Below are 198898 nucleotides of genomic sequence, written 5' to 3'. Positions count from 1 at the left end.
GTCTTAAGAAAAAAAGCCAATCGTTTAAAGATTGGCTTTTTTATGGGTGGCTTTCTTGTAGAGTGATAGGTCAGCTAGCAGTTACTCATACATGACCTATCAGCAAGAAGCCCTACATTATTTTTTTTCAGCGCGAACTTTGTCTACCAAGAACTCAACCACTTTAGGAACAGTCGCATCTTCGCCAGTCACAACGTATTTACCTTGTACGACGACAGCAGGTACACCAGAAAGCTGATAGCGCTTAGCACCAGCTTGTGAGCGACCAATTTTTGTACCAACCGCAAACGAGTTATAAAGACTGTTGAATTTCTTTTCATCAACCCCTTTTGAACCATACCATTTGCTTAAAGACGCCTGATCGAATAGCTTTTTGCCATCTTTATGAATCGCATTGAATAGTGCACTATGGGTTTTGTTTTCAAATCCTAAAAGCTGTGCGGCATAAAAACCACGAGCATTGGCTTCCCAAACTGGGTTAAGCGCTGCTGGAGTCTTGAGAAATACCACGTCTTTATCTTTGGTCTTCGCCCATTTTTCCATATGCGGGTCAAGCACATTACAATGCGGGCAACCATACCAGAAAAATTCACGAACAATGATAGCATCACCGCTGATTTTTTCTGGATTTTCTATCACGCGATAGTCTTTTCCAGCAACGTAGTTGGCAGCTTGTGCGCCCATAGTAGCAAATCCAACGGCCATAGCCAGACCAGTCAGTGTAATGACACGTTTCATACTTTATCCTTGAGGTGTGAAAACTTAGGTTTGTGTGAATATCGGTTTGTTTGAATATCGACAGATAGATGGCTTTAAGTACATAAACGATATAGCGTCAAGTATAATCTAGCCATAGTAGCGTATCGACTATGATAACGTAAAACGCGTGTGCTTGTGAATCCGAATCTTAACTAACAGTTGTAAAGCTGTCAGTTATTATTTAAGGTACATTTCTTACAAACGTTTGCATTGGTTAAAACTGCTCACAATCAGTGACGATGTACTTACGACAAAGTCGGCTGTCTCATGCTAATATTGAGCGCATAATCGTACGCTTTAGACAACAATAATGATAACGACAATACAGGAAAACCGTTATGGGTTCAGCTATTCCTTCTTCAAATGAGCACGCAGACAGCAATCTCAATGACACAGCGACTAGTACTATCAATGTAGATCCTAGTGAAGTAGAAAAGTTCAATAAATTGGCCAGTGAATGGTGGAGCAACACGGGTGCTTTTGCAACCTTACATGAGATCAATCCGCTACGTTTGAACTGGATAGAAGAAAACGTTAAGCGTGGTTATCAAAGTAAAGATCTCGCTAAAAGCAATGAAGCGCCTCACGCCCTGAATAAAACGGCTGAGACAGGGCTTAGTGGTAAAAAAGTGCTGGATGTCGGTTGTGGCGGTGGTATATTGTCAGAATCGATGGCACGTCGCGGTGCTGATGTCACAGGAATTGATTTAGGTACCGAAAATCTAAAAGCGGCAGCACTGCATGCCGAGCAAAGCGGTTTAGACAATACCTTACGCTACCAGCATATTCCAGTAGAAGACTTAGCAAAAACGCATGCAGGTCAGTTTGATGTGGTGACTTGTATGGAGATGCTGGAGCATGTGCCCAATCCAAGCTCGATTGTGCAGGCATGTTTTGAACTGCTGGCGCCAGGCGGTGTGTGCGTGCTATCAACAATCAATCGCAATCCTAAATCTTATCTATTTGCCATCGTTGGCGCAGAGTATGTCTTACGCTTGCTTGATCGCGGTACGCATGACTATGCCAAATTCATTACCCCTGCTGAGCTTGATAAAATGGCAATAAATGCTGGCTTTACGCGCCAAGACATCATTGGTTTGCATTACAATCCATTGACCAAACGCTACTGGCTGGCACAAAACGTCGATGTCAATTATATGATTGCCGTACAAAAACCCGTTGCTTAAACTGTGCTTAGTGGTTTTATGACCTCCTATTTTACTCAACATGTTATCCGTATTAAGAGCCTTAATTATGACTGAATTTGTAAAAGCGGTTTTGTTTGATCTTGATGGGACGCTAATCGATACCGCTGCTGATTTTGTCCGTATCATTGGCAAAATGAGTCTCGAAAACGATTGGCAAGCGCCACCTGAAGCAGAAATCCGTGAGCAAGTTTCGGCAGGTGCGTCAGCAATGGTAAAGCTGATGCTAAGGTATAATGATCAACTTGAAGTGAGCGAAGAAGCTTTACTGACTTTTCGTCAACAGTTTTTAGATGACTACGAAGCAGATATATGCGTAGATAGTTGCGTGTTTGCTGAGTTAGAAGAGGTCTTGACCACGCTTGAAAAACAAAGCGTGCCATGGGGTATTGTGACCAATAAGCCGCGCTATTTGGCAGAGCTGTTATTGCAAAAGATGGCGTTAGATGAGCGCTGTGCTGTGTTGATCTGCCCTGATGATGTGTCTCGCCCAAAACCAGATCCAGAGCCTATGTATATGGCGTTAGAGAAGCTGAGTATTCCTCGCGGTGCTGCTGGCTGTGTACTGTATGTGGGCGATCACATACGCGATATCGAAGCTGGTAAGGCGGCGGGTATGCCGACGATTTTAGCAGCCTATGGTTATATTCCTCCTGAAGATCAAAAAAGCCTAAAAACGTGGGGCGCTGATTATATTGTCGATACACCTAAACAGTTGAATGAGCTGTTACTGTCTTCTGGTCGTTTTGAGTATATATAAATAGCTTTTTATGTAAGGCGTTATTTAACGCCAATGTTAGGCCAGTATTCCCAATTCTTAAACGATAAGTAGTGAGCCATACCATGAGCACAAAAATTGATCAATCAGTGGAGACGCAAGCCACTCATAGCCGTACCGAGCCTTTGACTCATGACGCTATCCGTAACTTTTTGCCACCTGATAACTGTTTAGATGGAAAAACTATTCTGGTGACAGGGGCGGGTGATGGTATTGGTCGTGTGGCTGCATTAACTTATGCCCGTTATGGCGCGACCGTTTTGCTACTCGGTCGTACCAGCAGTAAACTTGAATACGTTTATGATGAAATTGAGAGCTTCGGTGGTAAGCAGCCAGCCATGCTTCCGATGAATTTAGAAGGCGCAACCTATGCCGAGATGCAGCAACTAGAAGGACTGATTAATAAAGAAGTTGGTCAGCTGGATGGTATTTTGCATAATGCTGGTATGCTGGGGCAACTGACACCTCTTGAGATGTACGACGTTGATATGTTTGCCGACGTGATGAAGGTTAACTTTACGGCAACCTTTATGCTCACACAAGCCTTACTTCCGCTGTTAAAAGACGCCGATCATGGTTCTATCGTCTTTACGTCCAGCACGGTTGGTACGCATCCGCGTGCATTCTGGGGTGCTTATGCGCTCTCAAAACAGGCGGTAGAGGGTATGAGCGATATTTTTACCCAAGAGACGCAAAACACCACCAATTTGAGATTCAATTGTGTCAATCCTGGTGGTACGCGCACCAATATGCGTGCTCATGCTTATCCAGGAGAAAATCCCATGAGCTTAAAAACACCTGAGGACATTATGCCAGGGTATGTCTGTCTGATGAGTGATGACAGTATTGGGGTACGCGGACAAGTGATTGAGTTACAACCAAAAGACTAGCTTTATATTTTATATAGTTTTAGGGTTGCTATGAGGTTGTAATCAGTTGGCAGATACCCCATCTATTTGTTATTAAAGAATTTATATATAAGTAATAATAACAAATAGGATAAAACTATGGCAGGTGGCTGGTCAAGAGATGGTGCAGAGCACGAACAAATGGATGCAACCGTTAACGATGCGTTAGAGCGCGCTCGACGTGCATTGCCAACGGGCGTAAGCGCTGAGTTTTGTGATGAATGCGGCAATCCCATTCCAGAAGCCCGGCGATTGGCAGTGCCAGGTATTCAGCACTGCGTGAGCTGTCAAACCGAGCTTGAGCAAGAGGCAAGGGCGGCGGAGCTATTCAATCGCCGCGGTAGTAAAGACAGTCAACTGCGTTAGTGGCAGGATAAGAAAGAAGCCTACTATGTATACATAGTAGGCTTCTTTCTTATTCTCATTTTTAAGGCAATGATGTTGAAAATAAGTTCACTATATCACTAATGCCATCAATTCTCGGTCGCGCACTTCCCAATCTATAGCAGACGTCACAGGAGAAGCATCGTCCAAGTCCATCTGATCGCTTTCATCCCTTGCCTGTAAAATAACCTCAAGTCGGTTGTCTAATTGACTGGCAACAGTGCTCGTGGTCAAACTGTCAGGGGTAAAGTTGATTTGTAACCAACCGTCAGAAGTATGAACTACGCCTTTAATACGTTGCCAGCTTGGCAGTTTCAGCAGCCATTCTTGTAACTCATCAGCATGCAATACATAGTGTGCTGGTAGTCGCCACCCTGCCAATAGCATGTCTTGCTGCTTTTCATGATAACGATAAGGCAGCTCAATATCTGGACTGACCGAATTATCATCATTATCCTGCGTAGTACTTGAGAGTGAAGTAGGCGATAGAGTAGTATTTGGTGGTCGCAAACCAACAGAGCGTTTTTGAGGATGATTAATATTAATAGTGCGCTGCTGCGCGATAATATGGCTGGGCGTCGCTAGCTGATTATTTAGCGCAGTTATATCCGTAGTCGACAAACTGTCATTGTTGGGCACAGCTTGTACAGCACTTACCCAAATAATATGTACCTGCGCATTGAGTTTGGTTACCCATGCTTGTAGTGCTTGCTTATCGCTATCACTCAAGTGTGTATAGCGGTTAATTACCAAGACATCGGCATCTTTAACATGAGCTTGAAAGCCGTCATGAGTACGATACTTGTCTTGCTGCCATTGCACACCGCTCAACACTGCGATGACGGCTTGCATTTGTAACGCCGTCTGCCAATGCGGCGCACTAAGCTGATGTATCAGCTCACGCGGATGAGCAAGTCCTGTAGGTTCAATAATAAGGCGCTGCGGATGATGGTCACTGAGCAGACGGCTAATCGCAATCTGGAGCGGCAGCTGACTGGTACAACAAATACAACCGCCGCTGACTTCACGAATAGCGATACTATTCTTATCGATCGCCTCGTCTTGGGAGCTTGCCAACAGCGAACCATCAATGCCAATACGCCCAAACTCATTAATCAATAACGCCCAGCGCTCATCGACAGGCTTACTGGCTAACAGCTGGTTGATAACCGTGGTTTTGCCAGCGCCCAAAAACCCTGTCACTAAAGTGCAGGGTATATTTTGGAAAACAGTAGATTTTTTCAAAGCAACATTCATCATAATAATGAGATTAAAACAAACTATTCACTTTTGATGGTTTCGATCTCGGCTTCATCAGGTACGAATACATAACCGACACCCCATACGGTTTGGATATAACGCGCTTGTGACGGGTTGTCTTCAATCAGACGACGTAGGCGTGATACTTGTACATCGATTGAGCGTTCCATTGCACCCCATTCGCGACCACGGGCCAAATTCATCAGTTTGTCACGAGTCAATGGCTCACGTGGATGCTGAACCAAGGCCTTTAATACCGAAAACTCACCAGTCGTTAACGTGACCACATTGCCATCACGTTTGAGTGTACGCGTGGAGAGATCAAGCGTCCATGGACCAAACTCAACAACTTCAAGCTGATGGCTTGGCGCACCAGGTAGCTCACGATTCTGACGGCGCAATACCGCTTTGATACGAGCCAGTAGCTCTTTTGGGTTAAACGGCTTAGGCAGGTAATCGTCCGCACCTGCTTCAAGACCAGCGATACGATCGGCATCGCCACCTTTGGCTGTCAGCATGATAATAGGGATATCGCCATTGTTTTCACGCAGACGCTTACAGATATTGATACCGTCTTCGCCTGGCAACATCAAATCCAATACCACCAGTGAGAAAAGCTCACGCTGCATCAGCTTGTCCATCTGACTGCCATCATGCGCCGTACGCACGACAAAACCATCGTCTTCTAGAAAACGTTGTAACAAAGAGCGCAAGCGGGCATCGTCATCAACCACTAGAATGCGCTGAGTTAAAGTGTCAGGGCTATTGTTGTCAGTCATATAAGCATCCTCTTATAAAAATTATTATCAGCAAAACAATGGGTAAAAATAAGGTGGTTTATAAAGTATTGTCATCACTTTTGGGTCAATATTTTCGAATCAGTCCATAACCTAGCAAAACGGTATAAAATCTTAAAACATTTGTTCAATACAGCAGTACTTAGCGATATTTGTGCTATTGATACTTTAGTGTATAAGATTGCAGTCCCAATTGCATCACCCATAAAGAAAAATGCTGTATGCGTTTGTTTAACAAGGCGACAGAACTTATGATATAAGAGGATTTTTGCTATAAAACACGCGATAAATAACGAAAAGATAAAAAGGATTTTTATTCATGCAGCTTTTGCTATAATGCAAAACTACATTTCTCAACGATTGATACGTATATGAGTAGCACTGATACCTTAACGCCATCTCAAACCTCGACAAATGCGCAGGTTTTGGATGCAACCACACACGCGAATATTCACGACAAGCTTGCTCGCGCGCTTGGCATTAAGACTGCTCAAGTCAATGCGTTTGTCAAACTTTACGATGAAGGCGCGACCGTTCCGTTTATCGCCCGTTATCGCAAAGAGAAGACCCAGAATCTTGACGATGCGCAATTGCGAGCTTTAGAGAAGTCTCTCAACTATGAGCGTGACATGGCCACTCGTCGCCTCAAAATTACCGAGCTATTGAGCACACAGGGTAATTTGACTGACGAGCTACAGACCCGTATTGATAATGCGACGTCTAAACTTGAGCTTGAAGACATCTACTTGCCATATCGTCCACGTCGTCGTTCGCCAGCCGCCAAAGCAAGAGCTGCGGGCCTTAACGTTGCGGCCCAAGCGATTCTTACTCAAGAAATATCGCCTACTGATGCCCTGGCCGATTATCAGATTCAGTCAAATGTGACCGATGATAGCGGTCAAGAAATTGAGGTTGATTTCAGTGACATTGAAAAACAATTGGCTGGTGTGCAAGCCATCATCGTCGATGAATGGACGCAAGCACTAGATTTGCTGGATAACTTACGTAATGGCTTTGCCAAAACTGCCAGTATCGTCTCGACTGTGGCCAGTGAAGAAAAACGTGAAGTCGGTGAGAAATTCAAAGATTATTTTGAGCATAGTGAAAGCCTTGCGCGTCTACCGAACCACCGTTTATTAGCGATGCTGCGTGGTCGTCAAGAAAACGTACTAGGGTTAAAGGTTGAGGGCGAAGACGCACCTTTCATCGAAAAAATCATCAATCATTTTGATATTGATGCAAAAGCCCCTGCCGCCCGTCGCGAGTTTTTGGCAGAAGCGGCTAGCAGCTTGTGGAAAGACAAATGGCGTCCGCATATTGAGCACCGTCTATTGACTGAAAAGCGTTTGACAGCCGAAGCAGATGCCATTGAAGTGTTTGCGAATAACTTGCAGCATTTATTGATGTCAGCACCTGCTGGTCGCAAAGTGATCTTGGGCGTTGATCCTGGTATCCGTCATGGTGTAAAAATGGCCATTGTTGATGCTCAAGGTCATGTGATGTTGAATAGCGAAGACAAGCCTGTTGTCGCAACCGTTTATCCATTCGCACCTGATAACAAGATAGATGAAGCCAAAGCAGTTATCGATGAGCTACTAAGCACCTATCAGGTCGACTTGGTTGCTATCGGCAATGGCACTGCCAGTCGCGAAACCGATGCGATGATTAAAGAGATTTTGGCCGCCAATGATGGCCTAAAAGCTAAAGCCGTTATTGTTAATGAGTCAGGCGCTTCTGTCTATTCGGCCAGTGAACTTGCCAGTGATGAGTTGGCAAATCTAGACGTGTCCGTACGCGGCGCCGTTTCTATTGCTCGTCGTTTGCAAGATCCTCTATCAGAGCTGGTCAAGGTTGATCCAAAGGCGATTGGCGTGGGTCAGTATCAACATGACGTCAATCAAAACCAATTGGCTGATAGTTTGGACAAAGTCACTCAAGACAGCGTGAATGCGGTCGGCGTTGATGTAAACACGGCCAGTCCTGCTATCTTGGCGCATATTGCTGGTCTGAATAAAAATGTCGCACAGCAAATTGTCACTTACCGCAAAGAACATGGTGCCTTTGAGAGCCGTGAAGCGCTAAAAAATGTCCCACGTCTAGGGGTAAAAACCTTTGAGCAAGCGGCAGGATTTTTACGTGTTCATGATGGTAGCAACCCACTAGATGCCACTGGCGTTCACCCAGAAAGTTATGCCTTGGTTGATAGCTTACTAGCGCAAGCGGGCAAGCCTTTATCAGAAGTCATCGGCAACGATAGTGTACTGAATACTATCGATACGACTGCACTGGCTGCTAACGATGATAATGTCAGCGTAAAAGCGATTATCGAAGAGCTTGCTAAACCTGCACGTGATCCACGTCCTGAGTTTAAAACGGCTAACTTCCGTGATGATGTCAATAGCATCAAAGACCTTAGCGAAGGTATGACATTAGAAGGTGTGGTTACGAATGTCACTGCTTTTGGTTGCTTTATTGATGTTGGCGTGCACCAAGACGGTCTAGTGCATATCTCACAGATGGCCAATGATTTTGTCGCTGATCCCATGAACCGTGTTAAGCCAGGCGATATTGTCTCAGTACGCGTCATTTCTATCGACGAGAAACGCGGTCGCATTGGCTTTAGTATGAAGCCTGAAGCCGAAAAGCCAACTCGCACAGCGACAAAGGCTGCTGAGGCTAACTCAAGTAACGATGATAAAGCCACTCGTCCTCGCAGTAGCCGTCCTGCAGCTGATAAGCGTCCGTCATCGTCAAAACCACGTGGCAGTCGTCAAGACAATCGCCAAGAAGGCCGACAGGACAAGGGCAGTACTAATACGCGTGGTAAAGCTGCTAAAACTGAGAGCACGGAAGTGCCTAGCAAGATGGGTACATTTGGCGCCTTGTTAAAAGAAGCAGGCGTGACGAAAACAAAAAAATAATACATATGCATTTGATATGAATAATTTCAAATAATAAAAAAGGCAGCCATCGGGCTGCCTTTTTTGTATATAGTATTTGTGGAAATCAGCATTAAACATGTGTTGAAAAAGAAACTTCCAAGTACTGTTTGAGTATTTGGGTTTATTCAACCTTCAAAACCAATCCGTGCCTGAATCTTTTTATATATTTGACATATTTAAAGCTGGCAACCAAGATCTACTGATCCATCATGTCTGCTTCTTGCTCTTCTTGTAGCATGTCTTCTTGTGAGTCTTGCATACCTTGTGGTTCAACTTGTAACTGCATGTCTTGTTGAGCTTGCATGTCTTGTTGAGCTTGCATGTCTTGTTGAGCTTGCATCGCCGTAGGCATTGCTTGCTGAGCACTGGCAGGGTTACTAACTTTATTCACACTGGCTCTTGAGATGGTTTGAGTTTCATTAATTACAAACGGACTGGATTGATTAGCACCCTGTTCCACATTCGGACTGGTAGCCTCAGTCTCCATACCATTATTAGCAGATGTAGCTTGCATCTCTGCTTGTGCGGTTTGTATATTCGCTTGCGCAGCTTCCATGTCTGCTTGTGCAGTTTGCACATTTGCTTGCGCAGTATCAGCAGGTGCGGCCATAGCCAAACTTGGGAGAGTAAGTGTGGCACCAATAAGTAGCGATAAAGGTAGAGTACGTTTTTTCATCAATGGATTCCTTAATTTATAGTCTTATAGTGTCAGTTTAAAGGGATTTAAACTTCATGACTATTTAGCGTTGTTTTATATATAAAAAATTAATGTAGTATTTCAAATATATATATTTAATATCTCTAACATTCAATCTGTAGAAAAAATAAAATCATGATAACCATTAAGCGATTATCATGATCGATTTGGATGAAGAGTTTTATAAGCTAAACTAAATGGGTTACAAACTCTGAGTTGGAGAATAGCAATTAAACAATCGATAATTCAGTAGTGCATAGATTAAAAGTCTAACAGATTGATGTTGGCAGGTGACTTTGTGCAACTACTGTACGCTTATTGTCAGATTGAACAACCTCATAAAAGACACTATCTCTGACGTTATCAATACTTCTATTAATATCGATAGTCACTAATATAAATACAGTAGAGATTTTTACGGTTTATCAACCCATTAGCGGTTTGCCATTCTCAACGTATGATTCACGATTAAGGGTTGGTATCAGGTACACGTTTAACAGGAAAAGTTTGATTGATCTCCGTATTATCGATGATATCTGCATCTGCTTCCTCACCAACGATAACCGTACGATCCGCTCCCTCAATAGCAACTGCTGTTCCTTGTGCGGTATTCACACGGTTGATCTGATCTGAGGGCGCTATGATGACTTCTTTTACACTGTATTTAGCGGGTCGGATGACACGAGTTGTGTTAACAACGACAGGCTCCATGGTACGAGTCTCAGCAATTGCTACTTGTGCCTCTGGCTCTTTGACTTCACTGACAATGGGTATAGGAAATTTGTTGCCAAAGTGATTGTCACACTGCTGCATAGTCAATCGCACTGGATTGCCTGCCGCATCCATATAAACGTTGACAGGCATGTCAGCGGCGATAGGCACATATTTTCCTACCAAGGCACCTGAGACACCATAGCGTCCATTTGATTGACCGACGCCTAAGTCACAAGCACCTGCCGCATAATCGCTCGTGGTCAAGCGGTTACTATCAACGACACTTTGAGGAATCATGACTTCTGACAAGCGCATTTTTTTGACTGTAGCTTCTCCTGCTTGGCGTTTGGGGTTTTGATAAGTATAAGGCGTATAAAACTTGGCCGAACCATCTTTGACAGCGGTGACGCACTCTTCATACGTGTCGTAACCCACATTACCATGGCTATCCGTTACCATAGCCGCGCTCGCCGAGCTGGCAAACATGGCAAAGCCTGAACCTAATACAGCAGCCGTTAATATATTTAATCTCATAATGGTTTCCTCTAAATAATAGATAAATTTTCAATGAAAAACGTAGCAGATAAAAACAGCGAAAATCTCAGACCGCCGTTTGTTATAACGAAATTTTTTGCTGGCATTCACTATATAAAAGGCATTGATTATGTTTAAAAGAATAAATTAATTTTTGAAAATCAATACGCTCAACATTCAAATAAACAGACAGTAGAATGCAGTTGATGCCACAACCTGTCTAATCCTACGTCATTCACTGCAATATGGCTGTGACATTAAGCAGAAGATATGTAGCATAGTGTGTTGGAAACTCAAAAATTGGCAACATCTTTTACCTGAAAATAACGTTATTATTCTTTTTTAACATTACTCAAGCAGAATCTCAGATAATAAAAAGCCGTGCCTTTTATGCAAGGCACGGCTGTGACCGTTGAAAGCTATAACCTACGATAACCTAAGATAGATTCAAAAACTCAGAAAATAGAAGCTATATGAGTTTATTCATATAGCCCAGCAGTACTACTAGTCATTGATCACTTCAAAACTCAAACCTGCATGTTCTTCTAAACGGGCCAACAGTTTGTCACCCATGGCAGAGGTAGGGGTCCAAAAACCACCACCAACGTCGTCTTTGCTAATATCTTGTGCCAAACACAATGCCGCTTGTGACAGCATTTGCGAGGTGCTGCCATAACCTGGATCTTTATCACCAGTCACTTTGGTCTGAATGGTATCGTTTTTGGCGGTTTGTCCAAAGAATCGAATATCAAAATAACCATCGTCTTGCTCTTCTTTAGACGGTCCAGAACCCGATTTGGGTAACACATGCTTGGATAAAAACTCACGGCTTGGTTTTACCATCATGGCTGTGGCAAACCCAAACAGGCCAGCACTCATGGCGTAGCTTGATAGTTGCCCTTTGACGCCATCTTTCATCCACATTGCTTCGTCGTACTTAAAGTCGCGACCATACTCATAGTCGAGTAGCTGGTTGGTACGATGAACGATACGAGTATTGATGCTCGCCATAACAAAAGGCGCTAGCCAGCGTTTGTGCTCATCGTCATATTCTGGTTTGCTAATGTTGGTTTGACGCACGCTTGGTGCCGCTTCATCGTTATTAAGCAAATAAGGGTTTGCCACTTGTTTGCGACGTGAAGGATCCTGTCCGACTTCTTCAAAAATAGTGGCCATTGAAGCAATGGTACCGCCTGACAAACCACCTTTGGCTGCTTTTACCCTCATATGTACCACGTCACAAGCTTCGCCAAACGTTTCTTCTGCTTTGGTTTGGGTAAAGTAAACGCCCAAATCCGATGGTATCGAATCAAAGCCGCATGAGTTGACAATACGAGCGCCACTTTGCTTAGCAGCATCTTGATACTTATCCATCATGTCTTTAATAAAAATGGCTTCACCAGTAAGGTCAACGTAGTCGGTACCATTCTCAGCACAAGATTTAATCAGAGGCTCACCATATTTCAGATAAGGGCCAACCGTTGAGATAATGACTTGGGTTTTTTTGGTCATCTCATCTAGGCTGCTTGCATCATTACTGTTTGCAATAATGATGTCGACTGGACTTTCAAGTTCAGACTGCAATTTATTGAGTTTTTCCTCATCACGACCTGCGATTGCCCAAGTGACATTCGCACCATTTTTATCTTTGGCGTTTGATAGAAAATTGGTTAAGTAGTGTGCGGTTATCTTGCCAACGAAGCTGGTTGCGCCATACAGAACCACCGCATAGGGGCGGCTCTCTGTCACGGTTTCTGGTGTGGTTTTTGTCGTATCCATATTGTTGCTCATAGTGATTGTCCTTATTGGTATTTTGATAAATGGAATCTTTATAAATGATGGTGTTAGTAAATACTGAGCCAAATCGTCTCTTTGAGCAATAGGTTTGTTTGCTCGCTCAGTCTTACTATTGGTATTTATATCTATTACTGCTCAGATTTCTAGCGCCGATATTTTAGATAATAGATATTTGGCGAAATGTATGTAGTTATAAAAACGCTTTATTTATCCTTAATATTTATAGCAGATTATAAAATGAAGGCATTTATTATCTAGTGTTGTTCACCATCGAGACACATAAGTCATATAAAGAGGGACAAACGCGTCATAATAATAAGTTTTGCTACAAAGATTACATAAGTTATCGCTATCATTACTAAAGTGAACGTTTCTTTTAATTGGATATTGCTACTCTATAATCGTAAACGGTTAGAAAGCATACTAAAAAAATAAGAAGTAATTTAAAGGAAGGTTAGGGGAATTAAAGCAAATATTGGTAGTGACTTTTTAGTATAAGTCATTCAGTTTGAATCTACTGTATATGTTTACCTATTTGATCTTTCAACAATAATTTGAGGAGAATGTTATGTTTCGCTGGGCTATAATTTTTGCAGTGGTTGCGTTGATAGCAAGTTTATTAGGTTTCGGCGGTGTCGCTGGACTATCTGCTAATTTGGCATATATTTTCTTAGCAGTTGCTGTCATTTTGTTCATCGTTGCGTTTGTCGGTCGCAAGATGTAATACTAAGTTTGATTGGTTTAGATAAAAAAGTCCTCAATTGAGGACTTTTTTTATGCGCATCATAAAACTTATTGCGCTATAGATAAATGGTTAACCAAAAAATGAATACTTAACTAAAACCGTTTTGGTTGAATAATATGCTCCATACGTTTTGCTAAACGAATATCCAAACTTGAGATACCGCCAGTATCATGTGTGGTCAAACGAACTTTAACCACATTATAAACATTGTGCCATTCAGGGTGATGCTCTAGCGCTTCGGCATGAAACGCTGCTTGATTCATAAAGCTCATGGCTTCAATGAAATCGCCGAAGTGATAACTTTTGACGATACTATTGCCATCCCGCTGCCAGCCTGCTAGGTCTTCTAGCTGCAAATCAATTTGTTTGTCAGATAAACTACTCATATTAATAACCTTATTATTATGTGGGGTTGGTTTATTAAAGTTATATGGATGACAAAATAGGCCGTAAGATTTTAACGGCTCTATTACTGTCTCTATGGTAAATGACGATCAAACTATAGTAAGTCCTGATATTCTGGATGTTTGCTGATGTACGCGGATACAAACGAGCATTGGGGTACCACTTTTTTACCGTTTTCACGCGCATAATCTAAGGCCCTTTTTACCAATGCAGAGCCAATACCGCGCCCGCCCAATGCTTGCGGTACAATGGTATGGTCATAGACAAGGGTATCGCCACGTTCTTGATAGCTGATGTAACCCGTTTGATTGTCGATAGAAGTCTCAAAACGGTTTGCTGATTGATTATGGATAATTTCTGGTGTTGGATCAGACATTTGGTTGCTCATGATGATGCTCCAATATTGAATATTATTATTGAATTTTTAGTATTTATTCAGTGTCATACATGGCATTTTGATAATCTTCTATTACTCATAGTGAGTAGTCAAAAAATGCCATGTTATAGATCCAATTATGGATGAATGCCGTACAATTATCTAGGAACTGACCGTAAATCTAGATAGTATGAATGTTAATATATTTACGTGTGCCCTTACCTAAAAAAGTGGCATTGGCTACTGATGTGCTCGATCACAGCATCGTTTTTCACAATATATTATTTTGCATACGCCAAAGTATGACGAAGGGTAGGTGGCAAGAATCGGCTCCAACCACCCAAACGGTGCTCACTCTTATCAATACTGTCAGCAGCAGTATCTGCTTTAGCCAACGATTGCGTATAAGCGTGATACTCTTCGGTGGTGGGCTGGCTAAAGTGATGAATGCGCTTTAATACTTGCCATAATTGCTGGCTAAAGCGACCCGTATTGTATTCCAGATTGTATTTTTGACACAGTGCTTGCACTTGCGGCGCAATGCCAGCATAGCGGCTGGCGGGCATATCAGGAAAAATATGGTGCTCAATCTGATGGGATAAATTACCTGTTAAAATGTGAAACCACTTGCTGCCTTTGATATTACTAGAGCCAAGGATTTGTCGTACATACCAATCGCCTTTGCTCTCATTGGCATCAATATGCGTATAAATATGTGCCTGCTCAGTGAAATGTCCACAAAAAATCACAGCCCATGTCCACAGATTGCGGGCAACATTGGCAGTGGCAGTGCCGCTCAAGGTCGTGAGTGCGCTACGACCACCGAGTGTCAATCCAATCGTAGTTGGCAAGACGACGTAATCTTTTGCCAATTGTCTTGCGATTTTGGCAAGTAAGGCATGTGTTTTTTGTTGCATCGTTTGGTGCAACTCGGTGGAGTCGGCATATTCTTCAACGCTGATTTGAATGTCATGAAAAGCAACTGCCCATTCAAAACCCAGTGCTAGGACAGCTGTTTTGAACAGATTGTTACGGTCACTTGGCGTCCAAGCCTGCTCTTCAGTAATCCGAATAAGGTGGTAGCCGACATCGTGATCGAGACCAAAAATATTGGTAAAGGTATGATGTAAGTAATTGTGCGAATGCTGCCATAATGGCGCAGGGCAAACATTGTCCCAATCGAACTTTTGGCTATTAAGGTGCGGATGCTGCATCCAGTCATATTGGCCATGCATGACATTATGCCCAAGCTCCATATTGTTCACTATTTTGCTAAAACTGAGTAGGGCGGTCCCCAATAACCAAGTGCCACCTTGATAGCGCTTCGATGACAATCGGCCTGCCACTGCGAGTAGTCCGCGACCAGCCATCTCGCTACAGGCGACTGCGGCGTAAATTCGTTGTATGTAACGCGCTTCGTCACTCCCAAGCGACTCCATTACCTCTTGATACAGTGCGTTTAACTCTTCGCCGAGTGCTTCGGTCTGAGGCTTTGTTAAAGGGTTGCCTGTCAATATTGGATAATGTCCAGACTGTGGCTGCCTGTTGGCATGACTATTGTCATAATGATGGCTCTCATCCATCGCTACGTTCTCTTTTTTAGGCATACTATGAGTTTTCTCTGATGCTAAAGGCTGAGACGTCTCCAACTGTCCCTCATTTGAGAGAGGCAAGTAGGGTACAGCTGATTGAGCCTTGGTAATCGGTAGTAAGCGCATAAATGATCCTTAGTCCAAACCATCCAACTTATGGGTATTGGGTTCGGTTCAATGTAGTGAGTTGACTAATTAATGGTAAAAAGCATAAAAGCAGATTGATAGAAAAACAGGCTGATCTGTCATTAACAGACGTTCGCTTAAAAACTTTCAATGATAGACAGTGACACATATCAAGCGGTTATGGTGTTGTTAGACATCTAGCACCACATCCGTTATCGCAACATTGATACAGGTTTGAATGAATTCATTGCCATCGTGGCTTAGCTTGCCTGTTTGGATATTTTTGACCACGCCGCTGATTTTATGACAACGGCATAATTGGCAGATACCTTGGCGGCAACCATGAGTTAGGCGGATGCCTGCTTTTTCGGCGCCAGCCAATAGGGAGGTATCACTACTAAACTGTCGTTGCCGTGCTCGTAAATAGACCGTCTGTGTCGGTGCTGTCGATTCTTTATCGAGGGTTGGCTCATGGGTTGCATCAAAAAAATTGGTGGCGAAGTTTTCTACAATGATGTTATCACGCAGCGATTTCCCATCGGGTAAGGTAATCTGGGCAGCAGCGTTATACAAACTTGTTAATAAGGCGCGCGAACCGCAAGCGAATATTTGTGTTTCTGCCAATGAGAGGCCGAGTGTTAATAAACTGTCGGCAGTTAGATGCCGCGTACCTGCTAAATAAGTACTAGCGTCTGCTGTATCAATCAAATGATAAGTAAACTCTGGGTAGGCGGTTGCCAGCTGTTGCCATTGGCTTTGGAGTAGAATGGTGCGATTATAATGCAATAGAATGACGTGGTGGCCATTGTGCAATGCCTCAGTGATAAGACCCAGCATTGGCGTGATACCGCTGCCACTAGCAATAAATAATAATGGTGCTAATTGATTATGTTCTGTCTCTTTGACCAATGATGCTTCTGCCAAGGTAAAAGAGCCTGTTGGTACGCTGCTTTGAAGGGTTGTGCCGATTGGCATACGTTTGGTCAGATAATCCGACACCAACCCTTGCGGTTTGATCGCAACAGTGACAGTATGACGCAGTGGATTTTTACTGGTTTTAGCCTTGGTGCTGTCATCAATCCACCAAAGTGGGTGCTCTGGCAAGCCCACTAGCGAGTAACTGCGCTGATGAAAAATTCCTGCAAGGGCAACGCTCACATTGAGGTATTGTCCACCCTGCCAGTCCTCCTGTATGCGGAGTGCTTGCTGTCTAAAAGCGCGATTGGTTTCAAATCGTAGCGCGATTAAATCATCACTCAGCCGATGCCGTGCTAATAGTCGTATCTTGGGCATGCTCAATGACCAAAACGGATGCAAACGTGATTCAATAAAATCAACGAAAGCACCTTGAACCCATTCAGGACGGTAGCCGGTGGCCATAAAACTCTTACCTTTGTGATGATTGTGAATGACGTGCTCAGTGTCCTATCAGTCTTTGAGCATCTTTACTGATTTTAAGCGGGTTTAACCCAAGTAAACATACGAAAACGGCTTGATGCCGATATTATTTTGTTAAGACATGCTAACATTCTAACGGCTATTGGTTAAACTATCGAAAGGTTTAATGATTTTTTTTGTGCCATTTATAAAGCGTTTATGACAGCTTGGTGACTTGCCTTACTCAGTTGACCGCGCTCATCTCTCATTTTATCCTCCGTTGCCGTAACTATGCTTACACACAGAAAGTTGTTTAGTGTGGTGTATTCTGCTGTTCGATATACTGACGGATAATCTCGATTGGAGCACCGCCACAAGATCCTGCAAAGTAACTAGGCGACCAAAGGGCATCAGCCCATACTTGCTTTTTGATAGATGGATATTCTTTTTTACGCAATAACCGACTAGACACACCTTTCAAACTATTTACCAAGCTAGAAATAGCCACTTTAGGCGGATAAACCACCAATAAATGTACCTGGTCGCTTTCGCCATCAAACTCAACCAGTTCAGCCTCAAACTTCGTGCACACATCAGAAAAAATAATCTGCATATCGTCTAAAATCTGTTTGGTAAAAATTTGTCTGCGGTATTTCGTCACAAAGACCAAATGCACATGAAGATTGTAAACAACGTGCCTACCCCGTCTTAAATCGTTTGACATATAATTAGACCAATTATAAAATAGAAGAACCCAATTATACTTAAGCTTATGAAAACACTCAAGTTACGCATACGAGACAAACACACAGACCAACTGAACCGCCTAAGCGGTTCGGTTAATTTCGTATGGAACTATGTCAATGCGTTAAGCTATGAGCATCTTAAGCGTACTGGCAAATTCTTTAGTGCCTATGACCTAAGCGAATACACCAAAGGTAGCGGTGAATTACTGGGCTTACACTCTCAAACCATTCAAGCCATCAACGAAACCCACGCCAAAAGCCGTAAGCAATTTAAAAAAGCAAAACTACACTGGCGGACCAACAATCCAAAAGCCAAGCGTCAATCATTGGGTTGGCTACCCTTTAAACAATCTGCCATTAAACACATCGCTACCCATGCCACAGGTAAAAAGGGCTTAAAATCAACCTTGCAACTTAGCTTAGCCAAAGGGCAAAAGCTAATCATTGACCTATGGGACAGCTATAATTTAAGCCTATATCAAATTAACACTTGCGAACTGGTACAAGACAGCCGTAACCGTTGGTATGCGTGTATTACCGTCAAAGACTATCCCAAACCATCATGCGGAATTGGTAGCGTAGGTATTGATTTAGGCTTAAAAGACAGTGCCACCGCCTCAAATGGTGACAAACTACAAATCAAACAAACACAGGCATGGGCTAAAAAACTGGGTATCGCCCAACGTGCCAAAAATAAACAGCGTGTTAAGGCAATCCATACCAAAATCAAAAATACACGCCAAGACCTCATACACAAATTCACCACCCAATTAGTCAAAGATAATGCTCTAATCGTGGTTGGCGATATTAAAACAACTCAATTTAACAGCAAAAAAGGCAAACTAGCCAAATCGGTTTACGATGCAGGTTGGTTTGAACTCAAACGACAATTGACTTATAAATGCGAGAACGCAGGTTGCCGTTTTGAAATCGTAAATGAGAAATACACTACCCAAACCTGCTCGTACTGTGGCGATATGTCCAGTAGTCCGAAAGGTAGAGCAGATTTGCGAATAAGAGAATGGACTTGTGCGAAGTGTGGCGCAAGGCATGATAGAGATATTAATGCCAGTAAGAACATTCTTGCGGTCGGGCTTGACCGTCTTGTAGAAGGAATCCCCTCACTTTAGGGAGGGGAGGAAGTCAAAGCAGTGACCAGATAGAAATGACAGCGCTTTGCGACAAAAGGGGTAAAACACCTGCTAAAACAACCTCTCAGCTTGCAGGGTATGCGCCACAATGCGATAATGACCTATAATTTGTAATCCTGATTTTGAGTTACGGCACGCTTGGCAGCAGCGCTGAGTGGTATTTGCTGTTCTCTTCTATGCAGTCTATCGGAGTGTTAATGGCTCAATATATTTACACGATGAACAACGTGTCAAAACTTGTTCCCCCTAAACGTGAAATTCTCAAAAATATTAACCTGTCGTTTTTTCCTGGTGCCAAGATTGGTGTCTTAGGTATCAATGGTTCTGGTAAATCAACTTTGCTCCGTATTATGGCGGGTGTAGATACTGAGTTTAGCGGCGAAGCACGTGCGCAAGCAGGTACGAAAGTTGGCTATCTGCCGCAGGAACCACAGCTCGATGACAGCAAAGATGTCCGTGGTAACGTCGAAGACGGTATGCGCGAAGCATTAGATGCGCTGGCACGTTTAGATGCCATTTATGCAGAATATGCAGAGCCTGATGCCGATTTTGATAAGCTTGCAGAAGAGCAAGGCAAAATGGAAGACATCATTCAAGCATGGGATGCGCATAACCTAAACACGCAGCTAGAAAAAGCCGCTGATGCGCTACGCCTGCCACCATGGGATGCGGATGTAAGCAAATTGTCAGGTGGTGAAAAACGCCGCGTGGCATTGTGTCGTTTGCTGCTATCACGTCCTGATATGCTATTACTTGACGAACCGACCAACCATTTGGACGCTGAATCTGTCGCATGGCTTGAGCAGTTCTTACAGAACTATAGTGGTACGATTGTGGCCATTACCCATGACCGTTATTTCTTGGATAACGTTGCTCAGTGGATTTTGGAGCTTGACCGTGGCCATGGCTATCCGTATGAAGGTAACTATACTGAATGGCTAGAGCAAAAGAACAACCGACTTGAGCAGCAAAACAAGCAAGAAGAATCTTTTGCTAAAGCACTGAAAAAAGAGCTTGAGTGGATTCGTAAAAACCAAAAAGGCCAACAAGCCAAGTCTAAGTCTCGTGTCCAGCGTTTTGAAGAGTTGAACTCAACCGAATTCCAAAAACGTAATGAGACGTCTGAGATTTATATTCCACCTGGTCCACGTCTAGGTAATAAAGTCATTGAAGTGAATGACATCTCCAAATCATTTGGTGATCGCCTGCTTTATAAAGACTTAAGCTTTAACGTACCAGCGGGTGCCATTGTTGGTATTATTGGTCCAAATGGTGCGGGTAAAACTACGCTATTTAACATGATTACCGAGCGCGACAAGCCAGATACTGGCTCAGTTGACTTGGGCGAAAGCGTAAAAGTGGCCTATGTCGGTCAGGTGCGTGACAATCTCGATGACAATAAAACCGTATGGGAAGAAGTTTCTGACGGCCTTGATATCATTACCGTTGGCGACTATACTACGCCAAGCCGTGCCTATATTGGTCGCTTTAACTTCAAAGGTTCAGATCAGCAAAAGCACGTTGGTCAACTATCAGGTGGTGAGCGTAACCGTTTGCAACTGGCGAAGACACTGAAACAAGGCGCAAACGTACTGCTACTCGATGAACCCTCAAACGATTTGGACATCGAAACCTTACGTGCGCTAGAGGATGCGATTCAAGTATTCCCAGGCACAGTCATGGTTGTTTCGCATGATCGCTGGTTCCTTGATCGTATTGCGACGCATATTTTGGCATTCGAAGATGAAGGCCCAGTATGGTTCGATGGTAACTACACTGAATTTGAAGCATATCGTAAAAAGACGATGGGTGACGATGCCAGTCCTAAGCGTATGAAATATAAAAAGATTTCTACCTAGGAGTTCGGCCTTAAAAGCTTAACGCTTAAGTAATAAAAAAGACCTCTAATGATTAGAGGTCTTTTTTTTCTGGATTTAATTGGCTATTTATTAGCGCTTACGCCCGAATTTACGCTGCTTTTTATTGCTAATCTCGGTAATTGCGTGAGTAATCTCGCTTTCATCCAAACTTGCTACCTGATGTAGGATTTGCATCATATCAGGCGTGAGGACGTACTTGGCATGGTGCGCGATATCATTGATACGATGATCAAAGGTCAACACACCCGTCTCTTCGTCTTTTTGCAAGTAATCAAGACGAGTCAATGCACTGAGGAAGCTGGTAAATAAAGCCCGATCGAAGAAATCAGGAATATCATCGGCATAAAGTACAGACAAACGCTGTCCAAGCAGATGGCATAAATCAACAACCTCGCTTTCGGTCAAATTTCCTGAGCCTTGCTGAGCGAGTAACGCTAAGGTCATGAAATAACGCTCAAGGCTTTGACCGACTGGTGTTGCCAGCACTTGCAACTGCTGATAGCACTTGCTATTTGACTCAGGTACGCTGAGCTTACCATCACCAAGCTCTACAATCAGACCATGAGAGAGTAAGGTATCGACTTTTTTGTTGATGGTATCGGCTAAGCCATGCGCTGGGTAGTATAAAAACAGCTCGCTTTGTAAGAATGGATATAGCTGCTCAGCGATACTGTCTAAGCGGCTGCGCTCCATACGACCGTTACGCGCGACCAGTGCTGCTAAGAAAGACAATAAAATAAAGACGTGCAGAATATTATTACGGAAATAGCTCAGCAATGCCGCCTGTTTGCCTGCGATCTGAATAATGTCGCCTAAAATATGTGGTGTGCGTTCGATGAGCTTGAGCTTAATACCATAATCAATGATTTGCTGCGGGCTCATGTCTGTGATGACCGTGTCATCTGAATACGCCAGCTGCTGAGCAAGACCCTGATAAAGGGCGATTTGCTCGCGGCAGCTTTCCTCATCCAATGCTGCCTTGGGGGCAGAGAGCAGTACCAATGACAACAGCGATACTGGCGTGACCACCGCTGCTTTATTGATATGCTGCATCACTTTGACACCAATGTTATCGACCATGGCACTGGTTTTGTCGTCTAATGGTGTATCGGTACGATCAGCAGGCAGACTATTAGCAGACACATCGAATTTTTGCATGAATTCGCTTAGGTATAAAGGCTTACCAAAGCTTAGGTGAACTGTACCAAAGATACGTTCAATTTTACGTCCCACCTTGAGCAGACCGATTAAAGATTCGGACTCTTTTGGTTTACCTTTTAGCTCGCCAACATACGTACCGCCTTCCATGATGCGCTCATAGCCGATATAAGTCGGAATGAATACCACAGGTTTATTGGTCTGACGCAATTGACTGTGTACGGTCATCGCTAGCATACCCATTTTAGGCGGCAATAAACGTCCTGAACGTGAGCGACCGCCTTCAATGAAGTATTCAATCGGCGTATTACGAGTGATGAGCGTATGCATATACTCACGTAGAACCGCCGTGTAGAGTGCATTACCACGGAAACTACGACGTATATAAAAGGCAACAGCGCCTCGTAATAATGGCCCTAATACAGGAACATCTAAGTTATCGCCCGCGGCGATATAGGGAATACTAAGACCACTTTTATAAATCACATAAGACAGCAACAGATAGTCAACATGACTGCGATGACAAGGCACATAAACCAGTTCGTAGTCAGTGGCAATCTCACGAACACGCTCGAAATGATGCACTTCGACGCCATCATACAGTTGCGTCCACAACCAAGTTAAGAACTTATAAAAGCCTCGCACAATTGAGTGCGAATAGTCATTAACCATCTCATTGGCATACCCTTTGGCAAGCAAACGAGCATCACGAACACTGGTGCCCGTCTTTTCGGCTTCCGCTTCAATGGCGTGCTTGATCGCGGGCGAATACACCAGCTTATCAACCAAATTGCGCCTGTCTGATAAGTCAGGACCCAACATACTGGCCCGTTGCTTGTCCAAATAAATCGTGAGCTGCTGTTGTATGTTACGCACCAATTCACGATTGCTGTCAGCGGTTGCGACCAATGCATAATGTGGTGTTGCAGCGGCGTCTTGTTTGCTGTTACTGTTTGTCGCTTGTTCTGATGGGTCTTTTAAGTCAGTGGTGACTGCATCGACGAGGTCAGAGTCTTCTGTATCGTCTTTAAGATGAGTGTCAATAATGGTGCGTAAATCTTGGGGTGGATGAAACTGGACAAAGGTATCACGCCCCATCACACCGATATTAAACAGCTGTTTTGTGATGCTGGGATCTTCCCAGTTATCAGCTGTTAATAGTTTAAAGAGTGAATCTTCTTTTTCTGGCGCACGTCCCCATAAGATAGATACAGGCACCAAACGAACCTTCAATTCTGGATATTGCAATACCGCAGACACGAGACGTGAAAGGCGCGGTGACAATGGCGTGTCTTTGGCATGAGGATGATTCAAAAAAACGATAGCCGCATTTTCTTTGATACGATGAGCGGCATCATTGACTCCAACCAATGCCGGTGGCAGGCGATGCTCTTGTGTCTGCAAGTCAATCAAAATACTGTTTGAACGCGAATAATCTTGCAACACATAAAATATGAGTGTCTGATCGTCTGCATCAAACTCCGGCAGCTCCCCTAATAGTTTGGGTTTGACTGCGACGTCAAGTAACTGACCCGAGAGCTTACGGTACAGCTGATTGATCGGGGCTTTTGCATAAGGCGTAGAGGCGACTGGGTTGCCATCAGTTGTCATAGCACTATCAGTCGTGGCTGGCGCTGTAAAAATCCGTTTTTTCAGGAACTTCGGTATCATAATCAGTATCAGAAATAGTCAAATATGTTGCGCTTATAATGCCATAAAAGCCATCAAAGCGATATATAGTGTCTGTATATACTGCTATTATTCATAGTGCCCAACAATCACATAGGGTATCCAATATGAGTGAAGGGACTCAATATAAGCACAAAATGTTAGATATGTTTTTATTTGAAAAAGAACCATTTTGGCTTAATAATGTGTGTGCCTAAAAACAATAAAGCCTATGTATGCTATTGCATTCATGCCAATAAAATAAGGTAAACTATTATGACGCCAGCCGTCGATCTTGCCAAAAAACGTGGTCTTAATTACCAATTACACGAATATACTCATGACAGTCAGGCAACCTCTTTTGGCTTAGAAGCCGCAGAAAAGCTTGGTGTGGATGTCACGCAGGTTTTTAAAACCTTAGTGGTGTCGACAGAAACCAATGTACTTGCCGTTGCAATCTTACCAGTAGACAAGACGTTGAATTTTAAAAAAATGGCCAAGGCAGTGGGCTGTAAAAAGATCCAAATGGCAGATCCCAAGCAAGTAGAACGTACTACTGGCTATGTATTGGGCGGCGTCAGTCCATTAGGACAAAAAAAGCGTTTGACGACGATCATAGATGACTCGGCACAAAGTTATGCCACCATCTATGTGAGTGGCGGTCGTCGAGGTTTAGAGATTGAGCTACCACCTGAGCAGCTATCAGCCACACTTACTGCTCGCTTTGGTGCTATTACTGATGATTAAAAGACTAGCTATTAAAAGATTAGTCGTTAACAGTTTATAAATTCAGTGGCATGTTGCTACTGAGCTGTTGTTTTTTACTTGTACTTTATAAGGATATATCCATGCCGCATTTAACCATCCAAGCGACGCCCAATGTCAGTATTTCTCATGAAGAATCTTTACTCAAATCGTTGAACAAAGTGCTGTGGGACAGCGGACATTTTGGTAATCCAGCGGATATCAAGAGCCGTATCATACCGCTTGAGACGTTTTTGGTAGGCGTAGAAGATGATGAACAAACCAACGGCTTTATCTATGCCAGCTTAAAAATAATGACAGGCCGTGATTTGGTGATTCGCAATCAACTCGCAGAGCTATTGGTAAGCACTATAGAAAAAGAGTTAGGCCCAAAACAGTCAGGACGCGCCGCATTACAAGTATGCGTTGAAGTCGAAGAAATCAGCGCGGTGTATCATAAAAAAATGCTAGGCAGTTAAACGTCCCAATATTTTTGTTACTTAAAGCCTTTATCTGTCATTGATTGACCCAAATAAAAGCAGCCTGCTATTGAAAGTAGGCTGCTTTTATTTTTAGGATAGGTATTTCAAAATCACTATTTACATAGCGACTGACTGGCGTATTTAGGCAGTATCATGGTCTCTATTTTATAGCCTGCGGTTTTGCCTTGCGTTGCCATAAGGTTACGCGCAATACGCAATCGATAATCACCCGTGGTTGGTAGACAGCCTTGATAAATGATGCCGCCTTTGGTGCCATCTTGTGTACCATTTGGCATATGTAATACACCCACATTGGCTGTTTCAGCCGTGCCCGCTAATGGCAAAATATTGATCACCGCATATTGTGAGCTGCCCGCCTGAAAACGATACCAGTGCTCATCTTCGTTGGGACTGAGCTTCCCAGTTGTCGTACTAGTAATAGCACCTTTTGCAAAGTGAATAGGGGTGTCGCTATTTTTAGCAACGGCGCTATGGACGGTGATAACGGCAAGCGCCGTACTGAGCAATAATGCTTGTATACCCTTTGAGGCTAACGATACGGTTTGATGGTTAATGGATAACATGGTTGGCTCCTAACATGACAATCTGGCTATTAAGATAAAAAAGGTAGTAAAAACTCGATTACAGAGTCGTAAAACTATGGTGCTCTGATAAATATCGATTGTCTTTAGTAACTACGTAAGTGAGTCAGCGTAAGCGAATCTACATAAGTAAATAAGCACTTAAGCAAATAGTGAGTGTTAATTGGGCACAAAAAAGCGCCTATGATTTAGGCGCTTTTTATCAGGTATCGTATGACTTGTATGTGATTCTAGTCTAGAAAAGCAAAATGCTCGATTTCCATTGACGTCATGCTTTCACTTGGTGCGACCATGGCTTCAGCGTGACCAGACGTACGTGGTAAAAGCTTATCAAAATAGAACTCGGCAGTTTGGATTTTTGCTTGATAGAACTCAGGTGCTTCAGTGCCACCGTTTTTAAGCTTTTCATAAGCGACCGCTGCCATACGTGCCCAGTGGTAGCCCATCATGACGTAACCTGAGTACATCAAGAAGTCATCTGATGCGGCTGAGATGATTTCACGGTCTTTACGAGCCATTAGCATCAAGCGCACTGTCAATGTGTTCCATTCAGCACATAGCTTAGTGAGTGCCCAAACGAATTTACGCATGTCTTTATCAAGGGCATATTCACCGCACCACTTCATGATGCTTGAGGTATAATCACGAATGATTTTACCTTTAGACTGTAAAATAACCTTGCGGCCTAATAGATCCAGTGCCTGTACGCCAGTCGTACCTTCGTACATGGTCGCAATACGAGCATCACGAGCGATTAGCTCCATACCCCATTCTTTGATATAGCCGTGACCGCCATAAATTTGCTGACCGTGCTTTGCTGCTTCAATACCCAGTTCAGTTAAAAAACCTTTTAGGATAGGGGTGTAAAAGCCTAGCTTGTCATCCCATTTTTCGAACTCTTCATCATCGCCATTAACGATACCCTGTGCCATTTTGTCCGCATAACGTGCTGAATGATAAATCATTGAGCGACCGCCTTCAGCAAAGGCTTTTTGCGTCAACAGCATACGGCGTACGTCGGCATGGTGAATGATAGCATCAGCTACTTTTTCAGGATCTTTGGTGCCAGATAGCGTACGCATAGAACGACGTTCTTTAGCATACGGTAGTGCGTTTTGGAAAGATAGTTCAGTGTGCGCTAGACCTTGGATACCAGTGCCGATACGAGCAGTGTTCATAAAGGTGAACATCGCTTTTAAGCCTTTGTGTGGTTCGCCAATTAGGTAGCCAGTAGCACCATCAAAGTTCAAGACACAGGTAGAAGAGGCGCTGATACCCATTTTGTGCTCGATTGAGCCGCAGACAACCGCATTGCGTTCGCCAGATTCGCCTTCAGCATTCGGCGTGAATTTTGGTACGATAAATAGTGAGATACCGCGTGTGCCTTCTGGTGCATTTGGTAGGCGTGCTAAGACAATATGAATAATATTGTCTGTTAGGTCATGCTCACCGCTTGAGATAAAGATTTTAGTACCACTTATTTTATAGGTACCGTCATCTTGCGGGATGGCTTTTGATTTTACTTGGCCCAGATCCGTACCACACTGTGGCTCAGTCAAGCACATCGTACCTGCCCACGAGCCTTCGACCAACTTCGGTAGATAAAGGGCTTTTTGCTCATCCGTACCGTATTGTAGTAGCGTGTTGATACAGCCCGTTGATAGGCCAGAGTACATCGCCCATGGCCAGTTGGCAGTACCGATCATTTCAGCTTTTATCAAGTTGATTGACGTCGGTAAGTTCATCCCGCCGTATTCTTCGGGATACGAGATACCTTGCCAGCCGCCTTCTACAAACTGGTTGTAAGCTTCTTTGAAGCCTTTTGGCGTGGTGACTTCGCCATTTTCAAAATGACAGCCTTCTTCATCGCCTGATTGATAAATAGGAGCGAGGACATTCTCAGAAAAGTCAGCCATGCCTTGTAGGATCATGTCAATCGTTTCAGGATCAGCGTTTTCACCGTTATCCAAGCTTTTGTAATGGGTTTGATAATCAAAGACATCATTAATCAAAAACTTGATATCACGTAAAGGTGCTTTGTAAGTTAACATAGTCGTTCTCTTTAGTTATTCGTTATCATAGATGGTCAGCTTAGTCCGTAAGCCATGACGTTCACAAATTAAAATTATAAACTATTGTTTGATTATTTAGATAAATGTAAACAATATCGTTGCTCATTACTTAGATTTGTCAAAAAAAAGATGATTAATTTTGATTAATTTGAACCCTTTCTCATTCGACCATGGTTGATGTAGCCGTTATAGCAGTATAAGTCTTCTATGAAGACAAATATACAACTAATAACTAATATTCATTAGATATCTAATAACATAAAAATATAAGTTATAAATAGCTGAATTAGGTTTTTATTAATATTGATTAATAAGAATGGCTTTATAATGGGCGGCATCGTATCCAAAGTACGACGTTTACGTGTGTCTATACTATAAGGAGCACCAATGATGAGTGCATTAAAGCACCAGCCAAAGCGAGCATCTTGGCTAACAGAATGGTTTGCTCGCATCAAAATTTTACTCAGTGGTGAGCTGTCGCATTTATTGACAGTGAACCGTAGCAAGCGACCTTGGCATATGCCGATTATCGCTGCAATCGCTATTAGCTTTCCTGTATTTGTCGGCGCTTATTTTGAAGCATTGCCCTCTGGTATCAAGGCATCGCTTGGGGCGATGATTATCTTGAATACCCCATTGGTTGGTAAGTTGCCTTATCGCTTGGTGACAGTGATGGCATGGGGCTTTGCGATGTCATTGTGCTTTGCCCTAGGCTTGATGGCACAGCATATTCCCGCATCGATATTACCGATATTTACACTCATGGCTTTTGGTGTGGTCATTCTTGGTCGTTATTATCGTCAGCCGCCGCCAGCAGGTTTGTTTATATTGATGGCAGGAGCGATTGCATTATTTATACCGCTGCCACTAGAAGATATCATGCCAGCCACAGGCCTAGTGATGCTGGGTAGTGGTTTTGCGATTGTCTTGTCGCTACTGTACTCGCTGTTTTTAATTGCCACACGTCCCTCTACGCCCACACCTACCTATAGTTATGAGCCAGATACGATTGCCGAAAGTATCATTGTGGCGGGTTTTGTGAGCTTGGCTTTGTTTGTCACCTTGGTTTTGAATCTCTCCAATCCCTATTGGGCAGCAGTCAGCTGTTTTCTTATTATTCAAGGGATCCATTTACGTACGGTATGGATCAAACAAATACATCGTCTGCTCGGGACGATCGTGGGTGTGGGACTGGCCGGTTGGATGTTGTCTTGGAACTTGTCGATATGGGGGGTGGCATTAACAGTCTTGATCATGATGCTGTTTATCGAAAATTTGGTTGATCGGCATTATGGACTGGCCGTAATATTTATCACGCCGCTGACCATATTTATTGCTGAATATGGCAGTGGTTTGCCATTTTCTGAACAAGCCTATCAAGTGGTGATGCGTGCGCGTTTATACGACACAGCGATTGGGTGTTTAGTGGGTTTGGCTGGCGGAGTCGTCATGCACTCGACCAATTTACGTGTGCCGTTACGGCGTATGGAAAATTGGCTACTGGCGCGTTTTTCATAAATGATGTATTAGATAGTATGTGTCTAAAAAAGTACGCCAAAAAAAAGCACATAGACTCAGTTTATGCGCTTTTTTGCGTACTTAGCATATAGACCGCTTAGCTTTTATTTAAGTCTTCCGTCGCCTTTGCAACATCAATACGGTGGCCTGTCCAACGCTCAAAACTTAACGCCGCTTGTCCAATTAGCATGCCATAACCGTCAGAGGTCTGTGCCCCGCGAGCTTCAAAATGCTGCAAAAATGGTAGCGGGCGCCCGTACATCAAGTCGTAGGCGTATTGGCAATTTAAATCATGGCTAAGTGGTAGTTTATCATCTGATAAGCCAATAGAAGTGGCATTGATGATGATATCAAATGATCCCTCTAGTTCTGCGGTGCTGCATGTTTTAATCTGCTGCTCATCAATAACAGTGCTGGCTGTGCTCAGCTCTTCAACCAGTTCTACCGCCTTGCTTACGGTTCGATTGGCGATGGTTACTGTTGCGATGCCTGACTCAATCAAAGGCAGTATGATACCGCGAACAGCGCCGCCGGCACCGATAATGGCAACGCGCGCGCCTGTTAGTGGCCAGTTCAGACTTTTTATATGATTGACCAATCCTTGACCGTCGGTATTATCGCCATAAATAGCCTCTGCTAGCGATACGCCCTTATCCAACAGAGCCTTGTTTAATAAGAGCGTATTGACTGCGCCTGCAATTTTGGCATGTTCTGACAGGCCGCCGCGCGCCGCACAGCACTCGTAAGCAATTTGTTTGAATGGCACAGTGACATTGGCACCAACGCCGCCGCCGCAAAAAAACGCCTCAACCACAGCGGTAAAACTGTCTGCATTATTGGGACAGTATTGACGTTGATAGCTGATATCCATGCCCGTTTGTGCGGCAAATAGCGTATGGATTTTGGGAGACTTACTATGGGCAATCGGATTGCCAATCACTATAAAATGCTGAGTCATAAATATTCCGCTAGCGGTGAGAGTCAAAACTCATGAATAAGAGCGTCGTTAAAGCTCACTTATCATAAGGGATACGGTAAGGTTTGACAAACCGGAGACGGAGCGAAAAACCATTTGAATAAGCAAGAGGTTTTGATATGGAATGTCCTTAACAAATCTGTACTCTCTGGGACCGTTATCCGTAACGTAAAGGGTAGTCAAGTGTTAAGCAGTTGGGTAAACTATAGATTGCAAAAAAATATGGGTCTGCTCTAGTGATGGTTCCGTTGTAAAAAGCTAAGAGCTAAACAAGCTTGTCAGTAAAAACATTGTTCATTATCAGCGGCTTCTTTGATCGCTCGTTAATACTATTTTGAGACCAATCTAAAAGTGTGAGTAAATTGTCCATGTGGAATAACAACCTGCAGACCTTAATGGTCGGTATGATAATGGCGGTTGGTGTATCGCTCAGTGGCTGTGACAATAGCCAAAGCGATGCCCAAAATCAAGATGCTAATGCAAACACTAGCGAGCAGGCAAGCGCTAATGATGCGCCAGCAAAAGACAGTGCTGCTGGGACTGCTGACTTAGATGGGGCAACTGCTGCGCAAGCCACACCGGTGAGATATGATGTTTCATCTTGGGGCTCGGGTGAGGTGACGCCGCTTGGTATTGACAAGCTAGAGGAGATTAAGTCGACTTTTGGTAAAGTGGTAAGCACCGATGAGAACAGCTTGGACTACGCCAGTAATGCGGCTACCAAATACCGTTTTATGAAGGCTGATGCGCCTTACCTGGATCTTATTGACTCTGAAAAATACTTGGAGCTTGGCTGGTATTATGCCAATCCTACCGACTCTGATAAAGAAAAAAAGCTGAGCCAAAACCATGCCAAAAAAGCATACAAAATTGCCCGTCAATTAATGGGTGATGAAGGCGGTAAAATGGTTGGTGATATGCTTAATAGTCAAATCACCAAAAATAAAGTGGTCGGCGGACAAAAAGTAGAACTGGCAAAATGTGAGTTTTATAGCTGTATGCTGGTCATCAATAAATCTGAAGCGCCAGAAAATGACAGTTAAGCTGTGAGAGAAGCAATGCCGATGTCTAGCAGCTGGTTTTGTCTACACTCATCAGAAAATGAGACAGATTTTACGCACGCTACTTTGTCGTTGGACAATCGTGGACTGGCATACGGCGATGGTTTTTTTACCACCATGGGCGTGATTGACGGGCAGATACTGTGGTTGGATTATCATCATCAGCGCCTCATCTCCCATCAAAAAGCACTGCAACTCGACGTAGATAGCCACTCCTTAATAACTGCCTTAATAACGCATGCTCAGCACTTACAACAAGGGGTGCTCAAGCTTATCGTTGTGCGAGCCGCGCAAGCCATCCGTGGGTATGGCTATACATCAAGCGCATCTGGAAGCGCTTGTGACGTTTGGCTAAAATCCTCAGCCATGGTGGTCGCAACTGATAAGCAGCTGTGCTTACCAGATGGTCGCTTCATTCCTATACAGCCTGCTAGTACGGCTGTTTGCTTATCTGCCCAAATTGCTTGCTTGCCGCCACCATTAGCAGGATTAAAAAGTCTTAATCGGCTCGATACCGTGCTGGCAAGTGCTGAGCTACAACGCATCAAATCACACTTATTACCATCTGACTCATCATTACATACTCCTGCACAGCCAAGCATTGAAGAAGGGCTGCTGCGAGACATGAATGGCTGCTGGATTGAGGGCACGATGAGTAATGTGTTCTATCAGCTAGCGGATGCGCCAGTAACAAAACCACAATCTCTAGAGTCGAAAAACATCATTGGTACCGCCCAAGAGAACTCTAATTATCTGATAGCTGGTCAATGGTACACGCCTTCTTTGGCGCAATCGGGCATTGCTGGCGTGATGCGACAAGTGATTATAGATGCTTTGTCCAATACAGCCTATCCAGTCATCATCAGGCCATTGCAAGATGATGATTTGCCACTTTTAAGGCGCTTGTTTTTTTGCAATGCCTTGCGCGGTATCATGCCGATGGCTAATCTGACGTTATTGAATGATAGCGTAGTGACAATGCTGTAAAACGTGTGTACAAAACACTATTTTTTATCAAAAATATTAAATTTGGTATCTATCAAATCATCGTAAAACAACTCAACGTCTTCGTTTCTATACATTGTCCGAGCTTGTAGAATGGCTGACGAATCATCTGTCGCCATTACTTCAACAATACGACTCATAGTTTCAACGATTTCTATTTGATAAGTGGTTAAGCCTATTTCGTTCATCATGTGCCGTTTTCCCTTTAGCTAGATTTATTGTGCCTATGATCCTAGCAAAAAGAGCGAATAAAAATGATCGTCTTCTGTAATCAAAAATGCAAAATGCTTAGTATAGTTTTCTATAGTTCCCGCGACTTATAAATTCAATAATACCCTTATCACGCAAAACTTGTAATTGCTGACGGATTTTATCCTTGATGTGATTGTTATTAGGATGTTTGAGCTGTAACTCATCAGAAAAAGCATAAGCTTGATTGAGAGAAAAATGGATATCAAGTCTGTCAACACATTGCCATACATCCAGTGTCCAGCCACGCGAAGTACTAGATTGCTCACGTAAAAACAAGGTTTTTTGAAACTGCTGTGTGACGTTATTACGCGGTATCACATGCTGGTCTTTTACTAAAAAGATTTTTCCCGATTCTGGTACGTGTCGTAAGTCGATATTGCAGCCGACCCAACCTGCACGTTTGGCCGTTGCTGATAAAGGATTGCGTTTAATAATGATATCAGGTGTAAAAAAGTGCTTAGGAATAATCATAAAATTATTTACCGTCAGCGCTTTTGAGTATGTCAAAAAAAAGAAGCTTGGATTATCGTCGCTATTGATACGCTCAATCATTGTCTTATAAGCGCCATCGTTAATAATATTGCTTAAGGTCGCTTTTTTACTTTTTAGCTCATATTGCTCAGTACAGGTCGAGCAATAAAAATCAGCAACAGGTTTCCCATTCGCAAATTCTCTTAGCGGCTGGGTGTTGCAGTTCGGGCAGTAGCCATTATTTTTGACCCAAGCTTCGCTCAGCACACGAATGATATGCGCTTGAGAGTGATAATTTTTGGCAAGACTCTGATCAAAATGTAGATTCATAATAGCTTTTTTATTAAAAGAGGGTCGCAAAAGTACCTGTCGAAATTGAGAATATTAAGCCATGTTGCTTAGTGCCAGTATCCAGTTAATTCACAAGCTAAGCAAATACCATTGAAAATCCCACAGTTCAGTGCTAAATTCTAGCAAACATCTGCCTCGCGAGTTGCCATGAGTAAGCCTACATCTGAAACGCCTCCTGAACGTCCTAATGATACCTCATCAAATCAACAAGATAGTAATGTTGGTCAACGTGCTAATACCACGCCCACAGACTCAGATGTTCCTGTCGTAGAAGAAGTAAAGGGTAAACCTGCGACAGATGTCTCACTCATCAGTGGTGATAATAAGCCGCGTAAGTATAAAACGGACAACCAATCGTTTTTTATGCAGCGCGGCTATCAAATATTGCTCGTGCTTGGACTCATTGCGGCGTTTTTCTTAGTCATGGTGTATCAGACATTGTTTGGACGCATTGATCAGCCACAAAAGATGGTCACGATTGAGAAAGGTCAGACCTATTATGGTTTGCTACCGCAGTGGCAACAGCAGATACCTCTGTTTTCTGCCAGTATTGCTAAGCTATATATCAAGTCGCAAGTTGATGCGCCGCTACATGCAGGGATTTACCAACTACCAGAAAATCCGACCATGGCTGAGGCGCTGCAAGTGCTCGAACAAGGCGCAAAAGCTGCCATGGTAAAAGTACAGATTATCGAAGGCAAAACATCTAAAGACTTATATCAATCGCTACGTGACAATCCGGGCATCAAAAAAGAGGTACTGACTGCCGATAGTGACAATGCCAGTATCGCAAAAGCGCTGGATTTGGCTGGTATATTGCCAGATGAGGTGGTCAACAGTAATGATCCTATCGTCAATCACAATCTTGAAGGTTGGTTTGCTCCGGATACTTACTATTATGGTGAAGGTACCAGCGACAAACAGGTATTGACGGATTTATACAAACGTCAGCAGCAAGCATTGACGGACGCTTGGGAAAATCGTGCCCCAGATTTGCCATATAAGAGTCCTTATGAAGCTTTAGTCATGGCATCTATTATCGAAAAAGAGACCAGCGTGCCTGACGAGCGTCCTTTGGTATCAGCGGTGTTTAATAACCGTATGAATAAAGGCATGCGTATGCAAACGGATCCGACCATTATTTATGGGATGGGAAGTCGTTATGAGGGCAATATTCGCCGCCGCGACATCGATGAAAAAACGTCGTATAATACGTATCAAATTGATGGTTTGCCGCCAACGCCAATCGCATTGCCTTCCGCCTCTGCTATTGAAGCAACCTTACATCCAGCCGATAGCGATGCCTTGTACTTTGTCGCCACTGGTACAGGTGGGCACAAATTTACCAATAGCTTAGATGCACACAATCAAGCCGTAAAAGAGTATTTGGGTGTCATGCGTGAAAAGAGATCGCAAACACCGCCGCAGTAAGTTATTTTTAGTCATTGTTTATCAAGCAACCTATCATTTAATGAGCGTTATAACAGCACATATAACGCTCATTAATGGCAAAAGGTCATACCATGTCAGTCTCTTCGCAAGCCGATTCTTCCTTATCCAATCATGTCTCATCTAACTTACCGAAAACGTCACACGTGACCAATCAAGGTCGCTTCATTAGTTTTGAAGGCACTGAAGGTGTGGGTAAAACCACAGCGATTGAACAATTATGCTCACGCTTGCAGGAAAATGGCATCGACTATCTGCGTACTCGTGAGCCCGGTGGTAGTCCGTTTGCAGAGCGTCTACGTGAGATATTATTAAATCCAGCCACCGATATTACGGACGATACTGAGCTATTGCTGTTATTTGCGGCGCGCTGCGATCACATGCAGCAAGTCATTTTGCCAGCGTTGCAGCGTGGTGTATGGGTGATCTGTGACAGATTTACTGATTCGACCATTGCTTATCAAGGGTTTGGACGCGGACATGGCGATGATGTTATGCGTGCTAAGATCGATGGGCTGATCAGTCAGTTTGTGCTACAACTACCTGATTTGACATTGTGGTTAGATTTGCCAGTATTAGAAGGGATGGCACGCGCTAACAAACGCGGTGCTGCTGATCGGTTTGAGCAGCAAGCCACCGAGTTTTTTACATGGGTTCATAAAGGGTTCAGCGTGCTAGCTAGTGATTATCCTATGCGGATACAACGTATTGATGCGTCAGGCAGTGCAGATGAGGTTGGCGTGCGAGTTTGGCAGATGGTACAAGAAAAACTGCTTGCCCAATAGCAACCTTCAAGAAAAATAACAGCCTTGAAGAAGCATAGTAAGGTTAAAAGCCTTGTGTCATAAGCAGCATAAAAAAGCCCCAACATTACGTTGAGGCTTTTTTCGTTATAAGCATTTTATGTAGAAACTTTTAACGTTTGTCTGCGTTGATTGAGTCTTTTTCCTCAGGCTCTTTTTGTTCAGACGTTTTAGGAATATCAACGTCTGTACTAGCCGTATTGTCTTGACTAGAATCAGGCAGGCGATTTGGGTCAAGGCCTCCTTTTTTGTTTTTTGGGGCATTACCATTACCATTAGTACTACTGCCAGATGTTTTGGTCTTCGACGTCGCTGTTGAGTTGGCGGACATCACGCCTTTATTCGCAGTGTTAGTAGAAGCTTCTTTTGGCTCTGTCGCTTTATCCTTAGAGGATGTCACGGTGTCCGATAAAGTCTCTGAGCTGCTTGGTTTTGGCGATGCATCATTGCTTATGTTTTGCTCACCATCTTTTTCTATGTTTGCCACAGACTCTTGCGCTGCTGCCTGAGCACTGGTATCGCTCAGCTCCTTTTCTTTACGCTTTTCAGGCGCTTTGGATTTGGATTCAAAGCTGGCATCGGCTGCCATTCGCGCTTGCTCTTGCTTTGGGGTGACATCTACTGGCTTTGGCTGTACTTCATCCTCGACCACCAGCGAGATAAGCTTGCGATCGCGTGGCACATTGCCATCGAATTTATCGGTAATAACGTGCAACTTACCTTCTTTGTCAATGGTATAGAGTGGCACAAATTGTTTGTTATCAGCCTTATACTGCTCAAAACTATAACTGTCTGTAATGTTGGTGATTTTAATACGGGCCTTTTTTGACAGCATACTGGCAAGCTTGGTATAAGTCACATCTTTGCCAAACAGCCACTGCGAATGGAAGTTTGATTGCTTGTCATCACGCTCACTTCTGGCTTTTTCGTCGCTGAATTTGAGACGATACAGTTTACGCTCACCAAATTCATGACGATAATGAATCTCAGACAAGGTGTTCATCTCTTTATCCATACTCATGGCAAATAAACGACCAATACCAATCAGGTCAAGGTGTCGGTCAGCATGATCAGAGATGGGATTACCAAAATAAGTACGTAGCCCACTCATGCGAGCGCGGGCAATATTGGTATAGTTGTTGTGGGCGACAATGACGTCAAAACCTTGGTCTTTCAAAGAGCTGGCCACCAAAAGGGCAATAGGGTTTGAGCCGACAATCAGAATACCGTTGGTTTCAGGCTCACGTACGCCCAGCAAATTACCGACTACCTTTGCACCCAAGCCCTGAATCATGACCGTACCGATGATGACCATAAAGACGAGCGGCACTAATAACTCAACCCCTTGAATATCGTACTCTTGCAAACGAATGGCAAATAACGATGAGATGGCAGCCGCGACGATACCACGTGGCCCAATCCAGCTAATCATGAGTTTTTCACTGGTTTTGAGGTTTGAGCCGATCGAAGAGGCCCACACAGATAGCGGACGCGCCACGAACATGACAATAACGAGTAATACTAAGCCTGCAAAACCAACACTGAGCAAGCTTGCCAACTCCACACGAGCTGCAAGAATGATAAAGAGCACTGAAATCAGAAGAATGGTCAAAGACTCATTAAACTCTAAAATGGTCTCGCGTGGAAATTTTGGCCAGTTTGCCAAGGCAACACCCAGTACCGTAACGGTCAAAAGACCTGATTCGTGTTCTAAGTGATTGGAGACCGAAAACAATACCAGCACAAAGGCAAGCGTAAACACATTACGCAAAAACTCAGGAATCATGTGACGGCGCATGAGAAACGCTAATAGCCAAGCACCAGCCATACCAAGTGCGGTCGCCAATACCACGATTTTAGCAAACAGTAAGATACTGCTGGCTTCGCCGCCTGAAATAATGTACTCATAGACCAATACCACGGCAATAGCGCCGATTGGGTCAATGATGATGCCTTCCCATTTTAGGATATTAGATATCGTTTTATTGGGACGCACACTACGCAGTAGAGGCATGATTACGGTTGGACCTGTGACACAGACCAGCGCACCGAACAATAGAGCGACCAATGGGTCCACATCGAATAACAAGTACGTCGATAGGGCAACGATAGCAATGGTAATCAGAACGCCAACTGAGACTAGCATCTGCACAACGGTGCCATGCTGTTTGATCTCATCGAATTCCAATGTCAGTGAGCCTTCAAACAGGATAATGGCTACGCCCAAAGAGATGAAAGGAAACATGAGTTCCCCAAGCACCAAATCAGGGTCGAAAACGCCTAATACGGGTCCCACAATAATGCCAATTAGCAATAAAAATAAAATGGACGGTTGCTTTAAATACCAAGCCAACCATTGGGCGGCAATACCAATCCCAACCACGCCAGATAATAATAGGGCGGTATCCATAAGTTGATCCTTTTATAATCTTGTCATATTTTATATCTATCAATCGTTTTTATAGAAAAACTGTCGCCAGTCGCGTGATAATTAGAAGCGTCTGTTGATAATGGCATCTTTTTATAAAGTCTGAGCTACAACAATGATAGCCATCATGAATCACAACATGAGCTAAATATGATATATATACTATAAAGTAGTAGAGACAAAAGCATTCCCAAACATATAACGCCATTTTAGAAATGCAAAAGATGAAAAATAAGAGTGATGATCGTCAATTTGATAAACTTACCGTCAGTAAATTCAACGTTTGTTTTTTGAGAAATTATTTGGCTGCTATCATACCATGATTTTATTTCTTACCTATCATGATAGGAATTACCACCGTATCAGCACGAATACTTTGTAACTGCAGAAGCGTGAGTAAGAATAAACAGCCTCAACGACATCAATAACTGATCTATTAAAACGGTAAATAGAGCGAAAGCTATGCAGGCGACATTATCTAAGATCACTTTAGCTTATACAAGTCACGACCGATAACAGCCAATATGGCCCTTAATAATAATTGACCATTCATGCAGAGGACGATATGCCTATCACTATATTCAAAGCGCGCACTAAACTTAGTATGCAACATTGGTTACGCCGCAGTGCATTGGCGCTTGCTGTTGGCACAGCGATGGCAACTGGCATCACTGCAACGACCTTGACTTCTGCTCAAGCCGCCGTAACCACAGCGGATTTTTCTAATCTCGTACAACAAGTCACGCCTGCGGTTGCACGTGTCAACGTCACAAAAACAGTCAGTGAGGAGGAGCTTGCCAAAGCGCAAACGGCCGAATTATTGCGACAATTCTTTGGTGACCGCCTACGTATTCCAGATCAGGCCACCACTCCAGCGGTTGAGCATGCTTATGGCACGGCTTTTTTTGTGACTTCTGATGGCTATATGCTGACCAATCATCATGTGATAGAAGGGGCTGATAAAATCACGGTCACGCTCAATGACAGAACAGAGCTGGATGTGACCTTGGTGGGTAGTGATGAGCGCTCAGATGTGGCAGTACTTAAGGTGGCAGGCAGTCAGTTCCCAGCGCTACCCATTGGGGATTCAAGTGCGCTAAAAGTAGGGGAGCCTGTACTTGCTATTGGTTCGCCATTCGGTTTTGATTATTCCGCATCAGCGGGCATTGTCAGTGCCAAATCACGCAGCTTTTCACGCGAGATCAGTGTACCTTTTATCCAAACCGATGTGGCACTCAACCCTGGCAATTCAGGTGGTCCATTGTTTAACCAGCGCGGTGAAGTGATTGGTATTAACTCACGTATCTTCAGTGGTACTGGCGGCTATATGGGGCTGTCCTTCTCGATTCCGATTGATGCTGCTATGGATATTTATGAGCAGATAAAAACGAACGGAGAAGTGGCGCGCGCCTATATGGGTATTTATCCTCAAGATATTGATCGCAATTTGGCAGAAGCTTACAATTTAGCACGTCCGCAAGGGGCGTTATTGACCCGTGTCTCTCCAGATTCACCCGCTCAAAAAGCAGGTCTAAAATCGGGCGATATCATTTTGCAATATAATGATGTACAAATCATGCGTGCCTCAGACTTACTCAATCTGCTAAATCGTGCAAAACCCAGCGATACATTTCGCGCCCAAATCCAACGTAACGGTCAGCAGATGACAGTGAGTGGCAAGCTTACTTATGCACCCGATGACGTGCGAGCACAAGGTGGCGATCAGCAAAGTAACGATATACAACTAGGTTTGCGTCTACGTAACCTGACAGCCGATGAACAAGCAGAGATCAGTGTAGACAAAAGCTCAGGTATCTTGGTGACCACCGTTGATCCAACTGGTTTGGCAGCGCGATCTGGTATCATGGCAGGCGATGTGATTACCAATTTCCACCAAAAACCAATCAGAAAAGTGGCAGATTTTTCAAGTGCGATCTCATCATTACCCAAAAAAGGTGTGGTGACCATCGAGGTTATTCGTCAAGGTGTGCCTGGTATTATCGGTCTGCGTATTGAGTAAGTAGCACTGTCGCAGATGCAATAATAGAGACTGGGCTTCAGGATAGTATGGAGAGCGAGTCGATAATTGTACTTGTCTATCACAGAGCTTGACCTCTATAATGGCTGATTTTTTTGGCAAATGACCAAAAGCCGTCACTAACTGACGCCATGAGTGATAGATTTATTGCTCAATGCGTTCTAACATAGAGTAAGCCATTTGATAGGCTCCTATTCTTCAGTAACTACCAGGTAATTATGACTGACCATGCTTTTTATATACTCAGTACTTCTACGGCAGCAGCATTGCTAGCGTATATAGTACTGTGGTCAGGGCTACAGACATTCAATGCCAATCCCACCAAGCGTTTTTTACGCATTTGGATTAAGTTGATATTGTATTATGCTGCTTATACCATGCCTGTTTGGATAGTGCTGTTGGTTTTGGGGTGGTTACAAAAGACGCTACCGATGATGCAAGACTCCGTATCATTCTTAGTCTTGGCAATACTGGTCATGGGGTTGTATTTTTATACAGTGATTGTACAGCCCAATCGTTTGCGCGTAGAGCATCATGCGGTTGATTTGAGTTTGTCCTCACCACTGACCGTTGCTGTACTGGCGGATTTACGTATTGGTTTATATAGTGGCAAGCCGCGCCACATTCGAAAATTGGTTGCTACCATCAATGCGCTATCAGCGGATGCGGTCATGATTACAGGCGACTGGTTGTATTACCCAAGCGCTGATTTGGTTGGACAGCTCATGCTATTCAAAGGTGTGAATAAGCCCATCTATACTGTGATGAGCGTCTCAGATCTGCGTTATCAGTCGATTAATACCACCAAGCAAGGTCAGCCTCTATTAGAAGATACGTTGGCCAGCGCTTTTGACATACTGGATATCAGTTATATTGGTCAGCAGTGTACGTCATTGCCCCTGACCTGCGCGGCAACTGCAAAGGGCCATTCAGTGCCCAGCGTGTCAAGTTACTCCCAAAATGCTCAAAAGCTAACCAAGAAAAAAAGCACAAAAAATAATCCTGTGGTCGCATTGCTGTGCGGCTGGCAAGATATTCCTCAACTAACGACTGAGGTTGAAACTCCCAGTAAAGCAGCCAAAGCGGCGCTTGCTGACAAGATTACTCATGCCTCTCAGCCTGTTATTATTTTAGCATCACGATTTGATAGTATTAGTCATTTGCCAAGATCGGTGCAACCACGCCCTTTATTGATCACGGGTGCGGCAAAAACAACTCAAAAAAATATATGGTTGGCGCAAAAACAAAAAAATATCCAGCGCAATAAAGAACGCTCCGCCTTGCTAAGAAACAACCGTATGAGTAAACAGCACGGTTTATATCAATATGGTAGCGCACAGATATTTGTGAGTAGTGGTGTCGGTACGCGAGGCTTGCCTTTTCGCTTATATCGTCCTACTATCGATGTGTTGACCATTCGCTAATTAAGCCGAAAAAATATGAGGTTGAGGCCATCGCTATCATAATTAAAAAGAAAAATAAGAGGCGATTTGGTATTCATTAATGCTATTGACGGGTAATTGATTGATAGCGGTTAAATCAAAATATGCTACACTAGCAGGCGATTTTATTATTATGGGTTTCTTATTTAAAAGGCATATTTGGTGATTGGCAACAATACCGCCAATACTGGTGTTAGCGTTCAAAATCTACGCTATCAATGTCATAAATAACAGCCAAATACTCAGCATAATATTGAGCAAGAAGTTATCAAGCAAGAAATTGGCCATGGTCTTTATAAGTGCACACATTCATGGGTGCTACCATAACAATGGACACTTGCAAACGACCTATCATGTGACAGCTTTGACAAAAGCTAGGATAATACAGTAAGGCACGGTTATGAGCACAGCATACGACGAGATCAAAACCCGACTACAAGGCTCAATGGTAGCCTTGGTAACGCCCATGCACCCTGACGGCACGGTTGATTATAAACGTCTGGCAGACCTCATAGATTGGCAGATTGAGCAAGGCACTCATTGTCTTGTTGCTGTCGGTACCACTGGTGAGTCGGCAACCCTATCTATGCAAGAGCACAGCGATGTCATTCGCTATTTTGTGCAGCATGTCAAAGGTCGCGTACCGGTTATCGCTGGAACAGGTGCTAACAATACGATGGAAGCGATTAAACTGACTCAGGATGCAGCAGATGCTGGTGCAGACTGTGCCTTGTTGGTCGCGCCTTACTATAATAAGCCCCCTCAAGAAGGCATATATCAGCATTATCAAGCGATTGCCAAGGCGGTCAATATACCTCAGATGCTTTATAATGTCCCTGGACGCACAGTCGTGGATATTGCTCAAGAAACGGTTGAACGTTTGGCTGATATCGAAAATATCGTTGCGATTAAAGACGCTACCGGTTCTGCACTACGCGGTGAGCAACTCATCAAAGCGGTTGGTGATAGAATGGTTGTGCTATCAGGCGATGATGGTACAGCGCTTGAGTTGATGAAATTTGGCGGTAAAGGCAATATTTCAGTCACTGCCAACGTCGCGCCAAAAGCCATGAGCGATACTTTTGCCGCAGGCTTACGCGGTGATTTTGATGCGGCCAATAAAGCCCATGATGTCGTTAAGCACTTACACCGTGATTTATTTATTGAGTCGAGCCCCATTCCAGCGAAATACGCCCTGCATAAAATGGGCATGATAGATACAGGTATTCGCTTACCATTAGTATGGTTGGCAGAACAACATCATGCGACCATTGATAACGCCTTAGTCAAAGCGAACTTATTGTAAAATTGAGCAGATAATTGCGAAGCATATGAGTGATAACATAAGCATTGCATGACTATCTAAGATCTTGTGAACACAATAAGCCAATTGCTCAAATGAGCAATCATTGCTAACTCAGAGAGATAACATGATGACAGTATCATCAAAGACTGCAAAAATATTCCCTGCGATGTTGACCCTAATTTTAGGTAGCACCATCGTATTAAGCGGCTGCCAAAGTGTGAAAAACGTGCTTGGTAAGCGTGACAATGGCAGTTTAGAATATCAGCAAAGCAAAAAGCTTGCGCCAATAGCGCTACCAGCTGACAAAGAAACGGCCCCATTTGTACCACTGTACCCAACGCCAAATGCAGGGGCAAATACGCTGACACTACAGAATGAATCAGGTAGTCAGTATCAACTGCCAAAACCTCAGCGCACGGTGAGCACACCCGTAAACTAATTCTATTTCCTTCTTTATACCGCTGGCTTTTATTGCAATTAATCTAATGAGATTAATGTAGTAATATAAAGACTCAGCGGTAGCTGCGCGTTTTTACCACATAAGCTTGAACGAACAGGACTCCTCTCATGCAAAAGCAACAACTGCTGTATAAAGGCAAAGCCAAATCTGTCTATGAAACAGAAGACAATGATCTTTTGATTCTACATTTCCGTGATGATACCTCAGCGCTTGATGGCAAGCGTATCGAACAATTGGCACGCAAAGGTGTCGTCAACAATCGCTTTAACGCTTTTATCATGCAAAAATTGGCGGATGCCGGCATTGAAACGCATTTCGAAAAGCAGTTGTCTGATGACGAAGTATTGGTCAAGCGTTTGGACATGATTCCAGTTGAGTGCGTGGTTCGCAACTTTGCGGCAGGTAGTTTGGTTCGTCGTTTGGGCTTAGAAGAAGGCCAAGCATTGACGCCGCCTACTTATGAATTGTTTTACAAAGATGATGCCCTTGGTGACCCGATGGTCAATGAATCACTGTCAGTATCGCTGGAATGGGCAACTGAAGAACAGCTGGCTAGAATGAAAGAGCTGACATATCAAGTTAATGATGTATTAGAAGCGTTGTTTGAAGCAGGCGATTTGATACTGGTTGATTTTAAATTAGAATTTGGCGTATTCCATGACCGCATCGTATTAGGAGATGAGTTCTCTCCAGATGGTTGTCGCATTTGGGACAAGACGACTAAGAAGAAACTGGATAAGGATCGTTTCCGTCAGTCACTAGGCGATGTGATCGAAGCCTATGAAGAAGTAGCTAACCGTATTGGTGTGCCACTGAGCTAAAGGTTCGATAATTAACATCAAAAAAACTGAGCCATGTGCTCAGTTTTTTTATGGTATTAAATTAATTTGGGTTTCCTAATGAGGACTTGAATTTTTGGTTGTAGGCCAATAGTATCGACGTCTTAACGTACTAAAATAGTCATAGTCTATTTACAATTGGCGCACTATACAGATATTAAGCCTTCAGCTATATCTGCTTATATATCAAGATGAAACATTAATATTGAGCATACTTGAACTATCAAGAGCCATACGCTAAAAGAATTATTATTGAGGTGTATCCGATATTTAAAATTGACCACTCTACTCTGATAGACAAAGATATGAACCAGCCAAACTACTAAATGTTAAAAAGATATTATCATATTAGAGTATACCCTAAATTCTTATTTATGAGTTGAAATTAGAGATGATTAGAAAATACAGAAAAGATGACATCGAAATATTGTTGGATATTTGGTTAAGAGCGTCTATCGAAGCACATGATTTTATTGCGCCTGATTTTTGGAGGTCGCAAGTAAATAATATGCGGAATATCTACATACCAGCTTCAGAAAATTATGTTTACGAAAGAGAGTCCAAAGTACTAGGTTTTTATTCTTTACATGAAAATACTTTGGCTGCTATTTTTGTATCTCCTGAGAGTCAGAGAGCAGGTATCGGTAAGCAATTAATGAACCATGCAAAAAAGCAAAGGGAAAATATTGTTCTTTCTGTTTATAAAGAAAATGAGCCAAGTTTTAACTTTTATCTATCGCAAGGTTTTACTGTTGTCAGCGAACAAATTGATGAGCATACAGGACGTCAGGAATACACCATGAGCACAAGTATATAACTTCCAATTTCACAAGTAAGAAAAGGCTTCGCTAATGTCTACTGCTTCATCAACTGTGTTAGAGCCAACATGGTTTACTCGTCCAACCTGTGTGGTGGCCGCTGATTTGGTAGGTAAGGTCCTATGTCGAAAACTGACCGACAGCGACGGATCAGAAAAAGTTTTGCGAATGCGCATTTCTGAGACCGAAGCCTATATTGGTTTAGAAGATCCTGCCTGTCATTCCCATGCAGGAACGCGTACGGAACGCACTGAGATCATGTATGCACAAGGCGGCGTATTTTATGTCTATCTAACCTATGGCATCCATCACTTACTCAATATGATTACAGCGGCAGCCGAGTCGCCTGAATCGGTTTTGATTCGAGCAGGGTTTTTGACAGAAGATAGTGATCGTCTGAGTGATGAGCAATATCAAAGCGCAGACAAGCAACTGACTCATCCCAAACAGTTTGCAGGTCCGGGCAAACTCACAAAACGTTTGCAGATTGACCGTGACTTATATGGAAAATCAATTGAGCCTACATCCGATGTCTGGATAGAAGATGATGGCTGTGCACCGCCCATATCATTGCGCCCTCGTATTGGAATCGATTATGCTGGTGACGCCAAAGACTGGCTATTACGCTATGTATGGACAGATCACCCTTCTTTATCCAAAAAATAGGCATCTGTGCAAATGCTGTGCACATAGCCACTTTTATCTTAATGCCATTTTATGAGGTAGAGACATGTATAAGCTGACAGTATTCATTCCCAATGACGCCTTAGATACAGTAAAGTCGGCTTTGTTTGCCGCGGGCGCAGGAACGATCGGTGATTATGAACAGTGCTGCTGGCAAGTGCAGGGCACAGGACAATTCATGCCATTGACTGGTAGTACACCGCATATTGGCACACACAATCGCCTTGAAACTGTTGAAGAGTGGCGAGTGGAGATGGTGGTTGAGGAAAACGCCATTGAAGCGACCATTGCTGCATTAAAACATACCCACCCTTATGAAACGCCCGCCTATGATGTGATTAAGGTATTGGAATTTTAAAGGTATTAAGGTTTTTTAAAGCATAAAAAAGGTCAAATAAACAAACAGTGGGTTTATTTGACCTAAAGCATCCATAGCGTAGGGATGTCAAAAGCGTAAACGCGCCTTAAGACCAACGATGCTTGTTATGCTTATCATGATACTTGTCTTTATGTTTGCCCTTGTTCTTGTACTTATTTTTATTAGGATGCTTTTTATCATATTTATTGTGCTCCCCATTATTTGACCAACCAGTTCTATTTGAGCTAATCAGTCTAAGGCTAGGGTAGGCGTACTGACGCTCATAGTTCTGATTGTCTTTTCTAACATGGGCCGTTAGGGTGCGATCACCGCGGTAGTTATCAGACCTGATATCCATGACTTGATAGCCTTGACGGCGCAAGTTTTCACGTAGTTGCTGCTTAGCGCGATTGTAATTGGCATTGTCGTTATTACTATTATCACGATAAACAGGGCGATTGTCATAGCCATAACCTGGACCTGCAACGGTACAGCCGACAGTAGTACCTAATAGTGCAGCGACCAGGCTCGTAGAGACCACTGTCTTAAATGAAAAAAGGTTTGAGAAGTTCATAATCCAATGTCCTATGATAGGGTTAAAATAGCTGGCTAATAGTGAGGTTATTAGTGGCCAAAAAGGTATTGCATGTTATGAATGGTAAAAAATCACATTTCAAAATACGTATATCAGGTAGCTTTTAAAGGTAATTAAAAGATGATTTTCGTATTTAGAAATCTTTTCTTACATTATCTATCATAAGTGACAAAGCTTGATATTACGTGTCCTATGCGTTAATAAGTTGTAATTATTGTTTAATAATGAGAGTGTTGTAAGCATATGCTTACATGCAATGACGCTTACGCGACTTAACAGCAGGTTAGGATTCAAGCATTATGTTCATACGGCATTAGGAAGTGTGACTCAAGGATTGAGTGAACCGCATTAAGGATAATGAGTCATTTATTAGAATCAGGATGATGATGATAAATGAAGTAAGGACACATAAGTTTTGCCAGTGACAGCGGTAGTATGCTGTTTAGTGTAGTAAAAAGGGTAGGATGCCCAGTATCACGATATACTGAATATCATGCAAGGATGCATAGGAAGCAGTGGTGATAGGTAACATGGATGGTTAACAATAAAACCGCATAACAAGAGTGTTATGCGGTTTTATCGTATCTGGATTTTGCTTATTTATTTATCATCTTAATAACATATGCCAAATACACAATCGTTTGATTCTTTATGAATTGTGCAAACTAAAAAAACCGTATGAATCCTCATACGGTTTTTTATTGTCTGGTATTTTTAATCTATCTATTACTCGTTCTATTTATTGCTCGTAATGCAGTTTAACTTTTACAAAGCAATAATTAGATAAAATTAGTATTTATTTTCAGTGCGCCAAGCATCAACTTCACGTTCAGCGTCTTCTTTATTGTGACCGTAACGTTCTTGGACTTTACCTACTAACTTGTCACGACTGCCTTCGACATGTAGTAGATCGTCATCAGTAAGATCAGCCCATTTTTGTTTTACTGAGCCTTTCATTTGGTTCCAGTCACCTTTTAGAGTATGTTCGTTCATTATTATATTCCTTCTATTATTATCAAAGTGGTTGTAAAGACAATTGTTCCATCTGTCTTTTATTCATTAACTTTTTACTCAGCAAGCTCATATATAAGCCAACTGGTGATATCTAATATAGGCATTCCTAATCGACTTGTCTGTATAGGCAATGTTTAGAGTGTTTCTCCATTATAGTGATTTACACTCCTGTGTTATAAGCCGCTTATTTGTGTAATAACTGACGCACTTTCTCAGTAATCTACGTAAAAACCGTAAGCAAATTTAGCAAAGATAATCACGGTTATAGCGTCGTTCAACACCTTTGTCCCAAATCTATGTATGGGCATTAAACACTTAGTGATGGACTTGTTAGAGAAATGACTATAGGCTTATAGTTGAAATTATTTTCATATTTAATAATCATCATATTTAGTAAATACTTTATAAAGCTCGTATAAATGGACAATGGATACATTTGACCCAATGAATTTGATAGATATAGCGACTGAAGTGCCTAAAGAATCAAAGCGTGAGCGAGCCAAAGCTAAAACACGGCATGCTCTGCTAAAAAGTGCGTTGCAACTCTATAGTGCAGAAGGCGCTTGTGGCATGAGTATGAACAAGATTGCAAAAAATGCCGGTATTGCACAGCCCAGCTTTTATAATCATTTCGATAGCTTGGAGGCGCTACAAAACGAGTTGAGTGAGCAGCTCAAACATCACTATCTCTCACCCATGCGTACGGCTTGGATAACTATGCTCAAGGACTATACAACGTTGACAAGCGAGCAGTTTTATCAGCGTTGCCAGTATTGTTTGACCATGATTTTTGATGCAGCTTTTCAGAATATCGAGCTGTTTCAGCGCTTAATCGAAGATGATTTACGCGCGACAACGCAGGCAGAAAATCACGAGAGATGCCAAAAGGGCGGTGTCACTGATCGTTTATCAGATAAAGGTTTGGGTCGCTTGATTAGTGAGATAAAAGAGTCATGGGCAGAGATATTTGCCCAAGGATTGACGTCAGCGCAGTGTTCTTTTGAAGCCTCTCAAGTCAATCTCTGCGTTGATGTGGCTGTGGCGCAAGTCCATGAGTTGATAATAGGCTGCCATCAACAGCGTTACTCAAGGTCGCAGGCCATTGCTATCTTGTGCAAAAATTTTGATGTGTTGTTTAGTAGTTTTTTTCACGAAAGCTGTCACTAATCAATATAGAAAGTACTGTGGTGAGCAACCTCGTAAAAAAGTGATGGTTATCACACTATTATGAAATGGAATTTATGTAGCAAGGATGATCGTAAACATATAGTAAGGAGCGTAACCATGAGTAGCAAAGCTGTACAGGACTACGAACAAACGCATTTTCGGACCTGTAATTTGTGTGAAGCGATGTGCGGTATCGTCATCAAACACGATGGTGACAAAGTACTATCGATTAAGGGTGATAAGGATGACCCGTTCTCACAAGGGTATATTTGCCCAAAAGCGACTGCCTTGCAGGATTTACATGAAGACCCTGATCGTTTGCGCCAGCCTGTCGAGAGAACGAAAGATGGCTGGAAGGAAATTAGCTGGCCTGATGCCTTGGACAAAGTAGCAGTAGGCATCAAATTCGTACAGCAAAAACATGGCAAAAACGCCCTTGGTGTCTATCTTGGCAATCCAAATGTCCACAACTTGGGCGGGATGCTAACGATTAAGCATCTACTGGGTAGCATCAAGACGCGCAGTCGTTTTTCTGCTACCTCTATCGATCAGTTGCCCCATCACATCGTGAGTATGCATTTATTTGGCCATATGCTACGTATCCCTGTCCCTGACATCAATCGTACCCAATATATGCTCATCATAGGTGGTAATCCGCTGGCGTCTAACGGCAGTATTATGACCGCACCAAACATGCGCCAAAAACTAAAAGACATCAAAGCTCGCGATGGTAAAGTGGTGGTGATTGACCCAAGACGGACCGAAACCGCAGAGATTGCAAGCGAGCATCATTTCATACGCCCAGCGACCGACGTGTTATTGCTACTAGCAATGCTGAACGAAACCTACGCGCAAGGTTATGCCGATAAAGCACGGCTTAACAATAATAAAGCGGCGTCATTAGCCCCAGAGATTGAGCGAATCGCAGACTTCGCCAAAGATTATAGTGCAGAGTCAGTGGCCAGCATTACTGGTATTGCCGCAGCCGACATCAAACGCATGGTGACAGAGTTTTGTGAAGCACCGAGCGCCGTCTGTTATGGACGTATGGGCGTCTCAGTACAAGCGTTTGGCTTGTTAAGCCAATATTTGATTATGGTGATGAACATCGTCACTGGGCGCTTAGATGAAGTCGGTGGCTTGATGTTCCCCAACCCTGCGGTAGATGTGGTCAATAACTCAGGTCCTGGCTATTTGGGTAAGCGTCACAGCCGCGTGAATAATTTGCCTGATTTCAATGGCGATTATCCAGTGGTTGCCATGGCGGATGAGATGTTGATAGAAGGCGAGGGACAACTAAAAGGATTTATGACGGTTGCAGGCAATCCTGTCTTGAGCACGCCCAATGGTGAAAAATTAGATACAGCGTTGGCAAACTTAGATTTTATGGTATCGCTCGATTATTTCATCAATGAAACCAGTCGTCACGCCCATATTATCTTGCCCCCTGTCTCGCCATTAGAGCGCGATCATTACGACGTGACCTTTAACAACTTTGCAGTCCACAATGTCGCCAAATATTCAAACGCCTTGTTTCGTAAACATAAAAAAGCCAAACACGATTGGCAGATTTATTTAGAGCTGGCAAAACGTCTTGATAAAAAAGTACCGATGGCTACCAAGGTTGAGCGCCTACTCATCAGTACTTTGGGGCCAAAATTCATACTTGACCAAGGCCTCAGACGCGGCCCCTATAAAGGCTTGAATTTAAAGAAATTGAAAAAAAATATACACGGCATGGACTTAGGGCCACTCAAACCAATGCTGCCAAAAGCCTTAAAGCATAAAGATCAGAAAATTCATCTAAATGTGGATTTTTATCAAGCAGATTTGGACCGCGTACAAGCGATGATGCAAGATTATGACGACACACAAATCTTACTCATCGGTCGTCGCCATGTGCGCAGTAACAATTCTTGGTTGCATAACAGCCAGCGCTTGGTCAAAGGCAAGTCTCGTTGTACGCTCATGCTGCATCCAGAAACAGCTGAGCACCATGGTATTGAAGACGGTCAAGATGTGAGAGTGACCTCTCGAGTAGGCAGCGTGGTCATTACAGCAGAAGTGACCGATGAGCTGATGCCGGGTGTTGTCAGTATTCCGCATGGCTTTGGTCATGGACGCACAGGCGTTAAGCAAAAGATCGCGCAAGCGCATGCTGGCGTCAGTGTGAATGATCTGACAGACGATACATTGATTGATACCTTAAGTGGTAATGCGGCGGTCAATGGCGTGCCAGTGCAGCTAGAGGCGTTGGGTGCTAATACAGACGAGATGTCTACTGCGACATCAGAAGACTCAATAGATAGTGCAATGGCTTAAACTTAGGTTTTATTGCAAGTCTATCGAAAAGTAAAAAAGGCGTTTACCTAATGTAAGCGCCTTCTTTTTTATGATCGTAAGTCTAATTATGTTATGTCAATATTAGGTCAATCGCTTGCGCCTATAAAGTCAAAATTGACAGCGGGCATTTCACCTTGCATTAATAAGCTAATCGCTTTTGCAGAGCCGCAGGCATGTGTCCAACCAAGCGTTCCATGACCAGTATTGAGCCATAGATTATCAAAGGTGGCTGAAGTGTTTTGACTACCGTGGCGAACTTGACCGACATGGGCGCGCCCAATCAAAGGCACATTAGAAGGTGTCATAGGTCGCAGTCCCGTCCAATATTGGACAGAGTTTGCAATGATGCCTTTTGGAAATAATTGCTGCACGCGCTTGGTAATGGCTTCGCAGCGCACCGTATTTAAATCTAAATTATAGCCATTGAATTCTGCTGTGCCAGCCACTCGTAATTTATTACCAAGACGTGAAGTCACCAGCTTAAATTCGTCATCAATAAGGCTGATAAAAGGAGCATGGTGCGGCGCACGAGGATTAACTTGATAAGTGGCTGAATAGCCTTTTGCAGGAAAAATAGGCAGATGAATACCAAGCGTCTTCATCAATGGCACACTATAACTGCCAAGCGCCAATACGTGGCTGTCAGCACTAAAGGTTTGGGCGTTTTCGCCTTTGGGTCTGATGGTAATGCTGTGGATATGCGGTCGACTGGCTTGCGTGTCGGTATTAATAGCTAGAATCTCGGTATCATATAAAAAACGGACGCCCGCTTCTATACAGCGCTGCGCAAGCCGCTGGGTAAAGAGGTGCGCATTGCCAGATTCATCGCGACTGGTATATGTCGCTCCCGTGAGTTTGTGAGCAATGTGATAAAGCGCTGGCTCCAGACTTACTGCGTTATTGATATCAATGACGTAGCGCTCACAGCCAAGTGCTTGCATGCGTTCTGTGGGTTTGAGAGCGGCATCAAACTCGGCCTGACTGGTATAAAAATGCATGATACCGCGGGTTTGCTGCTCGTAATCAATGCCAATATCAGCCCGCAATTGTTGCAAGGCATCCCGTGAATACAGCCCCAGACGCACCATTTGTACCAAATTTGCATCGGCTTTGTCAGCGCGGCATTCTTGCAAAAACTGCATGGCCCATTTGAGCTGCGCTTTATCCGCACGAAGCCGATAAAGCAACGGCGCGTCCTCTTTAAACAGCCACTTAAGCGCTTTCATCGGCGTGGCTGGATTGGCCCAAGGTGTGGCATGTGAGACCGATATCTGACCACCGTTGGCAAAGGACGTCTGCATGCCTGCCGCTGATTCGCGCTCAATCACAGTCACATTATAACCAGCTTGACGTAGATACCATGCGGTGGCCACGCCCACCACACCTGCTCCGAGTACCACAATATGTGTCATAGGACGCTCTGCTGCGTTTTAGTAAAATAGGTAAGAAGTGTGCGCATTGTCTGATGCTATTTTGCGCGAGCAACATCTGCTTGTAGGGCAGGCGGTAAATCCAATACCGTCAACTCACTCTCAGCAAGATGTTCTGGGCGAGCCACCACGAGCGCTTCAAAACCCTCAGTCGTCGTTAGGGTATTGACCACTTGGATTTTGTCCAGCTTATCCCCTGCTGTTGGCGCGGTACCTGCGCCTTTTACACTGGAGCCTTTTATATAGTGTAAAAATGCTTTTGGGGCAGATTTAAAATAGATACGAGCAATGACTTCTTGACCTAAGTAGCAGCCTTTGTCGTAGTCCATGCCGCCACGCTGATGCAGGCGCAGCTCTTGTGGTTGGAACTCACCTTGAGTGGCGGCAACGATCCAATAGTTGCCCGTAGCAAGACTACATTGCATCCATGCTTGCGTGTCTTTAGGCGTATTATGATCTTCTTTATGACTAAAAGTGGGCTCATCTGCCAGCACACAGGGATAAATAGCAATCGGTTCGCTGGTATCAAATTTAGAAAATGCTCCGAACTTTTTCAAGTGCGATTGTAGAGATGCGGCACAATCGGCACTAATGACCACATCATATTGTTTTTCTGCCTGTTTTTTGATCCAAATACCAAATTCAATCCGACCTTTTAAATTACCAATAGCGGCGGCTTGGTAGCTCAGTCCAAGTTTGGTGACATCACAGGTGAGCTGACCTTGAAGGAATTTTTCCGCGTCTTCCCCTTGAATGGTGAGTTGGGCAAACTGCGGCAGTATTGATGTGTCTGAAACTTGAGTCATTATTATTATCCTTCTAATAAAAGTGTATTCAGTAAAGATATGAGCAGCAAAATTGAGTGAGAAAAAAGCGTAAAACTAAATCTGGATGTAGCTACAAAGAGTACCACAAAACCGACAGTCATAAAAAATGTCATCGCTTGGCTATAGCTTGGGGCCGACACCCAATTTTCAAAGGTACAAATTGGTTAAAGGTGACGAGTTACGGTACAATGTGAGCTCCAGAATACCCCTAATTTACGATGGCTGCCGAGGAAATCATGAGCTTACCTAATTGTCCAAAATGTGATGCTGAATATACGTACGAAGATGGTGCGTTACTGGTATGTCCGATGTGCGCTCACGAGTGGACGGCGGCTGAGACGGATGCAGCGCAAGCTGAAGACCAAGATGCCGTCATTCGCGATGCGGTGGGTAATGAGTTACAGGATGGCGACGCGGTCACCGTGATTAAAGATTTAAAAGTTAAAGGTTCCTCAATCGTCATCAAAGTGGGCACCAAAGCAAAAAGCATTCGCCTGTTGCCAGACGCGACCGATGGTCACGATATTGACTGCAAACTTGATGGTTATGGCCCTATGAAGCTCAAATCTTCTGTGGTTAAAAAAGCGTAATAAAAGAAAGCTGCGACTGATTTGAAAGAGTGACTCAGCGACAACCAATCAGTACCAATGGTATTGAATCCAAAGATTTTATCACCAGTAAATAATCACGTATCGATACAAAATAACAAAACCCACAAGTAGAGAATTCTTATGAGTACCAAAAACGAACAGCTATTTGCACAAGCCCGTAAACATATCCCAGGTGGCGTCAATTCACCCGTCCGTGCTTTTGCAGGGGTCGGTGGTACGCCAATCTTTATGCACCGTGCCAATGGCAGCAAAATCTATGATACCGAAGACAATGCTTATATTGATTATGTTGGTTCTTGGGGCCCAATGATTTTGGGTCATGCGCATCCAAAAGTCATTGATGCGGTCAAAAAAGCCGCTGACGATGGTTTGAGCTTTGGGACACCAACGCCGTTTGAAACGACGGTTGCAGACAAGATCTGCGAAATCGTTCCAAGTGTTGAGATGATTCGTATGACCAGCTCAGGGACAGAAGCGACCATGAGTGCGATTCGTTTGGCGCGCGGCTACACTCAGCGCGACAAAATCGTCAAGTTTGAAGGCTGCTACCACGGGCACTCAGACAGTCTGCTGGTAAAAGCAGGCTCAGGCATGCTCGATATCGGTGAGCCAACGTCTAAAGGCGTGCCAGCGGATTTTGCGAAGCATACCATTACGATTCCTTATAATGATCCACAAGCGATCAAAGACTGTTTTGAGAAATGGGGCGACGAGATTGCTTGCGTTATCTTGGAGCCGATCGCTGGCAACATGAACATGGTCATTCCGGCGCAAGAATTCCATGATACCTTGCGTGCAGAATGTACCGCCAATGGCGCTGTGCTTATCTTTGATGAGGTCATGACAGGTTTCCGTGTTGGACTGGGCGGTGCACAAGCACATTTTGGTATCACCCCTGATTTGACATGTTTTGGCAAAATCATCGGCGCAGGTCTACCAGTCGGTGCGTTTGGTGGTAAAGAAGAGATTATGTCTTGTATCGCGCCACTTGGCGGCGTGTATCAAGCTGGTACATTATCAGGTAATCCGCTAGCAATGCGTGCTGGTATTGCGATGTTTGAAGACTTAACGGCAGAGGGTTTTTACGAAGACTTAGCTGCTAAAGTCGATCATCTGGTTGATGGCTTCCAAGCGGCAGCTGACAAGCATGGTATCAACCTACGTACTAATAAGCTTGGCGGTATGTTTGGTATGTTCTTTGTCAAAGACAGCACAACTGAAACGCCAAAAAACTTTGATGACGTGACAGAATGCGATATGGATGTGTTCAATACTTTCTTCCATGGTATGCTCGATCGCGGTATTTACTTGGCACCATCGGCTTATGAAGCAGGTTTTATGTCAATCAAGCACAGCAATGAAGATATTGATGCGTCGATTGCTGCTGCTGATGAGATTTTTGCAGAAATGGCAAAGGCTTAATCTTAATGTAGCCGTCTAGATTTTTAAGTGTCTAAAGTAATGGCCAGCACCAGTAAACTGATTACTGTGCTGGTTTTTTTCTGGCTCTGTCGTATTTGCGATCTTTTAAACTTAGATTGCCGCGTAGCACGTCACTATACATGCGAAAGTCGCTGGCAAAGCTTTTGAGCGGAAACTTAAAAGAGGCGGGTTTGTTTTTTTCAAAGAAAAAATGCCCGACCCAAGCGCAAGCGTAGCCGGCAGCAATACCTTTTAGTAAGGGTTTTGGAGAGCGGTCTTTGACAGATTTTGCTAAACCCAATAGACCAAAGCTGCTGCCAGCAAAATGTAAACGGCGACATGCCATGTTTTGATGTTCATTCAAATAAAAATCGTAAAAATTTTGTTTTATCGAAGGATCGGCTTTTATAAGGTCTGTTTTGGTAGTTTTGTTGGTGTAATCGCCATCCTGAGTGGCTGCGGTTCCGGTTGAGAGCACTGTGTCATTGAGGTTCATGGTTTAGCATCCTTGCTAGTCATTTATTATATATCACGTATGATGTACCCATTTATGCACCAATCAAAACATGTTTGAATAGACATCATTGCGGCTTTTATTTTTACTCTACATGTATAACTATTCAGTAAGTAACTGTTATCTATTATAATATTCCTAAATTTTAATGTAGCAAACCAACCTAGTGAATACAAGTAACAGATGCGCCGCATGCGTCCATGATTTCATGAATAGTGTGTTTGTCTTTATGTGCCAATGTTGTGTCTCTTGCCAGTTTTTGGCATAAATGCTTTAATGGTGGCAATTGCATCGGTTCGCATAAATGTCATGTTTTCTGCCCGTGTAATTTTCTATCTGTTCTTTGTCTCACTTTTAATCCCTATTTTTCCTATTTATCTGACATGGTAACGATTTCTCCTATGCCTATTGACTATCTTAAAAATCCACCTCTCACTGACGATGAGATGATGGCAGCTATCGATATCGGTTCCAACAGTTTTCATTTGGCCATTGCTCGTCTTGATCATGGTGAGGTGAGAAAAGTAGTTTCTATGTCTGAAAAGGTTCAGCTGGCGGCTGGACTGGACGAAAATAATATCTTAAGTGCGGCCGCTGAAAAGCGTGGTCTTGAATGCTTAAGCCGTTTTGTGGCACGCTTGGATTCAGTGCCGCCCGAACGCCTGCGTGTGGTAGCAACGAACGCATTACGACAAGCCAAGAACTCCAACGATTTTATCGCTCATGCCAATAAAATTTTACCAAAGCCCATCGAAATTATTGCAGGGCGAGAAGAGGCGCGATTGATTTATTTGGGTGTCTCTCACACCAATGCCAGTAGCGACAAGCGCTTGGTCATTGATATCGGCGGCGGTTCAACAGAATTTATCATCGGCCAAGGCTTCGATCCGCTATTGACCGAAAGCTTACAAATGGGTTGTGTGGCTTTCACGCAAAAGTATTTTGCTGATGGTCAAATTACCAAAGAAGCTTTTACCAAAGCCATGTCAGGTGCGCGTAAAGAAGTGCTCGCTATCAATGGTCGTTACCAAAAAATGGGCTGGACCAGTGTGGTTGGCTCGAGTGGTACGATTAAAGCGGTGCGCAATGTCTTGGTATCAAAAGGCTGGGCTGATGAGCAAGAGTGCATCACCTATAAAGGCGTTAAAAATCTCGAAAAATTACTGCTCAAGACAGGTCATGTCGATAATATTGATCTAGAAGGTGTCAAGGAACACCGTAAAGCCATATTTCCTGCAGGTGTAGCAGTACTGCGCGCTGTGATGCAAGTATTGGGTATTGACACCATTAGCTATTCAGACGGGGCGCTACGTGAAGGCGTCATGTATGACATGCTTGGACGCTTTGCGAGTGAAGATGTGCGTGACCGTAGTGTACTCGCCCTCATTAAGCGCTATTCAGGCGATAAAAAGCAAGCAAAACAAGTAGTAAAAACCAGCCGGGCTTTGTTCGAGCAAGTGAAGAAAAGATTGCTTCTGAGTAGTGATGATGGTGATTTGCTCAGACGGGCGGCTTTTTTGCATGAAATTGGCCTTGCGATCAGTCACAGTAGCTATCATAAACACAGTGCTTATTTGCTCGAGTATTCTGATATTCCAGGGTTTTCGCAAGTTGACCAAAAGCGTATGGCACAACTGATGCTCAATCATCGTCGTAAGCTCAAAGCAGATATGCTGGAGCAAACTCTTAACATCGGTGGCGATCAGCTCGTTTATTTGTGTCTACTGTTGCGTCTTGCGGTGCTGGCGCATCACAGCCGTAGCGATCAGGAGTTACCAGAGCTGCAGCTAGAAATCATTGAAGATAATTGCTGGCAAATCACGGTGGCTAATGATAGTGAACATTATGCTTTTTTGCTGCCTGACCTTTATACTGAAGTCGATCAATTTGCAAAGTGGGGCGTGAAGCTAAGCATTGTCGCTGCTTAAAACTGTGAGTGGTTACTATTGTAATGATGGCGTTAAAGATTAACGTAACAAAAGCTGCTTTGTCAGTAATGCCATGCTAAATAAGATGTGCTACTATAGCTTCTATTGAGTTTACAACTGTACTTTCATTATCTAAAAATAGATAACGATATCATTATTATGTATAACGATTAAAGGGAAGCGTCTATGAGCACTGTCTGGGATAGTGTGCAGCTTGCACGACATGCCAAGCGTCCATTATTTATGGACTATGTTAATCAGCTATTTACCGAATTTGATGAGTTGCATGGCGACCGTGCTTATGCCGATGACAAGGCCATTCTAGGCGGACTTGCGCGCTTTGACGGTAAACCTGTGATGGTCATTGGTCAACATCGTGGTCGTAGTACTCGTGAGCGTATTGCTCACAACTTTGGTATGGCAAACCCTGAAGGTTACCGCAAAGTGATTCGTTTGGTCAAAATGGCTGAGCGCTTTAATATTCCAGTGATGACTTTCGTAGACACCCAAGGTGCCTATCCGGGCATTGGCGCTGAAGAACGTGGACAAGCACAAGCCATTGCCGAAAGTATTGCCGTTTTTTCTAGCCTAAAAGTCCCTATTATTGTGACCATTATTGGTGAAGGTGGTTCTGGTGGTGCATTGGCGATTGGGGTAGGTGACAAGGTAAATATGCTGCAAAACAGTATCTATTCGGTCATCTCTCCTGAAGGCTGTGCCTCTATCCTGTGGAAAACGGCTGAAAAAGCACAAGATGCCAGTGAAGCGTTGAAACTGAATGCGATCAATCTGCATCAGATGGGTTTGATTGATGCCGTTATCGAAGAAGGAGAAGGCGCTCATATCCAGCCACAGCCTGTGATGAATGCTTTGAAGGCGCTGATTGCTGAGCAATTGGACGAGATTAAAGATTTGGATGCACAAAAGCGTTGTGAGTTACGCTATGAGAAGCTGAAGTCTTTTAACTCAGATGTGATGTTGCCTTGCTAGTTTAAGCTTGAGCTTTTTATGTGAGAGCGCCAAGCTTAATGCTAAAATAAAAACGTGTCATTTAATGGCGCGTTTTTTTATGCCTATGAACTAATCTATGAACGGATAGAACAGAACGGTTAAGCAACATTAACCATAGGCTTTTTAGGATCAAACTTTATAAGATTACAAACGCTTATGAAAATTCATGCCATTTGTCCAATGTCGCCTTTAAAATCAATTGACTACAGCCAGTGCAGTATAGAATCGGTACATGAGAGGCTACGTGTGACTGCTATAAATTTTTCTTTTTAAAGTCAATCGACTACACAATTCATATGACCATCAAATAAGCAGGGTTAACTATGACCAGTAGTGCCATCGTGCCACATCCCATTGAGCCCATAGCAGCGCGACCTATCGATGCCAAATTAGAAGCAGCATTTTTGAATAGCTTATCTGACTATGGTGCACGGCTGCATGGTCGGCGTATTTGGCTGGCTTGTAGTGGTGGCCGTGATTCATTGGCGCTCGCCGCATTATGTGTTCAGCTTTATCGCCAAGGAAAGTTACCGTTTTTGCCACAGCTTTTACATGTCGATCATCGTCTGCAAGCGGACAGTCACCACTGGTCGATGCATGTGGCACAGTGGGCGCAAAAGCAGCAACTGCCGTGTCATGTCTTACAGGCACAAGTGAACGGTCATGATGAGCAAGCCGCGCGGCAGGCACGCTATGACGTCATGCGTGTACATATGAATCAAGACGATGTATTACTATTGGCGCACCACGCTGATGACCAAGCAGAAACAGTGCTTATGCGTCTGATTCAAGGAGCAGGCGTCAACGGTCTGTCTGGTATACAGCCTTGGCGAGTACAAACGCAAGGGGCACATCGCATTGTATTATGGCGACCTTGGCTCACCGTTCAGCGCGATGATATCAGTGCTTATGCCACGCGCTTGCAGCTCCCTTATATTGACGATCCGACCAATGAGACTGGTGATAACGTACGCAGTGGTCTGCGACGAGACATCATGCCAGTACTCGCGAAATACAATCCAAATGTCATCGATAATATTGCTCGTAGCGCGCAGCTACTGAGCGATGCAGAGGCGACTGTCCGAGCTCAAGCGATACAAGATTTAGAGCAAACTGCTATTGGCTCATTACAATTGTCTTCTGCTCAGCGAGTACTCGATATTGATAAGTTAGCAGCGCTACCGTTGCATCGACAGCGCCAACTATTGCACCACTGGCTTGGTCAAGATGAGCCGTTACCACCAGCCAAACAACTGATAGATGATGTGATACAGCTAAGCCAACGCTGTGATCATGATCATCAAACCGAGTTATTTTGGCAAGGTCGCAAGCAGTCCTATACCATTCGTCGCTATCGCCAGCAGTTGTATCGCTTGAGCAGTGATTGGCTAAAATGGCTTAAGATGCCGCTTACCGAACAGGTTGAGTTAACTTTTCATCTTAATTTAGTTCCTGATGATGTTGCTGCTAACAAACCTACGCTCGTAAGCTTGCGTATGAGTCCAGACTTTATGTGGCAACTGTACGTGACCCCAAATGTGTTGGCGCAACTATCAGATCATAATAGCAATAGTGAAAACGGTGAAACAGCGACTAAACAAGTATTAAAGATAGCGCCATTAGATCGTCAGCAGCGCATTCAAACCAGGCAGGCTTCACGCCCACAATCAAGCAAAAAGCTGTACCAAACACTGTGTATTCCACTTTGGTTGCGAGAGAGTTTGGTGGTAGTGAGTGTGGTTTTAGAAGACGAAGTAACTAATGAACGAACTGAGAGTGAGCCAGCAAAGGAGATTCCGATATTATTACTATCACCTTTTGAGAGCTGGCATTTGAGTTCTGCTGATCTATCTACTCAGCTTATAGAAAGTCTACTCAGTGAGCTGGTGAATAGTCATTTGAGTATTCAATAGTATCTGTTAAAAAACGGATGACGTTGTTTAGCTGCATTGAGTTTTTTGTTACTTGATACGCGTTTTGACCGTTTGAATTTCTCAAACGATAGCGGTGGCAGTATGTTAAACTGAGTGTCATTTTACCTAGCATTATGTTAGTTTTAATGCCTTTGAATTTTGCGAGTAGGAGACAAATATGTCAGTATTAGATAACAAGAAAATCAGCTTCATTGGCGGCGGTAATATGGCGCAGGCCCTGATTAGTGGGCTGATTGGCTGCGGTATCCAACCGAATCTAATTACGGTTGCTGACCCTAATCTGTCTGTACGTGAACAACTGGCAGCGAAAGGATTGAACACCGTCGATCCTACTGCCGATGCAAATGCAGCGGTTATCGATGCTGACATCGTAGTGCTGGCTGTGAAGCCACAAGTCATGAAAGCGGTGATTGGCGCCTTTGCTGATGCCTTGAGCACCCAATTGGTGATCTCGGTGGCGGCAGGCTTGTCGACCGAGCTTTTATCTAACATGTTAAATGGTTACCGCAATATTGTACGTGCGATGCCGAACACACCCGCTATGATTCAGATGGGTGCCACAGGGCTATATGGTACGGACAATATTTCTGCTGAGCAAAAACAGTTAGCTACTGCCGTGATGGAAGCCTCAGGCTTGGTCATGTGGGTTGAAGATGAAGCACATATGCATGCGGTTACGGCCGTGTCAGGTTCAGCGCCCGCTTATATGTTTTACTTTATCGAATCGATGGTCGATAAAGGCATCGCCTTAGGACTAGATACAGAGCAGGCGTCGGCACTGGCACTACAAACTATGATAGGCGCCGCAAAAATGGCGATGGATAGTGAAGATGCGCCCGCTGAATTACGTCGCAAAGTAACGTCTCCAAATGGCACCACTCAAGCGGCAATTGAGTCCATGCAAGCCAATGATATTGGTCGCCAAATTGGTGAAGCCATGCAAGCTTGTTATGATCGCAGCCAAGCGTTAAGTGAAGAGATGAGTAAATAGTTTACTCTATGGTATCAAGTGCGTTATTGCTGCCACTGATAGTGCACTTGATCAGTAATACCGCGCCTACACTTCCATGACACTTGTCACCCTATAACCTGTTAATAAGATCATATTGAGTAGCACTTCATGAACAACATGTTATTTCAAATCTTTGATTTGGTCACCACATTCGCCATGATGTTGGTATTTATTCGCTTTATGCTACAGTTTGCAGGAATGGACGCCAGAAACCCCATGATTGCCCCAGCTTATAAAGCGACACATATTGTCGACGTATTTGGACGTATTTTTCCAACCGTCGGGCAAGGTCGTATCAGTATCGCTGCCATTGTGCTTATGTTTTTGATTCGCCTCATTGATATTTCAGGGAAAGCGGCGCTCACGCATAAAGGCATTGCCCCCGTGCCGTTATTTTTTACGGGCACAACAAGCTTAGTGTTAGATTTCTTGCGTCTATGCCGCTATTTGGTAATAGGCTCTATTATCGTTAGCTGGATTGTAGTGTTTACCCGATCTGAGCATCCCATCATTGGTATTATTATCAATCTTGCTGAGCCTATCTTAGCGCCGTTTCGTCGCATCACCCCAAACTTAGGCATGCTGGATTTATCACCAATGGTTGCTTTCTTTGCATTTTATTTGCTTGAGATATTTATTGGTGGTTTGACAGCCAATTTTATGCCCATGCTGGGATAGGCTGACGTCAGTGACTGAGACCAGCACTGACTGTTTATAAAATTTTGAACCAAAAAGGCGCTCTATCTATTTAGAGCGCCTTTTTTTGTCAGTTGAATCCGTTCAAGATAGCGTATTATCTGTGTGGCTACATCAATAGGAAGACCAATACACTAAACGCGAACGAAGCGATTGGGTATCAGTTGGGCGTCGGCATTGTCAGGATGCGGAACATCAGCCGCGCGCAGTGTCTGGGTAATCCAGCTGTCTGCTGCTTTGACGGCATCAATAAGCGCATCTCCCATGGCTAAGCGTCCCGCAATAAAGCTGGCGAGCGAGCAGCCCGATCCGTGGAATTCACCCTCTAAGCGTGGCAAAGTACTCTGATGTACCATCTCGCCTTCGACATATAGATACTGTTCGATATCACCGCTATCAAAATCATGCGAGGTTTTGACAAGGACTGCATGCGTACCCTGCGCGCATAGTTTTTGTGCGCCAGCGTGTAGATCTTGCTCACCACTCAAAGCGCGCAGCTCATGACTATTGGGCGTCACTAAAGTGGCGTAAGGCAACAGCTTCTTGAAGGCAGCTACTAGTGTCTTTTCGTCACCCAAGCTACCGCCACTGTTGGCGACCAATACAGGGTCTAACACGAAAGGCACCGTAGCAGCGATCACGCGCTCAGCAAATAGGCCGGTCAGCATTGCGATATTATCAGTTGTGCCAAGCATACCAGATTTGATGACAGCGACTGGTAAATCATCGAGCACTGTCGTGGCTTGCGCCTTGACTAGGTTTGCAGCACAGGCGTCAAAACCAAATACTTGCTGTGAGCTTTGTATAGTAATCGCTGTACAAGCGACGGTAGCGTAGGCACCTGCTTGCCCAATGGCCTCAATATCTGCTTGTAGTCCGGCGCCGCCTGAGGGATCCAATCCTGAAAAACACAATACCACTGGTCGCATAACACTTCCTTTTATATGGTTTGAAATGAACAGCAAATACTATAGCCACCTGCTAACAAAAAAGCCATAGTCGTCCAAATGCTTCGATTAAACATATGACACATCAATAAATATCATGTTAGAGAGCCAAAGGACTATTTTTGCCAAAGTTTTATCTACTCAAACGTCTATAAATGCCTATAAATAAATAATTATACGAAAACTCTCATAAATCTGTAGACAACGCTTGCAATTCGTTTTGGCTTTGCTATAATACTCGCCCACGACATAAGACGTATCGTTAGCAATGATACTGAGTTTATAGTTATTTTATAAGCGTTTTATATCGTTCGGTGAAGTGGGTGAGTGGCTGAAACCAGTTCCCTGCTAAGGAACCATACGTGTAAGCGTATCGAGGGTTCGAATCCCTCCTTCACCGCCATTTATTCAGTTGTTATTAGAGTGATAAAGCAATATATTGGCGTTAAGTATTTTTAGTTATTAGATCAAAAATTAATTTGAATTTAGTAAAAAAAGATATTGACACAAGCGATATTATCTATATAATAGCCATCCTAATTTACTGAAATTGTTTTTATCAACTCAGTAAATGATTTGCAAAGTACGCGCTTGTAGCTCAGTTGGATAGAGCACTTGGCTACGAACTAAGGGGTCGGGAGTTCGAATCTCTCCAAGCGCACCATTTTGCATAATCAATTAAATCAATCGCCTGTCTTATGACAAATTGGCGATTTTTTTATGTCTATAGGTTTTGTCTGATACCATTATTTTGTCACACAGTGACACCTTATGATAATGTACGCTAAGACTGTGAATTACGGTACAATATAGACACTATTCACTGCTTGCTATGAGCTTGTCCATGTCAAAGAGTTTATCCAAACGCCCAGCAAAAGCGGCCAATAAATCAATGCCTAAGCGCAACCCCTCTACACAACCAATGCCTGATGAAGAACCAACGATCGCTAAGCCAACGACTCGCGTTGTGGCGATTATATATGATGGCATGTTAATTTTGGCACTGCTGTTTCTGGTCGGAACAATACTTACCGTGGTAGGTACAGTGCTGACGATGCAGACAGGAACACAATCATCGCAAGCACAATCGCTACCGACATGGTATCAGAACGTGGTAATGACGCCGTCTTTTGTACTAACGCTGGTCGCATTTTATGGCATATTTTGGCGCCGCGGTGGGCAGACATTGGGTATGCAAACTTGGCGATTAAAAACGGTGAACAACTCAGGTCACTTGCTGACATGGGGACAGTCTTTTAAACGTATCCTAGCGGCATGTTTGATGCCATTATTGTTTGGTATTATTGGTAGTCTTATTGGCGGATCGCGCGCTTTATTATTAACCAGCGCCTTCTTGGGTTTAATATTTAATTACGTATTTTGTGTGTTCAATCGTCGTGGTCTTGCGGTGCAAGATATGCTATCCAACACCATTACCCTAAAGATGCCAAAAGTAGCACATGAAGGGTTATGGAGTGGATTCAAAAATCGTAAGAAAAACCAGAAAAGTCAGTAGGGTAAAAATACACTCAGTCTACTGTCTGTCGTTTGTTTAAGCACATTGTTTTGAATAGCAAAAATTACATGTTGACGGTTTGAATAAGCCATCCTGTATAGCCCACAAAGAAGAGTACCAGGGTGGTACCAGAAAGACGGCCAAATTTACGCTTGGTCATATACACATAAACACATAGAGCAACGAGCAATAATGTAATCAAGCCCATTGTCAGGACATCACGCGACAAGATAACAGGGTTGACAGTGATGGGTGCAATCAAGGCTGCAAGACCAACGACGCCCAGCGTATTGAATATATTAGAGCCAATAATATTGCCCAGTGCCATGTCATGTTCGCCTTTGCGTGCCGCTGACAAGCTCGATACCAGCTCAGGCAATGACGTACCGACAGCGACAATCGTCAATCCAATAATAAGCTCGCTCAATCCCCAAAAAGTGGCCAGCTCCACTGCGCCCCAAACGATTGCACGTGAGCTGACGACCAACATCAGAATACCGATAAATAAAGAGCCAAGTCCTCGTGCAACGCTTTGTTCGGCTTTTTCTTCGTCTATCTCTGTTACTACATCGTCTTCATGTTCATGATAGCCTTCACGTAGACTGAGAAAAATCTGCATTCCCAATACCGCGATGAGCAATACCACTAGGACAATGCCGTCGATTGCGCTCAATGCGCCATCACGCAGCTGCCATGCCGCTATAGCGGTAATCCCTACTAAGATGGGCAAGTCACGTTTTACGATAGCCTTACGAATGATAATAGGGCTGATCAATACCGTTGCGCCTAGGACTAAAGCAATATTGATAATATTGGAGCCATAAGCATTACCCAGCGCCAACTCAGGGCTACCTTCTATTGCTGCCAGCACTGACACAACCATTTCAGGCGCTGACGTTCCTATTCCTAATATCAAAACACCAATCAAGAAGCTAGGTACACTGAACTTCTTTGCCAGTGTGGTCGCCCCGTCAATAAAAACATCCGCACTCCAAACCAAAATTGCTAATCCAATGAGTATCGCAATAACAGCCAGCCACATTAGTATTGTTCCTTATCAGTTATCAAAAGTTGTCATAAAAAATATAAATTTCCTAGGATGTGTTGTTACTCAGATTTTAAGACCACTCGCTGTATCAATGGGCTAATTGATGACACACCCTAGGCAGAAAGGTATAAAAAAAGCTGAATCTACATGTGGATTCAGCTTTTGTATTAGTATAAAGGTTTTGACTAAATAATAACAATAACTTCAACAGTTTAGTTGGTCAGTTATGTCTATTCTGTCTAAAGATTTTGTGTTTTTTCAATCTAAGCCACTTGGACAGGAATGATGTTGGCGGTGTCTTTCACCGTGTTGTCTTCGTTGCAGTAGACAAGCTTTGGTTGATACGTTGATGCTTCCACTTCATCAAAATGGGCGTAAGCGCAGATAATGACGATATCACCTAAGTCTGCCATATGAGCTGCAGCACCATTTAATGAGATAATCCCAGAGCCTGCTTCAGCACGGATGGCATAGGTGCGAAAGCGCTTGCCATTGGTCACATTATAGATATCGATAGACTCATTTTCACGTAGTCCAGCGAGATCGAGCAGATCACCGTCGATACCACACGAGCCTTCGTAATGCAGTTCGGCATGGGTAACACGGGCACGGTGTAATTTGCATTTAAGCATATTAAGTAGCATAGGTTGCTTCCTTAGCGTAGCTGATATTAGTTAACTAAATCAAAAGGTTAATAGAGATTAACTTGCTAAAATAAAAGACTGCTGACCTGTATATGGTGTTACTCAGGCAATTTAAAACCATTGATTTGTGCACGCGCTTTTTCGACATCACCAGCTAACAATAAAGGTAATGCCTCAAAAGCAGCTGTCAAAGCGCTATCGATGGCAATCTGCTCATTAGGAGCGGCTTTAGAAAGCACATGGCCACTGACTTTAGATTTGTGGCCTGGATGCCCAATACCAATGCGTAGACGATGAAAATCATTGCCAATATGAGGCGTGATATCCCGTAGACCATTATGACCACCATGTCCACCATTGGTTTTGAGCTTGATACTGCCAGCAGGAATATCGAGCTCATCATGAGCAATCAATAATTCGTCATTATTGATTCCATAAAAGTTGACCATCGGCACCACTGACTGACCAGACTTATTCATAAAGGTCAATGGCATCAAGAGCCGCACATCGGACCCATGGATACGGCCACGCCCCGTCACGCCATGAAATTTTTTGTCATGGGAGAGGGTGATATTAAATTCCTGAGCCAAATGATGGACAAACCAAAATCCAGCGTTATGCCGCGTAAACATATACTGCTCACCAGGATTACCAAGACCGACGATAAGCTTTATGGCCATAAAAACACCCTGCTTGAATGTAATAAATGAGTGGTAAGGTTTGCTACAGCATAAAACATTGTTGAGTCATATTTAAAAAGACGGTGTGACAGAACTGTCTTAGCTTACCAATAATGGTGTCCAAACCCTACTTACAAAAACAGCAGGAGATCTGAATCACCTGCTGTTTTTTTGACTGAATAAATCATCGATTATATGCACTACAACGAGTGGCTATATAAAGGAATGATTACTCGCTGTCTTTGTTTTCTTCAGTACCGTCGTTTTGCTCAGTAGCTGGTACTTCATCAGCATCAACGTCGTCAGCAGCTTCGTCAACTTCTTCAACCGTTGGTGGCTGCATGTTAACGATAGTACGGTCATGGCCGTCTTCTAGCTCAAGCTCATGAATCACAACACCTTCAGGAAGAGTGATATCTGATAGACGGAACAAATCACCGATTTCCATACCAGATACATCTATTTCTAGGTATTCAGGTAATTGTGATGGTAAGCAAACAACTTCGATATCAGATACTAGCGTAGATAGTACGCCTGCAGCAGCGGTACCTGGTGCTTCTTCACGACCAACAAAATGCACAGGAACGTTCATGTGGATTTTTTGACCTTTTACAACGCGCTGGAAGTCAGCATGCATTGGGAAGCCTTTCGCAGGATGACGCTGCAAATCTTTGATAACGGCTTGATGCTCTTCGCCATCAACAGTGATGGTCAAGATGTGTGAGAAGAATGCTTCAAACTCAAGCGCTTTTACCAACTCGTTTAGCTTGATAGAGATTGCTGTTGGCTCTGCGTTGCCACCATAGATGATAGCAGGAACTAGGTTCTGCTTACGTAGGCGGCGGCTCGCACCTTTACCTTGTAGGTCAGCAGAACGATCAACTGCATTTAGCTCAAAATGATTAGTGCTCATGGATATAATCCTATAAAAAGAATGATGAAGTGTCTGGTCATAAAAAAGTGGATTTGCGACCAATCCACTAATGGGTGATGATAGCTAAAATTTGTCGTTGCTGATAAAACATACAACACTCAAATCTTGCCATTCGCTCATCATAACGAATGATATGCCTATTACAGTCATTAAAATCGTTATTGCTAAGCTTGATCAGCACTTTTGGTAATATCGACCTGACAAAGTCAAAAGTGGTCGACACAGGCGCGCATTATACGTGGTTTTGTAGTAATAATAAAGACCTACGCAAAATGACTGTACAAACTATTCAGTAAAAAAAGCGCCAAGTGAAGACACTTGACGCTTTATATTTGGCTACTGATAATCTATTACCACGCGTATGATTGTAAAAACCACCGTAACGATTGTTTACGTTTTGAGCTTAAGCGTCAAACATCGCACTAATAGATTCTTCATTGTTGATACGGCGTAAGCTTTCAGCCAGCATCGGTGCAATGCTTACCTGACGGATTTTACTACAAGCCTTGGCTTCATCTGATAAAGGAATGGTATCAGTCACAACCACTTCATCTAATGCTGACTCGCTGATATTCTTTAGCGCGTTACCAGATAAAACAGGGTGGGTAATGTAAGCCAAGACGCGACGTGCACCATGTTCTTTTAGTGCTTCAGCGGCTTTACATAGGGTACCTGCGGTATCAACCATATCATCAACAATCACACAATCGCGGCCACGGACATCACCGATGATGTGCATGACTTGTGACTCGTTGGCACGTGCACGGCGCTTATCAATAATTGCCAAATCCGTATCGCCTAACTGCTTCGCCATCGCACGCGCACGAACCACACCGCCAACGTCAGGTGAAACCACCATGATGTTGTCATAGTCTTGTTTTTGTAGGTCATTCAATAGAACGGGTGTACCGTAGATATTATCAACAGGAATATCAAAGAAACCCTGAATCTGATCTGAGTGCAAATCAACCGTCATCACGCGATCGATACTGACGATGTTGAGCATGTCAGCGACGACTTTAGCAGAAATAGGCACACGAGCTGAACGTGGACGACGATCCTGACGAGCATAACCAAAATACGGCATGACGGCTGTGATACGGCCAGCACTAGAGCGACGCAAAGCATCGGCCATCATCATGATTTCCATCAAGTTGTCATTGGTTGGTGCACAAGTAGGCTGCATGATAAACACGTCTTTACCGCGTACGTGTTCTTTGATTTCCACGGCAATTTCGCCATCAGAAAAACGCGTGATGTCAGCTTTACCAAGAGGTATATGAAGGTGATCGGCTACGGTTTTTGCTAATTCTGGGTGGGCATTGCCCGTAAAAATCGCCAAATAAGGCATGACAGAAGTCCTATTGATTGACTCAAGCAGCGACCGCTAAGCAGTGACAAACTGCTCAAATTAAGAAAAGAGTGGTGAAAAAAGTTGAAGTATACTATTACAGTAAAAAATGGCAGGGGTAGCTGGACTCGAACCAACGGATGTCAGGATCAAAACCTGATGCCTTACCAACTTGGCTATACCCCTGTAATGTCTAGGCTGTGGACTCCGATATCTAATAGTAACCAATTAGTCACTCTAAGAATGGGCTCACGACCTGTTAGTTATCTAAGAAACGGATAAACCGTCCAAAACATAACTTTTCCCTAGCGGTGTCCATTGCGAACTATACCGAAACTGGGATAACGTTGTCAATGATATTAAGATAAGTGACTGTTTATAAGCCGCTTATAATAAATCCATCTCAAACGCTTCGTACTAAAAAATGGCAGGGGTAGCTGGACTCGAACCAACGGATGTCAGGATCAAAACCTGATGCCTTACCAACTTGGCTATACCCCTATTGAGGCGACCTATTATAAGTAAATTTTCAGATTTTGCAAGTCATTTGCGTCTTTTTCTAGGATTTATTCATATTAAATTGACGTCGAAGGCGTTTTGACAGATAAATATTAAGGTACAAGATTGTATTTGATATCTACGACTAGTGATAGTTCGAAGCTTATGTATACGATATTCTGTACAGAATCTTTAAAGGATACGCATTTTTTTTGCTTAAAAGCTATTTTGGAAAATACCCACTTATAAACTCCTTACCACATATCCTGCACAAGGCGCCTCTTTAATCCACTTCGCCAATAGCTTTTTATCAGAGGCAATACTCGCATCTAACGGTAAAAATACAGCGCTACCAGAGCCGGTCATTCGTGCTGTGCTCATTGCTTGTGCCTCTAACCCTTGCAGATAATGTAATGCCTCTGCAACAGCAGGAGCGAGGCTTGTCACTACTGGAGTGAAGACATTATGATAGGGCGAGGTAAGCGTTTGTACATAGTCAGTGTATTGGCTGCAGATAGTATCAATCGACAGAGGAGCGATATCTCGCTGTAGTTTGGGGTGGGCGAATAGTTTGGCAGTATTGACATGCGCATCAGGCATTAAGACTAAATACTGCTGGTCAGGTAAGTCAATGGCAGTCAATTCCTCACCAATACCCGTCGCGATGGCATCTTGACCGAAGATAAAGATAGGCACATCTGCACCTACCTGCGCACCGATTTTTATCAGCGAATCGCAAGTAAAATTGAGATTCCAAATCTCGTTGAGCGCCAGCATAGTCGTTGCCGCGTTGGACGAGCCACCACCCAAACCTGCACCCATTGGCAAATTCTTGTCTAAAGTAATAACTACTTGTGCCAACTGCTTAGGTAGCGTATTTGACTGTATGGCAAACGCAAGCAATGCGCGCGCTGCTTTAAAAATTAAGTTGTCTTCTATATCGGCAGTGATGCTCTCAGCACCCGCCAGTATCAATAACTGATGACAGAGAGTATTGGCATCTATTCCGATATTAGCCGTTTGTATCACAGCATAATCAGCCATCGAAAAATGTAAATAATCGCCCCAATTGAGAAGACGAAATACCGTTTGCAAATTATGATAGCCATCAGCACGCCTGCCCGTAATGTGCAAAAATAAATTAATTTTTGCAGGGGATAAGCGGCTAACAGTAGAATTAGGTGTTATGGCTAAAGCATCAGGCATAAACAACACTCATAATAAGTAAAAAGGGTTGGTTTATCAGTAGAGTTAATCCACCTTAAAAATGATATAGGGCGACTGAAATGAATGTTGCGCTGCCTCTGTATGATGAGAAGCAAGAAAATTCATGCCAGTCGCCCGTGGGTATTAACATATTGATTTTGTTTTGAACTGGATATAACCGTTTAATGATTGATGGTCATGACAACTTTATTGCCTTGTGATTGTACTGCACTGATTTTATTGGGCAGCTTGTCATTCCCTTTATACGTGAAGCTGGCACGCCATTCACCATTGACCGAACTGACTAAGCGATTTTGAGCATCAAGCTGTGGGGCGCTGTCTGATGGCGCTGGGCGACCAGATATCCAATAAGGCAGTTGTGAGATTGGCGCTTTCCAACCAGTGGCTTTTTGCAATAAAGTCTCAGGATCATCAGCAGTCAAGGTTCCTGTCTTTTCGCTAACTAGTGTGGCAGTTTGACCATTGTATTCGATGTTGGTTTTACCAATACCCAATGCGCCAATCAGTTCAATGGCAAAGCGATCGTTCTCTTGTCCCCACGCATAAAACGCACTGCCGCCTTGGCTTCCTGTGGTGTCATTAGCCGGAGTAGTAACGCCGATTTTGCCTGTGATGTTAAAGTTTTCAAGCTTTTTAGGTTGGTCTGCGTTTTGACCTTGCATCATGGTTGGTTGATTGGTCGCATTCGCGGTCTTTAACGACTGACAGCCAGAAGTAATAATCATCGCTGCCGTCAAAGCAGAGAACAAAGCTAACTTATTGGTTTTGTAAAAAGGGCGTGTTGACATAATAGTGCTTCCTCAAAATGGACAAAGTGACAAAATATTAGCTTAATTCTTATTTGTTACTCAGTTATACGTGGTTGTTAGCTTCTTATAATGACCTTGTAATCATCATACCCAAGTAACCCAAGTCATATATGTAAGGCATCAAAACGTTTGGCGCTAACCAGTGGTTTACTCCAAGCATGAATTAATACAGTTGTATGCGGTCACTGATATTGCTTTGTCCGAACGAAAAACGCTGCTGCAAATCTGCTAGCAATGTTTCGACCTTTTCATTATTGCCTAGACCTTGATAAGCGCGTAATAGCAACGTACCTGAACGCAAAGTTGGGAATACATCATAAGGCGTTTGTAAGTAGTCGATGACCTGTTGATAGTCTTCGTTGGCCAATGAATTACTGGCCAGCACATTGAGTGCTTGCAAGTGTAGATCATTGTCGTAACGAGGGTCATCGTAACGAATTTGAATGATAGCTGTGGCTAATGCTAATCCTTGTTCGGAGCTGCGTTCGTTGGCGAGGAGTAGTTGAGCATAACTCAGCTGATACGACAAGTTGCTAGGGTCTAATGCTTGCAAGTGGTTGAGCAATGTACGTTTGACAATGTAGTCATTTTTGTCATCAAGCAGCTGGGCGCGGGCAAACAGCAATGCTTCATTATCAGGGTATTTACGAGCGGCGCGCGTTAAGAGGCGAAGCGCTTCTTCAGGCTCATTTTGCTGCCATAAAATATCGGCTTGTAGTACATAAGTGTCAGGCGCGAATACGCTAAAATCTTTACGCAGTTTTTCTAGCGTGGCGATAGCCGCATCGGTATCGTCATTTAACAGTTCAAACGCCACAACTTTTCTACGTGCTTCTAGTACCAAATCTTCTTGCATGACATTATTAAAATAACGTTTTGCTTGCTCCACGTTTTGCTGACGCTCGGCGCTGATACCAAGATAATAATAGGCGCGATCAAGATAAGCGGACGTTTTGGCGAGCGTATTGAGTAGCTGATCGGCGCTGTCGTATTTTTCAATATCCAAACTGACTAACGCTGCCAATAAAGTGATTTCTTCGTCGTCTCTAAACTGACTGTGAGCGTTAAGCAATAATTCCCATGCTTCCTGACTTTGTTTGATGTCCAGTAAGTAGCGAATCTCATATAAGTATAAGCTTTTACTATCGGGATTACGCATACGGGCTTGGTTTAGGTAATTAACAACTGTTTCCGCTGTAACGATTTTGCGCAATATATCAGCTTTCAAAGTGATAAAAGGCACATAATCAGGTTGACGCTTCAAAGCGCGGTTGATATGTACGATGGCAATCTCAGGCTCGTTAAACTGATAGAGGAGACCTGCTTTTAAAACAGACAATGAGGCGTTTTGTTCGCTATCGAGCGGTTGTAGCGCAGCCAGCAGTTCACGTTTGTCTTCATCATTGTTTGGATAAATGCCAATCAGAATCTCGCTCAAATCAGCGCGAGGGTCATAACGTAAAATACGGTTGAGTGTTTCACCAGCCAGCAGATAATCATGGGCTCGAAGTGCGAGATGCGCGACATAAAACCATGCAGGTACATGGTCCGGGTTTTGATCTTGCCATGCTTTAGCAAACTGCAACGAATCCTCAACCCTTTCACTGCGTAAAGACAGACTCAGCGCCCTTTCAAATACCGCAGTCGCATCATCTTTGAAGGATTGCTGTTTATAGATAGCGAGGGCTCTTCGTTTGTCATCACGATCTGCTGCAAACTCGGCATCCAATAGGGCATATAGGCTTGGCTCTTGCATCTCAGGTTGCCAGATACTCGTCGGTGCTAAGCCATTGATGTTATCGACCGTTTCTATAGGCTGTGTTTGATCATCGCTAGGCGCATTTATAGAGGTTTTAGAATCAATAAACGGCGTGGATATCTCGGGCAAATTTGTCTCTTGCCCCAAGTCTGCATGACTGGCATGTGCTGGTGTCATCAGGCACAGACAAATCGCCAATGACAACGTCAGTTTATAACGTCGATATAGGCTATCCATAATGACACGCAGCAAAGCACGAAGGCTAAACGATTCGCCATTTACAAGTAATAATCGAAACTGTGATTGAAACACTGACCCAAAAAAAATCATAGATAGCCGTATTCGCCCATTGCTTATCTATTGTGATAAAGCAATTTTATTTAATCATATCAACCAAATATTGGTAGTGAGTACTCATTACAAGCATTATACGAGTAGAACAAGACGATAAACAATAGTGTCCATGTTACTTGATAGTGGCAGCAGTCTTGCTATCAAACGTATTTTTATTCTATATTGTCTGCTTTTGACCAAAATCCGTCACGCAGTTAATTATTGAAAAATACTTTAAAAATATAGCAAGTTACGAGGAACTAAGCGACCCATTTATGTCTACTTCTATGACCACACCCCAAAACCCGACCATTGGTTTTATCAATCATAAGGGTAGTTGATTTGTAATATATACGCCCAGATACAGGCAAATACGCTTCATAGAAGGGCGAGTGTTAATTAAAGCTAGCAATAATGATATAATAAGCGATTTTTAGGTTCTTCCTCTCAGCGCTGTTCATTAGGACTGTCTTTTAATAGAAAGAAGACAGCGTGATGGGCAGGTGAGCATCATATTTATGGTCTATTGATAATGAGATTAGTGGTCATTGGGGTCAATCACAAAACTGCACCAGTTGCTCTGCGCGAGCGTTTGGCGCTTGTGGGTGACGACGTGAATATCGCTCTCAAACAATTGGAGACTTTCACGGATGGTAGCGTGATTGTTTCTACCTGCAATCGTACTGAGATTTATGCTCTTGTCCCTGTAGTAACAGAAGCAGCGTCACAATCTGAGGCACAAGAAACGACGGCTGTGAGCGGTAGTAACCATGTCTCTGCGGCTGATATCAACGCCCATGTTGTCAAAATTAAAACATGGCTGGCTGATTTTAAGCAATTATCGCTTATTGATATCGACCCATATCTCTATGTGCATCGTGATACTCATGCACTGACTCATTGGCTGAGAGTCGCGGCAGGGCTGGACTCTATGATACTGGGTGAGCCGCAAATATTGGGTCAAATCAAACGCTCAGTACACCTTGCGCAAGAGCAAAAAGTGCTAAGCAATCAGCTTGGCTGGATCGTTGATCAAGTGTTTGCTGCCGCCAAACGTGTGCGTAATGAAACCAAAGTTGGCGCTCAAGCAGTGTCTCTCAGTTTTGCTGCGGCCAAGCTGGTGACGCAAATATTTGATGATTTACCTAGCCGTACTTTGTTGGTCGTTGCGGCAGGCGAGATGAACCGTTTGGTAGCCACACATATCGCTGGGCTGGGTGTGGGACGCGTGATTATTTGCAACCGTAACCCTGAGCGAGCAGAAGCGTTAGCCGCTGAACTGCGTCATCCTGACCGCCGTGTGGAAGTCAGAACCCTACAAGAATTGCCTCAGGTACTGGCAGAAGCGGATATTGTCAGCAGCTGTAGCGGCAGTATGGATTTATTGATTGATAAAACCATGACCGTACAGGCACTCAAGCGCCGTCGTTATCAGCCCATGCTCATGATTGATTTGGCCGTGCCACGTGACATTGACTCCTCGATCAGCCGTATAGATGATATCTATTTATATTCTGTTGATGACTTACAGCATGTCATTGCTGGTAATATCGAGCAGCGTCGCCAAGCGGCAGTCGATGCTGAGTTACTGGTCAGCCAGTTAGTCGTTGAGGTCGATCGTCGCTTTCAGGTACGACAAGTGGGTAAAGACATTCAGCAGTATCGTGCGCATACTCAGGATAAAGTCGATAAGCTACTACACGAGTCTATTGCCAAATTACAGCAAGATGACGCCAGTCCGGAAGAGATTCTCATCGAGTTGTCACGTCGTCTCACCCAGTCGCTGACCCATTCGCCATCTAAGCTGATGCGTAAGGCAGCCCGCGAAGGTGACAGTGAATTGCTCAATTTTGTTGTATCAGGATTAAAAGATACTCATCGTGGTCGCTAACTTGTATCTCATACCATCATTTATTGTCTAAAATTATCGATTATTTCTCGCTTACTGATTGCTATACAGCTACTTATATTCCTTCTCCATCCTTAAGCCATTCCGCTAACTCAATCTTCTTCAAAATCTCTTGTACTAGCATTCGGTAAGCCTGATGTTATTAGTCCTTATTTTCTGTCTCAATCATAAAATTGATGTTTTTATTTTGTATGCTCTCATAAACCACTAAAAAACTCATGAGTACAAGACACCTTTAGCAATGATAGTGGTGCTAAGATATAGTGCTATATTGTCATCTCTGCCTTACGTTCTACACGCTTGATGTTGGCAGCACGGTATTTATTTCATGTTGAATATAGTGCAGGCTGACTTATTCAAATAATTAGTAAAAGCGTACCAGAGTTTTGTGACAGCCAATTTTAGAGAAACATTCCATGATCTGACCATAAACAAGGAGCGTCCTATGACGGCATTACGTCAAGATATTGATCCAAACGGCTTATTAGAGTATTCAGTGGTCTATACTGACCGCGCCCTGAACCACATGTCTCAAGTCTTTCAACAAGTGATGACTGACTTATCCAGCGAGCTAAAATCAGTGTACAACGCTGACGCCGTCGTGATTGTGCCAGGCTCTGGTACTTATGGTATGGAAGCGGTGGCGCGTCAGTTGGCAAACGATGAAGATTGTCTCATTATCCGTAATGGCTGGTTCAGTTATCGCTGGACGCAAATTTTAGAAAAAGGAAAAATTGCCAAATCATCTACGGTATTAACCGCAGAGCGAGCAGATGATAGCGAGTCACCAAGACCATTTGCACCAGTGGATATCGACACGGCGGTCGCCAAGATCAAAGCGGAAAAGCCCGCGATGGTCTTTGCGCCGCATGTTGAGACGTCGTCAGGCATGATTTTGTCAACAGATTACATCAAAGCATTGAGCGCTGCGGTTCACAGTGTGGGCGGCTTATTGGTTATTGATTGTATTGCTTCAGGCTGTGTTTGGTTGGATATGAAAGCGCTGGGTATAGATGTCCTCATCAGCGCCCCGCAAAAAGGCTGGAGCAGCACGCCGTGTGCGGGTCTGGTGATGCTCAGTGACGCGGCGATTAAAAAAGTAGACAATACAGAGTCAGATAGCTTTAGCTTAGATTTGAAGCAATGGTTGACTATCATGCGTGCCTACGAGAATGGCGGTCATGCTTATCATGCAACCATGCCGACCGATGGCTTACGCCAATTCCGTGACACGCTATTGGAAGCCAAAGAGATTGGTTTTGATACACTGTGCGCTGCGCAATGGGAGTTGGGCACACGTATCCGCAAGGTATTGTCAGACAAAGGCATAGAAAGCGTCGCGGCTGAAGGATTCGAAGCGCCAGGCGTGGTCGTTGCTTATACTGATCGCGATGATATGCATAAAGGTAGCGCTTTCGCTGAAGCGGGCATGCAGATTGCTGCTGGTGTCCCTCTCAAAGTTGGTGAGCCTGATAACTTTAAAACGTTCCGCTTGGGTCTATTTGGTTTGGATAAATTGACCGACATTGACGGTGCGGTGACCCGCTTTGAATCAGCGCTAGAAGAGGTGCTGGCTAACTAGTTCAAGTCGTTTACCTTTATAGTAAGTATTAATAATAGTAAGTATCAGGATATAAGAGTAGTAAACGTTTAGCTAAAATACTGAACGCTAGTGTCACGCTAGGTTCAGTATTTTTTTACCTTTTTATTATATTTAATAATATAATGTATTTTTATAAATTAAAAATCACATTTGCTTTTGCTACCAATGGGTTGAGAGAACTATGATGAACATACAAATAGACTGGCAAGCATTTACGCCCATCTCTTTGGTAGGCGGACTGTTGCTGGGCGTAGCGACAGTCATACTGCTACTGGGCATTGGACGAATTGCGGGTATCAGTGGTATTTTTTCAAGCTTGCTTAAGCCCAAGCGAGTAGAAGCTTGGCAAGTGTTGTTTATAGTGGGGCTGGTTGTATCACCCGTGCTATATGGTCTGGTCAAACCATTACCTGCTATAGAAATGAGTACGTCTTTGCCGTTGTTGATGGGTGCAGGGTTGTTGGTTGGTTTTGGCACCCGACTGGGTTCAGGATGTACCAGTGGACATGGCATCTGCGGTAATGCGCGCCTGTCTCCACGCTCGATGGTGGCAACGGTGACCTTTATGTTATTTGGCATGGTGACGGTTTATATTGGTCGCCATCTTTTGGGACTGATCTAAACGAGTAAGATGGCTGATTACTACCTACATAAAAAAATAGAGAGACAGAGCAATGTTAAAAAATATGATTGGACTACTAGCGGGGCTACTATTTGGCGTAGGGCTGCTGATATCTGGTATGACAGATCCTACCAAGGTACAAGGGTTTTTAGACGTTTTTGGTGCATGGGACATTTCTCTGGCACTGGTGATGGGCGGTGGTCTGATCGTGGCCATCATCGGGGTACAACTTGCCAAGCGTCAACCAACCAGTTGGATCGGCAGCTCAATTGAGATGCCAACCACAACCGTTATTAATAAAAAGCTGCTTATCGGCGCGATGCTGTTTGGCATTGGCTGGGGTTTGGTAGGTATCTGTCCGGGACCAGGCATTGTATTGCTAGGAGCTGGACAATGGCAGGCTTATGTATTTATTCCCGCGATGATCGTAGGCATGCTGATATATCAGTGGCTTGAGCCTAAGCTTGGGTAAGAGCAGTTTTAATAAGATATGGATACGGTCAATTTAAAATAAATTGAGCTGACTTGAAGCGCTCTTATAATCGATATGATGAGCAGATTTCCTGATTAAAATAGCGTGACCAACATAGTGCTCACTCATCAGTCGTTTGTCTGCATAGCTGATAATAAGGGCGGTGTGTTACGATAACAACAACACAAAATTCTATAGCTTGCTTAGTCTCACCAACGATTCATAAGGAAAATGACATGACCGCCAGCGCCACTGCCAGTATGATTGATACCGCCAGCACCAACGAACACTATCCGCATTTGTTTGAGCCGCTAGATTTGGGGTTTACCACACTAAAAAACCGTTTGGTCATGGGTTCTATGCATACAGGACTTGAAGACCGTTTTTATAATTACGGTAAGCTGGCTGCTTATTTTGCAGAGCGTGCCAAAGGCGGCGTGGCTATGATGATTACAGGTGGTATCTCGCCTAATCGTGAAGGTTGGTTACTGCCTGCTGGCGGTACTATGAATACAAAAGCTGATGTGATCAATCATCAACGCGTCACCCGTGCAGCCCACAAATACGACAGCAAAATCATCATGCAAATATTGCACAGTGGTCGCTATGGTTATCATCCTTTTGTCGTATCAGCCAGTCCTGTCAAATCACCAATCTCGCCTTTTAAACCACGCAAGATGAGCATCAAAAACATTGAGCAAACCGTCAGAGATTACGCGCGCTCAGCTCGTCTTGCCAAGCAAGCAGGTTATGACGGCGTCGAAATCATGGGCTCTGAAGGCTACTTGATCAACCAGTTTTTATCGCGTCATGTAAACAAACGCACGGACAAGTACGGCGGTGATATCCAAGGTCGTATGACCTTTGCCGTTGACATTGTCAAAGCCGTACGTGAAGCAGTGGGAGAAGATTTTATTATTATGTTCCGTCTGTCGGTGATTGATTTGGTCAAAGACGGCAACGTCATGGACGAAGTCATCACGGTTGCCAAAGCGCTGGAAGCGGCTGGCGTGACCATTATGAATACTGGTATTGGCTGGCATGAAGCGCGTGTACCAACCATTGTGACGAGTGTACCGCGTGCCGCCTTTGTTGATTTTAGTGCTGAAATCAAAAAACACATCAGCATTCCTATGATGGCCGCCAACCGCATCAACATGCCAGACTTGGCAGAAGAAATTGTCGCTAGTGGTCAAGCGGACATGATTCAAATGGCACGTCCGTTTTTGGCCGATCCAAACTGGGTCAATAAAGCCAAAAATGGTCAAGCAGATCGTATCAATACCTGTATCGCTTGTAATCAAGCTTGCCTCGATCACACTTTTGAGCACAAACGCTCCACCTGTTTGGTCAATCCGCAAGCTTGCTATGAGACGGAGTTGGTCTACAAAAAGGCGAAAAAGCCTAAAAAGGTGGCGGTCATCGGTGGCGGGGTGGCTGGCATGTCAGCGGCGCACGTGGCAGCGCTGCGTGGTCATGACGTGACGCTGTTTGAGGCCAAAGATATCTTGGGTGGACAGTTTAACTACGCCAAAGTCATCCCAGGTAAAGAAGAGTTTTTTGAGACCATTCGCTACTATATCAATGAGCTTGAGCACTTAGGCGTTGACGTGAAACTGAACACCAAAGTCGATAAAGCCATGCTTGAAAAAGCCAAGTTCCATCACGTCATTGTCGCAACAGGCGTCGTACCAAGAAGCCTTGCTGGTAAGCTTGAAGGGGCAGATCTGCCGCAAGTCATGAGCTACGCTGAATTGCTCTCGGGCGAGAAGTCTGTTGGCGATACCGTTGCCGTCATTGGGGCGGGCGGTATTGGCTTTGATGTCAGTGAATACCTTACCGCGCGACACGGGCAGCCACTCGATGAGCTAGGCCCTGAGTTGCTAAAAGACCCAAGCTACCGTCCAAAACCCCAGTCAGTGAGCGAGTGGCGTGAAGAGTGGGGCGTGACTGAAGATACGGCCTATCAAACCGATGGTGGATTGACTAAGCCTGAAAGTATTAAACCGATTCGCCAAGTTTACCTCATGCAGCGTACCAAAGGTCGCCTAGGTAGTGGTCTGAACAAAACCACAGGCTGGGTACATCGCGCTCATGTCAAATCGCACGGTGTCATCCAAGTATCAGGCGCTCAATATAATAAAATCACCAATGAAGGAATTTGGATCACCAACAACCAAGGACAAACGCAACTGTTGCGAGTCGATAGCGTCGTCGTCTGTGCTGGTCAAGAGTCGGTGGTTGAGCTGATGCCAAATGTGGGTGATGCGCCAGATGCACAATACCATATTATTGGCGGCGCAAAACTGGCCGCTGAGCTGGATGCCAAGCGCGCGATTCGTGATGGGGCAGAGGTTGCGGCGGGGATTTAATAGCTTTACAGTTTGAATAAAAAAGTGGCAAGGTGAATTATCTTGCCGCTTTTTTGGTTTAGTGAATCTAGTTTTTGATATTAAAGCTTCAGTTCAGCTTATGATGATTTTGAGAGAGTTGAGGGATGCAGCGCACTTACTCTCGTTCTAATACGATACCGTCAAAATAGCCTCTCATACCACAATGTACTTCTCTATATTTATTATCCATGTCTTTTAATAATAATTGAGTCTTACCTTTATAGAGTGCTGGATACAAACGCAGTTCAGCGGTTTCATTTTGCAGGTCATTGTCGATGACCCAATGGTTTTCTGACCACGTTGCCTTACTCTCTTCAATCTCACAGGTATGTCCATTAGTAAACACTAAAATGCCATCGATAATGGCAAGATAAGGCTTATTAGCGACCCTATGAATCAAGACACTATTTGTTGTCTTTGCTACTACCTTCCAGTCGTTAGTTTCTGAGTTATACATCGGAACTTCCACATCTTGAAAAAACTCACCAAATGACTTTTTGCTAGGTAAGTTAGAACGATTTAGCTCATCTGGGAAATCCCAAGCTACACCATTATAATTTTTATCTTCAATATATTCTTTATACTCTCGTATAAGGCATTCTGTATCTGTACACGTATTGCGCTGAAATCTAAGCCAACGTCGTTGATCGATAATCATATTATCTTTAAAAATTCCGCTGTCTTCGTAATCAGAAGTATTAGCAAGGTCTCGTTTATATTTTTCTGCCATAGCGTTATCAAGCTTTGATAACTCAGTGTTCGCACAAACCCTCTTTTCTATCCAAGTAGCCGCTTTTTTACAATCAAAACTGGCTGAATGTGCTGCAGCGGGTAGTAGGGCAGTGCCTAAAATGATTAGTGGGGTTAAGAGCTTTTTTTTCATACTATCCTCATTTTTTATGATTTGATTACACTTGAATGGAGATAGGAAAGATGTAAATGTAGGATAAATTCAGTACTAATTAATTCTCTGAACTATCCTCTAAATCACCCAAGGTAAGCCCTGTCTCTTGAGTGCTAAAAATAGTGATGTCTTTATCATCGATTTTACCATTCATGACCAATTTACCGATGCGATTACTGGCTTCTTGATTGCCTTGATCTGCTGCCTTTTGATACCACTCAAAAGCTTTATCATAGTCCTGCGGTACACCATAACCATTCTCGTAGAGACCGCCAATATTAAGCTGTGCTACATCTAACCCTTGATCAGCTGCTAGCAGATACCACTGCATTGCTTTTTTATAATCTTGTTCCACACAAATACCTTCATAATACATAGTACCGAGATCGTATTTAGCAGGAGCATAATCTTGATCAGCAGCTCTTTTAAATAGGCTAAAAGATTTTTCATAATCCTGAGGAACTGAGTTACCCTCATAATAGGCAAGGCCAAGTTCGTATATCTCAGCAGGAGTGCTTTGATTTGAAAGTATAGGAGTGTTTGATGACTCCGCTGAACAAGCGGAAACGATTAATATATTTGATAATAAAGTAGCTAATAGTAAAGACTTAATTAGAGTAGTAGTTTTTCTTTGATACATTAAAATTCCAGTAGGAAACTCTATTGAGTAGGTTGGTTTAGACTTATCTGCTTATAGGTCATACCTTCTGGCAAAGGTATGCAATCGACTTCTTTTTGAGATTGATTAGGCTGACAATAGTCAAGCGTGTCTGATATGATCTCTTCTTGCATTTCTAAGATACTTGGATCCGCTGGAGTTAAGTAAACTTTACCCATATCAATAAATTTTTTGTTTTGGAGGTAGTCTTGATTTCCTTGTGTTTTAGTTGTTGAAGGTATATCACCTATTGTATATAACTTCGAGACGTATGATTTATGGTCGAAAATTAAAGAAACGCCATAATAATTTCTTATAGAGTCATGGCTTGGACCAATTAACCAATACTTATACTCTACTGGCGGTATTAAAAAATTTCCGAATGTATCTGTGTTAGTGAAGTTTCGAGAAGTGAGGAATACTTTAACATCACTTATAGGCTGATCTGTTTTTCTATCGATCACTTGGCCCTCAAACTGGGGAGTTAGGTATGCTATTTTCTGTTGACAGCCTAGTAATAAAAAAGATAAAAAAAACAAACTCCATGAATACTTAATTTTCATACTAATTAATCTCCAAGCGACTTATCCATAATAGACCTTTTACATCTATTTCATTAGCCACTACTCTCTCGTAAAATTCTGTTGCTTGATTTTTTGTATACTTCATCAAATCTAATTCTCCTACACTTGGGTATTGATAAGCACCATTGGGTGTTTGCCACGGATAAGAGCTACCTTCATGATTAAGTGATTGTCCATCTCCTCGGTAAGCAGATACGATAGCATGGCCCATTTCGTGTGCAAAAGTTTCTTTAAAAAGTAAATCACTTTTAGAAGGTATGCGGAAAAATAAGTTGCCCGAGCTGTCTATTAAACAACCAGTGTTGTAAACAACCTCTTGAAAAAAAGGAATATTATTTGAACGACTGTTTTTTCCATTCGTATTGTAGGTAATCTTTGTCTGAGCTATTGCCCTTCTATCGGATAATATAGCCTCGGTATATACTTGATAAACTTGCCTTTGAATAGTAATGTGCGGCTTAATATGAGAGTGAGTACTATGATTACGACTCCAATACTTTTTTACCCCAGCCAATGCAAGTCTAAATAAATCGTTATCCGTCTTATTCGGTTTTACTAGCATTCTACTCTGTAAACCACTGGCTTTAATTTTTTCTACCGCTTCTTTAGAGGGTGGAATACCTTTAAATTTTATAGTATCAGCAATATTAATACGTAAACCTACATCAATACGTTTATTCTGTTTATTGATTTTAATGTCTGCCCATTGTTCTTGCTTATATCTAAACTTAACCTTTTTTGAATGATCAGCAGAAAAACCAGAGTTAGACTGGCCAGTTACCTTAAACTCCTGTTCTCCATGAACAAGCATGCTGCTATCATACTTATCTTTAACAAAGCCATCCCACTCAAAGGCAACTGTATCTCCTGCACTAAAAATACCTATCTTTTCAGCAAGAAATGAAGAGCCTCCTGAGCTTCCAGATCCTGTACCTGATATGTTCAACTTTAAATTCTTAAAAGTACCGCTATGAATTTTTACTTCAATATAAATTTTACTGTTCTTAAGTCCGTTAGCGATGGAATCATTAAATTTTGGAATACCCATAGGTACGTAGGTATTATCTTTTAAATATATTTTGCTTAATGTTAAATAGGATCCCTTATCTTTCTCTTTAAAAAAGTTTCTCTGTAAATCCGACTTTGGAAACACCAAAGGCGCTGCCTGCGCAATACTACCCACACTAAAGTCTGACTCTACAAACGCTTGTTGATTGGCAATGAGTTTCGCGCCGCAGCTCGTTATATCACCGCCGCGTGCAATGGGCGCACCATCGACCACAAAAGAAGCGTCGCCACTCACGATGACGGTCATCTTTTTGCATTTTTTGCACATGACTTGGTCGCCCTTGCGAGCGACAGGGATACCATTATGAGTGGTGTGCGGTGAGCCAGTCATGACTGTCCCACCGTGAGAGGTCTTTGCGCCAACTGTGATATAGGCTGCCATAATGCTACCTTTAAAATGCCCAACGTTCAGACTCTTACAGCGAATCCATTATTTGCAGGACATTATAGAGGGCTAATACCTTAAATATCAAACTTAAGTTCGTCTGATTTTATAGATTATATAGCAGCTTTGGTCTATATTGAATGTGGAGGTCTTTGAATCAGAGAGTACAGAAAAAATCAGGTTACTTGTACTAATAGTAATAACCAGCAAAAATCTAACCTTCTAGTACACCAATCAACCAATGAGATACGTCGTCAATTTGCGCTACCAACTCGGTATTTGCTTGACTCAATTCATCGAGCCTAGTCTTGATGTTATCTTTACTGTATTTAATACCAGATAGAGCACCCTTTAATAAATCAATCAATTCCACAGTCAGCGCATCAGAGAAAATGACCACATCAGTAATGACGGCCTGCTTCACATCGAGATGCATATCGATAATACCCCAATCAAAGCGCGTCTCAATGTGGTGGCTAAATTCAGGGGTTTTGCCAAAGCGCCAGTCCCAGTCTGCCATTTGCTCATAGTATTTATTGAGCGTCGGCTGCTTAGCAAGGCTGGCTTCATCCAACTCTTCTACTGGTGCAGTCTCTTCGTAATATTCACAAAATGCTTCGATAATCGCATCGGATAAGTTTTCGTGATTGATATCTTTATTAAACTCAACGAGGTTAGCGACGCGGGCGCGTACTGATTTGATGCCCTTGGCTTTGAGTTTAAGCGGGTGCGGATTGAGGTAGTCACCCAGCTTTTGCATATCGGCATTCACGAGTAATGTCCCATGATGAAAGCTACGATCGGCTGCATGCTTAAAGGCATTGCCTGATATTTTTCTATCGCCTACTTGCATGTCGTTACGACCAGATAGCTTAGCATCTATACCCAGTTTTTTGAGCGCATTGATAATGATGGTAAAGTTCGCCTCTTGATCGTAGCTGTCTTTGGGCGACAAAAAAGTAAAGTTGGTATTACCCAGATCATGAAACATCGCGCCGCCGCCGCTCTGCCGACGCGCCAAAAATACCTCGTCTGCCTCCATCTTATCGATTTTACATTCTACCCACGGGTTTTGTGAGCGTCCGATGACGACGGTCTCAGAATTACGCCACAAGAATAGCGTATGAGAATTGGCGTCCAATGCTTGGAATATCCAATCTTCAGTGGCAAGGTTAAACCAAGGATTGGTCACGGCAGACTTTAAAATGCGTAGATTCATTATCTATCCTTTTTAGAATGAGTTCAGGTTTTATACGTTATTAATCGATTTATAAAACAGATGAAATCATTTTTACTGATGCATGGTCAAAACTCAATGGTTATCTGGCAGATGTGCTGAGACAAAATCCTTAAGAAATACAGAAAACACCATACCTATTGAGCGCGTAAAAAGTTATCATCGAGGTTTTTTATCTCCCTGCTATTTTTACGATTGCGCATTTTTATAATATGCCCATGTCGTCCAACGCTCGATAGGATCAACCCATGACCAACCGTGACCTCATCATTTTTATAACCCTCTCCTTTATGTGGTCGCTGTCCTTTATTTTTTACCGTATTGGCGTTCCTGAGTTCGGTTCATTGGCGTTTGCCAGCTTGCGAGTGGTATTGGCAGGACTGACCATGTTAGTTTTTGTGCTGATCAAAAAGAAAAACAGACAAGGCATCGTTAAAAACTGGAAGGTACTGACCCTAGTTGGGCTGTTTTCTGCTGCCATACCTTTTATCTTATTTTCTTTTTCAGCGCGCTCGGTGAACGCAGGGGTATTAGCGGTACTTAATGCTTCTGTACCCATGATGAGTGGCTTTATCGCCAGTACGTTTTTTAAAGACAGACTTTCAAAAAAGCAAATACTTGGTTTAGTTATTGGCGTGGTCGGTGTCATCATTTTGATGAGCGAAAACTTATTTGGTGAGCAGGCGGCGACGTCAGGCTCAGGATTATTATCGATGGGTTACGCTTTGTTGGCGTGCGTGGGTTATGCCGTTGGCGCAAACATTACCAGAAACTACCTAGATAATGTCTCGCCAGTGGCGATTACCGCAGGCTCGCTTATCATTGGCAGTGTCATTATGTTGCCTGTTGCTTTGTACGAGTTTCCGTATGGCAAGAGCATCAGTTTGATGGCTTGGGTTTCTGTCATTTGTATTGGTGTGTTTTCAACCGCCATCGCTTTGATTTTTATGAATCAGTTGATTAAAAGCATTGGACCAATGCGCGCGACCAGTATCACCTTGGTCATTCCAATTTTTGCGATTATTCTGGGTTATTTGTTGCTTGGTGAGGCATTAGACACGCCAGCGATTATTGGTTCGGTAGTGATACTGTTTGGCACCTATCTGTCTTTGGAGTTATCACTTAAGAAGATGCTAAAACTATAAATACCTCTACTGCCTTTGTGTTTGCTAAAAGGGTATGGTTAATTGCTTAATATCATTATTGCATATCCTGTTCTACACAAACGACGCCGTCAAAACAGTTTTTATTATTCACTTGCCATGGTGACGCAATCGATAGCGCTTCTTTTATTTGGTAACGGGCGACTGCCCACTCATCCATCTCATAACTATTTTCATCGATGTCAGGGGTCGGGTATTTATCCTGACGCTGACTATCACTTAGCGACATAAAGTCTAACAATTTTTGAGCGTCTTTAGCCAAAACACTATTGGGACGTCTGGCCAATTTGAGCATTAGTGGCCGATATTCGGGTGCTATAAACTCGTGAATGGTGTCATCTGTCCACTGCGTATTTTCTGAACCAAAAAACAATAAATAGCGATAGGTCTCAGATAGCTGTTTGGCGTCTTGATATGCATAGCCGTGCGGATAACGCGCTATATAATCTTCCCAAAATACTGCGTGCTCCATCACTTCTGCAAATGAGATCGCAATCCCACCATCGTTCCAAAGAATACCTTGGTTATCTTTTGCCAGTCGCTCAATAAATGCTTTTTGATCTTGTTGCAGATAAGGAATAAAGATATCTGCCATGGCTTGTAAGTCATGAGTCAAGTTGTGATTACCTTCACCCAAATACTGCACGCTAACGTCGGCACCGTTCTGAACAAGTTCAACAAGGTATTGCAAGCGTGGCGGCAACTTCTTTAAATCCTCTGTCGGAACTTTTTCCTTTTGCTCTAATGCACTCATAACCGCAAAGAACGGCTCACTGAATACTGCATCTAATGTGTCATTATTCCCTAAAAAACGGGTATACATCGCCTGATAGCTTTTTAATAACGCTATTACCTCAGCATTACTAGCAGTTGGCAAACAAGCTTTTAACGTTTGTTGAACAGCATAAATAGCCTCAATGTTGCTCTCGTTGTTTACGTTTTGCATGGCATCGTTTAACGCTAAGCAGGTTTTGGCGTCTACGGCTAATGCTGGTGCAGTGTCTAATTTGAGCGGTGCTTTTATCGCTGGTTTTTGAGCAATTTGCTCTGTAGTGTTTGCTTCATTTGATATAGATGACTCTGTTGACTGAGGTTGGCAAGCGCTTAGACCAAACACTAGGCTGGTTGCCACTCCCAATGTTGTCCATGAGAACCGAAGACTCTGCATATACGGCATCCTTTAGATACGTGCTAAAACCATAATAACCACAATAATCATAACAATTGTTTGTCTAAAATTTATAAGTATATAGCAACTTTTCTAATCTATGACATTGTTAGCAAATCTTATTAAAGGCATTCGCTTAATAAGGTAATAAGAAGACTTGAATAATGAGTATTATCAATACCGATATCATGTCGTATTGGCCTTTTTGTTTGTAAATTTTCCTTGAATAACCTCATCTATCCCTTATAAAGAAAATCAATAAAAGCATATCTACAGATGCTTTTATCAGCATTTTTCAGCGAAAAATAATCTTTATAATAGATAACAACAGGATATTTTATGGCACACGACAGCTTATTTGAACCCGTAAAAATGGGTACGCAGACGTTAAAAAACCGCATTATCATGGCACCGTTAACGCGTGTTCGTTCAATCGAACCAGGTGATGTACCGACTCCATTTGCAGGAGAGTACTACTCACAGCGCGCAGGGGCTGGATTGATCATTGCGGAGGCGACGCAGGTTTCTTTTCAGGCAAAAGGCTATGCAGGCGCGCCTGGTCTCCACACTCAAGAGCAAATCGTCGCGTGGAAAACGGTTGTCGATAATGTCCATGCAAAAGGTGGAAAAATCGTCGTACAACTATGGCACACCGGTCTTGTATCGCACAAAAGCGTACAGCCTGATGGTAAAGCGCCTATTTCTGCCTCTGATGTCGATGTTGGTATACGTACTTCTCTACGTGATAGCGACAATCAAGCGATTCGTGTTGATGCAACACCGCCACGTCCTGCCACGCTTGATGAGATTGAGCAAGTGATTGCTGATTTTGCGCAAGCCACCAAAAACGCGCAAGAAGCAGGATTTGATGGGATAGAGATTCATGGTGCGCATGGTTACTTGTTGCATCAGTTCTGGGTTGAGCAGACCAATCAGCGTAATGATGAATATGGCGGTAGTCGTGAGAACCGTGCGCGTTTAACGCTTGATGTTATTGATGCTTGTGTCAATGCGTGGGACGCCGATCATGTGGGTATTCGTATTTCTCCACTAGGTACGTTTAACAATGTAGAAGCCGGCTACAATGAAGAGGACAATGTGTGGTTGGTCGAGCAGATCAATAAACGTGGCTTGATGTATCTACATTTATCAGAGCCTGATTGGGCGGGTGGTACGCCTTATAGCGATGAATTCCGTCAAAATGTGCGTGACGCTTTTGATAACTTAATTATTGCGGCTGGTGGCTATACCGCCGAAAAAGCCGAGCGCAATATCGAAGCGGGTTATATCGATGCGGTTGCGTTTGGTCGTGACTACATTGCCAACCCTGATTTGGCTGAGCGTATTCGCACAGGTGCCGCGCTCAATGAGCAGCGTCCAGAGTCTTTTTATGGTGGCGGTATCGAAGGTTATACCGACTATCCATTCTTAAATCAAGCGTAAAGGTTTGATAGCTGATGTAGGGGATGGTACAAACGTCACTCATTAAAAGGCTACTCACCAAAAAAGCCAGTTAGCGGTCTCTATATGATACCGTTAGCTGGCTTTTTTTGTGCAGCATCATTAACTATTTACCAAAATTCCCCGTTTGATAGTCACGAAACGTCTGGCGCAACTCTTCTTGCGTATTCATTACAAACGGCCCATGACCTGCCACAGGTTCTCCAATAGGCTCACCGCTAAATAGCAGGAGTTTAACAGGTACGGATGATTCATCAGAAGTTTGGTAGCGCAGCTCAATCGTGTCAGTAGACGGTATAGAAGTGTAAGTATTTTGTTCGTTTTGAGTCTGGACGTTTTGATCAGAAGGCGCTTCAAATTGAATCAAGCTTCCCGCATTCACAGCCGTCCCATTAACGAGTAATTCGCCTTCTTGCACCAGCAATAATGTATTGTGTAGGTTAGGCACATGTAAGGTGGCAGTGCCGCTAGTATGCAGCTCAATATCCCAGACATTGACAGGCGTAAACGTACTGACAGCGCCTGTGATACCGTGCCATTCGCCAGTGATAATGATAGCTTTACCAATAGGCGTTTGATGGTCTGTAGCTTTGTCGTCTAGCAGAGTAACGACTGGCATATCAGTCCGTTTAAAGGTTTGATATTTAGGATCAGTCAGTTTGTGAGTGCTTGGCAAGTTGACCCACATTTGTACCATACTAAAGACACCGCCGCGCTGACCAAATGCCTCCGAGTGAAACTCTTCGTGGGTAATACCGCGCCCTGCGGTCATCCACTGCACATCGCCTGGCGAAATATCATGGCGACCACCCATCGAGTCGCCATGTGTGATCTCGCCTGCATAAGCGATGGTTACGATGTCAAAACCTTTGTGTGGATGTTTACCGATACCATGAGGCTGCGACTGATACTCAGGATTGGGCTCAAAGATCGTGGGCTCGCCATAATCGAACAATAAAAAAGGATCGGTGTGACTATAATTAAAATCAGGATTTTCATCTACATAATTAATGAGGGTTCTGACAAAAAAACCATCGCCGACCCAATAGGGCGCTTTATCACCATGAACATGTTTAATTGCACGCATTTGTCACCTCATCATTCGATATGTGTGATTGCTACTCATAAAAAGGACGGTTACAGGGTTTGATATCAGGGTTCATCACACAGGGTTATTAAGTATGGTTTATCGACTGTAGTTTTGGCTATACGACCTCACCGCAGACAAAACCACTGGCCCATGCCCATTGAAAGTTATAACCGCCAAGCCAGCCTGTCACATCGAGCACCTCTCCGATGAAGTACAAGTCTTCTTGCAAATGACTCTGCATGGTTTTTGATGATACCTCATCGGTTTTGACACCGCCGCGAGTTACCTCAGCTGTACGATAGCCTTCTGTACCAGAGGGTTTGAGCTGCCAACCGTTTAGCGTGTCACCCAGCTCAATCAGTCGCTCATCTTTAATATTGGCAAGTTCGGTCTCTTTCATATCATCCCATAAGTGCGTTTGCAAAGCTGCCAGTAGCTTTTTGGGCAGCACACCATCGGTGTTTTCTGTCAGTACGGTACGTATGAGCTGTTTTGGGTGTGACTTCTTGCGGGCAAGCAGTAGTATTGTCACATCGGTCTCTGGCAATAAGTTAATACGAATAACTTCACCAGTGCGCCAATAGTTTGAGAGTTGAAGCATGGCAGGGCCAGAGAGTCCGCGATGGGTGAACAGTACCGGCAGTTTAAAAGAGATACGCTCATTACTGGCTATCACGGGCAGACTGATACCAGCCAGCGCTCGAATCAATTCGCCTGCTTTATCCGTAAAGGTAAAGGGAACCAAGCTGGCATCAGTGGCGATGAGTGTATGACCGAATTGCTGCGCCACCTCATAACCCAAACCGCTTGCGCCCATAGTTGGAATGGACAATCCTCCTGTGGCAACAACTAACGACTCGCAGCTATAGCGCATTTGCGACGATTTACTTTCGCTTGCGATGTCTTTTTTGCCCAGTTTTTTGCTGGTCGTTAATTGGAAGCGTATTTGATTGTCTTGGCTCAGCGTTTGGACACGATCAATATTGGTATTTAACCGTACTTGCACACCAGCTGCCGTACATTCATCCAGCAGCATGGTCAAAATATCTTGGGCAGAGTCATCACAAAATAGCTGACCATGTTCGCGCTCATGGTAAGGAATCTTATGCGCCTCAATCATACCGATAAATTCCCAACTGGGATAGCGACTAAGCGCTGATTTACAAAAGTGAGGATTGTCACCGATGAAGTGCTCAGGCTCCACAAAGTAATTGGTAAAATTACAGCGGCCACCACCTGACATGAGGATTTTTTTACCCGCTTTATTGGCATGGTCTAACACCAGTACGCGGCGGCCACGGCGACCAGCAGTGAGCGCGCAGTATAATCCAGACGCGCCAGCGCCAATGATAATGACATCGTAGTGAGTGTGGTGTGGTGCGCTTTGGGGATGACTCATGGTGTTCTCATAAAGTGATAAAGATAAAAGGCCAAAGCCAATCGCCCCTAGTGAAACAAACAAAGCGATCTCATTGTTTGAAGCGATGACTTGAGTGGCTATTGTCCATATTTACTATCAGGTTACAAGGACTAAATGCCATATCACCGCAGTAACCCATCAGAAATCAGCCATTTTAATCAGTAAGTGTTCTAATGAGTCAGTGACGGCGTTAATGGGATTTATCATAAGTTACCGAGTATATATCTGTACAGAGGAATTGTTATGATTGGCTGTTGAGACCTTGCAACCACTTGGCTTATTTGGCAAACTGATGTTAAGTGTAGAATGTTGTAAAAGGTACTAAACGTTAGGGAAGACGCCTCTGATTACCTGTACGAGACGTCGCGATCGACGTTTATGAACACAGATTATAATAATCAACAAGGATGAACACTATGACACAGAAATCATTTCCCATTGCCGCCGAATTTATCGCTGCTGCCAACACCTCACCCGAACAATATAGCCAAGAGTATCAGCAATCGATTGAATCACCTGATGCCAATGCCAACTTTTGGGCGCAGCGTGCCGAGCTGATTGATTGGATAAAAAAACCCACCAAAATCCGTGACGTCAATTATGACTTAGACGATTTTCGTATCAAATGGTTCGAGGACGGCGAGTTAAACATCTCTGTCAATTGCCTCGATAGACACCTAAAAGAAAACCCTTATAAGCCTGCCATTATTTGGGAGGGCGATCATCCCTCTTTACACAAAATCATCTCCTTTAAAGAATTGCATGCTGCGGTTTGTAGGCTGGGTAATGCCCTGCGTAAGCTTGGTGTAGAAAAAGGCGATCGCGTGACGCTGTATTTACCGATGATTCCTGAAGCCATGATTGCTATGCTGGCATGTGCTCGTATTGGCGCTGTCCATTCAGTAGTCTTTGGCGGCTTCTCTGCTGAGAGTTTGGGTAATCGTCTGATTGACAGCCAATCAAAAGTTGTCATTACTGCTGATGAAGGCATACGTGGCAACAAGCGTACCCCGCTTAAGGCCAATGTCGATCGCGCGTTGGATATGGATGGGACAGACAGTGTGACAAACGTCATTGTCGTCCATCGTACAGGCAATTCTGTACCGATGAGCGGTCGCCGTGATGTGTGGTATCACAGTTTGGTCGATGGGGAATCTGTGAACTGCGAACCTGAGGTGATGAATGCTGAAGACCCGCTGTTTTTATTATATACCTCTGGTTCTACGGGTAAGCCAAAAGGCGTGGTACATACCACGGGTGGCTACATTACCTATGCGTTGTCTACCTTCCGAGATGTTTTTGATATAAAAGACAATGACGTCTATTGGTGTACAGCGGATGTCGGCTGGATTACGGGACATACTTATGCCACTTATGCGCCACTTGCCAATGGAACGACGACCTTGATGTTTGAAGGAGTGCCTGAGTATCCGACATGGGCGCGTATTGGTCACATTATTGACAAGCATGACGTGACGATTTTATATACGGCACCGACAGCGATTCGAGCGATGATGAAAGAGGGCGATGCCTTCGTTCGTGAGTCGGATCGCTCAAGCCTACGTCTGCTTGGGTCGGTTGGCGAGCCGATCAATCCCGAAGCATGGGATTGGTATTATCATGTGGTTGGTGATGGTCGTTGTCCCATTGTCGATACGTGGTGGCAGACGGAAACAGGCGGTATCTTAATGGCACCGTTGCCAGGCGCTGACCACCTCAAACCAGGGGCTGCGATGAATCCTCTGTACGGGATCAAACCAGAAATTATCGATGGTGATGGAGAGATACTACAAGGTGCTGCCGAAGGAAATCTACTGATTAACAGTAGCTGGCCGGGACAAATGCGGACAGTTTATAACGACCACAAACGCTTTTTGGCCACTTATTTTAGCGATTATCCGGGCTATTATTTTACGGGCGATGGGGCGCAGCGGGACGAAGATGGACACTACTGGATTACTGGGCGTGTTGATGATGTGCTCAACGTATCAGGTCACCGTTTGGGCACTGCCGAAATTGAAAGCTCCGTCGTTGCGCATCCTGCTACTGCTGAGGCTGCGATTGTGGGTATGCCGCATGAGATTCGCGGTACTGGTGTCTGCGCCTTTGTTATCCTAAAATCTGGTGAAGAGGCAACAAAATCCCTAAAAACTGAGTTAAATCGTCATGTGCGTGCCGAGATTGGGCCAATTGCCAATTTAGATGCCATTTATATTGTCGATGCGCTGCCAAAAACCCGTTCGGGTAAAATCATGCGTCGTATTCTGCGGAGCTTAGCAGCGGGGAAATATGACGGGTTAGGTGACTTGTCTACGCTGGCTGACAGCTCAGTCATTGTTGAGCTGATTGATATCGTCAAAGCGGAACGTAAAAAATAAGCTGGGATACAAGTTTATTAGAGACGATGGTTAGCTGCGCTCATTGAGAGCAAGTGAGAGTGAGCAGGTAAATCAATCATAGCCATGTTTAAGAGAAGCCATGTTATAGAAGATAGCATGGCTTTTTTACGCAGATGATATTGCTATCAAGGGATTTTAAAGGTTCAATGTTATCTACACACTTTTTCATTGAACGCTATACAAGGCCTACCGTCATTATGACTAATCATTCTGTATCTGCCACCAAAACCGCATTGCCAAAAATCGCTATCATTGGTGGAGGGCTGACTGGGCTATTTACCGCCACGTTACTAGAGCGGGCGTTCAATCAAGGCCAAAACCAACAACCATCTCGCAACCCGCATATTACTATTTTTGAAAAATCTCGTAGTGTGGGTCGACTAGCGACTCGTTATCGTACTAACAGTACCACGGGCAAAAATTGGCAATGGGCATTTGGCGCGCAGTTTTTTACGGCGAAGACCGCGCCGTTTCAGCAGTTTATCAAGCCTTGGTTAAAGACAGGTTTGCTACAACCGTGGTGCGCGCAGGTGGTCACCATATCACCAGTGCCTGAAGATGAAAATGAGGCATTACCCAATATCGAACACAAAGAGCAATGGAATACGCAGCAACCGCGCTATATCAGCACGCCAAAGATGACGGCTTGGGGACGTACATTGGCTGATGAGTTGGCACACACAACCATCGAGTTTCAGACGCGAGTTGCGCCACTCACGCAATACACCCAGCATGAAGCTGGTAAACAAACCGAACTATTTGATGATACGGGTACCAGTCTGGGCTGGTTTGATTGGGTGATTTGTACAGCGCCTAACGCTCAGGCAGTAGATATGATGGCAAACAGTGGGTTTGAGCGGCAGGCGGATATTACCAAGCCGCAAATGCTGGCGTGTTATACCTTGATGTTAGGTTGGGAGAAAGGAAAATCCTTGCCTGAGGCGTTAGACCATCAAAAAATAGATCGCTGGGATGTGGCTTATGTTAAGGACTCAATACTAGACCGAGTGTTCATCGAACATCAAAAGCCTGCCAATCATGAGTTGCTACCGAGTATCACTATTCATGCTCGCAATGATTGGTCAGAGGAGCACGTCGATGACGATATTGAGACAGTAAAAGCAAAACTGCTAGCAGCGGCGCAGCAATTATTGCATTGGAATAAAAGCAGTGCGCCCAGCCAAATCGACTGTCATCGCTGGCGTTATGCCGCAACCGTGGTTGATGCTCATGGTAAAGACAGTCGCGAGATATTAGGTGTTTTGGTTGATCGCCAACATCGCTGGATTGTCAGTGGCGATTGGTGCGGACAAGGCAATATCGAAAGCTGTTATCAAATGGCACAAGAAGCCGTCGCCGCTATTGTCTCTTACTAAGAGATAATTATGTACTTGGGCAAAACAGCCTTTGAGTAAAGTGACCAACGATAGAAGGTAAGGATATACGAATATAAAGCGCATATTTTTGTGACTGGACGGGTTTCAAAAATAGGGAGAGCGACATGTTTGGATTTGACATAGATTTTGGTCTATTGGGCTATCACTTTTTTCAATTAAGTGTGGCCTTTATCCTCTCCCTGCCAATCGCCCTCAATCGAGAGATGAAAGATAATGGCGCAGGACTTAGAACCTTTCCATTGGTGACGATTGCCTCGTGTGCTTTTATGCTAGTAGGCATGGATATTTATGATTCTACTGGTGAGGCAAGGATTATGTATGCTGTCATTACTGGTATGGGGTTTATTGGCGGTGGCGCGATTTTTAAGAACGAAAAGGGCTCAAAAGGGACAGCGACGGCTGCCAGCTTATGGAATACAGGCGCGATTGGAATTTCGGTCGCTTATGGTCGTTATGAGATTGCCATCATCTTATCAGTAGTGGGCTTCTTGATTCTTCATTTTTCCGAGAGTTTTAAGACTAAGGAACATCTATAAACGCTGAAGCAAGAGGTGACACCGCGTAGCAATAAATAAAAGGACAATGTCTCATTCATCATAGAGTAGACAAAAAAAAGCCCACAGAGGAGGAGGCTGTGGGCTGAGGAAACTTATTATGCGATAAGGCTGCAAGGTAAGTGGCTAACATTTTATTATTGTTATGATTAAGATAATACCAAAGTGCCAGATTTCAATAAATTCTTACATCTGCTTACAACTTCTGGTGTACAACTGTAGCCGTGGCTTTAAAATACTATAGAGGTTGCTTTGAGATATCTATATCAAATAATTCGCTTAAATAAGTAGAATGATTGATAAAGTATGAGTAAGAAAAGCAGTAAAGGTTGCAAGATATGTCCAGTATCGAGGAAGATACAGAGATGGCATGACGGCATCCATGAAAAGTGCTAAGCTAGCAGCCAGCATTCTTACGTCCACCATAGACTGGGTTTTCCATGACCGAGAGTACACCGCTGCATAAGCCAGAGCCAGAATCATTGCCAGTGCAAAGTGAAAAAAGTATTTTTAATTTGCCCAATAATCTGACGATTGCACGTATCCTGATGATTCCGCTGTTTGTGGTGATTGCCTATTGGCCACCTGCCATGGGTATTGGCTTGCCTGCCATCTCAGATAACGTGATTGCACGGGTAGGCATGAGCGAGTTCAGTGATAGCTTATTACGCCACTTATTATTGACCAGCGTCTTTATCATTGCCGCGATTACTGATTGGCTTGATGGATATTTTGCTCGTAAACTCAATGTGATGTCAGCCTTTGGTCGTTTTTTGGATCCAGTTGCTGATAAGCTTATGGTCGCCGCCGCACTGATTGTTTTAGTACAGTGGCACCCCAATATTATTATGGCGATTGCTGCTATCGTCATTATCTCACGCGAAATCGCGGTATCGGCGCTGCGTGAGTGGATGGCAGAGTTGGGCAAAAGTACCAGCGTGGCGGTGTCTTATGTGGGTAAGCTTAAAACCACATTTCAGATGGTCGCGATCACAGTACTGCTGCTGAACTGGCAGTCGCTTGAAATGATTGGCTATATCTTGATGGTTGGCGCTGTCATTTTGACACTATGGTCGATGATGATTTATCTAAAGGCGGCTTGGCCTTACTTAAAACAAAGTGGGTAGCTGTTTATAGTCAAATTCATATGCACAAAAAACGCCAGTCGCATCAGCCGCTGGCGTTTTTTATTGTTTGGCTTTTAAAGGTGCGAGAGAGCCGTTGTATTTTACTTTGATTGTTTAAGTGGTTCCTATATACTCGAAAAAACAAACAAATGACAAGGATCTTAGATAAAATATAAAACAACGTCATTGGACTGAGGACACAACAATGGTATTACATAAGAAAAAGTTGATCGCTGCTGCTTTATGGTTGGTAATACTAGCAGGGTGTTCACAATCACCAAGTATACAGAGAGAAACAGCACCGAGTATCCAAGCAGAGTCTATGCAAGACGCAGCTGAATCAGAGCGGTTGGGTACACAGTGGGGTGATGATGTTGATTCAGAGATTATTACTGTCGATCTGAGTCGTACCAGTGACAATCCTCTTCAGGAGATGCAGGTATCGTATGCTGATAAAAATTATCAGGGCCGTGCGGTAAACAGTATGTCATTATTGGCAGGGAAAGTTGAGTTCTCAGTACACACTGACAATGGTAAATTACCACTGTATCGTGATGCTGGTAACTACTATCTCAAAGGTATGGCTGGTCAAGCTTATCGTCTGGTGTATCATAATAACAGCGCCAATACTTATGAAATCGTTGCCAGTGTCGATGGTCTAAATGTTATCAATGGCAGTGCCGCCAGTCGCTATGATAATGGATACGTTTTAAGGCCTAATGATGATTTAGTGATTGAAGGCTTTCGCAAAAGTCAAAGTGCGGTGGCCTCCTTTATCTTTAGTAAACCAGACAATGCTTATGCAGCGAATACCAGTAGCGGCTCTATCGAAAATACGGGCGTTATTGGTACGGTGATTTATGAGTTATACGATCCTTCTAAGCCCAAACACGAACAAGCAAAAGCAAAAGCATATCCAGCAGACAAGGGTTATGCAAAACCACCACAATAGTTATGAATAACGGCAGTCACGAATATAGACCATCACATAAATGATAACCATAAACACGAACTATAAATACAGACAATAAAAAACGCCAGTGGCTGATGCGACTGGCGTTTTTTATGGTTGTCGCAACTAGGTTTTCTCCTATATTTGAGCTTTAGTATTTAGACTATGACAATTTCTATAAGAGATAACAGTACTCTTAGCTAAAAATTAAAAAAATGTTTAATTTTTTATACCTTATTCAAATTTTTTATTTTAGAATGATTGCTTTCTACTTTTTAGAATCTTAATAGGAATGGTGATGGTATACAAAACATTGATAGCCGTACTTGTTGTTAGTGGCCTGACCGCTTGCTCCGCTTTTACTAGCCCTACTACCCAAAGAGGACGAGATGCAAGCTTACCTCAGCTGAATGTAGAGGGTATTTCTTATGACCAGAGACTGGTTAAATATGCCAATCAATTCGTAACGAACGATACACAAGAGCATGCCATAGTGCGAGGTTACCCTTATGCTGAGTTTGCAAGTGGTATTTTTGCAACCGATCCACTCCGTGTTATGAGAGTAGATGATCAATGGGTTAAAAATATACCTATTAGCTTAAATGTTAATCAATCTCTCAATGCCTACCGGATGAGTATCAAACCTATTAAAATTCCTACAGGAAAACATCAACTATTAGTCAGCGGTGCAGGTTGGGAAAATAAGGCTCTCTATACTCAACTACCTACTGTTGACTATGAAAGCGGTAAGAGCTATGTGTTTAAACCAAGCTTCGCTAAAGGGGAAGTCAGTACTATCACTGTATACGAATACGAAGCTGATGCAAGATTTGAAATGGCTGATAAGGAAAGTATTATTTTAAAATCAGCAGTCAGCAATCCTGTTGAAATTGGTAATTATGACAATCAAAAAGTGGCTGCGGTCTTTGAGAAATAGTATTTAACTAAGAAGAGTTTTGGTTATGTTATTACAAAAGAAGTTATTTACTGTTTTTAGTATTTTTTTATTCAGCACTTATCTGACAGGTTGTGTGAGAGCAATTTTACCAACCTCTGAAATAGAGCTTATTGGTAACGCAAGACAAGTTTCAACAGAGGTTGATCTTGATGTTGTTTCTTCTTATGCTAATTTAAAGAGATATATGAATAAATGTCTTGAGTATCGCAACCAAAATGGGTTCCAAGTCGTGAACGCGAATTTAGATAGAGAGAAAAATCGTGCTGACTTTATAGGTAAATCTAATTTTGATACTTATACTTTTAAGGTATCTTTGGAGCCTTTAGATAATCAGACAACTAAGATGACCTACTTTTCACCAAAGAAAAAAATTGGGTTTAATGAGTTTAATCCACAAAAAACCTTAGATAACTTAAAAGCCTTTGCTCTTTATGAAGGTAAGCCAGTTTGTAAGCTTTAAAGTTGACTGCTCATGTAATTTATTAATAAACCATAAAAAACGCCAGCCGCAGATAGCGACTGGCATTTTTTATTGAGAGCTTTTAACTATTTTAGTTATTACAGCTCTACTAGGTCATTACAACTCTATTGAAAAATTTTCACCCAAGCTTTTTTCAATGGCAGTATCAGTGACTGCCGCCGCTGCCATTTTAACAGCGCTAGTAATGGCATTGCCGTTCGCCCAGTATTCAGCGCCATGTGGCACGACTTTAATCAACTGAACGCGTGGGTCTTCTTTGCCTTTTTCAAAGTAAGCATTGTACATAGGTGACCACAGCTCATTGAGTTTTTCTTCGTCTTCAACCAGCTCGGCTTTACCAGTAATAGAGAGATATTTTTTGCCATCTTCACTGACATAGGCCAAGTTCACTTCAGGGTTTTTTTCAATACTGCTCACGGTTTCGCAAGGGCTGTGACCAATAAACCAGATTTCTTTGGCACCGATACTGGTTTCGGTAGTATTCATCGGGCAAGAATGTAGATGATTTTCATCATTGCGAGTGGTCATCATCGTATATTTGATGTCTTTTACCATTGCTTGGATGGTGTCCATTTGCGCTTGTTTACTCATAATAGTTATCCTTTACTATTTAACAGGTAGGGTTTGGAGTTATTTTGTTTTAAATCTGCTATAACCAGTTTTAAAAGATAAAAAACGCCAATAAACCACTGCCTATTGACGCTTTAAATACACACTATCTATCGTAGAATATTTTTATGTTTTGTTGCTTTCTACTAACTTTATTATTTTCTACTACACAGATACTGGTTTATGGAGAACAGTTACTGAATTATAGAGCGACCGAAAACTGTTCGCCCATGTCTTCAGCTGTTTTGCCATCTTGTAGGGCAGCGGCTGCCATTTTGAACATGTTGACAGTTGAGCTACCACTTAACCAGCACTCGACACCATGTGGGACGACTTTAATTAGTTGTACGTTTGGATCTTCTTTACCATGCTCGAAGAACGCATTGTAAACAGGTGACCACAGCTCATCTAACTTGGCTTGATCTGATGATAGCTCTGCATTGGCACTCACAGAGACATAGTTTTTTTCATCTTCAGAGGCATAAGAAAGACCGATTTTTGGATTGTCTTGAATGTCTTTGACGACGTCTGAGGTTTTATCACCGATGAACCAAATCTCTTTGGCACCAATACTGGTTTCGCTCGTTGTCATCGGCCAAGCATGGACATCGCCTTTACTATTGACGGTGCTCATCATGGCAAATTTTACGTCTTTGATTACGTCTTGGATTTTGTCGAGTTGTTCTTGCTTATTCATGATATATCCTTATTGCGTTAGAATTTTGATAAAAAATAAAGTGATGGTAAGTCGTTTTAATTATTGTCAAGTGGTAGAGTACCGACAGAGACCATCATAGTTATATAGTCTGAGCGTAATGCGATGTTAGTGTTTGTAAGGTATATAAAGGTTAGGTAAAAAATGTGACCCGCCAAGCGAAAACTTGCTGCTATAGAAAAATTGGGTAAAGATAAAGAGTGGCATTTGAATTTATAAGTACGATGGGCAATTTATCTTGGTTTAGACCTGCTTCTTATAGGGCTTCTTGTTATAATACGCAGACCATTTACTTTGCATGGCAGAGATGCCTTGATCTTACGGATTATGCCTTTATGATGACCATCGCCGGACAACCGTTTCTTACCGATTTTCAGACGCAGCAACTCATCAGTCAGTTTCAGCAAAAAACCGAGCTAAATGTTAGTCAAATAAGTACTCAGCAAGTGTATGTGCTCTCACGCGAATTGAGCGGTGATGAGCACAAAAAATCCTTAGACTTGTTTGGGATCAAAGAAGCGATCGCGCTTACCACTCCCCAAGACAACCAACTGCAAGTGATCGTTGCGCCGCGTTTTGGTACGATATCGCCATGGGCAAGTAAAGCGACCGATATCTTTAATAACTGTGAAATCAAGATTAATCGTGTTGAGCGTGTCATTGTTTATACGTTGACAATCGATAATGAAGCAAGCGAAAAGCTACCAGTAGACGCTGAGCAGTTATTGTTTGACCGTATGACGCAAAGCTTGGTGTATGACTTGAGCGATGTCAGCAAATTGTTTGACGATCAAGCACCAGCTTCACTCAATCATATCGATGTGATCGGACAAGGACAGTCAGCGCTAGAGTCTGCCAATACCGAGTTCGGCTTTGCATTATCAAGCGAAGACATCGACTATTTGATGAATGCGTACGTCAATGAGCTAAAGCGTAATCCAACGGACGTTGAGCTAATGATGTTTGCACAGGCAAACTCAGAGCATTGCCGTCATAAGATCTTTAATGCTCAGTGGACAGTTGATGGTGCAGTGCAGCCAAAGTCACTGTTTCAAATGATCAAAAACACTTACCAGTCTAATCCACAAGGCATCTTGTCAGCCTATAAAGACAACGCCGCTGTGATGGCAGGGTCTGATGGCATGCGTTTTTATCCGATCCCAACGGACGCGATGGATGCCAACTCAATTCATCCTTATGGATTTCATCAAGAAAACATCGATATCTTAATGAAAGTTGAGACGCACAATCACCCAACGGCAATTGCTCCGTATTCAGGTGCAGCAACGGGTTCTGGTGGTGAGATTCGTGACGAAGGCGCAACGGGCCGCGGCGGTAAGCCAAAAGCGGGTCTAGCCGGTTTCCATGTGTCACATTTGCATATCCCTGAGCTGTCTGAGAAATGGGAGCAGTCAGGTCAATTAAGCACGCAAGCGTATGGTACGCCAGATCGTATGGCCACCAGCCTTGAAATCATGACCGAAGCGCCATTAGGTAGTGCCAACTTCTCAAATGAGTTTGGTCGTCCAAACCTATGCGGTTATTTCCGCAGCTTTCAGCTAGATACCTCTGCGGCAAAAGACGGTAGCGAGATGCGCGGCTATCACAAGCCAATCATGCTGGCAGGCGGTTACGGTAATATCAAACGCAACTTGATTGAAAAAAATGCGATTAAAAAAGGTGATTTACTCATCGTCCTTGGTGGTCCTGCGATGCAAATCGGTCTGGGCGGCGGTGCAGCCTCGTCGGTCGATAGTGGCGAGCTTGATGAAGGTTTGGATTTTGCCTCAGTACAGCGCGATAACGCTGAGATGGAGCGTCGTTGCCAAGAAGTCCTCGATCGCTGCTGGGCGCTAGCTGGAGATGATGTAGACGCCAGTAATAACAGTAAAGACGGCAACCCAATTGTCTCATTACACGACGTAGGGGCAGGTGGTCTGTCTAACGCCATGCCAGAGCTGGTCAATGACCATGAAATGGGCGCACATCTAAACTTGCGTAAGATTCCCTCGCTCGAAGAAGGTATGTCGCCAATGGCGATCTGGTCAAACGAAGCGCAAGAGCGTTATGTGCTGGCGATTCGTCCAGAGAGTAAAGATCAGTTCGATGCGATCTGTGCCCGTGAGCGCTGCCCATATGCCATCTTGGGTGAGGCAACGGATATCCGTCAGCTAATCGTTGATGATGAACTATTGACTGAGCAGCCAGTCGATATGCCGATGCAAGTCTTGCTCGGTGGTACACCAAAAATGCAGCGTAGCTTTGAGCGTACTGATAATACATTGTCAGCATTAGCGCTTGATGACGTTAATTTAGCCGAATCAATTACCGATGTATTGCGTCACCCAACCGTGGCGAGCAAATCGTTCTTGATCAGCATTGGTGATCGCTCGATCACGGGTATGGTCGTGCGCGATCAGTATGTGGGTCGCTATCAGGTGCCTGTATCAGATTGCGCGGTAACGGCGTCAGGTTTAATCGCTATTGACGGTCAACCAATGACTGGTGAGGCCATGAGTATCGGTGAGCGTACGCCTGTTGCGCTTATTAGTCCAAAAGCGTCTGCGCGTCTGGCAGTCGGTGAAGCGATTACTAATATCGCGGGTGCGCGTATCGCTCAGCTGTCTGATATCACCATGTCAGCGAACTGGATGGCGGCCTGTGGCGATGATGCAGAAGATGCGGCATTATTTGATGCGGTACATGCTATCGGCGAAGAGCTATGCCCAGCACTCGGTATTGCGATCCCAGTTGGTAAAGACTCGCTATCCATGCGTGCTAACTGGAATGACGAAAGTGGTGCGGACAAATCAGTCGTATCGCCAATGAGTTTGGTCGTGACTGCGTTTGCGCCTGTTGTTGATGTGGCAAAAATGCTAACCCCTGAGCTAATCAATGGCGACAGCGCGTTCTACCGTATTGACTTGTCAAAAGGCAAATTGCGCCTAGGCGGTTCAATCCTTGCGCAGACGCTTAGCCAACTCGGTAACGACTGCCCAGATTTAGGACAGCCAAGCGATTTGGTCGACTTCTTTAACTTTATCCAAGCGGGTAACGCGCAAGGCATCATCAGCGCGTATCATGATATCGGTGATGGCGGTCTGCTTGCGACTATCGTAGAGATGCAATTCACCAGTCGTCAAGGTATCAAGCTGTCATTAGATGATGACAACTTACTCGGCCAATTATTCAGTGAAGAGCTGGGTGCGGTCATCCAAGTGTTGCCAGAAAACGTCGCAGCTCTCATGCAGTTGGCAGAAGAATTTAACGTCAGCGATATGCTCAGCCTCGTCGGTCAAAGCAGTGAAGAAGACAGCCTACTGATCCAAACGCCTTTGCACATGGGTGATGACACGCTACGCTTTAGCCGTACTGAGTTACAGCAAGCATGGACGCAGGTCAGCTATCAGATCGCGCGTCGCCGTGATAACCCAGCGTGCGTACAGCAAGAGTATGACTTGATTGCTGATGCGAGCCATAAAGGCCTGATCGCTGCGCCAAACTTTGATCTGAATCAAAAAGTGGAAGCGCCTTATGTAAGCAGCCGTGCTGATGCTAATAGCAGCCAGCCAAGAGTCGCAATCCTCCGCGAGCAAGGCGTCAACGGTCAGACAGAAATGGCAGCAGGCTTTACTAAAGCGGGCTTTGAAGCAGTCGATGTACACATGAGCGATCTACTCAGTGGTCGTATCAATCTACGTGACTTCGACGGTTTGGTCGCTTGTGGTGGCTTTAGTTATGGTGACGTACTCGGCGCAGGCTCTGGCTGGGCGAACTCTATCTTGTTCCATGACGAGCTACGCATGCAGTTTGTACGCTTCTTTGCCCGTCCTGATACCTTTAGCTTGGGTGTCTGTAATGGTTGTCAGATGATGGCGCAGCTAAAAGACCTCATCCCAGGTGCAGAAAACTTCCCACGCTTCATCGCTAATAAATCCGCTCGATTTGAGGCGCGTACCGTCAACGTAAAAGTTGAGCGTACAAAGTCGATCCTGTTCAAAGGTATGCAAGACAGCATCTTGCCAATCGCGGTGGCGCATGGTGAAGGCTATGCCACGCTGGATAATACCGAAATCGACGGTATGGCAAACCACGGTCAGCTCGCCATGCGTTATGTCGACAGCCAAGGTCACCCAACCGAGACCTATCCGCTCAATCCAAACGGCTCGCTCGGTGGTGTCACGGGTCTATGTAGCACCGACGGTCGCGTCACTATTATGATGCCGCATCCTGAGCGTAACCTAAAAGCGTATAACCACAGCTGGAAACCAGAAGAGTGGGACGAGGACGGCGCGTGGATGCGTATGTTCCGTAATGCGCGTGCTTGGTTTAGATAGGCTGGTTGGTTTAGAGTATTATTTTAGGTAATAAAAAAAGGTGGGCGTAATGCTCACCTTTTTTGTGTTTAAATATTATCGCAGTGGCGCTGGATAAAACTATATCTAAGTTTCATAGAAAGGAAAATATTTTAATAACTAATCAGTTGTTATCTTATACATTCGATGTTGCGATCTAAACTTACTTTTTTAAGAAGATCGAACTTTTCCGTTTCCATCTTTTGCTTGTAGGTTTGAGAGCGCAAATACCCCGATGTTTTATTATAAAAACTCACCTGAGTTTTGCTCTCATCAATCTCAGAAAACACGGTATGTTCTGACACATTAGCGCCTTCTACAACACTTAATGTCGCTAGTTTATTTTTTCTATCTAGGTTTGAAGAGACGCTTACATCAGGCGTGGTATTAGTGATGGTGACTGGCGTACCATTCGTATAAACGGTGATAGGGTAACTGATGCCACGTCTTGTTGCACAGCGTAAGTAGTAGTCTTTAGCGTTGGCATAGGCATCTATATAATTGACAGGCAGCTGAACCGTTTGCGGTATAGTTTTTTCTAGTTTATCTAAATTATTTGTTGTAGCACAGCCAACAATTGAAATAGGTAAGACGAATAGAGAAAGTATGATAGCTTTATTCATAATGCTAAATCCATGTACAGTGAAAGAATGAACGAAACACAATTAATTAACTTTTTGACTGATAATTTTATCTTTTAAGATATCAACTTCTTTACTGATAATTTCATCTTTTAAGATAATGGAATCTCTATCCATTCTTGAGAGTCTATCGTCCAGCTCATAGGTATAAATATGAATGGATAGAACACCTTTGTTCGCTTTAAGAACACTAATATAATCCGTATTAGGTTTGTAATCTACCTTAGGTAGCGTTATATCGCTTCTATTACGAGCTGTTATCTGACCAAGCTCGACAACATGCTCACCAGCTGGTATTTTTACTTTTGCCACAGCCATTTGAGCAGCATGAATGTACCATCCAGAGCCGAATAAAGAATTAGAGTACTTCTTTACTGGTATACCATCAACAGCGTAAATACCATATGGATTAGGAGCATATCGACCCTCAGTTCGATAGTCTCGAACCATCTGTAAGTTACTAAAAGTTGCGTATTCTGTATTATCGCTAGTCATTAACTGATTAGAATAAGCCTCTATCTTTTCAGAAGGTGACAAGCCACTAACGTTCAGTTTAGAACTTGAATCAACAGTAGTTGAAGAGGTGGGAGCGTTTGTAGTAGCGCAAGCGCTGAGTAAAGCGGTTGATAGAACAATACCAAATAGATACTTTATTTTCATGGTTTCTCTCGCATGTAGAATAGACACTCTTCAGTGTTTTAATTGCATGATTTTCAAAGCTAGCAATTATCTATGTAAATCAATCTTTACAAAATCTACATTATTATAATTTGTATATATACTGTTGGTATATCTAATTATTTAGGGCGTGCACTATCACTCATCGTCAGGTGAATTGAGGACACGCCCTAACCTATGATTATTCGTTAAACATAGCATTTCAATCAAATTAATTCCCATCGCGAAGCTTTTCTATCTCTCTCATCACTTTTTAATACCCAAAAAAAACGGCACTGAAATCAGCGCCGTTTTATGAGTTATGACAATTTAAAAGTTAATCACGAATCACTAAAATCAATCCCAGCTTAGAATTACCTTACCGCATTGCCCACTTTCCATGATATCGAAGCCTTCTTGAAAGTCATCAATGTGCATGCGATGGGTAATGATAGGCGACAGATCAATACCGCTAATCAGCATTTGCTCCATCTGATACCACGTCTCCCACATCTCGCGGCCATAGATACCCTTTAGGGTTAACGCCTTAAAGATAATCTTGCTCCAATCCACCGTGGTGGTGTTAGGTAAAATGCCCAAGAGCGCAATTTTAGAGCCGTTATACATGTTACTAATCATCGAATCAAAGGCCTGAGGCGAGCCTGACATCTCAAGCCCAATGTCAAAGCCGTGCATTTTTAACTCTTCGATAGCGCCTTCGATGGTCTCCCCTTTGGCTGGGTTGATAGTCATCGTTGCGCCCATTTTTTTGGCAAGCTCTAAGCGATAATCGCTGATATCGCTGACCACAATGTTACGCGCCCCAGCAAATCGGCAAATCGCCGTTGCCATTGACCCAATCAGTCCTGCACCCGTAATCAGCACATCCTCACCCAGTACAGGGAAAGATAGGGCGGTGTGAGTGGCATTGCCAAAGGGGTCCATAATGGCAGCCATCTCATCGCTGATACGCTCATCGAGTTTGATGACATTGTCGGCAGGTATCACCAAATATTCGGCAAACGCGCCATCGCGATCAACACCCACGCCGATGGTGTTTTCGCATACATGTAGCTTACCACGGCGGCAGTTACGGCAATGGCCACAAGCGATATGACCTTCGCCGGTGACGCGGTCACCCACTTCAAGATGCTTGACACCATCGCCCATTTCACTAATGACACCGACATATTCATGTCCGATAATCATTGGCGTCTTGATGGTGTTTTGTGACCACTCATCCCACTTGTAAATGTGCAAATCTGTCCCACAAATGGCGGTTTTTTTAATTTTAATTTTTACGTCATTGATGCCGACGGTCGGTTCTGGCATGTCTTGCATCCAGATGCCTTTTTTGGCATGAGCTTTAACCAGTGCTTTCATATTTTTCTCTTATTTCTGTACGTTGTATTTTATTGTTAAATCTAGATAAATACTGAACTATAGCCAAAGAACAATAGCTTAGCTGCGGTACTGCTGGGATGAACTTTTCGAAGCCTCTGTCACGCTTGCGAACAGCCAGCGAGGAAATTTTATACCAGCAGTATCTGATCTATCGATGTAATTTTTCGCTGACTATATTTTAATCAATCACCTTCATTTGCTTGGCGACTTTGATAAAGGCGGCGATACACTGGTCGAGCTGCTCGCGCGTATGGGCAGCAGAGAGCTGGACACGAATGCGAGCTTCATTTTTGGGTACGACAGGGTAGAAGAAGCCAATCACATAAATGCCTTCTTCAAGCAGTGCGTCTGCCATTTGTTGCGAGACATTGGCATCATAGAGCATCACTGCACAGATGGCTGATTCGGTGGGCTTGATATCGAAGCCTGCCTCTTGCATTTGCTTGACAAAATAGGCGGTATTTTCATGCAGTTTGTCTTGTAGCGTATTGTCTTGTGACAGCATCTCAAACGCTTTTACCCCAGCGGCAGCCACCATAGGAGGAATGGAGTTTGAAAACAGATACGGGCGTGAGCGTTGACGGAGCATCTCAATGATTTCTTTTTTACCTGTTGTAAAGCCGCCAATTGCACCGCCAAATGCCTTGCCTAACGTACCCGTGATCAGCTCAACATCACCGCGTAGATCAAACAATTCAGTCACGCCGCCACCAGTACGACCGACGACGCCTGCTGAATGCGACTCATCAATCATCACCATGGCATCATATTTTTGTGCCAACGCATAAATCTCATCCATCGGCGCCACATTGCCATCCATTGAAAACACACCATCGGTCACAATCAAACGAAAACGCTGTGCTTGCGCCGCTTGCAATTGCGTCTCCAAATCTTGCATATCCGCATTGGCATAACGATAACGCGCCGCTTTACATAAGCGCACACCATCGATGATTGAGGCATGGTTTAACGAATCAGAAATAATAGCATCTTCGCTGGTCAAGAGTGGCTCAAAGGCACCGCCATTGGCATCGAAACAGGCCGCATACAGAATCGTGTCTTCAGTATTAAAAAACTTGGAAATTGATGCCTCTAATTGCTTATGCAAATCTTGCGTACCACAAATAAAACGCACCGATGACATGCCATAACCTGAGTTTTCAATGGCTTGGATGGCGGCCTTTTTAATCTCAGGATGGTCAGACAATCCAAGATAATTGTTGGCACAGAAGTTCAGCATCTCACGGCCATCCGTGATTTTAATCATGGCATTTTGCGGTGAGGTGATAATACGCTCGTTTTTATATAATCCTGCGTTGCGTATGTCACTGATTTCTTGTTGTAGATGTTTTTGAAAGGCTTGGTACATACATATTCCTTGTTACTATTATTAGAGTTTGCATTAGCAATGCAGATATTAGGACTGCTAATAGGATCAATCATTAAAACTACCCATCATCCCAGCCTTGAGTAAAGTCTACGATATGACGTGAGCAGTTATGCTATCTGTAATCCGTAAGCGCTAATTTTATCATTAGCCCGTCGCAATAAGTAGCCCAAGTAGCAATCCTATGTTGAGTAACTGTCGTTCTGCTTGGATGAGGATGCTTTTTGCTCATCTTTATTAGAGTCAACCATGTCATATACCTTCGCATGTTTTTTACTACTTAATAAAAATCATCCTTGCCAGCATACTTCATATTGAGCGCCTGCAATATCGCATAGGTTTCGCTATCCATCTTACCGGTTGGCTGCTGCGGTCTAAAATGCAATTGAAACGCATAAATGACATCACGGCTAGGTTTGTCCCACTCATCGCTATTATTGATTTGATAGCCATATTTGCGAAAGGCTTGCTTGATTTCCTGCACACTTGGCGCGACCAAGGTGCGCCTACTCATAATTTCTTGCTTGTCCGCTTCATCATACCAAGCGCCAATGCCGTACTCTTTGTATAAGCGCTCCCACGGGAATTTCGCACCGGGGTCTATCTTGCGCGACGGTGCCATGTCCGAGTGACCGATGATGTTCTTCGGTGAGATGTCATAGCGTGTGGCGATATCTTGCACCAGCTCTGCGACTTTCTTAATCTGCAATTCACTAAAAGAGACGTAGTGCTCATAAGGGTGATAGTCGAGCGTACCGTTTTTTAGCGCGTCTCGATATTCAGGGTTTATGCCTGCGTTGACAATCTCGATGCCGATGGAGGTGTCATTTAATATTGTCCGATCTGAAAATCCACCGTCGCCTGCATGCCACGCGCGTTCAGATTCTGGTACGAGGTTATAGATTTTATCGTCGTCTTTGTCCAATATTAAATAATGGGCGCTCACGTTACCAGTGGTCAAAGTCTTGATTGAGCGCTCATTGTCTGAGACGGTATAGTGCAAGACGATGGTTTTGATACGCTGGCTTTTGCCTGTCGATTGGTAAGTATCGCTATCGACGCTGTAGTGTTTGGTCGTTGCTACGTACGGGACAGTGGTTACGCAGCCAACCAAAGAAAGTGCTAATCCACAAGCCAATGCTATCGATATAATATTTTTTGTCATTAAATGCTCTATGGGGAAATATTTGTAATGTAAAAGACTAAGACAGTAGATAAGTTAATCACTTAACACATGGCCAAAATTTATACCCCCACGTTCCTATAGACCAAAACATTGTCCTGAAATAAATTTAGGGGTTTGGCGCACATACATCTTAAAGCTGGTTGCTTGCAATGATATTTCACCTTCTTGGCATTCAAAACGATAATCATGTGAAGTAAATTTTTTATTTGGTGATAGTTGAGGGTTTTCCATGAATAAATCTGCAACTTCAATAGAACCCCATCGGGATTCTATATCAATTTTTATATAGTCAGCATTCTCAAAAACCATAGTAACGGGAGCAACCCAGAATTTAAAATATACTTCATCATTTTTGGGATGAACCCATTTAAAGATATAATCAAGATCAATGGCATATTCATATTTTTCCGTATCAGCAACCATAGCCCAAATAGTGGCGTCATGCCATCCCATAGTTTCAAAATCTTGCTCAGACCAAACTGTTTTTTCTAATTTATACTTATCCACTCTTAAGTCCTATAACATTTAAACTAACCTTTCCGAATCTTCTTTGCCAACACTTTCTTCCAACTGTCTTCCAAACATTCAATCTCAAGCCACGGCTCAATCACCTCAGCGTCAAACTTCTCTTTTGAATTAGACAATTGCCAAAGTTTTTCTAACGTAGCAAATGGATAGGGACGTTCGATTAAATACACAGGTAAGTCCGCGTTAATCATGCCATCACGTACCACTTGAAAATACCAACCCGAAATGCCTTGCTTACTGACCCAAGATGCAATATTTGGCACTTTGGTGAATTGGCCAATTTGGTCATTGATCTTGTAGCATGGGCGGCGTGGTTGGACGATACGCAGCTGCACACTATCTTCACCGTTTATCTTGTCTTCGCCATATTGAAAAACGTCGCCGATACAGACGGTAGGCTCGGTCATCTCAGGCAGCCCATTGACGGCTTCGGTCGTAAGGTTTTCGCCCAGTGTACCGACGTGTACCTTTAGACCAAACTCAGCATTAATCTTGTCATAAGTCGCAGGTGCTAGCTGATGCACCGCTTTTAATGGGCCGCCATGATGTTTGCGATCGGCTTGCTCGTCGGTGGTCAAGCCCATAAAGTTGACGGCGACAGGCGCATCGATTGGATATTTATCAATGGCGCTCATCTCTTCACGAGTGAAAGGCATGGCTTTGCCAGCGCGGACACAGATGAGAGTGGCGATATGCAAAGGCAAGGGTTGGTTAAAATCAAGGTTAGTGTTTTCTTGTACGTATGTTTCGGTTGATTCTATGCGCATTGGGGTTCCTAACGGCTGGTCATTTTTTAGGCAAATACGATTGGATGATTGTCATCATCTTAGCGTAATCATAGACAGCTTTCAGCTTATTTATACCATGTGTATTTATAAAGCTATTTTGAACAGTCACCCATAAAAAAAGACCAGAATCAATCTCTGGTCTTTTTAAGGCAATAAATATATCGAACTCAATACACTTATTTGTTTTTGTTGCGACGGCCTGCGGTTTTCTTTTCACGCGGGGTTGCAACCAGCTCAGCCAACTGATCAGGTGATGACCATAAGCCTTCTAAGTCATAGAACTCACGGGCTTGTGGTGTCATCATGTGCACAACAACGGCACCCAAATCAATCAATGTCCAGTCAGAGTCGATACCGCCTTCACGGCCAAGTGGCATAAAGCCAGATTTTTTGGCTTCAGCACCGACGCTATCGGCCATGGCGCGCACGTGACGCTTCGACGTACCATCAGCGATGACGATGTGTTCCATAACGTCAGTCAAATCTGCTACATCCATTACAGTGATGTTTTTCGCTTTCATATCGTTCAGCGCACTGTCTACAAGGGTCAAACACTCTTTTATGCGTTCTTCAGTCATGGTATTGGTCATAAATTTTAATCTCTTGAATCGTAAATATGTAAAATAAAAGGTAAAGCATTAATAGGGATTGTCTAAATGACCATTTGTCGCCAGCCGTATGTACAGACAAATGGGCAAAATGACAAAGATAAGGCGATTTTAACGGAATTGAGCAGCAGAATATAGCTGATGGGCGATAATATAGTGATAAACAGCCGGATTTAGCCATTTAGGTAACGGATTGGTGGCAGTATGGCTCATGATATCATTTATTGGTGGTATAGAGGTCATTTGCCTGTCGGCTGCTTGCATTATATTCAATCGATCTTGCACAGACTGTAGCTGCTCGCGCATTTGAGTGCTCGACACGGCTGCAACAGGCCGCGCGTCTATATAAATATGGCCTTGATGCGTGCTTTTCAAGCCAGTATTCGTCGCAAGCGCTTTAGTAATGGGCATGACTAGTTCTGTCGGTGTGCCAACGACTAATGATTGTAGCGGTACGGGCAGTTTGGTTTGAATGGTGTCTGTGTTCGGTATATTGTCTGGGTCTGGCAGAATGTCATTATCCATATCATCTTTATCAAAGATGCGACTTACATGACTGCGACTAAAGATCCAGAGATTGACATGATTCGTCAGCGCCAGCCCTTCTTTCCAATGCGGCAAGCTCAGCGCGCTGTCCATACCAATAATAAAGATCAAACTGTCATGTGGATAGCGCTCCCTTAACGTACGTACACTATCGATGGTATAAACAGGCGGCGTTTGCCATAGCTCAAGCTCATCAATCTGAATGGGTGTCTCTAGGGTCGCCAGCTTTAACATCGCTAGACGATGGTGAGGGTCTGTGCTTTTTTGTTTAAATGGGGAACGTGAGTTTGGCAATAATGACACATGCAGGTCGCGCTGCTGCCCCTCCGCTATCGGTAACAAGCGCTCATACACGTACATGGCCATTTGTATATGACCTTGATGCACAGGATCGAACGAGCCGCCCAAGTAAGCACGAATGGCAGGCCTAGAGGTTTTATCATCGAGACTGTCAGTGGTATTTGGCATAGTTTGGTACAGATATGGTTTGGCACGGATAGGGAAGCAAAAAGGCGAAACAGAAAAGCGCTATTGTAAAGGGCGCAGCAGCATCTGTCATTAAAAGCCCTCAAAAGTCATCAAAAATGACCAATAAAAAACCGACCATCATGACGACAGTCGGTAATATCAAGTCTGGTTTTTAATCAGCATAATAAAACTAAAAATAATACGATATGGCTGAGATGGATTTTTCAAAGCTTCTGTCACGCTTGCGAACAGGCAGCGAAGAAAAATTCATCTCAGTAGTACAGCGTTACTTATGCATTACTCTTATTTATCATTAACCAGATAGCAATTAAGCTGTAGCGATCAAATCTCATCGCTATAAGCTTGGATGGCAGTGAGTGCGATGGTATAAATAATATCATCGACCAAGGCGCCACGTGACAAGTCGTTCACAGGCTTGTTCAATCCTTGCAACATGGGGCCAACACTGACGACATTGGCACTACGTTGTACGGCTTTATAAGTGGTGTTACCTGTGTTGAGATCGGGGAAAATAAAGACGTTGGCTTGTCCAGCAACCGGTGAGTCTGGCGCTTTTTGTTTGCCGACGCTCATGACTGAGGCGGCATCATACTGTAGTGGGCCATCGACCTTTAGGTCTGGTGCGCGCTCACGCACGATTTGAGTGGCACGAGTGACTTTTTCGACATCTGCGCCCGCACCTGATGAGCCAGTAGAGTAGCTGATCATTGCAACTTTTGGATCAATACCGAAGGCCGCAGCCGATTGCGCGGACTGAATAGCAATCTCAGCCAGCTCTTCTGCGGTTGGATCGGGATTGATGGCGCAGTCACCATAAACGACCACTTGCTCAGGCAACAGCATAAAGAAGATGGATGATACCAAAGAGTATTGCGGTGCTGTCTTAATCAACTGAAACGCTGGGCGTACGGTGTTGGCAGTGGTATGAATCGCTCCAGAGACCAAGCCGTCGACTTCGTCCATCTGTAGCATGGTCGTACCCAAATACACTGTATCTTTGAGATATTCAGCAGCGACATCTTCGCTGGTTTTGCCTTTACGGCGCTCGACGACGGCAGCAATATATTTGCTCATATCGAGATCATCAGGATCGATAATCTCTAACCCTTCTGGAATGACCAAATCACGATTTTTGGCCACTTGTTCAACGTCGCTACGCTTTGCAAGTAGCACACAATTGGCGATACCGCGACTCTGACAGATACAGGCGGCCTCGACAGTGCGCGGCTCAGACCCTTCTGGCAAGACGATACGTTTTTTGGCCGTTTGTGCTTTTTTGACCACTTGATGACGAAAGGCAGAAGGAGACAAGCGTCGCTCATAATCGCGGCTGAAATACTCTTTAATCCAGTCCAAGTTTAGATGCGCTGCCACGTAACGTGCCACTTCTTCCGCACGTTCGGTGTCATCACTTGGAATCTCAGAACTCATGTGTACTAAGCTCTGTACGGTCTCATAACTGTCATCTTCCACACTCATGACAGGGATCCCCGTCTTGAGCGCTGATTGCCACAATTCCGCAACGGTCGCACTTGGCTCAACGCCGCCTGTTAAAACCAAACCTGCCAGCGGGATGCCATTGATACAGGCCAAGCCAGCTGCCAGTAGTAAATCATCACGATCACCAGGGACGACGATTAAAGTGCCACGTTTGAATACCTCGTCGACGCGAGCAACGGAGCGAGCAGTTAAGCTAATACGGTTAATGCGGCGCGTTTTTGCTTCACCCACATTGAGCCATTTGGCATCAAGTTCAGTGGCGATGTCCCACGTACGCGGCACAGAGAGTGAGTCACTAAAAGGCACCACACCGATCAAGCGAAAGGCATCAGTGTCAAAGTGGGGGGACAAGCGTTTTACTTCTTGCATGAACGAGTCATCCAAGTGTACGACAGCTTCACCGGGTGCGACCGGCTGGGTCTCAAAAGTATTGGGTACGTCTTGTACCCGCATTAAAATCACCCCAAGGGTACGCGCAGTGGCAATACCACCAAACTCACGAGCATGAACATCAAGTTTGTCAGCCAGATAGGCAGGATTGCTGGTATCAGCCGTACTGACGAAGATGATTTTGGCATCTAATGCATGAGCAATGGCACGGTTGATTTGTGAGGCGTAAGACGTCTCAGTGGTTGGTACTAGTCCTTCACAGATAACGACGTCATGACCATCACCGATGGTGTGATAATTGATGACCACTTCTTCCATCAGATCATCAAGGTTACCATCACCAATCATGCGCTCAACGCGCTGACGGCTGATGGATTTGGGCGGTTTTAGCCCAAAAGCGTGCATGGTTAAAGCACTTGAGCTGTCCAAGCTGCGCTGCTTATCAAGTGTGTCATCTTGCAAAAACGGTTTCATAAAGCCAGCTTTGATACCGTTGTAGTCAAAAGCACGAATCAGTCCAAGCGCGGCTGACGTGACACCGATACCGCGACTAATGGGAACAAGTAAAATGGTTTGCATAGTGTATCCTACGGTTTATTATATTTTTAAGGCTCAATTCATCCTTGCCACAATGTGTAAAACAATGCATCAAACACAGCGCTTCTCATCATATGATTTACCAAAAGCGCAGGTTTTAAAAACAATAAAACGATCGAAGCGAATCTTAAATTAAGTCTAGCGCTTCACGCGTCTCTTGAGCAATGCGACCTTCTTCATCGGTTGGTATGACCCATAGCTCAAGGCTACTATCGCTACTGTGGAAGCTGCCTTCATTACCGCCGACCAAGTTTGCATTCTTATCAGCATCGACCTTAATACCAAAATGACGCATCACTTCTAAAATGCGCGTACGTGTGCTGACCGAGTTTTCTCCAATACCGCCAGTAAAGACGATACCAGTAAATTCAGGCAACGCACAGCTCAAGCTGGCAAGATATTTACCCACGCGGTAACAGAACATCTCGATAGCAAGCTGGGCGTCTTTGTGACCTTCTTTGGCGGCTTGCTCAACGGTACGCAAGTCATTCGATAATCCTGAAATACCCAGCAGACCGCTTTCTTTATTGAGCATGGTATCGATGTCTTCTAAACTCATACCCAGCTGGCGCTTTAGATGAATATGTAAGCTTGGATCGACATCGCCGCTGCGCGTACCCATCATAAGGCCTTCAAGTGGCGTCAAGCCCATGCTGGTATCAAGACTCTTGCCATCATAGACCGCAGTCGCTGAACAGCCATTACCCAAATGCGCGGTCAGCCAACCATGTGTGCCGCTTGCATCGGTGATATCACTTGCGCGCTCTGAGACGTAAGCGTGAGACGTACCATGAAAGCCGTAACGACGGATTTTATGCTCTTCGTACAGGTTTTTTGGTAGCGGATAGCGAAAGGCAACAGGAGGCATGGTCTGGTGAAACGCAGTATCAAAAACGACGACTTGTGGAATATCAGGGTAAATGGCTTGAACGGCTTCAATACCCAAAGCGTGGGCAGGATTATGTAGCGGTGCCAATACTTTTAGACGCTTGACTTCGCTAAGGACATGGTCATCGACACGTACCGCTTCAGAGTATTCACGGCCTCCATGAACCACGCGATGACCGACCGCGATGAAGTGGTACTGCTCTAATAGCTCAAGAATTTTTTGTAGGGCGAACTTATGATTACCACCTGGTATTGAGATTTCAAGCTTCTCGCCGTTTAAAGTGGTGTGTTTGATACGGGCGGTATCGAGTCCTAAGTTTTCGGCCAGACCTGTGATACGAGTCGCATTGTCATCACTAATCAGTGCGTATTTAATGGAAGAAGAACCACAGTTGAGGACTAAAGTAGGGTTGGTTAGGGTTGATGTTTCAGTATTTTTGTCATCAAAAGTGCTGGTTAGACTTGCGCTCATACTCTATCCTTAGATTATATTTTTATAAAGATATTCATTCGTGATGAATACCGGTTCAATAAACAAAAACCAGCCACATCCCTGCTGATATACCAATGGCAATGATATCGCTGATTTCAATCACACTTGGGCTGACTCTACTGATGAGAGCGGGTTCAGTCATGTTATTGCCTTACCCTAGCTCTATAGTGATAGCCACAAGGCTGACCATAATGTACCATATTTTTGGGGCTATACCATGATAACTATGAGGATTGGCACCTAAGATGTATACACATCGATAACAACTGTACACCGATTGTGGTTAGGGCTGATCAGAGACAATCAGAGAAAATGACACTTAATAAAAATTGTAAGAAAGTTTTTCCAAGTATTAGCCAAAGCATCTTTAGCTATGAACATAACCAATAGTATTTAGTAAAAAATTGTTTACTATATTAAAATTTATCGTTTGTCAGGTTGAGTAAGTATCTAACCAAATTTATTGCCAGTTGTATTCAGTATCAGCATCGCTTTATGTAATAATGCTATGATTTAAAGCAGTCCTATTGCTCATAGTAGCAATGGACTGCCCCTATATGTCAGTGCTCACTTGTTATAGTGTGATTGGCACTTGATATTGTTTTCTCTATCATACGTTTTTTAACATACTTACACCGCTGTAAGGTCACAGGTTGCCTACTTTATGCTTACTATCCGCCGCACTTCAAAAACCGAGTATGCCAATATGATTACCTTCAGTCGCCGTGCCGTCTCAACGCTTATCATCAGTAGTGTTACGATACTGGGTGTATCAGGCTGCGGACAAAAAGGGGAGTTGTATTTGGCAAATGCTGATGGCCAATCAGCGCAGAGTAGCACTGCTGTGTTGGACAGTACCAGTCATCCACAAGATGCCGCCTTTGCTGGTATCGATGATGACAGTTCTAATAACTCTAATAACGTACCCAATACGCAAAACGCGCAGGATTTTGAGCTACCAGAACCGAGTACTGATCCCAACGACTATTAATGCCAATTAAGATTTTTTATTAAAAAGCGTGCTTATGACGACATATCTTTGTCTAATACGCCCTTGTCCCTTTCTTAGCTTCATTTTCATTTGATACCCGATTATATTAGAGATGTTTATATGAGTCATTCTGAGTTACCTATTGGCGAATCTGTCACTACCCAAACAGAGCAAGGATTGTATGTCGATCCCAAGGCTTTAACCAATCACTTGCCAGCCTTGCAGTATCGTGATGAGGCGCTGTATATGGAGCAAGTCAGTATTGAGAGCATTGCCAAACAGTATGGCACGCCATGCTATGTCTACTCAAAACAGGCCATATTGGATGTTTATCAAGCTTATACCGACAGCTTTGCCAGTCTCGATCATCAGATATGCTATGCCGTCAAAGCCAACTCCAATCTGGCAGTGCTGAGCGTATTGGCACAAGCAGGTGCAGGGTTTGACATCGTCTCACGTGGTGAGCTGATGCGTGTGGTAGCGGCAGGGGCCGAGGCGTCACGCGTGGTATTTTCAGGCGTGGGAAAAACGTATGGTGATATCGAGTATGCGCTGACCCAAGGCATTGGCTGCTTCAATGTCGAATCTATCAGTGAGCTGACCCTCATCAATGAGGTGGCAAAGACACTTGATAAGCCTGCATCAATCTCATTACGCGTCAATCCAAACGTGGATGCTAAGACTCATCCTTATATCTCGACGGGATTAAAAGACAATAAATTTGGTATCACGCACGAAGATGCGCTTGCAGTTTATCAACAGGCAGCAGCAATGTCTCATATCGATATTGTCGGTATCGATTGCCACATTGGCTCACAGTTAACGGAAGTTGAGCCATTTGTCGCCGCTCTGGACAAAGTCATTGAGTTGATACATAGCCTACGGGAGCATGGTATTGAGCTGCGCCACATTGATTTGGGCGGTGGCTTGGGCGTGCGTTATATTGATGAAACCCCTGTGTCTATTGAAGAATTCGCAGCAGCATTACTGCCAAAATTGAGCGAGCTTGGTTTAACGGTGTTCTTTGAGCCGGGTCGTAGTATCGTTGCCAATGCTGGCGTGCTCTTAACCCAAGTCGATGTGCTCAAGCCAACTGAGCATAAGAATTTCGCTATTGTCGATGCAGCGATGAATGATTTGATTCGCCCAGCGTTATATCAAGCAGAAATGGCAGTCATTCCAAACGTATTGCCTGATGCTGGTCTTGATACCAATGGAACAAAAGCATGGGATATCGTTGGGGCGATTTGTGAAACGGGCGATTTTTTGGCAAAAGACCGTCTGTTATTCCTAGCGAAAGGGGATATCTTAGCAATTACGGGTGCAGGTGCTTATGGATTCACCATGAGTAGCAATTACAACTCGCGTCCACGTGCAAGCGAAGTGATGGTGTCAGAGGATCGTCATCAACTGATCCGCAAACGTGAGACGATTGAATCCTTGTATGCCGATGAAGTTTTGTGGCAAGACTAAAGAGTAGTAAAGCGCAGTATTCAGAACCGCTAAAAAACCCATTGTGATAACAGCAATGGGTTTTTTTATGGGCGAATTTGAGAGGAATTGACGCTGCAACGAGGAAAGTCGTGCTATAGCTAACGGCTTAAATGTCTCACAAAATAAATATAAACCGCCATATGAGCCGTATTAAAGAGTGCGATGATGTCAAACATAGGTTTGAGAGACGGTACAACGCTGAGATAACTGGACATTTGATAGCAGTGATAATTATGATTGTATCTGACAGCGTGCTAATATAAGGCATACATAAAAATAGGATAGGATATCAAGGGTATGCTAATAGAATTCACTAAGATGCATGGTCTGGGCAACGATTTTATGGTCATTGATTTGGTGACCCAACGCTTAGAATTAACCAAGGATTTGGTACAGTTATTGGGAGATCGTCATTTAGGCATTGGTTTTGATCAGCTACTCGTGGTCGAGCCACCGATGCGCCCTGACGTTGACTTTAGCTATCGCATCTTTAATACCGACGGTACAGAGGTTGAGCAGTGCGGCAATGGGGCGCGTTGTTTTGCCCGTTTTGTTCAAGCACGTAAGCTGTCATTCAAACAGCGCCTTCGTGTTGAGACTGCAAGTGGCATTATCTCTTTGACGACCGACCGCTATGGCTGGGTCGAAGTCGATATGGGCAAGCCCAAATTTGAGCCAAATGAGATTCCGTTTACACCAAGAGCCACCACAAAAATCCAAAATGCCTATCATTTGGATGTCAATGGTACGCCAGTGCAGCTCTATGTTGCCAACATGGGCAACCCACATGCGGTGATCAAAGTCGATGACGTACTCGATGCCGATGTCGAAACACTGGGCAAAGCCATTGAGTCGCATCCTGCGTTTCCAGATCGCGTCAATGTCGGGTTTATGCAAGTGATGAATCAGCGTCATATTCGTCTGCGTGTTTATGAGCGCGGTGTTGGTGAGACACAAGCTTGTGGAACGGGCGCTTGTGCCGCTGTTGCCGTCGGTATACGTGAAGGCTGGCTTGATGAAGGCGAAGATGTGCGCGCGCAGCTCTATGGCGGCAGTATGATTATCAGATGGCAGCCAGGATACTCAGTCATGATGACTGGCCCAACAGCCTTTGTCTACGAGGGTGTGTTTAGCCCAGATGGGCTAATGGCACAAGCAGGTCTCAAACCTCACTCAGAAGAGTAGGCACTTATCATCAATGATAAGCTGCACGTAGTCAGGTCAATATAAAAAAGGTATAGCGAAATTGGCATAAGGTTTTTGTCGCCTCTGTCGGAAGAGGCACAGCACGCAAGAAAAATTGATGCCAGTCTTGCGTATTGACGTAACGTATCTATTTTATTTAGCATCGACTATACACTGATGATCGAGCCAACGCTAAGGCAGGTTTTTATATGGTGATGTCCAATCAAGACGAGCAATCTACGAACGCAGCGCCATGGCTATCAGCCGAGCTGGCCGCTGCGGTAGAGCTGGATACCGCACTACAAGAGCTACTATCGCCTGTCCACCGTTGGCTCAATACATTATCAGTGCGTAACCATTCGCCGCATACGCTAACGGCTTATTTTGCTGGACTCAATCAGTTGGCACTGTTTTTGCGCGGTAAGCGCTTGTCATGGACACGCTGTGATAAGCGTCAATTGGCACAACATATCGGCCATCGTCTAGATGAGGATAAGTTGGCACTGGCTAGTGTGCAACAAGAGCTATCGGCTATTCGTCATTTTTATGGTTGGTTGATTGAAGAGAATTTGGCACGTATCAATCCAACCACAGGTTATCAGTTAAAGCGTAGCCCGAGACCGTTGCCGTCTATCGCGGATGTGGATTTATTGACGCAGCTGCTCGATCAAGACATGCCTGACACGCCCGAGCAAGCCCGTTTATGGTTACGCGATAAAGCCATGTTTGAGTTGCTTTATAGCAGTGGACTACGCGTTGGTGAGTTGGTCGCACTTGATATGGCAGATGTAGATTTATCTGATTTACGGGTGAGAGTCACGGGTAAGGGTAATAAAACGCGCTTGGTGCCTTTGGGCGCCAAGGCCGCACAAGCCATCATGCGCTATCTGCCGCACCGTGATTTATGGGTAGAGCAACAAGATAGGGCGTTGTTCATCAGCGAAAAACTGGGAACCCGCTTATCGACGCGTGCCGTGCAACAACGATTAAAGGTGGCGGCGACTCGTGCTGGCATTGCGCAAAACCTATATCCACATTTACTGCGTCATTGCTTTGCCTCACACATGCTATCAGGCAGTGGCGACTTGCGTGCAGTTCAAGAAATGCTTGGGCACAGTGATATCAGTACCACGCAAATTTATACCCATGTTGATTTTGCTAAATTGACACAGGTCTATGACCGCGCTCATCCGCGAGCGACGCACGCACAAAATGAGAGCGAGAGTCTTTAAGCTTACTTATATAACTTTACATCTATAGTGAGTTCAGTATAAAAGTGATACAGCGGGACTGAAATGCGTTTTTCGCAGCCTCTGTCTGCGTAGGCACAGCAAGCAAGAAAAATGTATACCAGTGCCGAGTTGGAGTACAACGTATCTGTTTTATTTGGAGTCGACTGTACTTATATAAACAGTCTTATGCCAAACGATGGCAATCAAAAATAGGCAGTTTTTGTCGACCTTGTACTTGTGCTTGCTGATCAAATGCAGCCATAACAATGGCATAATTCTTATTGTCTTTAGTATTGTCTTGATTCAACTTGCTATCATCATAACTGTCTACAATGGTGCCGTCATAAGCGCTAATCGCTGTGTGCCCCCATGTCTGACGAATGTTGCCGCCTTTATAAATATGGTCACCGCCCTGAGCGGCGCCAATCACCATACACTGGCTGTCTAAGGCACGCGCGCGCAATAACAGCGACCAGTGCGCTTGACCTGTCAAGTAGGTAAAGGCTGACGGAGCACTCAATAAGTCTGCACCTGCCTGACGCAGACGCTGCGCTAATGCAGGAAAGCGCAGATCAAAGCACACCATCATACCCAGTTGATAGACCACGTCATTGATTTCAAGTGGTGTGACCATCGTTTGCGTGCCTGGCTCAAATGTTGCCGCCTCATTGTAATTACCTTGCTTGTCAGCCACGGTTGCCGTGAACAAATGAATTTTGTCATAGCGCGCCACGCGTGTGCCATCAGGGGCGAATAGCTGACTAACCTGTCTTAGCCGACTGTTAGGAACCAGCATGCCATCAGGACGGTAAGTGCAGGGTAGCGAACCTATCAGCACATAGACATTGTAAGTACTGGCATAATGGGCTATCGTCGCTGACAGCTCATCGAACCGCTCTGCAGTGGCAAACTGCTCACCCATGCTACAGCAGTTTTCAGGTAAGATAATAAGCTGTGCACCTTGAGTACACGCATCAGCAATAGCGGCTTTTATATCTGCTAGGTTTTTTTCGATATCTTGCTGACTATTCATTTGAATGGCCGCCGTGATAAATGGATGGTTATTTGCTTTATTATTCATAGTATTGTTCTCAGCTGGTTTATGATTTATGAGAGTGATTCTAAGGTTTTAGAGTATAAGCCCCATCGTTTTTTATCAAGCGCTTGAGTTTTTGAATATATTTACATTGCTTAGTATTTAACCACTGCCAAAGTAAAAAAATAATCAATGATGATAAAAGATACATAACAAATGCATGGTATTTTCAAAGTAGCAAAAGGGTATTTCAAATAGTATTTTGACAAGATAAGCTCTTTTCATTGGTCGTATATTTTGCTTGCCAGCAGCTATAAAAAATTGTGCTTAATAGCATTTGTGTCTTTAAATGAACTGACTATATCTGGGTAGACCATAAATTATCATAGCAAAATCGCAGCAAAAAATGCTATCGTCGTGTCCTAAGATCGTTAAACCTCTGCCTGAATTGGCAACATATATAGACTATCACCACCATCGGAGTGTAATAAGCCACCCATGAATATGTCGTTCGGATTGGCAACCACGCTGAATACCTCACAAAAACTGACACCGCAGATGCAGCAAGCCATCAAGTTGCTGCAACTCTCTAGTCTTGAGCTGGCGCAAGAGGTGCAGATCAAGCTGGACAGCAACCCTTTGCTTGAGCGGATTGAAGAAGACGAATACGAGTATGGTACTGACGATAGTGTCAATGAGTCAGACACCTCATTGACACTAGACAGTTGGAACCAAAGCACTGGCGCGGATTCTTTTGGTGAAGATTATGATGGTAATGAGTCGAAGTTTGACTATGATTCTGACTACAGTGATGAATTTAGCGACAGCTTAGATAAGTTACAGCAAGCCAGTATTGATGACGGTGCCATCGATAATTATGCGGCGGATGGCGATAGCCTTTTTGACACGAATAATTTCGACAACAGTAACTATGCATCTGCAACTAAGAATTCTAGTAACAGCAAAGGTGATGAGGACTTTGATAGTTATCAAGGCGGCACTTCTGCCACCATTCAAGACCACGTACGCTGGCAGCTTAATTTTAAGCGACTGTCAGAAGTGGACACTCTAATTGCCACGTATCTGATGGATTCTATGGATGACATGGGGTTTATTCGGCTGGATATCGATGAGCTATTGCAAAGCTTTGATACCATGGCAAACTTCTATCAGTGGGATGAGCGGGTTGAGTATGACGAAGTCATGGCGGTGCTGCGCGTCATCCAATCTTGCGATCCATTGGGTGTGGGTGCGCGCCATCTGAATGAATGTCTGGCGATTCAGTTGTCCAAACTCGATACAAATACGCCATATCTAAAAGAAGCACACGCGCTATTATTGGCTAGTGAGCATTTGGTCAGCAATAATATCAAAGCACTCACTGAACGCACTGGTCTTGCACCTAAAGACATCACACCTGCGCTCAATCTACTACGCACACTAAACCCCTCGCCAGGCCTGTTATTTCAGAGTAATCAGCCAGACTATACTCGCTCGACTGACAGTTATGATATTCCTGATGTGTTGGTCACGCCCATTCGCCGCCGCGATAGTAATGGCGACTCAGAGGCTCAAGAAGCGGGCTGGCATGTGCGCCTCAACCCTGATACGTTGCCAAAACTACAAGTCAATCAAGAGTATGCCAATCTGGTCAAACGCGGCGATGATAGCCCAGACAATCAATATCTACGTGAACACCTTACTGACGCCAGGTTGTTCATTCGCAGTATCGAAGAGCGAAATCAAAACCTACTCAAAGTCGCAACCAGCATCGTTCGTTATCAACAAGATTTCTTGCAATACGGCGCGACGGCAATGCAGCCCCTTATCTTAAAAGCCATTGCAGAAGAAGTGGATTTACACGAATCCACGGTCTCACGTTTGACCACCAGTAAAACCATTTTGACGTCGCAAGGATTATTCTCCCTCAAGCATTTCTTTTCATCTCATGTCAGCAGTGCAGACGGTGACATCTCATCGACTGCCATCAGTGCAATGATCAAAAAAATGATCACCGATGAAGACCCCAAAAAGCCCTTATCAGACAGTCGCATAAAAGATTGTTTATTGGCAGAGGGCATTGATATAGCCAGAAGAACAGTGGCCAAGTATCGTGAAGCGATGAATATTGGCTCATCTACCCAGCGTAAACAGAAATATTAATGCTGATAAGGTAATGAATTATAAGCCAATTTGTCCTATATCTATTGATAAGCCCGTCAAATATAAAAAATAAAATTTTTTGATTATATAGAAACATTTATGAAACAACAGCGTTTTTTACATTTAATTACAACTTAGCGTCTTGCTACTATTTCAGTTTCATGACAAATTAGAGCCATACCAACAATGAATCGCTAATCATTGTTCTACAGTAATAAAGAAAGCATGACGAAAGGAGACGTCTTTCTTATATTCCAAATGTTTAGGTTATTGTTGGTAAGGCAGGATGACAAAGGCAAGAACGCTGGCTCATCTGTTGATTAAAAGTAACAATGCAAGTAATAATAAAAGGACAATAATATGAATGTTTCTATCAGTGGTCACCATATCAGTGTTACCGAAGCTATGGACACAGCGGTTCGCGAAAAGCTTGTAAAAGTTGAACGACACTTTGATCAGATACAAAGTATTCAAGTGATCTTATCTTTAGACAATAGCGGCGCGAGTGATGGCGGTCAAAAAAGCCATAAAGCTGAAGCGATTATGCGAGTCTCAGGTCAAGAAATGTTTGTCCAAGCCTGTGAAGATGATATGTACAAAGCTATTAATGAAATGGCCGACAAACTTGATAGACAGGTGCGTAAGTATAAAACGCGTCAAGAACGTAAGAAGACTCAAGGAGCAGGGCGCGATCATCGTTATGAAGATCTGACCGTTGCTGATGCTGAACCAGCCGTCTGATTATATTGAGGTTTGGGAATATCAAATGAGTGTGGGTTAATAGTATAATAAGTATATAAAACCCCGTGTCATTTTAGTTTTCCAGACCCCAATATCTACAAAAGACCTCAAACGTAAAATACGTTGAGGTCTTTTTTTATTAGTGACTTTTGATTAATATGGCTTCTGATTAATGTTATTCACTCATAATACTGTTCAATCAATAGTCGTGCAGAACACTTATTCAGCAAATAGACTCTACAATAAATAATATATTCGTGGCTTAAGGCGATGTATGAGCTTGATCCAGTGATTAGCCACCACCGACTGCTTGGACGACTTCGATATTCATACCTTCAACGATATGTAATTGGGTCAGCTCGCTTTTGGGGATAAGCTCACCATCGACTTCTACCGCATAACGTCCTTGACTCAATCCAAGCTCATTGATGACCAATTGCACGGTCTGATGCGTGGTTTGTAAGTGTTTGCCATTCACACTGATATTGCTCATACAACGTTCTCCTTGATAATTTGGTAATCCTTATTGCCAATCCGTTCTTACCATCGACTTGACCTGATAGCGAATCGATTAACTGCTTAAATGGTTGGCGGCAGTTAACTGCTGGCATGACCCAAACGAAAAGCCGATACGGCAAGCCATAGCCAACCTGCAATCATCAAAATACCACCGATAGGGGTGACGGCACCAAACCAGCGCGGTGCACCCAGCGTCATGGCATACAAACTACCAGCAAATATAATAACGCCAATCTGTAATAACCACGCTGTGGTATGAGAGATATATTTTAATTGGATTAATAAACCCACGAGTAGCAAACCAAGTGCATGGACAAATAGATATAAGGTTGCCGTATGCCACCATTCAAGCTGCTGAGCACTGACCAAGCTTTTTAACCCGTGAGCGCCAAAGGCGCCTAGAGCGACTGCTATCGCCATATTGATTGCAGCAATACCTATCCAATTTATCATGGCAACACTCATATTATCTAAAAGCCGTTAATAGCATATCAATATATTCGATGTATACAGCTCAAAAGGTCGTTAACCGCCACAGTCATCGACAGTTATTGTCCAAACCTAGCGATGACTGCTCCTTGCTACTGAATGTCTTCTGGCAAGATAACACTATCGATGGTCATCGCGTCACGAATTTTATCCATAGCGTTTTTCTCGATTTGGCGTACCCGCTCTGCCGAGATGGAGTAGACCGCTGCCAACTCATGCAAAGTAGATTTTTGCTCAGAGAGCCAGCGCTGCTCGACGATATCACGCGAACGATCATCCAATGTGCCCATCGCTGCTATTAAGGCGGATGAATTGTTTTCTTCCCAGTCTTCTTCTTCTAACTGTTCAGCAGGATCAATACCATCTTCTAAGAAAAGCTGCGGTGCATAGCGGCCATCGTCATCATCACTCGATTGTGCTTCAAACGATGCATCGTAAGAAGTAAGGCGAGATTCCATTTCGAGCACTTGCTTACGCGTGACATTCAAGTCAGCAGCAATCGCGTCCGCTTCTTCCAACGTCAGTTGATTGTTGGTTTTTTTGAGGCTACGAAGGTTAAAGAACAGTTTGCGATGCGCTTTGGTCGTCGCAACTTTAACAATGCGCCAGTTACGAATGACGAATTCATGAATTTCAGCTTTGATCCAATGGACAGCAAAAGAAACCAGACGCACGCCTTTATTTGGGTCAAAGCGCTTGACCGCCTTCATGAGTCCCAAATTACCTTCTTGAATCAAATCTGCTTGCGGCAAGCCATACCCTGAATAGCTACGGGCAATATGAATCACAAAACGCAAATGCGACATAACTAGCAGTCGCGCAGCTTCCACATCACCTTCATCGTAATAGCGATGCGCCAATTCCTGTTCTTGTAACGGGGTCAAAATTGGGATTTGATGCACAGTATTAATATAAGCACCCAAGTTGACGCCAGGCGCTGACAAATGAGTCGGCATCGCCGGTACTAAATCGCGAGTACTGGTATCGCCAAGCGCGCTCGCATCATAAGGGGGTCGCTGGGCAGCGGCTTTTAACGCGGCGTCACGTGCGTCATTTTTTATGGGTGCTGCGCTGTCTTTTTTACTCGTTTTTGCAGCATCAGTAGTAGTATTAGCCATATTCTTGACCTTGATTAGATAGTTACACAAATAGTCAGATAAAAATCTTTATAGTTCTAATTGTAAAGGATAGCAACGTTTAGTTGCTATCAGTTTTGGTAATGATGAAGTGATATATTGTATCGAAATGCTGGGTTAAAGAGCCATCAGTCGGCGGCTCATTAGTGTACTTATTCACAGTTAATAATAACGGGTTTTCTGTATTCGATTGCTGGCTTTGACGACAAAAAGCGGTGATGTCTGCTTGTGAGTTGGCATCAGTGGCGACTACATATAAAGATTCGCCATTTACAACATCGCGCAGTCCCACCTTAGTCTTTAGTAATGGCATCGGACAGGCAAGTCCTCGGCCATCGACAAAGCGCTTGATAACGATAGTCTGTTGGTTTACGTCCGCGTCATGGCTTGGCGTATTAGTCTCTGCCTGTAACAATGATAGTAGGCCATTGACCTTTTGCTCGTCAGCGTCAGACAAAGTGGCTGCCAAGCTGATAGAGGGTAGCGCGTTCGTGGTGGATAACTGACTATCAGTGGACATAAACTAAACCTTATAAATATCAATCAGTTGGTATGTGTTACTATGATTATGAGCAGTATTTGGGGTTTAGGACGGCAATGTTTATAGTAACCATATCACTGTCTGATACCAGTTGTTATAGCGCATTGAAGTATTAGCACTAATCAACCAGCAGTCTGACCCTATTGCTATTATACCAAAGAGCCGATGCGCAATTGCAGTTGAATATTATCAACACAATATTCGGTTCATTAGAATTACACAGTCATGTTTCACAATAGTGACGCGCCGCTAAGTGATTGGTAGTTAAATGCATATGAGAATTGACCTAACATAGGCAAACTCGTATAGTCGAAAAACATCTTTCACTTGCATAGGATGCGTACTTGTCCCGAGCTGATAGACAGTCGATACTTGGTGGAGCAACCATGAATTTTTTCAATACATATACGATTACCAAAGGCTTGCTAAAAACCACATCGCCTTTATACAATCGACAAAAAACCCGTCTGTCTATGGCAGTATCAAGCGCTATCAGGTTTGGTGTGTCCTCAGTATTGTTGGTAGCGACGAGCGCCAATAGTAGCGATATCAATAATGTCATTAGTAATAATGATATGAGTAACAGCGGTAATAACCAAGCATCATCATTTGCTTATAATTCATGGAGCACCACTGACCCAAAAGAGTTAAGTTTACCGAGCTTACGTGGACAGGGTTTGAGTTTTGATGAGCAATATCAAAATAAATTGCTCGGTGAATGGTCACTACGAAAAGCCAATAGTCAAATCAAGATGGAGCACGATCCTTGGATTCAAGAAACGGTAAAAGACATGACGTGGCGTTTGAATGCGCAAGCGCGGCAGCAAGCGCCAATGGCTGTGGTGATTATTGATAGTCCAAGCATCAACGCTTTTGCAGCACCAGGAGGCGTCATTGGTCTCAATACTGGGACGATATTGGCTGCCGATAGTATGGATGAGCTTGCTAGTGTGGTGGCTCATGAGGTCGCTCACATTAGCCAACATCATTATGAGAGTGGGGCAGATGAACGCAGAAAGGCCATACTCATGCAGCTGGGCGGTATGCTGGCTGCTATTGCAGCATCAGCGGTCGATGGCGATGCAGCTGCGGCAGTCATGATGGGCAGTCAAACGGCTACAATGAATAGCAGCATGGCGTTTAGTCGTAGCAACGAGCGTGAAGCCGATCGTGTAGGCATGCAAATCATGACCCAAGCTGGCTATGACCCAAGAGCCATGCCACGGTTTTTTGCCACCATGAATCAACAAAGTCAGCTCAACCAAGTCGAAAATCGGTTTTTACCCAGTTTTGTTCAATCGCATCCGCTCAGTAATGAGCGTTTGAGTGAGGCACAGAGTCGCGCGCAGAGTTATCCTTCTTTATCATTGAAACAGCAGCAGCGCTATCAGACCTTGTTTGATTTGCTCTACTGGCGCGTAAAAAGTACGGGTAAGCATGCTTCTGAGACAGAATTAAGTACGGCTGCTAAAAATAGTGTGGGTGCGAAGTTGGCACTAATGCATTGGTATGGTGAACAACAACGCTTTCAAGATGCCAATGAGGTATTGGCGAGCATCAACGCATTGCCAGCGGTGCAGCGTCAAGCCTTAGAGCCTTTGCTATCCATTACCCAGAGCCAAATTTTAAGTGAACAAGACAAATGGACACAGGCCGCTGACATTTTGGAGAGCCAGCAGCGTTTATATCCTGAGCGTCGTGATTTACGCCTGTATCTCGCAGAAGCGCTGACCAATAGTAATGAGCCTATGAAGGCTCAAGCATTACTCAAACCATTGACGCAGCAGCAGCCAAGCGATCGTTTTGCTTGGCAAAGCCTACAGTTGGCCAATGAAAAACTTGCCAAAACCACAACCTCGCCAGAGCTTGCCAGTATCGCTACCATCAACGCGTTACGCTATCGCAGCCATGACCAACTATGGAGCGGTCGCTACGAGCGCGCCCTCACGTCGCTCACACAAGCCAAACAACTGGCGGAAAACTTGCAAAATACGCCTCAAGCCAATAGCGCACGCCCGTTACTCGCCAATATAAATGCCGAGCTCAAAGCCATAAAAACCGCCAAAGACTTTGAGCCTTAGGCGGTCATTTTCATAGTACTTTCTCTTTATGAATAGCACTATATTTATGAACCGTACTGTCTTTAGGGTAGGTTGTGAACGTCTTGGTTTATTGTAGACTGTCTATTGCTCTACCCTTGGAGTGCGTCTTTTACCAGTTTTGAGATCAAAGCTGGATCCGCACGACCAGCCGTTTTATTCTTCAATACGCCCATGACACTGCCCATATCACGCATTGATGTGGCACCTTGTTCAGCGATTTCGGCATTGACTAAAGCACTGATCTCGTCATCAGTCATTTGTTTTGGCATAAACTCATTGATGATATCAATCTCAAACTGCTCTTTGGCCGCCAAATCATCACGACTGTTTTCTGTAAAAATATTCAGCGACTCTTGACGTTGCTTGAGCTGTTTTTGTAGCACCTCTAATACTTGTGCATCGTCAAGCTCTGTTTGACGGTCAATCTCAATTTGCTTGATGACGGCTTGCACATTGCGCAAAACTTTAACACGCTCAAGCTCACGAGCTTTCATAGAAGTTTTGATTGTGTCTGATAACGTCTGTTTAAGTTGGCTCACTGTTATTATCCTTGTACGTTAAATTTTATTTGATACATGCTATTTGTGAATATTTGGCTAAACGCCTGCTGATGCGGTTTTTAAGCAAAATGATATAAGCAATAATAACAAAAATTGTAGCATAAAAAACGCCACTGATATCGATGGATAACAGTGGCGTTAGTGTAGCGCTTGTACTTAACTAATCAGAGTATTGATTAGTACATACGAGTGGTACGAATAGTTTCGCGTTGTAACTTTTTCTTATAACGCTTTACAGCAGCTGCTTTTTTACGCTTACGTACTTGCGTTGGTTTTTCATAAAACTCACGCTTACGTACGTCTGATAATACGCCAGCTTTTTCACAAGCACGCTTGAAACGACGGATAGCAATATCAACTGGTTCGTTTTCTTTAACCTTAACTGCAGGCATGAAGACTCCTCGATTAGGATGAGATATAAGGGCATTAGTTTGGCTGTGTATTAGTATTTAGCCGTAATATCTCAAGATTACAGGCATCAGCTCAAACTAGGACAATCTTGCGCATTGGTGCAAGGGCACGTATTTTAATCAAAAATATCAACAAAGTCAATGATTTTAATGGATTAATCCCTATTTATCATTCAGTTGCAGGAGAAGATTGCGACAATCATAACGGTGTATGAGAGGTATGAAACTTCTAGAGTATGGCTTGCAAATGCACGAAAAATAACGGAAAAGGATGGTGGGTCGCCTGATAGAGCAATAATAAAAAACCCTACTGTCTATAACGGTTTGTCTAGACTTTATGCTATGATATTTGCAAATAGTAGTCAGCATATCAACCGTTTTATATGCATTTTATTGAGGATGTTGGAATGAGACAATCTGTACTGAATACGGCACTAAGCACCACTCTTGTTGTCACGCTTGGTTTTGTTGTGAGTGCTTGTAGTAGTGACAAAGAAGGTGAACATGAGTCACATGAAGTATTAGCAATAGATCGCGTAGATGAAGCAGCTGAAATGGCTCGTGCAAAGGCGCCTGAAGCCGAAAAGATGGATTTCCCAGAAGCCGCAGCGCCAATGCCAGCAGCTGAAGGGGATGCGGCAGCAGGCACGGCAACTACAGATATGGCCACGATAGAAACAGGAACAGCTGATACCGCGACTGCTACTGACAGCACAGATGCAGCCATGACTGGTACGGACGCTGGTGCTGCTACAGATAGTGCTGATACCGCTGCTACTACTGAAACGGCAACAACTGACGCGGCTCCTCAATAAGCGCTAGATGCGTATGTTAGATAAGCGTGGCATAAGCCAACATTATGATAAGCAGTAGCCAATATGAATGATCGAATAGAGATGTCAGCATGAGACAGAAATCGGGTACACACATACTTACTTTATCTGCTGTCGGTATAAGCGCGCTACTGCTACTTAGTGCCTGTAGCAGTGATAGTGGTAATGACGGTAGTGATCAGCCTGCTGAAGACTCGACCGCGGTGAGTGACTCTGTCGCTACCGCTGAGGTGACAGAAGCATCACCGACCGCTGAACCCGACACTGCTATACCTGAAGCTGACGCAGAGCCTGCTGTCAAGCCTGTCATTGAAGAAGCGGCAGCGCAAGCTGAGCCTGAAATGTTGGCTGCGGATGCAGGCGCGACTCTATATGACTCCAACTGCAAAGTGTGTCATGACGCAGGATTGTTAAATGCGCCCAAATATGGTGACCAGATGGCTTGGTCGACGCGTCTGACCAAGGATAAAGAAACCCTTTATATTCATTCTGCTAAAGGGTTTAATAAAATGCCTGCACAAGCGGTAAACGGTGTCACGGACGCGCAAGTAAAAGCGGCTGTTGATTATATGCTGGCGTCGGTCAGCTGATACGGTATATATAGAGTATATCAGCCATTGAAATTTGCTAAACTGACCGTCATTGTGACTGACAATGACGGTTTTTTTATGCTCGTTTTTATTAATGCCTTGCTCACAAATGTCATCGGCGGTTTTAAACGCGTTTGGTGTAATAACTGTGATGATGACACTCATTTTTTTACTACTGAGATGTTAGCAAATGGCATAAAATAAAAAACGCGGCAAAAGACGATATAAAGGCAAAAGTATGAAGGTATTGGGGTTAGAAACATCGTGTGATGAGACGGGACTTGCGATTTTTGATAGTGAGCAAATGGATAGTGACAATCAAGGTTTGCTCGGTCAAGTGTTGTATTCGCAAATAGAGCTGCATGCGCTTTATGGCGGTGTGGTGCCTGAGCTTGCTAGTCGTGATCACATACGTAAGCTTGTGCCTTTATTGAATGAGTTATTAGCACAATGTGGCATTAGCAAAAACGAGATCGATGCAATTGCCTATACCAAAGGGCCTGGATTGATTGGCGCTTTGATGACAGGTGCCTTATTTGGCCGTAGCTTGGCGTATGGCTTAGATATTCCAGCGATTGGTATTCACCATATGGAGGGGCACTTGCTTGCACCGCTGATGGGTGCCAATCCGCCAGCATTTCCTTTTGTGTCGTTATTGGTGTCGGGCGGCCATACTTTGCTGATCGCTGCTCATGGTGTGGGTCGCTATGAGATATTGGGCGAATCGATAGATGATGCTGCAGGGGAGTGCTTTGATAAAGCCGCCAAGATGCTTGGCTTGCCGTACCCAGGTGGCCCCAATATCGCCAAATTGGCCGAAACTGGCAATCCAAATGCCTACGACTTACCGCGTCCCATGCTGCATCGCGGCTTGGATTTTTCTTTTAGTGGTATGAAAACAGCGGTACATAATCTGATTAAAGATACGCCACTCTCAGGCGGCTCAGGAAACAACGGCTCTGATAGCGACCCGCAAGTTCGTGCCGATATTGCTGCCAGCTTTCAACATGCCGTGGTCGATACCTTGGTAAAAAAATGCGTCAAAGCGCTCAAGCAAGCAGATATGAGCCGATTGGTGATTGCCGGCGGTGTGAGTGCCAATACGCATTTGCGTGAGACGTTAGAAGCTGAGCTGGCTAAAATAAATGCCACGGTTCATTATGCGCCGCCTGCCTTATGTACTGATAATGGCGCGATGATTGCCTATGCAGGTTACGAGCGCTTGCAAGCTGGGCAGTCAGATGATTTGGCGGTAAGCTGTGTGCCTCGTTGGCCGATGACCGAGCTACCGGCCGTATAGCTGCTTTATTTGGCCGTACATTTATTAATGGTTATTTGATTTAGGAACAGTCTATGCAGTGGCTCGCTATTGGTTTGGGAGCAGCATTTGGTGCTTGTTTGCGTGCGTGGTTATCGCGTTTTAATGCGCTACACAACTGGATACCACTTGGCACGCTCGGCGCCAATATTTTGGGCGGACTGCTGATAGGACTGGCATTGGTGTGGTTTGAGCGTATGGGAAGTGGTCTGTCTGATAACGTTCGTGTGTTTGTGATTACTGGGTTTTTGGGCGGGTTGACTACCTTTAGTACTTTCAGTGCGGAGGTATTTGGCTTTATCCATGACGGGCGGCTGTTGGCAGGGCTGGCATTAATAGGTTTGCATGTTGGACTGACGTTATTGGCAACAGCCATTGGCTTTTACTTTTTTAAGTGCGTGCTTTGAGCTTTTATCGATATCACCTGCTTAATTAGTGGTCTGTTTTAAGTAGTTACCGAAATATAGTCTATTTTAAGTGGTTCATTAATAGGTTTGAGGGGTGAAATAGCTGGTTCTATTGGAGTATGCCTTTTAAAACTGATTATTTAAAATGATAAAAAACGAGTTCAAAGTAAAATATGTCATTTCTCAATGATTTGATGTAGTCAGAATAGGAAGAGTAATACGTGAAAAAACTAGCCCCTTTCTCAGAAATGATTGGTACTTCCAACCCCATAATAAATTCAAAAGAATTTCCAAGTGTAAGAACTAAAGTTAACAAACTATCAAATACTGATGCAGATACTGTTTATGAATATTTGATAAATGGCATAGAAGTAATAGAATTTCTATCACCTGAGCTAGATATCATTGATAGTAAAGTTAATGTTCGAACTATCGTCTTTACTGATGGTTGCTATCTCTGGACGATGATGGTTCCTCATCTAGTAAAAAACTATAAAGTGTCCTTACCAGAAGAGTTTATGCATTATTCCAGAAAACAGAACAAGCATGCCAATCAATATGATAATGATCGTATAAAACAAATACTGGACAGCCTCAAAGGTAAAAAAATTGATAATTATGTGAGGTTTAGTAATGATGAATAATTAACTTATTTCTATTATTTATTATTCATTTTCCTTAAGGAAATTTTTGGGAATAAGTTCGATACCTGTATAGCGCATCGAACCAGTAAAGGCATTTAATTGGTTAAGCCAAGCAGCCTAACTTAAATAAAGGATCTCCGATATACTTGGGGCGGTTCACACAATGAAAAAATTTAAATTATTACCTCATTACTACGAAGAAATACCTGACAAACTTAGAAGTCCTGACTCAGAATATTACCTGGGAGAGAGTATATTATCTCGTTATCCAAGAATTAAAGACCACATAGGGACTCTAGAAAAAAAGGAAATGGAAATCCTAGTGAAGTATATGAAAAAAGGTATTTATTGTGGCGGTGTTTTTAGTGAGCGTGATATTGTTAATGGTTTTAGCTCAATACCTACAGCTTCTTTATCTGATGGCAAATATTGTTGGGCCGAATCTCATATATATTATATGAAAAACTATCAATTAAACCTTCCTGAATCATTTAAAAAATATGTTTACTCGTTAAATGGTGATTATAAGTATCTAGAAAAAATAGATGAAAGGTTACTTAATGAAGAGATAGGTCTATTTTTGGATGATCCTGTTGAAATCACGCCTGAGTCAGTGAAGAAAATGTATGATAAAGACAGGTATATTAGTTATTGAAATTTGAAAGCTCTGTAATAACGTGTAATCATTATAGTTAGTTCACAATAAAAAAATGGTCATATCTATTCTTGAATCCCTTGTTACATGTTTACTGTGAAGTACACTACTATGACCTAATTTACCAAAACTACCGGTACCATTAGCCTATAGCCAAAGGTTCAAGCCCTCTCTAGGGAACCATCATTGCTCCCAGCGCCTATCATAACGTAGGAAAGCGGACGATATATCATAACCAAGAAATGTAATAAACAGTGGAGTATTAAACTGGCTTTACGATTCCTGCCAATAAACTGGCAAATCCTTGCATGTAGGTAATATCCTGACTAGCGGTACGTGTGGCGGCATAAAGCTGGCAACGTACGCCATCGCCCAGTTTTCGTGAGACCACCCAACCTTTTTTCTCATATTCGGCCACTACCCAATCGGGCAGGGCAGCCACACCGCGCTCACTCGCAACCAATTGGATAAGCATGGCAGTCAATTCCGTTGTGCGGATACTCTTAAAGCTTGCTTGCGCGGGTGTCATAAATTTGGCAATGATATCGAGACGCTTCGCTTCCACTGGATACGCAATCAATATCTCATCAATCAAATCTTCAGGGTTAATATGGTCTTGTGCTGCCAGATCATGGGTGGGTGAGAGTACCAAGCGGCTTTCATACTCAAACAGGGGCTGATAGCTGATACCTTCTATTGGCAAGTCACTGGTGGTAATCAGCAAATCAATATCCCCCTCCATCAATAAGTGGTGCGGCTCAGGTTCAAAACCAGTAGCAAAATCCAGCTCTACATCTGACCATTCGCGGCGATAATGATTGAGAATCGGCATGAGCCAGTCAAAACAACTGTGACACTCAGACGCGAGGCGCAATCTGCCTGCTTGACCATGAGCCAAGCGTTTCAGATTGGATTTGGTACGAGTCACCTGCGGCATGATACTGTCTGCCAGTGCCAATACCATTTTGCCTGCGGGTGTAAAAGTGAGCGGGCGGGTACGACGGTTCACCAAGCTGATGTCGTAATAATTCTCTAGCTCCTTTAGCTGGTGTGAGACAGCAGAAGCGGTCACGTGTAACTCATCGGCGGCCGCAGCAAGCGAGCCGTGTGCTCGTAGCGCTGTTAAAGTATTGAGATGGCGGAGCTCTAACATAAGATAACCTGACCACTAAGATGAGAAGTATTCATTATAATCCATATAGCGCTGACTTTCACTCAAAGCTTATGGTTAATAGCTGTTACTTAATTGGTTAGCGTCGACGTAACAATAGCTGTGAGATAATGACCAGCACTAAAGAAGCAGCAAGCAGCAGCGTTCCGATAGCGTTGACTTCTGGTTTGAGACCCACGCGTACCATCGAGTAAATACGTAGGGGTAAAATCTCATAGCTAGGGCCTGTGACAAAGGTCGACACCACCACATCATCTAATGATAAAGTAAAGGCAAGCAACCAACCGGCCATGACGGCTGGTAGAATAACCGGAATCAGTACAGTACGTACCATCGTTGACTCACTAGCGCCCAAATCGCGTGCTGCTTCCATCAGACGCTCATCCAAACTACTCAAGCGAGCAAAAACTGTGATAACCACGAAAGGCAAGCAAAACGTGATGTGCGCCAGCAGTAGTGAGACAAAGCCCAACTGCATACCAATCAATAAAAATAGTGCCAATAAGGAGATGGCAAGGACAATCTCAGGCGACATCATCAACACAAACAGCAGGCCGTTAAGTAAGCCTTTACCACGGAATTTATACCGATGTAGAGCAAGCGCGGTCAAGGTTCCAATCAAGGTTGAAACAGTTGCAGCAACCAATCCGAGCACAATAGAGTGCCAAAAAGCGTCAAGCATGGCTTGATTGTTAAAGAGCGACTCATACCACTTTAAGCTAAACCCGCCCCAGTTATAGCCAATTTTTGACTTATTGAATGACATCACCACTAAGACAATGATGGGTAAATATAATAACGCGTAAATCAGTCCCAGATAGCCTTTTGCCGCCATACTGCCGATCTTGAACGAGCGTTTGTGTTTGATAGATGTGTGACTAGGCGAGTGGTGTAATGAGTTATTCGACATCAGGCCACCTCATTAAAGTCAGTTTTACCAATACGGCGACTGCTGGCACGATAAGCCAGTAGTAGCACCGCCATCGCCACTGTCAGCAGCACGCTAGCCGCTGCCCCAAACGGCCAATCGCGCGCATCCAAAAATTGATTTTTGATGATATTACCAACCAGTAGATTGCGTGAACCGCCCAAAATATCGGCCACATAGAACATACCCATCGCCGGTAACAATACCAAAAGTACGCCTGAGATAATCCCAGGCGTGGTCAAAGGCAGTACCACATGCCAAAAGGTCTGCGTTTTTGACGCCCCCAAGTCTTGTGAGGCGAGCAGCATATCGTTGCGCAAATCCGTAAACACCGCATACAAGGGCAGTACCATAAAAGGAAACAGCAAATAGGTGAGACCAGCAATCACGGCCCCTTGCGTATATAAGATATCAATAGGTGCATCGATTACACCGATGGCCAACAAGGATTTGTTAATCAAACCGTTATTGGCAAACAGCAATTTGAGGGCATATGTCCGTACTAAAGAGTTGGTCCAAAACGGCAGAATCAGGAGCATCATGAGCAGAGGCTGCCAGCGCACTTTTGCCTTGGATACTAGCCATGCAAAGGGATAACCCAGCAAGAGACAAATAACCGTTGTGATACTGGCCATCCATAGTGAGTGAACAAACACCTCAAAATAGAGCGGATCCATCATACGGATATAGCTATCAATGCTGACCGGCAAGCTGATAAATGCACTGCTGTCACGCGTCAAAAAGCTGACCGCGATGACCAATATGTTGGGTAATAATGCAAAAATCAGCAACCAACCCCAAATCAGCCACAGGGTCGCCGTACGAAAAGGACTTTTATTGCCTAAGCTAGTACGTGCCATTAGCTGCCATCCTTTTGTACGATTGGGTTTTGTCCATCACCTATTTGCTCAGCATTAGGATCGTCAGGCAATACCCATTCCCAGCCATCAACCCACGAGACTTTGACCGCCTCATTCAACTTATAATCAAAGCTTGGATCGTCTTCATCAAAAAACTCAGACGCTTTGATAACATGACCATTTGCCAATTCAATAATCGAATCTAAGGTACTGCCTTTATAGTTACTTTCGATGACGTGACCCAGCAAGCCCGTATGTGTCAGATCTTTAGGGTCATAAATCCGTAAATCTTCAGGGCGCAGTAGCAAGTTTACGATATCGCCCACTTGCACCCCATTCGCAAAATCAGGAAGACGCAAATTGCGCAAGGTCGTTGGACCTTCTTGCGCTTGTGCCTCGCAGACCTCGACCTCGATACGTCCATTGGTCACTTTACCATCACGGTCAGGCTGGTCTGGATACACGCCTTTGACCTCTGCTTTGAAGAGATTGGTCTCACCAATGAATTTGGCAGTAAATAAATTGGACGGTGTTTCATAAATCTCAATTGGTGTGCCAATTTGTTGAAACTTACCGTCTTTCATCACAGCAATGCGATCTGACATAGAAAGCGCTTCTTCTTGGTCATGAGTCACAAAAACAAAAGTAATGCCAAGCTCGCGTTGCAAACGCTTTAACTCTGATTGCATTTGTAGGCGTAGCTTATGATCGAGTGCGGACAAAGGCTCATCTAATAACAGCAGTTTGGGGCGATTGATGACGGCACGTGCAATGGCAACTCGTTGTTGCTGACCACCTGATAAATCTTGCGGCTTACGATTGGCCAAGTGCTCTAGCTGCACCATGGCCAGCATTTCACGTACGCGAGTTTGAATCTCATCTTTGGGTACTTTTTTGAGCTTAAGACCATAGGCCACGTTTTGAGCGACGGTCATATGCGGAAACAGAGCATACTGTTGAAACACCGTATTAACGGGTCGTTTATCCGCTGGCAACCCTGCCATCTGCGCACCATCCAAATATATCGCTCCAGCATTTGGTTGCTCAAATCCTGCAATCAAGCGGAGCAAGGTGGTTTTCCCGCAGCCTGATGGACCAAGCAAGGTCAAAAATTCACCATGCCTAATATCAAGGTTGATATCGGTCAAGACCTCGGTTTGGTCATAGATTTTTTTGAGACCAGTTAGTTGCAACAGCACAGGACTTGCGCCTGCGAGCGCAGTGGCTTTGTGTGTGTTCAAAGATGAGTTGGTCATAGTATCTGTTCCTAAGCCGCCAATATGCCAGTGCAATATTTAACATAGATTGCTGCAATATCGATAAAGGGTATGAGCATGAGCGTGGTCGTCTGATTGCTGCGTATTATAACAAACCCGTGATATAAATCAGTGCAAGTTCGTTAAAGTCGTACGATCGACGATGAGATGGCGCTTTTAGTTTATAACGTTGTTGACACGTATTGATAGGTTAAAGCGCGTTATGGTATTTGTATCTCTTGCACGATTAGCGATTATTGTCAGCGTATAGCCAATCCTAAGGACAGTTTTAAAGACAATAAATGCAAATATGATAACGGTCCACTGGTATCAATTTTCCTTGCTTGCTGTGCGCTTCGCATTCAAGAGGCTCCGCAAAAGTGATACCAGTGACGCTGTATTTACTGCATAGTAGATCGATTATATAACGACATTAAAACAAAATTTTTTGTCATTTTTTGGCTTTTGATGCTATACAATTACTTGGTGGCTAAGCCATATAGTAAGCCTTTACGCTTTATTAAGTCGTATCATCAAGATACTAAGAGATAAATCTTAAAGCAAAATTAGAACCATACATTATTTTAATTGTCTGATAACAAAGGATTTCCCATGCCTAATGATAAACGCCCAAACACAGGTCAAGAAGCACTTGAGCTTTTAAAAGAAGGTAATGCACGTTACGTTGATAGCCTTAGCAGCACAGACGTTTTGATGCAGCGACGTCCAGAATTGGTCAAAGACCAAGACCCATTGGCTATTATTTTGGGTTGTTCGGATGCACGAGTGCCAGTTGAGATTGTATTTGACCAAGGTTTGGGTGATTTGTTTGTCATTCGGGTTGCGGGTAATATAGTAGCGCCTTCACAGATCGGCTCGATTGAATTTGCCGCCGAAAAATTCGGTACAAAGCTGGTTGTTGTATTGGGGCATTCACATTGTGGCGCAGTCACGGCTTGCGTAGATGCGCTTATCAACCCAGAACAAAACTACTCTCCTAACTTACAATCCATCGTCGATCGTATTCGCCCAAGCGTTTACAACTTGCACGAACTGGCGACTGCCAATGGCCAAGATGTTGATGCCGATGAGTTGGTTGATCGCTCTATTCGTGCCAATGTCCGCATGTCAGTCAGTCAGCTCAAGCATGGTTCGCGAGCGCTAGAGGATTTAACCAACAGTGGTCAATTGCTTGTCGTTGGTGCAGAGTATGACTTAGAGACAGGAAAAGTAAGATTCTTAGACAGCTAATATTCCCGTTATACTAGCGCTATCAAATGTATTTTCTTACAAAACCCCCTCAATCTTTTGTCTATTTTTTATTATGATGACAGGGTCAAGCGAGTCGTGACGTACATGGCTCGCTCGTTTTTCACCTTTATATTCTGTAAAAACTAGGATAATGACCATTATGTCTACTTCAGTGACCGACAATAATAATCAAACAAACATTGCACAGCCTGAGAGCAGTATCAAGGCCGACGGCGTCCAAGCTATCTCTGCTCAAACCACGGGCTTTACGTTCAATCACACCATGCTACGAGTCAAAGACCCTGCAAAATCCTTAGCGTTTTATACGGGTGTGCTCGGTATGACGTTGCTTGCCCTAAAAAAATTCCCTGAGATGGGATTTGATTTATATTTTTTGGCCAAGCTTACGGAGAGCGAGCGAGAAAACTTACCGACAGGCGATAATTTAGAAATTTTTGCCTTCCGTCAGCGCGGTATTTTAGAATTGACCCATAATTATGGTACCGAAACCCAAGCGGACTTTAGCTATCATGATGGCAATCAAGACCCACAAGGTTTTGGTCATATCTGCTTTAGCGTGCCCAATCTAGAAGAAGCCGTGGCTTGGTTTGACAAAAATGACGTCGAGTTTAAAAAGCGTCCAGAAGATGGCAAGATGAAAGGCATTGCCTTTATCAAAGACGTTGATGGCTACTGGATTGAGATCGTGCAAGCCGAATTGATGCGTTAAAATAAAAACAGACTGAGCCATGCTGTTGATGGCAATTTTATAGAGTCAGTAAGTACAAAGTAAACGAACCAAGCAAATCGAGGGAGTAACGTTGATATGCCTACCTCTGAGGCAGAAACAGCAGCCAATGTTTCGACAGCAGTCGAAACCGTACCACCTGAGGCGCTGACATATCACAGCATCATCAATTCAGCAAATGAGATAGTGGTTGGCTTTCTTGAACGTATTCCTTATTTTGTAGCATCAATCGTCGTTATCCTGATTTTTTGGTTTTTATCGATTATCTTTAAAAAAGTGGTGCAAAAAGTCTTAGGCAGTCGCATTCACCATCAAAACTTGGTGAAGGTGTTTCAGCGTGTAGGCGGCGCCCTGATTATCTTTGTGGGTGTGATGATTGCTATGGTAATTGCGGTACCAGGATTCACTCCTGCCAAGTTAATTGGCGCACTTGGTATTGGCTCAGTGGCGATTGGTTTTGCCTTTAAAGATATTTTTCAGAACTTATTGTCAGGTATCTTGCTACTTATCTCAGAGCCGTTTCGTATCGGCGATCAGATTGTGTCGGGAGAATACGAAGGGACCGTTGAGGACATCAAAATTCGCGCTACAACCATCCGGACTTATGATGGGCGGCAAGTGGTGATTCCCAATTCTGATTTGTACACGTCAGCATTGACCGTCAATACCGCGTATAAGCAGCGCCGTTTACAAGTCGCGGTTGGCATTGGCTACGAAGATGATATCGAGGCGGCAAAAGCGGAGATCATACAAGCACTTAATAAGGCTGATAGTGTCTCGAAAAAAGCAGAGCCGAGTGTAATAGCAACTGGTTTTGGTGATTCCACGATTGATTTGATGGTGCGCTGGTTTATCGAAGATGGTACGCAAGCCAATAAAGTGGCCTCCATTCACGAGGTCATTGTTGAGATTAAGACAGCCCTAGATACCGCAGGGGTGAACATACCATTCCCTATTAGAACGATTGATTTGAGTGATCCATCAGTGACAGCCATTGTCAAAAAAATCAATGACGAACGTGCCATCAATCATGAGCAAAATACGAAGAGTGATCAAGGTGCGAATGAATCTGCACTAGATTGAATTGTTTGGTACAAAATAGAATGACAAAAACCGCTGCATTATATGATGGAGCGGTTTTTTAGTGCTCGTAAAGGAGTATTTAGTTGGCTTTGGCTCGAAACTCTGTATGACAAGATTTACAGCTTGCACCCACTTCACCGAAAGCAGGGGCGACATCATCAACACTGGTCGCTGTCTGTGCAGCAGCACTTAGCTCCGCCGTGACCTTTTGGAAGTTGTCAGATTCAGCACTAAAGCCATCGGCATTAGACCAGACTGCTTCAGTCGCATTACCCGCAGCGTCTTGGTTTTCAAAGTGACTCCAAGGTGTTGAGGAATCTTCTGCCAAAAAAGCGGCTTGTTCTTTGAATACAGCAGCGTCAAATGTATCAGGTGCTTTCACCATATCACCCATGACACCCATCGCATCACCCCAGCTTTTCATACTGTCTTGACGGGTTTTTACGTCAGTATCGGTTGGGCTGCTACAAGCGGTGAGACCTAGGGCAGCTGTCATCAATGTAATACTAATAACAGACTTCAATGATTTGTTGGTATAAACCTGTGTCATATAAATTACTCCTTTAAGCATGACTGATAATAGGCGGGCTATAAAGTGCTGGCCTCATGTCAAAATATTATTATAAAAATGCTATTTAAACCTAATCTAGAAGCGCCGTCACTCCTACATCATTTTTCGAGAAAATATAGGCCATTGTAACCATTATTGACGCAACAATAGTTAAGATAGTTGTTATATCCTCGTAAAATTTACACCAGTGATAGGGTCATTAGGGTTAATTTAAGTTGACTATATTCGAGGTTGTTGAAGCGACTATCATTATTGAAACGATGATACAAAGACCCGCTATAAAAAAGGCCAGCAATAATAGCTGACCTTATATATTTTAAAAATACTGATGTTGATGATGGTTATGCAAAGTAACTTTTACCCTTCAGAGAGCGATGCTAGCTATGGTGTTAACCAATCACGCGGTTTTAGATAGTAATCGGTTAATTCAAACTCAGGGGTGCCCTCGGCAGGTTCTAGACGATAATGCCAGCTGGCGAGAGGCGGCATACTGACAAGTATGGACTCAATACGACCATTGCTTTGCAGTCCGAATAAGGTACCACGATCGTAGACGAGGTTATATTCGACATAACGTCCACGACGATAAAGCTGAAACTCACGCTGCTCATCGGTATAAGGGGTGTTTTTACGCTGCTCAAAAATCGGTAGGATGCCATCAAGATAGCCATTACCAACGGCTTGCATAAAATTAAAGCAAGTCTCAAAGTCCCAGCCGCGGCTGTCAGTATTGACATCATCATAGAACAAACCACCGATGCCACGCTGCTCATCGCGATGGCGCAAATGAAAATACTCATCGCACCACTGTTTAAAATCTGCATAGACATTGTCACCAAAAGGCGCGCAAAGATCATGACAGACTTGATGCCAATGGACGCAGTCTTCGAGCACCGGATAAAACGGCGTCAAATCAAACCCACCACCAAACCACCATATCGGCTCTTCACCCGCAGCTTCTGCGACAAACAGTCGTACATTGGCATGACTGGTAGGGACATTTGGGTTGGTGGGATGAACCACCAATGAGACGCCCATGGCCTGTGCTTTACGACCAGCAATATGAGGATGACGAGCAGTAGCGGAAGCAGGTAAGTTGTGCACATGGATATGACTGAACATGACGCCCGCTTTTTCAATAACTTTGCCACCTGCTAATACGCTTGATCGCCCACCGCCTCCCTCAGGGCGCTCCCAATCATCAGGGACAAAGGTTGCATTGCCGCCGCCCGCACGCTCTTGCGCTTCTAACGCTTGGCAAATACGGGCTTGCAAATCGACTAAAAATTCACGCACGCGCACGATATCATCATTGGTGGGTGTCGTCGCGTCATCTGCTGCTGGCAGATTTTGCTTATTATTTAAAGTTGGCATACTCATAACATCTCTGCCTATTTATTAAGGTGTAGGGCGGTATTGAAGTCTTTATCTAGCAAATGTCCCATGCGGTCGCGCTTGGTTGCTAGGTAATCAGCGTTCATATCATTTACCCCAACCAATAAGGGCACGCGTTCCACAACATTAATACCATGTTCAGTCAGATATGCCACTTTGTCTGGATTGTTGGTAATGAGTCTGACCGCATCTACACCCACATGTGCCAGCATAGGTCCACACATATCATAGATACGCGCATCCGCGGGCAAGCCCAACATGAGATTGGCATCTAACGTATCATGGCCTTGATCTTGAAGGGCGTAAGCACGAATTTTATTGGTCAGACCAATACCGCGGCCCTCTTGACGCAAATATAGAATAGCCCCGCAGCCCGTCTCTTGTATTGCTTGCATGGCAGTATTGAGCTGTGGTCCACAGTCGCATTTTAAGGAGCTAAAAGCATCCCCAGTCAGGCACTCTGAATGAATGCGAATCAACGGAAGCGGTCGCTCTACTGGTGTGTCATCTTGACGCACGTCTAGGATATGATCTTGGTTTTGGTCGACCGCAAACAAGCCAACGGTCAGCATCACATGCTCTTGACCATCATCGTTTTCAAAGATATGAATATCAAACTCGCCATGACGAGTCGGTAGTTTGGCGCTAGTAATAAATTGATATGACATTAATGTCCTACATAATCCGATAATCGTGTCGGTAAAGGGTATGTTATCACCACATTAAAATAGCCATGTGATCCGAGACATCTTATTTCAAAGACACATTATTATAGTTATTAAGGTTAATAGTATAACCTGTTCGTAGAGACAGCGTGCTGATTGTCTTTGTGATGAAAACACACAAAGTTCACAAACGACGCACGATGATTAAAGCGACAATTAAAAAAAAATGCTATTATGCCATACTATTTTGACGGATACAGTGACAAGTCTTTGTCCTTACATTACTATGTCGTCACTTACATCCGATATTGATGCCGATGAATTCAGGCATAATATCAACCATCGGCGTTGAAGTATCATAGCTATGATTCATTACTGTCCACTATGACAGTGTATTTATGTTAAAAAAGCACAGATAGCACCCTAGTATTTGTAGGCACGTTGAAAGAGGCACGTTCCACGTTGTCCAAATAATTATATAGTCAATTACATCAATAATGATGTAGATATTATTGACGTCGCTTAGTCCGCATTATGCACTAAGACAGCGTCTTATCAGCAGATTGGTAGGTATCGTACGGTTTATGCAGCAGTCACCTTCTTCCCCACAGTCTCATTCCGTATCTGCGTCAGCGTTTGATTCTGCTGCCCAGCTGTCGAATTTACAGCAAACTTATACTGTTATTCCGCGCGTGCGTCCTGAAACGCCTCTGCTTGATGGTATTGCTACACCCTCGGATCTTAATGATTTTACAACGGCTCAATTGATCACGTTGGCTGATGAGCTGCGTCTGTTTTTGTTGTATTCAGCAGGACAAAGCGGCGGGCACTTTGGTGCCAATTTAGGGGTGGTTGAGCTGACCATTGCCTTGCACTATTTATTAGACGCACCAAAAGACCAGATCGTTTGGGATGTGGGACATCAAGCTTATGCGCATAAAGTATTAACGGGACGCCGTGAGCAGATTGGTACTATTCGCTCAAAAGATGGCTTGACTGCCTTTCCTGAGCGAGCAGAATCCGCTTATGATACTTTTGGGGTTGGTCATTCATCGACATCAATATCAGCGGGTTTGGGTATGAGTCTGGCGCTGCGTTATCAAGGCCTGACGCAGACCGTTGCTTGTATTATTGGTGATGGTGCAATGACGGGCGGGATGGCATTTGAGGCCATGAACGACGCGGTACAGCAAGACGCTGATCTTTTAGTTATCTTGAATGACAACGATATGTCGATATCGTGCTCTATTGGCGGTTTTTCACGGCACTTAGCGATGCTTTGGGAGTCGGGTTATCAGGTAGATATCTCTGACGCAGGCGAGCCTATTTTATGTCGTCGCCCTGATATGCAAACGTTCGATCGTCGCAAACGTCATAAAGAGATGCGCGATGTGCCGCAGCTAGAAGACAACTTATTCAAAGCAATTGGTTTTACGTATTTCGGCCCTTTTGATGGTCATGATATCCCTGAATTGCTGCGCGTATTATCGATTGCCAAGCAGCTAAAAGGTCCCGTTTTAATCCATATCTATACGACTAAAGGAAAAGGGTTTGCGCCTGCTGAGTTGGATCCAGTCGGTTATCATGCGATCAGTAAGTTGCCTGTGGAAACTGAGAACGATGCACAGAACAAGGCGACAGAAGCTTCAGACATAACAGCCGCTTCAACAGTAACAACGAAACCTGCTTTGAAATACTCGCAAGTATTTGGACAGTTTTTATGTGATAAAGCAGTTACAGATGACAAATTGCTAGCCATCACGCCTGCTATGGAAGAAGGCTCTGGCATGATCGATTTTGCGCGTCGTTTTCCAGAGCGCTTTTTTGATGTGGCGATTGCTGAGCAGCATGCCGTCACGCTGGCAGCTGGCATGGCAACGCAAGGCGTCAAGCCTATCGTAGCGATTTACTCGACGTTTTTGCAGCGCGGGTATGATCAGCTGATTCATGACGTAGCACTACAAGATTTAGATGTGATGTTTGCCATCGATCGTGCAGGCTTGGTTGGCGAAGATGGGGCAACCCATGCAGGGGTATTTGACTTAGCGTTTTTACGCTGTGTGCCTAACATGCTGATTGCAGCGCCAAAAGATGAAAATGAATGCTACCATTTGCTCAACACCTGCTATGAATACCAAGGCTGCACAGCGGTACGTTATCCTCGCGGTACGGGTACAGGAGCCGCTATTACTCAGCCAGCACAAATGTACAACATCGGTGAGGCCGTAGTAGAGTCGATTCTTGGTAATGATACTGCACCCAAAAAACTGGCGTTATTGGCGTTTGGTACGACAGTGGCAACCGCTCAACAAGCCGCCCAAAACCTTATCAGCGAGGATGCATCAGCAGATTGTCAGGTGCAAATCGTTAATATGCGATGGGTAAAACCTTTGGATTCGGCATTGCTAGAGGCCTTATTGGCGCAAGGGGTGACTCATATTGCGACATTGGAAGAACATGTGATTATGGGCGGCGCAGGTAGTGCTGTGATTGAGTATTTGCTCAATGAGTCGCCTGCTTTTAAACGCCATCATCCAATCATTTGCAATATTGGTATTCCTGATCGCTTTATTGCCCATGGTTCGCCAGCAGAGCAGCTTGCTGACTGCGGTTTGGATGTTGATGGTGTGGTTAAACAACTCAAGCAGCTATTGTCGTAAACCATGTTTTTAAGATTTGCCATGCGTATTAAAAGCGTGGGTTTTAATAGAAAAAAGCTCGATAGAGCGAACGCCTACTAGCCGTAGGTGCTGACTTTTTTACAACTTGGGCAGTATGTGATGACCATCGAATTATCGGTTGGTTTGATGCGTATGGTGGTTTTTTCGTTTTTATCGGACAATTTTAGTATAATGCGATGATTCTTTTAAGAAGAGCGTTTTAAAAGGCTCTTTTTTAATCGCATGAATACAGTGTGTGTTAGGTACGATGTGATGCAACGGCTCATTGGCATGTTGTGGACACAGATTTGGTCTTATCGTTTTTATATTCATTCATCAAGCAAATAGGTTATTTATGGAACCCATGGTCGTCATCGCAGCACGTACTGCTGAAAAAGTTGGTAAAGAAATTTTATATGCGCATCAAAACCGTCATAAAATTGAATTGGATATTGAGTCTAAAGGACTGGATGGTTTGGTCACGCGTATTGATCGTTTTAGCGAAGAGCTGACGATTGAAACCCTAAAAGCCAGCTACCCAAATCATTCATTTTTGGGTGAAGAGTTCGGTATGCAAGAAGGTCGCGGCGAAGATGCGGACTGGTGCTGGATTATCGATCCATTAGATGGCACCAAAAACTTCGTCCATGGTGTGCCGCAGTTTTGTGTGTCTATCGCAGTACAGCATAAAGGTGTCACGCAACATGGTGTTGTCTATGACCCAGTTCGTGATGAGATGTTCTCTGCGAGCCGTGGTAAAGGTGCTCGTCTGAACCAGCGTCGCATCAGTGTGAGCGAACGCAAAACCATCGACGGTGGCTTATTTACGACTGGTCACCCTCTTGAACGTAAGCGTAATGGTGAAGTAATCTCTTATGCAAAACAGCACTTTGAGAGCCTACAAAAAGTCTCTGAAGCGGGCGGTCAAATTCGTCGTTTAGGTTCAGCGGCGCTTGATTTGTGCTATGTGGCTGCTGGTCGCTTCGATGGTTATTTTGAGATGTCTATCAAGCCTTGGGATATCGCAGCGGGCGAGCTTATCGTAACAGAAGCACGCGGTGTGGTGGTCGATCATACTGGCGCACACAACTCTATGACCTCAGGCTCTATCTTTGCTTGTAATGTCAAATTGTTGAAACCATTGATGCAGACGGTCGTTCCTTCGTGGGGCGATGCATTATAAGTACGAGTGTTTAAAAACGCTGGTATGTGAGTAAAAGCACAACCCCTAAAAAGCTGGTTCCATTATGGAGCCAGCTTTTTTGTTTTTCTGGTGCATTTATCTTCAACCGTGATCCCTTGAAACTCAAGCTCTTTACTCATCGTCTCTAACAGCGTCAACTCGTTTTCTATAAGCGCTAGCATATCTTGTACGTGCGGCAAGGCTTTGCTGCAAGCGGTAATGCAAAACTCAATCTTATCCAAATAACTGGCTAAGGTAATGTTCATTGCTTGACCATTGAAGACGATAGACGCAGGGTATAAGGACTGTAGGCGCGCCCCATTCCAGTACAGAGGTTTTTCAGAACCGGGAACGTTGGAGATGATAAGGTTGAAGGCTTGCTTTTTAGGGAACAGCCCCGTTGCCACGTTAATCCCTTCCCAAGCATAAGCAATCACACTGTAGTTGATAACTTGCGCCTGATTCATACGGCGAAACCGGCGTTTGCCATTATTCATACTGCGATGAATAAGCTCGATCCTACGGAGTGGGTTATCCAAATGGGTGCCTAAGTTTGCCAATACAAACGACAACTGATTGCCTGCAATACTGTTGTCAGTACGCAGCGACATGGGCACAAAGGCAATTAAAGGTTTGCTTGGCAGCGAATCCATGGCTATCAAATACTGACGAATGGCACCAGCACAAACGGCCAGTACGACATCGTTTTTACTGATTTTTAATCTTTCAGCAATAGCGTTGAAGCGCTGTATGTCATAAGACTGTGCAGCAATTCGCCGTGAGGCTGAAATTCGCGTATTCAACACACTCATTGGGGCATCAAAAGTGCCGACATAACCATCGTCGCCATAATTTTTAAAATTGTCGAGCAATTCGGTAAAGACAGGTTTGATGGTAGAGATTTGCTCTTTGATGATGCGCCGTACAGATCGCTTGGCAGGCAGCATAGCATTGACCTGATTGCGATGGCGCGTCATCAATGACCACACGGGCAGCGTAACTGGCTCATCTGGCGATTGCGAGAGAGATCGTTGTACCAGCCGCATGGCTGCTATGCCATCGACCAGTGAGTGATGAATCTTAAAATATAATGCAAACCGCTCAGGGCTGTGCTCGTTTTCTGGTTGAATGCCTTCGATGATGTGACATTCCCATAGCGGCATCGCACGATCTAGCAGACGACCATGCTCTCTTGAAATGTACATCAGCAGCTCGCGAATACGACCAGGACTTGGCAGAGCAACATGATGAAAATGATGCTCGACATCAAAGTTTTTGTCTTTTTTCCAAAAAATCAGATGCTCTAAAACCTGATTAAAAGGAAAGCTTGGCGGTACATCGGATTCTTGCATTTGTTTGACTAACTGATAAACAAAATCGCTGTCCGCCGCTTCTGGTTTTTCAAATAAGAATAAACCACCGACATGCATGGGCTGTTTACGCGACTCAATAAGTAAAAATAACTGATCAACTGCGGTGAGAAGTCGCATAATAAATCCTTTTATGATGATAAGTTGAATAAGAAGTCATCATTGATAAATCTCCATTAATCAATTCTCAAATGGTTATTAAAAAGAGCGTATTGATATAAATAAGTCTTATACCGTTTCTTTATTATTATTTTATAATTGCTCTTTTCTCTAGAAAAATAGAGGTATCAATCTATTGAAAAAAGTAGCCAGTCTGCGGTGAGCTGGCTGTTGCCATCTTGCGCATAGGCATACGACCAGCCAAAAAGGCGGCACGCCCTGCCCATATGGCGTGTTTCATAGCATGAGCCATCATCACTGGATTTTGCGCATTGGCAATGGCCGAATTCATCAATACGCCATCACAACCCAGCTCCATTGCCAGCGCTGCATCAGACGCAGTACCCACGCCTGCATCAACCAATACGGGTACTTTGGCATTTTCAATAATTAAGCTGAGCGTGTGACGATTGAGCAGACCCAAACCTGAGCCAATCAAGCTACCAAGCGGCATAATAGCAACGCAGCCCATGCTCTCTAATTCTTGGGCAACGATAGGGTCATCTGAGGTATACACCATGACTTCAAACCCATCATCAATCAATACTTTGGCAGCTTTTAGGGTTTCGGTTACATTGGGATAGAGGGTTTTTTCATCACCCAACACTTCAAGCTTGACCAAATTGTGTCCACCCAATAGCTCGCGCGCAAGCTTACAAGTACGAATCGCTGTCTCTGCATCAAAGCAGCCAGCTGTGTTGGGTAAAATGGTGTATTTGTCAGGCGAAATCACGTCAAGCAAATTAGGCTCATTGCTGTTTTGTCCAATATTGGTACGACGAATCGCGACTGTCACAATCTCCGCTCCTGAAGCAGTAATAGCGTCACCCGTTTCAGTCATGTCTTTATATTTGCCCGTACCTACCAACAGCCTAGAAGAGAAGGTGCGACTGCCTACGGTAAAAGTATCTTGTAAAAGAGGTGTCGGTTGGATAATGCTAGCGTTCTCTGACATAACGAAAAATCCTAATAGCGGGCGGGCAAGGTAAAAGGCAAACAATATGCCATCTAAATGTGATAAAAATGCGTGCTGTGGCTAATCATAACGTACTGTTAGGAAAAGGACTACCTGTACCTATGCATGCCACTTCTTTGTATCAAATTCAAATGGCATTGACGGTGATTTTTTTGTGAATATGCTAAAAATAAACGGAAAACGATGGGTCTACAACGCCTTCTGTATAAAGTCATACTCATTTGAAACAAAATGCTATTATAACAAACTCATGCAATCTTACTTACACTCTTTTTGGGTCAGCCAGCCAAGCACAATGCGTTTGCGCTACTTATATAGTTGGGTCGAAATAAAATAGATACGTGAATAGTCGCGTGTTACTGGTATAAATGTTCCGTGCGTGCTTCTAAAAACAGGCTGCGCAACATTCATCTCAGTAGCAGGGTATCGGTTTTAGAGGACATCGACTATACGATGCTTGGGCACGATTTTTTCTGAAATCATTTTCCTTTATCAGGCCGTCTTTATGCTGCAATTACCATACAGTTTCGCAAAACGTCATCAAATTTTGGTCATGCTGGCAATCGATCCTGAGCTGCCGCCGACATTGCTACTGACCAAAGCCACTCCTTTATCCGCCATCAATGAGGCAGTACGATTTTTACAGCAGCAAGGCGTGCGCGCTGTACCAACTTACGAAAGTGTCAACGCAGACGACTTTGAAAGGCGCATGAACGCCGCCTACGCTGGTAATACGGGAGAATCACAGCACATCGCTGCTGGGCTTGAAGACCATCCCGATCTTGATAGTTTGGCAGACAGTGTCCCTGAGACGGAAGACTTGATGGATCAGCAAGACGATGCCCCTATTATTCGTCTGATTAATGCGCTGTTGTCTGAAGCCATACGTTTGAATGCTTCGGACATTCACATCGAAACCTTTGAGAAGCGATTGGTGGTACGTTTTCGTGTCGATGGGGAGTTAAAGGAGATCATCACCCCAAAACGACAGTTGGCACCATTACTGGTCTCACGTATTAAAGTCATGGCTCGATTGGACATCGCTGAAAAGCGTGTGCCGCAAGATGGGCGTATTAGTCTAAGATTGGCAGGTCGTGAGGTGGATGTGCGAGTATCGACATTGCCTTCAAGCTTTGGTGAACGAGTTGTTATGCGTTTGTTAGACAAGCAAGCAGGCCGTCTCAATATGACGTATTTGGGGCTGTCTGATAACGACTATAGCGAGCTTAAACGTTTGATTCATCGGCCACATGGCATTATTTTGGTAACAGGGCCGACAGGCTCAGGCAAAACCACGACGCTGTATTCGGCATTGACAGACTTAAATGATCAAACCCGTAATATCTTGACCGCTGAAGATCCCATTGAGTTTCAGCTCGATGGTATCGGGCAAACGCAGGTCAATAATAAAGTCGATATGACCTTTGCCAAAAGTTTGCGAGCGATGTTGCGTCAAGATCCAGACGTAGTGATGGTGGGCGAGATTCGCGACCTTGAGACAGCAGAGATTGCCGTACAAGCGTCTTTAACAGGACATTTGGTATTATCAACGCTGCACACCAATACGGCCATTGGCGCAGTCACACGATTGCAAGACATGGGCGTTGAGCCATTTTTATTATCGTCGTCGCTCATTGGCGTGGTAGCGCAGCGCTTGGTTCGCACGCTTTGTACGCATTGTCATGGCTGGCAAGCAGCCGACACGGAGCAAGCCAAGTTGTTTACTGAGATTGGTGTGGAGATTGAGAAGGGAGTCGATAGCGCTATCCAATTGCCAAAACCGATTGGCTGTGATAAATGTAATCAATCAGGTTTTAAAGGGCGTACGGCGATATATGAAGTCGTGCCCATTGATGACACGTTACGCCGCATGATTCATAGTAATACCGCTGAGTACGAGCTAGAAGAGTACGCGCGTTTGCAGACGCCATCGATTCGTGCCGATGGTCTGCGCAAGGTCATAGACGGGCGTACCACGTTAGAAGAGGTACTGCGAGTGACCAAAGAAAGCGCGCTCACTGACGAGGCGATTATTAGCTAATCGTGCTTTTCTATGGCGATATTATTTTACTGCCATACACTCAATCTCGACACTAGCACCAGCTGTTAATTCTGATACGCCAAAAGCAGAACGTATGGGATAAGGTCTGGTCATCTCAGCTCTATAAACGTCGTTGAAGTCGTCAAAATCATCCATGTCAACAAGCATTGCCACACACTTGACGATATCTGATTTTTGATAGCCGTATGTTAATAAAGTGGCATTGATATTGTCTAAGGTTTGTTTGGTTTCAGGTTTGATACCGCCTTTGACCAGCCTACCTTCTCTCATACCAATCTGACCAGATAAGTATAAGGTATTGCCGACACGTACCGCTTCTGAAAAAGGATAATCGCTACCTTCGCCAAGAAATACAGGGCCAGATTTTGTGGTAGTGGCGGTGGTTGTTCCTACTGGCGCTGCATGGGTCGCCATCGTAAATCCTAAGGCGCAGGCAGTAACGAGCACCGTCTGAGATAATGTTTTAAACAATACTTGAGCTTTTTTGGACATCACTGTCTCCTTCATTATTATTATTTTTGATTATCGATACACCAAGTACACGCTATCGAAATATTGACGCATGGTCTTTGTAGGTATGAAGCGAAAGCCTGCTACTTATGAGCAGCAGGTTTGGTCGAATGATTGAATCACTTTTAAAATCAGTAACAGTTTTTAAGACGGTTCATTGTTTTTGCCTTGGCGACGCGCTTCTAATTCCGCTTTGGGTATCCATGCCCACGTCATCTCAACCACAATAGGGTCGCGCTCGCTATCAGACTCACGGTCATGAATCACGCAAGGAATCACCATCTCACCCTTTGGAGTGTTTAAAATATCTAGACGCTGCTCATCCGATAAACTGGCGATGGCGGCTATTTGTCCTTTTTTGATTGGACGATAAAAATTGACCGAATACGACTTAATCAGTAGCACGCGATCGGACGGCAGATTTAAACCCAGAATAAAACCTGTGGCGGTCTCTGCTAGTAACGTGATGGCCACGGCATGAATAGAGCCGATATGGTTTTGAACCGTTTTGGTATTGTTTAAGCTGACCACGACGCGATTGGGCTCGACGATTTCGTAATAAACCCCCGTCGTTCCTACGTAGGGCACTACTTTACCAAAGGCTTTAGACAAGATGCTAGAACGCGCGCTGTTAGGCAAATATTTGGTGACAGATAAGAGCTTGGTGAATTGGTTACTGATTGGCTTAAGCGTACTGTTTGGTTGTTCGACTGGCAGTCCTGCATTGTCAGAAACTTTGGTTGACGATTTTTTTGCCAGTTTGATAGGCAGTTTTTTTAATAGTCCTGACATACAAAATTCCTTAAGGTGAAGTGGTTTTAACGTGTTATTGACAGGGTATAGTCAGCTCAATATAAAAGAGCGCTGCGTGCGACTAGGATTTGTTTTTTCGTGCTGCTAATACAGAAACTACGCAAAATTTATCCCAATCGCACCGTCTCTTTTTTAAAGTCAATCGGCTATCGTTCAGGTAAGCGGCGCTCATGAAAAGTTGTACTCAAAACGATTAAAAAGCGTAACCTTACAAGCTTTATCCTAACAGCTATTTGGACTATGTTACATTAACGCAGGTATCTCGACCATTATTACCTTGAACTGCTGCGCTCATAAAACTGTAGTCATGCAATGCGATGGCTGAGCCATACTCTCTAGACAAATACATAACATACAATTAAGCCAAGTAAGTACAAAAAATGGCTCAGTCACACCAGTCGCTCACGTATCGGCACTACTAGATGCTAGATAGCGAGCCGCGCTATAATAGTGAGATTTTAGCGTGCTGTATTTGTTTCTCACGCGATTGTTGACTGCTGGATAATGCCATGCCTGATATGTTTCATCATAAGCCCATCAATATCATTTATACAGGCGTCGCTGGTACGGGTAAAACCTACCGACTGCTACAAATCGCTAAAGAATATACTGATTACCTGCCTAAAACCAATCATGAGGATTTGCTGGTACAGCTCTTACAAGAATTGAGCTGGCGCGAAGTAGTATGTTTGATATTTTTGGAGTTTCAATCCAAAAAGCAAGACTTGGTAAAAGTGCCTGAGCTTGTCAATCATGAGTTTTATATTGCAAAAGCCTCACTAAATGCTCGTGACAATCACTTGAGAAACACGGCATGGACGGTACTACAAACACACAGTCCTACCGATTCAAAAACAGTCGTTTCTAAAAATCGAGCCAGCCAAGCTTACTTTGATAAAGATCATAGCGGCGCGTGGTATTTGTTGCCTGACAGCCTCACGCTATTAGAGGATTTGTCGCAGCAGTTAGCCGAATTTCAACAGGCGCAGCGTGACTGTCATAAAAGTCAAGGTCAGCACTTTAGTCAGCAGCGGTTTAGTATGATTAGCTTTCATCAAGCCTATGGTTATGAAGAGTTCGTGGAAGGGATTCGCCCCGTTATGACAACCTCTCATTCCCATAAAGACAGTCATATACAGGCCAATAATATGCCTGCCCAAATGAGTTATGCTATCCAAGAAGGCGCATTTTTAAAGCTCTGTCAGCGCGCGGCTAACGACCCTGAGCAGCGTTATGCGGTGCTGATTGATGAGATCAATCGTGCCAATGTCTCACGAGTGTTTGGGGAGTTACTTAGTCTGATTGAGCCAGATAAACGGGCCGGTATGCAAAATGCCATGACGGTCAATCTCGCCTATTCTGGACGCTCCTTTAGCTTACCCGCTAACGTCGATATTTATGCCACGATGAATACGCAAGACCATTCGTTGGCACCACTTGATATGGCGCTGCGTCGTCGTTTTCGTTTTGTAGATTGTCCACCGCAGCCTGAATTGTTGCCTATCATCAGTCTTAGCACAAAGGCACAAACTGATGATGCTGTAGAAACCATTGATTTGTCCAAATTATTGATGGGTTTAAACACTCGTATTACGCAAATGTTAGGGTCAGAGGCGCAGCTCGGACATGCTTTTTTATGGTCAGTGAGTACCCTTGAACAACTACAAGTAGCGCTGAGTGAACAAATTATTCCACAATTGGCCCAAGCGGCAGGTGGACAAGTTGTCGTTTTACAATATATTTTTAAAGATGAGCCGCAGTCGCTGAGTGCGCAGTTTATTCAAGACCATCAAGCGCTGATAGACCATGGTGCAAGTCATCATATGGATAGCCAAAATAATAACGCTGCCCAGCATCCGATGTTTTCAGGACAAAACGCTTTTATGACGCAGTCGATGACTACAGGTAATTATAGAATCAATACGGATCTCATCACCAAGACAGGCGAATTTGCCAAGCCTTTTGTCTATCAGCGTTTGTATGACTAAGGGTGTGCCGCAGTGATAAATAGCCAAAAGTCCTATCAGAATCCTACGTTGAGGCAAGCGAATCGTACCTATATCGACGGGCTTACTATTAACAGCCATGGCAATCATGTTATTACGGTGTTTGAGCATCAACGCCTGACAGCACAGGACTTTATACACAGCGCTGATTTTTATTGGCTGATGGCACAAGAGTTTGCAGTATTTACTATCAAGCGTAAGCAAGGGGCGTGGCAGTTAAAGGTTGGGCATTATATTGGTATCGTCTTATTACCGAGTGGCATGATGCTTGAGATATTGCCAAAGCTGGCGGCTGATAATGAAAATCCTCGTAGGCAGCCACAACCTGGTCATACCGCCTCGCATCAAACCCAGATAGGAAAAACCCGTCAATGGGTACAAAATATGTTGTCTGATCTGACTCATAGTAGCGATCATCCTTACTCTAAGTTACCCAATACAAAAAATCTGGGTCAACTGAGTCATCATTTGATGGCTTTGCCCATAACGACATTGCCACTGCCTAATTGGCTGATTGAGCAGTTCTTGCAGCGATTGGTGCATTATCAACCCATCAAACATTATCAATCACAGACGCATAATCAAGCTTCATTACAAGGCCGTTTGCTCATCAAGGAGCAGCTGCGCCATAATAGTATGCAGCCACATAAATTTATGTGTGAGAGCAGCGTGTTAAATCAAGACATGCTAGGCAATCGCTTGATTAAAAGCGCCTTGGTTTTATTGGTACCTATATTTTCTAAATCTATGTCACTCAAATGCCTACAAGCGTGGCAAAAAGTGCCTATGCTGACCCAGCATGAAAGGCAGCAGCTAACATCGATTTACCAGCGCGCAAAGCGGCAGATCGAGATACAGCCACTACAAGCGAAGCAATTACAAGCGGCGCAGCAATTATTAGACTTGGCATATTGGTTGTTGCAGCAGTCAGATATGGTCACAGGCAATGGTATTGACCCAAAAAAAACCTCTAAGAATAATCTGTCTCAACCGCGCTTGTGCCTGTTGCTTGATATGAATCAAGCGTTTGAACAATGGGCAAGTCAGCGCATTGCATCGACATTTATGCAGGTAAGTAGCCAATATCGACCGTTGTACCAAACGCAGCGGGTTTGGCTCAGTGACGAAGAAGGGCAGGCATGTTTGTCTATTCGTCCGGATTTACTGATGTATAAGGCAGCCACTAGCCATGAGCATCACCACAGTCAGAACCATACAAACGATGTACCTGATGCGAAAGCGTTAGGGCGTTATAGTCATGTCATCGATATTAAATGGAAACCGCTATCCCATGCAGCTGCGATTAGCGCAAGTGATGCTTATCAATTGACAAGTTATGCGCAGGCGTATCAAGCACAGCAAGTGTGGCTGGTTTATCCTGTTCAAGATGATGAGCGGCACCCCATTGCACTCAAACAAGTACGGTATGAGAACGAAAGCGCCGATAATGAACCCTGTATTGCTCAGTTATGGCTTATGCCTTTCAATGTCCTAACAGGGTCCATAAACAGCGACTTGCTTCCCGCATTAGATGTAGTATAATCACGCTACGGGCGATGGCATATCATGGCTGGTAAGGTTTTTTGGTTTCACGTATTTTGATAAATGATGCGTATTTTTCAAATAATTGCGAATTATTTTAAATTAATTAAAAATAGGTGTTGACACAATCGGCTTTACCCCTTAATATGTGCACCTCGATAGCGAGGAACATTAACAAGTTAGCGGCATTGCCAATAACCAGTTAGTCAACAAACTATCGTGATAATAGAGAATTTCGGAGTGTGGCGCAGTTTGGTAGCGCATCTGGTTTGGGACCAGAGGGTCGTAGGTTCGAATCCTATCACTCCGACCATCTATTTTAAGAGCCTTACAGGCTTTTTTTTATGTATAATGATTTAGTTTAGAGTATTCCTTAAACTGATGTAATATATAAAAAGCCCCTAAGAGCGCCTGTAGCTCAGTTGGATAGAGCACCTGCCTTCTAAGTAGGTGGTCGCAGGTTCGAGCCCTGCCAGGCGCACCATTTAGCCTGCATATTTTGCCAGTCCTTGGCAACAGTTATGGCGGTTGTAGCTCAGTTGGTAGAGCCCCGGGTTGTGATCTCGGTTGTCGTGGGTTCGAGTCCCATCAGTCGCCCCATTTTTATTCTGCAAAAACTCCCCTTTATTTCTATCTTATTACATAATGTGCTATTGTTATCAGCCTTTGCCATTTTTGGCATTTTCGCGTGTCTGATTGGTTTTACATTAAATTCAATATATTCGTATTTATGAATATAATAAGTATTTGCTTATTTTCAATTTACTAATCTCCTTATGATTCGCTTTTATCATAGGTTCATAACGAGTGTTGCTGCATTTTTTTCTCATTATTTGACAATCACTTTCACACAAAGCAACAAACGGTCAAGTGTTGTATTAGAATAGAACGGTAACTCAATTGAATACCCATACTTTGTTAATTGATATAAGATTCAACCGCTACCATACGAGTCTTATCGAACTGGTGCAAAAATATAATGAAACATCATATATTGAACATTGAGCGAGTTTAGGGCGGTAGCAATTAGTAGGTAGGTGTTTGCTTGTTTTTTTACAAGCTACTACTGACCTTATACAACTAAGGAAGTGATTGATGGACGCATTAAGTGTATTGTTGCAAAACGTGCATTTGTTTGAAACCAAGTATTATCGTTTGAATGGTAATGGAAATTGGTCTTATTCTATTACCAGAAAGGATACCCTTTTATTTTACCTAGTCATGTCTGGAAGCTTTTGTATTGATGTTGGTAATGGCCTAAGGCAGGCACATGCTGGCGATATTATCATGATTCCCAACGCCTATCAGCATGTCAGTTACGCACTCAATCACAATGGCAGTGATGCTAAACCGCTAGATGAGATGCTGACTCATTGTAAAGAGCACACACTTGAAATCGATGGCAATGGTGAGCCCAATTCGTCTTTGATATTGATAGAATGCAAATATGATAAAGAGATGATTCGTCCTTTATTGTCTATGTTGCCGCCTATTTTGCCTGAGATTAATGATAAATCAGGCAGGTTTGAAGTCATTGATGTTGAAATCAAGCTTCTGACGTTGGAGGCAGAGAGCGAGCGCATGGGCAAAACAGCCATTATCAATCATTGGGCAAGTATTATGATGATTGAGTGTTTGCGTGTGTATATTGAAAAATTGCCAGAGGCGACAGAGAATTGGTTAAAAGCCATGAAGGATCCTTTTTTGACCAAAGCACTGGCAGCGATGCATGAAGCACCGAGCCAAAACTGGACCATCCATAGACTTGCTGAAACGGCAGGCATGTCGCGCTCAAGCTTCGCGCAACGTTTTAAAGATACGGTTGGTGTGCCACCGCTGACGTATCTTATCGATTACCGTTTACGGCTGGCAGCGCGGTATCTGCGCTTGCAACAAAACAGTATCAGTCGTATCAGTGAGCTGGTCGGGTACGCTTCTGACTCTACATTCAGCCAAGCATTTAAGCGTGTTTATGGCGTATCGCCAAAAGCGTACCGTCAGCAATATCGTCAACAAAACATCGCTTAGCTAAGCACAATCAAATATCTTCCACTATAGACAGGCATTAAGGCAGTTACTGCGCCCTTAATGCCTGTTTTTGCATATACGCATGACTTTTTGATAAGGTTAGCAATCTGATTCTGACACATGGTATTTTGATGATGCACAGCTGACAATGTGTGTGCGTTCAGGTACTATGGAGGGATGAGTCATCTAGACAAAAATGTTTGTGAGCGCGCCATATTATTGATAGCGCTGTCTGATAGCATGATCTAGACGATGTTTATTTTTGCTGCTGATGGTACGTTATGACTGAACCGACCGCAAAGCCAAACGCACACCCGAATAACCAACAGGGCAATGCTGCGTCTGCCAAAGAACCAAGCAAGACGAGTGACAATCATACTGAGATAGAAAATAAGGACAATCAAGATTTGGTAGAGCCTTCGCCAAAGGGTCACATGACTGAAACACTCGATAAAGCGGCGTTACTGGCACTATTTATATTACCAGATACGGAAGAATCTATTGCTGGGCAAACCACTGCTGAAAATACCAAAGTTCGAGAAAGTGCAGAGTCATCTACTGCGCTGACTGAAAGTAGTATTGCTGAGCAACGAGTGGCGCTTTATCACACTCAACATGAGCGTACACGGTTACTGTACCTCGCATCAGCTGCAATACGTCCCACTTATTTGGTCCAAACACTCAAATCGCAATTTGCAGAGTATCATCAATATCTACTCGCCCAGCAACTTGATAAGCGTGGTCTGATGGATACGGATGGATTGGATCGTTTGTGGCAGCAACTGCACGTGGTTGATGACATCATCGCTGACATTGTGCGCCATATGCCAGCGCAGCAGCCAGCAGGGTGGCAACTCACTACTCAAGATGGACACAATCCCTTGAGTTTTGCCACTGTTGGTAAGCTCAAACATGGCAAACCGATTCGAGATCAAGGCAGTTTAAATAGCTACGTACTCGGTCATTTTGGTGTGAGCAGTTTTACCTATGATCGCGGCTACTATATAGGGCATGTGGTTGGGTATTTATTCAGTTGCTATTTTTGCGCCCATCTGTCGATCAATTATGGTGTCTCAGCGCTTGGTCAGCAAGTGATAGCAGATTATGACTATGCCAGTCTGGAAACCCCGCATATGGTGAGACTGCTACAGGGGTTGGATGGTTATTGCAAAAAACGCATTTATCAACTGGCGGTTATCTGTGCACGTTTGAGTGTGTTTGCCAGTGATAAGCGTATCGAGAGAATGCTGATTGCAGAAGTCAATGATTTTGATAAGAAGTTGCAACAACAGCATTTAGACGTCTTGTTATTACAAGGGTTAATGCCAGACAGTAATGATTCTACCCCACTTTTTTGAACATGCCATACGCTAGGTAAAGACTCTCTTAAAGCAGGCGCTTAAACCTGTACCTTTGTTTGTTGACCTTAGGATATCTGCTGCTATGCCCGCTTATCATTTTAAAGCGCTTGACGATCGCGGCGGTGTCCAAAAAGGCTTGCTCGAGGGCGACTCTGCGCGGCAAGTGCGTCAGCAGTTGCGTGACAAGCAGTGGACGCCTGTTGAAATTAGCGCAGTTAATGATCGACAAAGCCAACATAAAAGCCGCTACAAAAAACCCTCTGCTTATGAGTTGGCGTTACTCACACGCCAATTGTCTGTCTTATTGGCAGCTGGTATTCCGCTTGAAGAAACCTTGGCAGCGGTCGCCAAACAGTCTCCAAAAACCCATATCAAATCGTTAATGCTTGCCGTGCGCTCCCATGTGTTAGAAGGTCTTAGCCTAGCACGGGCGCTACAGCAAGCGGCGAGCTTTCCACCTCTGTACATTGCCACTATTGCTGCTGGCGAAAAATCAGGACATTTGTATTTAATTCTCAATCAGTTGGCAGATTACACCGAAAACCGCTTTGCCTTGCAAAAAAAGATTCAAGGCGCGATGGTTTATCCCATTGTACTGATGGTGATGGCCGTTGGGGTGATTATGGGTTTGATGAGCTTTGTGGTGCCCAAAATTGTCAAAGTGTTTGAGCAGTCTGAGCAAGCGCTGCCACTGATTACTCAGGTGGTTTTGACGCTTTCAAACATTATCACCCAGTGGTGGTGGTTGATGCTCTTGGTATTGGGAAGTATGGCGTTTTTATTTTATCGGTTTGCTCAGACCAATGCAGGCAAATTGACCATCGATAGCGTTGTGCTGAGATTACCCATATTGGCACGATTGTCTAAAGGGCTCAATGCCGCACGCTTCGCCAGTACACTTGCCATATTGGTACGTTCAGGTGTGCCACTGATTGAAGCTCTACACATAGGCGCCGCCGTAACGACCAATTTGCATATCAAGCAGACCATTATTGTGGCCGCTGATCGAGTGACTGAAGGCTCAAGCCTATCGAGTCAACTTGAAAAATCACCATATTTTCCACCAATGATGGTACAAATGATCAAAAGCGGTGAAAACTCAGGCGAGCTTGAAAACATGCTCAGTCGCGCAGCCAACATGCAAGAAGCAGAAGCCACTAACTTTATCAGCACGCTACTGTCATTACTTGAGCCTTTAATGCTGGTACTGATGGGGGTTGTGGTAATGATTATTGTGATGGCGGTCATGCTACCAATCGTCAATATGAACGATCTGGCAGGTTAGCAAATGGCCAGCACCATATCTGATTTATTGCCGCTCTGCCTTTATTAAAAAATAGATTCATTGCTTATCTGATTTTCTACCTATCTTTCATTACCTCTATCTTGCTAAATCTTGTGTTAGCTTTCTTAAGATTTGCTTACTGTAGTATATTTTTGATTCACACACTTTTTTGCTACTTTAACTACCGCCATAAAGCTATAGTAAACGCGAACGCAAACTTGCTTTTAGTGAGCGTGTTTTATTGTGACGATTGTTCATAGTAGACGCCAGTAACAATCCACTGGCAGCGCTGGATAAAACCAAAATCATGGTTTATAGTGATAATTGTTTCAATGCTCATTATGATGATGCTAATGAGTGCGACTTGGACGCTACTTTTACTATGTATACAACCGTGATGACAAAAGTTATGACTGACACAAACCATGTAAATACGATGCCAAAGCACACCGTTAATACTGCCAAAATTCAGGTAAACGATGTGAGCGATAATAAAACCGTTTTTAAGCAACGCCGTTTAGTAAGCCGATCCAATCAGTCAGGGTTTACCCTTATTGAGATTATGGTGGTCATTGTTATTTTGGCCATTCTTGCGGGCTTAGTGGTACCAAAGGTAGTTGGGCAGAGTGATAAAGCGCGCGTTAAAACGACTGAGACTGCGCTGGCTACTGTCTCAAATGCGCTCGATATGTATAAGGTAGATAATTCACGTTATCCTACCACGGCACAAGGGCTTGAAGCGCTGACTACGCCACCCGCCGAGGCCAAAAACTATCCGGATGGTGGCTATATCAAAGGCGGTTATCCAACCGATGGCTGGGAAAACGAACTGCAATATGTAGCACCAGGCGGTGAAGGTCGACCTTACGATTTATTTTCATTGGGGGCAGATGGTCAGCAGGGCGGCGAAGGTCAAGATGCTGATATTTATGCCACATTATAAGTTTTAGATTCGTCAATGCTAAAAAGGTTTGCAGCAAAGGCTTTCTGATATGTGGCTTGTTTGCTGACTCAGTCATTTCTGACAATCGCTATACATCAACCAATCATAGGTTATTGGTTGATGTTTTTATCGGTAGATAAAATAAGCGCCATTTCATATATTCTTGCGTATTAAGACAGTCCCATTCCTATCAGCTTTTAGGCGTTGATGCCAACTACCTCGCTATTGCCAGAGTAGTTAGGCCTTAACCAACCGTCATTGTAAGTAGACATTAAGGTAGTTACTCATGTTAATTAAAATGCCCACAGCGAAACCAATTCCTACAGGCAAATGTCATTCTAAACAGTCTGGTACGTTTGCCATTGTGAGTGCCGCGTTAATAACGGCCTTATCGATGGTATCTATCAATACTCAGGCAGCAGGGTTAAATGAGCTGTTTGGTAACAACAATGCGGCGCAGTCCAAGTTTTTGCCAGTAGAACAAGCGTTTCAAGTAAGTACCATGACCAAAGCGACTTCTAAAGGTACGCAATTATCCATTAATTTTGATATCACGCCTGGTCATTATGTGTATAAAAATCAGCTGACTTTAAAATTCCCTAAAGGAGTGAGTGCAGCGCCTTTTACTTTTAGCCAATCGCCTGTTTCTATTGATGATCCTACGTTTGGTAAAGTGCCCGTATTTACGCAAAAAAACATGGTAGCGACTACCATACTAACCACCAATAACGGTAAAGCTGCGAAAAATGTACCCGTTATGATTGGTTGGCAAGGCTGCGCTAAAGCAGGATTGTGCTATCCACCAGAAAAAATCAAAACCACAGTCAATATTGCTGTGACACGCAAATAAACATTGTGTAATTCGGTTCAAATATTAGTAGGAAATCGCATGTTAGCAACAAAAAGGGAGCCTGCCATGTCTACCAAATTAAAAGAAAAAACCGCATCGCTAACGGCAAATCGTCCCTCAAAAAAATCTTATCTACTGGCATTTGCTTTAAGCAGTAGCTCACTGCTTACTGGGCTGTTACCAACTGCGTTTCTCGCTACAGGATTGACTGCGACATCGACCATGACGCAAGCAGCGGGATTAGGCGATCTATTTGGCAAAGATCAAAGTGGCGCGAAGTCAGAGTTTTTACCAGTAGCGCAAGCGTTTCAGGTCAGTAGCAGTAGTAACGCTGTTAAGTCTGGTACGCGCTTGGCCATCAACTTTGATATTACCCCAGGTCATTACGTTTATAAAGACCAAATTAAGCTGACTTTGCCTGCCGGTGTGACCGCAGCGCCTTTTAGTTTTAGTCAGTCTCCCATTTCAATTGATGATCCAACCTTTGGCCAAGTGCCAGTATTTGACCAAGCCAACATGGTTGCCACCACGCTTTTGACCAATAATAGTGGCAAAAGCTTAAACAATGCGGCCGTGGTGATTGGGTGGCAGGGCTGTGCCAAAGCGGGGCTTTGTTATCCACCAGAAAAAATCAAAACCACGGTCAATATTGCTGCGACTGGCGAAATTGGTGCGGACAATGCAGCAACAGATACTGCAACGCCCAATTTGGCCGATGCCAGTAGTCTAAATTCTGAAGCAGACAACGCTGAAGTAGGTAGTGTGGCAGATGACGACGTTATTGATTATGCGTTAATGGATGACGTGGCGTTAGAGGGCGAGCTTGCAGCAACCAGTACGATCTCTGGTGCTGATAGTGAGGTAACCAGTAGCAGTACGACAAACAACGCTGTGACAAACAATGCAACCCTTGCTTCTCAAAACGCTGTTGATGGCGATCCTTTTGGTTTAGCGTCTCATCCTTGGTTAGCATTGGTATTACTGTTTTTAGCAGGTCTGGGTTTGGCTTTGACGCCATGCGTGCTACCAATGCTGCCTATCGTTGCCAATATTGTTGCCCGTGAAGAAAACCCAACGGTAAAACGCGGTGTTATTTTAACCACCAGCTACGCCATCGGGGTGGCTATTGCTTACGGTATTTTGGGTGCGCTTATTGCCGTGTTTGGTGAGTCATTGGGAATTATTGGTTGGTTACAAAACCCTGTTATTCTTATTAGCTTTGCCATTATCTTTGTTCTATTGGCCTTGTATATGCTGGGCGTATTTAGCATTCGCTTACCACGTGCTCTTAGTAATAAGATGCAAGGCTTGAGTCAAGCGGGCGATAGTAAGCTTGGTAGTGCAGGCGGCAGTTTACTCGCTGGATTCTTATCAGCCTTGGTGGTTTCACCTTGTGTGTCCGCACCGCTGTTTGGCGCGCTTTTGGCGGTGTCTACGATTGGTAATCCCTTGCTTGGTTTTGCGGCTTTATTCATGCTTGGTTTTGGCTTATCAGCACCGCTTATCTTAATTGGCGCGACCCAAGGCAAGATCATGCCAAAAGCTGGCGAGTGGATGAATTGGGTCAAGATCGGTTTTGCTCTATTACTCTTTGCCGTTGCACTATTACTGATTGAACGGGTCTTTATTTCGCCTGTCATGCTGATGGTGTGGGCATTATGGTTTATGGTCGTTGCGACATGGGCGTGGAGTTGGTTGGGTAAAGGTCGTCTGCTTACTCAAGCGCTGGGCTTGGTTGTCGGTATTTGGGCGGTTTGTTTGATAGTGGGCGCGGCATTGGGGAATGATGATAGCTTACATCCTTTGGCCTCATTAAGTGCAGCACCGATGATGCAATCGACAAGTGGTCAGCCCTCAATCAGCAATGGCGCTGCGGACAAAAACATTACCACGCTTGCCGAGCTTGATTCGATCATCGCCGAAAATCCCAAAGTAATCGTTGATTTGACAGCAGACTGGTGCGTTGAATGTCGAATTATGGATAAGAATTTATTTCACAATCGTCCAGCACAAATGCAAGATTGGCAATTGGTCAAACTTGATATCACAGAAACGACTGAAGATTCTAAAGCGGTGCTTGCTCGTTATAAGCTGTTTGGGCCACCTGCCTTATTATATTACCGAGATGGTCAGTTTGTTCAGCAGCAAGTAGGTGAGATTGCTCGTGCTGATTTTGAGCAAACGCTGACGAGCCTGAACTAATACTTAACAAGACTCGTTAAGCTGTATATAAATCTAAAGAATATAAGAGAGCCAATACACCATCAAGACCGTGTGCTGGCTTTTTTTATTTTACCTAAAAATTTATTTTCAAACATATGGTTTAGAAGTCATTTTATCTATTTACCTCTATATTATGTAGCAATAATGCTAGTATAGTGTCTATCTTTTCACTACAATAAAGCAACAATACTGAAGGAGCATTACACATTGTAATGACCACCTTTGATGTCCATATATCATTGATTTTTAGCTCTAGCAATGCTATCGATGGCCATATTCATTATCTTATATACTCTGCTGGCGATACGGCCAGTTAGATAAAGGACACTTATGTTTTCCCATATTATTCCGCAGCGTCCGTCTATGGATATTATCAAAACACGCACAAATAGCTCACCTCAGATGAATAAACATCATTTGAGCATCGCCGTTGGGATAGCGCTCAGTTGTTTTGCCGTACAAGCACAAGCGGCTCAAACTTATAATGAGTTACCGATACCAGAAACGGCACCTAAATATGATAATGATAGCTTGGCACAAGGTGCTGTGCAGCCATCAATGACTGCTAAGCCCGTAACGACCACTCAAAATCGCCAAATGCTTGTTGATCAGCAAGCTAAGTTGTTTTTTGATTGTACTCAAGTTCAGACCAGTGCTGCGCGTCTGGCTTGCTTTGACAAAGTAGCGGCAGAAGGCGCCACGCCAAGCTATGTCAATAACAAACAAGCAGTCGATTTGGCAAAAACCTTTAAAACGACGATTTCAGGCAATCCGCAATTCGTTTTTAGTGAAGAAAATACGACAATCACTAGCGCAAATAATGACGCTTCTGATGTGGTTGCCAATGGGTCGGCTACTGACGGTCTAGATACGGTTGGATTGACGCAAAGAGAAGCAGAAGTATTAGAAGGTGTGGGCGTAAGCCAGACGGATATAGAAAAATATACACCGCTTAGCCTGTCCTATGATCTTGATAAAAATAGTGAGCGCGGCACTTGGACAGTTCGACCATACCGCCCGACCTATATATTACCACTGTTTTACACCTTTGATCCGAACTTAGGACCTAGTACGCCATCACAGCCTGAAGAGCCTTATACCTCTAACGATGTACGCAATACGGAGCTAAAATTTCAGTTGTCTTTGAAGAGTAAAGTTGCTGAAGATTTATTCGATACCAACGCGGATTTATGGTTTGGTTATACGCAAGAGTCGCATTGGCAAGTCTATAATGAGGACAATTCTCGACCTTTCCGTGCCACGGACTATCAGCCTGAAGTGTTTTTGACACAGCCAGTGACGGCAGACTTGCCATTCGGTGGGCGCTTACGCATGTTAGGAGCGGGGGCAGTTCACCATTCTAATGGTCAAGACGATCCATTATCACGCTCATGGAACCGTGCCTATCTGATGGCAGGTGCTGAGTGGGGCAAACTCTCAGTGATACCGCGTCTATGGACTCGAATAAGTAATGAGAGAGCCAATGAAGATGACAACCCAGATATCGAAGATTTCATGGGTTATGGCGATGTCAAATTCTTATATGATTTAGCGAATCAGCAGAGCATTAGTGGTACTTTACGTTACAACCCAAGTACCAGTAAAGGCGCAGCACAAATTGATTATGTATACCCGTTGACCAAAAACGTCAATGGTTTTGTTCAGGTATTTCAAGGTTATGGCGAATCTCTCATAGATTACAATCATGAGAATACGTCTATTGGCTTTGGTATCGTACTCAATGATTGGAAAGGTTTTTAATCGCATCAACGTGTAGAGTGAATGATGCGTTATTTAGCCCCTTATCAAACAGGATTATGGCTGGCAGAGTATCTCGATATACGCTGCCAGCTTTGTCGTATCTATCGCAGCACACCGCAAGCTCAGCTCGCACACGCTTACCCATCACAGAGTGTGGAAAATAGGGATGATACGGTTACCCGATTTTTATCAACTCGCCCTTCTTTGATTACCAAATATCGCCAACAAATCAGCCAACGTTTTAATAGCGGGCTGCTTTGCAAACACTGTCATCATAGTATTGCTTGGTTACCCAAACCTTTTAATGTCGACATTGCTGCAGGCATTATCTTACCGATTCAAGCCGCAACATATTACGACTACCCGATACGGCAAGCGATCAGATTATTCAAATATCATGAGAATATGACCAAGCTGCCATTGTTGCTACATACCTTACGCCAGCTACCACGTCCTCATGGCTGTCATAAAAACAATAGTGTGATTGTTGCTATGCCAACGACTGAGCAACGATTGGTCAAGCGTGGCTTTGACCCCGTTCTTGTTTTGGCGGCCCAATTGTCTAAACACTGGCAAATACCAATATGGCAAGGTGTAGAGCGTATCGACAGCACGGTCAGTCAGCAAGGGTTGACACGGGCTGAACGCTTAAGCAATTTGGATAATGCTTTTGCTTTGACCGAAAAACCCTCTGTTAAGCGTCTGTTATTGTTCGATGATGTGGCAACCACAGGGGCCAGTTTGCAGGCATTAGGGCACGCTATATACAGCCAAATAACGCCTTCAACCATCGATGAATCGCATGCTACAGACTACTATCATATTCGTGCCTATGCTCTAGCCCATGGTAGCCAATCTTAATATTACCTTATACTTTTCATACCTACTATTATGTTGCTAAAGCATAACCTAAACGCTATATTATAAAATTTAAATATATCAATCTGTTATCTATTGGCGTCAAGTTTTTTGGCCTATTGGTTAAACATTTAGATATGCATGGCAAATTCTAGAATTTCTGTATTATTCATTCTACTCCTTATATTTCTATAGGATATTTTTTGAATATTATGGAATAAATATTGCAAGGTATCTTTTAGATATATAGTAGTAATGACCTACAAAAAATAGCATTACTACTATCCTTCACAAAAAGATATTGATAATAAAAAGCCCATGGCAGCTACCAATAGGAATACGATGTGAACGCATCTGCGAACAACTTACCACTGAAGCAACAAATGACCAGCTCAGGATTTACCCTGATTGAGCTGATGGTAACGATCGCTGTGCTTGCCATCATTGTCAGTATTGCTGCGCCGAGTATCAGTACCCAATTGGCCAATCAGCGCGTGAAATCGACTGCAGCTACACTGGCTAATGCGTTAAAAGAAGCGAAGGTTGAGAGTGTTATTCGCCGTCAGAATGTAACAATTATATATAATGCCACTGCTACACCTAAGACACTAACGCTGCGAGCCAATAGTAAAGACATAGCAACATATAATATTAATAAACAAAGCAGCATTAACCAAACAATTAAGCCCTCCGGCACTACTGATATTGTCTTTCAACCTGACAAAACTATAAAGGGTGGGGCAACGGTAGAATATATCGTTTGTGATACAGGATCTAGAAATGAGACACCAACGCAGGTCAGTCTGAGCCGTATTGGTAATGTCGATACGATAAATGCTGGGAGCTGCCTATGATAATGAGATCAACACAGTCGGGCGTAGGACTCATAGAGGTAATGGTCGCATTGCTATTGCTTGCGGTGGCTGTTTTGGGGTTTAGCGCCATGCAAATGACGGCCATAAAAGCGACAGACGAGAGCCTCATGCGCACTCGTGCTTTGACTATTATGAGAGGAGGCGCGGAAGCAATACGTACCAATCCTACTGGTATTGCTGCGTTTAAGGCGGCGTTAAATGGAACTACAGAAACAGTCACCATTGATGGCAAGAGCGTTACAAAAGAAAGCTGTGTACAAAATACTAGTACAGCTCCTACTGAAGCCGCAAGTTGTACGATTAATCAGTTGGCGACCCGTGATGGGCTACTTATGAGATCATATGCTGCTGACAACGACATCAACATGGGTATGGTGCCGAACGGCTGTCCGGGCACATCTGGTAACCAAGAGCGTCAGTGTTTTGTCGCAAGTTGGGGTGACACGACGGTTGCTCTAAACGATACAGCAACAGACGCTTGTGCCAATGCAAATGGCACTTATAAGAATGGCGCAGAGTGTTTTATTATGGAGGCGTACTGATGTTATCTAATCAACCATATAAACACAGAAATGTCCAAGCAGGTTTTACGCTCATAGAGCTTATGATTTCTTTGGTGCTTGGTTTGATTGTGTCTGCTGCTGTCATTCAAGTCTACTTGATTAACGTTAAGACAAGCAGTATTCAGGCCAGTGCCAGTGAGTTGCAGGATGCGAGTGTGTTTGGTTTGCAGCAGCTAGAGAAAAAAGTGCGCATGGCGAATCTCGGTAATCCCGACACTCAAATTGATGACTCAAAAGCCAATGCTGGCATTGTGTTAACTGGCGCTAATCTTGGTATTGCGTCTTACACCAATACAGGGTATTTGACTAGGCGGGCAGGAGAGACTGGGGTTGGTACAAATGGCTGGACAGGTATATCGAATATAAAAGATGTGCCAAGTGATCAGCTCACTATTCAATATACTAATGTTACAGGCGCTACCATAAGAGACTGTGAAGGGGCGGAGGCTGCAGTAAACGAGACTATCATTGAGCGTTATTTTTTACGTCAAGCAACAGGTGATACCAGTGCTGGTGCGATCAAAAACCTAGTATTGGCTTGTAATGCAGGACGTGTCATTAAAGCAAGCGGGACACAAGGAGCGACGGTTTCAAATACATTTGGGCAAGCAGGTCAAGAGCTGATTGTCAATGCTGATCAATTTAAAGTGCTATTGGGCGTACAGTATTCTAAAGGTGCCAATGCCGGACAAACGATGTATTTGCCAAGCAGTGCTTATGTAGCGATGGGTACTGATAAACCTGCTATCGTATCTATAAAGATGGGGTTGATTGCCCATGGGACGACACCTGTTTTAGGTAGTCAAGAGCAAACCACGTTTACTTTACTAGGTCAGGACAATGTATTAAAGACAGATACTAGCAATAGAAAGCAGGTGCGTACCAGCTATGAGACGACCACGTTACTGCGTAATGCCCGTGTAGTAAGTGTCAGTACACGCTTATAACTTTTAGTAGGGAGACTAAAAATGCTTCGCCGCCAACTCACAGCATGCTCAACCGAAAAAAACATCAGTATTAACTCGGCATATCGGAGTACTGAGCAAGGTGCAACGCTGATAGTGGTGCTACTATTTTTAGTGCTAATCATGCTAGCAGGAGTTATAGCAGTCAGACAAAGTAATACGGATCTTAAGATTGCAACCAGTGATCAGATCAATACTGTCTTACTACAATCCTCAGATAGTGCCAATCAAAAGCTGGAAATGATGTTAAATGGCAGTCCTGCCTCTGCTGAATATAAAGACGCAACCAGTGCAGCAGGCGTATTCGGTTATTTTTTGTTAGATGATAATAATGCGGGCAACGAGTTTATCTACTGCTTTAACCCGCGTACCAAAAAATATCTAACAGCAAATGCCACTGTAAAAGCGCCTTTGGGTGGCCTTGTTAATAGTTTAAATAACGGTATTTGTGATTACACCACGGCAGATGGCTATACCAGTGCCAGACAAACGGTCATGACACAGATGAGCGTCACTACTACACCGCCGAACCCCAATGCAGAAAGATTTGGCCATGTTGTCATTGGTAAAGAAATAGAAGACAGAACCAGTAAAAGATACAAATTTGACATCAGAGCAACCTCTGCACTGCCTGCCTATAATGAGCCCAAAGTCGGTAATAGCAAATGCTTTGAGAAAACCAGTATAAAGTCGAATGTGACAACTGGCAATACATCATTGAGCGAGTGTCTATTGGCAGCCAGTACGCCCAGTAAAACATTATACGAGCAAGCGGATGTAGAGAATGTCTCTTCTTCTACAGTTTGTACACCATTTGGTAGAGGCTCATTGGACTCAAAATGTGTGCTCTCACCAACAACTCCCTAAAATCTTACTGGTAATACTTATCCCATATAAGGACAGATGTCATGAGACATTTTGACAAATCATTAGCAGCTACTGATATGAAGGCATCGTCCATCAAGTATTTGGTTGTTGTGGCATCAATGATGGCGATACCGGGAGCACAGGCAGATGTGGCTGGTAAAAAAATCGGTGATCTAGAAATTTATAAGGCCGCTGAAGGTGGTAAGACTACGATTACCATGATGCTGGATACGTCTGGTAGTATGACCTTAAATCAGGTAAATAATGCGACTACATGCGACCTTCCTGCAGGTACAGCTTATACTAAAGGTTTTGAGAATTCGAATACAGTACCTGTATATAAAAAAGATTACTGTGAAATAAATAGAGGTTACTTCTATCGTTTAGCCCCTGATGGCCAGTGGTATCAATGTGGTGGTAGCGATGGTTCTGGATCTGTTAATTACGGTTTCAGTGATTGTGCTACAAAAATTAGTATTCCACTAGGTGCGAGTTATAGCGGTACGGTAGTTTCTAATAATAATACCTACTACTATAGAAATAACGTACGTATTTATGATCGCTTGACTCGACTTAAAGATGCTATTTTTGCACTAATGGATAATACTCAGTTAGATCCTAGGAAAGTAGCCATTGGTATTGGGCAGTTCTCTTCCCAAAGCGATAGTAATAATCTAGTAGAGCTTAATAACGATGGCACTGCCAAAAATGCTGATGGTGGCAGTGGTAAGATATTGGTTCCCGCAGACTTACTAAATGATGCTCAACGTCGAAAAATAAAAAACGTCGTTGCGGCTGCAGGTGGCGGTGGTGGTACACCAACCGCCAACGCTTATGCAGAAGTCGGTGCTTATATGTTAGGAAAAAATACATTGACTTCTATTACCTATCCAAGAGAAGAATATGTAAATTTTAGTGGTAGTAGATACTATAAGTGTACTTCATGGAGAGGTGCAAATTGCATAAATTATACTACCAATCTTGCTAGTTCTATTACGAATACAAGAGGTTATACCTCTGCAGATTGTGGCGCTTATACTAGTGGTACTTGTTTATCACAAAATAGAACTCAAAGCGCAGAAGATTGGGGTTTTAGTGGCTTTGCTAAGTCTTTCATAGACTCAAAATCGGGTTCTAATTATATTAGTCCACTATCATCTCCCTCTAGCTGTGATGGACGCGGAATATATTTCTTGACGGATGGTGAGCCAAATGCTTCTCCTGCGCCATTACCATTAATGAGAGCTGCTCTAGGGTCTTCCTCCTTTAACATACCTTCGATCACGTTGCCTAATGGTAGTCTGCCTGATAATGGTATGCCCGAAGTCGGGGCCTTTGCTAAAGCTTTACGTGACCCGACAAAAAACCCGTTAGGTACGGACAGAGAAATTTATACAGCAGTGGTTGGCTTTGGCTCCATATTTGATGTTAATAAAGCAGCAGATGAAAAAAAAGATCCTGCAGATCGAGTCATTCTTAACTTACCTTATACCAATCCAAAAACGGGCATAACTGCCAATCGTGATTTCTATAATTGTGAAAATATCACCAATAAAGATGCAAAAAATGCCTGTAACTGGGGAGAAAAAGCCCATCCTACTTTAGCAAATGTCGGAGGTTACGGCGAAGGTGGTTTCTATTCAGCTCAGTCTACAGATGATATCGTTAATAGTATTATCGCCTTCGTTAGTGATTTGAACCAAACATTGCCCTCTACACCTTCAGGCACTATTATCATTCCAGATGATCCTTACCGTGCAGACAGTCAGCTTGCGGTTGCTTACTATCCAACCATACAGCCTAAAGTCGCTGACAATGCAGTGATTTGGGAAGGCAATATGAAAAAATATCGCCTTAATGAAGGCACGCTCTTTGGTAAAGGGGATAATAAACTCTTCAAAAACGTAGCAGGTGAACTAAATCCAGCGGCGCAAGACCTTTGGTCAGATACTAACTACTCTGGTGCCAATGATAAGGTAGAGTCTGGTGGCTTTTATTCGCAGTTAAACACACCTGCTACTGGTATCACCTCGATTAGGACGCTTTATGTAGAGGATTGGAAAAATAAAACTGACCAATCACCTGTATTAAAAAAGGTCAGCGTAAGTAATGCAGGAAAGGTATTGGTCAATAATGCAGTATTAACCGATGCGTCTTTTAATGATACAGCTGTATACAATCAAACCACCTTAAGAAAGCTATTAAATTTCTTAGGATTTGGTAATTTACCAGCGACCAATGTCAAAGACATGACATTAACTACTGCTAATGTCACTCAACCGATCAAAGTGGTCGGTGCCACGATACATTCGACGCCTGCGTCGGTATCGTATTCAGCAACCTTAGACGATGATGGCCGAGTCACTGCGACGCGTAACGATTATGTGTTATTCGGCTCAACAGAGGGTGGTTTGCATTTGGTTAACGCCTCTGATTCTGGTGCTAATGATGGTGGCAAAGAAAAGTTTGTCATTATTCCTAAAGAGATGCTTAGCGAGACCAGTAAGTCAGATGCTCTTATCAAAGGCGAAACTAAAACTGACATAGGATCGCCAAACTTTGGTATTGACGCGCCTTGGCTGGTCAGTGCTGACTATAAATATGACTTTGACAATAAGCGAGTCAATATCGATACATCAGACAACAAAGGTCTTTATGCCTATGGCGGTCTACGCATGGGCGGTGAAGCCCTCTATGGTTTAAACCTAAATGACAGTGATAGTCCTAGCATGATGTTTACTGTTACGCCTGCGACCACTGGGTTTGCGCGTATGGGACAAATTTGGTCAAAACCTACCAAAGCCAAAATAAAAACCAGTGCGACTGATACAGGTACTGATGTATTGGTATTCGGTGGCGGTTATGATATGTGTTACGAAAATGAGGGCTTTCAAGTTGGTGTGACAGACACGGCACTGGGTACTTGTTCTAACCTATCTGCAGCCAAGGGTAATGCGATATATATCATCAATGCCAAAACAGGCGCACTGATATGGTCAGCCTCTAGTGCATCTAATTCTGGAAGCGCCTCAACCACAGTCTCGACGATGACCAATAGTATCGTCGCTGGTGTAACAACTTTGGATCGTAATAATGATGGCTTTATGGATCACATCTATTTTGCAGACTTGGGAGGCCAGATATTCCGTGCAGACTTTACCAATGCGGGCTTCGTAAAACCGGCAGCAACAGCAGGGGGAACGTCGTCACCTGAATCTGCTTTTAGTAATACCAGAGTAACTCGTGTTCTCCAAGGGGCTTACACGGGCGCTGATACCAGATTTAATCATCGCTTTTATGAGCGTCCTGTGGTGAGTTTTTATCGTAATCCTACTAGTGGCTTATTCGCGCTTGTAAATGTAATCTCTGGTGATCGTAGCTCGCCTTTGTCAAAAATACGTGATCTCAGTAAAGCTGATAGATTGTACGGCATTATAGACAGTGATGTGACCAAGCCTGACAATATATTTTATGCCAATAACTTTACTACTGTGGGCAATGTAAACGGTCAGAAAATAGTCAATCTGACGGCGAACAGTACAGCCGCGAGCAATTTGATGGAGCTGCCAAGTGCGGCAAGCTATACACAGGCTCAAAAAAGTACTGCCATTAGTACGTTGCAAAGCAGCGCCAAACAAGGTTGGTATTATCCTTTAACTCGATTTGATGGATACGGGAATGTCAGATATACCAAAGGTGTGGGCAAATCTGCAGTGGTTGACAGCTTTTTATATACCACTGTTTATAATCCAGACATGAACTACGGTACAGTAGATTCTTGCTCTGCCAGAATTACCGGTGGGTCGGAGCGTCAGCTATACTGTCTACCTTATGGTATCTGTCTAGATGAAGCCTCTAGTAATGGTACGGGCGGGTTTGTTAGAGCTGGTAAAGGTATCCAAGAGCTAACGCTAGGGCCACGTAGCTCGACGCTTTCCAATCAGCGCTTGCTCATCGGAACTAGAACCTTGACTGAACGCGCGTCTGATCGAGTTAACTTTGGTTCTGATACTGACAAAGGCCTATTTAACGCCGTCACTAAGCCTAATGGTTTGAATCAATCACTAACAGCTGCGGATCTGATTTTGGGAAGCGGTAGTGCTCCTGATCTGATATTCAATGATCGTTTTATTTTACAGCCAAAAACGTGGTACGAAGCAGACTGATAGAGTAGCCATATGAAGATAAAAATATTGAAGCATCAGACTGGCTTTACGCTTATTGAGCTGATGGTCGTCGTTATAATAGTGGGAATCTTAGCCGCCATCGCGGTGCCATCTTATCGTCAGTTTTTGGTACGCAATGCTGAGTCACAAGCGCAAGCGAGGATACAGCAGCTCGAGATAGAGCTTAACCGCTGGCGCGCTAGTGCGTTGACTTATAAGGGCTTTAGACCAAAAAAATTGGCTGCTGATGGGAAAGCCACTTATAGCTATGATGCGACGGACAATAAAACTATTTACGTCCCAAAAGGTAGTGATAGTACCAACTACAGCTATCTAATAACGTTAGTAGATGGCACGACAGGCAATACTCTGGCTCCTGCGGATACTGGCTACTCGACGGCAGGTAGCTCGTGGCGTATCTTGGCTCAACCAAGTGCGTCGCTTAAGACATCAAACGCATCCGTCTTTATGACGAGCAGTACAGGTGTACAATGCAAAAGCAAAGACAGGACAGTTACGATTGCTTCTACTAACTGTGGTACTTCAGGGGAGAGCTGGTAATGTCGGTATTTATTAGAATGCCTAAAGCATTAAATAAACAGCAGGGTTTCACTCTTATAGAGATGATGATCGTCGTGGCTATTATCGGTATTCTAGCTGCCATCGCTTATCCAAGTTATCAACGATATGTCATCAAGACCAAGCGTACAGATATGATGAGTGAGATGCAGAACATTGCCAGTCAAATCGAAAGCCGAAAATTAGCACAAGGTAGCTATAGTAATATCAGTGCAAGTGTAAAAACAGATTTTGCTATCGCTTATCCAAGGCAGGGAACTCAGCTATATGATGTCACTATTAATCCAATCACTCCGACCCCACCTAATAATACACTAACTGCTAAATGGATAATCACCGCCAAACCAAAATCAAATACACAAATGAAAAGCGATGGCACGCTAACCCTAAACCATCAAGGTATTAAATGTCGGGGTGAGAATGCTGATAAGAAATGTGGCAGTGGTGATGAATGGAATAAGTGACAAAAAGGGTTAAAATAACAATCATTGACAAAAAATGTCATGATATATAGTTAATTAATACCAAAGTGTGTGTCTACTGACAATTTTAAGTAAGCAAACAGTAACTTAGGTAAGATATTGTAAGTAGTAAGGAAGTAAACAAGCTTTTGGACTATCAATTATTAGACTTTACCAAGGATTTTTATAAAAAATAGACAATTATTATAATTTGGCATAGTAACTGCAACATCTATAACAAGAGAAACATTATATTTATAGCTGGCAGTTAGATAATAACTCTAGTGCCATATTATCCAAAAGGACATGTCTATGAACGCTCAAAAAGGTTTTACCTTAATCGAACTAATGATCGTTGTTGCCATTATCGGTATCTTGGCTGCGATTGCTATCCCTCAGTATCAGAACTATACTGCTCGTGCACAAGTATCTGAAGCTATGACTTTATTAGGTGGTTTAAAAACACCAGTAGTTGAAAGTGTTTCTTCTAATGGAATTAACGCATGTAGTGATGCGGCAGCAACTACTACTGGTACGGCACCTAATGTTGTTACTGTACCAGCGGGAGCACTTAATGGAATAACTACAAGTGGGAAATTTATTGCGAGTGTTGCAGCAAGTAAAGGAACAGCTTCTGTACCAGCAGCTAATACCAATACTTGTATTTTAACAGCAACATATAATGCAGCCGGTGTAAGTTCTTTAGTAGCTGGTAAAAAAGTGGTATTCACATATAATGAGGGTAATGGGAATTGGGCTTGTACTTCTGACCTAGATCCAAAAGTACGTCCTAAAACTTGTGAAGCAATCTAAGCAAATAGAGACTTGGCTGACGCCCAGCCTACTATTTAGAAGGTATATCCTCAAAAAAAGACCAAACAGCCTGTTTGGTCTTTTTTTACGTTTAAAATAAATCAAAACATCATAGTAAACCTAACTGGCACACTCTCTGCACCATAGTCTATAGATTCCCAATTGACTATAATGCTATGAAATCACGCCAGCCCGCTGTCCAAAATTCTCATCTACATTGCAGGTTGTCTGCGCAATCCGGCTATACCCTGATTGAATTAATGATCACCATCGCTATCATCGGTATTTTATCGGCGATAGGGGTATTCAGTTATCAGACACAGCTCAGACAAGCGAACATCATCACAATCTATCAAGAAATTAACTTATTTCGTTTACCTTATCAGACATTGCTAAATGAAGGGGCAGGAGTGACAAGTTTTAGTCCTGATGGGTTAAATATTCCTTCAACAAGTGAATATTGTGAGTTTAGTATTACAGCTCCAAATATGAATGGTATAACAATAAATGCTGTAGTCTGCGAAATCCAAGGATTAAGTTACTTGCAAGACCAAAGTGTTAGTCTTGACCGAGCTGCTGATGGTTCATGGCAGTGTCGACCATCTGCAGGAATTCCAAAATCCTATTTACCAAAAGATTGCCAATAACTTTCTAAAAGTAACATTCATAAAAAAACCACCCAACCGTATATTACCGTTGGGTGGTTTTATTTATATTAATGCTTTAAACAATTTTGAAGAAGTTAACTACTTCTCTAAATACTGAATCTTACCTTCCACGCCATCCCACTTTTCAGCTTCTGGCATTTGACCCTTCATCTCTGTGATATTTGGCCATTTTTGCGCCAGCTCTTCATTGAGCTGAGTGAACATCTCTTGCCCTTTTGGTACTTCATCTTCTGAGAAGATAGCATTGGCCGGACATTCAGGCTCACATAGCGCGCAATCGATACACTCATCAGGATCGATGACGAGGAAGTTTGGGCCTTCATAAAAGCAGTCCACAGGACAGACTTCTACACAGTCGGTGTATTTGCAAAGAATGCAGTTATCTGTAACGACAAAGGTCATAGTAAGGTCTACCTGTTATTGGATTGGCTTATATAATCAATCCCCTTTAAAAGAGCTACTACGTTAACCTCGCTTGAAGTATTATATATACATCTGCACTTGGTTGCCTTGTACTTCTTTTAAATTGAATCGACTATAAGGGCTATATAGAATAGTTAAAAATAAAGCGTATTTTAGCGCCTTTACTGCTATTTGACAATTCCCTTTAATGACTAATGATTTTTTTGAGATGATACAGTATGTCATGCGCTTGCTTGGGTGTTAGGCTATCAGGATCAATCGCGCTCAGCTCATCTTGTAAGCTAAATAGCTGATTTTGCTTTGAAATATCAATAACCACTTTATTTTGTTCAATAGACTTTAGATTTACTATGTCCGCTTCATTACGATGAGCCTGTCCGCTTTTATCCGTTACTGACTTAACTAAGTCATTTTCGTCATCAAGAGGTTTTGTGCTATCCGCCTTTAATGCATTCTGATGTGAGTGATCGATACTTAAATTGTCAGCCAAATAGCGTTTAGCATCCTCTAATACCTGAGCTGGAATACCTGCCATTTTGGCGACGTGCAGCCCAAAGCTAGAGCTGGCAGCCCCTTCTTTGATTTGATGAAGCAGTAGCAATTGACCATCGATTTCGCTGGCAGCGACATGCACATTGCGAATATTGGCCTGTTTATTTTCACCCGTCTCTGCCAATTGTGTCAGCTCAAAATAATGGGTGGCAAATAATGTCAGGCAACCAATTTCTACTAGGCGATTGACACAAGCATGAGCGATAGCCAAGCCATCAGTAGTGGCAGTACCGCGTCCGACTTCATCCATTAATACCAGCGACTTGGCGGTTGCTTGATTGAGGATATTGGCGGTTTCTATCATCTCTACCATAAAGGTAGATTTACCCCCAGCCAGATCGTCCGCCGAACCAATACGCGTAAAGATACGATCGATATCACCGATATACGCTTGTGCGGCTGGTACAAAGCTGCCGCAATGCGCAAGTAGGACAATCAATGCCGTTTGGCGCATATAGGTCGATTTGCCGCCCATATTGGGCCCTGTAATCATAAGCAAGCGTTCGGGATGTGCGGTTTCTTCATTGTCAGAAGCATGCCCCAGCACACAGTCATTGGCAACGAACTGGTTGCTAGCGTGAGCCGTGACATTTTTGGTATTTGTACTCAAAGGGTTTAAAGCTGCTTCGACAACGACGTGACGACCTTGTTTGATAGCGATACTGGTTTGATTGTTGGTGTTAAAAAGGCTATTAGAAATGGGGTTTGACGGCTGGTGTAAATGTTCATTTTTTGAGTCATTACTCATGACCGGACGCTGCCATTGATAATCGACAGCCAATTTTGCCCAATTGCTTAGTACGTCTATTTGGGCAATAGCGGTACTCAGCTGTTGCAGTTCTACTAAGTGACCACTAAGCGTGGTCAGTAGAGTTTGATATAACTGCTTTTCCCGACTCAGTGCCAAGGTTTGCGCACTCAGATATTCTGTCTCAACGTCTTTTAGCTCATCGGTAATAAAACGCTCGCTGCTTTTTAGCGTTTGCCGACGGATAAAATGCGCTGGTGCGTTTTTTGCTTGCATCTTTGGCAATTCAAAATAAAAGCCACTGACTTTGTTAAAGCCAACCTTTAGACTGGGCAATTGATTATCTTGCCGCGCACGCTCTACCATGTCATCTAAGGTGACTTGAATGTTGTCATGCAGATGGGTCAAACGATCAAACTCTTCATCAAAACCAGCCGCTATCATGCCACCGTCACGAATATGCGCAGGTGGCTCTATGACAATGGCGCGCTCGATCAAGTCAGCGACAGACTGTATCGCTGGCAGCTTGGCAGGCAAGTGCTGCATCAGCATTGATAATAAGCCCGTCTTATCATGGTTAATGCCAGAGTTAATTAATAAACGAGTAAGACGGTCGCTACTAGCAATACCATCGGCAAGCTTGCGCAAGTCGCGAGGCTTAGCACTCATCAGACCGATGCGACTACTGATACGCTCTATATCACCAATAGCATGCAGCGTTTCTCGTAAACTCATGACCAATGCATTATCTAAATTTAGTAAGCTGTCTATCGCGTCCAAACGTAGGTTGATGCGGTCATGCTGCCGTAGCGGACGTTTCATTTGCTGTACGAGTAGACGTCGTCCCATTGGCGTTTGACAATGATTGAGTACAGATATCAATGAGGTGCCATTACTACTGACAGGGGTAAATAACTCAAGGTTTTGTTGGCTATTGGCATCGATAATCAAGTAATCATCGCTGTGCTCAACGATCAGCTGATTGACTTGTGGTACATGACGCTGCTGAGTTTGCCGTGCATAATGAATAAGTGCCGCGCAGCTAGATTGAGCAAGTGGGTTATCCCCAATACCTAGACCATCGAGACGTTGCACCTCAAACTGCTGACACAAGGTGTCGCTTGCATGCTCATGATGAAAGTCATTGGCAGCCACTTCTATGATAGGGCAATCAAGGTTTTGACGTAACCATAGCATCCAGTTGTCATCGACAGTCTCATTGAGGCTTTCACTGATGATACATTCACTGGGTGCAAAGCGCGCAAACACCGTCAGCATCTGGGTTTGCAGACCGTCAATGTCGTCACTAGCAGCATGCAGCGTTTGTGTGGTCAGCGTGCCAGCCGCCAAATCCATCTGACTGATGGCCGCTTGCAACGGCTGTTTGGTATTGGCTCTTGCAGGTGGGATGAGAATGTCAATGGCGACCACCGTTGGGGTATGATTGGGTGCAATCAACGCATCATCAGTAATCGTCCCTGCGGTTAGCGTTTTAACGACTTCACGGCGCATGATACTGCCTGTTGTCGATTTGCTTTTGTCTTTTTTCTGCTTATTGCCTATATTAGGAAGGGAAGAATCAGTGTCATCGGCGCTATTACTCGCCGATTCATCGATTTGCTCACAAACCACAACGGTCTGCCCAGCGGCAATCAAGCGCGCCATATAACTATCAGCCGCATGAAAAGGTACACCTGCCATCGCAATGGTATTGCCAGCTTTATCCGTACCACGGCGGGTCAACGTAATGTCTAATATCTGCGCAGCACGTTTGGCATCATCAAAAAACAACTCATAAAAATCACCCATTCGGTACAGCAGTAGTGCTTGGGGATAATTGGCTTTCATGGTCAAGTATTGCACCATCATGGGTGTGTGATCGGCTAAGTGATAAGTAGCATCACCGATGACCAATCGCTCAGAAGATGATTGGTCAGCAGTAGGTTGCTTAGATAACGCATATTCGGATGGTGCAGTTTTTGAGACCTTTTTTGAGGAAGCAGGGTTTGGAGTCAATGGCTTAACGGTCATGCAAAATCTCTTTTAGTATTAAATGGTTTTTAAATGAATTTTTATAAATACAGTCATTGTGTTCTACTGAAATACATTTTTCTCACTGGCGGTTCGCGTGCCTGACAAATATTTCACAAAGTTTATATCAGTAGAATTGTACTTTTTTAAAGCAGATCGACTATATAGTTGAGGTGTTTGAAGTTGAATAGATAATGGTCAATTTAACCAGGTAATAAAAATAAATCGCAATAATGCGGGGTTATCAATCATCAATTAATAGAGCTTCACTAACATACTATGAAAATCTCTATTGAGGATGAAACATCACGCAGGCTTCCTACGATAGAAAAGGTGAGTGAATTTAATAAGGTAAGGGCTATTTTAACACGTCCCGCTGCATTTTTACGTCGCCAAATATCTGATTACTGCCCTTGTATCCATCAGCGTCATAACCATATATAATGACGTCACACTTAATTGGGCGATACTTAATTAGGTAGTACTTAGTCAGATGATGACAAGGCGGCAAGCCGAGCGTTGGCTAATGCGCACTAATTATCGAATATTTCCATAGGTCAAAAAATTATGTTATCAAAGATTATAGGCGGTGTCGTTGGCACCAAAAACGAGCGCGAATTAAAGCGCATGCGTAAAGTGGTCAGCAAGATCAACGCCCAAGAGGCTACCATACAAGCCCTGTCTGATGAGCAATTACAGCAAAAAACCGAAGAGTTTAAGGCGCGTCATCAAAATGGTGAAAGCTTAGATGCGTTATTGCCAGAGGCGTTTGCAGTTTGCCGTGAAGCCTCTTTACGTATCAATGGTATGCGCCATTATGATGTGCAGCTAATTGGTGGTATCACCTTGCACGAAGGCAAAATCGCTGAGATGAAAACCGGTGAAGGTAAAACCCTAATGGGCACCTTGGCCATGTACCTCAATGCCATCAGTGGTAAAGGTGTGCATCTGGTCACCGTCAATGATTATTTGGCTGCGCGTGATGCTGAGTTAAACCGTCCGTTGTTCAGCTTTTTGGGCATGACCGTTGGCGTGATCTATTCACAACAGCCGCCACAAGAAAAAATCAATGCTTATCAAGCTGATATTACTTATGGTACCAACAACGAATACGGTTTTGACTACCTACGCGACAACATGGTTTTTAGTTTGGCTGAGAAAAAGCAGCGCCCGCTAAATTTTTGTATCATTGATGAGATTGACTCCATCTTAATTGATGAGGCACGTACGCCACTGATTATTTCGGGTCAAGCTGAAGATTCATCACGTATGTATGCGCTGATTAATACGATTATTCCGTTATTAATCCGCTCAAAAGACGAAGAAGCCAACAAGAATAATGAAGAAGAAGATTTCTGGATTGATGAAAAAAATCGCCAGATCGAAATCAGTGAAAAAGGCTACGAAAAAATCGAGCGCTTCTTAATCGAAGTGGGTGAGCTTGGTGAAAACGAAAGTTTATACAGTCCAAGCCGTCTGCCACTATTGGCACACGTACAAGCCGCCATTCGTGCTCATCATGTTTTTGTCAAAAACGTCCATTACATCGTTGATGAAGGCGAAGTGATTATCGTTGATGAAAACACAGGTCGTACCATGCCAGGTCGTCGCTGGTCAGAAGGGTTACATCAAGCGGTCGAAGCCAAAGAAAACGTTGAGATTCAAGCGGAAAACCAAACGCTTGCAACCACGACATTCCAGAATTATTTCCGTCTGTATGACAAATTGTCTGGTATGACAGGTACCGCTGATACCGAAGCGGCTGAATTCAAATCGACTTATGACTTAGATGTCATTGTGATTCCAACGCATGAGCCGATTGCTCGTATTGATATGGATGACCAAATTTTCTTAACAAAGTTAGGCAAATATAAAGGTATCATTCGCGAAATTAAAGACATTCAGGCCAAAGGTGCGCCCGTCTTGGTTGGTACAGCGACCATTGAAGCCAGTGAAGAGTTGTCTTATTTGCTCGATCAAGAAGGCGTCAAGCATAACGTCCTAAACGCCAAACAGCATGAGCGTGAAGCAGAAATCATCGCTCAAGCAGGTAGCCCAAAATCAGTCACGATCGCCACCAACATGGCGGGTCGTGGTACGGATATTATCTTGGGTGGTAACTGGCAATCCTTTATCGAGGACATTGATGCAGTCAGTAAAGAAGAGATGCAACGCCTAAAAGCGCAGTGGCAAGTGAAACATGACCAAGTGGTCGCGGCGGGTGGTTTGCATATCATTGGTTCAGAACGTCATGAATCACGCCGTATTGATAACCAGCTACGCGGTCGTGCTGGTCGTCAAGGTGACCCTGGTATGTCGCGCTTTTTCTTATCGCTTGAAGATGACTTGATGCGTATTTTCGCAGGTGATCGCGTGGTCAACATGATGCGTGCGATGGGCCTAAAAGAAGACGAAGCCATTGAGCACAAAATGGTTTCCAAATCGATTGAAAACGCGCAAGGTAAAGTTGAGAGCCGCGATTTTGATGCTCGTAAAAACTTGCTCAAATATGATGATGTGGCCAATGAGCAGCGTAAAGTCATCTATGGTCAGCGCGATGATTTGTTGGCAGAAATGGATTTGCTCGAAGCCATTAACGTGATGCACCGTGACGTCTATAATGCCATGATTAGTCAGTTTATTCCGCCAGGGTCTGTCGATGACCAATGGAACGTGGACGGTCTAGAAGATGAGCTAGAAGACGAGTTCAAGATAACCATGCCGATCAATGATTGGTTGGATGAAGATCGCCGCCTGGATGAAGAAGGTTTGCGCGAAAAAATTATTCAAACTGCGTTAGATCGTTATCATGGTCGCCGTGAGCAAATGGGTGAAAAAGATGCCGCGCAGCTTGAGCGTCACTTTATGCTACAAAGCCTAGATAAGCACTGGAAAGAGCATTTAACTCAGATGGATCAGTTGCGTAAAGGGATTCATTTGCGCGGTTATGCGCAAAAAAACCCAGAGCAAGAATACAAGCGTGAATCGTTTGAATTGTTCCAAATGATGCTTGGTGCTATTAAGTCTGAAACGGTACAAGATTTATCACGTGTGCACATTCCGACTAAAGAAGAGCTAGAAGCGTTAGAAGTGCAGCAGCGCGAAAACGCCGCTCATATGCAAATGCAGTTTGAGCATGATGAAGTTGATAACTTAGACAGTGGCACTAATAACCCTGCACCGCAGCCACAAAACCGTAGCATGGGCAGCGGTATAGCTGCCGCTGGTGCGATGGGAGGCACTGGTGCGAATGAGGCAAATCCATATGCTGGTATGAATATCAGTCGTAACGCACCGTGCCCTTGTGGTTCAGGACTTAAGTATAAGCAGTGCCATGGCAAAATTTAATAGCAATCGCTACTTGAGTTTTTGAGATCAGTTAAGTTTTCAAAACCAGTATAAACATTGCTAAGCAAAAATGGTTACGCTATGATGAAAAGCCCTTATCAATAAGAGATAGGGGCTTTTTTGTGACTTACTGAAATCAGCGAGCAGTTGATAATAGATAAGAAAGCACGGCTTTAAAATCACGAATGGTTTTTAGCGATTGCTTACAAATTCAACATAGGCGTGCATTTAGGGACGCGCTATAGTGTTTAACATATTATTTGGGAGAGTGTTATGAACGCAAAATTATTAAAACAGTGGCGTACTTCTGTTGCACTAACAGGTTTATTGGCTGGCGCATTGACCATTAGTGCTTGTCAAAAGGAACAAAAAACAGAGCCAAGTTTGGAAGACAGTATCAGTGCTGAGCAATCAGTACCTATGTCTGCAGAGCCTGCCGAACCCAATGATGTAGTGGTTGATACTCAAGATCCCTCTCTCAATGAAGTAGCAGACGATACCGCTGCTTCTGTTAATACTGGTGTGAGCCAGATTAATTATTCATGTTCCCCTGAATTACAGGTTGAAGCGACTTATAAAGACACGGATAATCAAGTGGTCATTGCTACCGCAAATGGCACTACAACCTTGACTAAAACCAACGACGCCACCAATCCTGAAGTATTTGGGGTTGAAAATGCCATCGACGGTGGGGAAGGTTTTGTACAATGGCGTGTTGCTCATCAAGATCGTGAAACAGGTGTGATGCGGACAGCTGGTGCGAACGCTGAAAATGTCAGTACTTATGAGTGTAAGAGAACAGATGAAGGCGCAGTATAAATAAACAGTAGACCACAATGTGATACTCATAAAAAAAGCAACGTTCACGTTGCTTTTTTATGGAATAGTTAAAATACTAAAAGATTATTTATTATAAGTAGAATCATTTTCATGATCTAAAAACCCTTCTTCTTTAACATCAAGCTCTTCGTGTTTTAATGTGACTTGAATGGTGTCAGTATGCGTATGCACCGTTTTACTAATATCGATTTCTTGTACGGCATACGTCTCTTTAGTGACGGTGGCTACTTGGCGTGATAGCACAATCTCGATAGGGGCGCCGCCAATCTCAACCTGCTTGTCATTGATAGTAATAACGGCCTTACTATCTAGTGACGGTTCCACATGACGCAACACATCCTTTTCATCATAGTTGCCAGAAAGTAAATCTTGGCTTTCAGCATCCTGAAACTCAGTACGAACAGTGATATATTCTTCAACCAGCTCAATCGGCACTTCTATCGTTTTGGTACGTGTGTGTTTAGTGACGGTTACTTTACCGACATCTAAGCGTTCTTTGTTGACAACAGGGCGCTCTTCTAATAGTTCAAGATAACCAACTTGTCCACTTTTATTTGAGACGTTTTCTCGGTTGGATAATACTTGATCTTCTCTCAAGATATCTTGAGCCGTTAATGACTCATTTTGCGGTGGGGTATTGAAATTATCAGTAGTCATTGTGATTTCCTTATTATTATCCATTAAATGAGATGTTTGCCAAAACGAATTTTCTTACCGTAGAGATATAAGTACCAGCAGTCATGAAGTAAAAAACATAAAAAAGACCAGAGACAAGCTCTGGTCTTAATAACTGAGTCAACAACTCAGCTGCTTATTTAAGTCATCATGTCTCATATATTTACTTATATATTTTATCTATAAGACAAACGACTCATGAGCCAATTACATACCACGAGCACGGCGTACGTCTTCAGCAGTAATGCCATCACGGTCTACGATGTTGCCTTCACGGTCAACCACGTTACCATCACGGTCAATGTCTAGCTCTTCACGCTGAATAGTCTCTACGATTGTTTCAGTATGACGCTCAGAGGTTTTTCCAACGCTAACTTCTTCAGCGACATAAGTATCTTTACCGACACGAGCGCGTTCAGCTTCTAGCTCTACTTCAACTGTATCATTGATATCCATATCACCAATGCGACGATCAGTTGGACGATCTACATTTGTACGTTGGATATTAGCATGTTCTTCTTCTAGTTCGACATCAATATTGCGTTCTTCTGTGACCACATGCTTACCAACTTTTACTAAACCTGCAACGATACGATCTTTATTAACTGTCAGACGCTCCTCTAGCAGCTCCAGTGTATTTGGCGCTTCGTAGTTATGATCTGCAATTTCCATACGGTCAGCTTCTGGCAAAGTATCAGCAGTAAATGCTTGACGATCTCTTTCGTATTGCTCTTTATAGCTATACTGGTAGTCGTGATCGTATACTTCCATGGCCTCGACTTGTGATTTGGTTAGGCTATCAAAGAAAACATCATCTCCTACAATACGGGCCAAACCTGCTGGTACTAGTACTTCCTTAGAGCTGAACCAGCCGCCTGCATCAACAATTAAATAACGAATACGACCAGTAGTGTCTTCTACCAATGCACCTTCAATTTTACCGATTTTTTCTTCATTAACACCATAAGCAGTTTTGCTTGTTGGATCATAATAGTCATCACCGATAAGGTCGCGATGAGTGGCTTGAATATCTTTTAAACGAATTAGTTGGCTCATTATTGTCTTCCTTTCTTATGAATTATAAATAATAGTTATTGTATAAATATTAAAATTTTAATGATTTCTTAATCAAACAGTTTTTTATAAAAATAAAATCCTATCTAAATCAATGTCTGTAAAAGTAGCGCTACTAGGTAGCCGTTACCTCAACTTGTAATTATCGTAACACTGAGATTTTGGATGAGATATATGAGCAAGGTAGCAAAGTGTGGGCTTGCCGTAATTGCGTGTAATAGGCTGTAAGCGCTATAACATAGCGAGGGGTATAAGTTAACGCAATTTTACACAGTGAAATGTTTGGTGGTAAAAAAAAGATAGCAGACACAAAAAAACTGCAGTGTAATTTTACACTGCGGTTTTTAAAATCACGATTGAAGTATAAGAACTAGAATAGTATGTGTTTTTATACTGCAACGGTGTGAAGTTGTTTGTGCTTATGGCAATTCGATAGCTACCGCAACTGCTTCACCGCCACCAATACATAAAGTCGCCACGCCTTTTTTGCCGCCAGTACGCTTCAAAGAGTTAATCAGCGTGACTAAGATACGCGCACCTGAACAACCGACTGGATGACCTAACGCACAAGCGCCGCCTTCGACGTTTACTTTAGCGTGTTCAATGTTTAGTTCATCCATCGCTGCCATCGTGACCATAGCAAACGCTTCATTAATCTCCCACAGATCAACATCAGTCACTGACCAACCTGCACCCGCTAAAACTTTTTCAATAGCACCAATAGGGGCGATGGTAAATTCGCCTGGGTGGCGCGAATTTGAGGCAGTAGCAATGATACGCGCTTGATAATCAAGGCCTTCTGATTTTGCTTGAGATTCTTTCATTAGCACGACCGCTGCGCCACCATCGGAGATAGAGCTTGCATTTGCGGCAGTGATGGTGCCATCTTTCGCAAAAGCTGGACGCAAAGTAGGAATACGCTCAGCGTTGGCAAGGGCAGGCTGCTCATCAGTATCAATCGTTTGTTCGCCTTTACGAGTGCTAAAGGTGACTGGCTCAATCTCGTCTTTGAAGTGATTATCTTTGATGGCTGTTAACGCACGATTGAGTGATTCGATGGCAAACGCATCCATCTGCTCACGGGTATAGCCTTTCTCATCGGCCATTTCTTGAGCAAACTTACCCATCAACTTACCCGTTTCAGCATCTTCTAAACCGTCTAAGAACATATGGTCTTTGACTTCTTGATGGCCCATACGATAGCCACCGCGCGCGCCTGGCATCAGATATGGCGCATTGGTCATCGATTCCATACCACCAGCAACTGCTACATTGAAGCTACCTGCTTTGATACCATCGTGTGCTTGCATGACGGCTTTTAGACCAGACCCACAAAGCTTATTAATGGTTACAGCACCAGTGGCATCAGGCAGACCAGCTTTACGCATGGCCTGACGTGCAGGGCCTTGACCCAAACCTGCGGTCAAAATACAGCCCATGATGACTTCATCGATAGTATCAACACTAACGCCTGAACGCTCGACAGCCGCTTTGATAGCAGCAGCACCAAGATCGGTGGCGCTCATATCTTTTAATGAGCCTTGGAAGCCGCCCATTGGCGTACGTGCGCCGTTTACAATTACAATTGCATCATTTGACATCGTTATTCCTTTTTACGTATTTAAATGAAAGTATTTTACTTATAGTAAAGGCAAGTGCTGATAAATCAACGTCTGGTTACTAGAAAGCGTTTGCCTAGCTTGCTAACAAACAGAGTGCTAAAAGTCTGGCTTATGCCAGCTCATCTAAGCGAATACGTACCACTTTATCAGTAATCGTATCCAATTTTTCGATTTTTTCGATGGCCAGATTCATCTGGCTTTCTACCACAGGTAAGGTCAAAATAATCACAGGTACTTGACCGACTTTGTGCGCAGGCTTTTGTAGAATCGCATCAATATTAATACCAGCATCGCTTAGGATGCGAGTGATATCGGCCAGTACGCCAGGGCTGTCATAAGCATGTACACGCAAATAATAACCCGTGATCATTTGTTCTGAACGCAGTATTGGTGTATCTGACAGCTGCTCAGGTATAAACGCCAAATGCGGCACATGATGACCATGGTTTTTTTGATCACTGTTGCTTTGGTTGCTATTGTCTTTGCTGCCTAAAACGCGAACCAAATCCATCACGTCAGCCATAACAGCAGAAGCGGTTGCACCTGCGCCCGCGCCATCACCACAATACAATGTCTGACCTAGCGGGTGTGAGTTGACCAACACCGCATTTTTTACACCATTGACATTGGCAAGCAACGCATCTTGTGGAATTAGTGTTGGATGAACTCGTAACTCGATACCAGCAGCCTCTGAATCGCCATTGCCATCACGGCGCACAGCAAAACCTAAGTGCTTGATACGGTAACCCAGCTCTTCAGCATAGCTGACATCTTGTAAAGTGATGCCTGTAATTCCTTCACAGTAAACACTATCAAACTGTAATGGGACACCAAAGGCTATAGAGGCAAGAAGTGCCAATTTATGCGCAGCATCAATACCTTCAACATCAAACGTTGGATCTGCCTCAGCATAACCCAGTTCTTGTGCTTCGACCAATACGTCTGCAAATGGGCGACCTTTGTCACGCATTTCAGTCATGATAAAGTTGCCAGTACCGTTGATGATACCAGCCAGCCAATCAATTTTGTTGGCAGCCAATGCTTCACGCATCACTTTAATAATAGGAATGCCACCTGCGACTGCTGCTTCATAAGCGACGTGGACGTTGTTTGCTTCAGCGTACGCAAAAATCTCATTGCCGTGTTCTGCCAATAGCGCCTTGTTTGCCGTAACCACATGCTTGCTATGTCGGATGGCTTGCATAATGACGTCTTTTGCTAAGGTAGTCCCGCCAATCACTTCAATAACGATGTCAACGTTATCGCTTGCTGCAATTGCCATCAAGTCGCTGTTTTGCATAATATTGGCATCGATATCATCACGCTGGCGACGGGTACCTACTTCGGTAATAATAATATCGCGGCCACAACGGCGCTTTAGCTCGTCTAAGTTGTCATTAATGAGATGGATTACGCCTGTTCCGACGGTGCCCAGACCAAGTATCGCTAGTTTGATGGAGTTACTCACAGTATCCTCAGAAGGTTAGATATAATGGTGCACTTCTAAAACTGTGACAGCGTCAAACCCACTTTGGGTATATACGATTTGCACGTGTGTTGACGGTCGCAGTGTTTACCTATGCTCCATTATCGTTGAATAGAAAATCGTTGAATAAAAGATATTCAAACAAAAGCGTGCTGATTTTACATCGTACTTCATCGTATCATACCGACAAGCAGGAGTGACGTCTACACAATGTCGCTTAGTGAATGGATAACAAAAAGTATCCAATCATTATCCATTAATTAGCGCCTACTGCTTCTGCCAGTTGGGCCGCAGGTAGATAGCCGCCCACTTGCTCTCCAGTTTCTGTAAAGACAGCTGGTGTACCGCGCACACCCAATCTTGCACCCAATGCCATATGCTCTTGAACTGGATTGGCACAGCTAGGTGCTTGTACATCGGCACCCATTTTTGCTTGGTTCATGGCCGCATTACGATCTTGACTACACCAAATCGCTTCCATTTTTGGCACCGACTCTTGGCTACGTGGCCATGCCAAATAACGCACTTCGATACCGCGTGCATTGATATCGTCCATCTCTTCATGCAGCTTACGGCAATAACCACAGTCAGCATCGGTAAAGGCATAAATAACAGATTTGGTTTCGCCTTTCGCCGGATAAATAATCATCTCTTTTTTATCAACCGCTTTTAGCGCTTCCTGTGCAGTCTTAGCAGTCAAGGCTGCACTGATATCTACTGGCTGAGCTTCGCCAACAGCAATGATTTGACCTTGAATAATGTGCTTGCCAGACTTATCGGTAAAGAAAGACGGTAGACCTTCCGCCGTTACCCAATAAATCCCATCCATATCGGTCGGTACAGCGGACACAATACGCTCTTCGATACCAGATGCCGTCAAATTTGTTTGTAAGGCTTCTACCACGGCTGGATCATTATCCGCGGCTACTTTAGCAGAACTGACTTTGGTTGTTGCTGCATTGACCACACTGCTATTGCTGGTCGCGTCTGCCGCATTGTTTGAGCAGCCAGCGGCAACAATGACCAATAAAGCACTCATCATAAAACGAGATAGAGTGGTTCGAGAAAAACGATCAGCGGCAACGAGATTTTTGCTAAGAGGAGAGGGCATATGGGTTTCCTATAGACACTATGTTTAAGTATGTCTAATCATAAATGCGCTCTAAAAAGAGCGATAAATTGTAAATAGTCATGCGTATCAATGAAGGATTAAAAACCAACTATAAAAATGTTTTTATAACTTATTGATAATAAAAGATAGGTGACAATATCATCTATATTACCATATTTATGATAAATAATAGCCAACAGCGATTAGGACGCTTAAGTAGATAACGAGGAGATTGCTGAGGATGGCGACGAACGAAAATTGCAAAATAAGATACATTTATACTATGTCATATTGTTACTCGTCTATGTAGGCTACTGCTAATAAGACATGTTTGCAAATTTGTATAAAAACCCTTTTATTTTTGATATTTGCAAGCTGTCAATTTATTTTATTCTAAAAATTGCGCTAAGGAGCACATACATATGGCAGGTGCCAGTCTACTAACCTTACTTGATGATATCAGTGTGATATTGGATGACGTTTCTGTCATGACAAAAGTCGCTGCCAAAAAAACCGCTGGTGTACTGGGTGACGATTTGGCACTGAATGCTGAGCAAGTCTCTGGTGTCAAAGCCAATCGTGAGTTACCCGTGATTTGGGCAGTAGCCAAAGGCTCACTGGTTAACAAACTCATTTTAGTACCCGCAGCGCTATTGATCAGTGCTGTCTATCCCCCTTTAATTACCTTCTTATTGATGTGTGGCGGCCTATTTTTGGTATATGAAGGGGCAGAAAAAATCATTCATCGATTTTGGCCACATGCATTGCCACATGATGAAGACCAAAACGCACGCCGAAAAGCCAATGCTGATGAGACGGTAGATTTGGTCGCTTTTGAAAAAGAAAAAATCAAAGGCGCGATACGGACAGACTTTATTTTATCCGCTGAGATTATCGTCATTGCACTAGGCTCAATGGTGAGCGCCACTTTGCTAGAGAGAAGCTTAGCCTTGTCTATTTTAGCGATAGGTATCACTATTGGTATCTATGGCCTAGTGGCTGGTATTGTCAAAATAGATGATGCAGGTTTGCATCTGATGGAGCAAGAAAGTAGCTTCAAGCAAAAACTGGGTAAGCTGATGTTTGCTGCTGCGCCCAAATTGATGAAATTTTTGTCCATCGCTGGTACCTTAGCGATGTTCCTAGTCGGAGGAGGCATCTTAGTACACGGTATTAGCTTCTTGCATCATGGAGTAGAAGACATCGCTCATCTGACGGGTATTTTTGAAAGCTTGACCGCCGCCATTTTAAATGGGGTTATTGGTTTTATCATTGGTGCAATAGTTGTCGCTATTTTGACGGTCATTGGTAAGATGCGTGGTAAAGATGATCATGCCTCGTCGGCCCATTAATCATAATCACACGACCTTATAATAAAAAGCCCCAAAGTTGTTATCAACTTTGGGGCTTTCTTGTTTTACCTTATACAGCTAGAGTTAGCTTTCGTTGTTTGCATCGTCAGCTTCTAGCTTTTCAGCTTGCGTTGGCTTTTTATGGTCAACTTTTGGCTTACGGCTGCGTGCTTTTGGTACTTTTGGCGTGGTTAGATTAAACATACCTGTCTGTGGTAACAGTTGCTCTGCCACATTCTCAATCATGTTTTTATAACTGGCAATCGTGGTTTTTGATTTGGCCGCCTGACTGTCTTCTTTGATCGGTTGTTCAACCTCAGAGGCAGTTGCTTGCTCAGTGCTCACAACGCTAGCAGTTTCCACATTATCAGTGTCGATACCTGTGTGTTCTGCTTCTACGCTTTGAGTACCTACATTTTCATTATCAGCTTGCTTGTCATCCGCCTTTGATAGCGTTTGATCGGCTTCCAATAACTGCTCACTATCCATACTGACATCATCTGTCTGCGCTTGAGTGGTCAGAGCCGTTGCTTCGACATTGTGAGCCTCAACATCACTCACATCTTGTTCAGAAGCTGCTTGTTGAGACTCAACGACTGATTCGTCATCGGTCTTTGCTTCTGGCTCAGCACCTTTTTCAGACGCAGTACTTTGGTTCGCTGATTCGTGATAATCAGGATGCTGACCGCGTGGATCATTGCTTGCACGCTTACCAACAGTACGTGGTTCAACGTCTGTCTTACCTTGCGCGGCGGCAAACTGACTGACGGCTTGCGTCATTGCTTCAAAGCGCGTTAGATAATCCACGGTCAAGGGCTGATAGCCGTAGTTGCTAAAGTCAAAGCTTTTACCAGCAAGATCAGTAGAGTGCTGATTATCGCTTGTAGCGCTTGCAACATCGGCGCCGCCATTATCAGCATTTTGCGCTTGCTTAGCAAACAAGGCAATGGTTTCGATAAAGCAATGAATCACGCCTTCTTCTGCTAAGCGAGTTTGCGCTTCTGGTAGCGTGGCACGGATGAACTCACCAACCGTACCGCGAATTGTAGGCGCACTTATCGCGGCTTGTGGCTTTTGATCCACTGGTGCTTGCATCTGTTGGCTGCGTACCACACGTGGATCGTTACTGGCCTGACCAAACTTCTCAGCCGTTACGTAGCGTGTGGCAAATAGAGCATCATGAGTCAGCTGAAGGGCAGAGTTACTGGTCGCATGAGCATCATCAGAGCTGTTGCTTTCTTGAACCTTAGGCGCTGTTTTTGCACTGGTGTCTACCTTCGCATCAATAGCAACATCTGCTTCCTGATGGGTTTTTTGATGCTTCGATGAGGTTTGATCCTCATCAATTTTGGCATCAGCTGACGTCAGGTTTTCAGTTTGATGCTCCGCAACCTGCTTTGATGTTGGCTGCTTCTCTGTAGCAGAGGCTTTTTCATCATCATAGTCAGCTTTAGATGCACTTGTTTGTGCTTTCTCTTCAGTCACTTTTACCTTAGCGTCGTCAGATTTAGGCTCATCAGTTTTTGCAGTCCCTTTATCTGTCACTGTTGGCTCAGCACTTTTTTCAACAGAATGTTGTGCATCACTATTCTGTTGATTAGTACGTGCGTTTGTTGCCTCGTCTTTCGACACATCATTGGCTTCGCTCTGTTTTTTCACAGGGGGCTGCTTTGTCTGAGTAGACTTGCTGTCATCTAGAGAAAGATGCACGACCTCTGGTGTCTTAAGCGCAACTGGTGCTTCATTGACCTGTAGTACTACTTCATTAGGGTCTTGATTGCGGCGCCCGTTCGCCGAATTCTTACTGCTGTTAGACTCTTTACTCGTCTGCTGGCTTTGTTGCTGAACATTATCAGCCGTTAGCGTTTCGCCGCGCTCTAGCTTGCCACGTGAGCCGCGTTGACTGTGCGACTTACGCTTA

At 43.7% G+C, this 198898-nt stretch carries 168 protein-coding genes and 7 tRNA genes (1 of these 175 cut by a window edge); 94 read left to right on the top strand and 81 right to left on the bottom strand.

Going from position 1 to position 198898, the window contains the following annotated elements:
* Positions 1-117: 117 nt before the first annotated feature.
* Complete coding sequence (locus FW759_RS07570) at positions 118-738, bottom strand: thiol:disulfide interchange protein DsbA/DsbL (protein WP_446442618.1); 621 nt, start codon at positions 736-738, stop codon at positions 118-120.
* A 359-nt stretch (positions 739-1097) separates the two neighbouring features.
* Here FW759_RS07570 and ubiG point away from each other — a divergent pair, with 359 nt between their 5' ends.
* The 4 genes from ubiG to FW759_RS07550 all read left to right on the top strand — a co-directional run bounded on the left by ubiG (position 1098) and on the right by FW759_RS07550 (position 4016).
* The gene (ubiG, locus tag FW759_RS07565; protein WP_095569313.1) at positions 1098-1946 is read left to right on the top strand and encodes a bifunctional 2-polyprenyl-6-hydroxyphenol methylase/3-demethylubiquinol 3-O-methyltransferase UbiG; all 849 of its coding nucleotides are present in this window, start codon (positions 1098-1100) and stop codon (positions 1944-1946) included.
* 67 nt (positions 1947-2013) lie between these two features.
* The gene (locus FW759_RS07560; protein WP_446442617.1) at positions 2014-2724 is read left to right on the top strand and encodes an HAD family hydrolase; all 711 of its coding nucleotides are present in this window, start codon (positions 2014-2016) and stop codon (positions 2722-2724) included.
* An 83-nt stretch (positions 2725-2807) separates the two neighbouring features.
* On the top strand, positions 2808-3632 hold the full coding sequence (locus FW759_RS07555) for a YciK family oxidoreductase (RefSeq protein WP_443530202.1): 825 nt from the start codon (positions 2808-2810) through the stop codon (positions 3630-3632).
* A gap of 117 nt (positions 3633-3749) precedes the next feature.
* Positions 3750-4016 (top strand): DksA/TraR family C4-type zinc finger protein, encoded by a 267-nt coding sequence (locus tag FW759_RS07550; protein ID WP_095569311.1) that lies wholly within the window; start codon positions 3750-3752, stop codon positions 4014-4016.
* Positions 4017-4106: 90 nt separating this feature from the next.
* On the opposite strand, the gene FW759_RS07545 is transcribed toward FW759_RS07550, so the two are convergent.
* A complete protein-coding gene (locus FW759_RS07545) occupies positions 4107-5291 on the bottom strand; it encodes a CobW family GTP-binding protein (RefSeq protein ID WP_446442623.1) in 1185 nt (394 codons plus the stop codon).
* Positions 5292-5314: 23 nt separating this feature from the next.
* The gene (gene ompR, locus FW759_RS07540) at positions 5315-6073 is read right to left on the bottom strand and encodes an osmolarity response regulator transcription factor OmpR (protein WP_062843586.1); all 759 of its coding nucleotides are present in this window, start codon (positions 6071-6073) and stop codon (positions 5315-5317) included.
* A gap of 389 nt (positions 6074-6462) precedes the next feature.
* On the opposite strand from ompR, the gene FW759_RS07535 reads away from it, so the two are divergent.
* On the top strand, positions 6463-9012 hold the full coding sequence (locus FW759_RS07535; protein WP_446442616.1) for a helix-hairpin-helix domain-containing protein: 2550 nt from the start codon (positions 6463-6465) through the stop codon (positions 9010-9012).
* 217 nt (positions 9013-9229) lie between these two features.
* Here the strand turns inward: FW759_RS07535 and FW759_RS07530 are convergent, their stop codons facing one another.
* From FW759_RS07530 to FW759_RS07520, 3 genes are all read right to left on the bottom strand, one after another.
* Positions 9230-9709: a hypothetical protein gene (locus FW759_RS07530; RefSeq protein ID WP_446442615.1), complete on the bottom strand. Its 480-nt coding sequence runs from the start codon at positions 9707-9709 to the stop codon at positions 9230-9232.
* Positions 9710-10198: 489 nt separating this feature from the next.
* On the bottom strand, positions 10199-10978 hold the full coding sequence (locus tag FW759_RS07525) for a hypothetical protein (RefSeq protein ID WP_446442614.1): 780 nt from the start codon (positions 10976-10978) through the stop codon (positions 10199-10201).
* A 504-nt stretch (positions 10979-11482) separates the two neighbouring features.
* Positions 11483-12769, bottom strand: a complete 1287-nt coding sequence (locus tag FW759_RS07520; protein ID WP_446442613.1) for a saccharopine dehydrogenase family protein — start codon at positions 12767-12769, stop codon at positions 11483-11485.
* A 574-nt stretch (positions 12770-13343) separates the two neighbouring features.
* Between FW759_RS07520 and FW759_RS07515 the strand changes: the two genes are divergently transcribed.
* Positions 13344-13499: a DUF1328 domain-containing protein gene (locus FW759_RS07515; protein WP_084387210.1), complete on the top strand. Its 156-nt coding sequence runs from the start codon at positions 13344-13346 to the stop codon at positions 13497-13499.
* A gap of 113 nt (positions 13500-13612) precedes the next feature.
* Here the strand turns inward: FW759_RS07515 and FW759_RS07510 are convergent, their stop codons facing one another.
* The 5 genes from FW759_RS07510 to tnpA form a co-directional block, all read right to left on the bottom strand.
* Positions 13613-13906, bottom strand: coding sequence for a 4a-hydroxytetrahydrobiopterin dehydratase (locus FW759_RS07510; protein ID WP_062843591.1), 294 nt, complete (start codon positions 13904-13906; stop codon positions 13613-13615).
* A gap of 113 nt (positions 13907-14019) precedes the next feature.
* Complete coding sequence (locus FW759_RS07505; protein WP_446442612.1) at positions 14020-14313, bottom strand: GNAT family N-acetyltransferase; 294 nt, start codon at positions 14311-14313, stop codon at positions 14020-14022.
* Positions 14314-14582: 269 nt separating this feature from the next.
* The gene (locus FW759_RS07500) at positions 14583-16019 is read right to left on the bottom strand and encodes a fatty acid desaturase family protein (RefSeq protein ID WP_446442611.1); all 1437 of its coding nucleotides are present in this window, start codon (positions 16017-16019) and stop codon (positions 14583-14585) included.
* A 189-nt stretch (positions 16020-16208) separates the two neighbouring features.
* Positions 16209-17399 (bottom strand): flavin reductase family protein, encoded by a 1191-nt coding sequence (locus tag FW759_RS07495; protein WP_446442610.1) that lies wholly within the window; start codon positions 17397-17399, stop codon positions 16209-16211.
* A 310-nt stretch (positions 17400-17709) separates the two neighbouring features.
* The gene (gene tnpA / locus FW759_RS07490) at positions 17710-18120 is read right to left on the bottom strand and encodes an IS200/IS605 family transposase (protein WP_131393269.1); all 411 of its coding nucleotides are present in this window, start codon (positions 18118-18120) and stop codon (positions 17710-17712) included.
* A 48-nt stretch (positions 18121-18168) separates the two neighbouring features.
* Between tnpA and FW759_RS07485 the strand changes: the two genes are divergently transcribed.
* Both FW759_RS07485 and ettA read left to right on the top strand, forming a co-directional pair.
* Positions 18169-19272 (top strand): RNA-guided endonuclease InsQ/TnpB family protein, encoded by a 1104-nt coding sequence (locus FW759_RS07485; RefSeq protein WP_443530213.1) that lies wholly within the window; start codon positions 18169-18171, stop codon positions 19270-19272.
* Between the two features lie 218 nt (positions 19273-19490).
* On the top strand, positions 19491-21152 hold the full coding sequence (gene ettA, locus FW759_RS07480) for an energy-dependent translational throttle protein EttA (protein WP_062845788.1): 1662 nt from the start codon (positions 19491-19493) through the stop codon (positions 21150-21152).
* Positions 21153-21242: 90 nt separating this feature from the next.
* Here the strand turns inward: ettA and plsB are convergent, their stop codons facing one another.
* Positions 21243-24002 carry a glycerol-3-phosphate 1-O-acyltransferase PlsB gene (gene plsB / locus FW759_RS07475; protein WP_443527720.1) on the bottom strand — a complete coding sequence of 920 codons (2760 nt, stop codon included), beginning with the start codon at positions 24000-24002 and terminating at the stop codon, positions 21243-21245.
* A 273-nt stretch (positions 24003-24275) separates the two neighbouring features.
* On the opposite strand from plsB, the gene ybaK reads away from it, so the two are divergent.
* The gene (gene ybaK / locus FW759_RS07470) at positions 24276-24746 is read left to right on the top strand and encodes a Cys-tRNA(Pro) deacylase (RefSeq protein ID WP_443505546.1); all 471 of its coding nucleotides are present in this window, start codon (positions 24276-24278) and stop codon (positions 24744-24746) included.
* Positions 24747-24847: 101 nt separating this feature from the next.
* Positions 24848-25222 carry a 5-carboxymethyl-2-hydroxymuconate Delta-isomerase gene (locus FW759_RS07465; RefSeq protein WP_062843596.1) on the top strand — a complete coding sequence of 125 codons (375 nt, stop codon included), beginning with the start codon at positions 24848-24850 and terminating at the stop codon, positions 25220-25222.
* A gap of 116 nt (positions 25223-25338) precedes the next feature.
* Here FW759_RS07465 and FW759_RS07460 read toward each other — a convergent pair whose 3' ends face one another.
* Positions 25339-25809, bottom strand: a complete 471-nt coding sequence (locus FW759_RS07460; RefSeq protein WP_446442609.1) for a hypothetical protein — start codon at positions 25807-25809, stop codon at positions 25339-25341.
* A 248-nt stretch (positions 25810-26057) separates the two neighbouring features.
* On the bottom strand, positions 26058-27878 hold the full coding sequence (locus FW759_RS07455) for an acyl-CoA dehydrogenase C-terminal domain-containing protein (protein WP_131393273.1): 1821 nt from the start codon (positions 27876-27878) through the stop codon (positions 26058-26060).
* Positions 27879-28286: 408 nt separating this feature from the next.
* Between FW759_RS07455 and FW759_RS07450 the strand changes: the two genes are divergently transcribed.
* Positions 28287-29417: an FUSC family protein gene (locus tag FW759_RS07450; RefSeq protein ID WP_446442608.1), complete on the top strand. Its 1131-nt coding sequence runs from the start codon at positions 28287-28289 to the stop codon at positions 29415-29417.
* A 97-nt stretch (positions 29418-29514) separates the two neighbouring features.
* Here the strand turns inward: FW759_RS07450 and aroE are convergent, their stop codons facing one another.
* Positions 29515-30375, bottom strand: a complete 861-nt coding sequence (gene aroE / locus FW759_RS07445) for a shikimate dehydrogenase (RefSeq protein WP_446442607.1) — start codon at positions 30373-30375, stop codon at positions 29515-29517.
* Between the two features lie 386 nt (positions 30376-30761).
* On the opposite strand from aroE, the gene FW759_RS07440 reads away from it, so the two are divergent.
* Both FW759_RS07440 and FW759_RS07435 read left to right on the top strand, forming a co-directional pair.
* A complete protein-coding gene (locus FW759_RS07440; protein WP_446442606.1) occupies positions 30762-31436 on the top strand; it encodes a hypothetical protein in 675 nt (224 codons plus the stop codon).
* Between the two features lie 15 nt (positions 31437-31451).
* Positions 31452-32441 carry an aminotransferase class IV gene (locus FW759_RS07435; RefSeq protein WP_446442605.1) on the top strand — a complete coding sequence of 330 codons (990 nt, stop codon included), beginning with the start codon at positions 31452-31454 and terminating at the stop codon, positions 32439-32441.
* A gap of 17 nt (positions 32442-32458) precedes the next feature.
* Here FW759_RS07435 and FW759_RS07430 read toward each other — a convergent pair whose 3' ends face one another.
* Together FW759_RS07430 and FW759_RS07425 are read right to left on the bottom strand one after the other, a co-directional pair.
* Positions 32459-32650 carry a DpnD/PcfM family protein gene (locus FW759_RS07430; protein ID WP_446442604.1) on the bottom strand — a complete coding sequence of 64 codons (192 nt, stop codon included), beginning with the start codon at positions 32648-32650 and terminating at the stop codon, positions 32459-32461.
* Between the two features lie 97 nt (positions 32651-32747).
* A complete protein-coding gene (locus tag FW759_RS07425; RefSeq protein ID WP_446442603.1) occupies positions 32748-33512 on the bottom strand; it encodes a DpnI domain-containing protein in 765 nt (254 codons plus the stop codon).
* Positions 33513-33680: 168 nt separating this feature from the next.
* On the opposite strand from FW759_RS07425, the gene mltG reads away from it, so the two are divergent.
* Positions 33681-34964 (top strand): endolytic transglycosylase MltG, encoded by a 1284-nt coding sequence (gene mltG / locus FW759_RS07420; protein WP_446442602.1) that lies wholly within the window; start codon positions 33681-33683, stop codon positions 34962-34964.
* A 92-nt stretch (positions 34965-35056) separates the two neighbouring features.
* Complete coding sequence (gene tmk / locus FW759_RS07415) at positions 35057-35767, top strand: dTMP kinase (protein ID WP_446442601.1); 711 nt, start codon at positions 35057-35059, stop codon at positions 35765-35767.
* Positions 35768-35897: 130 nt separating this feature from the next.
* Here the strand turns inward: tmk and FW759_RS07410 are convergent, their stop codons facing one another.
* Complete coding sequence (locus tag FW759_RS07410; RefSeq protein WP_446442600.1) at positions 35898-38195, bottom strand: cation:proton antiporter domain-containing protein; 2298 nt, start codon at positions 38193-38195, stop codon at positions 35898-35900.
* 673 nt (positions 38196-38868) lie between these two features.
* Between FW759_RS07410 and FW759_RS07405 the strand changes: the two genes are divergently transcribed.
* The 8 genes from FW759_RS07405 (at position 38869) to FW759_RS07370 (ending at position 46158) form a co-directional block, all read left to right on the top strand.
* Entirely contained in the window at positions 38869-40233 is a 1365-nt protein-coding gene (locus FW759_RS07405) for a Do family serine endopeptidase (RefSeq protein WP_446442622.1), read from the top strand.
* Between the two features lie 236 nt (positions 40234-40469).
* Positions 40470-41675: a hypothetical protein gene (locus FW759_RS07400; protein WP_446442599.1), complete on the top strand. Its 1206-nt coding sequence runs from the start codon at positions 40470-40472 to the stop codon at positions 41673-41675.
* Positions 41676-42093: 418 nt separating this feature from the next.
* Complete coding sequence (gene dapA, locus FW759_RS07395; protein WP_062843606.1) at positions 42094-42999, top strand: 4-hydroxy-tetrahydrodipicolinate synthase; 906 nt, start codon at positions 42094-42096, stop codon at positions 42997-42999.
* Between the two features lie 124 nt (positions 43000-43123).
* Positions 43124-43438 (top strand): hypothetical protein, encoded by a 315-nt coding sequence (locus tag FW759_RS07390; protein ID WP_446442598.1) that lies wholly within the window; start codon positions 43124-43126, stop codon positions 43436-43438.
* Positions 43439-43566: 128 nt separating this feature from the next.
* Positions 43567-44280 carry a phosphoribosylaminoimidazolesuccinocarboxamide synthase gene (purC, locus tag FW759_RS07385; protein ID WP_446442597.1) on the top strand — a complete coding sequence of 238 codons (714 nt, stop codon included), beginning with the start codon at positions 43567-43569 and terminating at the stop codon, positions 44278-44280.
* 409 nt (positions 44281-44689) lie between these two features.
* A complete protein-coding gene (locus FW759_RS07380) occupies positions 44690-45115 on the top strand; it encodes an N-acetyltransferase (RefSeq protein WP_446442596.1) in 426 nt (141 codons plus the stop codon).
* Positions 45116-45149: 34 nt separating this feature from the next.
* Positions 45150-45782 carry a DNA-3-methyladenine glycosylase gene (locus FW759_RS07375; RefSeq protein WP_446442595.1) on the top strand — a complete coding sequence of 211 codons (633 nt, stop codon included), beginning with the start codon at positions 45150-45152 and terminating at the stop codon, positions 45780-45782.
* Between the two features lie 64 nt (positions 45783-45846).
* Positions 45847-46158, top strand: coding sequence for an NGG1p interacting factor NIF3 (locus FW759_RS07370; RefSeq protein ID WP_446442594.1), 312 nt, complete (start codon positions 45847-45849; stop codon positions 46156-46158).
* A 106-nt stretch (positions 46159-46264) separates the two neighbouring features.
* Here the strand turns inward: FW759_RS07370 and FW759_RS07365 are convergent, their stop codons facing one another.
* A complete protein-coding gene (locus FW759_RS07365) occupies positions 46265-46732 on the bottom strand; it encodes a hypothetical protein (protein WP_443567127.1) in 468 nt (155 codons plus the stop codon).
* Positions 46733-47542: 810 nt separating this feature from the next.
* On the bottom strand, positions 47543-47746 hold the full coding sequence (locus tag FW759_RS07360; RefSeq protein WP_062843613.1) for a CsbD family protein: 204 nt from the start codon (positions 47744-47746) through the stop codon (positions 47543-47545).
* A gap of 447 nt (positions 47747-48193) precedes the next feature.
* Here FW759_RS07360 and FW759_RS07355 point away from each other — a divergent pair, with 447 nt between their 5' ends.
* Positions 48194-48934, top strand: a complete 741-nt coding sequence (locus tag FW759_RS07355) for a TetR/AcrR family transcriptional regulator (protein ID WP_446442593.1) — start codon at positions 48194-48196, stop codon at positions 48932-48934.
* A gap of 117 nt (positions 48935-49051) precedes the next feature.
* Positions 49052-51256 carry a molybdopterin oxidoreductase family protein gene (locus tag FW759_RS07350; protein ID WP_446442592.1) on the top strand — a complete coding sequence of 735 codons (2205 nt, stop codon included), beginning with the start codon at positions 49052-49054 and terminating at the stop codon, positions 51254-51256.
* A gap of 107 nt (positions 51257-51363) precedes the next feature.
* Here FW759_RS07350 and FW759_RS07345 read toward each other — a convergent pair whose 3' ends face one another.
* Positions 51364-52689 carry a D-amino acid dehydrogenase gene (locus FW759_RS07345; RefSeq protein WP_446442591.1) on the bottom strand — a complete coding sequence of 442 codons (1326 nt, stop codon included), beginning with the start codon at positions 52687-52689 and terminating at the stop codon, positions 51364-51366.
* A 56-nt stretch (positions 52690-52745) separates the two neighbouring features.
* Positions 52746-53513 carry a CAF17-like 4Fe-4S cluster assembly/insertion protein YgfZ gene (gene ygfZ, locus FW759_RS07340; protein WP_446442590.1) on the bottom strand — a complete coding sequence of 256 codons (768 nt, stop codon included), beginning with the start codon at positions 53511-53513 and terminating at the stop codon, positions 52746-52748.
* Positions 53514-53770: 257 nt separating this feature from the next.
* Here ygfZ and FW759_RS07335 point away from each other — a divergent pair, with 257 nt between their 5' ends.
* Both FW759_RS07335 and hemL read left to right on the top strand, forming a co-directional pair.
* On the top strand, positions 53771-54124 hold the full coding sequence (locus FW759_RS07335; protein ID WP_057758016.1) for a zinc ribbon domain-containing protein YjdM: 354 nt from the start codon (positions 53771-53773) through the stop codon (positions 54122-54124).
* A 141-nt stretch (positions 54125-54265) separates the two neighbouring features.
* The gene (gene hemL, locus FW759_RS07330; protein WP_446442589.1) at positions 54266-55567 is read left to right on the top strand and encodes a glutamate-1-semialdehyde 2,1-aminomutase; all 1302 of its coding nucleotides are present in this window, start codon (positions 54266-54268) and stop codon (positions 55565-55567) included.
* Between the two features lie 61 nt (positions 55568-55628).
* On the opposite strand, the gene FW759_RS07325 is transcribed toward hemL, so the two are convergent.
* Positions 55629-56063: an Mpo1-like protein gene (locus FW759_RS07325; RefSeq protein WP_446442588.1), complete on the bottom strand. Its 435-nt coding sequence runs from the start codon at positions 56061-56063 to the stop codon at positions 55629-55631.
* Between the two features lie 419 nt (positions 56064-56482).
* On the opposite strand from FW759_RS07325, the gene ppx reads away from it, so the two are divergent.
* The 5 genes from ppx to FW759_RS07300 all read left to right on the top strand — a co-directional run bounded on the left by ppx (position 56483) and on the right by FW759_RS07300 (position 62644).
* Complete coding sequence (gene ppx, locus FW759_RS07320; RefSeq protein ID WP_062843619.1) at positions 56483-58009, top strand: exopolyphosphatase; 1527 nt, start codon at positions 56483-56485, stop codon at positions 58007-58009.
* Positions 58010-58195: 186 nt separating this feature from the next.
* Positions 58196-58999, top strand: coding sequence for an acetyl-CoA carboxylase carboxyltransferase subunit alpha (locus FW759_RS07315; protein ID WP_131393295.1), 804 nt, complete (start codon positions 58196-58198; stop codon positions 58997-58999).
* A gap of 344 nt (positions 59000-59343) precedes the next feature.
* Entirely contained in the window at positions 59344-60933 is a 1590-nt protein-coding gene (tilS, locus tag FW759_RS07310) for a tRNA lysidine(34) synthetase TilS (RefSeq protein ID WP_446442587.1), read from the top strand.
* 178 nt (positions 60934-61111) lie between these two features.
* Positions 61112-61945, top strand: coding sequence for a pyrroline-5-carboxylate reductase (gene proC, locus FW759_RS07305; protein ID WP_446442586.1), 834 nt, complete (start codon positions 61112-61114; stop codon positions 61943-61945).
* A 129-nt stretch (positions 61946-62074) separates the two neighbouring features.
* Positions 62075-62644 (top strand): YggT family protein, encoded by a 570-nt coding sequence (locus FW759_RS07300; protein WP_095569274.1) that lies wholly within the window; start codon positions 62075-62077, stop codon positions 62642-62644.
* A 152-nt stretch (positions 62645-62796) separates the two neighbouring features.
* Here the strand turns inward: FW759_RS07300 and FW759_RS07295 are convergent, their stop codons facing one another.
* Positions 62797-63591 carry a hydroxymethylpyrimidine/phosphomethylpyrimidine kinase gene (locus FW759_RS07295; protein ID WP_446442585.1) on the bottom strand — a complete coding sequence of 265 codons (795 nt, stop codon included), beginning with the start codon at positions 63589-63591 and terminating at the stop codon, positions 62797-62799.
* 331 nt (positions 63592-63922) lie between these two features.
* Here FW759_RS07295 and FW759_RS07290 point away from each other — a divergent pair.
* From FW759_RS07290 to FW759_RS07280, 3 genes are all read left to right on the top strand, one after another.
* Positions 63923-64012: transfer RNA gene (locus tag FW759_RS07290), tRNA-Ser, on the top strand.
* Between the two features lie 184 nt (positions 64013-64196).
* Positions 64197-64273: transfer RNA gene (locus FW759_RS07285), tRNA-Arg, on the top strand.
* Between the two features lie 180 nt (positions 64274-64453).
* Positions 64454-65125, top strand: coding sequence for an RDD family protein (locus tag FW759_RS07280; protein ID WP_446442584.1), 672 nt, complete (start codon positions 64454-64456; stop codon positions 65123-65125).
* 64 nt (positions 65126-65189) lie between these two features.
* Here FW759_RS07280 and FW759_RS07275 read toward each other — a convergent pair whose 3' ends face one another.
* The 10 genes from FW759_RS07275 to FW759_RS07230 all read right to left on the bottom strand — a co-directional run bounded on the left by FW759_RS07275 (position 65190) and on the right by FW759_RS07230 (position 74405).
* Entirely contained in the window at positions 65190-66167 is a 978-nt protein-coding gene (locus FW759_RS07275) for a calcium/sodium antiporter (protein ID WP_446442583.1), read from the bottom strand.
* Between the two features lie 269 nt (positions 66168-66436).
* Complete coding sequence (panD, locus tag FW759_RS07270; protein ID WP_010196068.1) at positions 66437-66817, bottom strand: aspartate 1-decarboxylase; 381 nt, start codon at positions 66815-66817, stop codon at positions 66437-66439.
* Positions 66818-66915: 98 nt separating this feature from the next.
* The gene (gene pth, locus FW759_RS07265) at positions 66916-67497 is read right to left on the bottom strand and encodes an aminoacyl-tRNA hydrolase (RefSeq protein WP_062843627.1); all 582 of its coding nucleotides are present in this window, start codon (positions 67495-67497) and stop codon (positions 66916-66918) included.
* A gap of 229 nt (positions 67498-67726) precedes the next feature.
* The gene (locus FW759_RS07260) at positions 67727-68410 is read right to left on the bottom strand and encodes a 50S ribosomal protein L25/general stress protein Ctc (RefSeq protein WP_062843628.1); all 684 of its coding nucleotides are present in this window, start codon (positions 68408-68410) and stop codon (positions 67727-67729) included.
* A 424-nt stretch (positions 68411-68834) separates the two neighbouring features.
* Complete coding sequence (locus tag FW759_RS07255; RefSeq protein WP_095569268.1) at positions 68835-69782, bottom strand: ribose-phosphate pyrophosphokinase; 948 nt, start codon at positions 69780-69782, stop codon at positions 68835-68837.
* Positions 69783-69892: 110 nt separating this feature from the next.
* A tRNA-Gln gene (locus tag FW759_RS07250) sits at positions 69893-69968 on the bottom strand.
* A 239-nt stretch (positions 69969-70207) separates the two neighbouring features.
* Positions 70208-70283, bottom strand: a tRNA-Gln gene (locus FW759_RS07245).
* Between the two features lie 240 nt (positions 70284-70523).
* A complete protein-coding gene (ispE, locus tag FW759_RS07240) occupies positions 70524-71486 on the bottom strand; it encodes a 4-(cytidine 5'-diphospho)-2-C-methyl-D-erythritol kinase (protein ID WP_446442582.1) in 963 nt (320 codons plus the stop codon).
* A gap of 182 nt (positions 71487-71668) precedes the next feature.
* On the bottom strand, positions 71669-72295 hold the full coding sequence (lolB, locus tag FW759_RS07235) for a lipoprotein insertase outer membrane protein LolB (RefSeq protein WP_446442581.1): 627 nt from the start codon (positions 72293-72295) through the stop codon (positions 71669-71671).
* Between the two features lie 184 nt (positions 72296-72479).
* Positions 72480-74405 carry a tetratricopeptide repeat protein gene (locus FW759_RS07230; RefSeq protein ID WP_446442580.1) on the bottom strand — a complete coding sequence of 642 codons (1926 nt, stop codon included), beginning with the start codon at positions 74403-74405 and terminating at the stop codon, positions 72480-72482.
* Positions 74406-74940: 535 nt separating this feature from the next.
* Between FW759_RS07230 and hemA the strand changes: the two genes are divergently transcribed.
* From hemA to FW759_RS07205, 5 genes are all read left to right on the top strand, one after another.
* Entirely contained in the window at positions 74941-76299 is a 1359-nt protein-coding gene (hemA, locus tag FW759_RS07225; RefSeq protein ID WP_062843633.1) for a glutamyl-tRNA reductase, read from the top strand.
* A 463-nt stretch (positions 76300-76762) separates the two neighbouring features.
* A complete protein-coding gene (locus FW759_RS07220; RefSeq protein ID WP_446442579.1) occupies positions 76763-77899 on the top strand; it encodes an aminotransferase class V-fold PLP-dependent enzyme in 1137 nt (378 codons plus the stop codon).
* A gap of 205 nt (positions 77900-78104) precedes the next feature.
* A complete protein-coding gene (locus tag FW759_RS07215) occupies positions 78105-78542 on the top strand; it encodes a YeeE/YedE family protein (protein ID WP_446442621.1) in 438 nt (145 codons plus the stop codon).
* A 52-nt stretch (positions 78543-78594) separates the two neighbouring features.
* Complete coding sequence (locus tag FW759_RS07210) at positions 78595-79014, top strand: DUF6691 family protein (RefSeq protein WP_446442578.1); 420 nt, start codon at positions 78595-78597, stop codon at positions 79012-79014.
* 236 nt (positions 79015-79250) lie between these two features.
* Positions 79251-81386, top strand: coding sequence for an FAD-dependent oxidoreductase (locus FW759_RS07205; RefSeq protein ID WP_446442577.1), 2136 nt, complete (start codon positions 79251-79253; stop codon positions 81384-81386).
* Positions 81387-81522: 136 nt separating this feature from the next.
* Here the strand turns inward: FW759_RS07205 and FW759_RS07200 are convergent, their stop codons facing one another.
* The 5 genes from FW759_RS07200 to FW759_RS07180 all read right to left on the bottom strand — a co-directional run bounded on the left by FW759_RS07200 (position 81523) and on the right by FW759_RS07180 (position 86225).
* Positions 81523-82290, bottom strand: coding sequence for a lysozyme inhibitor LprI family protein (locus FW759_RS07200; protein WP_446442576.1), 768 nt, complete (start codon positions 82288-82290; stop codon positions 81523-81525).
* Between the two features lie 79 nt (positions 82291-82369).
* Complete coding sequence (locus tag FW759_RS07195; protein ID WP_446442575.1) at positions 82370-82951, bottom strand: tetratricopeptide repeat protein; 582 nt, start codon at positions 82949-82951, stop codon at positions 82370-82372.
* A gap of 20 nt (positions 82952-82971) precedes the next feature.
* A complete protein-coding gene (locus tag FW759_RS07190; protein WP_446442574.1) occupies positions 82972-83532 on the bottom strand; it encodes a hypothetical protein in 561 nt (186 codons plus the stop codon).
* A gap of 1 nt (position 83533) precedes the next feature.
* The gene (locus FW759_RS07185; RefSeq protein WP_446442573.1) at positions 83534-85003 is read right to left on the bottom strand and encodes a PAAR domain-containing protein; all 1470 of its coding nucleotides are present in this window, start codon (positions 85001-85003) and stop codon (positions 83534-83536) included.
* A gap of 217 nt (positions 85004-85220) precedes the next feature.
* Positions 85221-86225: a lipoate--protein ligase gene (locus tag FW759_RS07180; RefSeq protein ID WP_443566519.1), complete on the bottom strand. Its 1005-nt coding sequence runs from the start codon at positions 86223-86225 to the stop codon at positions 85221-85223.
* Between the two features lie 266 nt (positions 86226-86491).
* Here FW759_RS07180 and FW759_RS07175 point away from each other — a divergent pair, with 266 nt between their 5' ends.
* Complete coding sequence (locus FW759_RS07175) at positions 86492-87388, top strand: DMT family transporter (RefSeq protein ID WP_443566518.1); 897 nt, start codon at positions 86492-86494, stop codon at positions 87386-87388.
* A 55-nt stretch (positions 87389-87443) separates the two neighbouring features.
* On the opposite strand, the gene FW759_RS07170 is transcribed toward FW759_RS07175, so the two are convergent.
* Positions 87444-88574, bottom strand: a complete 1131-nt coding sequence (locus FW759_RS07170) for a hypothetical protein (RefSeq protein ID WP_446442572.1) — start codon at positions 88572-88574, stop codon at positions 87444-87446.
* A 339-nt stretch (positions 88575-88913) separates the two neighbouring features.
* On the opposite strand from FW759_RS07170, the gene FW759_RS07165 reads away from it, so the two are divergent.
* Positions 88914-90017, top strand: a complete 1104-nt coding sequence (locus FW759_RS07165; RefSeq protein ID WP_443527806.1) for an alkene reductase — start codon at positions 88914-88916, stop codon at positions 90015-90017.
* A gap of 124 nt (positions 90018-90141) precedes the next feature.
* Here FW759_RS07165 and FW759_RS07160 read toward each other — a convergent pair whose 3' ends face one another.
* Positions 90142-91122 (bottom strand): pirin family protein, encoded by a 981-nt coding sequence (locus FW759_RS07160; RefSeq protein WP_446442571.1) that lies wholly within the window; start codon positions 91120-91122, stop codon positions 90142-90144.
* A gap of 118 nt (positions 91123-91240) precedes the next feature.
* Positions 91241-92524 (bottom strand): NAD(P)/FAD-dependent oxidoreductase, encoded by a 1284-nt coding sequence (locus tag FW759_RS07155; protein ID WP_446442570.1) that lies wholly within the window; start codon positions 92522-92524, stop codon positions 91241-91243.
* A 437-nt stretch (positions 92525-92961) separates the two neighbouring features.
* On the opposite strand from FW759_RS07155, the gene acs reads away from it, so the two are divergent.
* The 7 genes from acs to FW759_RS07120 all read left to right on the top strand — a co-directional run bounded on the left by acs (position 92962) and on the right by FW759_RS07120 (position 100392).
* On the top strand, positions 92962-94923 hold the full coding sequence (gene acs / locus FW759_RS07150) for an acetate--CoA ligase (RefSeq protein WP_446442569.1): 1962 nt from the start codon (positions 92962-92964) through the stop codon (positions 94921-94923).
* 218 nt (positions 94924-95141) lie between these two features.
* Positions 95142-96320, top strand: a complete 1179-nt coding sequence (locus tag FW759_RS07145) for an NAD(P)/FAD-dependent oxidoreductase (RefSeq protein ID WP_446442568.1) — start codon at positions 95142-95144, stop codon at positions 96318-96320.
* A 125-nt stretch (positions 96321-96445) separates the two neighbouring features.
* Positions 96446-96877: an MgtC/SapB family protein gene (locus tag FW759_RS07140; protein WP_131393318.1), complete on the top strand. Its 432-nt coding sequence runs from the start codon at positions 96446-96448 to the stop codon at positions 96875-96877.
* Positions 96878-97335: 458 nt separating this feature from the next.
* Positions 97336-98022, top strand: coding sequence for a CDP-diacylglycerol--glycerol-3-phosphate 3-phosphatidyltransferase (gene pgsA / locus FW759_RS07135; protein ID WP_062843649.1), 687 nt, complete (start codon positions 97336-97338; stop codon positions 98020-98022).
* Positions 98023-98227: 205 nt separating this feature from the next.
* Positions 98228-98974: a hypothetical protein gene (locus FW759_RS07130; RefSeq protein WP_446442567.1), complete on the top strand. Its 747-nt coding sequence runs from the start codon at positions 98228-98230 to the stop codon at positions 98972-98974.
* Between the two features lie 298 nt (positions 98975-99272).
* Positions 99273-99911 carry a hypothetical protein gene (locus FW759_RS07125; RefSeq protein WP_446442566.1) on the top strand — a complete coding sequence of 213 codons (639 nt, stop codon included), beginning with the start codon at positions 99273-99275 and terminating at the stop codon, positions 99909-99911.
* Positions 99912-99936: 25 nt separating this feature from the next.
* Positions 99937-100392 (top strand): hypothetical protein, encoded by a 456-nt coding sequence (locus FW759_RS07120; protein ID WP_131393321.1) that lies wholly within the window; start codon positions 99937-99939, stop codon positions 100390-100392.
* A gap of 117 nt (positions 100393-100509) precedes the next feature.
* On the opposite strand, the gene FW759_RS07115 is transcribed toward FW759_RS07120, so the two are convergent.
* Both FW759_RS07115 and FW759_RS07110 read right to left on the bottom strand, forming a co-directional pair.
* On the bottom strand, positions 100510-101004 hold the full coding sequence (locus FW759_RS07115) for a pyridoxamine 5'-phosphate oxidase family protein (RefSeq protein ID WP_087041961.1): 495 nt from the start codon (positions 101002-101004) through the stop codon (positions 100510-100512).
* Positions 101005-101224: 220 nt separating this feature from the next.
* Positions 101225-101719, bottom strand: a complete 495-nt coding sequence (locus FW759_RS07110; RefSeq protein ID WP_095569235.1) for a pyridoxamine 5'-phosphate oxidase family protein — start codon at positions 101717-101719, stop codon at positions 101225-101227.
* A gap of 353 nt (positions 101720-102072) precedes the next feature.
* Here FW759_RS07110 and purL point away from each other — a divergent pair, with 353 nt between their 5' ends.
* Positions 102073-106074 (top strand): phosphoribosylformylglycinamidine synthase, encoded by a 4002-nt coding sequence (purL, locus tag FW759_RS07105; RefSeq protein WP_446442565.1) that lies wholly within the window; start codon positions 102073-102075, stop codon positions 106072-106074.
* A 149-nt stretch (positions 106075-106223) separates the two neighbouring features.
* On the opposite strand, the gene FW759_RS07100 is transcribed toward purL, so the two are convergent.
* The 11 genes from FW759_RS07100 to FW759_RS07050 all read right to left on the bottom strand — a co-directional run bounded on the left by FW759_RS07100 (position 106224) and on the right by FW759_RS07050 (position 118173).
* A complete protein-coding gene (locus tag FW759_RS07100) occupies positions 106224-106715 on the bottom strand; it encodes a hypothetical protein (RefSeq protein WP_131393324.1) in 492 nt (163 codons plus the stop codon).
* A 42-nt stretch (positions 106716-106757) separates the two neighbouring features.
* Complete coding sequence (locus FW759_RS07095; RefSeq protein ID WP_131393325.1) at positions 106758-107393, bottom strand: hypothetical protein; 636 nt, start codon at positions 107391-107393, stop codon at positions 106758-106760.
* 354 nt (positions 107394-107747) lie between these two features.
* The gene (gene tdh, locus FW759_RS07090) at positions 107748-108773 is read right to left on the bottom strand and encodes an L-threonine 3-dehydrogenase (protein WP_444754911.1); all 1026 of its coding nucleotides are present in this window, start codon (positions 108771-108773) and stop codon (positions 107748-107750) included.
* A 199-nt stretch (positions 108774-108972) separates the two neighbouring features.
* Positions 108973-110163 (bottom strand): glycine C-acetyltransferase, encoded by a 1191-nt coding sequence (gene kbl / locus FW759_RS07085; RefSeq protein WP_446442564.1) that lies wholly within the window; start codon positions 110161-110163, stop codon positions 108973-108975.
* 298 nt (positions 110164-110461) lie between these two features.
* Positions 110462-111346 (bottom strand): N-acetylmuramoyl-L-alanine amidase, encoded by an 885-nt coding sequence (locus FW759_RS07080; RefSeq protein ID WP_446442563.1) that lies wholly within the window; start codon positions 111344-111346, stop codon positions 110462-110464.
* A 96-nt stretch (positions 111347-111442) separates the two neighbouring features.
* The gene (locus FW759_RS07075) at positions 111443-111874 is read right to left on the bottom strand and encodes a hypothetical protein (protein WP_446442562.1); all 432 of its coding nucleotides are present in this window, start codon (positions 111872-111874) and stop codon (positions 111443-111445) included.
* Between the two features lie 23 nt (positions 111875-111897).
* Positions 111898-112662: an MOSC domain-containing protein gene (locus FW759_RS07070; RefSeq protein ID WP_446442561.1), complete on the bottom strand. Its 765-nt coding sequence runs from the start codon at positions 112660-112662 to the stop codon at positions 111898-111900.
* A 197-nt stretch (positions 112663-112859) separates the two neighbouring features.
* On the bottom strand, positions 112860-113273 hold the full coding sequence (gene rsfS / locus FW759_RS07065) for a ribosome silencing factor (protein ID WP_062843658.1): 414 nt from the start codon (positions 113271-113273) through the stop codon (positions 112860-112862).
* Positions 113274-113402: 129 nt separating this feature from the next.
* A complete protein-coding gene (locus FW759_RS07060) occupies positions 113403-114305 on the bottom strand; it encodes a nicotinate-nicotinamide nucleotide adenylyltransferase (RefSeq protein ID WP_446442560.1) in 903 nt (300 codons plus the stop codon).
* Between the two features lie 342 nt (positions 114306-114647).
* Entirely contained in the window at positions 114648-116795 is a 2148-nt protein-coding gene (gene pta / locus FW759_RS07055) for a phosphate acetyltransferase (RefSeq protein WP_443529987.1), read from the bottom strand.
* A 145-nt stretch (positions 116796-116940) separates the two neighbouring features.
* Entirely contained in the window at positions 116941-118173 is a 1233-nt protein-coding gene (locus FW759_RS07050) for an acetate/propionate family kinase (RefSeq protein WP_446442559.1), read from the bottom strand.
* Between the two features lie 685 nt (positions 118174-118858).
* Between FW759_RS07050 and FW759_RS07045 the strand changes: the two genes are divergently transcribed.
* The 4 genes from FW759_RS07045 to FW759_RS07030 all read left to right on the top strand — a co-directional run bounded on the left by FW759_RS07045 (position 118859) and on the right by FW759_RS07030 (position 123096).
* Positions 118859-119185 carry an LptM family lipoprotein gene (locus FW759_RS07045; RefSeq protein ID WP_446442558.1) on the top strand — a complete coding sequence of 109 codons (327 nt, stop codon included), beginning with the start codon at positions 118859-118861 and terminating at the stop codon, positions 119183-119185.
* 120 nt (positions 119186-119305) lie between these two features.
* On the top strand, positions 119306-120658 hold the full coding sequence (gene lysA / locus FW759_RS07040; protein ID WP_446442557.1) for a diaminopimelate decarboxylase: 1353 nt from the start codon (positions 119306-119308) through the stop codon (positions 120656-120658).
* A 318-nt stretch (positions 120659-120976) separates the two neighbouring features.
* Positions 120977-121864 (top strand): diaminopimelate epimerase, encoded by an 888-nt coding sequence (dapF, locus tag FW759_RS07035; RefSeq protein WP_095569223.1) that lies wholly within the window; start codon positions 120977-120979, stop codon positions 121862-121864.
* A 209-nt stretch (positions 121865-122073) separates the two neighbouring features.
* Positions 122074-123096 (top strand): tyrosine recombinase XerC, encoded by a 1023-nt coding sequence (locus tag FW759_RS07030; protein ID WP_062843665.1) that lies wholly within the window; start codon positions 122074-122076, stop codon positions 123094-123096.
* Positions 123097-123280: 184 nt separating this feature from the next.
* On the opposite strand, the gene FW759_RS07025 is transcribed toward FW759_RS07030, so the two are convergent.
* Complete coding sequence (locus FW759_RS07025; protein ID WP_446442556.1) at positions 123281-124177, bottom strand: nitrilase-related carbon-nitrogen hydrolase; 897 nt, start codon at positions 124175-124177, stop codon at positions 123281-123283.
* Between the two features lie 453 nt (positions 124178-124630).
* Here FW759_RS07025 and rpoN point away from each other — a divergent pair, with 453 nt between their 5' ends.
* Both rpoN and hpf read left to right on the top strand, forming a co-directional pair.
* Positions 124631-126295, top strand: a complete 1665-nt coding sequence (gene rpoN, locus FW759_RS07020; protein WP_446442555.1) for an RNA polymerase factor sigma-54 — start codon at positions 124631-124633, stop codon at positions 126293-126295.
* 360 nt (positions 126296-126655) lie between these two features.
* Positions 126656-127036, top strand: a complete 381-nt coding sequence (gene hpf / locus FW759_RS07015; RefSeq protein ID WP_062843668.1) for a ribosome hibernation-promoting factor, HPF/YfiA family — start codon at positions 126656-126658, stop codon at positions 127034-127036.
* A gap of 292 nt (positions 127037-127328) precedes the next feature.
* Here hpf and thiS read toward each other — a convergent pair whose 3' ends face one another.
* From thiS to FW759_RS06995, 4 genes are all read right to left on the bottom strand, one after another.
* A complete protein-coding gene (gene thiS, locus FW759_RS07010) occupies positions 127329-127529 on the bottom strand; it encodes a sulfur carrier protein ThiS (protein WP_062843669.1) in 201 nt (66 codons plus the stop codon).
* 104 nt (positions 127530-127633) lie between these two features.
* The gene (locus FW759_RS07005; protein WP_446442554.1) at positions 127634-128008 is read right to left on the bottom strand and encodes a DUF423 domain-containing protein; all 375 of its coding nucleotides are present in this window, start codon (positions 128006-128008) and stop codon (positions 127634-127636) included.
* 128 nt (positions 128009-128136) lie between these two features.
* Positions 128137-129000, bottom strand: coding sequence for an RNA polymerase sigma factor RpoH (rpoH, locus tag FW759_RS07000; protein WP_208855365.1), 864 nt, complete (start codon positions 128998-129000; stop codon positions 128137-128139).
* Between the two features lie 241 nt (positions 129001-129241).
* On the bottom strand, positions 129242-129700 hold the full coding sequence (locus FW759_RS06995) for a sulfurtransferase TusA family protein (protein WP_446442553.1): 459 nt from the start codon (positions 129698-129700) through the stop codon (positions 129242-129244).
* Between the two features lie 407 nt (positions 129701-130107).
* Between FW759_RS06995 and FW759_RS06990 the strand changes: the two genes are divergently transcribed.
* Positions 130108-131802 carry a M48 family metalloprotease gene (locus tag FW759_RS06990; protein ID WP_446442552.1) on the top strand — a complete coding sequence of 565 codons (1695 nt, stop codon included), beginning with the start codon at positions 130108-130110 and terminating at the stop codon, positions 131800-131802.
* A gap of 110 nt (positions 131803-131912) precedes the next feature.
* Here FW759_RS06990 and FW759_RS06985 read toward each other — a convergent pair whose 3' ends face one another.
* Complete coding sequence (locus FW759_RS06985; protein WP_446442551.1) at positions 131913-132362, bottom strand: GatB/YqeY domain-containing protein; 450 nt, start codon at positions 132360-132362, stop codon at positions 131913-131915.
* 197 nt (positions 132363-132559) lie between these two features.
* A complete protein-coding gene (gene rpsU, locus FW759_RS06980) occupies positions 132560-132775 on the bottom strand; it encodes a 30S ribosomal protein S21 (RefSeq protein ID WP_010195908.1) in 216 nt (71 codons plus the stop codon).
* Positions 132776-133200: 425 nt separating this feature from the next.
* Between rpsU and FW759_RS06975 the strand changes: the two genes are divergently transcribed.
* The 6 genes from FW759_RS06975 (at position 133201) to FW759_RS06950 (ending at position 137240) form a co-directional block, all read left to right on the top strand.
* Positions 133201-133608 carry a hypothetical protein gene (locus tag FW759_RS06975; protein ID WP_446442550.1) on the top strand — a complete coding sequence of 136 codons (408 nt, stop codon included), beginning with the start codon at positions 133201-133203 and terminating at the stop codon, positions 133606-133608.
* Positions 133609-133697: 89 nt separating this feature from the next.
* Positions 133698-134216, top strand: a complete 519-nt coding sequence (locus FW759_RS06970) for a c-type cytochrome (RefSeq protein ID WP_446442549.1) — start codon at positions 133698-133700, stop codon at positions 134214-134216.
* A 238-nt stretch (positions 134217-134454) separates the two neighbouring features.
* The gene (tsaD, locus tag FW759_RS06965; RefSeq protein WP_446442548.1) at positions 134455-135516 is read left to right on the top strand and encodes a tRNA (adenosine(37)-N6)-threonylcarbamoyltransferase complex transferase subunit TsaD; all 1062 of its coding nucleotides are present in this window, start codon (positions 134455-134457) and stop codon (positions 135514-135516) included.
* Positions 135517-135569: 53 nt separating this feature from the next.
* Positions 135570-135941, top strand: coding sequence for a fluoride efflux transporter CrcB (crcB, locus tag FW759_RS06960; protein WP_446442547.1), 372 nt, complete (start codon positions 135570-135572; stop codon positions 135939-135941).
* Between the two features lie 221 nt (positions 135942-136162).
* Complete coding sequence (locus FW759_RS06955; RefSeq protein ID WP_446442546.1) at positions 136163-136585, top strand: hypothetical protein; 423 nt, start codon at positions 136163-136165, stop codon at positions 136583-136585.
* 163 nt (positions 136586-136748) lie between these two features.
* Entirely contained in the window at positions 136749-137240 is a 492-nt protein-coding gene (locus FW759_RS06950) for a hypothetical protein (RefSeq protein ID WP_446442545.1), read from the top strand.
* Between the two features lie 262 nt (positions 137241-137502).
* Here FW759_RS06950 and FW759_RS06945 read toward each other — a convergent pair whose 3' ends face one another.
* From FW759_RS06945 to potA, 4 genes are all read right to left on the bottom strand, one after another.
* Positions 137503-138393 (bottom strand): LysR family transcriptional regulator, encoded by an 891-nt coding sequence (locus FW759_RS06945; protein ID WP_446442544.1) that lies wholly within the window; start codon positions 138391-138393, stop codon positions 137503-137505.
* A 97-nt stretch (positions 138394-138490) separates the two neighbouring features.
* Positions 138491-139321: a spermidine/putrescine ABC transporter permease PotC gene (potC, locus tag FW759_RS06940; protein ID WP_084387216.1), complete on the bottom strand. Its 831-nt coding sequence runs from the start codon at positions 139319-139321 to the stop codon at positions 138491-138493.
* Positions 139321-140199, bottom strand: coding sequence for a spermidine/putrescine ABC transporter permease PotB (gene potB, locus FW759_RS06935; protein ID WP_443571636.1), 879 nt, complete (start codon positions 140197-140199; stop codon positions 139321-139323). The genes potC and potB overlap by 1 nt, the downstream gene beginning before the upstream one ends.
* Positions 140199-141455 (bottom strand): spermidine/putrescine ABC transporter ATP-binding protein PotA, encoded by a 1257-nt coding sequence (gene potA, locus FW759_RS06930; protein ID WP_446442543.1) that lies wholly within the window; start codon positions 141453-141455, stop codon positions 140199-140201. Before potA ends, potB begins: the two co-directional genes overlap by 1 nt.
* A gap of 612 nt (positions 141456-142067) precedes the next feature.
* On the opposite strand from potA, the gene FW759_RS06925 reads away from it, so the two are divergent.
* The 3 genes from FW759_RS06925 (at position 142068) to FW759_RS06915 (ending at position 144537) form a co-directional block, all read left to right on the top strand.
* Positions 142068-142706 (top strand): carbonic anhydrase, encoded by a 639-nt coding sequence (locus tag FW759_RS06925; protein WP_062843684.1) that lies wholly within the window; start codon positions 142068-142070, stop codon positions 142704-142706.
* A 160-nt stretch (positions 142707-142866) separates the two neighbouring features.
* Positions 142867-143436, top strand: a complete 570-nt coding sequence (gene gloA, locus FW759_RS06920; RefSeq protein WP_446442542.1) for a lactoylglutathione lyase — start codon at positions 142867-142869, stop codon at positions 143434-143436.
* 96 nt (positions 143437-143532) lie between these two features.
* The gene (locus FW759_RS06915) at positions 143533-144537 is read left to right on the top strand and encodes a mechanosensitive ion channel family protein (RefSeq protein ID WP_446442541.1); all 1005 of its coding nucleotides are present in this window, start codon (positions 143533-143535) and stop codon (positions 144535-144537) included.
* A 79-nt stretch (positions 144538-144616) separates the two neighbouring features.
* On the opposite strand, the gene FW759_RS06910 is transcribed toward FW759_RS06915, so the two are convergent.
* The 3 genes from FW759_RS06910 to ribA form a co-directional block, all read right to left on the bottom strand.
* On the bottom strand, positions 144617-145087 hold the full coding sequence (locus FW759_RS06910; protein ID WP_131393352.1) for a cytochrome c: 471 nt from the start codon (positions 145085-145087) through the stop codon (positions 144617-144619).
* Between the two features lie 402 nt (positions 145088-145489).
* Positions 145490-146488, bottom strand: coding sequence for an oxygen-dependent coproporphyrinogen oxidase (gene hemF, locus FW759_RS06905; RefSeq protein ID WP_446442540.1), 999 nt, complete (start codon positions 146486-146488; stop codon positions 145490-145492).
* Positions 146489-146499: 11 nt separating this feature from the next.
* Positions 146500-147171 carry a GTP cyclohydrolase II gene (gene ribA / locus FW759_RS06900; RefSeq protein ID WP_446442539.1) on the bottom strand — a complete coding sequence of 224 codons (672 nt, stop codon included), beginning with the start codon at positions 147169-147171 and terminating at the stop codon, positions 146500-146502.
* 581 nt (positions 147172-147752) lie between these two features.
* Here ribA and dxs point away from each other — a divergent pair.
* Together dxs and FW759_RS06890 are read left to right on the top strand one after the other, a co-directional pair.
* The gene (gene dxs / locus FW759_RS06895) at positions 147753-149828 is read left to right on the top strand and encodes a 1-deoxy-D-xylulose-5-phosphate synthase (RefSeq protein WP_446442538.1); all 2076 of its coding nucleotides are present in this window, start codon (positions 147753-147755) and stop codon (positions 149826-149828) included.
* A 355-nt stretch (positions 149829-150183) separates the two neighbouring features.
* Positions 150184-151011: an inositol monophosphatase family protein gene (locus FW759_RS06890; protein WP_062843690.1), complete on the top strand. Its 828-nt coding sequence runs from the start codon at positions 150184-150186 to the stop codon at positions 151009-151011.
* 62 nt (positions 151012-151073) lie between these two features.
* Here the strand turns inward: FW759_RS06890 and FW759_RS06885 are convergent, their stop codons facing one another.
* Together FW759_RS06885 and FW759_RS06880 are read right to left on the bottom strand one after the other, a co-directional pair.
* Positions 151074-152501, bottom strand: coding sequence for a WS/DGAT/MGAT family O-acyltransferase (locus FW759_RS06885; RefSeq protein WP_446442537.1), 1428 nt, complete (start codon positions 152499-152501; stop codon positions 151074-151076).
* Positions 152502-152673: 172 nt separating this feature from the next.
* A complete protein-coding gene (locus FW759_RS06880) occupies positions 152674-153495 on the bottom strand; it encodes a thiazole synthase (RefSeq protein WP_446442536.1) in 822 nt (273 codons plus the stop codon).
* 526 nt (positions 153496-154021) lie between these two features.
* On the opposite strand from FW759_RS06880, the gene gspE reads away from it, so the two are divergent.
* Positions 154022-155557, top strand: coding sequence for a type II secretion system ATPase GspE (gspE, locus tag FW759_RS06875; protein ID WP_446442535.1), 1536 nt, complete (start codon positions 154022-154024; stop codon positions 155555-155557).
* Between the two features lie 21 nt (positions 155558-155578).
* Here gspE and FW759_RS06870 read toward each other — a convergent pair whose 3' ends face one another.
* Together FW759_RS06870 and FW759_RS06865 are read right to left on the bottom strand one after the other, a co-directional pair.
* Positions 155579-156070, bottom strand: coding sequence for a RidA family protein (locus FW759_RS06870; protein ID WP_443527874.1), 492 nt, complete (start codon positions 156068-156070; stop codon positions 155579-155581).
* A 162-nt stretch (positions 156071-156232) separates the two neighbouring features.
* Positions 156233-156880, bottom strand: coding sequence for a DUF4442 domain-containing protein (locus tag FW759_RS06865; protein ID WP_062843695.1), 648 nt, complete (start codon positions 156878-156880; stop codon positions 156233-156235).
* A 530-nt stretch (positions 156881-157410) separates the two neighbouring features.
* Between FW759_RS06865 and FW759_RS06860 the strand changes: the two genes are divergently transcribed.
* The 22 genes from FW759_RS06860 to FW759_RS06755 all read left to right on the top strand — a co-directional run bounded on the left by FW759_RS06860 (position 157411) and on the right by FW759_RS06755 (position 181694).
* Entirely contained in the window at positions 157411-158889 is a 1479-nt protein-coding gene (locus tag FW759_RS06860; protein WP_446442534.1) for an McrB family protein, read from the top strand.
* Between the two features lie 12 nt (positions 158890-158901).
* The gene (locus FW759_RS06855) at positions 158902-160449 is read left to right on the top strand and encodes an McrC family protein (protein ID WP_446442533.1); all 1548 of its coding nucleotides are present in this window, start codon (positions 158902-158904) and stop codon (positions 160447-160449) included.
* A gap of 236 nt (positions 160450-160685) precedes the next feature.
* A tRNA-Pro gene (locus FW759_RS06850) sits at positions 160686-160762 on the top strand.
* Between the two features lie 94 nt (positions 160763-160856).
* Positions 160857-160933 (top strand) — tRNA-Arg (locus FW759_RS06845).
* A 40-nt stretch (positions 160934-160973) separates the two neighbouring features.
* Positions 160974-161049: transfer RNA gene (locus FW759_RS06840), tRNA-His, on the top strand.
* 495 nt (positions 161050-161544) lie between these two features.
* Positions 161545-162477, top strand: a complete 933-nt coding sequence (locus FW759_RS06835; RefSeq protein ID WP_446442532.1) for an AraC family transcriptional regulator — start codon at positions 161545-161547, stop codon at positions 162475-162477.
* 281 nt (positions 162478-162758) lie between these two features.
* Positions 162759-163835, top strand: coding sequence for a hypothetical protein (locus tag FW759_RS06830; RefSeq protein ID WP_446442531.1), 1077 nt, complete (start codon positions 162759-162761; stop codon positions 163833-163835).
* 85 nt (positions 163836-163920) lie between these two features.
* Positions 163921-165123 carry a type II secretion system inner membrane protein GspF gene (gene gspF, locus FW759_RS06825; RefSeq protein ID WP_446442530.1) on the top strand — a complete coding sequence of 401 codons (1203 nt, stop codon included), beginning with the start codon at positions 163921-163923 and terminating at the stop codon, positions 165121-165123.
* A 409-nt stretch (positions 165124-165532) separates the two neighbouring features.
* Positions 165533-166066, top strand: a complete 534-nt coding sequence (gspG, locus tag FW759_RS06820; protein WP_406947385.1) for a type II secretion system major pseudopilin GspG — start codon at positions 165533-165535, stop codon at positions 166064-166066.
* 286 nt (positions 166067-166352) lie between these two features.
* The gene (locus FW759_RS06815) at positions 166353-166916 is read left to right on the top strand and encodes a protein-disulfide reductase DsbD domain-containing protein (RefSeq protein WP_446442529.1); all 564 of its coding nucleotides are present in this window, start codon (positions 166353-166355) and stop codon (positions 166914-166916) included.
* A 66-nt stretch (positions 166917-166982) separates the two neighbouring features.
* Positions 166983-169118, top strand: coding sequence for a protein-disulfide reductase DsbD (gene dsbD, locus FW759_RS06810; RefSeq protein WP_446442528.1), 2136 nt, complete (start codon positions 166983-166985; stop codon positions 169116-169118).
* A gap of 351 nt (positions 169119-169469) precedes the next feature.
* Positions 169470-170900: a phospholipase A gene (locus FW759_RS06805; RefSeq protein ID WP_446442527.1), complete on the top strand. Its 1431-nt coding sequence runs from the start codon at positions 169470-169472 to the stop codon at positions 170898-170900.
* A gap of 21 nt (positions 170901-170921) precedes the next feature.
* A complete protein-coding gene (locus FW759_RS06800) occupies positions 170922-171761 on the top strand; it encodes a ComF family protein (RefSeq protein WP_446442526.1) in 840 nt (279 codons plus the stop codon).
* A gap of 341 nt (positions 171762-172102) precedes the next feature.
* Positions 172103-172612 (top strand): pilus assembly FimT family protein, encoded by a 510-nt coding sequence (locus FW759_RS06795; RefSeq protein WP_443571646.1) that lies wholly within the window; start codon positions 172103-172105, stop codon positions 172610-172612.
* Entirely contained in the window at positions 172609-173175 is a 567-nt protein-coding gene (pilV, locus tag FW759_RS06790; protein WP_446442525.1) for a type IV pilus modification protein PilV, read from the top strand. The genes FW759_RS06795 and pilV overlap by 4 nt, the downstream gene beginning before the upstream one ends.
* Positions 173175-174143: a PilW family protein gene (locus tag FW759_RS06785; protein WP_446442524.1), complete on the top strand. Its 969-nt coding sequence runs from the start codon at positions 173175-173177 to the stop codon at positions 174141-174143. The genes pilV and FW759_RS06785 overlap by 1 nt, the downstream gene beginning before the upstream one ends.
* 21 nt (positions 174144-174164) lie before the next feature.
* A complete protein-coding gene (locus FW759_RS06780; RefSeq protein ID WP_446442523.1) occupies positions 174165-175028 on the top strand; it encodes a pilus assembly protein PilX in 864 nt (287 codons plus the stop codon).
* A gap of 41 nt (positions 175029-175069) precedes the next feature.
* Positions 175070-179194 (top strand): pilus assembly protein PilY, encoded by a 4125-nt coding sequence (locus FW759_RS06775; protein WP_446442522.1) that lies wholly within the window; start codon positions 175070-175072, stop codon positions 179192-179194.
* 12 nt (positions 179195-179206) lie between these two features.
* On the top strand, positions 179207-179755 hold the full coding sequence (locus tag FW759_RS06770) for a type IV pilin protein (protein WP_446442521.1): 549 nt from the start codon (positions 179207-179209) through the stop codon (positions 179753-179755).
* Positions 179755-180237 carry a type IV pilin protein gene (locus tag FW759_RS06765; RefSeq protein WP_443571652.1) on the top strand — a complete coding sequence of 161 codons (483 nt, stop codon included), beginning with the start codon at positions 179755-179757 and terminating at the stop codon, positions 180235-180237. The genes FW759_RS06770 and FW759_RS06765 overlap by 1 nt, the downstream gene beginning before the upstream one ends.
* 309 nt (positions 180238-180546) lie before the next feature.
* Positions 180547-181047 carry a pilin gene (locus FW759_RS06760; RefSeq protein WP_443571653.1) on the top strand — a complete coding sequence of 167 codons (501 nt, stop codon included), beginning with the start codon at positions 180547-180549 and terminating at the stop codon, positions 181045-181047.
* Positions 181048-181223: 176 nt separating this feature from the next.
* Positions 181224-181694, top strand: a complete 471-nt coding sequence (locus tag FW759_RS06755; protein ID WP_446442520.1) for a pilin — start codon at positions 181224-181226, stop codon at positions 181692-181694.
* Between the two features lie 99 nt (positions 181695-181793).
* Here the strand turns inward: FW759_RS06755 and fdxA are convergent, their stop codons facing one another.
* Positions 181794-182117, bottom strand: a complete 324-nt coding sequence (fdxA, locus tag FW759_RS06750; RefSeq protein ID WP_057758216.1) for a ferredoxin FdxA — start codon at positions 182115-182117, stop codon at positions 181794-181796.
* 205 nt (positions 182118-182322) lie between these two features.
* On the bottom strand, positions 182323-185469 hold the full coding sequence (gene mutS / locus FW759_RS06745) for a DNA mismatch repair protein MutS (protein WP_446442519.1): 3147 nt from the start codon (positions 185467-185469) through the stop codon (positions 182323-182325).
* 567 nt (positions 185470-186036) lie between these two features.
* Between mutS and secA the strand changes: the two genes are divergently transcribed.
* Positions 186037-188817: a preprotein translocase subunit SecA gene (gene secA / locus FW759_RS06740; protein WP_443571656.1), complete on the top strand. Its 2781-nt coding sequence runs from the start codon at positions 186037-186039 to the stop codon at positions 188815-188817.
* A 273-nt stretch (positions 188818-189090) separates the two neighbouring features.
* Positions 189091-189636, top strand: a complete 546-nt coding sequence (locus tag FW759_RS06735; RefSeq protein WP_443571657.1) for a hypothetical protein — start codon at positions 189091-189093, stop codon at positions 189634-189636.
* An 84-nt stretch (positions 189637-189720) separates the two neighbouring features.
* On the opposite strand, the gene FW759_RS06730 is transcribed toward FW759_RS06735, so the two are convergent.
* From FW759_RS06730 to FW759_RS06710, 5 genes are all read right to left on the bottom strand, one after another.
* The gene (locus FW759_RS06730) at positions 189721-190314 is read right to left on the bottom strand and encodes a YsnF/AvaK domain-containing protein (RefSeq protein ID WP_446442518.1); all 594 of its coding nucleotides are present in this window, start codon (positions 190312-190314) and stop codon (positions 189721-189723) included.
* 225 nt (positions 190315-190539) lie between these two features.
* The gene (locus tag FW759_RS06725; RefSeq protein WP_446442517.1) at positions 190540-191388 is read right to left on the bottom strand and encodes a DUF2382 domain-containing protein; all 849 of its coding nucleotides are present in this window, start codon (positions 191386-191388) and stop codon (positions 190540-190542) included.
* Between the two features lie 437 nt (positions 191389-191825).
* Positions 191826-193007: a thiolase family protein gene (locus FW759_RS06720; protein ID WP_443571659.1), complete on the bottom strand. Its 1182-nt coding sequence runs from the start codon at positions 193005-193007 to the stop codon at positions 191826-191828.
* 130 nt (positions 193008-193137) lie between these two features.
* Complete coding sequence (locus FW759_RS06715) at positions 193138-194496, bottom strand: homoserine dehydrogenase (RefSeq protein ID WP_443571660.1); 1359 nt, start codon at positions 194494-194496, stop codon at positions 193138-193140.
* Between the two features lie 274 nt (positions 194497-194770).
* Positions 194771-195625 (bottom strand): DsbC family protein, encoded by an 855-nt coding sequence (locus FW759_RS06710; protein ID WP_062843723.1) that lies wholly within the window; start codon positions 195623-195625, stop codon positions 194771-194773.
* A 422-nt stretch (positions 195626-196047) separates the two neighbouring features.
* Here FW759_RS06710 and FW759_RS06705 point away from each other — a divergent pair, with 422 nt between their 5' ends.
* Positions 196048-196977: a DUF808 domain-containing protein gene (locus FW759_RS06705; protein WP_443530038.1), complete on the top strand. Its 930-nt coding sequence runs from the start codon at positions 196048-196050 to the stop codon at positions 196975-196977.
* An 84-nt stretch (positions 196978-197061) separates the two neighbouring features.
* On the opposite strand, the gene FW759_RS06700 is transcribed toward FW759_RS06705, so the two are convergent.
* Positions 197062-198898: the final stretch of an Rne/Rng family ribonuclease gene (locus FW759_RS06700; protein ID WP_446442516.1), read on the bottom strand. 2390 nt of this gene lie beyond the right edge of the window; the window shows 1837 of its 4227 coding nt (coding positions 2391-4227); its start codon lies beyond the right edge, outside the window; it ends in the stop codon at positions 197062-197064.

This window comes from Psychrobacter sp. 1176_08 (assembly GCF_052850615.1).
The sequence above is the reverse complement of the archived record's forward strand: the minus strand, read 5'-3'. Positions and strand labels throughout refer to the sequence as shown.

Coding starts and splice junctions, on each gene's coding strand:
- FW759_RS07570 (WP_446442618.1), bottom strand. CDS start 738: ATGAAACGTGTCATTACACTGACTGGTCTGGCTATGGCCGTTGGATTT.
- ubiG (WP_095569313.1), top strand. CDS start 1,098: ATGGGTTCAGCTATTCCTTCTTCAAATGAGCACGCAGACAGCAATCTC.
- FW759_RS07560 (WP_446442617.1), top strand. CDS start 2,014: ATGACTGAATTTGTAAAAGCGGTTTTGTTTGATCTTGATGGGACGCTA.
- FW759_RS07555 (WP_443530202.1), top strand. CDS start 2,808: ATGAGCACAAAAATTGATCAATCAGTGGAGACGCAAGCCACTCATAGC.
- FW759_RS07550 (WP_095569311.1), top strand. CDS start 3,750: ATGGCAGGTGGCTGGTCAAGAGATGGTGCAGAGCACGAACAAATGGAT.
- FW759_RS07545 (WP_446442623.1), bottom strand. CDS start 5,291: ATGAATGTTGCTTTGAAAAAATCTACTGTTTTCCAAAATATACCCTGC.
- ompR (WP_062843586.1), bottom strand. CDS start 6,073: ATGACTGACAACAATAGCCCTGACACTTTAACTCAGCGCATTCTAGTG.
- FW759_RS07535 (WP_446442616.1), top strand. CDS start 6,463: ATGAGTAGCACTGATACCTTAACGCCATCTCAAACCTCGACAAATGCG.
- FW759_RS07530 (WP_446442615.1), bottom strand. CDS start 9,709: ATGAAAAAACGTACTCTACCTTTATCGCTACTTATTGGTGCCACACTT.
- FW759_RS07525 (WP_446442614.1), bottom strand. CDS start 10,978: ATGAGATTAAATATATTAACGGCTGCTGTATTAGGTTCAGGCTTTGCC.
- FW759_RS07520 (WP_446442613.1), bottom strand. CDS start 12,769: ATGAGCAACAATATGGATACGACAAAAACCACACCAGAAACCGTGACA.
- FW759_RS07515 (WP_084387210.1), top strand. CDS start 13,344: ATGTTTCGCTGGGCTATAATTTTTGCAGTGGTTGCGTTGATAGCAAGT.
- FW759_RS07510 (WP_062843591.1), bottom strand. CDS start 13,906: ATGAGTAGTTTATCTGACAAACAAATTGATTTGCAGCTAGAAGACCTA.
- FW759_RS07505 (WP_446442612.1), bottom strand. CDS start 14,313: ATGAGCAACCAAATGTCTGATCCAACACCAGAAATTATCCATAATCAA.
- FW759_RS07500 (WP_446442611.1), bottom strand. CDS start 16,019: ATGCGCTTACTACCGATTACCAAGGCTCAATCAGCTGTACCCTACTTG.
- FW759_RS07495 (WP_446442610.1), bottom strand. CDS start 17,399: ATGGCCACCGGCTACCGTCCTGAATGGGTTCAAGGTGCTTTCGTTGAT.
- tnpA (WP_131393269.1), bottom strand. CDS start 18,120: ATGTCAAACGATTTAAGACGGGGTAGGCACGTTGTTTACAATCTTCAT.
- FW759_RS07485 (WP_443530213.1), top strand. CDS start 18,169: ATGAAAACACTCAAGTTACGCATACGAGACAAACACACAGACCAACTG.
- ettA (WP_062845788.1), top strand. CDS start 19,491: ATGGCTCAATATATTTACACGATGAACAACGTGTCAAAACTTGTTCCC.
- plsB (WP_443527720.1), bottom strand. CDS start 24,002: ATGATACCGAAGTTCCTGAAAAAACGGATTTTTACAGCGCCAGCCACG.
- ybaK (WP_443505546.1), top strand. CDS start 24,276: ATGACGCCAGCCGTCGATCTTGCCAAAAAACGTGGTCTTAATTACCAA.
- FW759_RS07465 (WP_062843596.1), top strand. CDS start 24,848: ATGCCGCATTTAACCATCCAAGCGACGCCCAATGTCAGTATTTCTCAT.
- FW759_RS07460 (WP_446442609.1), bottom strand. CDS start 25,809: ATGTTATCCATTAACCATCAAACCGTATCGTTAGCCTCAAAGGGTATA.
- FW759_RS07455 (WP_131393273.1), bottom strand. CDS start 27,878: ATGTTAACTTACAAAGCACCTTTACGTGATATCAAGTTTTTGATTAAT.
- FW759_RS07450 (WP_446442608.1), top strand. CDS start 28,287: ATGATGAGTGCATTAAAGCACCAGCCAAAGCGAGCATCTTGGCTAACA.
- aroE (WP_446442607.1), bottom strand. CDS start 30,375: ATGACTCAGCATTTTATAGTGATTGGCAATCCGATTGCCCATAGTAAG.
- FW759_RS07440 (WP_446442606.1), top strand. CDS start 30,762: ATGTGGAATAACAACCTGCAGACCTTAATGGTCGGTATGATAATGGCG.
- FW759_RS07435 (WP_446442605.1), top strand. CDS start 31,452: ATGCCGATGTCTAGCAGCTGGTTTTGTCTACACTCATCAGAAAATGAG.
- FW759_RS07430 (WP_446442604.1), bottom strand. CDS start 32,650: ATGATGAACGAAATAGGCTTAACCACTTATCAAATAGAAATCGTTGAA.
- FW759_RS07425 (WP_446442603.1), bottom strand. CDS start 33,512: ATGAATCTACATTTTGATCAGAGTCTTGCCAAAAATTATCACTCTCAA.
- mltG (WP_446442602.1), top strand. CDS start 33,681: ATGAGTAAGCCTACATCTGAAACGCCTCCTGAACGTCCTAATGATACC.
- tmk (WP_446442601.1), top strand. CDS start 35,057: ATGTCAGTCTCTTCGCAAGCCGATTCTTCCTTATCCAATCATGTCTCA.
- FW759_RS07410 (WP_446442600.1), bottom strand. CDS start 38,195: ATGGATACCGCCCTATTATTATCTGGCGTGGTTGGGATTGGTATTGCC.
- FW759_RS07405 (WP_446442622.1), top strand. CDS start 38,869: ATGGCAACTGGCATCACTGCAACGACCTTGACTTCTGCTCAAGCCGCC.
- FW759_RS07400 (WP_446442599.1), top strand. CDS start 40,470: ATGACTGACCATGCTTTTTATATACTCAGTACTTCTACGGCAGCAGCA.
- dapA (WP_062843606.1), top strand. CDS start 42,094: ATGAGCACAGCATACGACGAGATCAAAACCCGACTACAAGGCTCAATG.
- FW759_RS07390 (WP_446442598.1), top strand. CDS start 43,124: ATGATGACAGTATCATCAAAGACTGCAAAAATATTCCCTGCGATGTTG.
- purC (WP_446442597.1), top strand. CDS start 43,567: ATGCAAAAGCAACAACTGCTGTATAAAGGCAAAGCCAAATCTGTCTAT.
- FW759_RS07380 (WP_446442596.1), top strand. CDS start 44,690: ATGATTAGAAAATACAGAAAAGATGACATCGAAATATTGTTGGATATT.
- FW759_RS07375 (WP_446442595.1), top strand. CDS start 45,150: ATGTCTACTGCTTCATCAACTGTGTTAGAGCCAACATGGTTTACTCGT.
- FW759_RS07370 (WP_446442594.1), top strand. CDS start 45,847: ATGTATAAGCTGACAGTATTCATTCCCAATGACGCCTTAGATACAGTA.
- FW759_RS07365 (WP_443567127.1), bottom strand. CDS start 46,732: ATGAACTTCTCAAACCTTTTTTCATTTAAGACAGTGGTCTCTACGAGC.
- FW759_RS07360 (WP_062843613.1), bottom strand. CDS start 47,746: ATGAACGAACATACTCTAAAAGGTGACTGGAACCAAATGAAAGGCTCA.
- FW759_RS07355 (WP_446442593.1), top strand. CDS start 48,194: ATGGATACATTTGACCCAATGAATTTGATAGATATAGCGACTGAAGTG.
- FW759_RS07350 (WP_446442592.1), top strand. CDS start 49,052: ATGAGTAGCAAAGCTGTACAGGACTACGAACAAACGCATTTTCGGACC.
- FW759_RS07345 (WP_446442591.1), bottom strand. CDS start 52,689: ATGACACATATTGTGGTACTCGGAGCAGGTGTGGTGGGCGTGGCCACC.
- ygfZ (WP_446442590.1), bottom strand. CDS start 53,513: ATGACTCAAGTTTCAGACACATCAATACTGCCGCAGTTTGCCCAACTC.
- FW759_RS07335 (WP_057758016.1), top strand. CDS start 53,771: ATGAGCTTACCTAATTGTCCAAAATGTGATGCTGAATATACGTACGAA.
- hemL (WP_446442589.1), top strand. CDS start 54,266: ATGAGTACCAAAAACGAACAGCTATTTGCACAAGCCCGTAAACATATC.
- FW759_RS07325 (WP_446442588.1), bottom strand. CDS start 56,063: ATGAACCTCAATGACACAGTGCTCTCAACCGGAACCGCAGCCACTCAG.
- ppx (WP_062843619.1), top strand. CDS start 56,483: ATGCCTATTGACTATCTTAAAAATCCACCTCTCACTGACGATGAGATG.
- FW759_RS07315 (WP_131393295.1), top strand. CDS start 58,196: ATGAGCACTGTCTGGGATAGTGTGCAGCTTGCACGACATGCCAAGCGT.
- tilS (WP_446442587.1), top strand. CDS start 59,344: ATGACCAGTAGTGCCATCGTGCCACATCCCATTGAGCCCATAGCAGCG.
- proC (WP_446442586.1), top strand. CDS start 61,112: ATGTCAGTATTAGATAACAAGAAAATCAGCTTCATTGGCGGCGGTAAT.
- FW759_RS07300 (WP_095569274.1), top strand. CDS start 62,075: ATGAACAACATGTTATTTCAAATCTTTGATTTGGTCACCACATTCGCC.
- FW759_RS07295 (WP_446442585.1), bottom strand. CDS start 63,591: ATGCGACCAGTGGTATTGTGTTTTTCAGGATTGGATCCCTCAGGCGGC.
- FW759_RS07280 (WP_446442584.1), top strand. CDS start 64,454: ATGTCAAAGAGTTTATCCAAACGCCCAGCAAAAGCGGCCAATAAATCA.
- FW759_RS07275 (WP_446442583.1), bottom strand. CDS start 66,167: ATGTGGCTGGCTGTTATTGCGATACTCATTGGATTAGCAATTTTGGTT.
- panD (WP_010196068.1), bottom strand. CDS start 66,817: ATGCTACTTAATATGCTTAAATGCAAATTACACCGTGCCCGTGTTACC.
- pth (WP_062843627.1), bottom strand. CDS start 67,497: ATGGCCATAAAGCTTATCGTCGGTCTTGGTAATCCTGGTGAGCAGTAT.
- FW759_RS07260 (WP_062843628.1), bottom strand. CDS start 68,410: ATGAGCACTAATCATTTTGAGCTAAATGCAGTTGATCGTTCTGCTGAC.
- FW759_RS07255 (WP_095569268.1), bottom strand. CDS start 69,782: ATGCCTTATTTGGCGATTTTTACGGGCAATGCCCACCCAGAATTAGCA.
- ispE (WP_446442582.1), bottom strand. CDS start 71,486: ATGCCTGATGCTTTAGCCATAACACCTAATTCTACTGTTAGCCGCTTA.
- lolB (WP_446442581.1), bottom strand. CDS start 72,295: ATGTCAACACGCCCTTTTTACAAAACCAATAAGTTAGCTTTGTTCTCT.
- FW759_RS07230 (WP_446442580.1), bottom strand. CDS start 74,405: ATGATTTTTTTTGGGTCAGTGTTTCAATCACAGTTTCGATTATTACTT.
- hemA (WP_062843633.1), top strand. CDS start 74,941: ATGAGATTAGTGGTCATTGGGGTCAATCACAAAACTGCACCAGTTGCT.
- FW759_RS07220 (WP_446442579.1), top strand. CDS start 76,763: ATGACGGCATTACGTCAAGATATTGATCCAAACGGCTTATTAGAGTAT.
- FW759_RS07215 (WP_446442621.1), top strand. CDS start 78,105: ATGAACATACAAATAGACTGGCAAGCATTTACGCCCATCTCTTTGGTA.
- FW759_RS07210 (WP_446442578.1), top strand. CDS start 78,595: ATGTTAAAAAATATGATTGGACTACTAGCGGGGCTACTATTTGGCGTA.
- FW759_RS07205 (WP_446442577.1), top strand. CDS start 79,251: ATGACCGCCAGCGCCACTGCCAGTATGATTGATACCGCCAGCACCAAC.
- FW759_RS07200 (WP_446442576.1), bottom strand. CDS start 82,290: ATGAAAAAAAAGCTCTTAACCCCACTAATCATTTTAGGCACTGCCCTA.
- FW759_RS07195 (WP_446442575.1), bottom strand. CDS start 82,951: ATGTATCAAAGAAAAACTACTACTCTAATTAAGTCTTTACTATTAGCT.
- FW759_RS07190 (WP_446442574.1), bottom strand. CDS start 83,532: ATGAAAATTAAGTATTCATGGAGTTTGTTTTTTTTATCTTTTTTATTA.
- FW759_RS07185 (WP_446442573.1), bottom strand. CDS start 85,003: ATGGCAGCCTATATCACAGTTGGCGCAAAGACCTCTCACGGTGGGACA.
- FW759_RS07180 (WP_443566519.1), bottom strand. CDS start 86,225: ATGAATCTACGCATTTTAAAGTCTGCCGTGACCAATCCTTGGTTTAAC.
- FW759_RS07175 (WP_443566518.1), top strand. CDS start 86,492: ATGACCAACCGTGACCTCATCATTTTTATAACCCTCTCCTTTATGTGG.
- FW759_RS07170 (WP_446442572.1), bottom strand. CDS start 88,574: ATGCAGAGTCTTCGGTTCTCATGGACAACATTGGGAGTGGCAACCAGC.
- FW759_RS07165 (WP_443527806.1), top strand. CDS start 88,914: ATGGCACACGACAGCTTATTTGAACCCGTAAAAATGGGTACGCAGACG.
- FW759_RS07160 (WP_446442571.1), bottom strand. CDS start 91,122: ATGCGTGCAATTAAACATGTTCATGGTGATAAAGCGCCCTATTGGGTC.
- FW759_RS07155 (WP_446442570.1), bottom strand. CDS start 92,524: ATGAGTCATCCCCAAAGCGCACCACACCACACTCACTACGATGTCATT.
- acs (WP_446442569.1), top strand. CDS start 92,962: ATGACACAGAAATCATTTCCCATTGCCGCCGAATTTATCGCTGCTGCC.
- FW759_RS07145 (WP_446442568.1), top strand. CDS start 95,142: ATGACTAATCATTCTGTATCTGCCACCAAAACCGCATTGCCAAAAATC.
- FW759_RS07140 (WP_131393318.1), top strand. CDS start 96,446: ATGTTTGGATTTGACATAGATTTTGGTCTATTGGGCTATCACTTTTTT.
- pgsA (WP_062843649.1), top strand. CDS start 97,336: ATGACCGAGAGTACACCGCTGCATAAGCCAGAGCCAGAATCATTGCCA.
- FW759_RS07130 (WP_446442567.1), top strand. CDS start 98,228: ATGGTATTACATAAGAAAAAGTTGATCGCTGCTGCTTTATGGTTGGTA.
- FW759_RS07125 (WP_446442566.1), top strand. CDS start 99,273: ATGGTATACAAAACATTGATAGCCGTACTTGTTGTTAGTGGCCTGACC.
- FW759_RS07120 (WP_131393321.1), top strand. CDS start 99,937: ATGTTATTACAAAAGAAGTTATTTACTGTTTTTAGTATTTTTTTATTC.
- FW759_RS07115 (WP_087041961.1), bottom strand. CDS start 101,004: ATGAGTAAACAAGCGCAAATGGACACCATCCAAGCAATGGTAAAAGAC.
- FW759_RS07110 (WP_095569235.1), bottom strand. CDS start 101,719: ATGAATAAGCAAGAACAACTCGACAAAATCCAAGACGTAATCAAAGAC.
- purL (WP_446442565.1), top strand. CDS start 102,073: ATGATGACCATCGCCGGACAACCGTTTCTTACCGATTTTCAGACGCAG.
- FW759_RS07100 (WP_131393324.1), bottom strand. CDS start 106,715: ATGAATAAAGCTATCATACTTTCTCTATTCGTCTTACCTATTTCAATT.
- FW759_RS07095 (WP_131393325.1), bottom strand. CDS start 107,393: ATGAAAATAAAGTATCTATTTGGTATTGTTCTATCAACCGCTTTACTC.
- tdh (WP_444754911.1), bottom strand. CDS start 108,773: ATGAAAGCACTGGTTAAAGCTCATGCCAAAAAAGGCATCTGGATGCAA.
- kbl (WP_446442564.1), bottom strand. CDS start 110,163: ATGTACCAAGCCTTTCAAAAACATCTACAACAAGAAATCAGTGACATA.
- FW759_RS07080 (WP_446442563.1), bottom strand. CDS start 111,346: ATGACAAAAAATATTATATCGATAGCATTGGCTTGTGGATTAGCACTT.
- FW759_RS07070 (WP_446442561.1), bottom strand. CDS start 112,662: ATGCGCATAGAATCAACCGAAACATACGTACAAGAAAACACTAACCTT.
- rsfS (WP_062843658.1), bottom strand. CDS start 113,273: ATGACCAATACCATGACTGAAGAACGCATAAAAGAGTGTTTGACCCTT.
- FW759_RS07060 (WP_446442560.1), bottom strand. CDS start 114,305: ATGCCAAATACCACTGACAGTCTCGATGATAAAACCTCTAGGCCTGCC.
- pta (WP_443529987.1), bottom strand. CDS start 116,795: ATGCAAACCATTTTACTTGTTCCCATTAGTCGCGGTATCGGTGTCACG.
- FW759_RS07050 (WP_446442559.1), bottom strand. CDS start 118,173: ATGAGCGCAAGTCTAACCAGCACTTTTGATGACAAAAATACTGAAACA.
- FW759_RS07045 (WP_446442558.1), top strand. CDS start 118,859: ATGCTTACTATCCGCCGCACTTCAAAAACCGAGTATGCCAATATGATT.
- lysA (WP_446442557.1), top strand. CDS start 119,306: ATGAGTCATTCTGAGTTACCTATTGGCGAATCTGTCACTACCCAAACA.
- dapF (WP_095569223.1), top strand. CDS start 120,977: ATGCTAATAGAATTCACTAAGATGCATGGTCTGGGCAACGATTTTATG.
- FW759_RS07030 (WP_062843665.1), top strand. CDS start 122,074: ATGGTGATGTCCAATCAAGACGAGCAATCTACGAACGCAGCGCCATGG.
- FW759_RS07025 (WP_446442556.1), bottom strand. CDS start 124,177: ATGAATAATAAAGCAAATAACCATCCATTTATCACGGCGGCCATTCAA.
- rpoN (WP_446442555.1), top strand. CDS start 124,631: ATGAATATGTCGTTCGGATTGGCAACCACGCTGAATACCTCACAAAAA.
- hpf (WP_062843668.1), top strand. CDS start 126,656: ATGAATGTTTCTATCAGTGGTCACCATATCAGTGTTACCGAAGCTATG.
- thiS (WP_062843669.1), bottom strand. CDS start 127,529: ATGAGCAATATCAGTGTGAATGGCAAACACTTACAAACCACGCATCAG.
- FW759_RS07005 (WP_446442554.1), bottom strand. CDS start 128,008: ATGATAAATTGGATAGGTATTGCTGCAATCAATATGGCGATAGCAGTC.
- rpoH (WP_208855365.1), bottom strand. CDS start 129,000: ATGCCGACTCATTTGTCAGCGCCTGGCGTCAACTTGGGTGCTTATATT.
- FW759_RS06995 (WP_446442553.1), bottom strand. CDS start 129,700: ATGTCCACTGATAGTCAGTTATCCACCACGAACGCGCTACCCTCTATC.
- FW759_RS06990 (WP_446442552.1), top strand. CDS start 130,108: ATGAATTTTTTCAATACATATACGATTACCAAAGGCTTGCTAAAAACC.
- rpsU (WP_010195908.1), bottom strand. CDS start 132,775: ATGCCTGCAGTTAAGGTTAAAGAAAACGAACCAGTTGATATTGCTATC.
- FW759_RS06975 (WP_446442550.1), top strand. CDS start 133,201: ATGAGACAATCTGTACTGAATACGGCACTAAGCACCACTCTTGTTGTC.
- FW759_RS06970 (WP_446442549.1), top strand. CDS start 133,698: ATGAGACAGAAATCGGGTACACACATACTTACTTTATCTGCTGTCGGT.
- tsaD (WP_446442548.1), top strand. CDS start 134,455: ATGAAGGTATTGGGGTTAGAAACATCGTGTGATGAGACGGGACTTGCG.
- crcB (WP_446442547.1), top strand. CDS start 135,570: ATGCAGTGGCTCGCTATTGGTTTGGGAGCAGCATTTGGTGCTTGTTTG.
- FW759_RS06950 (WP_446442545.1), top strand. CDS start 136,749: ATGAAAAAATTTAAATTATTACCTCATTACTACGAAGAAATACCTGAC.
- FW759_RS06945 (WP_446442544.1), bottom strand. CDS start 138,393: ATGTTAGAGCTCCGCCATCTCAATACTTTAACAGCGCTACGAGCACAC.
- potC (WP_084387216.1), bottom strand. CDS start 139,321: ATGTCGAATAACTCATTACACCACTCGCCTAGTCACACATCTATCAAA.
- potB (WP_443571636.1), bottom strand. CDS start 140,199: ATGGCACGTACTAGCTTAGGCAATAAAAGTCCTTTTCGTACGGCGACC.
- potA (WP_446442543.1), bottom strand. CDS start 141,455: ATGACCAACTCATCTTTGAACACACACAAAGCCACTGCGCTCGCAGGC.
- FW759_RS06925 (WP_062843684.1), top strand. CDS start 142,068: ATGCCTAATGATAAACGCCCAAACACAGGTCAAGAAGCACTTGAGCTT.
- gloA (WP_446442542.1), top strand. CDS start 142,867: ATGTCTACTTCAGTGACCGACAATAATAATCAAACAAACATTGCACAG.
- FW759_RS06915 (WP_446442541.1), top strand. CDS start 143,533: ATGCCTACCTCTGAGGCAGAAACAGCAGCCAATGTTTCGACAGCAGTC.
- FW759_RS06910 (WP_131393352.1), bottom strand. CDS start 145,087: ATGACACAGGTTTATACCAACAAATCATTGAAGTCTGTTATTAGTATT.
- hemF (WP_446442540.1), bottom strand. CDS start 146,488: ATGAGTATGCCAACTTTAAATAATAAGCAAAATCTGCCAGCAGCAGAT.
- ribA (WP_446442539.1), bottom strand. CDS start 147,171: ATGTCATATCAATTTATTACTAGCGCCAAACTACCGACTCGTCATGGC.
- dxs (WP_446442538.1), top strand. CDS start 147,753: ATGCAGCAGTCACCTTCTTCCCCACAGTCTCATTCCGTATCTGCGTCA.
- FW759_RS06890 (WP_062843690.1), top strand. CDS start 150,184: ATGGAACCCATGGTCGTCATCGCAGCACGTACTGCTGAAAAAGTTGGT.
- FW759_RS06885 (WP_446442537.1), bottom strand. CDS start 152,501: ATGCGACTTCTCACCGCAGTTGATCAGTTATTTTTACTTATTGAGTCG.
- FW759_RS06880 (WP_446442536.1), bottom strand. CDS start 153,495: ATGTCAGAGAACGCTAGCATTATCCAACCGACACCTCTTTTACAAGAT.
- gspE (WP_446442535.1), top strand. CDS start 154,022: ATGCTGCAATTACCATACAGTTTCGCAAAACGTCATCAAATTTTGGTC.
- FW759_RS06870 (WP_443527874.1), bottom strand. CDS start 156,070: ATGTCCAAAAAAGCTCAAGTATTGTTTAAAACATTATCTCAGACGGTG.
- FW759_RS06865 (WP_062843695.1), bottom strand. CDS start 156,880: ATGTCAGGACTATTAAAAAAACTGCCTATCAAACTGGCAAAAAAATCG.
- FW759_RS06860 (WP_446442534.1), top strand. CDS start 157,411: ATGCCTGATATGTTTCATCATAAGCCCATCAATATCATTTATACAGGC.
- FW759_RS06835 (WP_446442532.1), top strand. CDS start 161,545: ATGGACGCATTAAGTGTATTGTTGCAAAACGTGCATTTGTTTGAAACC.
- FW759_RS06830 (WP_446442531.1), top strand. CDS start 162,759: ATGACTGAACCGACCGCAAAGCCAAACGCACACCCGAATAACCAACAG.
- gspF (WP_446442530.1), top strand. CDS start 163,921: ATGCCCGCTTATCATTTTAAAGCGCTTGACGATCGCGGCGGTGTCCAA.
- gspG (WP_406947385.1), top strand. CDS start 165,533: ATGACTGACACAAACCATGTAAATACGATGCCAAAGCACACCGTTAAT.
- FW759_RS06815 (WP_446442529.1), top strand. CDS start 166,353: ATGTTAATTAAAATGCCCACAGCGAAACCAATTCCTACAGGCAAATGT.
- dsbD (WP_446442528.1), top strand. CDS start 166,983: ATGTCTACCAAATTAAAAGAAAAAACCGCATCGCTAACGGCAAATCGT.
- FW759_RS06805 (WP_446442527.1), top strand. CDS start 169,470: ATGTTTTCCCATATTATTCCGCAGCGTCCGTCTATGGATATTATCAAA.
- FW759_RS06800 (WP_446442526.1), top strand. CDS start 170,922: ATGATGCGTTATTTAGCCCCTTATCAAACAGGATTATGGCTGGCAGAG.
- pilV (WP_446442525.1), top strand. CDS start 172,609: ATGATAATGAGATCAACACAGTCGGGCGTAGGACTCATAGAGGTAATG.
- FW759_RS06785 (WP_446442524.1), top strand. CDS start 173,175: ATGTTATCTAATCAACCATATAAACACAGAAATGTCCAAGCAGGTTTT.
- FW759_RS06780 (WP_446442523.1), top strand. CDS start 174,165: ATGCTTCGCCGCCAACTCACAGCATGCTCAACCGAAAAAAACATCAGT.
- FW759_RS06775 (WP_446442522.1), top strand. CDS start 175,070: ATGAGACATTTTGACAAATCATTAGCAGCTACTGATATGAAGGCATCG.
- FW759_RS06770 (WP_446442521.1), top strand. CDS start 179,207: ATGAAGATAAAAATATTGAAGCATCAGACTGGCTTTACGCTTATTGAG.
- FW759_RS06765 (WP_443571652.1), top strand. CDS start 179,755: ATGTCGGTATTTATTAGAATGCCTAAAGCATTAAATAAACAGCAGGGT.
- FW759_RS06760 (WP_443571653.1), top strand. CDS start 180,547: ATGAACGCTCAAAAAGGTTTTACCTTAATCGAACTAATGATCGTTGTT.
- FW759_RS06755 (WP_446442520.1), top strand. CDS start 181,224: ATGAAATCACGCCAGCCCGCTGTCCAAAATTCTCATCTACATTGCAGG.
- fdxA (WP_057758216.1), bottom strand. CDS start 182,117: ATGACCTTTGTCGTTACAGATAACTGCATTCTTTGCAAATACACCGAC.
- mutS (WP_446442519.1), bottom strand. CDS start 185,469: ATGACCGTTAAGCCATTGACTCCAAACCCTGCTTCCTCAAAAAAGGTC.
- secA (WP_443571656.1), top strand. CDS start 186,037: ATGTTATCAAAGATTATAGGCGGTGTCGTTGGCACCAAAAACGAGCGC.
- FW759_RS06735 (WP_443571657.1), top strand. CDS start 189,091: ATGAACGCAAAATTATTAAAACAGTGGCGTACTTCTGTTGCACTAACA.
- FW759_RS06730 (WP_446442518.1), bottom strand. CDS start 190,314: ATGACTACTGATAATTTCAATACCCCACCGCAAAATGAGTCATTAACG.
- FW759_RS06725 (WP_446442517.1), bottom strand. CDS start 191,388: ATGAGCCAACTAATTCGTTTAAAAGATATTCAAGCCACTCATCGCGAC.
- FW759_RS06720 (WP_443571659.1), bottom strand. CDS start 193,007: ATGTCAAATGATGCAATTGTAATTGTAAACGGCGCACGTACGCCAATG.
- FW759_RS06710 (WP_062843723.1), bottom strand. CDS start 195,625: ATGCCCTCTCCTCTTAGCAAAAATCTCGTTGCCGCTGATCGTTTTTCT.
- FW759_RS06705 (WP_443530038.1), top strand. CDS start 196,048: ATGGCAGGTGCCAGTCTACTAACCTTACTTGATGATATCAGTGTGATA.